A 224554-nucleotide genomic window follows, 5' to 3' on the forward strand; every position below is an offset into this window, starting at 1 on the left:
CAGGCCCGTCGCGGCGGGCACGAAGCTCGGCTGAGCATCACGCCTTCTCGGGCATGCGGCGGACCGGCGGGGCTTCCTCGCGCCAGCGTTCGTGGCCTTCGCGCAAGGTCGCGGCGGTCTTTTCCCAGCCCGCCACGGACTTGTCACGCACACGGATGTTGAAGCGGTCCGTCGCGCGGAACTCCAGCACTTCGGCGCCTTCCGGGCCCGCCGTATAGGCATAGGGGACTTCCGCGCCGACGAAGAAGCCGTCGCCTGCCGCCAACATTTCCTGCCCCAGCCGGATCGAGCCCGCGACGATGTAGTAGAGGCAGTCGCAGTCGTGCGTATGGAGCGGCAGTGGAAAGCCGCTCTTCACCCAGAGCCGCGCCAGGCTCATCCCCTCGCGGCGGTAGGGGACGTCGGCATATTCGCCGCGCACTTCCATGGCGTCCATGAGCAGGGGCTGTGCGGCGGCGAGGTTGGGGGTCTCTCCTTCGTAGGTCATGCAGGCGCAGTCATCGAGGGTCGGCGCCTCGGCGCCGCGAAAGACCTCGAAGCGGGGGCGTTGGTCGTCGGCCATGCTGGGCTCCTTTCCCGATTGCCGGCGATGGTGCCACCGCCCTGCCCTCGCGCCAAGCCCATTGCACCGCCGCGCCAGTCCTGTATCGGCGGGGCGAAATGACGCGCTTTTCCCTCACCCTCGAATTCGACGGCGCCCCCTTCATGGGCATGCAGCGCCAGGCGCATGGCCCCTCGGTGCAGCAGGCGGTAGAGGATGCCGCCTTCGCCATCACCGGCGAGCCGGTCATCATGCACGCTGCGGGACGCACCGACGCGGGCGTCCATGGCCTTGGCATGCGGGCGCATATCGACATCGCCAAACCGTTCACGCCATTCCACCTGATGGAGGCGCTGAACGCGAGGCTGCGGCCTCATCCCGTCGCCGTGCTCTCTTGCGAAGTGGCGGCGGACGACTGGCACGCGCGGTTTTCGTGCATTGGCCGCGCCTATCTCTACCGCATCGCCAACCGCCGCGCGCCGCTGACGCTGGAGCGGGGCAAGGCGTGGCAGGTGGCCAAGCCGCTCGACGAGGCGGCGATGCAACGCGCGGCGCAGACCCTGGTGGGGCTGCACGACTTCACCACCTTTCGCTCGGCCCATTGCCAGTCGGCCTCTCCGCTCAAGACGCTCGACCGGCTGGCGGTGCGGCGCGAGGGCGACATGGTGCTGATCGAGGCCGAGGCTCGCAGCTTCCTGCACCATCAGGTCCGCTCGATGGTAGGCTGCCTGGCGCTGGTGGGGATGGGCCGGTGGCGCGAGGAAGAGATCGGCGAGGCGCTGGCGGCGCGCGACCGGCAACGGCTCGGCCTCAATGCGCCGCCGGACGGGCTATATTTCGTCAAGGCCGTCTATCCCGAGGGGTGACCTTCGTTGATGGTCGTGCGGAAAATCGCGGCTTGTTGCGATTACCGGTCAATACGTTTGCCGACAAATCGATGCACCTCTGGCAAAATCCTGAGACAAGTGCCGTGCAGAAGGGACGGGTCACATCAATCGCTCGGATGCCGCCACATGACCCGCCTGCTCCCCACCGTTTCCGCCCTGATGGCATCGATCGCCCTGATGACCGGCATCGCGGCGCTGGCGGCGGTTCCGCCGCTTCCCCGCCCGCAGCCGCGCATCATCGGCGCCGAAAAGCCGGTGTTCCTGGGTACCATGGTGGTGAGGGCGACCGCGCTCTGAGGCGGGCCTTCAGGCCTGCGACCGCATCCGCCCGCAATAGCCCGCGACCAGCGCCAGCGAGAGCAGCGCCACCACCGCGCCGAGCAGCATGTCGGCAAGATAGTGCGTCCCCTCCACCGGCGTCGACAGCATCATCATCAGGTTGAGCGCGACGATCGGCCAGCGCAGCGCGGCGATCCGCCAGCCCGCGACCACGTAGAGCACCGCCGCCGCCGTATGGAAGCTGGGCGCCGAGACGATCCCGCGCAGGCGCCCCAGGTCGATGAAGTGGACCCCGTGCGCACGCAGCGCCGGGATCAGGCCCGACTGCCACTGCTCGCTTTCGGGCATGTAGGGGATCGCGCCGTGCCACAGGTACGAGAACGGCCCCACCGCCGGCATCAGGCTGAACAGCGCGAGGGTAATGACCGTCGCCACCCAGAACCCCGCGATGAACCGGTAGGCGAAGTCATGCCGACCGGCCCGCGCGGCGCACCACAGGATCATCGCCGGGGTCACGTAGATCGAGCGGTAGGCCACCGTCCCCAACGCCTGCAGCACCGGATGCGCGGCGACCAGCCGATACCAGGCCAGCCAGCCGAACCCGAGCGCCTCGTCGATATGCTGGAGCGTCGCATCGGCATAGCCGTGAGTCAGCGCCGCCACCGGATAGCTCGCGGTCGCCCCCATCACCGAGATTAGCGTGAACAGCCCTGTGTATTCGGTGAAATGGGCGACCGTCCCGGCATGCCGCCAGTTGGTGCGCGGCAGGGCGAAGCGGACCAGCACCAGCAGGAGGGCCGCGGCGAAGTACGTCCTCGCCCCGGCGGTCCACGGATCGATGCGAAGCTGCGCGGCATGGAGCAACGCGGCGACGACGACGATGTTGAGCAGCAACGCGGCCATCAGGTGCGGCCGGATCGCGGGGGAGGCCGCGCGCACTTCGACCAGTCCTGCGGTCTCGATAGAACCTTTTGCGAAGCCGGGCGCCGACGCCGGCGAGGACGGAAGAAGCGACGGCATGAACGTAAGTCCGCAAAAGGAAGCTATGGGCGATGGAGCTGCCCGCTCAGCCCGAGCCTCGCTTAAGGTGCGATGAACCGGAGCCTGACGCGTGGTTGCGATGGCCGCGAACAGGCACAAACCCCATCCGTCATCCGCGCGAAGACGGGCATCCATCCGGCGCCGTTGCCACAGGCATCGTCAGGAGACGGTTTGCCGCCCGTCGCGGGAATTGCAGGGCGACGATCGCGCCCTGCACCGTCATTGCGCGACCTGAGCGCCAGGCCGCGCAATGCCTGCCCTCATGCCTTCCCGACGACGCTCTCGGGCAGTTCCTGCCCGAACACGCGCTGGTAGTATTCGGCCACCAGCATGCGCTCGGTCTCGTCGCACTTGTTCAGGAACGAGAGGCGGAAGGCGAAGCCGACGTCGTTGAAGATCGCCGCGTTCTGTGCCCAGGTGATGACCGTGCGGGGGCTCATCACCGTGGAGATGTCGCCGTTCATGAAGCCCTGGCGCGAGAAGTCCGCGACCTTGACCATGTTGGCGATCACCGACTTGTCGATCTGCGGCACCTTGGCGGCGACGATGCCGGTTTCGGTCGCGGCCGGCAGGTAGTTGAGCGCCACCACCAGGTTCCAGCGGTCCATCTGGCCCTGGTTGATCTGCTGGGTGCCGTGGTACAGGCCCGAGGTGTCGCCCAGACCCACCGTGTTGGCGGTCGCGAACAGGCGGAAGTGCTTGTCAGGGCGGATCACGCGGTTCTGGTCGAGCAGGGTCAGCTTGCCCTCGGTTTCGAGGATGCGCTGGATCACGAACATCACGTCCGGGCGGCCCGCGTCGTATTCGTCGAACACCAGCGCGACCGGGTGCTGCAGCGCCCAGGGCAGCAGGCCCTCGCGGAACTCGGTCACCTGCATGCCGCCGCGCAGGACGATGGCGTCGCGGCCGATCAGGTCGATGCGGCTGATGTGGGCGTCGAGGTTGATGCGGATGCACGGCCACTTGAGGCGCGCGGCGACCTGTTCGATGTGGGTCGACTTGCCGGTGCCGTGGTAGCCCTGCACCATGACGCGGCGGTTGAAGGCAAAGCCCGCCAGGATCGCGAGCGTGGTGTCCGGATCGAACACATACGTCTCGTCGAGGTCGGGGACGCGCTCGTCGGCCACGGAGAAGGCGGGAACCTTCATGTCGATGTCGATCCCGAAAGTCTCGCGCACGTCGAGTTCGATGTCGGGGGCGGCCAGCACGGTGGCGTCGCGATTCTCGGTCTGGATCTTGCTGTCAGTCATTTCGCGCACTCGCGTAACGGACCGGGCGCTGCATCGCAATAAGCTTTGGGCGATTAGCTGGCTGTTTGGCGAGGCAGCCCGGATGCCGGCCGCAGCTAGCCGCCGACCTTCGGCGGCAGGTCGAACAAATCGATGAAGCGCTGCACCGGCCCCGGTCCGCCTTCCACGCGCAGGGCCTGAACCTCGCCGCGCGGCCACTTGCCATAGAACACCGCGAGGAACGGGAACCCGGCATCCGCAGCGAAGACCAGATCGGGCGCGGGGTCGTCGGCATCGGCGGGGGTGACCGCCAGTTCGCCCTGCCCCGTCTCCCCCCGGCCCAGCCGCCCGGTGAAATGTCTGTCACCCACTGCGAAGCGCACCGTCAGCGCCAGGTCGCCGATCCGCTCGGGGAGGATCATCGTGCGCAGCGAAAGCATCAGCGAGACCGGCGTGATCGGCAGCGTCGGGTCATGCAGCGTCGAGCGTACCGCCCAGCGGCCAAGCTCCTGCAGCACCGGTTCCAGCGCCAGCCCCCATTCGGTCAGCCGGTAGACCTGCACCGAGGCGGGCGGCGGCAGCGCGGTGCGCGCGACGATGCCGGTCTGCTCGAGGCTCTCCAGCCGTTCGGTCAGGGTCTTGGCGCTGAGCCCGGGCAGGTCGGCGCGGATTTCCGAGAAGCGGCGCGGGCCCAGCATCATCTCGCGGATGATCGGCAGCGACCAGCGCTCCCCGATGAGTTCCATGGCGAAGGCGGCCCCACAGGCGTCGCCGTACCAGCGGCCGTGGGTGCGGGGGCCGTGGGTGCGAGATTTGTCTCCGGTCGTCGCGACTGCCGAACGTCTGGTTTCTTTTTGTGACTCCATGGTTGCATTTAGTTACCACTAGGGTCAGGCTCCGGCAAGAGACGATTCGCCCCGAGCTTGCTGAGACCTGCCGGCGCGGCACATGGAGAGAGCAGATGGCACGCATGATCTTCGTGAACCTTCCCGTCACCGACCTGGAGCGCGCCAAGGCGTTCTATGCCGCGCTCGGCTTCGTCAACGAGCCCAGGTTCAGCGACGATACCGCCGCCTGCATGGTGTGGTCGGAGGCGATCTTCGTGATGGTCCTGACGCACGACAAGTGGCGCACCTTCACCAGCCGCCCGATCGCCGATGCGGGCTCCAGCGAAGTGATGCTGTGCCTCTCGTGCGACAGCCGCGAGGAAGTGGCGGACCTCAACGCCAGGGCGGGCGGCGCCGGCGGGACGGCCGACATCAATCCGTCGCAGGACTATGGCTTCATGGTCAGCCACGCCTTCGCCGATCCGGACGGCCACGTCTGGGAAGTCATGTGGATGGACCCGGCGGCGGCTTCGGGAGACATGGACGCCGCGACCACCGCCTGAAGCAACCGCCGCCTGAAGCAATCGGGCCTGACGTGAAGGAGGGAGACGATGCCGATCGATCCTGAAGCCGAAATCGAGATCACCGCCTACGAATGGGTGCCCTCCTTCGCGCAGGGGCAGGTGCGCGACTTGCGCCCACGCTGGGCCTGCGAGGAATATGCCCTGCCCTACCGCGTCCGCCTCGTCAGCGCGGTCGAGCGGCCCGCGTGGTACTACGAGGAGCAGCCCTGGGGCCAGGTGCCCTTCGTGCGGGACGGTGACGTGGGCGTGTTCGAAAGCGGCGCCACCCTCATCCACCTCGCCGAGAAGGGCGGCGCCCTGCCCCCGGTCGGATCGCAGGAGCGGGCGAAAGTTCTCAGCTGGCTGCTGGCCGCGTTCAACTCGGTCGAGCCGTTCGTGATGGAGTTCGTCAACTGCATGGTCTTCTCGCGCAAGGAGGACTGGGCGCCGCTGCGCCGTCCTTCCCTCGCCACCGCGCTGGAGGGGCGGCTGAAGCGCCTCGAAACCGCGCTGGGGGATGGCGAGTGGCTGGCGGGAGAATTCTCCATCGCCGACATCGCGATGGTGACGGTCCTGCGTGCGATCCCGGACCCGGCGCTGCTCACGGCCGGGCTGTCCGCCTACGTGGCGCGCGGCACCGCCCGTCCCGCGTTCCAGCGCGCGCTGGAAGACCAGATCGCGCCCTTCGCCGAGCATGATCCCCGGAAGCAGAAAGCCAAGGCCGAAAACACTGCCAAGGAAGGAGCCTGACATGACTTACGTAGATGGTTTCGTGATCGCCGTGCCCAAGGCGAACAAGGACAAGTTCATCGCCCACGCCGAAATGGCGGACCCGATCTTCCTCGAACACGGGGCAATCCGCGTCCTGGAATGCTGGCAGGACGACGTGCCCCCGGGCAAGCAGACCGACTTCTTCCGCGCCGTGGACTGCAAGGAGGACGAGGCGGTCGCCTTCTCGTGGATCGAATGGCCCGACAAGGATACCCGCGACAAGGGCATGGCGGCGATCTCCGACCTCATGGCCACCGATCCGCGCATGAACAGCGAGGACAACCCGCCGCCGTTCGACGGCATGCGGATGATCTACGGCGGGTTCCAGCCCATCGTCACCATCGAGGCATAAGGGAGAACCGCCATGGGCAATCCAGTGGGCAGCTTCATCTGGTACGAGTTGATGACCAGCGATTCCGACGCCGCGTCCGCCTTCTACGGCAGCGTCGTCGGCTGGAAGATCGGCGCCAACGTCATACCGGAATCCGGCATGGACTACCGCATGATCGAGCGGATTGATGGCGGCGGCGCGGGCTGCGGCTACACCGGCGGCGTCTTCGCGCTCGATGACGCAATGATCGGCCAGGGCGCGAAGCCCGGCTGGATGGGCTACATCTATGTCCCTGACGTCGATGCCAAGGTGGCCGAGATCACGGCCGAGGGTGGCGCGGTCCACGTCCCCGCCACTACCATGGAAGGCGTCGGCCGCTTCGCCATGGTCACCGACCCGCAGGGCGCCGCGTTCTACGTGATGACTCCCGAACCGCCCGCCGACGATCCTGACGCCACCAGCGACGTGTTCAGCGTGGACAAGCCGCAGACGGTGCGCTGGAACGAACTCGTCACGCCTGACGACGACGCGGCGGTGGCGTTCTACACGAAGCATTTCGGCTGGACCCAGCAGGGCGCGATGCCGATGGGTCCGCTCGGCGACTACCGCTTCCTCCAGCTGGAGGACATGCAGATCGGTGCCGTCATGCGCAAGGCGGATTTCATGCCGGTGCCGGGCTGGACCTACTACATCGGCGTCGACGACATCGACCGTGCGCTGGCGGCGGTGAAGGACGGCGGCGGCAAGCCGATGAGTGAGCCGCAGCAGATCCCCACCGGCGAATACACCGTCCATGCCTTCGACCCGCAGGGTGCGTACTTCGGCCTCGTCGGGCCGCGCGGATAACCGGGCAGGCGGTGATTGACGCCGCCTGTTCGTTCCATCAATGTTCCACCCTCATCTAAGGGAGAATCCCGATGGCCGACTACACCTTCTTCACCAACCCGATGTCGCGCGGACAGATCGCCCGCTGGGCGCTGCACGAGGCCGGGGCGGACTACGAACAGGTTCTCGTCGACTGGAAGGACAAGCCCGCCGCGTTCCTCGATGCCAACCCGATGGCCAAGGTGCCGACGCTGATCCACCACGCGGATGACGGCGACCGCGTCATCACCGAGGCCGCCGCGATCTGCCTCTACCTGGCGGAGATGAACCCGGAAGCGCACCTGCTTCCCAACGACGGCGAGATGGCGGACTACTACCGCTGGACCTTCTTCGCCTCCGGCCCGATCGAGCAGGCGATCACCTCGCGCGCGCTGAAGTTCGAGCCGACCCCGCAGCAGGAGATGATGGCCGGCTGGGGCAGCTTCGAGCGCACCCTCGCCGCCATCGAGGAAAAGCTGGCCGAGGACGACTGGGTCTGCGGCACCCGCTTCACCATGGCCGACGTCTACGTCGGAAGCGCGATCGACTGGGGCATGACCTTCGGCATCATCCCGCCGCTGCCCCCGCTCGTCGCTTATGCCGAACGCTGCCAGGAGCGCCCCGCCTATCGCGAGGCCAAGGGCATCGACGGCAAGCTGATCGAGGAGATGAAGAAATGACGGCCAAAAACCGGATCTGCCTCTGGTACGACGGCACCGCCGAGGACGCCGCGAACTTCTACGCCACCGTCTTCCCCGACACCCGCGTCGATTCCGTCCAGCGCGCGCCCGCCGATTATCCTGACGGCAAGCAGGGCAACGTCCTCGTCGTCGAGTTCACGGTGATGGGGATCGAGTGCATCGGCCTCAATGGCGGGCCGCAGTTCCCGCAGTCGGAGGCGTTCTCGTTCCAGGTCGCCACCGACACGCAGGAAGAGACCGACCGCTACTGGAACGCCATCGTCGGCAACGGCGGGGCGGAAAGCATGTGCGGCTGGTGCAAGGACAAGTGGGGCCTCAACTGGCAGATCACCCCGCGCGCCCTCACCGATGCCATGGCGAACCCTGATCGCGCCGCCGCCAAGCGCGCGATGGAAGCGATGATGACGATGCGCAGGATCGACATCGCCGCGATCGAAGCGGCGGTAGCGGGCTGATGCTGGCGCTCTACGGCCACCCGTTCTCGTCCTATACTTGGAAGGCGCAGATCGCGCTGCTGGGATCGGGGCTGGAGCATGAGTTCCGCATCGTCGACGGCGATCACCCCGATCATGGCAGGATCGTCGCGATGGCCGGACCGGCGGGCAAGTTCCCGGTGCTGCAGGACGGGCAGAACCTGATCTTCGAGGCGACCTCGATCATCGAGCACGTCCAGCTTCACCATGTTGAGCCCGACGTGCTGCTGCCTTCGGATGTCGAGGCGGCGATCGGCGTGCGGATGCTCGACCGGGTTTTCGACAACTACGTCATGACGCCGATGCAGGACGTGGTGAACGAATATATCCGCGATGCCGAAAGCCCCGATCCCGCCCGCATCGCCGAAGCGCGCGCCCGGCTGGAGCGCAGCTATGCCTGGCTGGAGGGCTGGCTCCAGTATTATCCCGCGCAAGGCCAGGTCACCCTGATCGAGTGCGCCGCCGCGCCCTCGCTGTTCTACGCCGACTGGGTCCATCCCATCGCCGAAACCCTCCCGCGCCTGAAGGCATGGCGCGCGCACCTGCTGGCACTGCCGCCGGTCAGCGCCTGTGTCGAGGCGGCCCGGCCCTACCGTGCGTTCTTCCCGCTGGGCGCGCCCGATCGAGATTGAGGAGAGCATCGATGAGCAACGAACTGTCCGTCACCCGCTACATCGCCGCCCCGCCTGCCAAAGTGTGGGAGGTCATGGCCAACCGCCAGAACGAATGGTGGTGCCCCACGCCCTGGCGCGCCGAAGTGGACGAGCAGGACAAGCGCCCCGGCGGCGTGTGCCGGATGACCATGTATGGCCCTGACGGCGAAGTCATGCCGCAGAACGGCATCTACCTCGCCTATGAGGAAGGCCGCCGCTTCGCCTCCACCGATGCCGTGGTGGACGATCTCCAGCCCAATGGTCCGTTCATGATCGGCATCTGGGAAGTGGCCCCCGAAGGCGAAGGCACCCGCTACACCGCCACCGCGCACCACTGGAGCGCGGAAACCTGCAAGCAGCACGAGGAGATGGGCTTCACCGGCGGCTGGAGCGCCTGCGCGGACCAGCTCGCGGCGATCTGCGAGGGTGAGGCCTGAACGGGTTTCGAGTAGAAACGTCATTGCGAAGCGTAGCGAAGCAACCCAGGGCAGCACACGCCGCCCTGGGTTGCTTCGCTACTCTCGCGGGTGACGGCGAAAGGTTACGTTCTCACGGCTCGGTGGCGAGCAGGTACAGCTGGCGGATCGCGTCGATCGGCTTGATCTCGCCTTCGTGCTCCAGGTGCCAGAAAGTCCAGCCGTTGCACGAAGGCGCGCCCTGCAGATCCTTGCCGACGCCGTGGATCGAACCGTTGACGTCTCCCGAGAGCAGCGAACCATCGGCGCGCACGGTGGCGACATGGCGGCGTTTCCTGTCGAACAGCTGCGTGCCGGGCTGGATCCAGCCGGTCTCGATCAGCGTGCCGAACGCCACCTTGGGCGCGGTGCGCTTGGACTGCATGGTCTTGAGCGCCGATTCGTCCAACGGCAGCGCCATCTCGATGCGCTCAATCGCGGCTTCGCGGTAATCGCTCTCGCGCTCGCAGCCGATCCATTCGCGGCCGAGGCGCTTGGCGACGGCGCCGGTGGTGCCGGTGCCGAAGAACGGGTCGAGCACGACATCGCCCTTGTTGGTCGTCGCCAGCATCACGCGGTAGAGCAGCGCTTCCGGCTTCTGCGTCGGATGGACCTTGCGGCCGCCCTTCTTCAGGCGCTCGGCGCCGTTGCAGATCGGCAGCACCCAGTCGGAGCGCATCTGCAACTCGTCATTGAGCGTCTTCATCGCGCGGTAGTTGAAGGTGTACTTCGACTTCTCGCCCATGCTCGCCCAGATCAGCGTCTCGTGCGCGTTGGTGAAGCGGGTGCCCTTGAAGTTGGGCATCGGGTTCGCCTTGCGCCACACGATGTCGTTGAGGATCCAGAACCCCATGTCCTGCATGATCGCGCCGAGACGGAAGATGTTGTGGTACGAACCGATCACCCACAGCGAACCCTCGGGCTTGAGCACGCGGCGCGCCTCGGTCAGCCAGTCGCGGGTGAACTGGTCGTAGGTCGCGAAGCTGGAGAACTTGTCCCAGTCGTTGGTGACCGCATCGACGTGGCTGCCGTCGGGCCGCGCGAGGTCGCCGCCGAGCTGCAGGTTGTACGGCGGATCGGCGAAGACCATGTCGACCGAGGCGTCGGGAATGGTGCGCATCGCCTCGATGCAGTCGCCGGGGATGATGTGGCCGAGCGGAAGCAGCTCCTTCGGGGTGGGCGCCGGCGCCCGCGCCCGAATGCGTTCCTTGACCAAGATCTGACCCATGACTGCTCCGATGAGATAAACTGTGGATATGGGCCATAAGTGATTCATCCGGGACTCGCCGTCAAGCCGCGACTCGTGGTGAATCCTTGTGATTCAGGTGTTCAGCTGGCGGAACAAAACGAATCCGGCACCACATCTTGAGTCGGTGCGAATCGAAGAGACTCAACATGTGGTGGGTGTTGCCCGCGCGACTCGTGGATAACTTTTTGCCCGCGCCTGAATGGACGAGGTGCGGATTATGCAACTCCCATCCAATACGTTGCATTTGCGACAACCGGGCAGGCGATCCAAATGGGCCTCGATGCTGCATCGCAGCAAGCACTGCCCTCCCTTCAAGGTCACTCCCGATGTTTTCGCTTATCTCGCTCTATTTCTCGTATCGCCGCGATGTCGTCCTGGCCGAGCGCTATGTCGCCGGACTCGCCGACAAGAGCGCTCAGGCGGCTGTGTCGAGCGCGCCTGCAGTCGAAGCCGCGCAGCCCGAAACCCTGCCGCTCGCCGCCTAAAGCAGCAAGAGTTGAGCCACCGGCGCGAAGCTGCGGCGGTGGTGCCGGGTGGGGCCATGCTCCCGCAGCGCAGCAAGATGCTGCGGCGTGCCGTAGCCGGCATTGCGCTCCCACCCGTAATGCGGATGCACCAGCGCCAGATCGCGCATGATCCGGTCACGGTGCTCCTTGGCGATGATCGATGCGGCCGAGATGCACGGTTCGATCGCATCGCCGCCGATGATCGGGCGGGCGTTCCAGCGCCATTCCTCGCGTCGGCCATGCGGCGTCATGTTGCCGTCCACCAGCACTTCGCCCGGCTCCTCGCCGATCGCCGCGCATAGCGCCGCGACCGCGCGGGTCATCGCCAGCATCGTCGCGCCGAAGATGTTGAGGCGGTCGATCTCCTCGACATCGACCACGCCCACCGCCCAGCGGCAGCGCCGTTTGATGGTTGCCTCCAGTTCGGAGCGCCGGAGCGCGGAAAGCTTCTTGGAATCATCCAGTCCCGAGGGACGCGGCTTGCACAGCACTACCGCGCCTGCGACAACCGGCCCCGCAAGCGGGCCGCGACCGGCCTCGTCGACGCCGATCACGTAACGTTTCGTGGCTGGAAGCTCCGTGACGGAACCCGTGAGAGGTGCAAGCATTGGGCCTGTCATGATCGCAAGACGTCTCCTGCTCGCCCTATCGCCTCTGGCGGTGACGCTCGCAAGCTGCGGCAGCGCCGCTACCGGGGAAAACCCGGGCGGGGAAAAAGCGGCTGCTCCGGGCGATACCCCCTTCAAGGTCGAGACGCTCGCGCAGTTCGACGAACCTTGGGCCATGGCGTTCGACGAAGGCACTGGCACGCTTTTCGTCACCGAGAAGAAGGGCACGATCCGGCTGCGCACGCCCGATGGCCGCATCGGCGAAGTGACCGGCGTGCCCAAGGTCGATTACGGCGGCCAGGGCGGCCTCGGCGACTTCATCTTCGCGCCGAACCAGACCGGCAAGACGCTCGACCGCCGCGCCGTCTACCTGAGCTGGGCCGAGGCGGGGGGCGGCGACACGCACGGGGCAGCGGTCGGCAAGGCGGACCTCGTGTGTGATGCCCCCACCCGCTGCGCGCTGCAGAACCTCAAGGTGATCTGGCGCCAGACGCCCAAGGTTTCCGGGCGCGGCCACTATTCCCACCGCCTGCGCTTCTCGCCCGATGGCAAGTACCTGTTCGTCGCCTCTGGCGAGCGGCAGAAGTTCACGCCCGCGCAGGATCTGGGCACCAACCTGGGCAAGGTGATCCGCCTGCTGCCCGACGGTACGCCCGCCCCGGGCAACCCCTGGGCCGACAAGCCCGCGCCGACCAACCAGCTGTGGTCCTATGGCCATCGCAACATCCTGGGGCTCGCCTTCGACGCGCAGGGGCGGCTGTGGGATCTCGAACACGGACCCGCCGGGGGTGACGAACTGAACCTCGTGAAGCCGGGCGCCAACTACGGCTGGCCGCTCGTCTCGGACGGCGACCATTACGACGGCCGCAAGATCGCGCGCCATTCCACGCGCCCCGATCTTGCGGGGCCGGCGATCAGCTGGAACCCGGTGATCGCGCCGGGCGACTTCATCTTCTATTCGGGCGACCTGTTCCCGGCGTGGAAGGGGCAGGCGATTATCACCGGCCTCGTCGCCACCGGCCTCGTGCGCGTCTCCATCGATGGCGAGACGGCCCGCGAGGAAGCCCGCTACCCGATGGACAACCGCATCCGCGAGATCCGGCAGGCACCCGACGGTTCGATCTGGCTGCTGGAGGACGGCGAAGGATCGGACAGCGGCCACCTGCTGCGTCTGTCCCCAGCCTGAGCGCTGCCCCACAGTCTGAGCCAGCCCCCCGGTCTTGGCGTTGGCCTTGGCCGTGACTTCGCTCCTGGGGCCGCTACAACCCCGTCACCCTGAACTTGTTTCAGGGTCCATCGGGCCTGATAGCCCGGTGGCCTCACTCGCAAAATCGTGGGGGCGTCCTGGCCGGAAAACCTTTCGCATGAACCGCCCGGTGGCCCCGAAAACAGGTTCCGGATGACGAAGCAGGGCGCAACCCAACGCGCCAGCCTGGCCGTGCCAGACCCGAATTGAATCGACAAATCCGCGCACCCCTCCTATCGCGCGCGCGCCATGACCGAGACCCAGTCCCAAGCCGCCACGATCATCCCGCTCGACAATGTCGACCCTGCGCTTGTCGAAGCGCTGCTCGACGCCGCGTTCGAGCCGGAGCGCCACACGCGCACCGCCTACAAGGTGCGCGAGGGCACCGACTGGCTGCCCGCGCTCAGCTTCGCCGCGCTCGATGCGCAGGAAATGCTGGTCGGCACCATCCAGTGCTGGCCGGTCGCGCTGGGCACGCCGCAAGGCCGTCCTTTCCCGATGATAATGGTCGGCCCGGTCGCGGTGCTGCCAGGGCATCAGGGCATGGGCTATGGCCAGGCGCTGATGTCCACCAGCATGGCCAGCATCGACGACCGCGCGCCGCTGCCGCAGGTGATGATCGGCGATCCCGAATACTACGGCCGCTTCTGGGGCTTCTCCAACGAGGGCACCGAAGGCTGGGATCTTCCCGGCCCGTTCGAGCTCCGCCGCCTACTGGTGCGCTGCGCCAACATCGCGGTCCTGCCCGAGAAGGGCATGCTGGGGCCGTGGCTGCGCTGAACGCGGTTACCGTAAGGGGCTTCGACAAGCTCAGCCTGAGCAAGATTGGGAGGTCCACACCACCTCCGCTCACCCTGAGCCTGTCGAAGGGTCGCTGCTGACCTTGCTGCGCAGCCCCCTATCTGGCCCTTGGCGCGCAGCGCCCTATCTGGCATCGCGGGCCGATGCCTTACGAACCGCCCCCCGAACTTGCCGCACTGAGCCTGGAGGAGATCGCCAGGCTCGTCGCCGCGCGCAAGCTGCCGCCGGTCGCGCAGTGGTCCCCCGCCGAGACCGGCGACAGCGAGATGCGCATCGCCGCCGACGGACGCTGGTTCCACCAGGGCGGCGAGATCCGCCGCGCCGCGATGGTGCGCGCCTTCGCCTCGCTGCTGTTTCGCGACGACGACGGCCAGCACTGGCTGGTCACGCCGGCGCAGAAGCTGTCGATTGCGGTCGAGGACGCGGCCTTCATCGCCATCGACGTCAAGCTCGAGGGCGACGCGCTGGCGTTCCGGCTCAACACCGACGACCTCGTGATCGCCGGCCCCGACCATCCGATCGTCGCCGAAGGCGATGCCGAAACGCCGGCGCTCTATATAGATGTCCGCCACGGCGCCCGCGCCCGGCTCAACCGCAGCACGTACGGGCAACTGGCCGAGATCGCGCTGGCCGAAACGCGCGGGGAGGACGAAGATCTCGCCGTCACCAGCCAGGGTGCGCGCTTCGCGCTGGTCCCGGCATGAGCGCGCTGTTCGACGACGTCGCCCGCCGGTTCGCGGCGGGGCACACAGGCGCGCCGCCGCGCCTGTGGAGCGATCCGCGCATCCGCGATATCGAGCGCTTCACCCCCGCCGCCGTGCTGATCGCCATTACCGAGCGCCCGCGCCCCGGCATATTGCTGCTCCATCGCCCCTCGACGATGCGCGCGCATCCCGGCCAGATCGCCTTCCCCGGCGGCCGCATCGATCCGGGCGAGACCCCGGTGGAAGCGGCGCTGCGCGAGGCGAACGAGGAACTCGGCATCCGCGGCGAGGACGTGCGGGTGATCGGCTCCAGCGACCTCTACCGCACCGGCAGCGGCTACGAGATCACCCCGGTGATCGGCGTGATCCCGCCCGACCTCGCCATCCATCCCAACCCCGCCGAAGTCGCGCAGTGGTTCGAGGCGCCGGTCGACTTCGTGCTCGACCCGGCGAACCAGCTGACCCGCTCGCTCGAATTCGAGGGGCGGCGGCACAGTTTCATCGAGATCACCTGGAACGACACCCGGCAGGACCATCGCATCTGGGGCGTGACCGGCGCCATCCTGCACAACCTCGCCGGCCGCCTGAACTGGCCCGAAAGACCCGCCGATGCCTGAAGTCCTGCCGGAAATTCTCGACGCGCCCTGGATGCACCGCGAGGACATCGCCGCGCTCGTCGCCGCGCTGGGGCAAGGCAACGCGCGCCATGTCGGCGGCGCGGTGCGCGATACGCTGCTCGGCCTGCCGGTCAAGGACATCGACATGGCCACGGTGCTGCGGCCCGAGGCGGTGATCGCCCGGCTGGACGCGGCGGGCATCCGCACCGTCCCCACCGGCATCGAGCACGGCACCGTCACCGCCGTCCTGCCCGGCGGCCCGGTCGAGATCACCACGCTGCGCCATGACGTTGCGACCGACGGCCGCCGCGCGACCGTCGCCTTCGCGCAGGACTGGCGCGAGGATGCCGCGCGGCGCGACTTCACGATCAATGCGCTTTATGCCGATCCCGCCGGCGGGGCGATCTTCGACTGGTTCGGCGGCCTCGAAGACCTGGCGGCGCGGCGCGTGCGCTTCATCGGCGATGCCCGCGAGCGCATCCGCGAGGACCACTTGCGTATCCTGCGCTATTTCCGCTTCCAGGCGCGGTTCGGCTCGCTGCCCGCCGATGCGCAGGCCGAGGCGGCCTGCGCGGAACTGGCGGCGACGCTCAAGGGCCTCTCGCGCGAGCGGGTGGGGATGGAGACGATGAACCTGCTCGGCCTGCCCGATCCGGCGCCGACGGTGCGGCGCATGGCCGAACTCGGCGTGCTGGCGGTGATCCTGCCCGAAGCCGATCCCGAGGCCCTCGCCGCGCTCGTCGCCGCCGAACGGGCGCAGGGTATCGCGCCCGATGCGCTGCGCCGGCTCGCCGCGCTGCTGCCCGCGCAAAGCTCGCTGGCCGAGCAGGTCGCCGCGCGGTTCCGGCTGTCGGCGGCGCAGAAGAAGCGCCTGGCGCTGGCGGCGGCGCGGGCGGGCGATCCGGGCGATCCGCGTGCGCTCGCCTATCGTCTCGGCCGCGACGCGGCGCTCGATCGCCTGCTGGTCGCCGGGTCCGACATCTCCGCGCTCGATCGCTGGGACATTCCGCAATTGCCGCTTAAGGGCGGGCAGATCGTCGCGCGCGGGGTCGGCGCCGGGCCCGAGGTGGCGCGCATCCTGCGCCGGGTCGAGGACCGCTGGATCGCCGAGGGCTTTCCCGAAGCCGCGCGGATCGACGCCCTGCTCGACGCGGTGCTGGCCGAGGGGCGCGCGTGAACCTGGGGCAGCTCGGCAGCTTCCTGTTCGACCAGCCGCTGCTGGCGTTGACGATCGCGGCGATCCTGCTGGCGGTCGGCGCCGGTATGCTCGGCGCGAGCCGGCCCCGGCTGGGGCAGGCGCTGCGCAATATCGGCTATCTCGGCATGGTCGCCGCGCTGCTGCTGACGGTGGCCGAGCTGGCCGGGCACAACAGCCGTTCCGAAGCCGCCTTGTGGCTCGACCGCACGCGCCCGGCCGAAACCGTCGGGCGGGAAACCGTCGTCGCCATGCGCGCGGACGGGCATTTCTGGGTCGAGGCGCAGCTCAACGGCCAGCCGGTCGAGTTCCTGATCGACACCGGCGCCACGTATACCGGCGTCTCGCGCCGGGTGGCCGAGCGGGTCGGCGTCCAGCCCGACGCAGACGACCGGGGGATGATCCTGGAGACCGCCAACGGATCGATCGTGGCGCGGCGGGGAACGGCGGATTCGCTGAAGTTCGGCGGGATCGAGGCGCATGCGCTGACGATCGCCATCGGCCCCGACAACGAGGTGGACACCAATGTCATCGGCATGAACCTGCTCTCGCAGCTGGCGGCATGGCGGGTCGAGGGCAACCGGCTGATCCTGACGCCCAAGGGCCGCTGACAGTCAGCGCCGCGAAAGCCTGGGCCTGCTACGAGACGCGCATGAACCTTTCCGACATCCTGCGATTCCTAGCCGGACAGCCGCTGCTGGCGCTCGCTTTCGCGGGCATCCTCGCCAGCGCGGTGGGCGGCATGCTGCGCCGTCCGCTGCCGCTGCTGGGCGGCTTCGTGCGCGGTGTCGGCAATCTCGGCCTGCTGGCGGCGATGCTGCTGACGATCGCGCAGGTCACCCGCCTCACCACCGGCGCGGACTTCGCCCTGCCCCAGCTCGGGATCGAGCGCCAGAGCGTGGCCGGGGGCGAGACGCGGGTGCCGATGCAGAGCGACGGCCACTTCTGGATCAGCGCGACGATCAACGGCGTCAAGCGCGACTTCCTCGTCGATACCGGCGCGACGCTGACCGCGATCTCGCCCGACACCGCGCGCGAGGCGGGACTCAAGGCCAATCCGCTCAACCGCTCGGTGCTGATGCGCACCGCCAACGGCACGATCGAGGCGCAGCTGGCGGTGATCGACGAACTGCGCATGGGCAACGTCGTGGCGCGCGAGATCGACGCGGTGGTGGCGCCGGGGCTCGGCGATGCGAACGTGATCGGGATGAACCTGCTCTCGCGCCTCGCCAGCTGGCGGGTGGAGGGCAAGACGCTGATCCTGGTGCCGCATCATCCGCAGGAGGTGGAGGGCCGATAAGCCCTCGATATCAAACGTTCGCCACCCGCGAGCGAAGCGAAGCAACCCAGGGCAGCATTACGCCGCCCTGGGTTGCTTCGCTGCGCTCGCAATGACGAATGAAGGACGTTACCCCTGGAACTTGTTATCCCGCGGGAAGCCCACCGGCGGCAACCGGCCCGCCGCGCCGCGCGCGACCTTCCACAGTGCCATGTCCTTCTCGCTGCGGGTGCGGCCGCTTTCGCCGCCCATCGTCCACGAGAGGCCGTCCTCCAGCCTGAGCGTTGTCACGTCGGCCATGCCGCCGTCGCGGTAGCGCTGGAGGGTGACGCCCTGGCCCTTGGCCATGACCGGCAGTTCCTCGAGGCTGAAGATCACCAGCTTGCGGTTGTCGCCGACGACCGCGACGTGATCGTGCTCGGCCGGGATCTCGCGCACCACGGTCAGCGTGACGCCGGGCTTGGTGGACATCACCGCGCGGCCCTTGCGCGTTTCGGCGAGCAGTTCGTCGGTCTCCGCCGCGAAGCCGCGCCCGACGTTGGAGGCCAGCAGCAGCTGCGCCTTGGGCTTGTAGACGATCGCGGCGATGACATGCGCCTCGGCGTCGATGTCGACCATCGTGCGGATCGGCTCGCCGAAGCCGCGCGCGCCGGGCAGCTTGTCGGCGCCGAGCGTGTAGAAGCGCCCGTTGTCAAGCGCGATCAGGATCTTGTCGGTGGTCTGCGCATGGAACGCGAAGGCCGGCCCGTCGCCTTCCTTGAACTTGAAGTCGCCATCGAGAGCGACGTGCCCCCTGGCCGCCCTGATCCAGCCGCGCGCGGAGAGGATCACCGTCACCGGCTCCTTCTCGATCATCGCGTCCATACTGAATTCGACCGTCTTCGTGGCCTGCGCGATCGTGGTGCGGCGACGGCCAAGCGCGGTGTCCTCGGCATAGTCCTTGCGCAAGTTGGTGAGATCGCGCTTGATGCGGGTGCGCTGGCGGGCCGGGCTTTCGAGCAGCTTGTTGAGGTCGTCCTGCTCCTTCAGCAGTTCCTCGTGCTCCTTGCGCAGCTCCATTTCCTCAAGCTTGCGCAAGCTGCGCAGGCGCATGTTGAGGATGGCTTCGGCCTGGCGATCGGTCAGCTCGAACTCGGCGATCATCACCGGCTTGGGCTCGTCCTCGGTGCGGATGATCTCGATGATCCGGTCGAGGTTGAGGTAGGCGATGATGTAGCCCGCGACCAGTTCGAGGCGCGAGGCGATCTTCTCCAGCCGGTGCCGAGTGCGGCGCAGCAGGATGTCGATCTGGCTGTAGACCCATTCCGAGAGCAGCAGCTTGAGCCCCAGCACGCCCGGAGTTCTATGCGAATCCAGTACGTTGAGGTTCAGACTGAACCGGCTTTCGAGTTCGGTGAGCTTGTAGAGGCTTTCCTTCAGCAGCTCGGGATCGACGTTGCGGCTCTTGGGGACGAGGACGATGCGGATGGCCTCGTCGCTCTCGTCGCGCACGTCCTCCAGGATCGGCAGCTTGCGGTCGCCGATCAGCGCGGCGATCTGCTCGATCAGCTTGCCCTTGGGCAGCATGTAGGGGATTTCGCTGATGACGAGCTGCCACTGACCGCTGCCCAGCTTCTCGATCCCCGTCTCTTCCCAGGAACCGTCCGTGTTGCGCCCGGTCGAGAAGCGGCCGCGCACGCGGAAGCCGCCCTTGCCGGTCTCATAAGCATGGCTGATCGCCTCCGGGCTGTCCACCACGAGGCCGCCGGTGGCGAAGTCGGGGCCCTTGAACAGCTCCATCAACTGCGCGTGCTCGGCATGGGGATTGTCGATCAGCAGCAGCGTGGCGTCGATGATCTCGGCGACGTTGTGGCTGGGGATCGAGGTCGCCATGCCGACCGCGATGCCGGTGGCGCCGTTCGCCAGCAGGTTCGGGAAGATGCCGGGGAAGATGTCCGGCTCGCTCTCCTCGCCATTATAGGTCGGGATGAAATCGACGGTGCCCTCGTCCAGCCCGGCCATGAGCTGGATCGCGGTCTTGGTCAGGCGCGCTTCGGTGTAGCGGTAGGCGGCCGCGTTATCGCCGTCGATGTTGCCGAAGTTGCCCTGCCCCTGCACCAGCGGATAGCGCAGCGAGAAGTCCTGCGCGAGGCGCACCATCGCATCGTAGACGGAGGCGTCGCCATGCGGGTGGTACTTGCCGATGACGTCGCCGACGACGCGGGCGGACTTCTTGTAGGCGCTGGCCGGGTCCAGCTTGAGCTGGCGCATCGCCCAGAGCAGGCGGCGGTGGACGGGCTTGAGGCCGTCACGCAAGTCCGGCAGCGAGCGCGCGGTGATGGTCGACAGCGCATAGACGAGATAACGCTCGGACAGCGCCGCATCGAAGGGCGCGTCGACGATGGCGTCGAATGGATCGGATTCGTCGTCTGTCGTGGTCACCATGGTGGGCAGGTGTTATCAACGCGATGCGCGAAGAGGAACCTGCATCGACAGGTTTTTCCGCGATTCTTTCGCGCCGTTCAGCCGATCTGCATGTCCCGCACCACGCCGGGGATGCGCACCGCGAGGCCGCTCAACGCTTCGGTCACCTCGATCTGGCACGATAGCCGGCTCGTGCGCGTCACCCCGGCGGCAAGGTCGAGCATGTCTTCCTCGTCGTCCGAGGCGGGAACGAGCTTGTCGAACCAGTCGGGCGAGACGATCACGTGGCAGGTCGAGCAGGCCATCTGGCCCTCGCAGGTTCCCTCAAGCGGCATGCCGGCATTCTGCGCCACTTCGAGCAGGCGTGAACCGGGTTCGGCCTGCGCCGTGACCCGCGATCCGTCTAGATTCACAAACAGGACATCTACCAAGTCAAACTCCCTGCGCCGCCGCAGCGGCTTCTATTCTGGCGCAGGCATCCTCAATTTCCCGGTAGTCAGTATATCGCCCGAATCCCAGACGGATAGAGCTTTTGGCTTCCCCGTCCGAAAGTCCCAGCGCGCGCAGGACGTGGCTGGGTCTACCCGATCCGCTGGCGCAGGCCGAGCCTGCCGAAAAGGCGAGGTCGCGTAGGTCCGACATTAGCCGCGCGACGTCCAGCCCCGGCAGCCGGAGATTGAGATTGCCGTGCCAGCGCTGCGTCGCCGATCCGTTAAGTGTCCAGCGCGAAAGGATTTCCCTTGCCCGCTGCCACAAGCCGGCGACATGCGCGGCGTCCTCCTCCATGCGCGTCTTCGCCAGTGCCGCCGCCGCGCCGAAGCCGGCGCAGAGCATCGGGCTGAGGGTTCCCGAGCGCAGCCCCTGCTCCTGCCCGCCGCCCCGGATCAGCGGCGCGAGGTCGAGTCCATCGCGCAGCCACAGCGCGCCGATGCCCTTGGGACCGTGGAACTTATGGGCACTCAACGCTACCATAGAGGCACCCAAGGGCACCGCAAGCCTGCCTGCGCCCTGCACCGCGTCGCACAGGAACAGCGCCCCTGCGGCCTGCGCACGCTCGGCTAGGCGATCGACCGGCTGCACCGTTCCGATCTCGTTGTTGACCTGCATCACCGCGACCAGATCGACCTCGCCCAGCGGCGCCTCGGCATCGACGAGGCCCTCGCCGTCCACCGCCAGCACCGCATGCCCCGGATCGACGCCGCGCGCGGTGTCGAGCACCGCCGCGTGCTCGATCGCGGACACCGCCAGTCGCCGCGCGCCGCTGCCCAGGATCGCCAGGTTGATCGCCTCGGTCGCGCCCGAGGTGAAGATCACCCGCCCGCCCGGCGGCATCAGCGCCGCGACTTGCGCGCGGGCCACTTCGACGGCGGCGGCAGCGGCGCGGCCGGGACGGTGGGGGCTGTGCGGATTGGCGAAGCCGCCCGCGCCGCCGTGCCACTCCGGCCCGCCCAGCCACGGCAGCATCGCCTCGCGCGCCTCGGGGGCGAGCGGGGTGGTGGCCTGGTAATCGAGGTAGATCATGCCCGCGTGCCCGCGCGTGCGGCGATCGTGCTCCAGGCCCGGGCAAACGCCATTATGTCGTCATAGCTCGAACACCAGCCCGCGCTCATGCGGATGGTGTTGCGGGCCTCCTGCTCGGGGACGCCGAAGGCCATGAGCGTGCGGCTCTGCTTGAGCGTTCCGGACGAGCAGGCGCTGCCCGCCGAAACCGCGAATCCGGCCGAATCGAACTGGATCAATTGCGCCGCGGCGCTCACTCCCGGCATCGTGATCGACAGGATCGACGGATCCCACGAGGGCGCTGCGCATTGGAACACGCCGCCGAAGCGGTTGATCTCGTACTCGATGTCGCAGAAGGCGAGCCCGGCCATCGCCACCCAATCGGCCCAGCCTGCGATCGCGGCCGTGTTCATGCCTTCGCCGATGGTCCGATCGCTAATCCGCCGCGCTTCCAGCGCCGCCGCGAAGCCGAGGACGCTGGGCAGGTTCTCGGTGCCGGCACGATACCCGCGTTCCTGGCCGCCGGTCGGCTCCAGCATGGCGAAGTCGCGCACCAGCAGCGCGCCGATCCCGACCGGACCGCCGAGCTTGTGCGCCGAGAGCACGATCATGTCGGCATCGGGCAGCCGGAACTTGCCCGCCGACTGCGAACAGTCCGAAAGCAGCAGGCCGCCCGCCTCGCGCACCATCGCGGCATAGTCGCTTACCGGCTGGATCACGCCGGTCTCGGAGTTCACATGCTGGATCGCCACCGCCGCGCGTCCCTCGCCGAGACGGCCGGCAAGCACGTCGCGGTCGATCTCCCAGTTCTCTCCGACCGGCAGCACCCCGGCACCCGGCGCCGCGCGGAACACCGCATCGTGTTCCACCGCCGAGACCAGCCGGCGCGCCGGCTTCGCCCGGCCGAGGCCGATCGCCAGAGCCTCGCTCGCGCCCGAGGTGAAGATCACTTCGCCCTGCCAGTCCAGCGCCGCCTTCACCCGGGCGCGGGCCTCCTCCAGCGCGGCGCGGGCGGCGCGGCCGGCGGCGTGCGGGCTCGACGGGTTGGCCCAGATGCCCGCCCCTTCGAGCCAGGCATCGCGGGCGGCGGGAAGCATCGGCGTGGTCGCCGCATGGTCGAGATAGATGTTCGGTAAGGCCATAGCTTGCGGAAGTTGTCTTTAAGGCGAAGATTTCTATATAGCCATCGTTCCCTTTTCCACTCCCGCGACTGGTTGCCCCCAATGCGACTCGCGGGAGTTTCAACAAGTCAGGCACCGCACACCCATGCCCGCAGTCATCTTCCCCGGTCCCGAAGGTCGTCTCGAAGGTCGTTTCCAGCCCGCCACGCGTCCGCGCGCGCCGGTGGCGATGATCCTCCACCCGCACCCGCAGGCGGGCGGCACGATGAACGACCGCATCACCCAGCACATGTACAAGACCTTCGTGGCCCGCGGCTTCGCGACGCTGCGCTTCAACTTCCGCGGCGTCGGCCGCAGCCAGGGCAGCTTCGACAACGGCATCGGCGAACTGTCGGATGCGGCGGCGGCGCTCGACTGGGTGCAGTCGATCCATCCCGAGGCTTCGACCACCTGGATCGCGGGCTATTCGTTCGGCGCGCTGATCGGCATGCAGCTGCTGATGCGCCGTCCGGAGATTCGCGGCTTCATCTCGGTGGCGCCGCCCGCGAACATGTACGACTTCTCGTTCCTCGCGCCCTGCCCGGCCTCGGGCATCATCATCCAGGGCACCGGTGATACGGTCGTCACGCCGAACGCGGTGCAGAAGCTGGTCGACAAGCTGCGCACGCAGAAGCACATCACCATCCACCACGACGAAATCCCGCGCGCGAACCACTTCTTCGAGCACGAGACGCCCGAACTGATGCGCTCGGTCGACAACTACCTCGACATGCGCCTGGCGCCGGATTGCCCGATCAAGTGATCGGCGTCGCCCGCGGTCTTTAAAGACCCTCAACATCCGACCTCGGATCGTCATTGCGAGCGAAGCGAAGCAACCCAGGGCAGCATTAGACTGCCCTGGGTTGCTTCGCTTCGCTCGCAATGACGAGGGGAGTTCAAGACTTGCCCACGGTCCCGGCATGCGCCGGGATGACGAGTCTCCCCGTTACTCCGGCGGCTGTTCCTTTTTCGCCTCGCCCGCCAGCGAGCGCCCCTCGCGATCGGGCAGGGTCCAGATCGCGATGTTGACGATCATCACCCCGGCCAGCACCAGCATCAGCCCGGCCTGCTTGCGATAGCCGCCGCGCCGCAGCAGCACGATCGCCCCGATCACCAGCGCGATGACCGTAAGCACGAGAAGCGAGAGCGCGATGTCCATGCGGCTCTCTTAACGCAAGACGGCGCGAAGGCGAACCGTGTCGAGAGGGGAAATGGCCCGCTTCGCTGTTTTCCTTCCACCCTTCTTCGTCACCCTGAACTCGTTTCAGGGTGACGGGGAGGCGGAAAGGAAACGCCTTATGCGAGAGCCACCCTCCCCCTGTTTGACACCCAGCGGCCCGCGCGCCATCGTTCGGGCATGCTCGACACCCGCCATTCGATGACCCGCCGCCGCGCGGTACACCTGCTCGCCGCCGGAACCGCCGCCTTCGCCCTCCCCTCGCGCGCGGCCGCAGTGGGGGTGTCCTCGCCGGGTGCCGCTTCACTGCTCGATTCCATCGCCTGGAGCCTGCTCGACCACGTGCCCGAAAGCGCCACCGGCCTCGGCGTCGATACCGGCGCCCATGTCGGTTTGCGCGCCCGGCTGGAGGATCGTTCTCAGGCCGGGCGCGATGCCTATGCCGCCACCTTGCGCAAGGGTCTCGCGCAAGTCGAGGCGTTCGACATGGCCGGCCTCGACCATGCCACCCGCACCAGCCTCGCGGTCGTGCGCAGCGCCTTCGCCACCGCGCTCGAAGGATTCGCGCTGCCTTATGGCGACGTCGCCGTCGGCGGCTGGCGCAATGCCCCTTACGTGGTGATCCAGAATGTCGGCGCCTATCTCGACGCGCCGCGCTTCCTCGATGCCGACCATCCGGTCCGCACCCCCGCCGACGCCGACGCATGGATCGCGCGCCTGTCTCAGCTCGGCGCCCAGCTCGACGGCGAGCGCGGCCGGATCGAGGCGGCCACCGCCATGGGCCTGGTCCCGCCCGATTTCCTGCTCGACCGCGCCATCGCGCAGATGACCAGCACCATCGCCGATGCCCGCCAGGACGGCGGCAGCCTCGTCGCCTCGATCGCCGGCCGCACCAAGCAGATGCAGGGCCAGTGGGCCGCCGACGCGACGCGCATCGTCGCCGGCGAGGTCGTTCCCGCGCTCCAGCGCCAGCTCGCCGAACTCCAGCGCCAGCGCGGCCTCGCCAAGGGCGATCCCGGCATGCGCGAGCGCCCGCACGGCGCCGCATACTACGCCTGGGCCCTGCGTGCGAGCACCACCACCCGCGTACCGCCGGAGGAGGTCCACCAGCGCGGGCTGCAGGAACTGGCCGAACTGCACGCGCGCATGGACCCGATCCTCAGGTCGCTGGGCTATACGCAAGGGACCGTCGGCGCGCGCATGACCGCGCTGGGCGAGGACAAGCGCTTCATGTTCCCCGAAGGCGACCCCGGCCGGGCCGAGATCCTCGCCTTCATCCAGAAACGCATCGACTGGATCCGAGGGCAGATGCCGCGCGCCTTCCGCGAGACGGTGCCCGGCAACGTCGAGGTGCGGCGCCTGCCGCTGTCCGAGGAGCCGGGCGCGCCCACCGCTTACGGCGGCGCGGGGTCGAAGGACGGCACGGTGCCGGGCAAGATGTGGATCAACTTGCGCTCCACCGACCTCCACCGCAAGTATGACCTGCCCACGCTGGTCCATCACGAGGCGATCCCCGGCCACGTCTGGCAGGGCGAATATGCCAACCGCCTGCCGCTGGTCCGCTCGATCCTGGCGTTCAACGCCTATTCCGAAGGCTGGGCGCTCTACGGCGAGCAACTGGCCGACGAACTGGGCGCTTATGACGCGGACCCGGTCGGGCGCCTCGGTTACCTGCAGTCGCTGGCGTTCCGCGCCTGCCGCATGGTGGTGGACACCGGCCTGCACGCCAAGGGCTGGACCCGCGAGGAGGCGGTGCGCTTCTTCATGGAGAAGAACGGCAACAAGCGCGAGGAAGTGGTGAACGAGGTGGACCGCTACTGCTCATGGCCGGGGCAGGCCTGCGGCTACAAGATGGGCCATTCGCAGATCGTGGCGCAGAGGAAGCGCGCCGAGGCGGCGCTGGGCGCGGCCTATGACTTGCGCGATTTCGACCAGGCGGTCGTCGACGGCGGCAACGTCCCGCTCGACGTGCTGGCGCAGAACGTGGGCGAATATATCGCGGGGAAGAGGGGTTAGGCAGGCGTCATCCCGGGCTTGACCCGGGACCGTGGGCTGTCTTTAGACACCTGCTTATCGGCAAGGCGGCCCGGCGAGAACCTTCGCCTCAAGATTTGCCCACGGTCCCGGGCATGGCCCGGGATGACGCTGTCCCCGTCAGCCCTTGCCGAACAGGCCCTTGGCCATGCCGGTCAGGTCGTCGATCACGCTGCCGTCGCCGTCCTTGTCGAAGAAGCTGGCAGCCTTGCCGGGATCGGCGGCGATGGCGCTGGCGAACTGGGTCAGCGAACCCTCCCCGCCGATCTGCGCGATGATCTGCTGGATGGTGCCGACGTCGAGACCGCTACGCTCGGAGGCGAGCTGCGCGGTGTCGCCGTCCTGCTGGTGGGCGATGCCGAGCGCCGCGATCGCCTTTTCCGCCACCGCCGGATCGAGACCCAGCTTCGTCGCGAGATTGCCGATGTCCGCGTGCTCGCTGACCTGGCCGAGAATGCCGTCGAAAAGTCCCATGTGCCTCACTCCGTTGATGGACGATATCAATATGGGGCCGCAACGTGACGAACGGAAGGCTCGAAATGGCCTCGCCGCACATCTGCTCCCTGCGTCCCGCACCCCGCTCGTCCGACCGCCTTCGCGGATCGACGGAACGCACGGCGTGCGATTGACGAATAGGGCAGCGGGCCCTAGCGCGTGAATATACCCATGAGTATGGTTGGGGGCAGCCTTAACTTGGGGTATCCCGATTGCAGCGGGCGCGTTCGACGTGGCCGCCCGACAAGGACCAATGCATGAGCCTTACGGCCGCCGCAGTAGCGGTGATGATAAGCGCGGCAGCCCCCGAAGCCGGAATTCCGGCGACGAGCGAGGCCACCGTCTCCCCCCTCCCCGCGCCCGAGGTCCAGACCGGCGGGGCGCAGGTAGGCGCCGCTGCGACATCGATGGCGCCTGCCGACGCCGCCGCGCCGGCACCGCAGACGGCCACGGACCCGGCCGCCGCCGCTCCCGCTGCCGCCGATCCCACTGCGACCGCTCCGGCGCAGGACGGGGCGGACATCATCGTCATGCCGCGCAAGCCCCCGCCGCCGGGCGATCCGCTCGAACGGATCAACGAGCAGTCGTTCAAGGCCGTCCAGGCGGTCGACAAGGCCGTGCTCGAACCGATGGCGAAGGTCTACAACAAGGGCCTGCCGCGTCCGGTGCGCCAGGGCCTGCGCAACTTCTTCTCGAACCTGAACGAGCCGGTGGTGTTCGTCGCCTACCTGCTCGAACTCAAGCCGGGCAAGGCGTTCGAGACCGCCGGGCGCTTCGTCATCAACACCACGATCGGCGCGGCGGGTTTCATCGACATGGCCAAGCGCAAGCCGTTCAACCTGCCCTATCGCCCCAATGGCCTGGCCGACGTGCTGGGCTATTATGGGGTGGGGCCGGGTCCGTACTTCTACGCGCCGATCATCGGCCCGACCACGCTGCGCGACGTGATCGGCGATACCGTGGACAAGATGCTCCTGCCCGCCGTGGTCGGCTCGCCGTTCAACAAGCCCGAAGTGGTGATCCCCTCAGCGATCCTGAGCCAGCTTGGCGAGCGCGCCGCGTTCGACGACGAGATCCGCCGCATCCGCGAGGAAGACAACCCGTACGCCGCCTATCGCGAACTCTACCTCAAGCAGCGCAAGGCCGAGATCGACGCGCTCCACGGCCGGGTGAGCGAGAACGTGGTGCCGGTCTATGGCCCCGACATGAAGACGGCAGGCGACAAGGCGGCGGAGAAGGCCGAGGAGATCGCCAAGGAGCCGGCGGCGAGCCCGGCGCCTGCGGCAACGCCTGCCGAACCTGCCGCATCACCTTCCGAGCCTGCGCCAGCGACGCCCTGATTTAATTCCGTCAACCGCGAGCGAAACGAAGCGACCCAGGGCAGCACTACGTTGCCCTGGGTTGCTTCGCTTCGCTCGCGGGCGAAGAGGGAGGCCTACGAAAAAGGGCGGCTCCTTGCGGGGCCGCCCTCTTCGTTTGCGCGCCGGGCGCAATCAGATGCCGCGATCAGATGTGGATCGCGCGGCCGTAGGCGGCGAGGGTCGCCTCGTGCATCGTCTCCGAGATCGTCGGATGCGGGAACACGGTGTTCATCAGTTCCGCCTCAGTGGTCTCCAGCGTCTTGCCGACGACGTAGCCCTGAATCATCTCGGTCACTTCCGCGCCGATCATGTGGGCCCCCAGCAATTCGCCGGTCTTGGCGTCGAACACGGTCTTCACGAAGCCCTCGGGCTCGCCCAGCGCGATCGCCTTGCCGTTGCCGATGAACGGGAAAGTGCCGGCCTTGACCTCGTAACCCTCTTCCTTGGCCTTGGCTTCCGTCAGGCCGACCGAGGCGATCTGCGGGTGGCAGTAGGTGCAACCCGGGATGTTGCGGCGGTCCAGAGCGTGCGGGTGCACTTCCTTGTTGCCCAGTTCCTTGGCGATCGATTCGGCGGTGGTGACGCCTTCATGGCTGGCCTTGTGGGCAAGCCACGGACCCTTCACGCAGTCGCCGATCGCCCAGACGCCCGGGACGTTGGTGCGGCCATAGTCGTCCACCTTGACGAAGAACTTCTCGTCCGGTTCGATCTTGAGTTCTTGCAGGCCGATGTTCTCGACGTTCGGGACGATGCCGATGGCGACGATGACGTGGCTGAATTCCTGCGTCTCTTCCTTGCCGCCCTTGGGCGTGATCTTGACCGAGACGCCCTTGTCCGAAGCCTTGACGTCGCTCGCCTTGGCGCCGGTAAGGATCTTCATCCCCTGCTTGACCAGCGCCTTTTCGAGGAAGGCCGAGACGTCCTTGTCCTCGACCGGTACGATGCGGTCCATCATCTCCACGACCGTCACGTCGACGCCCATGTCGTTGTAGAAGCTGGCGAACTCGATGCCGATCGCGCCCGAGCCGAGGACCAGCAGCTTCGTCGGCATTTCCTTGGGCGTCATCGCATGGCGGTAGGTCCAGATGCGGTTGCCGTCCGACTTGGCGCCGGGCAGTTCACGCGCACGGGCGCCGGTGGCGATGATGATGTGCTTGGCCGAGAGGGTTTCCGAACCCTTGTCCCCGGTCACTTCCAGCTTGCCCGGAGCCACCAGCTTGCCGGTGCCCATGTGGACGGTGATCTTGTTCTTCTTCATCAGGTGCGTGACGCCCTGATTGAGCTGCTTGGCCACGCCGCGCGAGCGCTTGACGATCGCGTCGAGGTCGGCGGTGATGTTCTCCGCCGCGAGGCCATAGTCCTTGGCGTGCTTCATGTGGTGCAGGATCTCGGCCGAGCGCAGCAGCGCCTTGGTCGGGATGCAGCCCCAGTTGAGGCAGATGCCGCCGAGCAGTTCGCGCTCGACGATGGCGGTCTTGAGGCCAAGCTGCGCGCTGCGGATCGCCGCGACATAGCCGCCGGGGCCGGAACCGAGAACGATGACGTCGTAAGAATCAGCCACTCTTAACTCTCCTGTTCGATCGCGCGGGGGCGGCCCGCGTCGTCGATTGCGACGAAGGTGAAGACCGCTTCGGTCACCTTCACCTGTTCTTCTTCATGCCGGTGGCGCCGCCAGGCCTCGATGCCGATAGTCATCGAGGAGCGGCCCACTTTCCTGAGTTCACCGTAGACGCTGACTTCGTCGCCCACCTTGACCGGCTTGTGGAACTGCATGCCGTCCATCGCGATGGTGACGGCGCGGCCATGCGAGTGGCGCGCGGCGATCAGCCCTGCGCCCATGTCCATCAGGCTCATCAGCCAGCCGCCGAAGATGTCGCCATAAGCATTGGCATCGGCGGGCATCGCGGTGATGCGGATGACGGGTTCGCGGTATTCTTCCGCCATGTCAGACGATCTCCGAAGTCGCGGCAATGGCCCTGGGGCGGTCGTTCTCATCGAGCGTCACGAATGTGAACAGCCCGGTGGCGACTTCGACCTGATGCTCGCTCGCCCGCGCCCGGCCAAAGCCGCGCGTCGCGATCGTCATCGAAGTGCGCCCCGTCCTCTGCACGCTCGCATAGACGTTGAGTTCGTCGCCCACCAGCATGACGCCGGGAAAGGTGAAGTCGGTCGCCCCCACCACGACGGCCTTGTGCCCGGTGCGGCGGGTGACCAGCGAGGCGGCGCCCAAGGCGAGCTGGCTCATCAGCCAGCCCCCGAAAACGCCGCCATAGGGGTTGAGGTCGGTGGGCATCGCGGTGACGCGGATGACCAGCTCACCACTCTCATGTCCCCCGGCCTCGAACTCCATATCAGGCGATCATGCTCAGCGGGTTCTCGACGAACTCGCGGAACGCGGCCATCAGGCGCGCGCCGTCGGCGCCGTCAACGGCACGATGATCGAAGCTGCCCGTTGCACTCATAACCGTCGCCACTCCCAGCGACCCGTCTGGCATGACCCAGGGGCGCTTGTCGCCTGCCCCAATGGCGAGGATGGTCGATTGCGGCGGGTTGATGACGGCCGAGAACGACTTGATGCCCATCATGCCCATGTTCGAGATCGAGGCGGTGCCGCCCTGGTACTCGTCGGGCTTGAGCTTGCCTTCCTTGGCGCGGCTCGCGAGATCCTTGGTCGCCTTGGCGATGGCCGAGAACGACTTTTCGTTGGCGGCGGTGACGATCGGGGTGATGAGGCCGCCCGGGATCGACACGGCGACCGAAATGTCGGCGCGCTCGTACTTGATGAGTTCGTTGCCCGCGAACGTCACGTTGCACTCCGGCACCGCGACCAGCGCCATGCCGAGCGCCTTGACCAGCATGTCGTTGACCGAGACCTTCACGCCCTGCTTCTCCAGCGTGGCGTTGATCTGCGAGCGCAGTTCCAGCAGCTTGTCGAGCTGAACGTCGACGCTGAGGTAGATGTGCGGCGCTTCCTGCTTCGACTGGGCGAGGCGGCGGGCGATGGTCTTGCGCATGCCCGAAAGCTTCTCGACCGAGTGCGGCACGCGGGCATCGAGCAGCGCGCGGGTCTCGTCGGCCATCTCGACCGAAGAGGTCGCGGCGGCGGCGGGAGCAGTGGCCGGGGCCGAAGCTGCGGGCGCCGGAGCGGCCTTCTTGGCGGTGCCGCCCTGTGCGGCCTCGACGTCGGCCTTGACGATGCGGCCGTTCGGGCCCGAGCCGGTGACGCCCGAGAGGTCCACGCCCTTGGCGTCGGCGATGCGCTTGGCGAGCGGGGTGGCGACGACGCGGTCACCCGAAGCGGCGGCCTTGGGGGCGGCTGCCGGAGCGGGCTTGGTTTCAGCCTTGGCTTCAGTCTTCGGAGCCTCTTCCTTGGCTGCGGCCTTCGGGGCCTCCTTGGGTGCGTCGATCGCCGAGGCGTCCTCGCCCTCTTCGACCAGCACGGCGATGACGGTGCCGACCTTGACGCCTTCGGTGCCCTCGGCGACGCTGATCTTGCCGATCACGCCTTCATCGACGGCTTCGAATTCCATGGTCGCCTTGTCGGTCTCGATCTCGGCCATGATGTCGCCGGAGGAGACGGTATCGCCTTCCTTGACCAGCCATTTGGCCAGTTTGCCCTCTTCCATGGTGGGGGACAGGGCGGGCATCTTGATCTCGATGGGCATGGAAACTGTACGTTCCTTATTGTCCGTAGGGAGGCCGCTTTCGGGCGCTGGCCCCCTCCTTGGACGGCTTGAGCGTTGCGTTCAAGAACCTTGCAGTTTCTTTTTTCGCAACAGTGGTGGCTTGTCTTGCAGGCTTCGCGTATCGATAAGCCGGTTGGAGAGGGAACCACCCATGCGCATCTACCTGGTGATCGTCGACGAGAGCGAGGAAGCGCTCGTCGCCCTGCAGTTCGCGGCCCGCCGCGCGGCCAAGACCGACGGTGCGCTGCACCTTCTGGCGCTCGTCCCGCCGCAGCCCTTCAACGCCTTCGCCGGGGTTCAGGCGACCATCGAGGAAGAGGCCCGCGCCCGCGCCGAGACGCTGGTGACGGCGGCGGCGGGAAACCTTTTGTCGCAAGGCGCAAAGATGCCGGTCATCTCCGTTCACATGGGAGAAGACATCAAGATCGTGCGCAAATATCTGGAGGAGCATCCCGAGGTTTCGGCGCTGGTGCTGGGCGCGGCGAAGGAAGGCGGACCCGGCGCTCTGGTCGCGCACTTCACCGGGCCGGGCATGGCGCATATGACCTGTCCGGTGTTCGTGGTCCCCGGCGGGCTCGATGCCGAGGCGATCGAACGGTTGAGCTGAGCGGCACTGGGCGGCATCTAACGGCACTCAAGGGTGCCACAAACGGTCCATTGCCCCACATAACCTCGTCATTGCGAGCGTAGCGAAGCAATCCAGTGCGGTTTGCTCTTCCCTGGATTGCTTCGCTACGCTCGCAATGACGATGAGGGGCTGGATCGAGTGCGGGGCGTTACCGCTTGCCCCGCCCCTGATGCCGGATGTTCTTCGGCCGCCCGCGCTGGCCGACGAAGTGCTTGCCCTTGTGCTTGAGCGCCGGAGCATTCCCGCGCGGCTCGATCCGGCCGCCGCCGTCGGGCAGCTCATACTTGAGCGCGCCAGTCAGCGCATTGGCCTCCGCCAGTCGCAGCTTGAGGATCTGGCCGATCGAGAAGACGGTGCCCGTCTCGTCGCCGACCAGCACTTTGGCTTTCTCATCGAACGTGAATCGCTCGTCCCCCAGCGTCGAGACCGGGACCAAGCCGTCGCCGCCGAGGCCGACGATGGTGGCGAAGAAGCCGAACTTCTGGACGCCGGTGATGCGGGTGTCGAACACTTCCCCCACACGGCTCGCCAGCCAGGCGGCGACGTAGCGGTCGATCGTCTCGCGCTCGGCCTCCATGGCGCGGCGCTCGGTCTGGCTGATCGCGTCGCTGACGCGGCCGAGGTCTTCGCGGTCACGCTCCGACAGCCCTGACAGCGCCGGAATGTCGGCCTTGGGCCTGGGCTGCTCCAGCCCATAGGCATCGACCAGCGCGCGGTGCACCAGAAGGTCGGCATAGCGCCGGATCGGCGAGGTGAAGTGCGCGTAGGACGCCAGCGCCAGCCCGAAGTGCCCGGCATTGGCGGGGCCGTAATAGGCCTGCGTCTGGCTGCGCAGGACCGCTTCCATGATGAGCGCCTTCTCGGTCTCGTCGGTCACGTCCTTGAGCATACGGTTGAACAGGCTGGGCGTGATGACCTGCCCCATCGCCAGCTTCTTGCCGAACGTCGCGAGGTAGTCCTTGAGCGCCATCAGCTTCTCGCGGCTCGGCGTCTCGTGGATGCGGTAGACGACGGGCGCGGTCTTGGCCTCCAGCGCCTTGGCGGCGGCGACGTTCGCAGCGATCATGAAGTCCTCGACGACGCGGTGCGCGTCGAGCCGCTCGCGGATCGCGATCTCGGTGATGCGGCCCTTCTCGTCCAGCTTGACGCGGCGTTCGGGCAGTTCGAGTTCCAGCGGATCGCGATTGCTGCGCGCGGTAGCGAGCGCCTTCCATGCGGCCCACAAGTTTGTCAGGTGCTCCTGAGCCCGGCCCTCGTCGATGCGCGCCTGCGCTTCTTCATAGGCGATGACTTCGTCGATCCGCACGATTGCGCGGGTGAAGCGCCAGTCGGTGATCTTGCCCTCGGCGTCGATCTTCATGTGGCAGGCCATCGCCGCGCGGTCCTCGCCCGAGCGCAGCGAACAGACGTCGGCGCTGAGCACCTCGGGCAGCATCGGCACGACGCGGTCGGGGAAGTAGACCGAGTTGCCGCGCCGACGCGCCTCGCGGTCGATCTGGCCGCCCGGGCGCACGTAGAACGACACGTCGGCGATGGCGACGAGCGCGTCGAAGCCGCCCTGCCCGTCCGGGGCCGCCCAGATCGCGTCGTCATGATCGCGCGCGTCGGAGGGATCGATGGCGACGATCGGCAGGTGCCGCAGGTCTTCGCGGTGCTCGGCGCTGAGCGGCAGCTTGGCCGAAACCTGCGCCTCTTCCAGCACTTCCTCGATAAAGTGGTTGGGAATGCCGTGCTTATGGATGGCGATCAGGCTGAACGACTTGGGCGCCAGCGGTTCGCCGAGCACTTCGGTCACCTTGACCGAAGGCCGTGCCGAACGGCCGATCGGCACGCCCAGCACCAGCTCGCCCGCCTTCGCCTCGCCAAGATCGGAGATCGGCGAGGAATTGCGGATGCGCTTGTCGACCGGGGCCAGCCAGGGCTTGCCGCCGCCGTCGATCTCGACGACGCCGAGGATCTGGTCGGCGCGCAGTTCCAGCTTCTTCATCGGGAAGGCGCGCCAGCCGGTAGCGCTTTCCTCGGTGCGCGACAGCACGCGGTCGCCCTTGCGCAGCGCCGAACCGCGCCCCTTCTCGATGAGGCGAATGCGCGGCGGCGGGGTGGCGTCATCGGGCTGCCAGGTATCGGGGACGGCGATCGCCTCGCCCTCGTCGATGTCGATCACGCGCAGGACGGTGACCTTGGGCAGCCCGCCCATCTTGTGGAAGGCAGTGCGCTTGCCGTCGATCAGGCCCTCTTCGGCCATGTCCTTGAGCAGCGCCTTGAGCTGGATCTTCTCATTGCCCTTGAGGCCGAAGTGGCGCGAGATTTCGCGCTTGCCCGCAGGCTCCGTCGCGTTCTGGATGAAGTCGAGGATCTGCTTGCGGGTGGGCAGTCCCGGCGTGGGGCGATCCTTTGCCGAGCGATCCTTGACCGGACGGTTGGCGGTGAGCCGAGTGCCTGAGGTTCGGTTATTGGCGGGGCGGTTGTTTGCGGGCATTCCTCGCAGATGCCCCCTGCAGCCGTGCAATGCAATCTCGCAGGCGCGAATTGCCCCCGGAAGCAAGGCCGTCTTGTGTGATCGCTCGTCTCATCCCCCTATTTCGTCATTGCGAGCGGAGCGAAGCAACCCAGGGCGGTTTGCTTTGCCCTGGATTGCTTCGCTCCGCTCGCAATGACGAAAAGTGGGAGGCAATGACGAACTGTGGGCCTTAGATGTGATCGGGCTCCGCGCCGTAACGGTTGGCGCCGTCGCTCGAGGGCCAGACGCCGAATACGATGATGAGCAGCAGCGGCACATAGCCGAGCATGCCGTTCATCATCACGCTGGCCTGCGCCTCCTGCAGCTTCACCATGTCGCCGCTCTGGGCGATGATCATCATCTCGGCGACCTTGTCGACCGAAGCGACCGCCATGCCCAGCGCCGCGAACTGGATCAGCGCCGTCAGCCCGGCGATCCAGCCCGGCTTGTCGGAATCGTGCAGCCGCCGCGTGAACGAGGCGACCAGCAGACCGGTCAGCACGAGTGTGCTGGCGACGGAAGCCCAGACCGAAGTGCGCATCATCCCCGAAAGGCGGCTGAACATGCGCTTCTGCATCTCGGCTTCGCTCAGCCCCTGCTTCGCAGCCTCGAACACGTCGGCCATCATCGGTGCCGTCATCACCATCGAGATCACGATGGAAATCACGATCTGGATGATCGCCAGGAACAGGAAATAGAACCAGAAGGCCGAGCGACCCTCGCGTCCCTTGAAGTTGGTCAGGTTCGCGAGGTTGTATTTAATCGCTGCGATCATCCGGAGCCCCCGTGTGAAATCAGTAAGACCCCATTCAGTAGGATCGGGCGACGTATATCTTCTCCACGGCGCCACGTCCCGTGAAAATGCAGTTACCGGTCGCGGGTTCGGCGCCCAGCGGCGTATTGCGCATGGTGAGCTTAAGGCCCTTCAGCTTCTGGACCACGGCTTCGAGTTCATCGCCGGTCGGGCGTGCCCATTCGACTTCGACCCAGCCCGGATAGCGCTTGTCCTCGGCGAAGAACGCCGCGAGTTCCTCGAAGCTGGATGCCTTCGAGATGTTCGCATCGCGCCTGGCCTTGGCTTCGGCGTGGAGCGAGGCCTGGATGTCCTCGATCTCGGCCGAAGCGCGGGCCACGAATTCGTCCTTGGCGAGGCCGACGAAGTTCGCCTTGCCGGTATCGGTCCACAGCTTGTCGCGGCGCAGCATCGAGACCTGACCGCCCGCCGCATCGCGCCCGCCGATCTCGAGGATCAGCGGCACGCCTTTCTTGACCCAGGCCCAGCGCTTCTGCGTGGCCTTGCCGGGGCGCTTGTCGAGCAGCACGCGCACGCTTTCGCCAAGGGCCGACTGGCCGACGAGGGCCTTGCGCAGTTCCTCGCAGTAGGCGAGCAGCGCGTCGTCCTCGGGCGTGTCGCGCAGCATCGGCAGGATGACGATCTGGTGCGGCGCCACGGCGGGCGGCACGCGCAGGCCGTCGTCGTCGCCGTGCGTCATGATGAGGCCGCCGATCATGCGGGTCGAGGTGCCCCAGCTGGTCGTGTGGGCATACTGCTGCGTGCCCTCGCGATCCTGGAAGGTGATTCCGGCAGCATGGGCGAAGCCGGTGCCGAGGTAGTGCGAAGTGCCCGCCTGCAGCGCCTTGCCGTCCTGCATCATCGCCTCGATCGAATACGTCGCGACGGCGCCGGGGAAGCGCTCGTTCTCGGGCTTTTCACCGGCGATGACGGGCATCGCCAGCTCGGTCTCGGCGAAGTCGCGGTACATTTCGAGCGCGCGCAGCGTCTCGGCCATCGCATCGTCGCGGTCGGCGTGAGCGGTGTGGCCCTCCTGCCAGAGGAACTCGCTGGTGCGCAGGAACATGCGGGTGCGCATTTCCCAGCGCACCACGTTGGCCCACTGGTTGACCATCAGCGGCAGGTCGCGCCAGGACTGGACCCAGCGCGCCATGGCCTGGCCGATCACCGTCTCCGAGGTGGGGCGCACGATCAGCGGCTCTTCCAGCTTCGCCTCGGGATCGGGCACGAGGCCGCCCTTGCCGTCACCGACGAGGCGGTGATGGGTGACGACCGCCATCTCCTTGGCGAAGCCCTCGACGTGCTCGGCTTCCTTGGCGAAGTAGGAGAGCGGGATGAACAGCGGGAAGTAGCAGTTCTGCACGCCCGCCGCCTTGATGCGGTCGTCCATCAGGCGCTGGATGCGTTCCCACACGCCGTAGCCCCACGGCTTGATGACCATGCAGCCGCGCACGCCCGATTCCTCGGCCATCTCGGCTTCTGAGACGACTTCCTGATACCACTGGGCGAAATCGTCTTCGCGCTTGGTGGAGAGGGCGTGGCGGATCGCGGTCTTCTGATTCATGGCGCGCCTGTTAGCGGGACTTGGCGCAAGGTTCAAATATTCGTGCACCCGTCATCCCGGCGTATGCCGGGACCGTGGGCCGTCTTTAGGGGCGGCCTCACGCCGGGGCACGTTGACGACAGCTATCGCCTCAAGATTTGCCCACGGTCCCGGCATACGCCGGGATGACGTGATATCTCAAAGCATCTCGGCGAGATCTTCCGGAAAATACGGTTCCTCCAGCGCGGCCAATGCCGCGCGGTCGAACCAGCGCCAGCTGCGCATCACCGAGCGTTCCAGTTCGGTGTGGCCGCCGGTGTCGATCGCCTCGGGATCGGCGCCCTCAGGCGTACGTACGCGGAAATAGCGCTCGTCGGCCGTCACCGGCACGCCTTCGATGGTGATGAAATCGGCGATCCGCTGCGCCACTTGCGGCCCCGGCTCTGCAACGAAGCCGGTTTCCTCCAGCAGCTCGCGCCTTGCCGCATCCTCGTAGCTTTCGCCGGGATCGACCGCCCCGCCCGGCGTGCACCAGAACGGCGCACGGTCGGGCGGGTCGAAGCGGAACAGCAGCACGCGCTCAGCCGGATCGAGCAGGATGATGCGCGCGGCAGGGCGAGCGACGCGGGAGGTCATCACTTCGCCCTCTCAGTGCGCTTTACTTGCCCAGCGCGTCGAGGCGCTTCTGGATTTCGGCCATCTGGTCGCGCAGGGCCGAGAGATCGCCGTTGCCTTCGGCCGGCGGCGCCTTGGTTTCCGGCTGCTTTTCCGCGCCCGGCATGAACGCGGCTGAAGCGGCGCGGAACATCGCCATGTTCTGCTCGGCCAGCTTGGCGAGGGGATTGTTGCCCAGGCTGTCCTCGAACGCCTTGGCGAGCTTGGACTGGTTGGCGCGGAAGTTCTCCATCGAGGCTTCCAGGTAGTGCGGGATCAGCGACTGCATCTGGTTGCCGTACATGCTGATGAGTTCGCGCAGGAAGTTGACGGGAAGCATCTGCTCGCCGTTCGATTCCTCTTCCATGATGATCTGGGTGAGGATCGTGTGCGTGATGTCGGTGCCGGTCTTGGCATCGAGAACCTTGTAGTCGACGCCTTCGCGGGTCATCTTGGCGAGGTGATCGAGCGTGATATAGCTCGACGAACGGGTGTTGTAGAGCCGCCGGTTCGCGTATTTCTTGATGATTACGGTGTTGTCGTCGCCAGGCGCCGTATCAGCCATATCCAGTCCCCATTTGCGGATGGCTAGGTTACCATTCCGGAATGTCGCATTGCAACACAAATTGCTGCGCAGCAAAAGAGGAAATCGCGCGAATTTCCGCGATTATCAACGATTGAAGCGGCGGCCGAGCAGGGTCAGCAACTCGTATTGCGAAAGGCCGGTCGCGGCCGCGGCCTGCGGCAGGGCGTATTGCGCGGTGATCCAGTCGCCCTCGCCGATCCCCGGTGCATGCGTCAGATCGACCACGGTGAGGTCCATGCTGACGCGGCCCAGCACGGGCAGTTCGTGGCCGCCGGCGGTGAAGCGCCCCTTGCCGGACCAGCAGCGCAAGTAGCCGTCGGCATAGCCCAGCGCGATCGTGCCTACGCGCATCGCCGTAGGTGCGGTGAACGTGGCGTTGTAGCCGATGGTCTCGCCCGGAGCCACGCTTCGCACCTGCAGAACGGCGGCCTGCGGGCGGGCGACCTGCCGCAGCGCCTCCGCCATCTCCGCGCGCGGCACGCCGCCGTACAGCGCGATGCCCGGCCGCGTGAGGTCGCCGTGATAGGCCTCGCCCAGCGCGATTCCGCCACTGTTGGCAAGGCTCGCGCGGGCATGGGGCACCGTGAGACGGGCCTGCTGCCAGCGTGCGCGCTGGATTTCGTTGAGCGCGATGTCCTCTTCGGCGGCGACGAGGTGCGAGAGCAGCAGGTCCACCTCGAGCCCGGCCAGCGCCGGGTCTCCCAACTGGTCGAGGCTCACGCCCAGCCGGTTCATCCCGGTATCGACCATGAGATCGCAGCGCCCTCCCCCCGCATCGCGCCAGCGCGCCGCCTGTTCGAGCGAGTTGATGACCGGCTTGATGCCGTGGGCGCGGGCATAGGCCGCGTCGGCACCGGTCAGCGGCCCGTGCAGCACCGAGAGCGCGGCGGTCCCGGCGAGGTCCAGCACTTCGGCCGCCTCGGACCAGTGCGCCACGAAGAAGTCCCGGCAGCCGGCCTCGCGCAGCAACGGCACCACCCTGCGCGCGCCGAGCCCATAGGCGTCCGCCTTGACCGCCGCCCCGGCGCGGGCCGCTCCGGACATGCGGTCGAGCGCGCGCCAGTTGGCCTGCAGCGCATCGCCGTCGAGATCGAGGCGCAGGGCGCGAGGCGGAAGGGAATGCGGAGTCGGGTCTTCGAAGGGCATCGTCACGCCGCCGCCCATAGCCGCGCGATCAGGCGAGGGACAGTGCCTGTACCGCCGCGTCCCACGGCAGCATGACCGCGCCGTGCCGCGCCGGATAGGCTTGCGCGGCGGCGATCGCCGCGAAGCCCGGCCACGCCGGCAGCGCGCCCTCGCCCGCCAGCCAGGCCGCGACGGCACCGTGCGTCCGGGCGATCCGCGCGGCATCGACACCGACGGCGCCCACCGCGAAGATCGCGGCCGAAGCCTGCCCGATGGCGCAGGCATGGCTGCGCAGCCCGACCCGCGAGATTGCGCCGTCTCGGTCGATCTCGAGGCCCAGCGCCAGCGTACTGCCGCAACTGCGCGAGCGCGCCTCGCCGCGCAAGAGCATGCCATCCACCAGCGGGAAGCGGGCGAGGTCGATCGCCAGCGCCAGCACCTCGGGCGTGTAGAGTACGGCCGTGGACATCGCTGCTACTCGGCCTCGCGCGCGGCCTCGGCGGCGCGCGCCTCGGCCCGGCGCTCGGCGATCAGTTGCACCAGCGCCTCGCTGCTGGCGTTGACGAAGGGATACGTGCGCGCCTGGGTGATCCAGTCCGGCCGGCCGCCGACGCCCCAGATCGTGTCGTAGCCCAGCACCACCACCGAAAAGGCGAGGACAATGATGATGACGCCCTTCACCGCGCCGAAGCCCAGCCCCAGCACCCGGTCGATCGGCCCGAGCAGCGATGCGCGGCTTTTCGCCCCGGCCCACCGGGCCACCAGCTTCACGACCATGAAGGGAATGCCCAGCAGGAGCGCGAAGGCGAGCACCCCCGCCGCCGATTCCGACCCCATGTGGGCCGAGAGCCATTCGGTGGCGGGCGTATGGAACAGCCGGATCGCGAAGATGGCGAAGACCCAGGCCGCCAGGGCCAGGATTTCGTGCACGAATCCGCGAATGAAGCCGGTCACGGCGCCCAGGCCGACGATGAGCAGTACGGCGATGTCGAAGCCAGTCATAGACCCGCTGGATTAGGCATCGGACAGGATGCGGTCAACGAGGTTGGGCAGCATCGTCAATCCGGTGAACGTCAGGCCCTTTTCGGGAGCCCCTCTTTCTGACGATTGCCCATTGGCCGGGCCGAACGCCTTGGCGAAGCCCAGCTTGGCCGATTCGCGCTGGCGGATCGAGCCATGCGCCACCGGGCGAATCTCCCCCGCCAGCGAGACTTCGCCGAACCACACCGCATCGGTGGAGAGCGGCTTGTCCCCCAGCGCCGAAACCAGCGCCGCCGCCACCGCGAGGTCCGCCGCCGGATCGCCCAGCCGGTAGCCGCCCGCCACGTTGAGATAGACCTCGCAGTTCGAGAAGCTGAGCCCGCAGCGCGCCTCCAGCACCGCCAGCAGCATCGCCATGCGCCCCGAATCCCAGCCCACGACCGCGCGGCGCGGTGTCGCGCCGCTCTGCAGCCGCACGATCAGGGCCTGCACCTCGACCAGAACGGGCCGCGTGCCTTCCATCGCCGGGAACACCGCGCTGCCCGCCATCGGCTCGTCGCGCCCGGACAGGAACAGCATCGAGGGGTTGCCGACTTCGGCGAGGCCCGAGCCCTCCATCGAGAACACGCCGATCTCGTCCACCGGGCCGAAGCGGTTCTTGATCGAGCGCAGGATGCGGTACTGGTGGCTGCGCTCGCCCTCGAAGCTCATCACCACGTCGACCATGTGCTCCAGCACGCGGGGGCCGGCGATGCTGCCGTCCTTGGTGACGTGGCCGACGAGCACCAGCGTCACGTCGTTTTCCTTGGCGTAGCGGATCAGTTCGAAGGCGCAGCCGCGCACCTGGCTGACGGTTCCGGGCGCCCCCTCGATCTGGTCCGAATGCATCGTCTGGATCGAATCGATCACCAGCAGCGAAGGCTTGTCCATCATCCCCAGCGTGGTCAGGATATCGCGCACCGAAGTCGCCGCCGCCAGCTGGATCGGCGCCTTCGACAGCCCGAGCCGCTCTGCCCGCAGGCGCACCTGCCCCGCCGCTTCCTCGCCGCTGACGTAGACGGAGAGCCCGCCCTGATTGGCGACGTTGGCGGAAACCTGCAGCAGCAGCGTGGACTTGCCGATCCCCGGATCGCCGCCCATCAGGATCGCCGAGCCCGGCACGAGGCCGCCGCCGAGAGCCCTGTCGAACTCGGAAATGCCGCTCGTCTGGCGCTTGGGAATTTCGCCCGGCGCGTCGAGCGGCGTAAACAGGATGGGCCGGCCGCCCGAAGACAAGTCGTGCCTTGCCGAGAACACCGTCTGCGGCGCCTCTTCCGCCAGCGTGTTCCACTCGCCGCAATCGGCGCATTGCCCTTGCCAGCGGGTAGCGACGCCCCCGCAGGCCTGGCAGACATATCGACGTTTCGGTTTCGCCATGCCGCCCGCGTAAACGGAACGTAATGAGAACGCAATTGCCAATCCTGTAACCCTGCGTAAGAGTACGGGAATGCAGCAAAAAGAACTGCGGATCGCTCTGGTCTGTTACGGCGGCGTCAGCCTTGCCGTCTATATGCACGGGGTCACCAAGGAGCTGTGGAAAGCCCTGCAGGCGAGCCGTGCCCACGCGGCGCAGGAACCTGCGCCCGAAGGCAGCGCAGCGGTCTATCTCGACCTGCTCCGGCGCCTGGAAAGCAGCGGAAACCTGCGGCTGCGCGTGCTGGCCGACATCGCCGCCGGGGCGAGCGCGGGGGGCATCAACTCGCTGTTCCTCGCCCAGGCGATCCATTCGGGACAATCGCTGGAGCCGCTCACCGACCTCTGGCTGGAAACCGCCGACGTCGACGTGCTGCTCGATCCCGAGGCGCGGCCGTGGTCGAAGGCGGCGAAGTTCTGGGCGAGCCCGCTGGTCACCTACCTGCTCCACCGCCCCGGCAACGCCGTCAGCGAGAGCGTCGCCCCCGAGACTCGTGCTGAAGTGCGCGAGAAGCTGTCGCGCCTCGTACGCTCGCGCTGGTTCGAGCCGCCGTTCAGCGGCATCGGCTTTTCGCGCCTGCTGCACCGCGCGCTGACGGCGATGGCGGCAACCCCCGCCGGACCGCCGCTGCTGCCCGAGCATCACCCGCTCGACGTCTTCCTGACCTCGACCGACTTCAAGGGCCATCTGGAAACGCTGCGCCTCCATTCGCCGCAAATGGTGCTGGAGAGCGAGCATCGGCTGACCTTCGGCTTCCACGTCAAGGCGGGGCGCGAGGGCGCATCGCTGGCGCCGGTGCCCGAACTGGTCATGGCCGCGCGCGCCTCGGCCAGCTTCCCCGGCGCCTTCCCGCCCCTGCAGATCGGCGAGATCGATCGCCTGGTCGACGAGGAGAGCGAGGACTGGCCGACGCGAGATGCCTTCCTCGCGCGGATCATGCCGGAGCACGCGCGGCGCGGCGATCTCGATTGCGTCTCGCTGATCGACGGGGCGGTGCTGGTCAACGCGCCCTTCGCCGATGCCATGGGCGTGCTCAACGACCGCCCCGCCGCGCGCGAGGTGGACCGGCGCTTCGTCTACGTCGATCCCACCCCCGACCACCTCGGCGCGGAACTGCGGCGCGATGCCAGCCTCCCGGGGTTCTTCTCGGTGATCTTCGGCTCGCTCTCGGCAATCCCGCGCGAGCAGCCGATCCGCGACAACCTCGAGGCGCTGGAGACCCGCTCGCGCGAGATGGCGGCGCTGCGCGAGATCGTGCTGGCGTTGCGCCCGGAGATCGAGGAGACGGTCGAGCGCCTGTTCGGCCACACTTTCTTCCTCGACCGGCCGACGCCAAGGCGGCTCGCCGTGTGGCGCGCGAAGGCGCAGGGCGCGGCGTTCGAACAGGCCGGGTTCGCCTATCACGGCTATGCGCAGGTCAAGTTCAGCGGGATCACCGCGATGATGGCGCGCATGGTGCTGGAAGCCGCGCCCGAACTTGACCTGCCCTCGCCCGAGCCGATCCGGCGGCGGCTGATCGCGCACCTTGCGGCACATGGCCTCGACCGCGCCCAGGCACTGCGCGAGGCGGATACGCCGGCGATGGTCGATTTCTTCCGCAGCCACGACCTCGCCTTCCGCGTGCGCCGCCTGCGGCTGCTGGCGCGGCGGGTGACGCAGGAGTGGGAAGCCGAGCCCGACGTCACCGAGCAGGACCGCGACGCCGCGCGCACCGCGATCTACGCGGCGCTGGCGCTCTACATCGACCGCGAGCCGCTGGCGGCGCTGGGCGAGGACTTCCCGGCGCTGGCGCGCGCGTTCTTCGAGGATCCGCAAGCCGCGATAGACCACTTCGCATCGGCGCGGGGCCTGCTGGCGGCAGACACGGCGGTGGACGAGATCCTGACCGACGCGCTTGCCGCCATGCCGCAGGCGCTGCGGCGGCGGGTGCTCCTGGCCTATCTGGGGTTCCCCTTCTACGACACCGTCACCCTGCCGCTGCTGCGCGGCGAGGGGCTGACGGAGTTCGATCCGGTGCTGGTCGATCGCATCTCGCCCGAGGACTGCCACGCGATCCGCGACGGGCTGCGCGAGGAGACCTTGCGCGGCAAGGAGTTCTTCAACTTCGGCGCCTTCTTCAGCCGGGGGTATCGCGAGAACGACTACCTCTGGGGCCGGCTCCACGGGGCGGAGCGGATGATGGACCTCATCGCCTCCACCCTGTCGGCCGAGCACGCGATCAGCGCGCCCGAACTGCTGGGCTTCAAGCGGCGCGCGTTCCTGGCGATACTGGATGAGGAGAAGCAGCGGTTGAAAGCCGACCCGGGGCTGCTGCGCAGAATCCGGCGCGAAGTTCTGGCGGGGAAATAGGTATCCCAAGTTTCGTCATTGCGAGCGTAGCGAAGCAATCCAGGGCGGCTTGAAACTGCCCTGGATTGCTTCGCTACGCTCGCAATGACGAGGTTGGATGCGAAAAGCGGGCGGAGCACTCGGGCCCGCCCGCTCCGTTTATCACTCCGTCAGGTCGGTCCAGGCGTCCTTGATGCGGTCGAAGAAGCCCTTCGACTGCGGGCATTCGTCGCCGGTTTCGGTCGCCTGCAGTTCGCGCAGGATTTCCTTCTGGCGCGCCGAAAGCTTGGTGGGCGTTTCCACCGCGATCTCGATCACGAGGTCGCCGCGGCCGCGGCCCTGCAGCACCGGCATGCCCTCGCCGCGCTTGCGCAGCTGCTTGCCGGACTGGATGCCTGCCGGGATTTCCAACTCGATCGCCTCGCCGTCGATGCCGGGAATCTCGATCGAGCCGCCCAGCGCCGCAGTGGTGAAGGTGATCGGCACCTTGGTCACCAGCGTCGTCCCGTCACGCTCGAACACGCGGTGGCGCTTGACGTGGAGGAAGATGTAGAGGTCGCCCGGAGGCGAGCCGAACGGCCCGGCCTCGCCCTTGCCGGAAAGGCGAATGCGGGTGCCCGAATCGACGCCCGGCGGAATGTCCACCTGTAGCGTCTGCGGCTTGTCCACCCGGCCCTCGCCGCCGCACGAGCGGCACGGCTTCTCGATCACCTCGCCCCGGCCGTGGCAGGTCGGACAGGTGCGCTCGACCACGAAGAAGCCCTGCTGCGCACGGACCTTGCCGTGGCCGCCGCACATCGAGCAGCCGCGCTTGCCGGTGCCGGGCTGCGCGCCCGAACCGCCACACGGCTCGCACGATTGCGAGACTTCGATGGTGATCTCGGTGCTCTTGCCGCGGAACGCCTCGTCGAGGCTGACTTCCATGTCGTAGCGCAAATCCGCGCCGCGCCGCTGCTGCTGGCGACCGCCGCCGCCAAAGGCGCTGCCGAAGATGGATTCGAAGATGTCGCCGATATCGCCGAAGTCTCCGCCACCCTGACCGCCGCCGCCGCCCATTCCCTGCTGGAACGCGGCATGGCCGTAGCGATCGTAGGCCGCACGCTTCTGCGGATCCTTGAGGCAGTCGTAAGCCTCGTTGATCTGCTTGAACCGCGCTTCGGAGTCGCCGCAGCCCGGGTTCTTGTCCGGGTGATAGCGCATGGCGAGCTTGCGGTAGGCCGACTTGAGAACCTTGTCGTCCGCCGTGCGCTCCACCTCGAGCAGTTCGTAATAGTCTATTTCGGTACTCAAAGGCTTACCTCACATAAACCCCCGTCACCCCCGCGAAGGCGGGGGCCCATCTCGTACCATTGCGGTGGACCACAAGTCCGGAGATGAGTTCCCGCCTGCGCGGGAATGACGGGCATGGTTTATTCTCCGAAGGCCGGATCAGCCCTTGTTTTCGTCGACTTCCGAGAACTCGGCGTCGACCACGTCGTCGTCGGCCTTGGCGGCTTCCGGCGAAGCGGCGGAAGCCTGCTCCTTCTCGTAGATCGCCTGGCCGACCTTCATCGCCACCTGGGTCAGTTCCTGAGCCTTGGCGTTGATCTCGGCCGCGTCGTCACCGGCAAGCGCGGTCTTGGTCGCGGCGATCGCGGCCTCGACTTCGCTCTTGAGCGCGGCGTCGATCTTGTCGCCGTTCTCGGCCAGCTGCTGCTCCGTCGCGTGGACGAGGCTGTCGGCCTGGTTGCGGGCTTCGGCGGATTCGCGGCGCTTCTTGTCCTCTTCGGCGAACTTCTCGGCGTCACGGACCATCTGGTCGATGTCGCTGTCCGAAAGGCCGCCCGAGGCCTGGATGCGGATCTGCTGTTCCTTGCCGGTGCCCTTGTCCTTGGCGGACACGTTGACGAGGCCGTTGGCGTCGATGTCGAAGGTCACTTCGATCTGCGGCACGCCGCGGCGCGCCGAGGGAATGCCGACGAGGTCGAACTGGCCGAGCAGCTTGTTGTCCTGCGCCATCTCGCGCTCGCCCTGGAACACGCGGATCGTCACCGCCTGCTGGTTGTCCTCGGCGGTCGAGTAGACCTGGCTCTTCTTGGTCGGGATCGTCGTGTTGCGGTCGATCATCTTGGTCATGATGCCGCCCAGCGTCTCGATACCCAGCGACAGCGGGGTCACGTCGAGCAGCAGCACGTCCTTGACGTCGCCCTGCAGCACGCCGGCCTGGATCGCCGCGCCCATGGCGACGACTTCGTCCGGGTTCACGCCGGTGTGCGGCTCCTTGCCGAAGAAGTCCTTCACGACTTCACGCACCTTGGGCATGCGGGTCATGCCGCCCACGAGCACGACTTCGTCGATGTCCTTGGCCGAGAGACCGGCATCGGCGATCGCCTTGCGGCAGGGCTCAAGGGTGCGCTGGATAAGGTCGGCGACCATGCGCTCCAGGTCGGAACGGGTGATCGTCTCGACGAGGTGCAACGGGGTGGTGGCGCCGCCTTCCATGCGGGCGGTGATGAAGGGCAGGTTCACTTCGGTCGTCGCGGTGGACGACAGTTCGATCTTCGCCTTTTCAGCCGCTTCCTTCAGGCGCTGCAGAGCCAGCTTGTCGGTCTTGAGATCGAGGCCTTCCTTGGCCTTGAACTTGTCCGCCAGCCACTCGACGACCTTCGAGTCGAAGTCTTCACCGCCGAGGAAGGTATCGCCGTTGGTCGACTTCACCTCGAACACGCCGTCGCCGATTTCCAGAACCGAGACGTCGAAGGTGCCGCCGCCAAGGTCGTAGACCGCGATCGTCTTGCCGTCCTGCTTGTCGAGGCCATAGGCCAGCGCCGCAGCCGTCGGCTCGTTGATGATACGCAGCACTTCGAGACCGGCGATCTGGCCGGCGTCCTTGGTCGCCTGGCGCTGGGCGTCGTTGAAGTACGCAGGCACGGTGATGACCGCCTGCGTGACCGTTTCGCCCAGATACGATTCGGCGGTTTCCTTCATCTTCTGAAGGGTGAAGGCCGAGATCTGCGAGGGCGAATAATCTTCCCCGCCGGCCTGGACCCAGGCATCGCCGTTCTTGCCCTTGACGATGTGGTACGGAACCAGCTCGGTGTCCTTCTTGGTCACCGGGTCGTCGAAGCGGCGGCCGATGAGGCGCTTCACCGCGAAGATCGTATTGTTGCCGTTGGTCACGGCCTGGCGCTTCGCGGGCTGCCCGATCAGTCGTTCGCCGTCCTTGGCGAATGCGACGATCGAGGGCGTGGTGCGCGCGCCTTCGGAATTCTCGATGACCTTGGGCTTGCCGCCGTCCATGACGGCGACGCAGCTGTTGGTGGTGCCAAGGTCGATACCAATTACTTTAGCCATTATCCCCATTCCTCACGTCAGTGGGTGACACCGTGCGGATCGCCTCCCTTACACAAGGCAAGGCAGCTTGCACGGCTCGGTGACGTTCCAAGTCGTCGAGGCCGGATATAGGTGACGTTTCGCTTGGAACAAGCCTGCACGAATGGCATTACCCGGTCGATTTTGAAACGGGGCCCAACCAAGAGGAAATGCCTGTGACCAAACGCAACCTTCGCCTCGCCCCGCTGACCCTGGTTTGTGCCGCCGCGCTGGTCTCGATGGTCGCCGCCTGCGGCAAGACGCCCGACAGCCCGACCGAATCGAACGAGGCTACCTTGTCAGGCCCCGACGCCAAGCCCGGCATGGTGGCGAGCGACGGCAAGCTGGTCCTCCCCATCGTGGCGGGCCGTCCCGGAGCGGTCTACTTCACCGTGCGCAACGACGGTGCCGAGCCGGTGACGCTGGCGGGCGTCCACGTCGCGGGCGTGGGCAAGGCCGAAATGCACCAGACCAATGGCGGCACCATGGCCAAGGTGGACAGCCTGCCGATCGATCCGGGCGCCTCGATGGTCTTCACGCCAGGCGGGCTTCATGTGATGGCCTTTGACATCGGCGCGCAGGTCAAGGCGGGAGGGACCGCCGAACTGACGCTGACGTTCTCCGATGGCGACAAGCTGTCGATGCCGATCCGGGTCGAGAAGATGGGCGCCGGGATGGATCATGAGGGCATGGATCACGGGACCATGGAAGGAATGCAGCACTGACCGTCGAACCCGGCGGCGAGCGGAGCCTGACCGCGGGCGAGATCGACCTCGCCCGCTCCGTCTTCGGCGCGGCTGTGGACTGCGTGCCGGTGCGGATCCGGCGGCGGCGGTGGTTTCCCCTGCAGCCGCTCAACACCGTCATGGCACCTTGCGGGCACTTGCACTTTCATCCCCGCAGCGATCTCTATCGGGATGATTTCTCGGCGGGACCGCCGGGGCTGCAAGGGCTGTTCGTCCACGAGATGACGCATGTGTGGCAAGCGCAGAGCAAGGGGCGATGGTATCTGCCGCTGATGCGCCATCCGCTGTGCCGCTATGATTATGCCCTGCGCCCCGGCTGGACGCTCGATCGCTACGGCATCGAGCAGCAGGCGGAGATCGTGCGGCACGTCTTCCTGCTGCGCGAAGGGCTGCACTTTCCGGGCGCGCCCGAACTGGACGCCTATCGCGGTATCCTGCCGTTCGCACCATAGCAGAAGGGCGCGGACACCGCCGTGTCCGCGCCCTTCGCGCAATTCCCGATACCGGCTGAAATCAGCAGTCGCGGTCCCAGTAACGGTCGCCATTGCGATCATAGCGATAGCAGCCGCGATCGCGGTCGTTCTTCTTCGCCTGCGAGCCGATCAGCGCACCGGCCGCGGCGCCGACCGCCGCACCGGTGCCGACGTCGCCGCCCGCGACCGCGCCGACGCCCGCGCCGAGCGCGCCGCCGGCAAGGGCGCCTTCACCGCCGTAATTGCTGGCACAGCCCCCGACGCTGAGCGCGCCGGCGGCAAGAAGGGGAAGGATGAGCTTGCGCATGGGTGTTCTCCGAAAATTCCGTAGCCTATGCACAAGTGAACGGAAGCGGACGCCGCCGGTTCCCGGGGCAACAATACGACACGGCCCGCCTTCGATGTCCGAAGGCGGGCCGCATGCTACTTGTGCCGGTGATGCGGGATCAGTCCGGCTTCTTGGCTACCGCGACCATGGCGGGGCGCAGGAGGCGGTCCTTGATCATGTAGCCGGCCTGCATTTCCTGCACCACCGTGCCCGCCTCGACGTCGGCCGAGGGGATCTCGATCATCGCCTGGTGCTGGTTGGGGTCGAGCGGCAGGCCCATCGCGGCGATGCGGGTGATGCCGTGGCTGGCGAAGACCTTGTCGATCTCGCGGCCCGTCGCCTCGATCCCGGCGACGAGGCCCTTGAGCTTGTCGTCTTCGCGCAGGTCGGCGGGGATCGCGGTCAGCGCACGGGCGAGGTTGTCGGACACCGAGAGGATGTCGCGCGCGAAGCCGGTGGCGGCATAGGCGCGGGTGTCGGCGATGTCCTTTTCGAGGCGGCGGCGCACGTTCTGCGTTTCCGCGCGGGCGTAGAGCACGTCCTGCTCGGCGGTCGCCAGCTTCTCGCGCAGCTTCGCGATTTCCTCGTTCTCGCCCTTGGTGTCCACGAAGTCCTCCGGCACGCCCTGAAGTTCCTCAGCCACGGCAGGATCAATTGCGGGCGACTGCGTCTTGTCGTCGGTCATTTGTTCTATCTGTTCCAGCTATCCGATGAGCTTGCCCAGGCTCTGGGCAGTGAAGTCCACCATGGGGACGACGCGCGCATAATTCAACCGAGTCGGGCCGATTACCCCCACCACGCCGACCACCCTGCCCTCGCGGTCGCGGTAGGGCGAGGCGATCACCGAGGAGCCCGAAAGGGCGAAAAGCCGGTTCTCCGAGCCGATGAAGATGCGCGTCGATTGCGCCTCGCGCGCGGTGTCGAGCAGGTCGGCGACGGACTGCTTGTTCTCGAGGTCGTCGAGCAGCGAGCGCACCCGTTCGAGGTCGGTCAGCGCCGCCTCGTCGAGCAGGTTCGCCTGCCCGCGCACGATCAGCACAGGGCGTGCCGCCGCGTCCTCGCTCCACACCGCGAGGCCGCGCTCGACGAGGTCGCGGCTGGCGGCGTCCAGCGCCGACTTGCCCGAGGAAATCTCCGCGCGCATGGCCTGCGCGGCCTGCGCCAGCGTGCGGCCGCCGAGATGCGCGGAGATGTAGTTGGACGCCTCCTCCAGCGCGCCGGGCGGCAGGCCCATCGGCAGTTCGAGCACCCGGTTCTCGACCGCGCCGTCCTCACCCACCAGCACCGCCAGCGCCCGGCCGGGCGCCAGCGGCACGAGCTGCAAGTGCAACAGGCGCGGCTCGCGGCGCGGCACCATGACCACGCCCGCGCCCGACGACAGGCTGGAGAGCAGCGCGCTCGTCGCCTCCAGCGCCGCCTCGATCGGCCCCGGCGCGGCGATGCGGCTCTCGATGGCGAGGCGCTCCTCGATGGTCGGCTCGGCCACTTGCATGATGCCGTCCACGAACAGGCGAAGGCCCGCCTCGGTCGGCAGGCGCCCGGCACTGGTATGCGGCGCAGCGAGCAGCCCCAGCCCCTCCAGGTCGGCCAGCACCGAACGGATCGAGGCCGACGAGAGACTGACCCCGCCCGGACCCGCGAGCGCCTTGGAGCCGACCGGAGTGCCGGTGGCGAGATAGCCCTCCACTACAAGGCGGAAGATGTCGCGGGCGCGGGTGGTCAGTTCGGTGATCGGGGGCGTGGGCATATCGCGTGTCAATCTAGGCAATCCCCTTGAACCCTCAACCCCAATGCGCCTAGGGCGAACGGGTATTTTCAAGACGAGGATTCCCAAGAATGCGCCCTTCCGGCCGTGCACCTGACGAAATGCGTGCCATCGACATCCAGACCGGCTTCACCAAGCATGCCGAAGGCTCTGTCCTGATCTCCTTCGGCGACACCCGCGTGCTGGTCACCGCCTCGGTCGAGGAGAAGGTGCCGCCGTTCCTGCGCGGCAAGGGCGAAGGCTGGGTGACCGCCGAGTACTCGATGCTGCCGCGCGCCACGCATACACGTGGCAGCCGTGAGGCCGCCAAGGGCAAGCAGTCGGGGCGCACGCAGGAAATCCAGCGCCTGATCGGCCGCTCGCTTCGCGCCGTGGTGGACATGAAGAAGCTCGGCGAGCGCCAGATCGTGCTCGACTGCGACGTGCTGCAGGCCGACGGCGGCACCCGCACCGCCTCGATCTCGGGCGCCTGGGTGGCGCTGCGCCTCGCCGTCGACAAGCTGATGGCCGACGGCAAGATCAAGGAAGACCCGATCACCGCGCGCGTCGCGGCGATCTCCTGCGGCATCCACCAGGGCACCCCGGTGCTCGACCTCGACTACATCGAGGACAGCGGCGCCGATGCCGACGCCAACTTCGTGCTGATCGAAGGCGGGTTGATCGCCGAGGCCCAGGCCACCGCCGAAGGCGCGACCTATGACGAGGAAGGCCTGCTGCGCCTGCTGCGCCTCGCCCGCATCGGCTGCGAGGGCATCTTCGCGGCGCAGGCCAGGGCGGTCGGCCGCTGATGACGCGCAAGCTGGGCGACACGAAGCTGGTCATCGCCACCCACAACGCGGGCAAGCTGCGCGAGATTTCCGCGCTGCTGGCCCCGTTCGGCGTGGACTGCGTCTCGGCGGGCGATCTCGGCCTGCCTGAGCCGGAAGAGACCGGCACCACGTTCGTCGAGAACGCGCTGCTCAAGGCTCATGCGGCCGCCAAGGCGGCAGGGCTGCCTGCTCTGGCCGACGACAGCGGCTTGTCGGTGACGGCGCTCGGCGGACGGCCGGGCGTCTACACCGCCGACTGGGCGGAACGGCAGTGGTTCGAGGGCGAACCGGGCAAGGATTACAAAGGGCGGGACTGGTACATGGCGATGGGCAAGGTCGAGGGCCTGCTCAGCCAGCAGGGACCGGACGTGGACCGGGCGTGCTGGTTCACCAGCGTCCTTGCGATCGCATGGCCCGAGGGCGACGAGGCGGTCTACGAGGGCCGCGTCGACGGCACGTTCTCGTGGCCGCCGCGCGGGACGATGGGCTTCGGCTACGACCCCGTGTTCGTGCCGCAGGGCCGCGACGTCAGCTTTGCCGAGCTTACGGTCGCGGAAAAGCAGGCGATGAGCCACCGCGCCGACGCCTTCGCGAAGCTGGTGGCGGATCAGTTCGAAGATGGCGGCAACGGCTGACGCCGCCCGCCTTGGCCGGGAGGCGGCCGCGAAGGGGCAACTCGGCGCGGCCATCCGGCATTTCCGCGCGGCGCTGGACCACGCGCCGGGCGATCCCGCGATCACCGTCTGGCTGGGACAGGCGCTCTGCGCGACGGGTCATCTTTTCGAAGGCACCCGCCATCTGCGCGAAGGCGCCGTCGCCCGTATCGCCGCGGGTGCGCCGCCGGCGGACCTGCTGCCCCTCGCCCACCTGCTGCAGACGCTGGGCGAGCCTGCGGGCGCGCTTGCGGTGCTGGAGGAACTGGCGCGCCGCGACCTCGACACCGCGCCCTTGTGGCAGGCCACGGCGACGGCGGCGGCGCAGCTCGCCCGCCACGATCTGGCGCTGGAGGCCTGCTCGAAGGCGCTCCACCATGCGCCCGAAACCGCGCATCTTCACGTCCTGACCGCCAGCATCGAGATCGACGCCGGGCAGGCGCGGCAGGCCGCCGCAAGGCTCGACGGCGTTCTGGCCGCAGCGCCTGCACCGCGCGAACGGATGCGCGCTCACCGTGAGCGGGCCCGAGCGCGCGACCGGCTGGGGCGCTGGCGCGAGGTCTTTGACGATCTGGCGGACAGCGCCGTGCTGGCGCCCGCGTTGCCCGAATATGCCGCGCAGGATGCAGGGCTCGTCGCGCGGCTGATCGGCGCCGACATGGCCGGTTTCGACGCCGCGATGGTCGATCGGTGGCGCCATGCGGCTCCGGCGGACGACGGCGCTGCGCCGGTGTTCCTGATCGGCTACCTGCGATCGGGAACCACGCTCATGCAGGAAGTGATGGCCTGTGCCCCCGGCGTCCTAGTCGCGGATGAGGCGCCGCTGCTGTCCGGTACGCAGGCCGCGTATCTGCCCGGTCCCTCGCGACTGCAGGCGCTCGATGCCCTAACGCCCGACGCCGTCGCCGCCTTGCGCGCCCGGTATCGCAGGCTTGCCGCGATGCGCCTCGGGCCTGAAGCGGATGCCCGGCGCCTCGTCGACAAGTTCGCGCTCAACGTGATCGACCTGCCGGTGATCCTGCGGCTGTTCCCCGAAGCGCGAATCGTGTTCATGGTCCGCGACCCGCGCGACGTGTGCCTCTCCAGCATGCTGCAACTGATGCCGCCCTCGCCCTCGACGGTGAACCTGCTGCGCTGGGACGATGCGGCGCGCTTCCATGCGCTCGTCACCGGGGCGTGGCGGCGCTGGCGTGACGCGCTGGGCCTGCAACCTTGCGAAGTGCGCTACGAAGCGCTGGTGGACGATCTCGAAGGCACCATGCGCGCCGTGCTCCCGCCGCTCGGCCTTGCGTGGAGCGATGCTATGCGCGATTTCCACAAGAGCGCCGCGACGCGCGCGATCAGCACGCCCAGCCGCAGTCAGGTGACCCGGCCGCTCAACCGCGCCTCGGTGCAGCGCTGGCGCAGTTACGAACCCGAATTCGCCTCCGTCCAGTCGATCCTTGCCCCCGCGCTCGGCGACTGGGGCTATTGACTTCGCGCGCCGACCCGCGCCTGAGGGAGCCATGGCCCGCGCCCTCTACATCCATTGGCCCTTCTGCCTCGCCAAGTGCCCGTACTGCGACTTCAACAGCCACGTCCGCGAACGGGTCGATCACGCCCGCTGGCAGGATGGGCTGCTTGCCGACATGCGCCACGAGCACGCGCTTGCTGGCGAAGACAAGGGAGGCCGGCCGCTCGAATCGATCTTCTTCGGCGGCGGCACGCCTTCGCTGATGCCGCCCGCGCTGGTCGCGCGGCTGCTGGAGGAGGCCGAGGCGCTATGGGGCTTCGCGCCGGGCATCGAGATCACGCTGGAAGGCAACCCCTCCTCGGTCGAGGCGGCGAACTATGCGGCGCTGGCGGATGTCGGGGTCAACCGCGTGTCGCTGGGCCTGCAGGCGCTGGAGGACGAGACGCTGCGCTTCCTCGGCCGCCTGCACGATGCCTCGGAAGGGCTGAAGGCGCTGGAAGTGGCGCAGCGGCACTTCGCGCGCGTCAGCTTCGACCTGATCTATGCCCGCCCCGGCCAGTCACTCAATAACTGGCGCGCCGAACTGGAACGCGCGCTGGGCTACGGCACCGGGCACCTCTCGCTCTACCAGTTGACTATCGAGCCGGGCACGCGCTTCGAAACCATGGTGCGCAAGGGCGACTTCGCCCCGCTGGACGAGGACGCCTGCGCCGACATGTTCGCGCTCACCCGCGCAATGACCGCCGCTGCGGGCCTCCCGGCCTACGAGATCAGCAACCACGCCCGCCCGGGCGAGGAAAGCCGCCACAACCTGACGTACTGGCGCTATCACGACTATTGCGGGATCGGCCCCGGCGCGCATGGGCGGCGCGGGGGCATCGCGACGGTGCGGCATCGCAAGCCGGAGAACTGGCTCTCCGGCATCGACCGCGCGGGTCACGGCATCGTCGAGGAGCGGACACTCGGCATTTCCGAACAGGCGAGCGAGGCGATGCTGATGGGCCTGCGCCTGCGCGAAGGGGTGGACCTTCCGGCGATGGCGCGCCGCTTCGGGATGACCGAGGCGCAGCTGTGCGATCCGGCCAAGGCGCGGTTCTACGAAAGCCAGGGACTGGTGCGGCGCGAGGGCGAACGGATGATCGTCACCGACGAAGGCATGGTCCTCCTCGACGGCCTGCTGAGCGAACTGGTGCCGACGCAGCTGGTCGAGGGCTGATGGCGCACAAGGCCGACCTGCTCGAACCTTGGGGCGCCTATCTGGCGCAGGCGCGGCGTCGCAGCCCGCATACCGTTCGCGCCTATGTGGCGACCGCAAGCCGGTTGCTGGATGGACTGGGCGAGAGCGACTGGGGCACCCTCGCACAGCTCGACGCGGCAACTTTGCGCGCGCATCTGGCGGCCCGGCGGCAAGACGGGATCGGCAACGTATCGGCCGCGCGCGAACTGTCGGCGCTCAAGGCTTTCCTGATATTCGCACGCGAGAAGGCGGGCACGCCGCAGGCCACCGCGCCCCGGCTCAGGGGACCGCGCGTCAAGAAGGGCCTGCCGCGCCCGATCACCCCGGACGAGGCGGTGAACCTCGCCGCCGGAGTGGAGGAGGACGCCGCCCAGCCATGGATCGGCGCGCGCGACCGCGCGGTGCTGCTGCTGCTCTACGGCGCGGGCCTGCGCATTGCCGAGGCGCTCTCGCTGACCGGTGCGGCGCTGCCGCTGGGCGAGACGCTGACGGTCACCGGCAAGGGCGGCAAGCAGCGTGTCGTGCCGCTGCTACCGATCGTGCGCGATGCGGTGGCCGATTACCTCGCGAAGTCGCCCTGGCCGGTGAGCCGCGATGCGGCGCTGTTCCGGGGCGCCAAGGGCGGGCCGCTGTCGCAGGGGATGGTGCAGAAGGCGGTCGCCCGCGCGCGCGTGGTGCTCGGCCTGCCCGCCAGCGCGACGCCGCATGCACTGCGCCACAGCTTCGCCACCCACCTGCTCGGCGCCGGGGCGGACCTGCGCTCGCTGCAGGAACTGCTCGGCCATGCCTCGCTGGGCTCTACACAGATCTATACGCAAGTGGACGCGGCGGTGCTGCTGGACGTCTACCGCAATGCGCATCCGCGCGAGCGCGGCTGAGGCTCACTCCTCGCGCGGTTTCCAGCGCAGTACGCGCCAGAGATAGAACACCACCGTCAGCGCGCCGATGCCGATCGTCGCCCAGCCCAGCCACTGCTCGGCCTCGGCCAGCGTATGGCCCAGCCAGCGCCCGCCGAGGATCAGCGCGGCATTCCAGATCGCCGCTCCGGCAAAGGTGAAGGCGAGGAACTTGAGGTGGCCCATGTGCGCCAGCCCCGCCGGGACCGAGATCATCGTGCGGAACATCGGCATGAAGCGGAACACGAAGACCACCCAGTGCCCGTGGCGCCGCAGGAAATGTCCCGCCACCTCGACGTCGTGCCATTCCAGCGTGAGCCAGCGGCCCCAGCGCTCGATGAACGGGCGCAGCCGCTCGTAGCCGAGCCGGTCGGCGACGAGGAACAGCACGTAGTTGCCCAAGGCCGCGCCCAGCGTGCCCCAGAACAGCAGCGGCCAGAACTGCATGTCCCCGCGCGCCACCGCGATGCCGCCGAGACCCATGATGAGTTCGGACGGGATCGGCGGGATGATATTCTCCAGCGCCATCAGGAACAGGATGCCGAGATAACCGCCCTGCCGGACGATCTCGTAGATCCACTCAGACATTCTTGTCGGCCCTTCGGGCAGTGCGGCACCGGCCCACACCCCCACCCGACCTCCCACGGAAGTATACTTGATGGGAGGTCGGGTGGGGGTGTGGGCCGGTGCCGCGAGAATGCGCCACGCGCATTCTCACATGGACGCATGCCGCCGTTCGATCGCATCCCAGATGCGCGCGCCGGTATCGGTGCCGTTGAACCGGTCGATCGCCACGATGCCCGTGGGCGAAGTCACGTTGATTTCCGTCAGCCATTTCCCGCCGATCACATCGATGCCGACGAAAACCAACCCCCGCGCCTTGAGTTCCGGCCCGAGCGCCGCGCAGATTTCCTCTTCGGCCGAAGTGAGTTCGCTGGCCTCGGCCGAGCCGCCCACCGCGAGGTTGGAGCGGAACTCGCCGGCGCCCGGCTTGCGGTTGATGGCGCCCGCGAACTCGCCGTCGACGAGGACGATGCGCTTGTCGCCCTCGGACACGTCGGGAAGGAAGGGCTGGACCATGAACGGCTCGACCCAGGCGTTCTCGAACATCTCGATCAGCGCGCCGAGATTCGAGCCGTCGGCGGGCACGCGGAACACTGCCTTGCCGCCATTGCCGTGGAGCGGCTTGACGACGAGGTCGCCGGGATGCCGGGCATTGAACGCCTTCACGTCCTCGATCCGGCGGGCGATGAAGGTCGGCGGCATGAACCGCGCGTAATCGAGCACGAAGACCTTCTCGGGCGCATTGCGCACCGAAGCCGGATCGTTGACCACCAGCGTGCGGCCTTCCAGCCGCTCCAGCAGGTGCGTCGCGGTGATGTAGCCGAGGTCGAACGGCGGGTCCTGACGCATCAGAACCACGTCGATGTCCTCGACGAGGTCGATCAGCCGGTACTCGCCGCGCGTGAAGTGATTGCCCTCGACCCGCTGCACGGTGATCGGCGCGCCCCAGCAGGTCAGGCGACCGGCGGCGCCGTGGGCGGTGTCGTAGGCCAGCGTGCGCACGTCATAGTGAAACAGCGTATGCCCCCGCGCCTGCGCCGCCAGCATCAGGGCGAAGCTCGAATCGCCCCCGATCTTGATCGTCTCGAGCGGGTCCATCTGGACGGCTACGCGCAGGGTCATGGCGGATTGGGGCCTTTCGGATTGGTCAGGGGCGCGGGCTTAGCCGCGTTCGCGCTCAGGTGCGACCTTTAACCCCGAGTTTCAAGCACGCGCACTCAAGATTGCGGCTGCCAGGCGTTGACGATGCGCCGCGGCCAGTTCCCCGGAGCGATCAGGATCACGTCGATCCGCATGTCGTCCCCCGGCCGGGCCAGGCGGGCCGAGACCAGTGCCGCCGCCTCGGCGACGCGGCGCAGGCGATAGGCATCGATCGCCGTGTCCAGTTCCTCGCGCCGGGCCCGCCACTTCACCTCGACGAAGCAGAGCGTGCGCCCGCGCCGGGCGACGAGGTCGATCTCCCCGCGCCGCGTCTTGACCCGCCGCGCGATCACCCGCCAGCCGGTGAGCCACAAGTAGAGCCCGGCCAGCCGTTCGCCGCGCCGTCCGTCCCGTTCCGCGCGCCGCCGCCGATCGCTCACTTCAGCGCCCCCTCACTTCAGCTCGAGCGCCCGCGCATAGAGCGTCTTGCGATCGAGCCCGGTGGCCTTGGCGACGGCGGCGGCGGCCTGCGAGGCCTTGGCCCCTGCCAGCGCCTCGCGCAGCAGGGAATCGACGTCGATCTCGCCCATCGGCTCGTCGCCGGGCGGGGCGATCAGCAGCACGATCTCTCCCTTCGGTGGATGCGCGGCGTAGTGCGCGGCGAGTTCCTGTGGAGAACCGCTGCGGCATTCCTCGAATTTCTTGGTGAGTTCGCGCGCCACCGCCACCTCGCGGCCGGGCAGGACGTGCGCGATCGCCGCCAGCGATGCGTCGAGCCGAGGCGCGGTCTCGTAGAACACCAGCGTGGCGGGCACGCGCGCGAGGTCCGTCAGCACATCCTCGCGCGCCTTGGCCTTGTTGGGCAGGAAGCCGGCGAAGAGGAAGCGGTCGTTCGGCAATCCGGACAGCGTCATCGCCACCACCGCCGCATTCGGTCCCGGCAGGCTGGTGACGGCGATTCCCCGCTCGCGCGCGGTGCGCACCAGGCGATACCCCGGATCGGAGATCAGCGGCGTTCCCGCATCGCTGACGAGCGCCACCGGCTCGGCCTCCATCAGCGCCAGAAGCCGCTCGCGATCGGCCTCTCCGGCGTGGTCGTCGTAGCGGATCAGGCGCTTCTTGAGGCCCAGGTGGTGCAGCAGCTTGCCCGTCACGCGCGTGTCCTCGCAGGCGACCGCACAGGCCCCCCGCAGGGTCTCGACCGCGCGCAAGGTTATGTCGCCCAGGTTGCCAATGGGGGTTGCGACTATGTAAAGCCCCGGCGAAAGAGTGTTTTCCATCGAAGAGACTCATGGCCCATAGACCAAGGGAGCGGCAAGCAATGTTCGACAAATGGGGGATCAGCCGGCTGAATCGCCGCAATCTTCTCGCCGCTGCCGCGATGGCCCTGGTGGCCGGCTGCGCCGTGGTGCCCAAGGCGCCCGTCACCGGTCCGGCGCCGACTCCGACCCCGCCGCCGAGCCAGAGCGACATCCCCGTCGATACCGAGCGCCACCGCGTGGCTCTGCTGGTCCCGGTCACTGGCGGCAATTCGGGCGTCGGCCAGGCGATCGCCAACGCCGCCAACATGGCGCTGCTCGATACCGCCGCGAAGAACCTGCGCGTCACCACGTACGACACCAGCACCAATCCGGCCGAGGCAGCGCGCAAGGCCATCGCCGACGGCAACCAACTGATCCTGGGCCCCCTGCTGGCCGACGACATCCCCGCAGTGTCCGGCATCGCCAAGGCGGCGAAGATCCCGGTCATCTCCTTCTCCAACGACGAACAGGCGGCCAGCCGCGACGTCTTCATCATGGGCAACCTGCCCGGTCAGTCGGTCACCCGCACGATCGATTACGCACGCTCGCAGGGCATCTCGACCTTTGCCGCGCTGGTCCCGCGCGGCGATTACGGCGACCGCACCAGCGCCGCGCTGCTGGCGGCGGTTCGGGGCGGCGGCGGCTCGGTGGTGGCGCTCGAACCCTATGAGCGCAGCGCTGCCTCGATCGCCTCGGCGGCGCAGCGGGTGAAGGCCAAGGGCGGCTTCGACGCGCTGCTGATCGCCGACAGCGGCAGCCTCTCGGTCCGCGCCGCGACCGCCTTCAAGGGCGCCTCCAAGACGACCGGCGTGCGCCTGCTCGGCACCGAGCTGTGGAGCGGCGAGCGCGACGTGACCGCATCCGCCGCGCTTGCGGGTGCGTGGTATTCGACCGTGTCCGACCAGCGCTTCGCCCAGTTCTCCAAGAGCTACCGCGCCCGGTTCGGCAGCCAGCCGTTCCGCATCGCGACGCTGGGCTACGATGCGGTCCTGCTGACCCTGCGCGTCGCGCGTGACTGGAAGCCGGGCACCCGCTTCCCCGTCGATACCCTGCGCGACACCAAGGCCTTCCCGGGCGGTTTCCTCGGCGTCGACGGCGCATTCCGTTTCACCAGGGGCGGACTGATCGAGCGCGCGCTCGAAGTGCGCGAGGTGCAGGCCACGGCGGTGAAGGTCGTCAGCCCGGCGCCGGTGAAGTTCGGAGAGTAACTAAAGACTCGTCATCCCGGCGCATGCCGGGATGACGGCCATCGCCTGCGGATAAAACGCGAACAAGCGCTTGCCGCCGCGATTCCGCGCGTCCTATACTCGGGCCATGTCCGACGACCTCTTCGACAAGCTGCCCGCCGCCAGTGGCGAGGCTTACGACAGTTCCGCGATCGAGGTGCTGGAGGGTCTCGAACCCGTCCGCCGCCGTCCGGGCATGTACATCGGCGGCACCGACGAACGCGCGCTGCACCACCTCGCCGCCGAGATTCTCGACAACGCGATGGACGAGGCCGTCGCCGGCCACGCCAACCGCATCGAGGTGGTGCTGGAGGACGAACCCGGAACCGCGGGCCGCATCACCATCACCGACAACGGCCGCGGCATGCCGGTGGACGAGCATCCCAAGTTCCCCGGCAAGTCGGCGCTGGAGGTCATCCTCTCGATGCTCCACTCGGGCGGCAAGTTCTCGGGGAAAGCCTACGCCACTTCGGGCGGCCTGCACGGCGTGGGCATCTCGGTGGTCAACGCGCTCTCGGTGAAGACGCGCGTGGAAGTGGCCCGCAACAAGGAACTCTACGCGCAGGAATTCTCGCGCGGGGTGACGCTGGGGCCGATCCAGAAGATCGGCGCGGCGCCCAACCGGCGCGGAACCTCGGTCACCTTCACCCCCGATACCGAGATCTTCGGCGACCAGAAGTTCAAGCCCTCGCGCCTGTTCAAGCTGGTCCGCTCCAAGGCCTACCTCTTCGCCGGCGTGGAAATCCGCTGGAAATGTTCGCCTTCCCTTGCGGTGGACGGCGTTCCCGCCGAGGCGACGTTCCAGTTTCCAGGCGGCCTTGCCGACCACCTCGCCGAGCAGATCGGCACCCGCGAGTGCGTGACCACGCAGTTCTTCTCCGGCCGCCAGGACTTCCCGGCGGGAGAGGACGGATCGGAACAGGGCCGCGTCGAATGGGCGATCGCCTGGCCGCTCTACTCGGACGGTTCGTACTCGTGGTATTGCAACACCATCCCGACACCGGATGGCGGCACGCACGAACAGGGCCTGCGCGCCGCGCTGACCAAGGGCATCCGGGCTTTCGCCGACCTCGTCGGGCAGGCCAAGAAGGCCAAGGACATCACGCCGGACGACGTCATCACCGGCAGCGAGATCATGCTCTCGGTGTTCATCCGTGAGCCCCAGTTCCAGAGCCAGACCAAGGATCGCCTCACCTCGCCCGAAGCCGCGCGCATGGTCGAGGCGGCGGTGCGCGATCACTTCGACCACTTCCTCACCGACAACCTCGATCGCGGCAAGGCGTTGCTGGGCTCCGTCATGGAGCGCATGGACGACCGCCTGCGCCGCAAGGCGGAGCGCGAGGTCAAGCGCAAGACCGCCACCAACGCCCGCAAGCTGCGCCTCCCCGGCAAGCTGACCGACTGCTCGGGCGAGGGCAAGGGCGAGACCGAGCTGTTCATCGTCGAGGGCGATTCGGCAGGCGGCTCGGCCAAGCAGGCGCGCGATCGCAAGACGCAGGCGATCCTGCCGATCCGCGGCAAGATCCTCAACGTCGCCAGCGCCACGGCCGACAAGATCCGCGCCAATACGGAAATCGCCGATCTCGGCCTCGCGCTCGGCTGCGGCACCCGCAAGGACTGCAACGCGGACAACCTGCGCTACGACCGCATCGTCATCATGACCGACGCCGACGTCGACGGCGCCCACATCGCCACGCTGCTGATGACGTTCTTCTTCCAGGAGATGCCGGACATCGTGCGGCGCGGGCACCTCTACCTCGCGCAGCCGCCGCTCTACCGCCTGACTTCGGGCGCGACCTCGGCCTATGCGCGCGACGATGCCCACCGGGCGGAGCTGGAAGCGACGAAGTTCAAGGGCAAGAAAGTCGAAGTCGGTCGCTTCAAGGGCCTTGGCGAGATGAACCCCGGCCAGCTGCGCGAGACGACGATGAGCCCGGACACCCGATCGCTGATCCGCATCACCCTGCCGCAGGAGAGCGAGGGCCGCTTCGCCGTCAAGGATCTCGTCGATCGCCTGATGGGCCGCAACCCCGAGCACCGCTTTCACTTCATCCAGAACCGGGCGGGAGATCTCGATCGCGAACTGATCGATGCATAAGCATACCCTGAGGTTCTGCGGGGCGTTCACGCTGGGCCTTGCCGCACTCTGCGCTCAACCGGTGAGGGCAGAGCCGCCATCGACCCCGGCTCCCGTCGCCGATGCCTGGAACGAACTGGCCGAAGTCGTCATCGGGCCCGGCAACATGGACGGCGCCACGCAGGCGATCCTGACAGAACTCGTGGCCCAGATCGCCAAGGGAGAGGATTTCGTGCAGATGGAGGCCGAATATCCCGGCCTCACGGCCGCTTTCGAAGATTCCCTGCGCCCCATCGTCATCGCGGAGGCCAGCGCGATACGCCCACAGTATCGTGACGACCTCGCCCGTCTCTACCGCGAGAACCTGAGCGCCGAGGAAACCCGCGCGGTCATGGTGTTCATGCGGTCCGAAGCGATGGACCGTTTTCGCGCGGAACTGAAGAAAAGCCGCAGCAACCGGGCGGTCGTCCGCGACCTGGCGGCTGAGCAGGAGGTGTCCGTCGCCTCGCTCAAGTCGGACGTCAGCAGTTCGGCGATACAGGCCATGCTGCAGATGGATACGGCGGACATGCAGGCGATCAACGGCTTCTATCGCACGCCGGTCGGCGCGAAGCTCATGGCGCTCAATCCGGCCAAGCTCGCCATCGACGCGAAATGGTCGAACCACATATCGCCCGAGGCCGAGGCACAGATCGCGGCGGCAGTGCTGGACGCCATGGCCGCCCATATCGCGAAGACCGATCCCGAAGTCGCCGAAGCCATCCGCAAGGCGTGGAACGAGGAAAGTCAGTCGCCGGTCGAAGACCTCGCCCGGTCCGATTGACGCCCGGCGCGGCACGCCGCACGCTGGGCGCTTCGATGGGTTGCCGGGCAGGTGAATGGCGATGAAGCGGTGGCGTGGTCTTGCCAGAATGGTGTTTCGTGTCCTTGCCGGGGCGGGGTTGCTGGCTCCGGCCGTTGCCGTGCAGGCGCAGGACGGCGGCGAAGCGGCATTGCGCGCCCGCATCGATCAGGTCGTGGCGATCATGCAGGGCAAGGAACAGCCCTCATCCGCAGCCGTTTTCGACGCGCGGTTCCTCGACGCGGTACCGCCCGAGAAGCTGCATGCCCTGGCCAGCCAGTTGACCACGCAAGGCGGCGCGCTCGAATCCTGGTCCGCCTTCCGGCGCGAGAAGCAAGGATCGGCCACCTTCACATTGCACTTCGCGAACGCTACCGCCCCCGCCCGGATCGAGCTGAACCCCAATCCGCCCGGACTGGTATCGGGCTTTCGCATCTTCGCGCTCGCTCCCAGCGGTGACACGGCCGAGCAGATCGCCGCGCAATTCGCGCAGTTGCCCGGCAAGGCCGGGTTTGCCGTCTACCGGCTCGGCGACGGTGCTCCGCGACTGAGCCACGGCCGCGAGACCGCCACGCCCTTCGCGGTCGGCTCCTCGTTCAAGCTCTACGTCCTCGCGGCGATCGCGCGGCAGGTGAAGGAAGGGCGTCGCCATTGGACCGATATCGTGCCGGTGTCCGGCAAGTCCTTCCCGAGCGGCACGATCCATACCCTGCCCGAAGGGGCGCCGGTGACGCTGCACACGCTCGCCAGCCTGATGATCTCCATCAGCGACAACACCGCCACCGACATTCTCGTGCGCCTCGCCGGACAGGAGGCGCTGGCGCGCGAAGTCAGGCTGGCCGGTCATGCCGATCCGGCCGCGCTCACCCCGATGCTGACGACGGCGCAGCTCTTCGCCCTCAAGCGTGCGCTGACGCATGGTGCGCCGCAGACCGCGGAGCGCTACGTCCATGCTTCGGGTGCCGAGCGCCAGCGCCTGCTGGACGGTCTCGACCTCGCAGCCGTCGCCCATGCCGACCCCGGCGAGGTCTTCGGCCACGGACCGGTCGCCATCGGGGAAATCGAATGGTTCGCCTCTCCGGCCGACCTCGCGGGCGTGATGGACGACCTGCGCCGTCTGGGCAGCCCCGAGGCGCTGGATATCCTCGCGATCAACCCGGCGATGGACGATGCGAGCGCCCGCCTCTGGTCATACCTCGGCTACAAGGGCGGCTCCGAGGACGGCGTGATGAGCATGACCTGGCTGCTGCGCGACAAGGCCGGGCGGTGGAGCGTGGTCACCGGAAGCTGGAACGATCCGAATGCCCCGCTCGACACCGAGCGTTTCGAAACGCTGATGCTGCGTCTGGCGAAAGTGTCAGCCGCGCAGTGATCGCCGCAAGGTTACCGCGAACAGCAGCATGAGGATCGGCGGCGCGATCGGCACTCCCGTCGCCAGCGCCAGCGGGCGGGCGAACGCTGGGGCGGCGAAGGCGAGCAGAACGGCCAGCTTTTCCCAGTCGGCGAAGCCCGTTCGCAGGCCCTGCCCCGTCAGCCACAGCAGCGGGAAGGCCAGCACCGCCATGTCGTAGTCGAGCGCGAAGGGCGTCGCCAGCGGTGCGCCGGCCAGAACGGCCGCGCCGAGCGCCTGCGACCATCCCCGCCGCCATGCCGCCCGGCCCAGCATGGCCGCCACCGCGAGCGAGACGGCGCCCTGGACGGCGTAAGCCACGGTCGTCGCGGCGCCCAGAAGCTTGAGCGCGGCGAAAGGGCTTATCATCTTGGCGTGGTTCACCGCGCCCTGCGTCATCGCCTCCTGCGCCCGGGTGCTGGCCGCCAACCACTGCGGCCAGGCCTCTGCCCCGGACAGAACGGCACCCAGCGCACACAGAACGAGCGCCGAGACCGCCGCGCCAAGGATCGTGCGCCACTGCCCGGTGAGCAGCAGCACCAGCGGCAGCAGCACGCCGAACTGCGGCTTGATCGTCGCGAGCCCGAACAGCACGCCCGCCAGCATCGGCCGCGACCGGACCAGCAGGACGCCGCCGCCCAGCAGCGCCGCGACGAGGAATGCCGTCTGGCCATGCGTGACCACGATCGGCACCGCCGGGAAGGCCGCGAGCAGCAGCCAGGCCGGCGCCGGTCTCCCGGCCTCGCGCCACCACGCCCTGACGCTCGCGACATAGCAGGCGCCGGTCGCCAGCAGCCAGGCCGCCAGCGCCGGAAAGTAGCCGAGCAGGCCCAGCGGCCAGCACAGCGGCAGGAACGAGGGGGGATAGAAGAACGCCGTATAGCCACCCGGCGGCGCGTAATACGTCCGCTGCGCCGCGATGTGCGCGGCCGTGTCATAGACCGCGCCGCCGGCATGGAGCATCCGGCCCACCGTCCAGAAGCTGATGAAATCGCTGCCCAGCAGGAAACCGTTGCGATCGATGCCCCGGTGCGACGTCGCGACCAGAACGATCAGCATGGCGGCGTTGAGCAGCGCCAGCAGGCGCAAGTAGCCGAGGGCGCGCGCGGCGCCCAGCCAGTCCATCCTGCGCAGGAATCGTGCCCCCATGTCCCGTGCTGTGCAACGCCCCGGCGGGGTTGTCCATGCCGGCCGTGCCGCCTGCACGGTGCGCGAGGCAAAGCTATTGCCTTGCCGCACGCGCGAACATAGGGCTTAATCGCATAGTTAAAGCGAGCAGGAAGAGCCGATGCAGCGTTTCGAAGGCACCAGCAACTACGTCGCCACCGATGATCTCAAGGTGGCCGTCAACGCCGCCGTCCTGCTGCGCCGCCCTCTTCTGGTGAAGGGCGAGCCTGGCACCGGCAAGACCGTACTGGCCGAACAGATCGCCGAGGCGCTCGGCGCGCCGCTCATCACCTGGAACGTCAAGTCCACCACCAAGGCCCACCAGGGCCTCTACGAATACGATGCCGTCGCCCGCCTGCGCGATGGCCAACTGGGCGACGAACGCGTCCACGACATCGGCAACTACATCCGCAAGGGCAAGCTGTGGGAGGCGTTCACCGCGCCGCAGCTGCCGGTGCTGCTGATCGACGAGATCGACAAGGCCGACATCGAGTTTCCCAACGACCTCCTCGCCGAACTCGATCGCATGGCCTTCGACGTCTACGAGACCGGCGAACGCGTCGCGGCGGTGGAGCGTCCGATCGTGATCATCACCTCGAACAACGAGAAGGACCTGCCCGACGCCTTCCTGCGCCGCTGCTTCTTCCACTACATCAAGTTCCCCGATCGCGAGACGATGGAGGCGATCGTCGATGTCCACTTCCCCGGCATCCAGAAGGTGCTGGTGAGAAAGGCGATGGAGATCTTCTACGAACTGCGCGAAGTGCCCGGCCTCAAGAAGAAGCCCTCGACCAGCGAATTGCTCGACTGGCTCAAGCTGCTGATGAACGAGGACATGCCGCTCGACGTGCTCCAGAACCGCGACCCCGGCAAGGCGATACCGCCGCTCCACGGGGCGTTGCTCAAGAACGAGCAGGACGTGATGATGTTCGAGCGGCTCGCCTTCATGGCGCGCGGGAACCGCTGAGATGCCGGCGCCCTACCATGGCCGCTGCAACTGCGGCGCCGTCACCGTGGAGATCGCCGCCGAGCCGGCCGCCACGCGCCAGTGCTGGTGCCGCCAGTGCCAGAAGACGGCCGGCGGCGGGCCGACGCACAACGCGATGTTCCCGACCGAAGCGGTGACGATCACCGGGACGCGCGGCGAATTCGTCTACGTCGCCGCCAGTGGCAATACGCTGACGCAGGAGTTCTGCACGTCCTGCGGCAGTCCGGTCCTCGGCCGGTCGAGCGCGCGCCCGCAGTTCCGCACCATCCGCATCGGCATGCTGGAAGGCGATCACGGGGTGAGCCCCGCGATGGCGATCTGGACGGACGACGCGCCGGACTGGGCGGTGATCGATCCCGCGCTGGAACGCTGGCCGCAGCAGCCGCCTGCTCCAGCCCCCGCGCCGCAGGTCTGAGATATGCAGGCCGGCGCGGCATTTTCCTACATAGCGCCAAGCCGATAGGATGCCGCGCATGACGATCCTGCGGCCCTTCTCGAACCTGTCACCTTGCGGTGCGCTGAAAGGTCACGCGGGGTTTATAGAAAATTTCATGAAATCAGTGAATTGCGGGGCTTTTCTCGACGGTTTCGCAGGTCGTTCCGTGTCAACCCGCCGGGAGGCCAGCGCATGTTCCTGAACTTCATCGACGAACTGCGCGCAGCCGGTATCCCGGCCTCGCTCAAGGAGCACCTCGTGCTGCTCGAAGCGCTCGACAAGGACGTGATCGAGCAGACGCCCGAGGCGTTCTACTACCTGAGCCGGGCCACCTTCGTGAAGGACGAGGGCCTGCTCGACCGCTTCGACCAGGTGTTCCAGAAGGTCTTCAAGGGCATCCTCAGCGACTACGGGCAGCAGCCTGTCGATATTCCCGAAGACTGGCTGAAGAAGCTCGCCGAACGCTATTTCTCGGCCGAGGAGATGGAGGCGGTGAAGTCTCTCGGCGACTGGGAAGAGATCATGGAGACGCTGAAGAAGCGGCTCGAAGAACAGCAGAAGCGCCACTCGGGCGGCAACAAGTGGATAGGCACCAACGGCACCTCGCCGTTCGGGCACTCGGGCTACAACCCGGAAGGCGTGCGGATCGGCGGTGAGGGCAAGCAGGGCCGCGCGATCAAGGTCTGGGAGAAGCGCGAGTTCGCCAATCTCGACAACACCCGAGACCTCGGCACGCGCAACATCAAGGTGGCGCTGCGCCGCCTGCGCCGCTTCGCCCGTGAAGGCGCGGCGGAGGAACTCGATCTCGACGCGACGATCGCGGGCACGGCCAAGCAGGGCTGGCTCGACGTGGTCATGCGGCCCGAGCGGCACAATGCGGTGAAGGTGCTGCTGTTCCTCGACGTCGGCGGCTCGATGGACCCGTTCATCCGGCTGGTCGAGGAACTGTTCAGCGCCGCCACCGCGGAATTCAAGAACATGGAGTTCTTCTACTTCCACAACTGCCTCTACGAAGGGGTGTGGAAGGACAACCGCCGCCGCTGGTCGCAGCGCACGCCGACCTGGGACGTGCTTCACAAGTACGGGCACGACTACAAGGTGATCTTCGTCGGCGACGCGGCGATGAGCCCTTACGAGATCAGCCACCCCGGCGGCTCGGTGGAGCACATGAACGAGGAAGCGGGCGCAGTCTGGCTGAACCGCGTGGTGCAGACTTACCCGGCGACGGTATGGCTGAACCCCTCGCCCGAGCGTCAGTGGGGCTATTCAGGCTCCACCCGGATGATCCGCGAGATCATGGGCGGGGCGATGTACCCGCTGACCCTCGACGGCCTGGACGGGGCAATGCGCGAGTTGACCCGCAAGAAGGGGTGACGCTCGCCGCCTGCGTTGCCGCCCAAGGCGCCGCTGCTGACGAAACGAAGCCGCGCCAGTGCGCTTACAAGGTCGAAAGGGCTTCGATGCGTTCGGACACGGCGAAGTTCGAAAGCGGGAAGGACGCGCCGATGCTGCTCAGCGCCGTGGAAAAGCGGGTCGACGGCTGCCCCGTGCTGACCGAAGCCGGCACTGGACGGATGATCGAGCCGCCGGTCTTCGACGGTCGGGACGCGAAACTCGCCCCGGCGCGCTGACGGCTTCGCCGGTCAGTACAGCAGCAGATCCGCCACCTCTGCGCGCCATGCCGCTTCGTCGGCCCCGGCGATCGCTTCGAGATCGGCAGGCGCGGCGACCGGATCGTCCACCCATTCGCGCAGCGCCGGACCGCCGTTGATGACGTCGATGGCGAGGCGCGAGAACTCGTATTCATAGGGGAAGTCGCGCCAGAGCGGATAGTCGGGATAGTGCCGGCGGATCGCCTTGAAGGCCAGCGCCTGCAGTCGCCACGGACGGAACGCGTGATGGTCGTAGAAGGCGCCCTCGGCATGGATCATCAATCCATTGCACAGCGTGCCCGCATGCTTGTGGAAGGTTGGTTCGAACCAGCATTCGCGGATGGCGCAGCCTGCCAGCCATTCGGGCGCGAAGGCTTGCATTTCGGCGAGCACCGCCTTGGCGTCGATGTCCGGTGCGCCGAACAGGACTTCGAGCGGGCGCGTGGTGCCGCGCCCTTCGGAGACGGTCGCGCCCTCGATTATCACTGTCCCGGCATAGGCGCGGGCCATGTTGAGGTTGGCGGCATTGGGGCTGGGGTTGATCCAGATGCGATCCTGCGGCCAGCCGAAGCCGGGTGCCGCCTCGGGCTCCCAGCCCTCCATCGCGATCACGCGGTAATCGACGTTGAGGCCGAAGCGGCGGATGAACCAGTGACCCATCTCGCCCAGGGTCAGGCCGTGGCGCATCGGCATCGGCCCGGCGCCGACGAAGCTCTCCTGCCCCGGCAGCAGCGTGGTGCCCTCGACCGGGCGGCCCGCCGGGTTTGGCCGATCGAGCACCCACACGCTCTTGCCCTGCGCGGCGGCCTCTTCCAGCAGGTAGAGCAGCGTGGTGACGAAGGTATAGATGCGGCAGCCGAGATCCTGCAGGTCGAACAGGAAGACGTCGGCGGTGGACATCATCTGGCCCGTCGGGCGGCGCACCTCGCCGTAGAGGCTGAACACCGGGATGCCGTAAACCGGATCGGTCTCGTCGAGCGTCTCGACCATGTTGTCCTGCTTGTCGCCCTTGAGGCCATGCTGCGGGCCGAAGGCGCTGGTCACGTTGACCCCGGCCGCGATCAGCGCGTCGAGCGAATGGACCAGCCCCTCGGTGACCGAGGCGGGATGGGCGACGAGCGAGACGCGCTTGCCTTCGAGGGGGGCACGCAGGGCGGGGTCTGCCAGCAGGCGGTCGATACCGAATTTCATGGCGCGCTCGGTGCCGCAACCTCCGCCGCGAAGCAAGCGGGATCGTGGAAGTCGGGCGCCTCGCCGCCGTGGATGAGCGACCAGTAGCTTTTCGTGCCGCCCTGCTCCTCGATCACCGCGGTAAAGCCGCAGCGCCAGGGCGCGGCCGGGAGACCGGCGGCGGGGATCGCGGCGTCGAAGATCGCCATGTCGGTGCCCAGGCGCATCGTGCAGTCCGGCTCGCGCGGCATCGCCCGCTCCGCCATGCCCCGGCGCGGACCGGTGAAGTCGTAGACGTTCCAGCGCTCGGAGGGCGAGAGGTTGATCTCGACATAGTCCGGGCCCTCGCCCGCCTGCAGGAACAGCTCGAAGCAGGTGGTCTGCCATAGCCCGTCCGCCCTGCCCTTGCCGGCGAAAGGCGGCACCACCAGCTTTGCCGCACCCATGATCTTCCAGCGCGCGCGCAGCCATGTCGCGTCGTGGCCGATGATCCGCGCTTCGACACTACGGACAGCAAGAGGCGGGTGTGCGGGATGGAAAGCGAGTTCGGGCATGGTTCCTCGCTATGCGCTGGAAGGGCGGTGTGGCAATCCGGTTCTGGTGATATGCGTGCTCGGCCCAGACCGCCCATCGGCGATTTATTTCCCCCCCTCCCCGTGCTAGGCGCGCGCTTCCCTTAAAACGAAGCGGAACCGATGACCTACAATTCGACCCTGCTGCGCCTCCTCGACGAGCGAGGCTACATCCACCAGCTCACCGATGCCGAGGGCCTTGACGCCTACGCCGCGAAGCAGGTGGTGCCGGGGTATATCGGCTTCGACCCGACGGCGCCTTCGCTGCACGTCGGGCACCTCGTCTCGATCATGATGCTGCGCCAGTTGCAGCGCGCCGGGCACAAGCCGATCGTCCTGATGGGCGGCGGCACCGGCAAGATCGGCGACCCCAGCTTCAAGGACGAAGCGCGCAAGCTGCTGACCGAGGATCTCATCAAGGAGAACGTCGCCTCGATCCGCCGCGTCTTCGAGCGCTTCCTGACCTTCGGCGACGGCCCCAGCGACGCGATCATGGTCGACAACGCCGACTGGCTCGACAAGCTGGAATACATCCCGTTCCTGCGCGACATCGGGCAGCACTTCTCGATCAACCGGATGCTCAGCTTCGACTCGGTCAAGCTGCGGCTCGATCGCGAGCAGTCGCTCAGCTTCCTCGAATTCAACTACATGATCCTGCAGGCCTATGACTTCCTGGAACTGTCGCGCAAGGCGGGGTGCCGCCTGCAGATGGGCGGTTCGGACCAGTGGGGCAATATCGTCAACGGCGTCGAACTCTCGCGCCGCGTCGACGGCACGCAGGTCTATGGCCTGACGACGCCGCTGCTCACCAATGCCGACGGCACCAAGATGGGCAAGACGGTCGGCGGCGCGGTGTGGCTGAACGAGGATCAGCTCTCGCACTTCGATTACTGGCAGTTCTGGCGCAACACCGACGACCGCGACGTCGGCAAGCGCCTGCGCCTGTTCACCGACCTGCCGCTGGACGAGATCGAGCGCCTCGAAGCCCTTGAAGGCAACGAAATCAACGCCGCCAAGATCGTCCTCGCCAACGAAGCGACGAAGCTGTGCCGCGGCGAGGAAGCCGCCAAGTCCGCCGAAGCCACCGCGCAGGCGACTTTCGCGGGCGGCGGCATGGGCGGCGACCTGCCGACGATCGAAGTCGGCGCCGATGGCATCCGCCTCGGCGCGGCTTGCGTGGAACTCGGCTTCGTCGCCTCCAACGGCGAGGCCAAGCGCAAGATCGCCGAGAATGCGGTGCGGCTCGACGACGTGGCGGTGGACGATCCGGCGCTCCTCGTCACCGTTCCGGCGGGGACCAGCCGCAAGCTCAGCCTCGGCAAGAAGAAGCACGGCATTCTCAAGGGCATCTGAATGCGTTTCCGCCGGTCCCTGCTGCCTCGGGACCGGCGGAATTAACCGGTTGTTTGCCATTTGGGACTATTGTTCCCGGCACGATCAAGAACAGAGGCATGAAAACGACGATGAGTTCGGGAGCCCAGCTCACTGTGACCGACAAGCGGCGCGCCGCGCGTCACCCGGTCGATTTCACTGTGATCGCCGAGCACCGCCAGCTTGGCGACCTCAGCCTGCACATCGTCAACGTTTCCGCGCAAGGGTTCATGGTCGACAGCGAAATGGAGCTGGAGCGCGGCGAACGGCTCGTCATGCGCCTGCCGGTGGTGGGCCGGATCGAGGCGCACATGATCTGGACCCACGAAGGCCGCGCCGGATTCCAGTTCGAACGCATCATCCGCATCGACGATTTCCTCAAGCTCGTCGACACGCTGCAGCCCAATCCGCGCTTGCGCCCCCGCCGCTGAAACCGGATTTCATTTCAGTGTATTTCTGAAAGAAGACAATTCATATCCGCTGCAGTGCAGCATATTGATACATTATAACATCACCATTAGCGATAACGGCATGAGCAACAGGCCCTCCCGAATCGCCTTGCTGGCCGCCGCCGCCAGCCTACTTCCCACCACCGCCCTGATCGCCAGCCCGGCCTGCGCGCAGGATGACGATGCGAACGCCTCCCCTCGTGGTTCTGCCGACAGGAGCGCCCATGCGCCCGCCCACCACGATGACGACGCCGGCAAGGATATCGTCGTTGTCGGCCATCCGCCGACGGACTACGGGTTGCTCGCGGCGACCGCCAGCGTCTCGGGCGACACCCTCGTCGCGCAGACGCGGGGGCAGATCGGCGAAATCCTCAATTCGCTTCCCGGCGTATCCTCGACCAGCTTCTCGCCCGGCGCCTCGCGCCCGGTCCTGCGCGGCTTCAGCGGCGACCGGGTGAGCGTCCTGACCGACGGCATCGGCTCGCTCGACGCCTCCAACGTCTCGGTCGATCATGCCGTGGTCTTCGACCCACTGACGGTCGATCACATCGACGTCTTCCACGGGCCTTCCGTGCTGCTCTACGGCGGCAATGCGATCGGCGGCGCGGTCAACGCCATCGACAAGCGCATCCCGCGCCAGGTGCCCGAGCGGATCACCGCGACCGGCATCGGCAGCTACGCCACCGCCGCCGACGAGCGTGCGCTGAGCGGCGCGATCGACGCGCCGCTGGGCGACCGCTTCGTCGCCCACGTCGATGCCTCCTGGCGCAAGGCCGACGACCTCAGGGTAGGCGGCAGCGTCTATTCCCCGGCGCTGCAGGGTGACATGCTTCACGCCGCCGAGCACTTGCGCGAAGATGGTGAGGAAACCGAAGCCGCCGAACTCGAGACCGAGGCCGGCCGCAGGAACCGCCTGCCGAACTCCGCCGCACGCACCAAGACGATCGGCGCCGGCCTTGCCTTCATCGATGCCGGCGGCAGCCTCGGCATTTCCTACCAGCACTATGACACGAAGTACGGCGTCCCTTCGCGCCCCGAGACCGGCCATGGTCACGAGGAGGAAGAGGAAGGCGAGGAACACGCCCATGAGCATGGCGACGTCACCATCGGCCTCAAGCAGAATCGCTTCGACCTGCGAGGCGAACTCAAGCTCTCGGGCCTGTTCGACAGCGTGCAAGTGCGCGGCGCCTATGCCGATTACGAGCACACCGAGTTCGAGGGCGACGAGGTCGGCACCGTGTTCGAGGGCGAGGGCCTGGAAACCCGCCTCGACCTCGTCCAGGCCGACAATGGCGGCTGGCGCGGGCGCAGCGGCGTGCAGTACCTGTGGCGCAGCCTGACCGTCACCGGCCCCGAGGCGGTCGTTCCCGACTACGAGATCGAACGCTTCGGCGTGTTCACGCTGCAGTCGCTCGATCTCGGCGCGGGCTTCACGCTCGATGCCTCCGGCCGCTATGACACCTCGCACGTCCAGTCGCGCGGAAGCGATTTCGACAAGCGGTTCGACTTGTGGTCGGGCGCGGTGGGCGCGAGCTGGAAGTCGGGCACCGGCTTCAGCCTCGGCACCAACTTCGTCCACGGCGAACGCGCGCCCTCGCCAGAGGAATTGCTGAGCGACGGCATCCACATCGCCACCCAGTCCTACGAACTGGGCGACAGCACCCTCGGCAAGGAGAAGAGCAACGGCTTCGAGGCGTACCTGCGCTACAATACGCCGAAGTTCGACTTCGCGCTGACCGGCTATCTCACCGACTTCGACAACTACATCGCCCCCCTCGCCACCGGCGCCGAGCAGGAGGAACAGCCGGTCTACCAGTACACCGGCGTCGAGGCGCGCTTCACGGGCTTCGAGGCTTCGGGCAGCTTCCAGGCGGCGGCCTGGGACAGCGGCGAACTGCGCTTCGACGCCGCCGCCGATTACACCCGTGCCCAGATCAAGGGTTATGGCCCGGTCCCGCGCATCCCGCCGCTGCGCGTGCGCGGCGGCAGCGCCGTCACCCTCGGCCCGGTGCGCGTGCGCGGCGAAGTCGAGTGGAACGCCGAGCAGGACCGCGTCGGCGACTACGAGAACCCAACCGCTTCCTTCACCCTCGTCAATCTCAGTGCCGACTGGCACCCGCTGGGCGATGACGGCCCGGTCACGCTGATGCTCGCGGCCAACAACCTGTTCGACGTGATCGGACGCCGCGCCGCCTCGTTCACCAGCGACTTCGTGCCGATCGCCGGCCGCGACGTGCGCGTCACCGCCAAGTTCACGTATTAAGAAAATCAAGCCAACCATCACTTGGCAACGGGGGACCACGCTGCCATTCAGCACCGCGTGAGTCTCCCCCATCCTTCTTCCGACAGCGGGCCGTCCTCCCCGCTCCAGATCGCCGACTACCGCAAGTTCTGGCTTGCCCGCTTCTTCGCGGTACTGGCGACGACCGGCACCGTCGTCATCATCGGCTACCAGCTCTACGACGTCGCCCGCACCGACTATCAGATGTCGATCACCCAGGCCTCGTTCCAGCTCGGCCTGCTTGGCTTCGCGCAGTTCCTGCCGGTGTTCCTGCTGACTCCGGTGGCCGGTGTCGTCGCTGACCGGTTCGACCGGCGCAAGGTGGCCGGAATCGCCGCGCTGCTCGACATGTGCGTCGCCCTTGGCCTCGGCATCGTCACGACGCTGGAGGTGCGCAGCCTGCCGGTGCTCTACGCCTTCGCGGTGATGCACGGCATGGTGCGCGTCTTCATCAGCCCCGCGATGTCGGCGATCGCGCCCAACATCGTGCCGCCCAAGCTGATCCCGCGCGCGATCGGTTTCAACTCGATCGCGATGCAGGCCGGCACGATCATCGGCCCGGCGGCCTACGGATTCCTGTTCGCCGCCCACCATGCCCTGCCCTACTGGTGCTCGGCGCTGTTCACGCTCGGCGCCTCGGTCTCCATCCAGGCGATCCGCCACTTGCCGGAAATCCCGCGTGATCCCGCCAAGGCGCACCCGATCCGCCAGATCGTCGACGGCTTCAGGTTCGTCTGGGGAGAGCGCTTCCTGTTCGGCTGCATCACGCTCGACCTCTTCGCGGTGCTGCTCGGCGGCGCGACCGCGCTGATGCCGGTCTTCGCGCGCGACCTGCTGCACGTCGGTCCCGAGGGGCTGGGCCAGATGCGCGCGGCAGCGGCAGCAGGCGCGGCGGTGGTGGCGCTGTGGCTCTCGTTTCGTCCGCTTGCCAGCAACGTCGGGGTCAAGATGCTGGCCGCCGTCGTCGCTTATGGCGCGGCGACCATCGGCTTCGGCCTCTCGCGCCACTTCCTCCTCTCGCTCGCCTTCCTCGCGTGCCTTGGCGCCGCCGACATGATCTCTGTGTTCATCCGCAGCTCGCTCGTGCAGCTGCGCACGCCTGATACCGTGCGCGGCCGCGTCTCCGCGATTTCCGGTCTCGCCGTCTCGGCCTCGAACGAACTGGGCGAGTTCCAGTCCGGCTTCGCCGCCGCCCTTCTCGGCGCTACCGGAGCAGTTGTCTTCGGCGGCAGCGCTGCCATAGTCATCACCCTTGCCTGGGCCTGGCTGTTCCCGGAACTGCGCCGTGCCCGTACCTTCGAAGCCCGTTGGGAGCAGTAATCATGAAGGCCGACAGCATCCTCGCCACCATCGGCGACACCCCGCACATCCGCCTCTCGCGCCTGTTTCCGGACCATGAGGTCTGGGTCAAGGCCGAGCGCGCCAACCCCGGCGGCTCGATCAAGGACCGCATCGGCCTCGCCATGATCGAGGCAGCCGAAGCCGACGGCAGCCTCAAGCCCGGCGGCACCATCATCGAGCCGACTTCGGGCAACACCGGTATCGGGCTCGCCATGGCGGCAGCGGTCAAGGGCTACACCCTTGTCCTCGTCATGCCCGAATCGATGTCGGTCGAACGCCGCCGCCTGATGCTGGCCTACGGCGCCAAGTTCGACCTCACTCCGCGCGAAAAGGGCATGAAGGGCGCGATCGAGCGCGCCAAGGAACTGATCGAGGCGACCCCGGGCGCCTGGATGCCCCAGCAGTTCGACAACCCGGCGAACGTCGATGTCCATGTGAAGACGACCGCGCAGGAGATCCTCAAGGACTTCGCGGACGAACCGATCGACGTGCTCGTCACCGGCGTCGGCACCGGTGGTCACCTCACCGGCTGCGCCGAGACACTCAAGGCGACCTGGCCGTCGATGAAGGCCTACGCGGTCGAGCCGACGCTCTCGCCGGTGATCTCCGGCGGCCAGCCCGGCCCGCACCCGATCCAGGGCATCGGCGCGGGCTTCATCCCCGGCAACCTGCATACCCAGTCGATCGACGGCGCCATCCAGGTCGATCCCGCCGACGCCAAGGACTGGGCGCGCCGCTGCGCCACCGCCGAAGGCATGCTGGTGGGCATCAGTTCCGGCGCGACGCTGGCCGCGATCGCCCAGAAGCTCAAGGATCTGCCCGCCGGCAGCCGCATCCTCGGCTTCAACTACGACACCGGCGAGCGCTATCTCTCGGTCCCCGATTTCCTGCCGGAGTGATATCCATCGTGACGACTACCCCTACGCTAGAACCCGTATCCTATTCGCATGCCGGGGTTGCGCTCACCGGCTGGCTGGCCCGGCCAGAGGGCGCTCCGCGTGCCGCCGTCGCGCTGTTCCCGACGATCGCCAACGTCATCCCGCTGATGGAGGAACGCGCCCGCAAGCTCGCCGCAGAGGGTTACCTGACGCTCATCACCGATTTCTACGGCGAACCGGTGGAAAGCTTCGAGGCCTCGTTCCCGATGGCCGGCAAGCTGCGCGAGGACAACGACTACTACCGCGCCCGCATCATCGCGGGGATCGAGGCGCTGCGCGATCTGGCAGAAGGCCTGAAAGTCTTCGCCATCGGTCACTGCATGGGCGGCCAGGCCGTGCTCGAAGCCGCGCGCGCGGGTGAGAATCTGGCCGGTGTGGTCAGCTTCCACGGCACCCTGCCTACAACGGCACCGGCCCAGGCCGGCGGCATCAAGCCCCGTATCCTGATCTGCCACGGCGACGGCGATCCGCTCGTGCCCCGCACCGATGTCGTGGCCTTCTGGGAGGAAATGGACGCGGCCGGAGCCGACTGGCACTTCCACAGCTACGGTAACGTGAAGCACGGGTTCACCGACCCGCACAGCCCGGACAAAGGCATGGCCTTTCTCGACTACAACGTCAGCGCCGATCGCCAGTCCTGGGCCGCGATGCTCTCGTTCTTCGACGAGATCCTGGCCTGACCACCAAATTTCCTCCCCAAGCGTGTCTCGGGGAGGAAGATCAAGGTTCCACCCGTTCCAGCACATCGCCGTCAAGCCGCCGGTAGAAGCAGCTGCGTGCGCCAGTGTGGCATGCCGGACCTTCGGGCGTCACGCGCAGTTCGAGGGCATCCTGGTCGCAATCGACGCGGATCTCATCGATGCGCAGGAAGTGTCCGGACGTCTCGCCCTTGAGCCACAGCTTCCCGCGGGAGCGTGAATGAAAGTGCGCCAGCCCCGTCTCCCGGGTCTTCTCCAGCGCCTCGGCATCCATGTACGCGACCATCAGGATCTCGCGCGTGCGCGAATCGATGGCGATGGCGATCAGCAGACCCTGTGCGTCGAACCGCGGCAGGAACGCCGTTCCCAGTTCGCGATCGGCGGCGGTAACCTCTGTCATCAGTCCCGGATTCCCTTGTTTCCGCTAACAGTGAAATAATTGTTGCACGACAGCCACAGCGGCCGATCAAAATCCATCCGACTCCTTGAAGCCTCTTTCCAAAAAAGACGATTCGATGAATTCTGGCCTTGCAGCTGGGGGGCTGCTTCTGACCCACAGGTCGCTCGCAGGCAAGTGTTCGGCAAGGAACATCTGCCTGAAACCGAAAGCGGGCCACGGTTCAGGGAATGCTATGATGAGGGATCGGACCAGGCGGTATCAGGGGCACCGCTGAACTGCGCAAGCAGGGTTCAACAGTTTCGTCACGAGGACGCCCGGAATCGCAAGGTTCCGGGCGTTTTCGCGTCCATGCCCGATTCCATGGTCCGGCCCGATTTCATACTCAGGCAACATCCAGGGCTTCATCCAGCACTCGTGCGAAGCAGGCGATCACCACCCGCTCTGCTCCGGCCCGCTTCAACGCCGATACGCAGGCATCGCTGGTGGCCCCGCTGGTGAGCACGTCGTCCACCAGCACGACTTTCGCCCCCTTCAACCCCGATTTCCGCTTCGGGTTGACGGCGATCGCGCCCGACAAGGCTCGCTTGCGCGCCAACCTGCCGAGGCCGCCCAGAGAGCGCGTCGCCTTGCGCCGAACCAGCGTATCCACCGCAAGCCGCGCACCGCTGCGCCGGCTGATTTGCCGGGCCAGTTCGGCCGCCTGATTGTAGCCACGCTTCCACAGCCGCCAGCGATGCAGCGGCACCGGCACCAACAGCCACTCGGAATCGATGAAAGGCAGCCGGGGCGCCATCAGCCCGGCCATCACCGGCGCGAGCGCGATACGATTCCCGTGCTTGAACGCCAGCACCAGCTTGCGCGAAGGTTCGTTGTAGAGCGTCGCAGCCGCAATGCCGGCATGGCGCGGCGGATCGGCAAGGCACGGGGCGCAGGTGCCGCCCTGCGGCATCGTATCGCCGAAAGGCCGCTGGCAGGCCGCGCAGGCCGGATCGCCCGGGATCGCCAGCGTACTCCAGCAATCCGCACAGAGCCCCGCCGCTGAGCCTATCGCCGCCCCGCACAGCGGGCAACGCGGCGGAAACACGAGATCGACGAGCGGTGCGAGTATGTGTCCCAGGCCCATGGCGCGATCCTATGCACGCCCGGTTGCAGGACAAGCACGCCACGAGGGCATTGCAAGGTTTTCATCGACGCGGCAGGGGAGCATCCATGGCAACCAAGGCTCCCCCTCGCATCTTCTCGCCCACCCGCCGCGTCGCGATGCGCCGCCGGATGCTCCGGCTCCAGCAGCAGCCGGATGCCCCGCGCTACCTGATCGACGACATGGTGGAGGACGTGCTCGAACGCCTCTCCTTCCTGCGCTTCGAGCCGAAGACGGCGCTGGTTGTCGGCGATTACTCGGAGGCGCTTCCCGCGGCGCTACGGGCGCAGGGTGTGACGGTGACCGAAGTGGACCCGGCCATCGGCTTCGCCGAGGAACAGCCCTGGCCGTTCGACGGCTTCGACCTCATCGCCAGCCTCGGCACGCTGGACACCGTCAACGACCTTCCCGGCGCCTTCGTCCACGCACGCAAGGCGCTGGCGCCGGGCGGACTGCTGATCGCCAGCTTCCTCGGCTCCGGCAGCCTGCCGGTCATGCGCGAGGTCATGCTGGCGGCGGACGGCGAGCGCCCTGCCCCGCGCCTTCACCCCTCGGTGGACGTGCGTGCTGGTGCGCAGCTGCTCCAGCGCACGCTCTACGCGGACCCGGTGGCGGACCATCGCCATCTGGACGTGGGGTTCCGCAGCCTCGGGAGGCTTGTCGGGGACTTGCGCGCGCAGGGTCTCGGCAATGTGCTCGCCGATCCCGGTCCGGCGCTGGGCAAGGCGGCGCTGGCGCGGGCGCACGATGCGTTTGCGGCCGCCGGTGAAGGCGGCCGCACGGTCGAGCGGTTCGAGATCATGACGCTGTCCGGGTGGAAGCGCTGACGCACACCCGCTGGAAAAAAGCATCGTCACCCTGAACTTGTTTCAGGGTCCATTGTGCCTTGTCGCCGGAGCGTCGGACAGTAAGCCGTAATGGCCGCTGGCGACACAACGCTCCGGGGCAGGTTGCCAAATGGACCCTGAAACAAGTTCAGGGTGACGGGCTTGTGAAAACCGGGCAGCAGGGTCACCACTGCCCGGTTTGCAAACCCTTACGCCAGCGCGGCCTGCGCCGCCGCCAGACGCGCGATCGGCACGCGGTAGGGCGAGGCCGAGACGTAATCCAGACCCACCTTCTCGCAGAACGCGATCGAGGCCGGGTCGCCGCCGTGCTCGCCGCAGATGCCGAGCTTGAGGTCGGCATAGGTCGCACGGCCGCGCTCGGCGCCGAGCTGGACCAGCTGGCCCACGCCCTCGATGTCGAGGCTGACGAACGGATCGCGCGGGTAGATGCCCTTCTCGACGTAGGGGCTGAGGAAACGCGCGGCGTCATCGCGCGAGACGCCCAGCGTGGTCTGCGTCAGGTCGTTGGTGCCGAACGAGAAGAACTTCGCTTCTTCCGCGATCTCGCCCGCCATCAGGGCTGCGCGCGGCAGCTCGATCATGGTGCCCACGAGATAGTCGAGCGTCTTGCCCTTCTCCTCGAACACCTTGGCCGCAGCCTGATCGACGACCTTCTTGAGGATCGCCAGCTCGCGCTTGGTGGCGACGAGCGGGATCATCACTTCCGGCACGATCGCTTCACCCGATGCCGAGGCGACGTCGCAGGCTGCCTCGAAGATGGCGCGGGCCTGCATCTCGTAGATCTCCGGGAAGGTGATGCCGAGGCGGCAACCGCGATGGCCGAGCATCGGGTTGAACTCGTGCAGTTCGTCCGCGCGGCGCTTGAGCGTATCCACGCCGATGCCGATCGCGTCCGACAGCTCCGCGAATTCCGCGTCGCTGTGCGGCAGGAATTCGTGCAGCGGCGGGTCGAGCAGGCGGATGGTGACGGGCAGGCCCGCCATCACTTCGAAGATCGCCTGGAAGTCGGCGCGCTGTTCGGGGAGCAGCTTGGCCAGCGCCTCGCGGCGGCCCTTCTCGTCTTCGGCCAGGATCATCTGGCGCACGGCGGAGATGCGGCCGGCGTCGAAGAACATGTGCTCGGTGCGGCACAGGCCGATGCCCTCGGCACCGAACTGGCGCGCCATCTTGCAGTCGGCGGGCGTCTCGGCGTTGGTGCGCACCTTCATGCGGCGGTGCTTGTCGGCCCACTCCATGAGCGTGCCGAAATCGCCTGCCAGTTCCGGCTCGATGGTGGCGACTTCGCCCGCCATGATCTCGCCGTTGGCGCCGTCGAGGGTGATGAGGTCGCCCTCCTTCAGCTCGCGGTTGCCGATGCGCAGGGTGCGGGTCTTCATGTCGATCGACAGCCCCGATGCGCCCGAGACGCAGGGACGGCCCATGCCGCGCGCCACGACCGCCGCGTGGCTGGTCATGCCGCCGCGCGCGGTGAGAATGCCCTTCGCTGCGTGCATGCCGTGGATGTCCTCAGGCGAGGTTTCCACGCGGACGAGAACGACCGCCTCGCCCATTTCGGCGCGCTTCTCGGCGGTGTCGGCGTCGAGCACGATCGCGCCCGAAGCCGCGCCCGGCGATGCGGGCAAGCCCTTGCCGAGAATGTCGCGCGGCGCCTTGGGGTCGAGCGTGGGGTGAAGCAGCTGATCGAGCGCCATCGGATCGACGCGCTTGATCGCGGTAGCTTCGTCGATCAGGCCTTCCTCGACCATGTCGACGGCCATCTTGAGCGCAGCCTTGGCGGTGCGCTTGCCCGAGCGGGTCTGCAGCATCCACAGCTTGTTCTGCTGCACCGTGAACTCGATGTCCTGCATGTCGCGGTAGTGCTTTTCGAGCAGGTCGAACACGGCGGCGAGTTCGGCGTATGCCTCGGGCATCGCCTCTTCCATCGACAGTGGCTTGGCACCGGCGCGCTCGCGGGCGGCCTTGGTCAGGTACTGCGGGGTGCGGATGCCGGCGACGACGTCCTCGCCCTGCGCGTTGACCAGCCATTCGCCGTAGTAGGCGCGCTCGCCGGTCGCCGGATCGCGGGTGAACGCAACGCCGGTGGCCGAGGTGTCGCCCATGTTGCCGAAGACCATGGCCTGCACGTTGACGGCGGTGCCCCAGTCACCGGGGATGTCGTTGAGGCGGCGGTAGACCTTGGCGCGGTCGGCATCCCAGCTGTCGAACACGGCCTGGATCGCGCCCCACAGCTGTTCCTGCGGGTCCTGCGGGAACGGCTTGCCCAGTTCACGCTCGACGATCGCGGTGTACTGCTTGACCAGCCCCCGCCAGTCGTTCGCGGTCAGTTCGACGTCGTTGTCGTAGCCGTTGTCTTCCTTGGCGATCTCCAGCGCTTCCTCGAACAGATGATGTTCGACGCCGAGCACGACGTCCGAATACATCTGGATGAAGCGGCGGTAGCTGTCCCACGCGAAACGATCGTCACCCGAAGTAGCGGCGAGACCCTCCACGGTCACGTCGTTCAGGCCGAGGTTCAGCACGGTGTCCATCATGCCCGGCATCGAGACGCGCGCGCCCGAGCGGACCGAGACCAGCAGCGGATCAGTAGAATCACCGAAGGACTTGCCGACCGACTTCTCGATATGGGCCAGCGCCTCGGCCACTTCGGCCCGCAGTTCGTCCGAGAAGTTCGCGCCCTCCGCGAGATACTTCACGCATTCTTCGGTGGTGATGGTGAAGCCGGGAGGCACCGGCAGGCCGATTCCGGCCATCTCGGCAAGGTTCGAGCCCTTGCCTCCGGTGATCACCTTGTCCTTCGCGCGCGGATCGTCGTGCTTTACGCCGCCGCCGAACGTGTAGACCTGCTTAGTCATTAGTCCCAAATCTCCGGGATTTTTGCGCAAGAATGCAGACCGTGGGGAAACCCTCCTACCCCTCGATCCGCGAGAAATCCGCTACGTTGTGCACCGCAGCACGGAAGCGATCAAGCAGTGCAAGACGAGATGTTCTTTTTATGGAGTCAGTATCGTTGACTGTCACCTGATCAAAGAACCCGTCAATAGGTGCGCGAAGCGATGCCAGCGCACTCATTGCACTTGCGAAATCTTCTGCAGCAACGGCTGTGGCTGCCCGAGGTTCCGCAGCATCGAGCGCGTCGATCAACGCCTTTTCCGCCGGTTCGGCCGGATAGCCGAGCCCCGAGCCTGCCGCAGCATAGATTTCCTGCATGTCGGGATCGTCCACGTTTTCGAGCGGGTCCTCGTCACCGGTATGCGGGTGCGCGGGTGCAGCATCGGACGCCGACCAGTTTTCCTTCTTGAGGATATTGGCGGCGCGCTTGTAGCCCGCGAGGAGGTTCGCGCCGTCCTCGCTGCCGACGAACGCCTGCAGCGCATGGACGCGGGCGAGCAGGCGGACCAGATCGTCCTCGCCGCCGAGCGCGAACACCGCGTCGATCAGGTCGTGGCGAACGCCCGCTTCCTTCTGCTGGACCTTGAGGCGGTCGGCGAAGAAGTTAAGCAAGTCCAGCGATCTTTGCTCAATCTCAAGTTGCAGCGGCGACATATAACGTTTGTTTAAAGGTATGTTTTGGGATGCAGAGATGCTCTCGACAGCTTGCCCAAGCGCAGTCAGGCGACCGTAAATGCTCTCATTCTGCTCGCAAAGTATCGCAAGAACTCGATCAAATATTGGCAGCAGATCGGCTCGAAGATCGTTCTTTGTGATCTGAATCTGAGTTCCGATAGTCGCACGGCGCAAGGCGAATGGATCTTTGGAGCCCGTAGGCCTCTCTTCAATGGCAAAGAAGCTGACAAGCGTATCCAGCTTATCCGCCAGCGACACAGCCACCGTAACCGGTGCGGTGGGCACTTCGTCGCCCTGCCCGACAGGCTTGTAGTGGTCGCGGATGGCGTCGGCCACGGCGTCGGGCAGGCCCTCGGCGCGGGCGTAGTAGCCGCCCATGAGGCCCTGCAGTTCGGGGAACTCGCCGACCATCTCGGTGACGAGATCGGCCTTGCACAGTTCCGCCGCCTGACGCGCCAGTACAGGATCGCAGTTCGGAACGATGCCCTCGGCGGCCAGCCACTCGGCCAGCTTGGCCACGCGCTCGACCTTGTCGGCGACGGTGCCCAGCTTTTCGTGGAAGGTGATGCGGGCCAGCTTCTTCGCCTGATCCGACAGCGAAACCTTGCGGTCCTGCTGCCAGAAGAAGCGCGCGTCGGACAGGCGCGCGGCCAGAACCTTGCGGTTGCCCGCAACGATGCCGACGCCGCCGTCGGTGGCGTCGATGTTGGCGGTGCAGACGAAGGCGTCGGCAAGGTTGCCCTCGGCGTCCTCGCAGACGAAATACTTCTGGTTGACGCGCGCGGTCAGCTGGATCGTCTCGGGCGGGACTTCGAGGAACGCCTCGTCGAAACGGCCGAGCAGCGGCACCGGCCATTCGGTGAGGCCGGCGTTCTCGATCACCAGCCCCTCGTCCTCGACCAGCTTGAGACCGGCTGCGGCGGCGACGTTGCGCGCCTCGTCGCGGATCAAGTCCTGACGTTCGACATGATCGACGATGACGTGGCAGGCGGACAGCTTGCGGGCATAGTCATGCGCGCCGCCGATGGTGATCTCGCCGGGCGCGTGGAAGCGGTGGCCCTTCGTGGCATAGCCCGAGCGGATGCCGCCGACTTCGCACTCGACAAGATCCTCGCCCAGAATGGCGACGATGCCGGAGAGCGGACGCACCCAGCGCAGCGAATCCGTGCCGATCGACGCGGCGCCCCAGCGCTGCGACTTGGGCCAGGGGAAGGCGCGCACGATGGCGGGGATCGCCTCGGCCAGCACGTCCCTCACGGCGCGGCCGGGCTTCTCGACGACGGCGAAGTACGTGTCCTTGCCCTTGACGTCGCGGACTTCGAGTTGGTCCTTGCTCAGGCCGGTCTTGCGCAGGAAGCCTTCGAGCGCCTGTTCGGGCGCGCTGGTGGCGGGGCCTTTGGTCTCCTCGCTGACGGCCTCGGTTACGTCGGGCAGGCCATTGGCGATCAGCGCGAGACGGCGCGGCGTGGACCACACGGTGATCTGGCCGGGCGTGACGCCTGCGGCCGCGAGTTCCTTGCGGAACAGTTTTTCCAGATCGGCGCGCGCGCCCGCCTGCATGCGGGCGGGGATTTCTTCACTGCGCAGTTCGAGAAGGAAGTCGGTCATACGGTCCACCCGGGGAACTTGGCTTCCCACTTGTCCTTGTTCACGTCGATCCACGCCTGACACGATCCCTTGGCGAGATCGCGCACGCGGGCCATGTAGCTGGCGCGTTCCTGCACCGAGATCACGCCGCGCGCCTGTAGCAGATTGAACAGGTGCGACGCCTCGATCGCCTGATCGTAGGCCGCGAGCGGCACCTTGGCGTCGATGCAGCGCATGCACTCGGCTTCGGCGGCCTTGAAGCCGGCGAACAGCGCGTCGGTGTCGGCGATCTCGAAGTTGTACTTCGACTGCTGCTGCTCATTGGCGAGGAAGACGTCACCGTAGCTCACGCCTTCGTTGTTGAACCTGAGGTCGTAGACCGAATCCACGCCCTGAATGTACATCGCCAGACGTTCGAGGCCGTAAGTCAGTTCGCCCGCGACGGGCTTGCAGTCGAAGCCGCCCATCTGCTGGAAGTAGGTGAACTGCGTCACTTCCATGCCGTCGCACCAGACTTCCCAGCCCAGACCCCAGGCACCCAGCGTCGGGCTTTCCCAGTCGTCCTCGACGAAACGGATGTCGTGCTCCAGCGGATCGACGCCGATCTCGGCGAGGCTCTGCAGGTAGAGTTCCTGAAGGTTCTCCGGGTTCGGCTTCAGGATCACCTGATACTGGTAATAGTGCTGCAGCCGGTTCGGGTTCTCGCCATAGCGCCCGTCGGTCGGGCGGCGCGAGGGCTGGACATAGGCAGCCTTCCACGGCTCGGGACCGAGCGCGCGCAGCGTCGTGGCGGGGTGGAAGGTGCCTGCGCCCATGCGCATGTCGTAAGGCTGCAGGATGAGGCAGCCCTGCGCGCTCCAGAAATTGTGGAGCGTCAGGATCATGTCCTGGAAGCTGAGCGGCTGTTTGGCGGCGGTCATCGGGGTTCCGTCGAATTCTTGAATGCGCGGCCTTTGGCGGATCGGGGCTGTCAAATCAACAACACAAAGCATTGCGGCGGCCTAATGTCAGGTTTTGTTGACATGGTCAGCGAATCGCGACATAAAGTCAGGAATACCTGACATATGGTCAGGACTTCATGACGAGGTGCATCATGACCGACCTGTTCAAGGGCGTCACCGTCCGCAGCGTTCTGGAAACCCTGTTCTTCGGCAAGCCTGGTGCCACCGCCGAAGAGCGTCGCAATTATCTTTACTGGGGCCACCCTGCCCCGCGTGCCGAGCACAAGGTGATCCTGCTGCTGGCGATGGCGCTTGTCGCACTTTCGGTGGCGCTGATCGCCTTCGAGGCGGATGCCGCCCCCCGGTCGCATTCACACAATGCCGAGCCGGTCTCGCGCATCGTGGTCCTCGCCCCGCTGGCCTGAGCGTGAACAACCGGCTGAAAGTGCTGCGCGCGGAACGCAACTGGAGCCAGGCCGAGCTTGCCGAGCGCCTCGACGTATCCCGCCAGGCGGTGAACGCGATCGAGACCGGCAAGCACGATCCCTCGCTCCCCCTCGCCTTCCGCATCGCGCGGCTGTTCGCCCTTTCCATCGAGGAGATATTCGATGACGGACATCGCTGAGACAAAGAAGCCGCTTGGCAATCTCGGTGTCGCCCTGAGGCTTGGCGGCGGGTTCTTCCTTGCGATCTTCGGAGCGGGGATCGCTGCGGGCGTGATCGCCGCATGGCGCGAGCATGGTGAGTTCCGCACCGGCGTCGTGATCGGCCTCGGGCTGGCCGCGCTGGCGCTCGTTGGCGGAGGATGGCTGATGCTCTCGGTCCGCAGCCGGATGACGATGCCGCGCAGCCCGCGCGTGCGTCGCTCCCGAATGGCGCTTTATCTGTCTCTGGGCGTTTCCGTCATCGTCGGTGTGATCGCCGGGGTCAGCGGCCAGCTTTCCGGCGACCTGCACGATGGCGGCGCCTATCTCGACGCGCTGGTCAACACCGCGCCGATCAGCCGGGTCTTCGCGGTCGCGCTGCTGGCCGGGTGGCTGGTCGCGATGGCGGTGTCGGTCTACTGGCACATGACCCTCGACGAGATCGAGCGCGCGGAATACGAGTTCGGGGCGGTGCTGGCGCTCTACGGCTACGTCACGATCACCCCGGTGTGGTGGATTGCCTGGCGCGGCGGCATGCTGCCCGAGCCGGACCACGCCCTCATCTTCGTCGCCGTCTGCATCGTGTGGTGCATCGGGTGGGGCTGGCGCCGCTGGCGCTGATCCGTTCATCCATCCTTACAGTCTCCTGCCCGATAGGAACGCCATGACCCCCGCCCGCATCCGCCTTCGCAACTGGCTTGGCTCGACGCTGCTCGCCTTCACCGCCCTGTCGGCGCCGCTGGCCTCGGCGCAGGAGGCCGCTCAGGCGCCCGCCGTCCGACCGGCGCTCTGGAAAGTCGCGGACGAGGACACCACGATCTGGCTGTTCGGCACGATCCACGTCCTGCCCGAGCAGGTGGACTGGTACGCCGGTCCGGTCGCCAAGGCGCTCGACAGCGCGCAGGAACTGGTGACGGAAATTCCCATCGACGACACCGGACAGGCACAGCAGACGATCCTGCAGATGGCCGCGCGCAAGGACGGCAAGTCCCTGCGCGACACGCTCTCCGCCAAGGAGCGCACCGCTTACGAGGGCGCGCTGACCTCCATCGGCATTCCGGCGCAGGCTTTCGATGCCAACGATGCCTGGTTCGCCGCACTGATGCTGACGCTGATCCCGCTCAAGACCGCCGGCTACAACACCGAGACCGGCATCGACCAGCAGGTCGCGGCAAGGGCGCGGGCGCGGCATCTGGCCAACCATGCCTTCGAGACGGTCGACTACCAGATCAGCCTGTTCGACAACCTCTCCGAACCGACTCAGCGCGCCTATCTCGACGAAGTGGTCGAAGCGCTGCCCGACGTGAAAACCGACGTCGACAGGATGGTCGCCGCGTGGAAGGCGGGCGATGCCGACCACCTCGCCGAACTGATGAACGAGGACGAGAGCGACCCCGAAATCCGCAAGGTGCTCATCACCGATCGCAATGCCAACTGGGCGAAGTGGCTCAAGGCGCGGCTCGACAAGCCGGGTACGGTGTTCGTCGCGGTGGGCGCCGGACATCTCGCCGGGCCGGGCAGCGTGCAGGACCAGCTTGCCGCAGCGGGCGTTTCCTCGACCCGGGTGCAGTAAGTGATGCGCTTCATTGCCGTGCTGCTGGCGATTGTCGGGTTGGGCGTCGGGCTGGTCGCCTGTTCGAGCGACCCCCAGCAGGCCAACCCCGCGTTGTGGCGGGTCGAGGACGGTCGGGGCCACGTCGGCTGGCTCTTCGGCACGATCCACAGCGCCGAGCGCCCCCTTGCGTGGCGCACGGCGAAAGTCGGTTCCGCACTGGACGAAGCCGGATCGATCATGGTCGAAGTCGGCAACCTCGCGAACGAGGCGGAAGTCGCCGCCACTTTCGAAAGCCTAGCGCGCAGCGAGAACGAACCGCCGCTTTCCGAACGCGTACCGCCGAAAGACCGCGCCGCTCTGGCCACTTTGCTGAAAAAGAGCGGCCGGGACGACGGCGACTTCGCGGCGATGGATACCTGGGCCGCAGCCCTGACGCTCGCCCGCGCAGGGGCTGACGAAGGCGATACCCGCAACGGTGTCGACCGCGCCGTGATCGCGGCGGCGGGGCAAAGGCCGGTGGTCGAACTCGAGGGCGCCGCCGCGCAGCTCGGCCTGTTCGACGCTCTGCCCGAGCGCGAGCAGCGCGACCTCCTCGCGGCCGTCGTCACCGAGGCCGCCTCTCCCGACCGCGATCTCTCGGCCAGCTGGCGCAAGGGCGACATGAACGCGATCGAGGCGGAGACCCGCTCGGGCCTGCTCGCCGACCCGGAACTGCGCGCGGTGCTGTTCACCGGGCGCAACCGGCGCTGGACCGGCCGGATCGCACAGGCGGTTCGCTCGGGCGGCAAGCCGTTCGTGGCTGTCGGCGCCGTGCACATGGCCGGGCCTGAGGGATTGCCCGCAATGCTGACGGCCGAAGGGTTCACGGTCACGCGGGTGGAGTGAGGCTTTGGGGGCTTCGACAAGCTCAGCCTGAGCGGAATTGGGAGATTTATTCCAACCCCGCTCACCCTGAGCTTGTCGAAGGGTCGCAACCGCCCCCTCAAACGCCGCGACATCCCGCCCACGGACGCACGAACGGCTTGCTTTTCCGCCCATCTCCCAGTAAGGGCCGCGCCTTCCTGTCATGGTCATCCCTGGAGGCGTGGCAGGACGGTGCGCACCGATGAGCGGCGCGTCATCGCATTATTATCCAGTTTTGAAAGGCAAGATCCATGAGCGATACGCTTAACCTGCCGGCCGAGACGCGTGATCGGGCTGGCAAGGGAGCCTCCCGTGCACTGCGTCGTGAAGGTCGCGTCCCCGCCGTCATCTACGGTGGCAACGAAGAGCCCCTCGCGATCCACGTCCAGGAAAAGGAGCTGGCCCGCCAGCTCGGAACCGGCCACTTCTTCAACTCGATCATCGAAGTCGAAGTCGACGGCAAGAAGTTCCGTACCCAGCCCAAGGACGTTGCCTTCCACCCGGTCAGCGACCGTCCGCTCCACGCCGACTTCCTGCGTCTCGCCAAGGGCGCGACCGTGCACGTCAACGTGCCCGTCGTGTTCGAGAACGAAGAGCTGTCGCCGGGCCTGAAGCGCGGCGGCGTGCTGAACATCGTTCGCCACGACCTCGAACTGGTCTGCGACGCCGAGAAGATCCCGCACGAGATCACCATCGACGTGACCGGCTTCGACGTGGGCGAATCGATCCACATCAGCCACGTCAAGCTGCCCAAGGGCGTCGAGAGCGCGATCACCGACCGTGACTACACGATCGCGACGATCGCTGCTCCCTCTGCCCTGCGCAGCGAAGAAGGCGAAGCAGCGGCCGAGGCCGAGTAAGCTTCTCCTGCTTTCGGGTAGAAAACGGCCTCTCCCACCCCGCGTGGGAGGGGCCTTTTCTTTTCATGCAACCGCAGGACGCAGGCAAGGAATACGGATGGCCACGCAGCTTTGGGTCGGTCTGGGCAATCCCGGTCCGCAGTATGTCTTCAACCGCCACAACGTCGGCTTCATGGTTGCCGACGCGATCGCCGAGATCCACGGCTTCGGCCCGGTCCAGAAGAAGTTCCAGGGCTGGCTGCAGGAAGGCCGCATCGGCACCGACAAGGTGCTGCTGCTCAAGCCCGCCACTTTCATGAACGAGAGCGGCCGCTCGGTGGGCGAGGCGATGCGCTTCTACAAGCTGGACTTGTCCGCCCTCACCGTCTTCCACGACGAACTCGACCTGGCGCCGTTCAAGGTGAAGGTGAAGCAGGGCGGCGGCCATGCCGGGCACAACGGGCTGCGCTCGATCGACCAGCACCTCGGCGCGGAGTTCCGCCGCGTGCGGCTCGGCATCGGCCATCCCGGGCACAAGGACCGCGTCCACGGCTATGTGCTGGGCAACTACGCCAAGGCCGAGATGGACCCGCTGGCCGACATGCTGGGCGCGGTGGCGGCGGAAGCGGATCGGCTTGCGAACGGCGACGACGCCCGCTTCATGAACGACGTGGCGCTGCGGCAACAGGGGTAGGCTCGCCAAAGTGTCGGATTAGCTTACAGGACTTACCCTCCATCCTCGGTCACGAATGGATATTTCGCGGAAATCCAACATTGGCATGATAATTGCTTAAGCTCGGTCAACTGACACGGGTAACATAGGGTAACCGCAATGATCCGCAAGACCATGATCGCGCTTTCGCTGACCACCGGCGCGATTGCCGCACTGTCCGCTCCAGCTTATGCCGGCGGCGGCAGGAACCACACGCATTACTGCAACTGCGGCCACTCGCAGGGCGCCAAGCAGTGCGGCTCGACCTCGACGAGCAGTTCGACCTCTGGCGGCACCACGACGACCTCGGGCGGAACGACCACCACTTCGGGCGGCACCACTACGTCGACTTCCGGCGGGACCACCACTTCGACCTCCGGTGGTACCACGACCTCGGGTGGCACGACCACGTCGACTTCGGGCGGCACCACGACTTCGAGCTCGGGCGGTACCGCAGTACCGGAGCCCGGCATGCTCGGAATGGTTGGCGCCGGCCTCATCGGCCTCGCCTATGCCCGCCGCCGCAAGGCCCGCGCCTGACGCCTGCGCCCGTTCGGTAAGGCCGTCGCCGGTTCAGCCGGCGGCGGCCTTTGCCTTGCGCAGATCGCGCGCGATGGCCTGGTTGCGCGGATCGATGGCGGCCGCCGCCTCCAGCAGGCGCCGGACCTCTGCCGGTTCCCTCCTCGCCGATATCCGCGCCAGCGCCGCGACGTAAAGATAGTCGGCGCTACCGCGGTTCAGCGAAACCGCCTTGTCGGCATGACCAATCGCCGCGGCATGATCGCCGAGCCCGGTCTCGGCGATCGCCAGGCGCTTGAGCACCTCGGGATCCTCGCCCCGCGCCAGCAGCCGTTCATAGACCGTGGCCGCCGTTGCCCAGCGCTGTGCAGCCAGCGCGTTCTCTCCCTGCTGGACGAGCGCCATCGTCTCCTTGAGACTCACCGGATCGAGCCGGGCCTGCAACTCTTCGGCTTCCGGCGCACCCACGCCCCGTGCGGCCTGCTCGGCGCGCTCCAGCACTTCGGGCCGCGCCAGCGTGCTTGCGGCGAGCGGGGCCAGCGTGGCCCAGGCGCCCTGCCTGTCACCGGTGGCGATCTGCGCCTCGCCCAGCATCATGCGTGAATAGGGATTGCCCGGAAGCACCAGCGCCGCCCGCCGGAAGATGATCCGCGCCTGCTCCGCCTGGCCGAGCCGCAGCAGCGCCTCGCCATAAGTCATGCTGAGCGGAGAGCCCGCCGCCAGCTCGGATTCGCGGCTCTGCAGGGCCAGGCGGATCTTCTCCCACTCCCCTTTTTCCGACATCAGCTGGATGCGCAGCGCATCCACTTCGGGATCGCCCGGTGCGACATTGCCGGCCTGCTCCACCAGTCTGGATGCCTCGTCGAGATTGCCCAGCCCGTCGTAATGATTGGCAAGCGCGAGCATCGGCGCGGCGCGGTCGGGAAAGGCATCGATCGCCTTGCGATAGGCCCGAGCCGCTTCCTCCTCACGCCCTTGCGCCGAGGCGAGATCGCCCGCCATCACCAGCGTCTCATACGCACGCGGCGCCATCGCCTGCATGCGCGTGAGCAGCCAGGCCGCGCGCGTCAGATCGTCGTTCTGCAGCAGGTAGCGCGCATAGGAGGCCGCCAGCCGGACCTCGCCGGCCGGTGTCGCGGGCTTCGCATCGAGCCCCTTCTCGAAGGCTGCGCGCGCTTCAACCTCGTCGCCCAGCGCGAGCTGCGATTCGGCGCGGACGCGCCAACCTTCGGACGAGGCGTCCGTCCCCAGCAATTCCAGCGCACGGCGCGGATTCTGGCGCAGCAGCGCCGCTTCCGCCTTCATTCGCGCGGTGTCCCGGTCGCCCGCGCGCTCAAGCCGGGCGATCGCTCCCTCGGCACCATCCGGATCGCCGAGCCGCAGTTGTGTCTCGACGAACAGCGCAAGCATCGCCCGGTCCTCGGGGCGGCCGCGCAGTGCCGAAGCCAGTTGGACACGCGCCTCCTGGTAGTTCTCGGCTGCGAAATCGGCGCGTGCGTGAGCGAACAGGGTCTCCGGACTATCTCCGCACGCAGACACCATGCCGAGGGCGACCAGCGGCAAAACAAGACGGACCGGGCGTTTCATGATCGCAAGGAATAGGGACAAGACCTGAAATTTCCGTCAACCGTTCCCGAATCCGCCCGGTAATTCATTGGCGAACTGGCCAAGTGCCCCGCACCCCGCTATGGGCGCGCCTTAAACAGTTTTCGGAGTTTTCGATGGGTTTCCGTTGCGGAATCGTGGGTCTGCCCAATGTCGGCAAGTCGACCTTGTTCAATGCGCTGACCGAGACGCAGGCGGCGCAGGCGGCCAACTATCCGTTCTGCACGATCGAGCCCAATGTCGGCCAGGTCGGCGTCCCCGACCCGCGCCTCGACAAGCTGGCCGAGATCGCCGGGTCGGCCAAGATCATCCCGACCCAGCTCTCGTTCGTGGACATCGCCGGCCTCGTGCGCGGCGCCTCGAAGGGTGAGGGCCTGGGCAACCAGTTCCTCGGCAACATCCGCGAGGTGGACGCGATCATCCACGTCCTGCGCTGCTTCGAGAACGACGACATCCAGCACGTCGACAACAAGGTCGATCCCATCGCCGACGCCGAGACGGTCGAGACCGAACTGCTGCTCTCTGACCTCGAAAGCCTCGAAAAGCGCGTTCCCGCCGCCCAGAAGAAGGCAACGCAGGGCGACAAGGAGGCCAAGATCGTGGCTTCGGTGCTCGGCCAGGCGCTCGACCTGCTGCGCGACGGCAAGCCCGCGCGCCTGACGCAGCCGAAGGACGAGGACGAGGCCCGCGTCTTCGCGCAGGCGCAGCTCATCACCGCCAAGCCCGTGCTCTACGTCTGCAACGTCGAGGAGGAAGCCGCGGCAGAGGGCAATGCCTTCTCGCTGCGCGTCTTCGAGAAGGCCGCGGCCGAGGGCGCCAGCGCCGTCATCGTCTCGGCCGCGATCGAGGCCGAGCTGACCGGGATGGAAATGGAGGACCGCATGGTCTTCCTCGAGGAGATGGGCCTTGCCGAGGCCGGTCTCGCGCGCATCATCCGCGCCGGTTACGAATTGCTCGAACTGCTGACCTTCTTCACCGTCGGCCCCAAGGAAGCGCGCGCCTGGACCATCCACAAGGGCGCCAAGGCGCCCGAGGCGGCGGGCACGATCCACTCCGACATGCAGCGCGGCTTCATCCGCGCCGAGACCATCGCCTATGCCGACTTCGTCGCGCTGAACGGCGAGGCCGGGGCCAAGGAAGCCGGCAAGCTGCGCCAGGAAGGCAAGGAATACGTCGTCGCCGATGGCGACGTCATGCACTTCAGGTTCAACGTCTGAAGACGCCTTGAAGCGCCGTCGTCCCGGAGCGCGTGCGGGACGACGTCAGCGGCGGCATTCCCCGTCCTCGAACGCGGCGATGATCGGGCACGGCCCGGCCTCGCCGCCGGCGCATTCGCGTGCCAGTCGGCGGAGCGAGACGCGGGCGCGGTCGAGCCGGGCGATCTCCTCGTCGAGATGCGTCAGCCTGGCTTCCGCCATCGCGCGCGCCCGCACCCGGTCGTCGCTGGCGTCAAGCCCGAGCAGTTCGGCGATCTCGTCGAGGATGAACCCCGCATCCTTGGCGGCCCTCACGAAGCGCAGGCGGCGCACGTCCTCCTCGCCATAATGACGCTGCCCCTTCGCCGCGCCGGACTTCGCCGGCTGCGGATCGTGGAGCAGCCCCTTGCGCTGGTAGAAGCGCACCGTCTCGACACCGACGCCACCGGCGCGCGCGAGTTCGGAAATCGTCAGGGCCATGCTTGACTCCGTACCATGGTACGGAAGGTATAAACCGGTCATGACCAATGACCAGACCCCTTCCACCCGCACCGCCGTGCTTTACCGCATGGTGATGGAGAAGCACTCCTGCCCCTGGGGCATCCGCTCCAAGTACCTCCTCGAAAGGCGCGGCTACGCGGTCGAGGACCACTGGCTCACCACGCGCGAGCAGACCGATGCCTTCAAGGCCGAGCACGGTGTAAAGACGACGCCCCAGACGTTCATAAACGGGCAGCGGATCGGTGGCTTCACCGACTTGCGCGCGTACTTCGGCCTGAAGGTGCGCGATCCCGGCGCCAAAAGCTACCGACCGGTGCTCGCGGTCTTCGCGACCGGCGCGGGACTGGCGCTGGCGGCCAGCTTCGCGGCCTTCGGCACGCCCTTCACCCTGCGCGCCGGCGAATGGTTCGTATCGTTCACGATGATGCTGCTGGCGATGCTCAAGCTGCAGGACGTCGATCGGTTCTCGACGATGTTCCTCGGCTACGACCTGCTGGCCAGGCGCTGGGTGCCTTATGCCTTCGCCTACCCGTTTCTCGAATGGCTCACGGGGGCGCTGATGAGTGCGCATGCCCTGCCCTGGCTTTCGATCCCGGTCGGGCTGTTCATCGGCACGGTCGGCGCGGTCTCGGTATTCTATGCGGTCTACGTGCAGAAGCGCGATCTCAAGTGCGCCTGCGTGGGCGGATCGGGCAACGTGCCGCTCGGCTTCGTGTCGCTGACCGAGAACCTCGCGATGATGGCGATGGCGGTGTGGATGTTGGGCCGCCTGGCCCTGATGGGCTGAAAAGCAAAAGCCCGCCCGGATTTCTCCGGACGGGCTTTCACTGTTTCAGCTTCGATGAAGCCGAAGACCGTTCTTACGAACGCGCCTTCAGAGCCTCGCCGAGGATGTCGCCGAGCGAAGCGCCCGAGTCCGACGAACCGTACTGCTCCACGGCTTCCTTCTCTTCGGCCAGCTGGCGGGCCTTGACCGAGAAGTTCGGCTTCTTGGAACGGTCGAAACCGGTGACCATGGCGTCGAGCTTCTGGCCGACCTGGAAGCGGTCGGGGCGCTGCTCGTCGCGGTCGCGGCCGAGGTCCGAACGCTTGATGAAGCCGGTGGCGCCATCGTCGCCAGCCTGGACTTCCAGGCCGCCGTCGCGAACTTCGAGAACGGTGACGGTGACGACCTGGCCGCGGCGCAGGTTGCCTTCGGCAGCCGAGGAGGCGCCGCCAGCGGCCGGAGCGCCACGCTCAAGCTGCTTCATGCCGAGCGAGATGCGCTCCTTCTCGACGTCGACATCGAGAACCACGGCCGAAACCTGCTCGCCCTTGCGGTGCAGGGCCAGCGCGTCCTCGCCCGAGATGCCCCAGGCGATGTCCGACATGTGAACCATGCCGTCCACGTCACCGTCGAGGCCGATGAACAGACCGAATTCGGTCGCGTTCTTGACTTCGCCTTCGACCTGCGAGCCGACCGGGTGACGCTCTGCGAACGCTTCCCAGGGGTTCTGCTGGGCCTGCTTCAGGCCGAGCGAGATGCGGCGCTTGTCCGAATCGACTTCGAGGACGACCACTTCGACTTCCTGCGAGGTTGAAACGATCTTGCCCGGGTGGACGTTCTTCTTGGTCCAGGACATTTCCGAAACGTGGACGAGGCCCTCGATCCCGGCTTCCAGCTCCACGAAGGCGCCGTATTCGGTGATGTTGGTGACCGTGCCCGACAGCTTCGCGCCGACCGGGTACTTGACCGATGCGCCTTCCCACGGATCGCTCTCGAGCTGCTTCATGCCGAGGCTGATGCGCTGCGTGTCCGAGTTGATGCGGATGATCTGCACCTTCACGGTGTCGCCGATGGCGATCACTTCGCTCGGGTGGTTGACGCGCTTGTAGCTCATGTCGGTGACATGGAGCAGGCCGTCGATGCCGCCGAGGTCAACGAACGCACCGTAGTCGGTGATGTTCTTGACGACGCCGTCGATGACCTGGCCTTCGCTCAGCTTGTCGATCAGCTCGCTGCGCTGTTCGGCGCGGGTCTCTTCGAGGACGGCGCGGCGCGACACGACGATGTTGCCGCGGCGACGGTCCATCTTCAGGATCTGGAAGGGCTGCGGCACGTCCATCAGCGGGGTGACGTCGCGCACGGGGCGGATGTCGACCTGCGAGCCGGGGAGGAAGGCAACGGCGCCGTCGAGGTCGACGGTGAAGCCGCCCTTGACGCGGCCGAAGATCACGCCTTCGACGCGCTTGCCTTCGCCGAACTCGCTCTCGAGCTTGTCCCAGGCGGCTTCGCGGCGTGCGCGGTCGCGCGACAGCATCGCTTCGCCGTCGGCGTTCTCGACGCGGTCGACGTAGACTTCGACTTCGTCACCGACCTTCAGGCCGTGGTCGTCTTCGCCACGAGCGAACTCGCGCAGCGACACGCGGCCTTCGCTCTTGAGGCCCACGTCGATGACGGCCTTGTCGTTCTCGATCGCGGTGACGGTGCCCTTGACGACGCGGCCCTCGAAACCGTCGTCGGCGACGCCGCCGAGCTGGTCATCGAGCATCTTCGCGAAATCGTCGCGGGTCGGATTGGCAGAAGTTGCCATTAAGACATTTCCTTGGTTCGATTTTCCGGCCTGGCGGTTGTATCCGCCGGTCTTTTCTCCGCTGCCTGCACCATGCAGGAAAACGGGCCAAAGGGGCCGAACTGCCACGGCGGCCGGATGCCGGTCGCGGCATCCCTTCAGGCGGATGCCTGTCGGGACCGGGCGCAATTACGCGCATGAGCACGGGAATGCAAGGAAATTGGCCCCTCTGCGCGTAATGGCGAAGGTGTCCGCGCGCGCCTCGAAAACGGCGGTATCGTGGCGATCCACAAAAGCGGTTCGGCGTGTTCCGAGCCCTCTGCAAGACGACCCGAGCAGCCCCGCCGGCTCGGTTCGTCGCACGGCGCGCCCGAACCGCCCGCACCTGAACGGCATGGGCGGCGGCGTTCATCTAACCGCAAGGTCAAGATGAACATCCGGGTCTCCCATGGTGTTCAAGTGCAACCCCATGCCGAACATTTGAAGCCAGAAGGAGGGGTTCCGACAGCCGGTCTTGCCGCAAGGGCAACGGTGGTCGGACGTCAAGCTGCGGTCCTGCAGGCCCGACTGGCAGAGATTGAAGGGAGTAGCGCAATGAGTGTCATTTCCAAGAGCCCCCATATCGTCCTCGTGGCCGCCCTGCTGGGCGGCGCCGCGTCGGTCAGCGTGTCCGCGCAGTCGCAGGACCAGGGCGACCTGAACGTACAGGTCACCGACACCAGCCCGCAGATGGTCAAGGGACCGCAGGTCAAGGGCATCATTTCCGCCCGCAGCGGCGACCGCATGCAGGTCACGTCGGAGAACGGCACCAAGACCGTGGTGACCATCGACGACAGCACCAAGATCAAGGCCAGTGGCGGGTTCCTGGGCCTGGGCGGCAGCAAGCTGGCGGCGACCTCGCTGCTCAACGGCATCCCGGTCGAAGTCGAGACGCTTCAGGGCGGCGGCACGCTGCTCGCCAGCAAGATCGATCTCAAGGGCAAGGACATGAAGACCGCCCAGATGATCCACAACGGCACCGACCAGCGCTTCGCTTCGAACGAAGCCGCGACCGAGGGGCTCAAGGCCCGCATGGGCGACATCGACAAGTACAACATCAAGGGCACGACCAACGTGAACTTCGACACCGGCAAGGCCAAGCTGTCGCCCGAGGCGCAGGCCGAGCTGTGCCAGGCTGCGACGCAGGCCGAAGGCATGGACAATGCCCTGCTGCTGGTGGTCGGCTACACCGACTCCACCGGTTCGCAGGAAATCAACCAGGCCCTCAGCGAAAAGCGCGCCAGCGCCGTGGTCAACTACCTGCAGCAGGCCTGCCACTGGAAGCCGTACCGCATGCTGACGCCGACCGGCATGTCGATGGCCGACCCGGTCGCCGACAACACGACCGAGGAAGGCAAGGCGCAGAACCGCCGCGTCGCGGTCAACATCATGGTCAGCAAGGCCGTCGACGGCATCTGATCGGTCAAACGGGGTGGGCCCTTGCACGGGCCTGCCCCGAACGACAAACGCCGCTGGCTCTATTTCCCCGCGACGCTATCATGGCGGGCGGGAGAAATGAGATGTCCGAACGGCTCGTGCGCCATCTGGCCAACTACGCCGCCTATCACCGCGACCGGCGCAACGTCGCCACGCACATGGTGGGCATTCCGCTGATCGTGCTCGCCGTCGAAGTGCTGCTGGCGCGGCCTCGCCTGGCGATCGGCGGTATCGAGATCGCCGCCGTGGACCTCGCCATCGTCGCGGCATGCTGCTTCTATTTCACGCTGGACCGCCGCCTCGCCTGCGCGATGGCGGTCGTTCTGGCGGTCGGCAAGGTGATCGCCGGCAAGCTGGCCGAGCAGGATACCGCGACCTGGCTGAGCTGGGGCATCGGCCTGTTCGTGACCGGCTGGCTGATCCAGTTCCTCGGCCACTGGTGGGAAGGCCGCAAGCCCGCCTTCCTCGACGACTTGCGCGGACTGCTGATCGGGCCGCTGTTCGTGCTCGCCGAAGCGGCGTTCCACTTCGGCCGCAGGCTGGAACTGCGCGGCCAGATCGAGGCGCGCCTCGCGCGGTAGCGGGCTCAGGGCGCGCCGGTCCCCCACAGCTGTTCCTCGCGCACGAAGCCCTTGTGGCCATCGGTGTCGAACGGGCACCACCCGTCCCTGCACTCGCCGACCAGGCCGACCACGCCGGGCTCGACCCGCCAGAGCATCGGCGAGCCCGCCTTGCCCTCGGCACGCATCTCGATGACGCCGCCCTTGCGCACCATCCCCGCGCGCTGGCGCGAAAGCAGCAGGTCGCGCATCCAGCCCTTCGCACCGTCGGGATCCTCGATCAGGCGCCATGGCCCCTCACGGCGCAGCACGCGGACCGGCAGGTGCGGGCGGCGATAGACCCAGTCGATCCGATACGAATCGCCCGGCCCCACGCGCAAATTGGCGATCTCGGCATCGATCGAGGCCCAGTAGGGCACCTTGTCGTCATTGGCGGCGCGTGCCGGAAGTGCGGCGGCAAGGCCCAGAAGGCCGAGCGGCAGGGCCAGCAGCAGGAAAGCGGGACGGTTCATCGCCGCGATCATACCGCGCGCCGCCGAACCGCTTCAAGGCCGCTTGACCACGGCCCTGTGGACGGCCTAGCCCATCAGTGGAGGGAATACGCCTGACATGGATACCGCGCGCCCACTTCCTGCCCGTCCCCCGGTACCGCGTCCACGCGTCATCGTAACGCGGCGCCTGCTGCCCGCCGTCGAGGCGCGGATGGCCGAGCTGTTCGACCTCGTGCCCAACCCCGACGACACGCCGATGACCCGCGCGCAGCTGGAAGCGGCGATGCGCGACTGCGACGTGCTGGTCCCCACCGTCACCGATACCATCGACGCGGCGATGATCGCGGATGCCGGAGAGCGCCTCGCCATGCTCGCCAGCTTCGGCGCCGGGACCGACCACATCGACCTCGCCGCCGCGCGGGCCCACGGCATCCTGGTGACCAACACACCGGGCGTCTTCACCGACGATACCGCCGACCTCACGCTGGCGCTCATCATCCTCGTCTCGCGCCGCTTCGGGGAGAATTCACGAACCTTGCGCGAAGGCCGCTGGCAAGGCTGGGGGCCCTCGGTCATGCTCGGCCATTCGCTGAGCGGCAAGACGCTGGGCATCGTCGGCATGGGGCGGATCGGGCAGGCGGTGGCGCACCGCGCGCGCGCCTTCGGCATGGAAATCCGCTATCACAACCGGCACCGCCTGCCCCCGGCGGTCGAGAACATGCTGTCGGCCCGCTACGAGCCGGACCTCGACGCGCTCGTCGCCGGGGCGGACATCCTCACCCTGCACTGCCCCGCCGGCCCCGGGACCGAGCACCTGATCGACGCCCGCCGGCTGGCGCTGATGAAGCACGGCGCCTGCCTGGTGAACACCAGCCGGGGCCGCCTGGTCGACGAGGAAGCACTGATCGCGGCCTTGTCCGAAGGACGGATCGGTGCCGGTCTCGACGTCTTCGAGCGCGAGCCGGCAGTCGATCCGCGACTGCTGGCTATGCCCGGCATCGTCGCCCTGCCGCACCTCGGCAGCGCGACCTTCGAGGGCCGCGGCGCGGCGGGGCACAAGATCGTCACCAACATCCGCTCCTGGGTCGACGGGCACCGCCCGCCCGACATGGTGCTGCCCGACCTGCCCTGACGGTTTGGGGCCTGCAAATATGGCCCCGGCCCGGTCCAACCCTGCCCGGCCCTTTCACTCCCCTCCGGATCGGTGCGGCAAGGGCTTGTCGGGAATTAGTTTCCTGATCTAACCCCGCGTAAAGGGTTACGGCGCTATCGCATCCGGAAATCCTATGGGGAACAGACGCGCGATGAGTTGGCGCTCGATGAACTGGCGTTGGACAATGGCGGTCGGCCCTGCGCTGGCCACGCCAACTGCGGCACTGGCGCAGGACGGCCGGCTCGACGTAGCCGATGGTGGCGACACCGCCTGGCTGCTCGCCGCCGCCGTGCTGGGCCTGCTGGTGTTGCCGGGCATGGCACTGTTCTTTGCCGGGCGCGTCCGCCGCCGCAATGCCGGCTCGGTGCTGCTGCAGGGCGGCGCGATCTTCGCGGCGGTATCGGTGCTGTGGGTGATCGTCGGCTACACCCTGGCTTTCGGCGAGGCGAGCGGTAGCTGGCTGGGCAAGGGCAATGCCTGGATGCTGATCGCGCTGGGCAACGTGCGCGACGGGACCGGCGTGCCCGAAAGCGCCTATGCGCTGTTCCAGATGGTCTTCGCCGCTCTCGCCACCGCGCTGATGATCGGCGCCTGGGCGGAGCGTGCGCGTTTCGGCTGGGTCGTCGCCTTTGCCGCATTGTGGAGCCTGGTGGTCTATGCGCCGGTCGCGCACTGGGTCTGGGGCGGCGGCTGGCTGGCGCAGGGCGTCGGCACGCTGGACTGGGCGGGCGGCATCGTCGTCCACCTGACCGCCGGCGTCTCGGCGCTGGTGATCGCGGTGATGCTGGGGCGCCGCAAGGGCGTGGCGCAGGGCCTGGCCGTCCCGCACAGCCCGGTGCTGGCCATCGGCGGGGCGCTGCTGGCCTGGCTGGGCTGGCTGGGCCTGAGCGGCGGCGCGGCCCTTGCCGCGAACGACGACGCGGCCGCCGCCGTGATCGCCACCCACGTCGCTGCTGCCGCCGCCGCGCTCGCCTGGCTGCTGGTCGAGCGGCTGACCACCGGCAAGCCCTCGGCCGTCGGTTTCGCCACCGGTGCCATGGCGGGGATCGCCACCGCCGCGCCGGCGGCGGGGTTCGTCTCGCCGGGCGGCGCGGTGCTGCTCGGGCTGCTGGGGGGCACCGGCTGCCATTTCGCGCTGCATCTGGTGCGCCGCAAGCTGGCGATCGACGATGCGCTGGGCGTCTTCGCGGTCCACGGCTTCGGCGGCGCGCTGGGCGCGCTGTTGCTGGCGCTGCTGCTGTCCGAACGGCTGGGCGGCGTCGGCTATGGCGAAGGCATGAACCCGGTCGCGCAACTCGCGGCGCAGGGGATCGGCGTGCTGGTGGTGACGGTGTGGTCGGTGGTGGCCACGGTGATCCTCGCGCTCATGGCCTCGCTCGCTTTCCCGATGCGGGTGTCCGAAGATGCCGAGCGCGAAGGCCTGGATGCCGCCAGCCATGGCGAGCGGGCCTGGGATTTCGATTGACTTCGGGAAGCCCCCGATCGGAAAAGCCCTTATGAAAACCTACTTCGGGCAGGCACTGCGCACCGCTGCCGGCAGTTTCGACCCGTCCGGCCGGGCGAGCCGCTTCGAGTTCATCACGTATCTCGTCGTCTCGCAGCTGCCGGTGATCCTCGTCGCGCTGGCAGTTGCGTGGATGGAGACGACACCGGTTACGCAAGGCGTGACGCTGGCGAGCTGGGTGATCGTCAGCCTGCCGCTCGCCGCGCTGTCGATCCGCCGGTTCCACGATTTCGGCCGCAGCGGATGGTGGAGCGCGCCGTTCCTCGTCCTCGTCGCACGCACGCTGGCGCTCGACACGATCGGCCTCACCGCCGGATGGAGCGTGCGCAGCGCCATCGAGGCGGTACTGAGCTACGTCGACTGGCTGCTGATCGTGCCCGCCGTCGCCAGCTTCGTCGCCATGCTCGCGTGGCCGGGCAAAGGGGCGCCGGGATCCCGGACGAAAACGACCGGCACGGACGAATCCATACCGGTCGCTTGAAGCCTGGTCCCGATGCGGGCGATCAGTCGCCGGTCAGGATACGATCGACCAGTTCTTTGACGGTGGGCGTGAAGCCGTTGGAATAGAACGGATCCTGCTTGAATTTGTAGGCCGCGTGGCCCGCGAACATCAGGTTCTCGTCCACCGGGCCGCCATGGGCGATATCCTGCAGGGTCTTCTGGATGCAGAAGCTGCGCGGATCGGCGAGGCGGCCGGTGGTGTAGTCGTCGTGGTCCTTCCACGAGGAGAACCCGCAGTGCGACAGGCAGCCCATGCAGTCGGCCTGGTCCTTGCGGATCTCGTCGCGCTCGGCCGGGTTCACGAAGATGATCGTGTCGTCGGGCGTGCGCAGGCCATCGGTGAAGCCCTGCGCCGACCAAGTGCGGGCACGGTCCAGATCCTTGGGGGCGACCCAGAAGTTCTTGCCCTTAACGCCGACGTCGAGACGCACCGTATGCTCGCCCGCCTCGACCTTCGAGTAGGGGATCTGGCGCTCCGAACGCGCTTCGAGGTTGCGCAGGAACGGGTTGCGCACCGCCGAGGAATAGAAGCCGGTCGGCGAGAAACGGTGCAGCAGCACATCGCCCGGCTCAAGCGTGCGCAAGTGGTCCTTCCACGCCTGGGGGATCGGGCTCTCGTGCGTCAGCAGCGGGCGGGTGCCGTACTGGAAGGCGATCGAGCCGAGTTCCGGGTTGTCGATCCAGTTCTCCCAGTCACGCAGGAACCAGACGCCGCCCGCCATGACGATCGGCACGCTGTCCGGCACGCCCTCGGCGCGCATGGTGTCGCGCAGCGCCTTGACGCGGGGGTACGGATCCTCGGGCTTGAGCGGGTCTTCGGCGTTGGACAGGCCGTTGTGACCGCCGGCCAGCCACGGGTCTTCGTAGACCACCGCACCCATCAGGTCGGCGACCTTGTGATAGGCGCGCTTCCACAATGCGCGGAAGGCGCGGGCGGAACTGACGATCGGCAGGTAGTTGACGTTGAAGCGCGCCGCGATCTCGGACAGCTTGTAAGGCATCCCCGCGCCGCAAGTGACGCCCGCCACCATGCCGCGGGTCTTTTCCAGCACGCCTTCGAGGATCTGCTGCGCGCCGCCCATTTCCCACAGCACGTTAATGTTGATCGCGCCCTTGCCGCCCGAAATCTCGTAGGCGCGGCGTACCTGCTCGACCGCACCGTCGATGGCGTAGTCGATCAGTTCCTGGTGCCGCTCCTTGCGGGTGAGCGCACGGTAGATCTGCGGGATGATCTTGCCTTCGGCGTCGTAGCTGTCGGCATTCACCGCGCTGACCGTGCCGATGCCGCCTGCAGCCGCCCATGCACCCGAACTCATGTGGTTCGTCGCGGCGACGCCCTTGCCGCCCTCGACCAGCGGCCAGACTTCGCGACCACCGTATAGAATCGGCTTGAGACCCTTGAAACTCATCTTCTCTCGTCTTTCCCCAGGCTTTCGCGCTCAGCCCTGCGATCCATTGGTTTTCGGCGGCGCTACGCCAGAAATACGGCACGGCTTGATATCTGCCGGTGCAGGCCTTGCCCCTGCGGCTTCAAATTGCGCATAATAGCCCTGTAGCTCGGGCTTGCGAACAAATTCCGTCAAACGATAGCCCACCGACGCAAATTCGCAGAACAACAGCGACGGCGGCAGGCCGTGCGCGTCGGACGGACGGTCGACATCGACGACGATGATCTTGCCTCCCTTGCGCAGCGCCGGCCGCAGCCGCCACAGGAACGCATAGGGCTCACCGACCTCGTGATACATGTGGACCAGGAAGATGCGGTCGAAGCTGTTGACCGGCAGGCTCGGATCGCTCGGCCGGCCGAGCTTGATCGAGACGTTCTCCAGTTCCTCGCGCATGACCCGCGCGCCCAGCCGCTCGTTGGCGGTTGCGTTGATGTCCTCGGCGAGAACCCGGCCCTTCCTGCCCACGCGGTGCGAGAGGCGGACGGTGTAGTAGCCCTCCCCCGCGCCCAGATCGGCGACGCTCATGCCCGGCGCGATCCGCGCAAGGTCCATCACGAGGTTCGCCTCGTTGACACTGTCGCGCTGCGCTTCGGACGAAAAGGTCGTGGCGGCGGCATGCGAAACCGGGCGGTCGGCCTTGGGAAAGCGCGGTGCATCCTTGTCCCTGCCGTCGTTGACGGCAGGCTGCTGGCAGGCGGCGAGCGCCAGCGCCATTACAGCGGGAATGAGGGTAAGCACGCGAAACATGCGGCCCCTTAGCGGCTGCGCGCCGAATTGGCAAAACGGTTGAAGAACATCCGTCGCATTCATGCCCCCGCACCCCGGCCCTGTGCCGGGGCGGGACGTTCTGTCACGCCTCAGTCGGCGTCTTCGACTTCGACCTTCTCGCCGGTCACGCGCTGCGACAGGGCCGCAGCCATGAACGGATCGAGCGCACCGTCAAGCACGTCGTCGGGCGCGGTCGAGACCACACCCGTGCGCAGATCCTTCACCTGCTGGTACGGCTGCAGCACGTAGGAGCGGATCTGATGCCCCCAGCCGATGTCGCTCTTGCTGGCGTGTTCGGCGCTGGCGGCTTCCTCGCGGCGGCGCATCTCGGCCTCGAACATGCGCGCTTTCAGCATGCCCATGGCGATTTCGCGGTTCTTGTGCTGCGAACGGTCGATCTGGCTGGCGACGATGATCCCCGAGGGCTGGTGCGTGATGCGCACGGCCGAATCGGTGGTGTTGACGTGCTGACCGCCCGCGCCCGAAGCGCGATAGGTGTCGATCTTCAGGTCCGACGGGTTGATCTCGATCTCGAAGGTATCATCGATCACCGGGTATACCCACACCGACGAGAAGCTGGTGTGGCGCCGCGCCGCGCTGTCATAAGGGCTGATGCGGACCAGGCGGTGGACGCCGCTCTCGGTCTTGGCATAGCCGTAGGCGTTCTCGCCCTTGATGAGCAGGGTGCAGCTCTTGATGCCCGCCGCTTCGCCCGCGTGATAGTCGACCAGCTCGACCTTGTAGCCGTGGCGCTCCGCCCAGCGCGTGTACATGCGCTGGAGGATTTCGGCCCAGTCCTGGCTCTCGGTTCCGCCGGCCCCGGCGTGGACTTCGAGGTAGGTGTCGTTGCCGTCCGCCTCACCCGAGAGCAGCGCGGTGACCTTGTCCTGATCGGCGCGCTCGGCCAGCGCGGCGAGCGCCGACAGGCCCTCGGCGATGGTTTCCTCATCGCCTTCCATCTCGCCCAGTTCGACGAACTCGACGGCATCGGCCATCTCGGCGCTGATCGAGTTCACCGCGCCGATCGCGGCCTCGAGACGGCGACGTTCCTTCATGACCGCCTCGGCCTCCTTGGGCTTTTCCCAAAGGGTCGGGTCCTCGACGCGCGCGTTCAGCTCGTCGAACCGGCGCAGCGCGCGGTCCCAGTCGAGGAACTTGCGGACCAGCGCGAGGGCCTTCTCGATACGGACAATGTGGGCCTGCCCCTCGGCACGCATGGCGAAAATCTCCGATGAGCCGGGATCACGACCGGCCTGAAACAAACGAGCCGCACCGCTTAGCGCAGTACGGCTGTTTGTAAAGTGGCGCTCAGGCGGTTCGGCGCAAGGGGCCGGGTTCAACCGGGGCGCTTGGCCTTCATCGCCTTGACCGCCGCCAGCGTCATCGTGACGTGTTCGCGGTAGTCCATGTCGGAGTGGACGAAGGCGACGTGGCCGCTCTGGTCGATGACGTAGCTGACGCGCTGGGTCATGCCTGCCGGGACGCCCGGTCGGGTGAGTGCGACGTCGTAATCCGTGGTCACCTTGGGGCTGGCGGTGGCGACCGCGAACTTGTCGCGGCATTCCTCGGTCGAGAATTTCTTGAGCGTCGGCAGGTCATCTGCCGACATCCCCACCACGGTTGCGCCAAGCTGCGCGAACTCGGGGGTGGCTTCGGCGAAGGCGTGGGCCTCCAGCGTGCAGCCCTGCGTGAATGCCTTGGGATAGAAGTAGAGCACGACCGGCCCCTTCTTCAGCGCCTTGGCGAGATCGAAGTCGACTTCCTTGCCCGCCTTGGCGCCCTTGGCCGCGAACTGCGGCGCCTTCGCGCCGACCGCGAGGCTCGCATGCGCGGTGCCCGAAACAGCGAGGAGCCCGAAGGCGGCGACAGCGGTAAGAAGGCGGTTCATGGCGCGGATAGTGACCCGACGATCCGCGCCTGTCCAGCCGGTTACTCGATCCAGCCGAGAACGGTGCCGACTTCGTAAGTCTCGCCCGTCTGCGTAACGATCTTGAGCGTGCCGGTGGCGGGGGATTCGACCTCGTTGGTGGACTTGTCAGCCTCCAGCGAGAACAGAGGCTGGCCTTCGGTCACTTGCGCCCCATCGGCGGCGAGCCATTCGGCGACCTGGCCCTCCTGCATGGAGAAACCGATCTTCGGGAGCAGGATTTCGACGGCCATGGTGGTTATGATCCCCTTCGCATGCCCGGCACGGCGGGCTGTTTGATCGATGGGTAGCGCACTCGCCGCGGCAGGCAAGCGAGGGGCAGACATATCCGTCTCGGCGATGTTGCGGCTTGAAGAGAGCCTTGCAGCCCTGTGCTCCAAGCATTAAACTGCACTAATAGTATGATGGAAAGCACATGGCTACGGTACGCAAGACAATCACGCTGACCGATCAGCAGGATGCCTGGATCGCTTCTCAGGTCCGCGCGGGGCGGTATACGAACGACAGCGAAGCGATCCGCGATCTCATCCGGCGCGAACAGGAGCGGTCCGGCGAAATCGAAGGCATTCGCAGCGCGCTGATCGAAGCCGAACAAAGCGGTGAGCCCGAACCGTTCGACTTCACAGCCTTCAAGCGGCGCAAGATCGCCGAGCATGGCTGAGTTCCGGCTCAGCCCGAGAGCCCAACGCGACCTTGAAGCGATCTTCGACCATACCGCTGCCGAATGGGGCGTTCCCCAAGCCGTCGCTTATGTGGATCAGATCGAACAGGCGTGCACCGATCTGGCAAATGCACCCCTGCAATCCAGTGATTGCAGCCACATCCGTGCAGGGTACCGGCGACGGGCAGTGGGAAGGCACGTCCTCTATTTCCGGCCGACCGACTATGGTGTCGCGGTGATGCGCATCCTGCATGACCGCATGGATGCGCCCCGTCACATCTAGGGCCACATCTAAGCACTACCCCCGCCCGTCCTCGTGCGCCATCCAGTGCACGAAGCGGTGGAGCGGGTACATCGCGTCGTGCGGATTGCCGATGGTCGAAGGCCCCGCTTCTCCCAGATGCACGATGCGCTGCGCGCCCCCGGCGGCGAGGCGGTCGCGGTAGGCGGCCATGCGGTCGAACGGGTAGAAGCCGACCGTCTGCGTCGCCACGTTGATCCACTTCACCGCATCGTCGAGGCTGTCCACGCGCACGACGTTGGCGGTCTTGTTGATCGGGTGAAAATCGACCGGCTCGTCCGAGCGGATCACCAGGCCCCGCCCGTCGGTGCGGCCCCAGACGCCGTACTCGTCATCCATCAGCGTCATCGATTCGACCGCCTCGCGCATGTCCATGTCGAGCGGGCGTACGTCGCCGCTTTCCGCCGCACGGCGAGCCACGTGATGGTGCAGGCGCGCGCAGAAACGGTCTACCGCCGCCTCGTCCCCCTCGACGAACTGGAAGCGGCTGGCGACGCAGGCCTCCTGGTTGAGTGTCATCACGTCCGCCGAGCACAAGTCCGCCACCCGGTCGATCGTCTCCTCGTACGCCAGCGCCTCACGCCCGACCATCGAGATCGAGGTCTTGGGATCGAAGGATACCAGCTGGAAGCCGGGGCCGAGGTACTTGATGACGTTGTTGATCGCGTCCCCGCCGCCCCAGGCGACGATCTTGTCGAAGTACTGCGGGCGATAGAGCACCCGCTCGGTCGCATCGTCGCCGCCGCGCCAGTAGACCGCCGACATCGAGCGCACGATCGGATGGGTGGGATCGAGGTCGGCCATCGTGCGCAGGATCGCGACCATGGTGAAGGGATCGGCGCTGCTCATCTTGAACAGGTTGATGCCCTTGACCATCGCCCCCTGCGCCACCGACTTCACCGCGACGCCGGGAGAATTGCCCGGCAGCACATGGATCAGGCGCGGTGCGAAGGCGCGCACGAAGCTCTTGCGGCCGGTGAAGTCCTCCTTCGGCACCCATTCGTCGAGCGCGCGCGGATCGGGGAAGTTCTGCTCGACTTCGGCCATCAGCACCCGCTTGTCGAGATAGGCCGCCGCGTGGCGCGCGGTATTCTCGACGACGGCGCGAGGCAGGATATGCGTGCGGCACATGCGCTCGATGCATTCCTGCATGTGCGGGTTGTCGTGCGCGAGCAGGCGCTGGCCGGTCTCGACGAGGAAGTCGATGATCTCGGCCAGCGGTACGTTGAGGAGCGGCGGCACTTCGGTGCGCGGCGGCACCGCGCGATCGAACGGAATGCGCGGCGTGGCGAACGTGACGCCGAGGTCGCGCGACGTCTGGATCACGTCGGTCCCGTGCAGCACTTCGCCACGCAGGAAGAACGGGGCGGAGACGAGGTCTTCGCTGACCTCAGGCTGTGCGATCTCGTTCATGCCACACCTCGCACAGTCTTCGCTGACCTCAGGCTGTGCGATCTCGTTCATGCCACACCTCGCACATACGCGTCGACCGTGCCTGCGCAGCCGATCTTGTCGTCGCCTTCGAGATCCGCATAACGGGCGATGTCGTCGCGGATCGAGGGGCCATGGTTGCCGCAGGCGCAGGGGGAATGGTCCAGCGATATCCTGTCGCCGGTGATGACGCCGCCCCAGCGTCCGTCGAGCGAGAGGTCGAAGAACGCCGCGCGCCCTTCCTGTTCGCCGCCCGCATGGGGAAGCGCCTCGTCACCCGACTTGTCGAGCAGCACCGGCACGATCCACGGCGGCACGTGATAGCGCCCGCCCTCTCGGCACTTGGGCATGCCGGAATTCAGTTCCTGCATCGAATAGTTCTGGAAGTGGCGGTCGGCCGGGATGTTGAACGTCTCGAACACATAGTCCTGATAGTCCGTCGGAAGCTGCGCGCGCTTGAGGCCGCCGCCGACGTAGATCGAGTTGTCCGGGTTGAAGTCCTCACGCCCGTAGCCCGCGTCGCGCACGGCCTTGGCGACCTGCCACAGTCCGTTCCACAGCCCCGAAAGCTGGAGCTTGCGATGCCGGTTCTCGATGATGAATTGCGCCGTCGCGGGCACCGCATCGGCGACCAGCCGCGCGCGCTCGGCCGATGTTTCCTCGAAGACGGCGATCTCGTCCGGACGGGCGGTGCCCTCGGCGATCTTCTTGCGCATGACCACCATCGCCGTCAGCGAACCGACCGTGATCGGCGGCACCGGATAGTTCCAGCGCGGCCACTCGGGATTGGCGAAAGCCTCGTGCTGCGCCTGGGCGATCGCCGCGTTCTTGGGCACCGTCGCCACGGGAGCGCAGCCGATGATCAGCCGGTCCTGCGCCGGAACCACGCCCGAGCCCCACGCGAAGACATTGACGGTATCGATCCGCGACCAGTCCATGTCCTTCTGCGAGGCGATCAGCATCGCCGACTTGCCGGTGGTGCCGCTGGAGCAGGAAATGAAGTGCCCCTGCTCCGCCAGCCGCGCGATCCAGTCGTCGATCCCGGCGATCCCGTCCGTCGCGATGCCCTCGATCGGGTAGGCCGAGACCGTGCCCAGCCACTTGGTCAGCCGATCCCAGCGTTCGTCCATCAGGTAGCTTTCCGGATAGGACTTGTAGGCGGTGTGCGGAAACAGCACCGGCACCACGTCCTCGATCCGCGCGATGCTGTCGATCCCGGCATCGCGGGCGCGCAGGCCGAGCAGCCTGATCCGGTCCCGGCGCTCCTGAAACCGCTCGTCCAGCGCGGCAACCTGGGTTTCGCGCAGTTCGCCCGCCGAGAACGCAAAGCGCTCCGGGTCGGCGACCAGCGCAGTGAGTTTGTCCGCAGCAATGCCCATGCTTCCCTTACTCCTCTCCCTTGCCGCCGCGACGGACTGGACAGTCCATCGCGACTCGATTAATAACACCTTATGCGTTTCATTATTCACGAGCCTCTTGGCGACGCAAGCCAAATCGGGTCCATGGGGATCATGCTCGAAGACACGCACCCTGCGCTCCCCAAGGCGGGCCGACCCACGCGCGAACAGGCGCAGGCCCGGCAGGTCGCCCTGCTCCACACCGCGCTCGAACACTTCCTCGACAAAGGATACGAAAGCGCCACGATCGAGGGGATCGCCGCCGACGTGAACATGACCAAGCGTACGGTCTATGCGAAGTACCCGGACAAGGCCGCGCTCTTCCGCGCCGCCGTCCGCCACGGCACCGAGGCCCGCGCAGTCAGCGCCGGGACGATCGCCGCCACGCGCAGGGACACGCTGGAAGATACGCTCATTGCCATCGCGATGCTGCGGATCGGGCTGGTGGGAGAACCTGCCGGCGCCAAGCTGCAGCGGCTCATCAATACCGAGAGCTACCGCTTCCCGGAAATCTTCCAGACCTATTACGACATCGCCGCGCTACCGACCGTGCGCTTCCTCGCGCAGATCCTGCAGGAAGAGACCCGCGCCAGCCGTCTCGCCATCGGCGACGCGATGCTTGCGGCCAACGTGTTCATGAGCATGGTCGTCAGCGGCCCGGTGCGCTTCATTCTGTCGGGCAACACATTGTCGCGGGCGGACATCGACCGGCGCGTGCGTTTTGCCGTGGGGCTGTTCCTGAAAGGCGCGCTCCCGCGATGAACTGACCGTACACCCCCGCGACCCGGCAACCGGGCGCGCGAGCACAAGAGAGGAATCCCCGCATGCCCGATCCCGACCGTACCGTCGTCATCACTGGGGCAAGCTCGGGCATTGGCAAGGCCAGCGCCGGGGCTTTCGCCCGCATGGGCTGGCACGTCATCGCCACCGGCCGCGACCCGGCGCGCTGCGATGCCGCCGAAGCCGAACTGCGCACGCTGGGCAAAGTCGATTTCCTGCGCGGCGACTTCGCCGAGATGGCCGACGTGCGCCGCGTCGCGGGCGAGATCGCGGCGCTGACCGACCGGGTCCACGTCCTCGTCAACAACGCCGGCGGCATCCGCGACGGGCGCTACATCTCGTCCGAGGGGCTGGAGGCGACTTTCGCCGCCAACCACCTCGCACCGTTCCTGCTGACCCGCGAACTCATGCCGCTGCTCGAACGTGCCGCCGGGGACAGCCCGCCGGGAACGGTACGGGTGATCGCGGTGTCCTCGCTGGCGCACGAACAGTGCCCGGCGATGCATTGGGACGACCTGATGCTGTCGGACCGGTTCGCCACCGGCCCCGCCTATTGCCAGGCCAAGCTGGCCAACCTGCTGTTCACCCGCGAACTCGACCGGCGGCTTTCCGGCACCGGGATCACCGCGCAGGCCATGCATCCGGGCAAGGTCGGCTCCAACTTCTGGACCCACGGCGAAGCCTCGCTGCAGGCCTATGGCCAGGGCCAGGATCTCATCGGGCCCGAGCAGCCCGCGCGCACGATCGTCTGGCTCGCCACCGCGGCCGAGGGCGGCGCGGACGGGGGGCGCTATTTCCACGATCTCGCGGAGATCCCCGCCGCCCCGCAGGCGCGCGACGATGCGGCGGCCGCGCGGCTTTGGCGGGAAAGCGAACGCATCCTCGACACGGTATGAGAAAATCATCGCCCCGTGCGCCGGTTGGAGCGTCACGGGGCGATGTCTGCGACCCTGGGAAGGGCTGCCGCGTCGGGCCTGCAGGAGCGGAGGAGGGACTCCGGCAGGCCCCGGTCGCGATGCGCAGCGACCACTTGCGGCTGATGCCCCTCCATATATCCGGCAAACGATTGCAAACTGTACCTTGTGCTTAGGGGAAGTCCGCCAGTGATCGCGTCACGGCCTGGCAACCATGCGGCGCGCGCTTGACCGGGCGGCGATGCCCGGCCCAAGGAGGCGGGGACATCCTCGATCCCGGGAACCTGCCTTGATGACAGCCGCCGACCGCCCCCGCCGCAGCGCCCTCTATCTGCCCGCCTCCAATGCCAAGGCCATCGCCAAGGCGCGCACCCTGCCCTGCGACGTGGTGATTCTCGACCTCGAGGACGCCGTCGCGCCCGAGGCCAAGGACGAGGCCCGCGCCGCCGCGATCGCGGCCGTGGCGGAAGGCGGCTTCGGCCACCGCGAGGTCGCGATCCGCGCCAACGGCATCGACACCGAATGGGGCGCCGCCGACCTTGCCGCCATCGCCGGCTCGAAGGCCGACGCGGTGCTGGTACCCAAGGTCAACGGTCCGGCCGATATCGACCGCTATCAGGCCGCGCTCGCCGGGGCGCCGGCCTCGCTCCAGCTCTGGGCGATGATCGAGACCTGCGCGAGCGTCTTCGCGCTGGAGCCGATCGCCGCGAAGGCGCGCGACACCCGGCTGTCGCTGTGGATCATCGGCACCAACGACCTGGCCAAGGAAATGCGCGCGCAGCTGACGGCGCCGCGCACGCCGTTCCTGCCGTTCCTGTCGATGGCGGTCGCCGCCGCGCGGACGCATGGCGTCGCGGTGCTCGACGGCGTGTGCAACGAATTCCGCGACCTCGCGGTATTCGAGGCCGAGGCGCGGCAGGGCCTGCTTTATGGCTTCGACGGCAAGAGCCTGATCCATCCCGCGCAGATCGATCCGTGCAACGCGGTGTTCTCTCCCGGCGAGGCGGATCTGGCCTGGGCCGGAGCGGTGATCGCGGCCTTTGCGCTACCCGAGAACCGGGGCAAGGGCGCGATCAAGGTGGACGGCCGGATGACCGAGCTGCTCCATCTCGAACAGGCACAGCGGCTGGTCGCGTTGGCGGAGCGGATCGCGGCGGCTGGATAATCCCGCCTTCGTCATTCCCGGCGTGCGTCGGGAATGACGAAGGCCATATCCTACGCGCCCGCCTTACCGATCGTCCCCGGCTCGTTGGCGATCACCCCGAGCACCGCTGCCCAGGCATCGACGTTCTGCTGCAGCGCTGCCGGATCGACCTTGTCGAGCGTATCGTCGGGCGTGTGGTGCAGGTCGAAGTAATGCGTCCCGTCCTGCCCGAGGTCGATCACCGCGAGCTTCTGCGCGGCGATGATCGCCGAGACGTCCTCGCCGCCGTCGGCCAGCCCTTCATGCGGGACGATGCCCATCGGCCAGAGCGCGGCCTTGACCTTGTCCACCAGCGGCTTGTTCTGCGCGGCGGTGTTGAACTTGACCTGCCACACCCTGTCGGCGCCGAAGTCGCTCTCCATCGCCACGGCATGCGCTTCGGAGCCATGCATCTTCACGTAATGCGCGCCGCCGCCGCCGGTCAGGCCCATTTCCTCGTTGCCCGACCACAGCACGCGGATCGTGCGCAGCGTCTGCCCGTCCTTCTGCGCCGCGAGCGCGGCGGCGGTGACGATCGCGCAGCCCGAGGCATCGTCCACCGCGCCGGTCCCCAGATCCCACGAATCGAGGTGGCAGCCAACGAGGATGATCGGCAGCGAGGGATCGCGCCCCGGCAGGTCGGCGATGACGTTGCCCGAAGGCGCGTCGGGGAACGGCTTGCCTTCCAGCCTCAGGTCGATCGCCATCGGCTTGCCGCGCGCGGCGGTGCGGGCGACGAGGTCGGCGTCGGGATTGGACACCGCGCCCGCCGGGATCGGGGTGACGTCGCTGGCGAAGATGGTCACGCCGGTATGCGGGTTGCGGTGGCTGTCGGTCCCGGCCGAGCGGATCACCACGCCCGCCGCGCCCTTGCGCGAGGCGATCGTCGGGCCCTGCCTGCGCACATTGCCGTAGGGCCCGTAGCCCGAGCCGTCCTGCGCCGCGCGCATGGCGTGGTCGATGAAGGCGACCTTGCCCTTGAGCGAGCCGTCCGGCGCCGCCTCCAGCGCGGCGAGCGTCGGGAAGTAGACCAGTTCGGCCTTGAGCCCGCCCTTGGGCGTGGGGACCGAGAAGCCGAGCGCGGTGATCGCCAGCGGCTGCGCGTAAGGGGCCGTCAGCGCCGCGCTTTCGGGGCCGCGCGTCCAGGCGCGGGTCTTGAATTCCTCGACGCGCACGTTGCTGAAGCCCAGCGCCTTGAGCCTGGCCTCGCCCCAGGCACGCGCGCGACCTTCGGCGGGCGATCCCGCAGGGCGCGGGCCGATCTCGGTGGTGATGCCCTCGACGATGTCCCAGGCGACGCCGGTGCCCTGCTGGGGCGCGGCGAAAACGGCGGTGGAGGCGCACAGCGCACCCGCAAGCAAGGCGGCGCGCAAGGGGGGGAGATGGTTCATGGTGCAACTGCTAACCGAGCGGCATCGCGCTGCCAAGCGCTGCCGGACAACCTCGTCCCGCTGTGCTCGTCCCGCTGTGTGGATAATCGCCCATACGCCTTGCCGCGACCGGCGCGAGCGAACACAACCGCGCGCATGCTTGCCGCGCTGACCCGTCTCCAGGCCCTTGCCGTGATCGTGCTGATCGTCCTGCTGGCGGCGGCATCGCTGACCATCGGGGCATCCGAGAGCGGCGAGGCGATCAGCGGCGACGGGCGCTATTCCGACGTCCAGCTCTACACCGACGTCGGCAACGCGGTCGCGGGCGGTGAAGGCTATTACCATGCCGCCGTCCGCCTCCAGCGCGCCCATGGCTTTCCCACCAGTCCCTTCGTCACTGTGCGCCTGCCCACGCTGGCGTGGATCGAGGCCATGCTGGGCTGGCGCGTGGCCGGGCTGCTGCTGGACGCGCTGCTGCTCGCCGCCGCCGCCGCGTGGTTCGCGATGCTGCGCCCGCTGGTCGGCGCGCCCACGCGGATGGCGGCGATGCTGCTGGTGCTCGTCGGCGGCGCAATGGCGGCCAGTCCGGGGCTTATGGTCTCGCACGAATTGTGGGCCGGCACGCTGGTGGCGCTCGCGGCGGCGCTGCGGGTGCGCGGCGCCTGGGTCGCCGCCGTGATCGCCGCCGCAGCCGCGCTGGCGATCCGCGAACTGGCGCTGCCTTTCGTGCTGGTCGCCGCGTTCTGGAGCCTCGTCGAAGGCCGCCGACGCGAGTTCGCGACATGGGCCGCGCTCGTCGCGCTCTATGCGCTGATCCTCGCGCTGCACCGGCAGGCGGTCATTCCGCTGTCGCTGCCGACCGACGCGCTCTCGCAAGCCTGGGGCGGGCTGCGCGGGCCGGGAGCGGTGCTGCAGGACATCGCCGACGTGACCCTGCTCCACCTGATCCCGGCGCCGTTCTGTTTCCTGGCAGTGTTCCTCTCGCTGGCGGGGTTCCTCGGCGCGCCGGCCCCGGTGGCGCGCTTCGCGGTGCCGTGGCTGGGCGGGGTGGCGCTGCTGCTGGCGGTCTTCGCGCGGCCGGTGAACTTCTACTGGGCGATCCTGTGCGTGCCGATGGTGACGGCGGGGCTGGCGTTCCTGCCGGGCATGGCAAGGGATCTCGCCAGGGCCGTCACCCGCCGCGCTGCCCTTGGCAACCCGCCCTCGCCCCTGTAGTAGCGGCCCCAACTCCATCCAGACTTCGAATTTCCATCCAGAGGAACTCCATGGCCGCCCAATACGCCTATGTCATGAAGGGCATGACCAAGACCTTCCCCGGTGCCCAGAAGCCGGTGCTCAGCGACATCTCGCTGCAGTTCTACCAGGGCGCCAAGATCGGCATCGTCGGCCCGAACGGTGCCGGTAAGTCCACCCTGATCAAGATCATGGCCGGCATCGACACCGATTTCACCGGCGAAGCCTGGCCGGGTGAGAACATCACTGTCGGCTACCTTGAACAGGAGCCGGAACTCGATCCGACCAAGACCGTCCTCGAAAACGTCAAGGACGGCGCGCGCGAGACCGCCGATCTGGTCGACCGCTTCAACGAGATCTCCAACATCATGGGCGACCCGCCGGAGGACGTCGACTTCGACGCGCTGATGGAGGAAATGGGCGACCTGCAGGGCAAGATCGACGCGGTCGACGGCTGGACGCTCGACAACCAGCTCGAAATCGCGATGGAGGCCCTCCGCTGCCCGCCGAGCGACTGGCCGGTGAACAGCCTGTCGGGCGGTGAAAAGCGCCGCGTCGCGCTGACGCGCCTGCTGATCCAGAAGCCCTCGATCCTGCTGCTCGACGAACCGACCAACCACCTCGACGCCGAATCCGTCGAATGGCTGGAAAACCACCTCAAGGAATACGCGGGCGCGGTCTTGATGATCACCCACGATCGCTACTTCCTGGACAACGTGGTGAACTGGATCCTCGAACTCGATCGCGGCAAGTACTTCCCGTATGAGGGCAACTACTCGACCTATCTCGAGAAGAAGTCCAAGCGCATGGAGCAGGAGGACCGCGAGGAATCCGGCCGCGCCAAGGCGCTCAAGGAAGAACTCGAGTGGATCCGGCAGACTCCGGCCGCGCGCCAGACCAAGTCCAAGGCGCGTATCCGCAAGTTCGAGCAGCTGCAGGAAGCGCAGTCCGGCCGCCGTCCCGGCAAGGCCCAGATCGTCATCCAGGTGCCCGAGCGCCTCGGCGGCAAGGTCATCGAGGTCAACAACATCTCGAAGGCTTACGGCGACAAGCTGCTGTTCGAGAACCTCTCGTTCATCCTGCCGCCGGGCGGCATCGTCGGCGTCATCGGCCCGAACGGCGCGGGCAAGTCGACGCTGTTCAAGCTCATCACCGGCAAGGAAACGCCTGACGAAGGCACCATCGAGATGGGCTCGACCGTCCACCTCGGCTTCGTCGACCAGAGCCGCGACCACCTCGACCCCAAGAAGAACGTCTGGGAGGAAATCTCCGACGGCCTCGACTACATGAAGGTCAACGGTCACGACACCTCGACCCGCGCCTATGTCGGTGCGTTCAACTTCAAGGGCGCCGACCAGCAGAAGAACGTCGGCAAGCTGTCCGGCGGTGAACGCAACCGCGTCCACATGGCCAAGATGCTCAAGGAGGGTGGCAACGTCCTCCTGCTCGACGAACCGACCAACGACCTCGACGTGGAAACGCTGGGCGCGCTGGAAGAGGCGATCGAGAACTTCGCGGGCTGCGCCGTGGTCATCAGCCACGATCGCTTCTTCCTCGACCGTCTCGCCACCCACATCCTCGCGTTCGAGGGCAACAGCCACGTCGAATGGTTCGAAGGCAACTTCGCCGCCTATGAGGAGGACAAGCGCCGCCGTCTGGGCGATGCGGCCGATCGTCCGACAGCGCTGGCGTACAAGAAGCTGACGCGCTGAGGCGCTGATTTGTGGTGTGTCGAGAGCCGCCATCCGGCGGCTTTCTGTGCCGTACCACCTAACGAAAGAGCCGCCGTCCGGGCAACCGGGCGGCGGCTCTTTCGTTTGTCGCTGCAATATTACGAAACTTAACAGTGAGCGACGCCACTATTCACCTTTCCGACAGCGCGAACCCGGTACATCCACGGTCACGATGAGCCGCGCTTCGCCGTCCGGCGCCTCGGTTTGGAGACCGATTACGATGACCCATAACAAGACCACCAAGGCAGGCGCGCTCTTCACCGCAGGCGCCATGGCCCTGACCCTCGCCTCGCTGCCAGTCACGAGCTTCGCCAAGCCCGACGAAGATCGCGGCGGCGGACGACCCGAACGCGCGCAGCAGGCGCCGCGACAGCAACCTCAAGCGCGCCCGCAGCCGCAGGCCCAGCCCGCCCAGCAGCGCAGCGCACCGAACCCGCAGGGCGGAGCCCGTTGGGGCGACTTCAGCGGCCGCAATCGGCCCCAGCAGCAGCCTCAGCAACAGCCCCAGCGCGCCGGGCAGGAAGCCCCGGGCCAGCGCGGCAATGCCTGGCAGGGCAGTCCCCAGCGCCCGCAGGCCGATCGCGGCGCCGGGCAGGCGGTGCGCCGCGACGACGACCGACGCGACAATACCGCCTGGCGCGGCACCCCTGATCGTCCCGGCAACGACGGACGGCCCGGAGATGGCCGGCGTCCCGGCAATGACGGAAGGCCGGGTAACGATGGCCGCCCCGGCAATGACGGCTGGCGCGACGGCGATCGGCGTCCCGGTAACGATGGCTGGCGCGACGGCGATCGGCGTCCCGGTAACGATGGCTGGCGCGGCAACGATCGCCGGCCTGGTAACGATGGACGCCCGGGAAACATCGGCCGTCCCGACAACGGGCGCGGCCAGGCCTGGAACCGCAACGACTGGCGGCGCGACAACCGCTACGACTGGCAGCGCTACCGCGACCGCAATCGCAACACTTACCGGATCGGGCGCTATTACGCCCCGTACAACGGCTACTCCTATCGCCGCCTGAGCATCGGCTTCTCGCTGGGCTCGATGTTCTACGGCAACCGCTACTGGATCAACGACCCGTACGCTTACCGCCTGCCGCCCGTCTACGGCCCCTATCGCTGGGTCCGTTACTATGACGACGTACTGCTGGTGGATATCTACAGCGGCGAAGTCGTCGATGTGATCTACGACTTCTTCTGGTGACGATGCAGAACCCCGGGGCGAAAGCTCCGGGGTTTTTCTTGGGTTTATTTGACCCGTGCAAAAAGGCGGATTGATCTGCGACGCATTCGCGATACTCTCCGGCCCGTGACCACGCGCGCGATCAATCCCGATTGCAAGGCGCTCGCCCGCATCGGCGCGGCGGTACGCGGACGGCTGGCACAGCAGCCTTGCGTCCGGCGCTATCCGGACGAGCGGGCGGAAATCTACGCGATCGACGGTTTCCTAGCACCCCTGGCCTGCCAGCGGCTGATGGCGCTGATCGACGCGGTCGCATGCCCTTCCGCACTGGTCACCGGAGAGGGCTGGCCGGACTATCGCACCAGCTACTCGGGCGACATCGACACCGCCGAGCCTTGCGTCCAGGATCTGGAGACGCGGCTTTCCGCGATCACCGGCATCGCCGAATGCTGCGGGGAATCGGCGCAGGGCCAGCGCTACCAGTGCGGCCAGTATTTCCACGAGCACTGCGACTGGTTCGACACCACCGCCGGGTACTGGCAGGACGAGCGACGCTGCGGAGGCCAGCGCAGCTGGACGGCGATGATCTACCTCAACGCCGTGGACGAAGGCGGCATGACCGACTTCACCCGCGTCGCGCTGAGCATTCCGCCATCCGCGGGCACGCTGCTGCTGTGGAACAACGCCCTGCCCGACGGCACCCCGAACCCCTGGACCATGCACGCGGCGCGGCCCGTGGTGCGCGGGGTCAAGTACGTGGTGACGAAGTGGTTCCGCACGCGGACCTGGCAATAGGACGGCGCGCCGTCAGGTCTCCTCGCCCTCTTGCGCGCAGGCCTTCGCTTCCAGGAATTCGAACAGGTGATCCATCCGCTTGTGCAGGCGGATGATCTCCAGCTGCGTGCGCAGGTTCACCTCGTAGTCGTGGCGCGCGGCGATGCGGTCCTTGTCGGAGGCGCGGTTCTGGCTCATCATGATGACCGGCGCCTGGATCGCCGCCAGCATCGAGAGCATCAGGTTCAGGAAGATATAGGGGTAGGCATCGAAGGGATGCAGCCCGAAGTCCTCGAGGATGCGGCTGTTCACCAGCATCCATCCCAGCAGCACCACGCCGAAGGCGATGATGAAGCCCCAAGAACCGCCGATCGCCGCGACGCGGTCGGCCAGCCGGTCGCCGAAGCCGGCATGCAGCGATGCCTCTTCCTGCGCGTCCGGTCCCATGACCTGGCCCGAGGCGATGCGCTGCAATACGCGCCGTTCCTCAGCGTCCACGTCGGTCAGCTTGCGCCCGAGCAGTTCCTCGCAAAGTTGCTCGGGCGTGAGGTCGGTGCGGTGCATCGCGTCTCCCGTCAGGTCAGGCCGAAAGAGCCTCGGCAATCAGCTTGCGCGATTCAGGAACGCCGTAAAGCGCGATGAAGCTCCCCATGCGCGGTCCCTGCGGGGAGCCGAGCAGGGTTTCGTAAAGCGCCTTGAACCAGTCCCGCAGGTTTTCGAAACCGTAGGCCTCGTTCTTGCCGATCTCGTAGACGATGTTCTGCAGGTCTTCGGCGGTAGCCCCGCCCAGCGCCGCAAGCTGCGTGTCGAGGTCCGTCAGAGCCGCCGCCTCGTTCTCCGTCGGCGCCCGGCGCTGAAGCGTCGGCGCGATGAAGTCGCGGTTGGTGGCGAGCGCGGCGCGGACCATTTCGGCAAGGTCCGGGTGTGCCTGCGGATTGGCGTCGGCCACGTAGTTGCCGAGGTAGGACCACACCTGCTCCGCCGTCGCATCGGCGCCGAGCACGCCGACGAGGTTGAGCAGCAGCGAGAACGTCACCGGCACGGTGTCGCCCGCACCTTCACCACCGCCATTGGCGCGCAGCAAGTGCCACACCGGATTCCCCAGCTGCTTGTCGAGCGCCTGCCCGGCCAGATTGCCGCGGAACTGCCAGTATTCGTCGACCGCCTTGGGGATCACGCCGGCGTGGAGCTGCTTGGCGCTCTTGGGCTCGCGGAACAGGTAGAAACCGAGCGACTCCTCGGTGCCGTAAGTCAGCCACTGGTCGATGGTCAGGCCGTTGCCCTTGGACTTGGAGATCTTCTCGCCGTTCTCGTCGAGGAACAGTTCGTAGATCAGCCCCTCGGGCTTGCGGCCGCCGAGGACCTGCACGATCTTGCCCGACTGGGTGACCGAGTCGGTGAGATCCTTGCCGCACATCTCGTAATCGACGCCCAGCGCAAACCAGCGCATCGCCCAGTCGACCTTCCACTGCAGCTTCGCCTTGCCGCCGAACGCCGACTGCTCGACGACGGTGCCGTCCTCGTCGGTGAAGCGGATCATGCCGCTGGCCGCGTCGATCACCTCGACCGGCACCTGCAGCACCACGCCCGTCGTGGGCGAGACCGGCAGCACGGGCGAATAGGTCCGGCGGCGCTCCTCGCGCAGCGTGGGGAGCATGACGTCGAGGATCGCCTGATTGCATTCCAGTACGCGCGCCAGAGCGGCGTCGAACGCGCCCGAATTGTAGCGGTCGCTGGCCGAGACGAACTCGTAGTCGAAGCCGAAGCGATCGAGGAATTCGCGCAGCATCGCGTTGTTGTGATGCGCGAAGCTCTCGTGCGTGCCGAACGGATCGGGGATGCGGCTGAGCGGCTTGCCGAGGTTGGCGGCAAGCACGTCGGCGTTGGGAATGTTGTCCGGAACCTTGCGCAGCCCGTCCATATCGTCCGAGAACGCCACGAGCCGCGTCGGCGCGCCGCCGGTCAGCGCTTCATAGGCACGGCGGACCAGCGTGGTGCGCAGCACTTCCTGGAAGGTGCCGATATGCGGCAGGCCCGAGGGACCATAGCCGGTCTCGAACAGCACCGGTGCGCCGTCGGGTTTGCCCTGCGGGAACCGCTTGAGCAGCTTCTGGGCCTCCTGGAAGGGCCAGGCCTTGGACACACGTGCGGCTTCGATCAGGGCATTTTCGGTCATGGCCCGCGCTCTAAGGCGAAATGCGCGATTTTCGCAAGGGTTCAGTCGGGGTCGCGCGCTACTTCAGCACCATATCCCCCGTCACCCTGAACTTGTTTCAGGGCCCATCATGCCGACAGCCCGGTGGCTTAGACGGCAAATCGAGAGGGCAGCCTAGCCAGCCACTTCCCGGCACCAACCGCCCGATGGATCCTGAAACGAGTTCAGGATGACGGCGTGCAAGGAGGAGCGATCAGCCCCTCCTTCTCCGCTCAGTCCTTCCACGCCCAATCATAGACCAGCGCGTCCTCGCGGAACGCGAACCGGTCGATGTGGCGCGCGACCACATCGGTCAGGCCCTGCACCGCGTCGCGGTCCTCGCCGGTGATAGTGATGGCGATACCCTCGGCATCGGCGTCCATCACGGTGACGGCGTTGGGGAACGTCACCGTTCCCTTGTCACCATCGACTTCGGTTGCCAGCTTGTGGCTCCAGTGCTTGCAGAGCTGGCGGACGTACTTGCCGCCGTTCGGCGTCTTCACGGTCGCGGCGATGGTGCTCACTTCTCGATCCTTTCGATCTTGCGAGTGGCCTCGTCGATGACATCCGCGATCTGCAGGATGAAGTCGCGGTCGGCGCCTTCGGTCGAGAGCCGGTCGAACACCGCCGTCTTGAGCGCGTGGAACGCCCGGCGCACCGGCGCGGGATCGACGCGGTCGCGCTGTGCGGCCAGCGCTCCGAGGCGGCCCTTGAGTTCGGCGAACTTCTCCGCGTCCGCCTCGGCCTTGGCGCGGCCTTCGGCGGTGGCCTCGAAAGCCTTGCGAGCGCTGTCGCCGGCGACAGGGGCGATCAGGCCGGTCTCTTCCATGTAGATCAGCGCGGGGTAGACCACGCCCGGGCTCGGCGCATAGTCGCCGCCCGAAAGCGCCTCGATCTCGCGGATCAGCTCGTAGCCGTGGCGCGGTGCCTCGACGATCAGGGCGAGCAGCAGGGCCTGCAGTTCGGCCTGATCGAACAGCCGCTTGCGACGACCGCCGCGACCTTCGCCGCGCGGACCGTCAGGGCCGCCGCGCCCTCCCATGCCGCCGCCGAAGCCGCCGGGAAAGCCCTTCCCGAAGCCGCCGCCGCCGAGCGGTCCACGCGCCAGCCCGTGCAGGCCGCGCCTGCCGCCGTGGCGGCCAAGCATGGCGCGCAAGTCCTCGGCGCCTTCGGCCATCGCTGCCATCATTTCCTCGCGCCCGAAGCGGCGCTCTCCACCGTGACGGCCGCGCCCCCCTCCATGACGGTGGCCGTGGTTGCAATCTGAGTTTCTCATCATTCGTTCCATATTCTTCATGATGGCCTTAAGATATATCTTGAGTGAAATCCAACAAGAGGGAAATTTGTATCGAGCCGTAATTTTTTCCGTGGAGCGCGAGAGCCCGGCGTTTCCAATTCCGCCCCCCGTGCCTAATGAGAGGTCATGGCCGCCCTGCCCCTCCCTGCCCTCCACGCCAGTCATGGCGGCTGCTGGCTGCGCGAGAAGGATCTGACCGGCCTCGGCACCCGCCCTCTTTCCAAGGGCGAGGCGGTGATGGCGGCGGCCGACACCCCGCTGCTGATCCTCAACGCGCCCCTGCTGGCGACGCGGCTGGGCTATCCGGACCTGTCGGGGCTGGACCTGCTGGAGCTTTACGCCTTCGTCCATCCGGCGCGCTTCGTGGTGCCGACGCCCAAGGGCCTTGCCCATGCCCTCGGCCTTGCCGAGCCGGAGGGCGACGCCGACGTGCCGCGCCTGCTGCAGGAAGCGGCCGGCGCCCTGCTCGACATGTGCGAGAACGGCGCCTGGTCCGAACGCGAGGGCGCGTGGACGTCGTTGCAATCGCTGGTGAGGATGCGCTGGCCCTGGGCCACGCTGCTGACCGGCCGCATCCGCAAGCCTGAGCGCGCCGAGCGCTGGCTGTTCACCCGCCTGCCCGAATGGGAGGAGACGCCCGAAGTCCCGCAGCCCCGGCAGGTCGTGCTGGAGGACGAGGAAGTCCTGCAGCGCCTCGCCAGCCTCACCGGCAGCACCGCCGAGCAGCGCCCCGGCCAGCGCGCCTATGCGGTGGAGACCGCCCACGCCTTCGCCCCGCGCGAGCGGTCGGGCCGCCCGCATGTGCTGCTGGCGCAGGCGGGCACCGGCATCGGCAAGACGCTGGGCTACCTCGCCCCCACCTCGCTGTGGACAGAGAAGGCGGGCGGCACCGTCTGGGTCTCCACCTATACCAAAGCGCTGCAACGTCAGCTCCGCGCCGAAAGCCGCCGCGCCTGGCCCGAGCGACGCGCCGACGGCACCCGTCCGGTCGTGGTGCGCAAGGGGCGTGAGAACTACTTGTGCCTGCTGAACCTCGAAGATGCGCTGCAGGGCGGCTTCAACGGGCGCGCGGCGATCCTCGCGCAGTTGGTGGCGCGCTGGGCGGCCTACTCGCAGGACGGCGACATGATCGGCGGCGACCTGCCCGGCTGGCTCGGCACCCTGTTCCGCCAGCGCGGCATCGCGGCGCTGACCGACCGGCGCGGCGAATGCGTCTATGCCGGGTGCCCGCATTATCGGAAGTGCTTCATCGAGCGCGCCACCCGCGCCAGCGTCGGCGCAGATCTGGTGATCGGCAACCATGCGCTGGTGATGGTCAACGCCGCGCGCGGACGCGATCCGGCTTCGCGCCCGACCCGGGTGGTATTCGACGAAGGCCACCACGTCTTCGACGCCGCCGATTCCACGTTCGCCGCCGCACTCACCGGCGCCGAGGCGATCGAGTTGCGCCGCTGGGTGATCGGCCCGGAAAAGGCGTCCAAGGGCCGCCGCCGGGGCCTCTCCGCCCGCCTCGCCGACGTCGCCAGTTACGACGAGGCAGGCGCCAAGGCGATCGCCGCCGCGCGCGAGGCCGCAGAGGCGCTCCCCGGCGACGGCTGGATGGGCCGCATCGCCGAGAACGCCGCCTCCGGGCCGCTGGAAGAACTGCTCGCGGCGGTGCGCGCCACGGTTTATGCGCGTGACGAAAGCGGCGGGCAGGAAGCGGGCTATGGCCTTGAAACCGAAGCGGCCAGCCTCGAAGGCTCGTTCGTCGAGATCGCGCAAGGCGCCCGCGCGGCGCTGGCGGAACTGCGCCAACCGCTGATCCGCCTCGGCATGCGTCTCGAAGCGCTGCTGGAGGAGCCGCCCGACTGGCTCGACGGACCGGGACGCGCCCGCATCGAAGGCGCGCGCCATTCGCTGACATGGCGCGTCGATACCCTCGGCGCCTGGGAATCGCTGCTCGACCGCATGGGCGGCCCGGCCGATCCGGAATACGTCGACTGGCTCGCCGTCGATCGATCGGAGGCGCGCGAGTTCGACATCGGCATCCACCGCCGCTGGCTCGATCCGATGAAGCCCTTCGCGCAAGTCGTGCTCGAACCGGCACACGGCGTCGTCATGACCTCGGCCACGCTGCGCGACGGCGAGGACTGGGCCAAGGCCATCGCCCGCTCCGGCGCGCCGAACATCGAGGTGATGCCGCGCCTGTCGATCCACCAGAGCCCGTTCGACTACGCGACGCAGGCCGAAGTGCTGATCGTCACCGACGTGCCCAAGGGCGACATTCCCGCCCTCTCCGCCGCCTTCGGCCGCCTGATCGAGACCTCGCGCGGCGGCGTGCTCGGCCTGTTCACCGCGATCCGGCGGCTGCGCGCGGTCTATGGCCGCATCGCCGACCGGCTCGCGCGCGGAGGGCTGCCGCTCTACGCGCAGCACGTCGATCCGATCGACACCGGCACGCTGGTCGACATCTTCCGCGACGATCCGGCCGCCTCGCTGCTGGGCACCGATGCCTTGCGCGACGGGGTGGACGTGCAGGGCGACTCCCTGCGCCTCGTCGTGATGGAACAGGTGCCCTGGCCGCGCCCGACGATCCTGCACCGCGCCCGGCGCCTGGCGGGCGGGGGCAGCACCTACGACGACACGCTGATCCGCGCCAAGCTGGCGCAGGCTTTCGGCCGCCTCATCCGCAGCCGCGAGGACCGGGGGCACTTCGTGGTGCTCTCGCCCGCATTCCCCTCGCGCCTGCTCTCCGCCTTCCCGGCGGGGACGCCGATCCGGCGCGTTACGCTGGAGGAGGCTTTACAGCGCGTGGCCGGTCATGCTCAAGGAGCCACGGCGGACCGGGCGGAAGACTCGCAGTCGCTATCCTGATCCGCTGTTGTAGAGTTGGCCCCATGAAAATCCTCGGCATCTTCCGTCACGCCAAATCGGACTGGACCGATGCCCGGCTGCGCGACTTCGACCGTCCGCTCAACAAGCGCGGGCGGGTCGGGGCGGGTGTCATGGGCAAGCACATCCTCGAGCACGGCGTGGGCTGGCGCTACATCCTCGCCTCGCCCGCCGTGCGCGTCACGCAGACGATCGAGCTTGCCGGTGAAGCGGCCGGAGAGACGCCGCCCGTCACCTGGGACCGGCGCATCTACCTCGCCAGTTCGGCGGCGCTGATCGACGTGCTGAAGGATCAAGAGAGCGACCCGCGCTCGATCCTGCTGGTCGGGCATAATCCGGGGCTTGAGGATCTGATCTTCGACCTCGTGCCGGATGACGGATCCAGCCCCCTACGTGACGTGGTGGAGGACAAGTTCCCGACCGCAGCCTATGCGGTGGTGGAACTCGACATCGAGCACTGGTCGCAGCTTCGCGAGGGCTGCGGGTGGCTGACGCATCTGGTGCGCCCGCGCGATCTCGATCCCTCGCTGGGTCCGAGCCTGACGGAATAACCCTCCGTCATCGCATAACCCATTCGTCATTGCGAGCGAAGCGAAGCAACCCAGGGCAGTCTTGAGCCGCCCTGGGTTGCTTCGCTTCGCTCGCAATGACGAATGGGGGAGCGAAAACGCTCCCTCGAGATCACCCCTGCACCGTCTCCGTAATCCCCGCGAGGTGCAGCTTGTGCGCCAGATACCGCTCGGCATCGAGCGCGGCCATGCAGCCCACGCCCGCAGCGGTGATCGCCTGACGGTAGACATGGTCCGACACGTCGCCCGCCGCGAAGACGCCGGGGATGGCGGTCTTGGGGGTGCCCGGCTCGACGATCAGGTAGCCGGTGTCGTCCATCGCCAGCTTGCCCTTGAACAGCTCGGTCGCAGGCGCGTGGCCGATCGCGACGAAAGCGCCGTCAGCCAGTAGCTCGCTCTGCTCGCCGGTCTCGGTGTCGATCAGCGCGAGGGCGCGCAGGGCGCCGTTCTCGCCCGCGAGGAAGCGGTCGACCTTCTTGTTCCAGACCGTGGTGATCTTGGGATGCGCGAAGAGGCGGTCCTGCAGGATCTTCTCCGAACGCAGCGAATCGCGGCGATGCACCAGCACCACCTCGGTCGCATGATTGGTGAGGTAGAGCGCTTCCTCGACCGCGGTGTTGCCGCCGCCGATCACGACCACCTTCTTGCCGCGGTAGAAGAACCCGTCGCAGGTCGCGCAGGCCGAGACGCCCTTGCCCGAAAGTTCCTGCTCGCCAGGGACGCCCAGCCACTTGGCCTGCGCGCCGGTGGCGATGACGAGGGTGTCGCCCTCATAGATGTCACCGCCGTCACCGGTGGCGACGAACGTGTCGCCGGTCAGATCGACATTGGTGATCGTGTCCCACATCATGCGGGTGCCGACGTGGACCGCCTGCGCTTCCATCTCCTGCATCAGCCAGGGGCCCTGGATGACCTCGCGGAAGCCGGGGTAGTTCTCGACGTCGGTGGTGATGGTCAGCTGGCCGCCGGGCTGCAGGCCCTGCACCACGATCGGCTCCATCCCCGCGCGCGCGCCGTAGATGGCGGCGGAAAGTCCGGCCGGGCCGGAACCGATGATGAGCATGCGGGTCTTGTGCGTGGTCGCCATGTCTTGAACTCTCGCGTGAAATCCTTGGCGGCGGAGATAGGGGCTCGCGCCCGGATCGCCAAGCTGTACGGCGCGCAAGCTTTACTTTCATCCCCGCAATTTCGGCAGCGGATTGACCTCGGCGCGCGCCGTCCCCATCCATCGGGGATGAAGAACCAGCTCGGCCCCACCTCGAACCGCTTCGTCTCCCAGCGCCTGCGCCTGCACTATGTCGATTGGGGCAATTCCGAGGCCCCGCCGCTGATCCTGCAGCATGGTGGGCGCGACCACTGCCGCAGCTGGGACTGGGTGGCCGAGGAACTGCGCCGCGACTGGCACGTCATCTGCCCTGACCTGCGCGGCCACGGCGACAGCGAGTGGAGCCCGGAGGGGCACTACGGCATGGACGCCTTCGTCTACGACTTCGCGCAGCTGGTGCATACCCTCGGGCACGAGCAGGTGACGATCGTGGCGCACTCGCTGGGCGGCAACATCGCGACGCGCTTCACCGGGCTCTATCCGGAGAAGGTGGCGAAGTTCGTCAACATCGAGGGCCTCGGCCCGCCGCCGGGCCTGCGCCGCCAGCAGGAGGAGGAAGGCGCCGGCGACCGGCTGCGCAAGTGGATCGAGGACAAGCGCAAGGCCTCGGGCCGCACGGTGCGCAAGTACGCCTCCCTGCGCGACGCCTACCAGCGCATGAAGGAGGAGAACGGCTTCCTGACGGACGAACAGGCCCGCCACCTCACCATCCACGGCGCCACCCGCAACGAGGACGGGACGTGGAGCTGGAAGTTCGACAATTACCTGAACGTCTGGACCGCATCGGACCTGCCGACCGATCATGTCACTGCGCTGTGGCAGGCGATCACCTGCCCCACGCTGATGCTGTGGGGCAAGGACAGCTTCGCCAGCAGTCCGGCGGGCGACGGGCGCATGGACTATTTCCCCAGCGCGCGGTTGATCGAGTACGAGAACGCCGGACACTGGCTGCACCACGACCAGTTCGACCGGTTCATGGGCGACGTGAAGGCATTCCTGAAATAAATTCCTCTCCGAGCTTGTCTCGGGGAGGGGGACCGCCCGCGCAGCGGGTGGTGGAGGGGTAGAGGGCAAGCGGTTCCCCCTCCGTCACCGACTGCGTCGGCGCCACCTCCCCGAGACAAGCTCGGGGAGGAACTGAACTCTGCACATATGGCAATGCCCGCTGGCGAGTGCGGGCCTAACGCCGGGGGAAGATCAACGCGAATACCGAGAACATCGGGTCGGCGTCGGGAGCGTCCAAGCAGGGACGCGGGGGGTTGTATTCCACCTGCTCTGACGAGCGGCCGGGTAGCGGTGGTCAGCCCGGCTCGACCTGGGTATTCCATCGGAGCCGTCCCGTATGACCGACGTTAGGGTTCGCGTCGTTGGCGGTCATGGGTCATCCGGGATAGCCTTCGCGGTGTCTGTCCGAAGGCAGAACGGTTCGAAGGACGTTTCCAGAGCCGAGAGGACGGTCCGGGTCTTCGTTGGGCGCGTGGTTTGCACAGCTGCGGCTGAAACCGCATCCCGGCCCACGACGCCGACCCGATACACCGGAAGCGACTTGTACATCACCGCTCCGGAGGCTGGAGCATATAACCTATTTGGATATAAATGTCAAGATTGGCCGAGCATCCTGCAGCGCCATCCACCCTGCCCGTTCACGATGAACGGAAGAGCTTCGATCAGCTACGTCGATGCATGGGTGCGACCCGACGGTTCTCGGGCATCCGGGGGTTGCAGCCAGTCCAACCCCGGGGTTCATGCCAGCAGGAAGTATCCCAGCGCCGCCCAGCAACCCATGCAGAGCAGGATCGCGATCGCGAGGCCCCGCCCGTCGTGCTCCTCGCCGCGATCCATCCGCTGTGCGGCGTAGACCATGCCGGTGGAGAGCCGGGCCGTGAAATCGCGTCCGGTGTCAGGGATGCGTTCGAAACGGATAATATTGTCGTCAGCGACCTTCATAGCCCATCCTCAAAGTTGCCGGGACGGTTACACACGCTGTTCAGGCGGCTCCCCCGTCCAGATCAAGCAAAAAGGCTGCGCCTGTTTGACGTCTCGCCTACTCTTTCCATGGCTGAAGTAATACCAGACCCCGCCGGGTTGTTCCAGAATATCCCGAACGCATCACATCCTTTTAAGCCCCAGATGGAATGCAATATTATCTTCAATGAGAGGGTAATAAATGCAAAGTCTCCTGAAATTTCCCGACTGGCAAGAAAGCACCGGATTTTGCGCCGCAAAACGGCTGCAAAGGGCCGATAACAAGCCGATTGCAATCGTTGCGCACACGCAACCCCGGATTTTCGCCGCAAGGCAGCACGAAAGTACCGCAATGCAGCGCCGCCATGCCCTTACGCGGCAGGCCCGTCCCGCTCCGGGGCCACCCCAAAGTTTTCGACAGCCCTGAAGCGCCGTTCCGACGATCCGCTCCCCGCGCGCGGCCATGTGATTCGCGCGGCGGCGCCATTTCCGCAGGGTTCAGGCCACGGCCATCTTGTCGCCATGGGCGCTCGGGCCTACTCTGGCGCGATGACCGATGCGCCGCGCCTGAAGATCAAGATCCAGATCCATTCCGGTGATGAAATCGCGATGGGGCCGGGCAAGGCGGATCTGCTCGATGCAATCCGCGTGGAGGGATCGATCTCGGCGGCCGGCCGCGCCATGGGGATGAGCTACCGCCGTGCATGGCTGCTGGTCGACGTGATGAACCGCTGCTGGCATGCCCCGCTGGTGCATACCGCGCCGGGCCGGGCCGCGACCAGCGGTGCCCGCCTGACCGAACTCGGCGAGGCGGTGCTGCGTCGCTATCGCTCCCTGCAGGAGGGCATCGCCACCGCATCGTGCGGGGCCGACTACGATGCGCTCGCCGCATGCCTGCTGGCAGAGCCGCGCGCCTCGCAGAAGGATCGCGAAGCGGTTGCCTCGCCGCTCGCCGGCGACTAGTCGATATACTGTCAGATACAGTATCCTTCCGGAGATCGTCCCGATGCGCACGTTCGTGGCCTCGTTCCTGGCCGCGCTGGCCATGCTTTGCGGCATCGCTGCGGCGGCTGCCGCGCCTGCGCAGCCCCCGCTGGTGCTTGCCGCGGCGAGCCTGCAGGAATCCATGAACGCCGCCGCCGACGCCTGGGCGCGCAAGGGCCATCCGCGGCCGCGCATCTCGTTCGCCGCGTCCTCCGCCCTCGCCCGCCAGATCGCATCGGGCGCGCCGGCGGACCTGTTCGTCTCCGCCGACGAGCCGTGGATGGACGATATCCAGGGCAAGGGCCTGGTCCGCAAGGGCACGCGCCTGTCGTTCCTGCGCAACGACCTGGTGCTGATCGCCCCGCGCGCAAGCACCGTGCGCCTGACGATCGGGCGCGGCATGCGGCTCGACCGGGCGCTGGGCAACGGGCGCCTTGCCGTCGCCGATCCGGCCGGGGTTCCCGCCGGGATCTATGCGAAGCAGGCGCTGACCCGGCTTGGCGCCTGGCCTTCGGTGCAGGACCGGCTCGCCCCCGGGGACAGCGTGCGCGCGGCGCTTGCGCTGGTGAGCCGGGGCGCGGCGCCGCTGGGGATCGTCTACGCCACCGATGCCCGCGCCGATCCGGGCGTGCGCGTGGTCGCCGCCTTCCCCGCCTCCAGCCACGACCCGATCAGCTACCCGGTGGCCACCCTCACCGCCTCGCGCAATCCGCAAGGCGAGGCGTTCCGCCGCTTCCTGGTCTCGGCAGAGGGCAAGGCGGTATTCCGCCGCTTCGGCTTCGGGACGAAATGACGCCGCTTTCCCCGGCCGAGTGGGAAGTGCTGCTGCTCTCGCTCAAGGTCGGCGGGGTGGCCATCGCGGCGGCATTGCCGGTCGCCTTCGCCTGCGCCTGGGTGCTGGCGCGCTGGCGGTTTCCGGGCAAGGTTCTGCTCGACGTCGTGGTTCACCTGCCGCTGGTCTTGCCCCCGGTCGTCACCGGCTGGCTGCTGCTGCTCGCCTTCAGCCCGAACGCCGCGCTTGGCGGACTGCTGGAGCGCACGCTGGGACTGACCCTGCTGTTCCGCTGGACCGGCGCCGCCCTCGCCGCCGCCGTGATGGCGCTGCCGCTGATGGTGCGCGCGATGCGCCTCTCGCTCGAAGGCGTCGACCGCCGGCTGGAGAGCGCCGCGCGCACCCTCGGCGCGGGGCCCTGGCGCACGTTCCTGACGGTGACGCTGCCGCTCAGCGCCAACGGCGTGCTCGCCGCGCTGGTGCTGGGCTTCGCGCGTTCGGTGGGCGAGTTCGGGGCGACCATCACGTTCGCCTCCAACATCCCCGGCGAGACGCAGACGCTGCCGCTGGCGATCTACAGCGCGCTGCAGGTGCCGGGAGCGGACCTGCAGGTGGCGCGCCTGGCGGCGCTTTCGGTGGCGCTTTCGGTGCTGGCGCTGGTGCTGTCCGAATGGCTGGCGCGGCGCAGCGGGCAGGAGAAGGGCCGCCATGTCCTCTGACTCCATGTCCTCTGCCTCCATCTCCTTCGACGTCGCCGTGACCCTCGTTCGCGGCACGGGCCCCCACGGCCATCGCCGCAGCCATGCCTTCACCGCCGGGCCCGGCCTGACCGCGCTATTCGGCGCATCGGGGGCCGGCAAGACCAGCCTGCTCGACGCCCTCGCCGGACTGCTGCGACCGACCGAAGGGCGCATCGTCGTCGCCGGAACGACCCTGTTCGATGCCTCCGCGCGGATCGACCTCAAGCCCGAACGGCGGCGCTGCGGCTATGTGTTCCAGGACTTGCGGCTGTTCCCCCACCGCACCGTGCGCCGCAACCTCGCCTTCGCGCGGCCCGCCGGGGCGGGGCTCGACTGGGACCACACGCTCGACCTGCTGGGCATCGCGCACCTGCTCGACCGCATGCCCGCGACGCTGTCCGGCGGCGAGGCGCAGCGCGTGGCGATCGGGCGCGCGCTGCTCTCCGACCCGGCGTTCCTGCTGATGGACGAGCCGCTGGCCTCGGTCGATGCCGCCCGGCGCGAGGACATCCTGCGCCTGATCGAGCGCATCCGCGACGAACTCGCCCTGCCGATCCTCTACGTCAGCCATGACCGCGCCGAAGTGGACCGTCTGGCGCAGACGATCGTATCAGTCTAGGTTTACGATCCGGCCTGCTAACGGCACTTGTCAGTACCCCCGCCCGGCGGGGGTGCGTATGGGGCCAATGCAGGAACTGGTGGCGGACAGGGGACAGACGATGCGCATTCTGGTGGTGGGGCCGACCGGCCGAACGGGCAGTCACGTAATCGACGCGCTGCGCGCGCGCGATCCGGAGGCCGATATCCGCGGCCTGTGCCGCTATCCGGAAAGCCCTGCGCGTTCGATCGAGACGATCCCCGGTAACCTCGACACCGGAACCCGCAGCGCACGCGCCATCGAGACCATCCCCGGCAACCTCGACACCGGAACCCGCAGAGCGCGTGCCATCGAGACCATCCCGGGCAACCTCGACACTGGCACCCGCAGAGCGCGTGCCATCGAGACCATCCCGGGCAACCTCGACACTGGCACCCGCAGCGCCCGTGCCATCGAGACCATTCCCGGTAATCTCGATACCGACACCCGCAGCGCACGCGCCATCGAGACCATCCCCGGCAACCTCGACACCGGAACCCGCAGGACGCTCGCGATGGAAGTCGTCGCCGATCCCGCCGAAGGATCGACCACCCGCGCGCGGGCGATCGAGACCATCCCCGGCAATCTCGACACCGGCACGCGTCGCTCTCACGCCATCGCCTGCTTCACCGGCGACCTGGAAAACCCCGCCGACCGTGCGCTGGCGGTCGAGGGCGTGGACGTCGTCATCCACTACGCCCCCGCCTTCCACCCGCGCGAGGCGGCGATGGGCACCGGCATGATCGACGCGGCGACCGCCGCCGGGGTCAAGCGCTTCATCTACGTGTCGGCACTGCACGCGCAGGCGACCAGCGTGCCGGGCAACGCCGCCAAGCTGGCGGTGGAGGGCTATCTCGCCGAATCCGCGCTCGACTGGACGGTACTGCGCCCGCAGGCCTTCATGCAGAACGTCGACGTCGCCGCCGCGGTGGCGGCCGGCGCGCTCGACCTGCCCTTCCCGCTAGCATCGCGGCAGGGCTACCTCGATCTTTTCGATCTGGCCGAAGTCGTCGCCCGGATCGTGCATGAGGACGGCCATGCCCTCGCCACGTACGACCTCGCCGGCGACGAGGCGCTGAGCACCGCCGAGATCGCGGCGCTGCTGACCACGGTGAGCGGGCATCCGGTCACCGCCGGGGAACTGCCGGTTTCCGGCCTGCTGGCCAGCCTGGAAGCGGCGGGGCCGGCCTATGCCTATGTCGCCGATGCGGCAAGCCGGCTGTATGGCTGGCAGGCGCGCACGGGCGGCAGGGGCAATGCCAACGCCCTGCGCTGGCTGCTGGGCCGCGAGCCGACCCGTTTCGAGGACTACGTGCGGCGCAGCGTCTGAGGACTTCTCTGGAAAATGCCCATCCGGGGCATTTCCGGTTCGACACCGGCCCACGCCCCCACCCGACCTCCAATTAGTGTATCGAGGTCGGGTGGGGGCGTGGGCCGGTGCCGCCAAATCCGCCTACAGCGGATTTGCAAAACTCAAACCGCGCCGATCAGTTCGCGGCCGATGAGCATACGGCGGATTTCGTTCGTCCCCGCGCCGATGTCGAGCAGCTTGGCATCGCGCAAGTAGCGCTCCACCGGCCAGTCCTTGGTATAGCCCGCGCCGCCCAGCGCCTGCACCGCCTCGCCAGAGACGCGGAAGGCGTTCTCGCTCGCCAGCAGGATCGCGCCCGCCGCGTCGAAGCGCGTGGTCTGCCCCGCATCGCAGGCGCGCGCCACCGCATAGACGTAGGCCCGCGCCGACTGCAGCGCGACGTACATGTCGGCGACCTTGGCCTGCATCAGCTGGAACGCGCCGATGGCCTTGCCGAACTGCTTCCTCTCGCGAAGGTAGGGAATCACGGTGTCTAGGCAGGCCTGCATGATACCCAGCTGCAGTCCCGAGAGCACCACGCGCTCGTAGTCGAGCCCGCTCATCAGCACGCCGACCCCGCCGTGGAGCGGGCCCATCACGTTCTCCTCGGGCACCAGGCAGTCGTCGAACACCAGCTCGCAGGTGGGCGAGCCGCGCATGCCCATCTTGTCGATCTTCTGGCCGATCGAGAAGCCGGGCATGCCTTTCTCGATCAGGAAGGCGGTGATGCCCCTGGAGCCTTCGCCGGTCTTGGCATAGACCACCAGCGTGTCGGCATAAGTGCCGTTGGTGATCCAGAACTTGGTGCCGTTGAGGCGGAAGCCGCCCGGCACCGCCTCTGCCCGCAGCTTCATGCCGACGACGTCGGAGCCCGCGCCGACCTCGGACATCGCCAGGCTGCCGACATGCTCGCCGGAGATGAGTTTCGGCAGGTACTTCGCCTTCTGCGCCTCGGTGCCCCAGCGCCGGATCTGGTTGACGCACAAGTTGGAGTGCGCGCCGTAGGACAGGCCGATCGAGGCCGAGGCGCGGCTGACTTCCTCGACCGCGATGACATGTTCGAGGTAGCCGAGGCCGACCCCGCCCCATTCCTCCTCGACGGTCAGGCCGTGGAGTCCCAGCTCGCCCATCTCGGGCCACAGGTCACGCGGGAACCAGTCCTCGGCGTCCACTTTCGCGGCGATCGGGGCAATGCGCTCGTCGGCGAAGCGGGACACGCTCTCGCGGATCATCTGCGCGCTCTCGCCCAGGGCGAAGTCGAAATCGGGGGTGGCGCGCATGGGTTCCTCTCCTCTTGGCTGCCGGTTCTTTGCACTGGCTTCTAGCGCAATATCGGTGCGGCGCGAAGATGGAATATTACATGGGTCTGTGTAATTATGTCTCGGAAATTCGCAGCGAGGCGATAGCGGCGATCACCAGCGTTCCGGCGGCGAAGGCCATCGTCCAGATCGGCTCTCCGGGGAAGAACGCCTTCATGATCGAGCCCATGACCGTCGCCACCAGCAGCTGCGGCAGCACCACGAAGACATTGAACAGGCCCATGTAGATGCCCAGCTTCGATTGCGGCAGGCTGCTGGCGAGGATGGCGTAGGGCATCGCCAGGATCGAGGCCCAGGCGACGCCGATGCCGATCTCGCACACCAGCAGCGCGGTGGGATCGCGCAGGCCCAGGAACCCGGCGAAGCCCAGCGCACCGGCGACGAGGCACAGCGCATGAGTGCGCGCCTTGCCCAGCCTGGCCGAAAGCACCGGCAGCAGCGCCAGCGCGGCGACGGCGGCGACGCCGTTGTAGACCGAGAACAGCACGCCCACCCAGTTGCCCGCCTCCTGATAGGCGGCGCTGGCGGGATCGGCCGACCCGAAGTGGTATTGCGCCACCACCGGGGTGGTGTTGATCCACATGATGAACAGCGCCGACCAACTGAAGAACTGCACGAAGGCGAGCCGCTTCATCAGCGGCGGCATGCCGGAAAAATCGCCGACGATCCCGGCCAGCATCGAGGCGCTGCGGCCCGAGCGCGCCAGCCCGATGGCCGCCATCGTCGCGATCCCGTAGCCCGCCAGCAGCGCGGCGAGGATGTAGACTTCCTTCTCCAGCGCCCAGCCGCGCACCGCCATGGCGACCACGAGGCCCGCCGCGATCCACGGCAGCCCGCTCCACAGGCCGCGCCCGGCAAGGGCGGCGGCGGAGGCGCCCTCCTCTTCCGGCGCATCACCGAAGGAGGCCTGTTCCTGCGGCGAATATTCGCGCGTGGTCAGGACCGTCCACAGCACCGCCGCGAGCAGCGCCAGTCCTCCGGCCCAGAAGCTGTAGCGCACGGTGTCGGGTATCTGCCCCGGCGCCGCCGCGTTGGAGATGCCCAGCTGCTCCAGCAGATAGGGAAACAGCGAGCCGACCACCGCGCCCGCGCCGATGAAGGCGGTCTGCACGCCGTAGCCCGCCGTGTGCTGGTCCTTGCGCAGCATGTCGCCCACGAAGGCGCGGAACGGCTCCATCGCAATGTTGAGGCTGGCGTCGAGCATCCACAGCAGCAGCGCCGCCATCAGCAGGCCGGAAGATGCGCCGGCGCTTTCCGGCATGGCGAGCAGCGCGACCGTGGCCAGCACCGCGCCGCCGAGGAAATAGGGCCGGCGGCGGCCGAGGCGGCCGAGCCAGGTGCGGTCGGACATGTGGCCGACGATCGGCTGCACCAGCAGGCCGGTCAGCGGCGCCGCCACCCACAGCGCGGGCAGGTCGTCGATACCGGAGCCGAGCGACTGGAAGACGCGGCTCATGTTGGCGTTCTGCAGCGCGAAGCCGATCTGGATGCCGAAGAACCCGAAGCTGATGTTCCACAGCCCCGCCCAGCCCTGCCGGGGTTTCTCGATCGCTGCCTTGGTCATCGCGTCCTTTCCCTGCACCTCGCGGACTTGGCGCCGCGCCGGACCTGCGGCACTCGCACGGGAGGCCGGCGGCGACAACATGCATACGAATGCCTTGCGCGTCACCCGGTGGAGGGGGCGGCAAGCTCAGCCGCGACCCTTCGACAAGCTCAGGGTGAGCGGGGGTAGTGTAAACCTCCCAATCCCGCTCGGACTGAGTGCTGAGCCTGTCGAAGCATCGAAGACCCCGCAGCCAAGCGCTCCCCCTTACCCCGCCGTGCTGCGCCGCACGACCAGCCGCGCGGGCAGCGTGCGGGACTGCACCTCGCGGTCCTCGATCTGCGCCGCCAGCGTCTCGACCAGTTCCGCGCCGGCGCGCTTCAAGTCCTGCATCACCGTGGTCAGGGGCGGGTTGGTCATGCTGGCGGCGGGCAGGTCGTCGAAGCCCATCACCGCGACCTCGCGGGGGATCGCGATCCCCGCCTCGGCGAGCGCGCGCATCGCGCCCACGGCGATGAGATCGCTGGCGGCGAAGACCCCGTCGAAGCCCAGCCCCTCCGCGATGACCTCACGCATCGCCGCATGGCCCATGTCCTCGAGGTTGACGACGTCGCGCTGCAAGCGCGGATCCACTGCCAGGCCCGCCGCTTCCAGCGCCTCGCACAGCCCGCGATAGCGATCGGCGAATTCCGGATAATGCTCGTCCGCCTGGCCAAGAAACACGATCCGCCGCCGACCGAGGCCCAGCAGGTGCTCCCCCGCCATGCGCCCGGCGCCGCGATTGTCCGAGCCGATGGTGGCGCCGACGTTCACCTCGCCCACGCTGCCCCAGCGCACGAAGTGGGTGCCCTGCCCCACCAGCTGGCGCAGGCGGCTCTCGTAGAGGGTGTAATCGCCGTAGCCGAGCAGGATCAGCCCGTCGGCGCGGTGGCTGTCCTGGTAGCGCACGTGCCAGTCGTCCTCCAGCTTCTGGAACGAGATCAGCAGGTCCAGCCCCCGGTTCGCGCACTCGCGGGTGATCGCGCCGAGCATGGCGAGGAAGAACGGGTTGATCTTGGAATCGTCGGGCGACTGTTCCTCGAAGAACAGCAGCGCGATCGTATTCGAGCGCTGCGAGCGGAGCGACGAGGCGTTCTTGTCGACCGAATAGTTCAGCTCGCGGGCGATCGCCTCGATCCGCGCGCGGGTGGCAGCGCTGACCGACTTGCTGCCGCGCAGCGCCCGGCTGACGGTCGGCTGCGAGACCCCCGCTCTGTAGGCGATGTCGAAGCTGGTCGGACGGTTGGTCGGCTTGCGCCCCATAACTTTCATGACCCGATGCTGCGTCGCAACAATGCAACAAGCTATGTTAGATAACTCAATACAATCGTGTGCTTACGCGCGAATCCGGGCGTTGCATGGAAGACACGCTGCGTAGCCACCCTGCACCTACGTATACGTATGCCATATTATGCGCAACGAAGGACCGTCTTAATCAGAGGGGGTCGAATGGAGTCGCGGCAGAAATGCACGGGCTCAACCAGGAGGAGATGCCGGGCGCCAGATGTGCTGTCCCGGCCATACAGGGGAGGACACGCAATGTCGCTTCGTAACGAGTTTTCGGTCGCCGGTACCGCATCGCGCACCGCCATCGCCGCCGCCCTGATCGCGGCCGCATTGCCCGCCGCATCGTGGGCGCAGGACGCCGGCACGCCGGCGGAAGATGCCGCCACCGATACCGCAGGCACCATCATCGTCACCGGCTACCGCGCATCGCTGCAGAACGCGATCAACCAGAAGCGCAACGCCGAGCAGATCGTCGAGAGCGTCTCGGCCGAGGATATCGGCAAGCTGCCCGACGCCTCGATCGCGGAATCGATCGCCCGCCTGCCGGGCCTGACCTCGCAGCGCGTCAATGGCCGCTCGAACTCGATCGCCATCCGCGGCTTCGCGCCGGACTTCTCGACCACGCTGCTGAACGGCCGCGAGCAGACCTCGACCGGCGACAACCGCGCCGTCGAGTACGACCAGTATCCGTCCGAAGTCGTCAGCAGCGTCAACGTCTACAAGACGCCGATGGCCAGCCTCGTCGGCCAGGGCCTGTCGGGCACCGTGGACATGCGCACGATCCGCCCGCTCGATGCCGGCAAGCGCATCGTCTCGATCGGCGCGCGCGGGACGTATGCCGATCTCGGCAAGCTGAACGCCGGGTCCAAGGACAAGGGCTACCGCGTCAACGGCACGTACGTCGATCAGTTCGCCAACGACACCATCGGCATCGCGCTGGGCGCCAGCTACATCGACGAGCCCTACCAGGTGCAGGAATTCAACTCCTGGGGCTATGCCGACACGCCCGAGGGCGACAAGGTCATCGGTGGCTCGAAGTCCTATGTCACCTCGACCAAGCTCAAGCGCCTCGGCCTCAACGGCACGCTGCAATGGAAGCCGACGCCGAACCTGACGACCACGCTCGACGGCTTCTATTCCAGCTTCAAGGACGACCAGATCAAGCGCGGTATCGAACTGCCGCTGTACTGGGATCCGGACACCGTCACCCTGTCCAACGCCACCGTGACCGACGGCATGGTCACCTCGGGCACCTTCGACGGCGTCAAGGGCGTGGTGCGCAACGACGTGTTCAACCGCCATGCCAAGCTCTACTCGTTCGGCTGGAACACCAAGTGGGAGGGCGACGACGGCTGGAAGGCGTTCTTCGACGTCAGCTACTCCAAGACCGACCGCAGCGAACTGACGGTCGAGAGCCTCGCCGGCACCGGTCGCAACACGGTGGGCGCGCTAGACAGCATCGATTTCGTGATGAGCGGCAAGGGCGCGCAGTTCTCGCCCGGCCTCAACTACGGCGACTACGACCTGATCCTGCTGACCGGCCCGCAGGGCTGGGGCGGCAACCAGACCGCCGTGGACGGCACGCAGATCCTCAACGGCCAGGACGGTTACTACAACAACCGCCACATCAAGGACGAGCTGTGGCAGTACCGCGTCGAGGTCGAGCATGAGTTCGAAAGCGGCCCGCTGCACTCGTTCCAGGTCGGCTGGAACTACACCAACCGTTCCAAGACGCTGGTGCCCGAGGAATACTTCCTCGGCCTCGCCGCCAACACCGACGGCCTGACCAGCGTGGCCGTGCCCGAGGAATACCGCCTGAAGGGCGAGACCAACCTCAAGTACCTCGGCCTTGGCCCGGTCATCAGCTACGATCCGCTCGCGCTCATCCGCGACGGCATCTACAACCGCGTCGCCAACCCCTACGGCGACGTCGTGGTCAAGAGCTACTCGATCCGCGAGCGCCTGATGACCGGCTATGTCCAGGGCAACATCGATGCCGACATCGGCTCGGCGCACCTGACCGGCAACTTCGGCGTGCAGGCGCAGTGGACCGACCAGAACTCGCGCGGGGCCAGCGCGGTGCTGCTGGGGACGAACGACAACGGATCGCCCAACGTCGGCGCACTGGTGCGCAACGTCAGCGTCGATTACCTCGACGTGCTGCCCAGCCTCAACCTCTCGCTGCGCCTGCCCAGCCAGACGGTGATCCGCTTCGCCGCCGCGCGCGAGATCATCCGCCCGCGCCTCGACGACATGCGCGCCTCGGAGAAGTTCGACTACACGATCGCCGGCGGCATCGCGCAGGTCACCGGCGAATCCGGCAACCCGTACCTCCGTCCCTGGCGCGCCAATGCGCTCGACCTGACTTTCGAGCAGTATTTCGGCGGCAAGGGCGTGATCGCCGCACAGTTCTTCTGGAAGGATCTGAAAACCTACATCTACAACCAGCAGCTCACCGTCCCCACCGACAGCCTCTCGCTGCAGGATCCGGGCAACGGCATCGCCCTGTCGCCGACGGCGCAGTACACGATCCCGATCAACGGCAACGGCGGCAAGCTCTACGGTGTCGAACTGGCGACCACGCTGCCGTTCGAGACGATCGTGCCGGCGCTGGAAGGCTTCGGCGTGACCGGATCGGTGGCTTATACCAAGACCAAGATCCAGCCGACGCCGGACTCGCCCAGCGGCGATCTTCCGGGCTATTCGAAGTGGGTCGCCAACGGCACCGCCTACTTCGAGAAGTGGGGCTTCAATGCGCGCGGCTCGGTGCGCTACCGCTCGACCTTCATGGGTGAGGTCTCCGGTTTCGCGGCCAACCGTGTGCGCCGCCGTGCCAAGGCCGAAACGATCGTCGATGCGCAGATCGGCTACGACTTCCAGGCGGGCAGTTCGCTGGAAGGCCTGTCGCTCTACATCCAGGGCCAGAACCTGACCGATGCGCCGTTCGTGACGACCAACCCCGGCGATAGCCGCGAGATCATCGACTACCAGCGCTACGGCCGCCGTTTCCTGGCCGGTTTCACGTACAGGTTCTGATCTTACCCCCCCCGGCGCCGTGAAGGAACCCTCCTCCTCCCGAGCGGCGCCAACCGGCGGAACCGTCGAAGTCTCCCTCCCTTCGACGGTTCCGCCTACCTTTCCCCGACTGCCAGCCGGAAGATCGCCTGTGATGAACCGCCTGATACCTTCGCTCTCGGCCCTCGCGCTGGCCCTCTCCCATGGCACCGCGTTCGCCGGGACGGTCGAGGACATGCGCGCCCGCACGCCCGAGCAGGAAGTGATCTATTTCGTCCTGCCCGACCGTTTCGAGAACGGTGACACCGCCAACGACGAAGGCGGTCTCGGGGGCGGCCTCAGCAGCGGCAAGCTGCAGACCGGCTTCGATCCCACCGACAAGGCGTTCTACCACGGCGGCGACCTCAAGGGCCTGACCGCGCGGCTGGACTATATCCAGGGTCTCGGCGCCAGCGCGTTGTGGGTGGGGCCGATCTTCAAGAACAAGCCGGTGCAAGGCCCCAAGGGCAACGAGAGCGCGGGATACCACGGCTACTGGATCACCGACTTCACACAGGTCGATCCGCACTTCGGCACCAACGACGACTTCAAGGCGCTCGTCGAGGCCGCGCATGCCCGGGGCATGAAGGTCTACATGGACATCATCGTCAACCACACGGCGGACGTGATCCAGTACAAGGAAGGGGTCGCGGAGGGGTATCCGTACCGTTCGAAGGCCGACTATCCGTTCTCGACCCAGGGCGGCGTGAAGGGCCCGGCGATCAACCCCGGTTTCCTCGGGGAGACGGTGCAAACGCCTGAGAACTGGGCGAAACTGACCGATCCCTCGTTCGCCTATACCCCCGTCGTGCCCAGGGCGGAGAAGGACGTCAAAGTCCCCGCCTGGCTCAACGATCCGATCTACTACCACAACCGCGGCAACACCGACTGGAAGGGCGAGAGCGCACAGTACGGCGACTTCGTCGGCCTCGACGACCTCGCCACCGAGAACCCGCGCGTGGTCGATGGGATGATCGAGATCTACGGCAGCTGGATCGACCGCTTCGGCATCGACGGCTTCCGCATCGACACCGCCCGCCACGTCAACGCGGAGCTGTGGCAGAAGTTCGTGCCCGCCATGCTGGAGCGCGCGAAGGCAAAGGGAATCAACAACTTCCACATCTTCGGCGAAGTCGCGACCGGCGATTACGACCCGGCCCTGCTCGCCTCGTGGACGCGCAATGCGGGCCTGCCGGGCGTGCTCGACTTCGCGTTCATGCGGGCGGTCGACGATGCCGCCGGCGGCGCCAAGGACGGCGGGACCGAGACGCTGGCGCGGCTGTTCGACGACGATGCGCTCTATGCGGGCGGCAAGGCGGGGGCGCTGCAGCTGCCGACGTTCCTCGGCAACCACGACGCCGGGCGGCTGCCGATGTTTCTCAAGCTGGGTCAACCGCTTGCGAGCAATGACGAGCTGCTCAAGCGCTCGATGCTGGCCCATGCCATGCTGCTGACGCTGCGCGGGGTGCCGACGATCTATTACGGCGACGAACAAGGCTTCATCGGTCATGGCGGTGACCAGTGGTCGCGGCAGGATATGTTTGCTTCCAAGGACTTGCGGCTTACCGACGAGCCCTTGCTGGGCACGACCCGCGCCCCGAATGCCGAGCATTTCGACCCGACGCACCCGCTCTACAAGCTGATCGCGCAGCTCGCGACCTTGCGCCGGCAGACTCCGGCGCTGACGGGCGGCATGACCAAGGTTCGCACCGCGTCCGACAAGCCGGGGCTGTTTGCGGTCTCGCGCTTCGATCCGGCCACTGGAAACGAGGTTTTGCTTGCCTTCAACACCTCCACCGAGGCGGTACAAGGCAACCTCGCCGTGGAACCGAAATCGTTGCAATTCCAGATGCTTGCAGGCTCTGCATGCCCCGTGAAGGCAACCGCTCCGGGATCGGTTTCGATCGCCCTGCCACCGCTCGGTTTCGCTGTCTGCGCGGCCCACCCCTGAGCGGCACCCAACGGCACCCTAACGACACCTAGACGTACCAGAGAGCGCCATGACCGACCCCTACCCCCCTCAGAAGACGCCATGGTGGCGCGGCGCGGCGATCTACCAGATCTATCCGCGCAGCTTCGCCGATTCCAACGGCGACGGCATCGGCGACCTGCCCGGCATCACCGCCCGTCTCGACCACGTGGCGCGGCTCGGCGTCGAGGCGATCTGGATCTCGCCGTTCTACCAGTCGCCGATGGCGGACTTCGGCTACGACATTTCCGACTACTGCGCGGTCGATCCGATGTTCGGCACGCTGAAGGATTTCGACGCGCTGATCGCCAAGGCGAAGACGCTCGGCCTGAAGGTCATCGTCGATCAGGTCTATGCCCATACCTCGGACCAGCACCCGTGGTTCGCCGAGAGCCGGTCCAGCCGCGGCAATGCGCGTTCGGACTGGTACGTCTGGGCCGATCCCAAGGTGGATGGCTCGCCGCCCAACAACTGGCAGTCGGTGTTCGGCGGCCCGGCGTGGCGCTGGGATGCGCGGCGCGGGCAGTATTACATGCACAATTTCCTGGCCGAGCAGCCGCAGCTCAACTGCCACAACCCCGAGGTGCAGGACGCGCTGCTGGCGGTGGCGAAGTTCTGGCTGGACCGGGGCGTCGCGGGCTTCCGCATCGATGCGCTCAACCACTCGATGCACGACCCGATGCTGCGCAACAATCCGCCAGCGCCCGATGACGGCAAGGTGCGCACGCGGCCCTACGATTTCCAGTTGCAGGTCTACAACCAGTCGCACCCGAACATCCTCAAGTTCATCGAGCGGTTGCAGGCGCTGATCGCCTCTTATCCCGATACCTATTCGCTGGCCGAAGTCGGCGGATCGCGGGCGATGGAGGAGAAACGCACCTTCACCGAGGGGCCGAAGCGGCTCGACAGCGCCTATGGCTTCGACCTGCTCTATGCCGAGAGCCTGACGCCTGCCCGCATCGCCGAAGTGCTGCAATTCTGGCCCGACGAACCCGACGCCGGATGGCCGAGCTGGGCCTTCGAGAACCATGACGCCCCCCGCGCCCTCTCCCGCTGGTGCGCGCCCGACCAGATCGACGCCTTCGCGCGGATGAAGATGCTGACGCTGCTCTCGATCCGGGGCAATCCGATCCTGTTCCAGGGCGAGGAACTCGGCCTGCTGCAGGACGAGATTCCCTTCGAGATGCTGCAAGATCCCGAGGCGATCGCCAACTGGCCGCTCACCCTCTCACGCGATGGCGTGCGCACGCCGCTGCCGTGGATGGCGCAGAGCGAGCATGGCGGCTTCACCTCGTCCGCGCCGTGGCTGCCGCTGAGCGAGCAGAACCTGTCGCGCGCGGTCGACCGGCAGGAGGCGGACCCGGCCTCGCTGCTCAATCTGACACGGCATCTGCTGCAGCTTCGCGCCGCCGATCCGGCGCTGCGCCGGGGCTCCGGCGAAGTGCTGCTCGCCGACGAAACGCGCCTCGTGCTGCGCCGCGAACTTGAAGGCCGCAGCGTGCTGGTGGTCGTCAACATGAGCGATGCGCCTGCAGCATGGCCCGAAGCAATTCCGACCGGCAGCCGCGTTCTGGCCGCCGTCAATAACGCCGAATGCGCCCTCACCTTGGGCACGCTCCCCGCATGGGGCGCCTTGTGGATCATCGAAGGAGAAACGGCATGAAGCCGCTCGCCCTGCTGGCTAGTGCCGGCATCGTCATCGCCGCCCCTGCCATGGCGCAGGAAACCAAGCCGCCCCAAACCTCTGGCGTCACCGCGCAATCGCCCGACGGCTCGATCGTGCTGACGGTCACCACCGACAACGACAGCCGCCCGATGTGGTCGCTCACCCGCAAGGGCAAGCTGCTGATCGCGCCGAGCAAGCTGGGCTTCATCCTGACGGACGGCCTCAACATGACGCGCGGCTTCGCCATCGAGAGCAGCGATACCGCCAAAGGCGACGACACCTGGGAACAGCCCTGGGGCGAGCGCCGCTTCGTCAAGGACCGCTACAATCAGGTCACCGTCCGCTTCAAGCAGGGCAAGACCTACGGGACGCGGCTGATGAACGTCACCTTCCGCCTCTTCGACAACGGCGTGGGTTTCCGCTACGAGATCCCCGAACAGCCGGGCCTCAAGACGATGAAGATCGCCGACGAGACGACGGAGTTCGACATCGTCCCCAAGGGCACCGCATGGTGGATCCCCGGCGGGGAGTGGAACCGCTATGAGCAGGTCTACCAGAAGACCCCGATCGACGCCGTCTCCACCGCGCACACGCCGATCACCATGAAGCTGGAGGACGGCACCCACCTGTCGTTCCACGAAGCGGCGCTGGTCGACTATGCCGGTTACTGGTTCAAGCGCGCGACCGGGCAGACGTTCCGCACGACGCTCTCGCCCTCCTCGCGCGGGCCTCGGGTGGTACGCGACCTGCCCTTCGCGACGCCGTGGCGCACGGTGCGCATCGCGGATGACGCCGAAGGTCTGGTCGACAACGATCTGGAGCTGAACCTCAACGAGCCCAACAAGCTGGGCGATGTCAGCTGGGTGAAGCCGGGCCGCTACATCGGCATCTGGTGGGGCATGATCCGCAACGACTGGACCTGGGCGGAAGGCCCCAAGCACGGCGCCACCACCGAGCGGACCAGGCAGTACATCGACTATGCCGCGAAGCACAAGTTCCGCGGCGTGCTGGTCGAGGGCTGGAACAAGGGCTGGAACGGCGACTGGTTCGGCCACGGCGACGAGTTCAGCTTCACGCAGGCGACGCCCGATTTCGACATCGAAGCGGTGACCAAGTACGCCGCGAAGAAGGGCGTCAAGCTGATCGGTCACCACGAGACCGGCGGCAACATCGCCAATTACGAAGCCAACATGGACGCCGGTTTCGCGCTCTACCAGAAGCTGGGCGTGGATACGGTGAAGACCGGCTACGTCGCCGACCACGGCGGGATCATCGCCAACACCGACTATCCCGGCGGCCCGGTCGGCCCGGTCCGCATGGAGTGGCACGACGGCCAGCGGCAGGTCGAACACCACCTCGCCGTCGTCGAGGATGCCGCGAAGCACCACATCGCCATCGACGCGCACGAACCGGTCAAGGACACCGGCCTTCGCCGCACCTACCCCAACTGGGTCTCGCGCGAAGGGGCGCGCGGCATGGAGTACAACGCGTGGGGGCGGTTCGCCAACGGGCCGGACCATGAACCCACGCTGGTCTATACCCGCATGCTGTCCGGCCCGATGGACTTCACGCCCGGCGTGCTGAGCCTCGAAGGCGCGAACGGCCCCCTCGCCTCGACGCTGGCGAAGCAGCTGGGGCTGTACCTCGCGATCTACTCGCCGATCCAGATGGCGGCGGACTTTATCGAGCAGCTCGACAAGTACCCGCGCGAGATGAACTTCATCGAGAGCGTGCCGACCGACTGGGCCGAAAGCCACCTGATCGCGGGCGAAGTGGGCGACTATGCGATCTTCGCACGCAAGGACCGCGCTTCGCCGCGCTGGTTCGTCGGCGGCGTGAACGACGCGACGGCCCGTAACGTGACGCTGAAGTTCGACTTCCTCGACGCGGGCAAGAGCTACAAGGCCAGCGTCTGGAAGGACGGCGAAGGCGCGACGTATGAGACCGAGGCGCGCCACAACATCGCCTACGACACGCGGACGGTGAAGAAGGGCGATACCATGGACGTGTGGCTGGCCCCCGGCGGCGGCACCGCGATCCGGCTGGAGCCGCGCTAGACCCATCCGTCACCCGCGAGCGAAGCGAAGCAACCCAGGGCAGCACTACGCCGCCCTGGGTTGCTTCGCTTCGCTCGCGGGTGACGAAACTTGGTGATTGCGACGATCAGCCCCTCAGCTGCAGCTGGCCTTCGTGGTCGTCGTGGCGTCGGAGATGCCGTCGCCGGAACTGGTGCCGAGGTTGCGGTCGTCGCGGATGATATAGGCGGCCTCGCGGCGGAAGTTGGGCTGGCCGACGAACCAGCTGCCGAACAGCGGCTGATAGGTATAGTTCACCTCGACGTACATTACCGCCGAGCCCGACACCGCGGTGATCACGGGATTGCCCATGCCCGCCAGCGTGGTGCCGGTCAGCCCGGCCTTGGCGACGCCGTACTGCGACTTCACCTTCAGGCTGCCCTGGCAGCGCTGCCAGTGGATGTACTGCCGCTTGGTGGTGGTGTCGTACTCCAGGCTGGAGAGGATGATCCGCCCGTTCGCCGCGAAGTTGAAGTACGATCCCTGCACCAGCGCGCCGGACATCACCGAGTTGACGTCCGCCTCCTTGACGGTGGGCGTCACCGCGCTGTTGTCGGTCTGGCCGAGGCGCGAGGCGTTGTCGGCGACCGAGGCGGCGATCTGGCCGATCTGCATGTTGATCATCGCCATCCACGCCAGCTCGGTGCCGTAGAAGCCCAGCGTGACGAGGATCGGCAGGATCAGCGCGAACTCCATGAAGGAGACGCCCCGCTGGTCGCCGCGCAGCCGCCGGGCGAGGCGTGCCGTTCCCGTCATGACGGCCGCCCCGATCACTTGCACGTCCCCGCGGCCGAGCCGTACTTGGCCTGGAGCGCGTAAGGCTGGTTCTTGTGGACCGCGCTGGCGGTCAGCGTGCGCTGGTCGGCCGCGGTCGAGATGAACGGCACGACGAACAGCGGCTTGTAGCTGACCGTCACGGTATAGAGGACGACGTCGTTCGCCCCGCCGTTGCCGCTGCTGCCGACATCCGCGTCCCACGAGCCGTTCTTGTTCTCGTCGGTATAGCTTTCGCCGTTGTCGCACGTGCCGTTGCCGTTCTTGTCGTTCCAGGCCTCGGCACGCTTGATATCGGCGAAATCGTAGTAGCTGGAGCGCTTGAACGCCAGGGTGGCTCCGGGCGCGACACCCTTGACGATGCCCGAGACGTAGGCGTCGGCCTTGGTGTTGTCGGCGATCTCCAGCCCGTCGCTGCGCGCCGCCTCGCCCACGGCGCCATGGAGGACCGCCGTGAGATAGGCGGTATGCGCCATGTCGTAGATGCCGATGAGCAGCACCAGCAGCACCGGGCAGGCGACCGCGAACTCGATCACCGCCGAACCGCGCGCATCGCCGCGCAGGCGCTTCGGGAAGCGCGCCGCCCTCACTGCACGACCCTGAGTTCGCCGACCTGCTTGGCGATCTCCTGGAACGCCGCGTTCAGCTCGGTCGAACTGTTGGCGGTGAACGAGCTGTCGTCCGAGGCGCAAGTGGTCAGGTCGGTGCTGAGGCTGGAGGTGAAGGCGATCACCCAGACGCGGATGCCCTTGTCCTTGATCGCCTCGCAGGTGGCAAGGAAGCGCGAGGTGTGGCGCGCGGCGTCGTTGGAGGAACCGTCGCTGGTGACGCGGCGGTCCCAGTACTCCATGCCCCAGGCCTGCGGCACGTAGTAGGCCGGTTCCATCTGGCCGTCGGTCATGAAGATGATGTGGCGCGACACTTCGCCGCCGTTGGACGGATCGTCGTTGACCAGCGACTTCCACATGCCGGTCGGCGACATCATGCGCCCGCCCCAGATCATGCCGATGTCGAGGTAGGTGCCGCCCACCGCGTTCAGCGAATCCGCATAAGTGTTGAAGGCGGACTGCGTCATCTCGCTCAGCAACTGGGCCTTGGCCGGGCAGTAGGTGCCGCCTGCCTCGCCGTAGTAGGTCTCGTCGGTAGTGGTGAAGCTGCCCTTGCTGTTCTCGCGGCGATACGAGATCTCGGGCCACAGCGGCGCCCACTTGGTGTTGTCGTTGGTCACGTCCGGCGCGCTGTCGAGGTCGAGGTCGAGCGCGGCCGCAGGACTGATGCCGGTGGCCGAGGAATAGCTGAAGGTGGACTGCGCGACGGTGCCGCGCTCCTGGATGCAACCGCCCCAGGTGGTGCTGACGTTGGCGCCGTAGGAGCCGGTCTGCGTGGTGACCGCGTTGAAGCCCTTGAACGAACTCGTGACGTAGCTCTTCTGCTTGTAGACGTAGCGCCAGTAGCTGTAGACCGTCTGTCCCTTCGAGACATAGATGTAATAATACGTCTTGCTGCCCGATTTGGCCGATACGCAGCTATAGGCATACCCGGTCTGGCGCTGGGCCACGGTCGAGATATCGCTGGCGTTCACCGTCGTGGGCGAACCGCTGTTCGTCCAGGTTCCGTTGTTCGACGGGAACGCCGCGGTGCAGGCCGACTGGGAGCTATAGGCCGTCGACGAATAGAGCGTGGCGGTATCCGTGGTCGTGGTGGTCGAATAGTTCGTCCACTCGCGCGACTGGTAGTTGTAGTTGTCGACGATGTAGCGGGTGTCGAGATCGTTGAGCAGCCGGCCGACGTTCACGGTCGAGCTGAACGGCACGAAGCCGTAGCGCACGCGCGCGTTGCTGGCGGCGGTGGCGTTGTAGATCGTGGTGTAGAAATTCTTCATCGCCGCGCGCAGCGCCTGGATGCGCGTCTGCGATCCCGAGAGCGTCGAATCCATCGAACCGGTGGTGTCGAGCACCATCATCACGTCGGCATTGCCCACGCCCATCGAACTGCCGCAGGTCACGCTGATCGCGAACGAATCCTTCCCGAAGATGCGCATCAGCACCGTGTCGAGCACCGTCGTCGCGGTCGCCGTGATCGTCTGGCCGTCATCGACCGAGCCGATCGTGAGCACCGTCGAGCGGGTGCCCTGCGTGGTATCGTTGAAGTTGGTGTTGAAGTAGTTCGTCGCGGCGGTTCGGGAAGCAGTGTCGAACCCGGCGGTCGTCACCGTGCGGCGCCCGGCCAGCACGGCGGCGTCGCAGGCGGACTGCAGCTGTTCGCGCGCAAGGTAGTTGCGGCTGAGGTCAACCGCCGAGCCGACGACGAGCGCCGCCACCAGCATGCCGATCGCCGCGATCGGCAGGATGTTGCCGGCGACATCGCGCGAAAGCCTGGCGAGGAACGCCCCCGGAACCTTGCCGAAAATATGAAATGCTTGACGCATCGTAAACCAGGCTCGCTCTTGGAATTGCCCCGATAATCCATCGCGGATAGCAGCAATGTCTTAAGAGACCGTTTGAGAGCGCGCCTGTCGGCGCATGGCGGCACCGCCGGCGCCCTGCGCGGCGCGCGTCCCGGATCCGCGCGAGGGAAATTTTCTCCTGCCGGCGGGAACCGGGATCGATCCGGAGGGTTTCGCAGCCAATCCGAGGACCGCGCAGGCAAGGGGGGAGCGGTCCCGCCGGCAGCAATCATCGCCCCCCTGCGAGACAGATCAGATGGCGAGCGCGTGCATTGGGGATTGCCCCAGGTTCCCTTATGCCCCGGAGGCTGCCCTTGCCCTTTGAGGCCTTGCGCATCCTTGCCGTGGACGACATTCGCGACAACCTCCTTGCCCTGGAAGCCGCGCTGGACCAGCCCGGCGTCGAGATCGTCACCGCCGCTTCCGGCTTCGAGGCGCTGGAACTGCTGCTGACGCAGGACTTCGCGCTCGCCCTGCTCGACGTGCAGATGCCCGGCATGGACGGCTTCGAACTGGCCGAGCTGATGCGCGGAAACGAGCGCACGCGCGGCGTGCCGATCATTTTCCTCACCGCCATCGCCACTGACGAGCGGCGCAAGTTCCGGGGCTTCGAGGCCGGCGCGGTCGATTACCTGCTCAAGCCCATCGACATCACCGTGCTCAATTCCAAGGTCGCGGTCTTCGTCGAACTGGCCCGCCAGCGCCGCGAGATCGCCTTCCAGCGCGACGAACTGGGCGCCGCGCTCGGCCGCCTGCGCGCGCATGGCGACAACTCGCCGCTCGCCGTGCTGGAAATCGATTCCACCATGCGCATCGTCGGCTGGTACGACAGCGCCCGGCGCACGCTGGGCTATACCGCTGCCGAGGCCCTGGGGATCCCGCTTGCCGACGCGCCGTTCCTGCCCCCCAACGGCGGGCGCGAGGCGTTCCTGAAGGGGATCGGCGAGCTGCTCCAGGGCGGCGACCGGCGCGCCATGCAGGAACACCGCTTCCGCCGCGCCGACGGATCGCTGCGGCAGGGCGAATGGTACTGCTCCTCGCTGGCGGGCACCGGGCAGCGCCCCGGCAGCATCATGGTCGAACTGAGCGACATCACCGAGCGGCGCCGCGCCGAGGATACCCAGCGCCTGCTGATCGGCGAGCTGAACCACCGCGTGAAGAACACCCTCGCCACGGTCCAGGCGATCGCCTCGCAGGGGTTCCGCCATGCCCGCTCGCACCGCGAATTCCAGGACGCCTTCACCGGCCGCCTCCAGGCGCTGGCGCGCGCGCACTCGATGCTCAGCGCGACGACCTGGGAAAGCGCGGGCCTCAGGCGCCTGATCGCGGACCACGTCGCCATCGGCACGCTCAGCGAGGACCGGCTGCTGCTGGAGGGCCCGGACGTCGACCTGCCGCCCGAACTGGCGCTGCGCTTCTCGCTGGTGTTCCACGAACTGGCGACCAATGCGCACAAGCACGGCGCCTTCTCGAACGCGCAAGGCACGGTCGGCCTCGTCTGGACCATCGAGGGCGGCCTGCTCGCGATGGAGTGGACCGAGCGCGGCGGCCCGCCCGTCGCCCCGCCCGAGCGGCGCGGCTTCGGCTCCACCCTGATCGAGCACAGCATGGCGGCGGACGGCGCACGGATCGTCTCCGACTTCGCGCCCGCCGGGGTGCGCTGGTCGATGACGCTGCCACTGGCACCGCGCCCCGCCGCTGCCGGGCAACCCGCCCCCGAACAATCGATGCCTCAGCAGTTCGCCCCGTCGCCACCGGCGCCTGCCGCATCGGAAACGCTGCCGCCGCTGCGCGTTCTCGTGGTCGAGGACGAGCCGCTGGTGGCGATGGAACTGGTCGCCGAGATCGAGGATGGCGGCTGCGTGGCGATCGGCCCCGCCACCTCGTGCGAACAGGCGCTGGCGATGATCCGCGCGGCCGCCCCGGACCTCGCGCTGCTCGACGGCAATCTCAACGGCGAGCGGATCGATTCGGTCGCCGACGCCCTCGCCGCGCGCGAGACGCCGTTCGCCTTCGTCAGCGGCTATGACCGCGCGCACCTGCCCGCCGCCCATTCCGGCCGCCCGATGCTGAACAAGCCGTTCGTCGCCGCCGACGTGCGGGCGATGATCGTCACGCTGGCGGAGGCGGCGAAGGCGCCCGCGCCCTGATCGCGCCCTGATCGTGACTTGCCTCAGCCGAAGATTGCGCGCGGCGCCTCCGCCGCGCTATCGGCGGGGCATGTCCGGTTCCGTCCTGTTCGTCTGCCTCGGCAACATCTGCCGCTCTCCCCTCGCCGAAGCGGCGCTGCGCCGCGAGGCGGAGGCCGCCGGGCTGGACCTGCTGGTCGATTCGGCCGGGACCGGATCCTGGCACGTCGGCAAGGGCCCCGACCCGCGCTCCTGCGCGGAGGCGGCGCGCCACGGCATCGACATCCGCAGCTACCGCGCCCGGCAGGTCAAGCCGCAGGACTTCGCGCGCTTCGACCGCATCGTCGCACTGGATGCATCCAACCTCGCCGACCTGAAACGCATCGCCCCGGCCGGCGCGAAGGCGCGGCTGTCGCTGCTGCTGGACCATGTGCCCGGACTGGAGGGGCAGGACGTCGCCGATCCCTACTACGGCGGCCCGGAAGGCTTCGAGACGACCTGGCGGCAGGTCAGCGCCGCCGCGCGGGGGCTGGTGGCGGAAATGCGGCGCGCGGGGGCCTGAAAGGTTCGGACGGGGGGACTGCCGCCCCCTCCCTTGCCGAATTCAACCCGGCTTAAAGCCGCCGCATCCAGTACTGCATCGGCTTCACCGTATCCCCGGCGTCGCGGTGGTCCTTCCAGGCCAGCCCGGCGACCAGCCCCTCGACCCTGGCATAGCCGCGTCGGCCCCAGAACCCGTCGAGGGGCACGTAGCCCGCCGGAAGGTCCGGATGGTCCGCCGGCCGCACCACCGCCGCGAATGTCGCCGCCGAGGCCCCGCAGCGGCGCGCCTGCGCCTCGCGCCGGTCGAAGAAGGCATGGCCGATCCCCTGCCCCCGATATTCGGCCAGGAGTACGGATTCGCCGAAGTAGAACAGCGTCTCGACGTCCAGCCCGCGCGCCGCGAACGGTGCGCGCAGTTCCTCCTTCTGCGCCGCCATCGGCGAGGCCGTCGCCGCGCCGATGATGCGCCCGCCCTCGCAGGCCGCCATCAGCACCGAATCCGGCGCCGCGACGAATTCGCGCAAGTAGTCCTCCTCGTAGGCCGGATCGCCGTCGTAGAGGTAGGGCCAGGCCGCGAAGACCGTCATCCGCAGCCGCGCCAGATCGGCGATCGCATTGGTTACGCGGGCCCCGTCCAGCACCTCGATCGTCACGCCCATCGGCCCGATTCTCCCTCCACCCGGGCCTAGCACGGGCGCCCCCTCGCGTGCAGTTTGCTTTTGGACCCGCTTGCATTATATGCGCGCTCGAACGCCCCGGCCCTCCCGCAGCGCCGGGGCTTGCTCTTTTGTTGCAAGGACCACGCGCATGTCCCGTCGCCGCCAGATCTACGAAGGCAAGGCCAAGATCCTCTACGAGGGCCCCGAGCCCGGTACGCTGATCCAGTATTTCAAGGACGATGCGACCGCCTTCAATGCCCAGAAGAAGGGTACCATCCAGGGCAAGGGCGTCATCAACAACCGCATCAGCGAGTACGTCTTCACGCGCCTGAATCACATCGGCGTGCCCAACCACTTCATCCGCCGCCTCAACATGCGCGAACAGCTGGTGCGCCAGGTCGAGATCATCCCGATCGAGGTCGTGGTGCGCAACGTGGCCGCCGGTTCGATCTCCAAGCGCCTCGGCATCCCCGAAGGCGAGATGCTGCCGCACACGCTGATCGAATACTACTTCAAGGACGATGCGCTGGGCGACCCGCTGATCGCCGAGGAACACATCGCCTGCTTCGGCTGGGCCAACCATGACGAGATGCAGGACATCGCCGCAATGGCGATCCGCGTGAACGACTTCATGGCGGGCATGTTCGCCGCGATCAACATCCGCCTCGTCGACTTCAAGCTCGAATTCGGACGCATCTGGGACGGCGACTTCAGCCGCGTGATCCTGGCCGACGAGATCAGCCCGGACGGCTGCCGCCTGTGGGACATGACCACCGGCGAGAAGCTCGACAAGGACCGCTTCCGCCGCGACCTCGGCGGAGAGGAAGAGGCCTACCAGGAAGTCGCCCGCCGCCTCGGCCTGCTGCAGGACGACAACGGCCCGAGCGAAGTGCTGGACCTCACCAAGCACCGCAAGCTGCGCGGCAAGTAAGCCTCGCAGGCCATTGAAACGAAAAGGGCGGCGTTCCAACGGGAGCGCCGCCCTTTTTCATGCCCCGTTCCTCCCCGAGCTTGTCTCGGGGAGGGGCACCGCGCGCGAAGCGGGTGGTGGAGGGGCCTGCGAACAATACCCCTCCGTCAGCGCTTCGCGCTGCCACCTCCCCGAGACAAGCTCGGGGAGGAACGGGCTTGCCTTCACCCGTCCGCCTTGGCACTCCTTGCGGCAATGAGAGTTTCCCTGATCGCGCTCCTTCTGATGCTGGCCCCCATGCCATCGGCCGCGAAGGACAAACCCGCTCAAGACGATACCTCCTGGGCCTTCGAGCACAGCGACCTGCCCGTCGATCCCGATTTCCGCTTCGGCCGCCTGCCCAGCGGCATGCGCTACGTGATCCGCCGCAATGCCACCCCGGCGGGCACCGCGATGGTGCGCCTCGACGTGGAGGTCGGCTCGCTCGACGAAAGCCCGTCCGAACAAGGCTTCGCGCATTTCCTCGAACATATGGCCTTCAACGGATCGCAGCGGGTTCCCGAAGGCCAGATGGTGCCGCTGCTGGAGCGCGAGGGGCTGGCCTTCGGCGCCGATACCAATGCCTCCACCAGCTTCGACCGCACGCTCTACAAGCTGGACCTGCCGCGCAACGATCCGGCGCTGATCGACACCGCGCTGATGCTGATGCGCGAGACCGCCGGCAACCTGACGATCGCGCAAGGCGCCGTCGATCGCGAGCGCGGCGTGGTCCTTGCCGAAATGCGCGACCGCAATTCGTGGTCCCTGCGCAACGCCATCGATGCGACGCGGTTCTTCTATCCCAAGTCGCTTTATGCGCAGCGCTTCCCGATCGGCACCACCGAGACGCTGAACGCCGCCACCGCCGCCTCGCTGCGCGCCTTCTACGAGCGCGAATACGTGCCTGCGCATATGACCCTGGTGGTCGTCGGCGATTTCGACGTCGCCGCGGTCGAAGCCGGAATCGTGCGCCATTTCAACGACTGGACGGCGCGGCCCGCGCAATCGCCGCCTCAGCCCCAACCCTCGCCGGGCCCGATCGCCCCGCGCGACAAGGGCCGCACCGCCGCCTACCTCGACCCGGCGCTGTCCGAGCGCGTGACCGTCCAGCGCAACGGCAAGTGGCTGGACGAGCCCGACACCGTCGCCCAGCGGCGCGAGAACCTGCTGCGCTCGATCGGCTACGACATCGTCAACCGCCGCCTGCAGCGCCTCGCCCGCAGCGCCGAGCCGCCGTTCCGGGGCGCCGGGTTCGGCACCGGCGACGTCTTCGAGGCGGCGCGCTCCACCCGCATCATCATCGACACCGTGGACGGCAAGTGGCCCGCCGGGCTGGAAGCGGCGGGGCGCGAGTATCGCCGCGCGCTGGCCTACGGCTTTTCCGCCAGCGAAGTCGCCGAACAGGTCGCGCAAGTGCGCACCGCAGCGGTCAACGCCGCCGGTGCCGCCGCCACGCGCAGCAACGCGGCGCTCACGCAGCTGGCGCTCTCGCTGGTGGACGACCGGCTGGTGCCGTCGACGCCGCAGTCCTCGCTGGAGCGCTTCGAGGCCTTCGCGCCGCAGATCACCCCTGAAGCCGTGCTCGCCGCGCTGCGCCGCGAGGCGCTGGCGCTCGATGCGCCGCTGATCCGCTTCCAGGGCCGCAAGGCGCCCGAAGGCGGCGAGGCGGCCCTGCGCGCGGCCTGGCAGGACGTCGCCCGCGCGAAGATCGACCGCGAGACGATGACGGACGCCGCGCAGTTCGCCTACACCGATTTCGGCCAGCCCGGCCAGGTCGTCTCCGACACCCGGCGCGAAGACCTCGGTATCAGGCCCGGTATCAGGGAAGTGCGCTTCGCCAACGGGGTCATGCTGAACCTGCGGCGCACCGATCTCGAGCAGGACCGCGTGCGCGTCAGCCTGGCGATCGACGGCGGCGACCGGCTGGACACGCGGGCGAACCCGCATGCGACGCAGCTCGTGCCCAACCTCGACGATGGCGGCCTCGGCAAGCACAGCCGCGACGAACTGGACACGATCCTCGCCGGGCGCAGCGTGGGCCTTGGCCTCACGCTCGGGGAAGGCAGCTTCGACACCCGCACCGTCACCACCCCGCGCGACCTCGAAATCCAGCTGCAACTGCTGGCCGCACTGGTCACCGACCCCGGTTACCGCCCCGAAGGCGAGGTGCGCTACCGCCAGGCGATCAACAACTACTTCGCGCAGATCGATGCCACCCCTGGCTCGGCGATGGAAGCGCGCATCGGCGGCATCCTGAGCGACGAAGACCCGCGCTTCAGCCTCGGCCCGGTCGAGGACTACCGGCACTTGTCCTATGCCAGGCTCAAGGCCGACATCGGCGACCGGCTGGCCCGGGGCGCGATCGAGATCGGCCTCGTCGGCGACATCGACGAAGCCGCCGCGATCGCGCTGGTGGCGCGCACCTTCGGCGCCCTGCCCACGCGCGAGGCCGCGTTCCAGGGTGAGACCGGCCAGCCGCCGCGCCTGTTCTCGGGGGACCGCTCGGCACGGGTGATCCGCCACACCGGCCCGGCCGACCAGGCGCTGCTGCGCATCACCTGGCCCACCCGCGACGATGCCGACCCGGTCGAGGCGCTGGAGCTGGAACTGCTCGAACGGGTCATGCGCGTCGAACTGACCGACCAACTGCGCGAGGCGCTGGGCAAGGCCTATTCGCCCTCGGCCTCCAGCCGGCAATCGCGCGAATGGAAGGGCTACGGCACGTTCTCGGTCAGCGCTTCGGTCGATGTCACCGAAGTCCCGGCGACCCGCGCGGCGATCCGGCAGGTGGTGGACGAGCTGCGCACCGCCCCGGTCAGCGAAGACATCCTGCGCCGCGCCCGCCAGCCGATGGTCGAAGGGCTGCTCAATGCGCTCAAGAACAATGGCGGCTGGATGGGCCTCGTCGCCCGCGCGCAGTCGCAGCCCGACCGGATCGACCGCTTCGAGAAGGCCAGGGACCGCCTGCTCGCCCTGACGGCGGCGGACGTGCAGGCGACGGCGAAGCGCTACCTCGCGCCGGACGCCGGGCTGGAAGTGCTGGCGCTGCCGAAGGATGCAGTAGCGAAATGACCGGTCCAGAGTGAGATGACTTTGGATTGGACACCGCTTCGCCCCTCATTGGTCATTGCGAGCGCAGCGAAGCAACCCAGGGCGGTTTATGCTGCCCTGGGTTGCTTCGCTGCGCTCGCAATGACGACTCAAGGTAAGATCGTGATGCCCTACCGCGCGTGGTTCGGCCGCGTTTCCCGTCCCGTCCGCTCGGCCCAGTCCACGATCAGGTCGTCATACAGCGCCTGGTCGATCAGGTCGTACTTCTCCGGGAAGTTGCGGAACGCCTCCATCGCGCTCGCCACCGAGCCGGTCTCCATCAGTTCGCGCGCCATCTTCAGGTGGTTCACCGCCGCCGAGACCCAGCCCCAGCCGGTCGAAAGCGTGAAGCCGGTATCGGGCAGGTCGAAGCCCAGCGTGCAGACCGGGATCGGGATATGCGGGATCACCTCGGCCTGCTGCTCAGGGGGAGCGCTGGCGAAGACCACCGCGTCGGCCCCCGCCTCGGCATAGGCGCGGCCCCGCCGGATCGCCTCCTCCACCGAGCCGCCCCCGCCGCCGCCGTTGGCGCCGGTGTAAAGCTCGTCGCAGCGCGCGATGATGACGAGGCCCGAATCGCCCCGTGCCTTCACCCCCGCCTCGATGCGGCACTGCATCTCCTCGATCGGGCACAGGCCGTTCGCGTGCTTGGAGTGCTTGGGATTGACCTCGTCCTCGACGTGGTAGCCTGCGATCCCGGCCGCGACGTACATCTTCGTGAAGCGCCAGGCATCGGCCACCGTCTCGCCCAGCGTGTCGGCGTCGGCGATAAGCGGGATGTCGATGGCCTGCGCGATGCGGCCCGCCTGCTCGATCTGCTCGATCTGGCTGAAGATACCGTTGTCGGGCAGCGCATAGTGGAACGCCGAACAGGCATGCCCGCCAAGGTACGCCGCCTTGAAGCCGACATGCTGGACGATCCGCCCGGTCAGCGCGCTGTAGGCTTCGGCGGCGACGAAGTGCTCGCCGCCCTCGATCAGCGCGCGCAGCTTTTCACCCGGTGTCGGCATCGTGCTCTCCCTCTTTCGTCGAGGGCTCGCACGAAGCCGGGGCGCGGGCAAGCGCGGGTCAGGCGGGTATCGGCTCGGCGTTTTTGCCGACGCGCTCCAGCGCGGGGACAAGCTGGTCGAAATGGTCGATCACCGCCGCCGCGCCGAGTTCGTCCGGCGGCAGGTCGTTGAAGCCGAAGCTGACCGCCACGCACGGCAGGCCCGCGGCAGCAGCGGCGCGGGTGTCGTACGTGGTGTCGCCGACATAGGCCGCCCTGCCCGGCTCTCCCGCACGCTCCAGCATCAGTTGCAGCAGATCGGGGCGCGGCTTGGCCCGGCCGGGGCCGAGGGTGTCGCCGCCGATCACGGTGTAGAACCGCTCCGACAGGCCGAGTTCCCCGAAGATCTTCTTCGCGAACCGCTCCAGCTTGTTGGTGACGACGGCGATCTTCACGCCACGCGACGCCAGCGCATCGAGCATCGCCTCGCCGCCGGGGAACAGCCGGGTCTCGGCCGCAATGTTGGCCTCGTAATGGACCAGCAGCGCGGCGTGGAGTTCCTCGAACCGCGCCTCGTCCACCGCGCCGCCGGTGGCGAGAAGCGCATTGCCGAGCATCTTGCGCGCGCCGCCGCCGACGAAACCGCGCACTTCCTCACGCGGGACGGCGCGGCGGCCTTCCAACGAGAGGGCGTGGTTCACCGCGTGGCCAAGGTCGCCGAGGCTGTCGAGCAGGGTTCCGTCGAGGTCGAAACCGACGATCTGAAAGGGAAAGCTGGTCATTGGCCCCATCAGTGAAGTCTTGTAGTGGAATCTGCAAGACTTTGCTGGCAGGAGAGCCCCCATGACTTCGGCCGAAACCCCCGCCCCCACCCCTCTCGCCATCATCGTCCTCGCCGCCGGCAAGGGCACCCGCATGAAGAGCGAATTGCACAAGGTGCTCCACCCGATCGCGGGCCGCCCGATGCTGGAACACCTGCTGGCGAGCGCCGCCGATCTGGCGCCGCAGCGGCAGGTCGTCGTCGCCGGGCACGGTCGCGAGCAGCTGGAAAAGGCGCTGGGCACCCGCGCGACGATCGCGGTGCAGGAGCCGCAGCTCGGCACCGGCCACGCCGTGCAGCAGGCCGAGGCGGCGCTGGCCGGGTTCGAGGGCGACGTGCTGATTCTCTACGGCGACGTGCCGTTCGTGCGCGCCGACACGATGCGCGCGATGATCGCCCGCCTCCATGCCGAGGATGCCCCCGCCGTGGTCGTGCTCGGCTTCGAACCGGAGGAGCCGCTCCAGTACGGCCGCGTACTCGCCCACGACGACGGCCGCATCGCGATGATGGTCGAGTACAAGGACGCCACCGAGGAACAGCGCGCCTGCCGCCTGTGCAACTCCGGGCTGATGGCGGTGAAGTCGGCCGACCTGTTCGACCTCCTCGCCAAAGTCGGCAACGAGAACGCGCAGGGCGAATACTACCTCGTCGACATCGTCAACATCGCCACCCTCGAAGGCCGGGCCTGCGCCGTCATCGTCACCGACGACGCGGACGAAGTCGGCGGCATCAACAGCCGGGGCGAACTGGCCGAGGCGGAAGGCCGCTGGCAGAAGAAGCGCCGGGCCCAGGCCATGGCCGACGGCGTCACCCTGATCGCGCCGGAGACGGTGTTCTTCGCCTGGGACACCCGGCTCGGGCGCGACGTCACCGTCGAGCCCAACGTCGTGTTCGGCCCCGGCGTCAGCATCGCCGACAATGTCGTGATCCACGCCTTCTCGCACCTTGAGGGCGCGACGCTGGAAACCGGCGTCGCCATCGGCCCTTACGCCCGCCTGCGCCCCGGCGCGGTGCTCAAGGCGAAGTCGAAGGTCGGCAACTTCGTCGAGATGAAGAACGCGGTGCTGGGCGAAGGTGCCAAGGCCAACCACCTCACCTACCTTGGCGATGCCACCGTGGGCGCGGGCGCCAACATCGGCGCGGGCACCATCACCTGCAATTACGACGGCTACTTCAAGCACCAGACTGTGATCGGCGAGCGTGCCTTCATCGGCTCGAACAGCGCGCTGGTGGCTCCGGTAAAGATCGGCGCCGACGCCATCGTCGCGGCGGGCAGCGCGGTGACGCGCGACGTCGCCGATGGCGAACTGCGCCTCGTGCGCGGGGAACAGCTGGTCAAGCCCGGCTGGGCCGACCGCTTCCACGACGCGATGAAAAAGAAAAAGGCCGAAAAGGCCGACTGAGCCTTGGCGTCATCCCGGCGCATGCCGGGACCGTGGGCCGTCTTTAGGCGATAGCTGTCGGCCAGGCCTCCTGACGCGCCCCTGACACGAGGGCGCGCCTCAAGATTTTCCCACGGTCCCGGCATGCGCCGGGATGACGGGGTGCCTACCCGCCCGCCCGCAGCTTCACGATGCGCACCAGATCCTGCCGGGCCTCGACATCGCCGGCATCGCGCTGCAGCAGCTTTTCGTAATACCCCTGAGCCCCGGCGAGATCGCCCTCGTGCTCGGCGGCCAGCGCCATGCCGCGCAGCGCCCGCGTGGCCATGCGCGCCATCGCTTCGTCGTCCTCGGAAACGGAGAGGTCGTAGGCCCGGCCGTACTGCACCATCGCCGCCGGCGCATCGCCGCGCAGGCGCAGGACGTCGCCGTACTGGTTGAGGAAATGCGGGTTGCTCGGGTCCATCGCCACCGCCTGCACCAGCGCGCCTGCCGCCTCGTCGTAGCGCTTGAGGCCGGTCAGCGCGAAGCCCTTGGCGAACAGCGCCTCGCACCACGCCTCGGGCGCGAGATCGACCCGGCCGCCGCGCCGGGAGGCGGTCATCAGGTTGGCCACACCGCCCCGGTCGCGATTGCAGAAGTAACTGACGCCCGGCTCGTGCTGGGCGGCCGAGAACTGCGCGATCATCGCATCGGCGCGGCCGACCGCCTCGGCCTGCCGGCCGTCGCGGATCAGGCCGACGATCTCGACCATGCGGGGATCCTGCGCCTCGGCCACGGCAACGCTGGAGATGCAGAGCACCGCCACGCCGCCAAGCCAGCAGCGCATGGTCAGGAACCTATCGCCTTGCGGCGCGCGATGTTGCCCAGTTCGGCCTGCGCGATCTCGCTTTTGGGATCGTACTGCAGCGACTGTTCGTAGAGGGTCCGCGCCTCGTCGTACTGGCCCATCGCCGCCTTGGTGAAGCCCATGCCGCGCAGCGCCCGCGCGGCGACCCGCGCATCGGCGCCGGTGGTGGACTTGTCGACCACGTTCCAGGCCCGGGCGAACAGGTCGTAGCTCTGCTGCCATTCGCGGCGCGACTTGAACAGTTCGGCATATTCGTTGGCGAAATGGGCATTGCCCGGCGCCATCTGCGAGGCGGCGCGCAATTCCGCCTCGGCAAGGTCGCCGCGCCCGAGGTCGATCAGCGCGTAGCCCTTACCGAAGTGCGCCTCGCACAGCGCCGAATCGACCGCGACCGTGCCCGCCGGCTCAGCTATACCGCTGCTGGCGCCACCGCGGCACAGGCGCTGGCGCAAGTCACCGGAAAGGCGCTGGTCGGCATCGGCGATCACCTTGTCGAACAGCTTGACCGCCTGCGCCTGCTTGCCCTGGCGCAGCAGGCTGTAGCCCTGCTCGACATGGCCGGCAGCGTCGAAACGGGTATCGGTGACCCGGGTGGTGGTCTCGAAACCGGCGGCGACGAGCCGTGCCGGAGCCTGAAGGGCCTGGTGCGGAACTTCGGCGGTATCGGCAAATGCCGTCCCCGAGGCAGTTCCCGCCAGCAACAGCGTAACAAAGGCACAAGACGCAATTCGAGCGTTCATCGGCGTTTTTCCTCTCCCCAAAACACCGATACCGCGCCGGTCTGTGCCGGGCCCTGATAAAGCAGGCCGTTCGTCAGACAGTGTTCGTTGAATGGTGAAGAATATCCGACCGGCGCGGTTTGACAAGTCATCTTGGCGAAATCAAACCGTCGTCTCATCGCAAGCGGCCTTCACGCCGGCCCGCACACGGAGATTCCCATGCCCAACAGCCCCTGGAGCCATTCGCGCAGTTCCTCGCTCTCGGACGACGTCGACTTCGAGATCAAGGGCCAGGAACTGCAGTTCGTCGAGATCGAACTGGACCCCGGCGAGAGCGCCGTGGCCGAAGCCGGCGCGATGGTGTGGAAGGACGCCTCGATCGACATGACCACCGTGTTCGGAGACGGGTCGGGCGACCAGGGCGGCGGCTTCATGGGCAAGCTGCTGGGCGCGGGCAAGCGCCTCGTCACCGGCGAGAGCCTGTTCACCACCGTCTTCACCCATCGCGGGTCCGGAAAGGCGCGCGTCTCGTTCGCGGCGCCGGTGCCGGGCGCGATCCTGCCGATCAAGCTGGACGAGGTGGGCGGACGGCTGATCTGCCAGAAGGACGCGTTCCTGTGCGCGGCGCGCGGGGTCTCGATCGGCATCCACTTCCAGCAGCGGATCATGACCGGCCTGTTCGGCGGCGAAGGCTTCATCATGCAGAAGCTGGAAGGCGACGGCTGGGTCTTCGTGCAGATGGGCGGCACCGTGATCGAGCGCGAATTGCGCCCCGGAGAGGAACTCCACGTCGATACCGGCTGCGTCGCCGCCCTGCAGCCCAGCGTCGAGTTCGACGTGGTGCGCGCCGGCTCGGTCAAGTCGATGATCTTCGGCGGCGAAGGCGTGTTCTTCGCGCGGCTGCGCGGGCCCGGCAAGGTGTGGATCCAGTCGCTGCCGTTCTCGCGCCTTGCCGGCCGGATGCTGGCGGCGGCGGGATCGACCGGGGGCCAGAACCGGGGCGAGGGATCGCTCCTCGGCTCGCTGGGCAACCTCATCGACGGGGATTGATGACACCGATGTAATCTGCGCTTCAGTGCCCCGTCATCCGCGATGGGGCATGCCCGCGGACATGGTCCACAAAGCCCCCATCTTGTCGATGATATCACGATATGATATCGCGATATCATGACGCGCATTCTCGCAGACCTGCCCGACGAGGACATCCGCTGGCTCGACGCCCGCGCCGCGCAGCTCGGCCAGTCGCGTGCCTCGGTGCTGCGCGAGGCGGTGTCGGTCTACAAGGCGCAGACCCTGCCCGAGAGCGGCAAGGACTGGCTCGACCAGGGCTTCGGCCTGTGGAAGGACCGCACCGACATCGGCGATGCCGTCGAGTGGCAGCGACGCGAACGTGCCGCCACGGCGCGGCCCTGGGACTACGACTACGAGGAAGTGCGCGCCGAATTCCCCGACCTGTTCGACGAGGTCGACGACCGCGAGCATGAGCACTATCGCAAGGTCATGGGCGCCCATGCCTTCGCCCCGCGCGTGCCGCGACCCGGCGCTGCCGAAGCCAAGCCCGCTTCGTGACCACGTTCGCGTTCGACGCCAATATCGTGATCGATGCGCTGGGCGGCATCCCGGAGGCGCGGGTCGAGATGCGGCGGGCCGTCAGCATGGGCGGCCGCCTGTGGATCAGCCGCATGGCCTGGATCGAAGTCATGTCCAAGGGCGACGGCCCCCTGCTCCAGCGGACCGAGGCCTTCCTGTCCGGCTTCGCGATCGACGAGGTGGACGAGCAGATCGCCACGCGCGCCGCATCGCTGCGCCGCGAGCGGCCGCGCCTGCGTTCGCCCGACGCCATCATCCTCGCCAGCGCGGTCGTGCGCGGGCGCATTCTGGTTACACGAAATACCAAGGATTTTCCGGCAAGCATGCCGGGCATCCGCGTCCCCTACTCTCTCTAGGCTAAGGCAATCTCCTCATGTGTGGCATCATCGGCATCGTCGGCAAGGAAGACGTGGCGGACCGGCTGGTCGACGGCCTGCGCCGGATGGAATATCGCGGCTACGACAGCGCGGGCGTCTGCACCCTGCATGACGGCCAGCTCGTGCGCCGCCGCGCCGAAGGCAAGCTGTTCAACCTCGTCAAGGAACTCGCCCGCGATCCGGCGCCGGGGCTGACCGGCATCGCCCATACCCGCTGGGCCACCCACGGCGCGCCGACCGCCGCCAATGCCCACCCGCACGCGACCGCCGAACTGGCGCTCGTCCACAACGGCATCATCGAGAACTTCAAGCCGCTGCGCGAAGCCCTGGAGGCACGCGGCCGCCACTTCGAGAGCCAGACCGACACCGAAGTCGTCGCCCACCTCGTATCCGAACAGGTCGAAGCCGGCGCCTCGCCGCACGATGCGGTCAAGGCGGTGCTGCCGCAGCTGCGCGGCGCCTTCGCGTTGGCCATCGCCTTCCGCCGCTTCCCCGACATGCTGATCGGCGCCCGCCTCGGCTCGCCGCTGGTGGTGGGATATGGGGACGGCGAGACCTACCTCGGCTCCGACGCGCTGGCGCTGGCCCCGCTGACTCAGAAGATCACCTATCTTGAGGAAGGCGACTGGGTCGTCATCACCCGCGAGGGCGCGGCGATCTACGACGCCGACAACAACCCGGTGGAGCGCGAGATCGTCACCTCCGGCGCGTCGGCCGTGGCGATCGAGAAGGGCAATTTCCGCCACTTCATGCAGAAGGAAATCTTCGAGCAGCCCACCGTGGTCGCCCAGACGCTGCGCAGCTACTTGCGCCAGGTCGACCAGTCGGTGGCGCTGCCGCAGATCGACTTCGACCTCGGCACGGTCAAGCGCATCACCATCGTCGCGTGCGGCACCAGCTTCTATGCGGGCATGGTCGCGAAGTACTGGATCGAGACCTTCGCGCGCCTGCCGGTGGACATCGACGTCGCTTCCGAGTTCCGGTACCGCGACCCGGTGCTGGAGGACGGCGGCCTCGCGCTGTTCATCTCGCAGTCGGGCGAGACCGCCGACACCCTCGCCGCGCTCAAGCACTGCAAGGCGGCGGGGCAGACGATCGCCGTCGTCGTCAACGTGCCCACCAGCACGATGGCGCGCGAGGCGGACCTGCTGCTGCCGACTCACGCGGGGCCGGAGATCGGCGTCGCCTCGACCAAGGCGTTCACCTGCCAGTTGGCCGTTCTCGCCGCCCTCGCCGCGCATCTGGCGGTGAAGCGCGGCCGCATGGACCGCGCCGAGGAGGCCGAAGTCGTCCAGCACCTGCTGCAGACCCCCGCCAGCCTCAACGCCGCGCTCGACCATGACGAGGAGATCGCAGCGATGGCGCATCTGATCGCGCCGGCGCGCGACGTGCTCTACCTCGGGCGCGGGCCGGACTATCCGCTGGCGCTGGAAGGCGCGCTCAAGCTGAAGGAAATCAGTTACATCCACGCCGAAGGTTATGCCTCGGGCGAAATGAAGCACGGCCCCATCGCGCTCATCGACGAGGCCGTGCCGGTGATCGTGCTGGCGCCTTCCGGCCCGCTGTTCGAGAAGACCGTCAGCAACATGCAGGAAGTGCGCGCACGCGGCGGCAAGGTCGTGCTGATTTCCGACGCCGAAGGCATCGCCGAGGCGGGCGACGGCTGCATCGCCACGATCGAGATGCCGCGCGTCCACCCGCTGATCGCGCCGCTGGTCTACGCCGTTCCGGTGCAATTGCTCGCCTACCACGTCGCCTGCGTGAAAGGCACCGATGTGGATCAACCGCGCAACCTCGCGAAGAGCGTTACGGTCGAATAGGGTCTAGTTGATCGCCGTGATCACGCGGAGGTTTACTTACCGCTAACCATTAAACCCCTATCGCAAGCGGGTGATTAGACGGTCGCCCGCCTGCAAGCTCTCTCCCGGGGACTTGCCCCTGACCGCCGTGCTCGGCCTGTCGGAACCCGCCGACAGCCCCGGTGGCGGCGACTGGGCGTGGCTGCGCGGGCTGCAGTACGCCACGCTTCGCCGCAGCACTCCGGCGCGCCTCGCCACGCAGGCCGCCGCGGCGCTGGCGACCGCGATGCTGCTCGCCGGCAAGGTGCACCCGCTGGTCATCCTCTCGTGGATGGTGCTGGTGGGCCTGACGCAGTGGCATGTCTGCCGCGTCGACGGGTCGCTGGCCGCAGCCGATCGGCGTGGTATTTCGCCGCAGGAACTGCGCCGCCAGACCACTGCCTCGGTGCTGGGCGCCCTCGCCTGGGCGCTGCCCTTGTGGGGCTTCGGGCTGCTCGTCGGGCCGCAGACGGTGGTGAAGCTGTGGACCGTGCTCGCCATGCTGATGGCCGCATCAGTGATCCTGCTGCCCGCCGTGCCGCTGGCGACGCTCACGTTCTCCGGCATCGTCGGTGCCTCGGCGATCGGCTGGTTCCTGTTCTCGGGCAGTTTCGACATGGCGGCGATCGCGCTGCTGTTCCTGGCCATCGTCCTCGTCGGCGCGATCGAGGGCGCGCGCCGCCACCTCACCGCCCAGATCGCCGAGGCCGGGGCGGTCGAGAAGGACGAGGTCGTCTCGCTGCTCCTGCGCGAATTCGAGGAAGGCGAGGCGGACTGGCTCTGGCAGATCGACACCGCGCGGCGCATCCGCTCGGTCTCGCCGCGCTTCGCCTTTGCGCTGGGCCGCGAGGCCGCCGACATCGAGGGCAGCCCCCTGCTCCAGCTCATCGCCGGCCCGGCCTGGGAAACCGGCAATTTCCCCGCCAGTCTCCACGAACTCGCCGACCGGATCATGGCGCGCGACAGCTTCTCGAACCTGCTGGTGCGGGTGACGATCCGGAGCGAGGCACGCTGGTGGGAGCTTTCGGGAACCCCCCGCTTCGACGCCAACGGCATCTTCGAAGGCTATCGCGGCGTCGGCTCCGACGTCACCGAGGCGCGCGACAATTCCGACAAGATCGCCTGGATGGCGCGCTACGACACGCTGACCGGCCTGCCCAACCGCATGATGCTGACCGAGACGCTGGCCTCGGCGCTGGAGGATGCGGCCAGGTGGCGCACGCGCTGCGCCTTCCTGATGATCGACCTCGACCGCTTCAAGGCGGTCAACGACACGCTCGGCCACCATGTCGGCGACCAGTTGCTCGCCCGCGTGTCCGAGCGGCTCAAGGAGCAGATGACCGAGAACGAACTGTGCGGCCGCCTCGGCGGCGACGAGTTCGCCGTGGTCATCCGCGACGTGACCGATGCCACGCATATCGAGCGGGTGGCGAAGCGCGTGATCGAGCGCCTTTCGCAACCTTACGAGGTCGATCACCATACCTTGTTCGTCGGCGCCTCGGCCGGCTCCGCCGTCGGCCCGCGCGACGGGTCGAGCGTGGAGAAGATCATGCGCAACGCCGACCTTGCGCTCTACCGCGCGAAGGACGCGGGCGGCAACGCGCACCGCACTTACGAGCCGGTGCTCCACGCCCATGCGGAAGAACGCCGCAAGCTGGAAATGGCGCTGCGCCGCGCGGTCGAGCGCGACGAGATGCGCCTGGCGTTCCAGCCCGTGGTCGATGCCGACACCGAGGCGGTGGTCAGCTTCGAGGCGCTCCTACGCTGGCAGAGCGCCGAACACGGCGCGGTCAGCCCCGCCAAGTTCGTGCCGCTGGCGGAGGATACCCGCCTCATCATCCCGATCGGCGAATGGGTGCTGCGCGAGGCGTGCAAGGAGGCGATGAACTGGCCTTCGCACATCCGCGTCGCCGTCAACGTCTCGGGCGAGCAACTGCTCGACGCCAACTTCGCCGCGAGCGTGGTGGGCGCGCTGTCGGCCAGCCGGCTCCCCGCCAACCGGCTTGAAATCGAGGTGACCGAGAGCATCTTCCTGCGCGACGCCACGCAGGCGCGCGCGGCGCTGGAGCAGGTCATGGCGCTGGGCTGCGCGGTGGCACTGGACGATTTCGGCACCGGCTATTCCTCGCTCGGCTATCTGCGAAAGATGCGCTTCTCGACGATCAAGGTGGACCGCTCGTTCGTGCAGGGCGCCGCGACCGGCAATGTCGAGAGCCTGGCGATCATCCGCGCCGTGGTCGCGATGGCCGACAGCCTGGGCATGTCGACCACCGCCGAGGGCGCGGAGACCGAGAAGGAAGTGCGCGTGATCCGCGAACTGGGGTGCCGCAAGATCCAGGGCTTCTTCTTCGGACGCCCGATGGCGGCCAGGGACGCAGAGGCCTTGTTCCGCACCCGCGCGGCGCAGGGCGTGGCCTGAGTTCACCGGTCAGGCGGCGATCTCCAGTTCCCCGCCGGCCAGCAGCGAAGGCATCGCGAAATGCCCCTCGACGCCGGCCAGGTCGGCGAGCGTGGGCGCGACCGCGCGCAGCGATACCCGCCCGGGCAGGCGGCGCGCCGCAATGCCGGGCCCCTTGATCCAGAACGCGCCGTCCGGGTGATGCCTGCCGCTGCGCAAGGCCTCCAGCGGATAGAACAGGTCGAGGAATGCCGCCCCCGTATTGGTGGCCGGCGAGATTACCGCCATGTCCCCGGTCGGAGCCTGCTCGATCATGCAGCCCGCATCGAGCGTCGGCCCCTGACGCCGCGCCCACATCGGCTGGCGGCCATCGGCAAGGCGCAATGCCTCGATCCGCCCTGCCGCAGCCGCAGCCGCCTCCTCGCTTTCGAAATGGAGCAGGAACTGCTGCGACATCACCGGCGCGTAAGTCCACCCCGGCGCCACCCCGGCAAAGGCCAGCAGCCGGTCGATGTCGCGGTGGCGGAAGATCTGCCGCCCGCCGTCATCCTCATGCGTGAGCATCGGCTGCTGGCTGAGCGCGGTGACGAGGACGAGGCCGTCCCCCTCGCCGGTCATGCCCAGCGCCTGCCCGACCATGCGGTCCATGTTGCGGTAGCCTTCGAGCACGGTGTCGCCATACGTGCGCCGGTCCGCTTCCGAGGGCTGGACCGTGAACAGGCCGGGCTCGAACTCACGCCAGTGGAAATGCTGGAAATGCGCGGTGCTGTTGATGAAGAAGGTCGCGAAGTGCGGCCGCGCACTGCGGTGGACCGAGCGGAACAGATCCCATTGCAACCGGTCGAGGATCATCGCCCGGCGCCATTTCACGTCGGCCCGCCGCTCCTGCGCCAGTTGGCGCACCGCCGCGAGCACCGAAGAGACTGACAATCCGTGGGCGAGCATGAAACGGCCAAATCGCGCGAATTCGCCGGCCGAGACCTCCGGCCTTGCGCTATGTTCGTGCACGTAGGCGCGCACGAGATCGATATAGGGTTCGAAGTGACCCGGTGGCAGCGCGGTCGGCTCGGTCGCCCAGGGGTCGGGCAGGAAATGCCCGAGGAAGCCCGGCCGGGCGGCCGCGTTCATGCTGCCGCAGATCCAGTTGCCGCGCCCGCTGCGGCTGACCAGATCCCAGATGCGCGGCGCCGCCAGCGTGCCGCCGTCGTTCAGCTTGAAACAGCCGTGCTCGGCGTAGGAGAGCCCGGTGTGGACGGTGATCCACTGAATCCACGGCTCCAGGTTCGGCGCCTGCTCCTCGGCATCGGTGACCGCGACCAGCGCCGCGTCGCGAAAGCGCTGGAAGTTCGGCAGGTGCCCCGCGGCGATGAAGCGGTCGAGCAGCGCCGGCGACAGTTCGTTGAATTCGAGAACGATCGTGGACATCCAAGCCTCCCCGCCGGCGTTTCGCCAAGCTTACGGATGCCCGGATGCGGCACCTTGCCGCCAGTCGAGATTCCTCCGTTATGGAGTTTGCGACCGGCGGATCACTGCGGCCGTTCAAGGTCCGCGGTCCCGGATCAGGTCCGGGACGACGCCTTTCTCAGACCAGGCGTGCCTGGCGCAGCGCGGCGGCGATGAAGCCGGCGAACAGCGGATGCGGCTCGAACGGGCGCGACTTGAGTTCCGGGTGGAACTGCACGCCGACGAACCACGGGTGGTCCGGGCGCTCGACGATCTCGGGCAGCAGGCCGTCGGGCGACATGCCCGAGAAGATCAGGCCATTGCCTTCCAGCGCCTCGCGGTACGAGCCGTTGACTTCGTAGCGGTGGCGGTGGCGTTCGCTGATCTCGGTCGAACCGTAGAGCGCCGCAACGTGGCTGTTGGGCGAAAGCGCGGCGGTATAGGCGCCGACGCGCATGGTGCCGCCAAGATCGCCGCCCTCGGCGCGGGTCTGGAGGCCGTCCTCGGTCATCCATTCGGTGATGATGCCGACGACGGGTTCCTCGGTCGGCCCGAATTCGGTGGAGCTGGCCTTCTCGATGCCCGCCGAGCGCGCACCTTCGATGCAGGCCATCTGCATGCCGAGGCAGATGCCGAAGAACGGCACCTGACGTTCACGCGCGAAGCGGACCGAGGCGATCTTGCCTTCGGTCCCGCGTTCGCCGAAGCCGCCGGGGACGAGGATGCCGTGCATCGGTTCGAGCGCGGCGGCGATCTCGGAATCTTCCTTCTCGAAGATCTCGGCGTCGATCCAGCGCACGTTGACCTTCACGCGGTTGGCCATGCCGCCATGGACGAGCGCCTCGTTAAGCGACTTGTAGGCGTCCTGCAGGCCGACGTACTTGCCGACGACGCCGATGGTCACCTCACCCTCGGGGTTCTGGTAGCGGTCGGTGATGTCGTCCCAACGGTCGAGCACCGGCGCCTTGGCCGATTCGAGCATGCCGAAATGGTGCAGGACTTCGGCGTCGAGGCCCTCGCGGTGGTACTGCAGCGGCACGGCGTAGATGTTCGGCGCATCGAGCGCCTGGATCACCGCCTGCGGGCGCACGTTGCAGAACAGCGCGATCTTGCGGCGCTCGCTCTCGGGAAGTTCACGGTCGGCGCGGCACAGCAGGATGTCGGGCTGGATGCCGAGGCCGGTCAGCTCGCGCACCGAGTGCTGCGTCGGCTTGGTCTTCAGCTCGCCGGCGGCGGCGATGTAGGGCACCAGCGTGACGTGGACGAAGCAGGTCTTCTCGCGGCCCAGTTCGTTGCGCAGCTGGCGCATCGCCTCGACGAAAGGCAAGCCCTCGATATCGCCGACGGTGCCGCCGATCTCGCACAGCACGAAATCGAGATCCTCCGTCTCGGTGAGGGCGAAGTCCTTGATCGCGTCGGTGACGTGCGGGATCACCTGCACGGTCGCGCCGAGGTAGTCGCCGCGGCGCTCCTTGGCGATGATATCCTGGTAGATGCGGCCCGAGGTGATGTTGTCGGCCTTGCGGCCCGAGACGCCGGTGAAGCGTTCATAGTGGCCGAGGTCGAGGTCGGTCTCGGCGCCGTCGTCGGTCACGAAGACCTCGCCGTGCTGGTACGGGCTCATCGTGCCCGGATCAACGTTCAGGTAGGGGTCGAACTTGCGAATGCGGACCTTGTAGCCGCGCGCCTGGAGCAGAGCCGCGAGGCTCGCCGCCATGAGACCCTTGCCCAGCGAGGAGACCACGCCGCCCGTGATGAAAATATGCCGCGCCATGGGAGTTGGGCCTTAAATTGCATGGGGGCCCTCAGGCAAGCGCCCGGAGCCTCATTCCACAGATCAAACACATGGAAATGCCGTCTGACAGCGCCAGACGGCATTCCGGTTACGATGAAGCGTCCGCAGACGCCTGAAAGGGTTACTGCTTGGCAGCACCGCCGAGCGGGTCGGCCGGGACCGAGTCGCCGGCCGGAGCGCCCTGCTGCGCCGGCGCGGGCGCGGCCCGAGCGGCTCCCGGAGCAGCGGCGCCGCCCAGCGGATCGACCGGCTGCGCCGGAGCCGCCTGGGCGGTCTCGCGCTGGAGCGAGGTGTCGATGTCGCGGCCGGTGGTCTGGTTGACCGCCAGCGCCGCGAGCGCGATGCTCAGGACCACGAAGATCGTCGCCAGGATGCCGGTGGCGCGGGTCAGGAAGCTGGCCGCGCCGCGTGCCGACATCAGGCCCGAGGGGCTGCCGCCGACGCCGAGGCCGCCGCCTTCGGACTTCTGCACCAGGATCACGCCCACCAGCATGGCAGCCACCAGAGCCTGTACCACGGTCAGAAAAAGGAACATCTTCGTCTCAGCCTTGTGACGGGGACATACCCCGCTTCGTTCGCCGCGCAGATAGGCGCTCGCAGGCGAGCGCGCAACCCGGCAACTTTATTGCCGCGGCGGCATCGTGCCGTCGCGGCGGTTCGGATCACTGCGCCAGCGAAGCCGCGGCACCCACGATCGCCAGGAAGCCGTCCGCCGTCAGGCTGGCACCGCCGACCAGGGCGCCGCCGACATCGGGCACGGCAAGCAGTTCGGCGGCGTTCTCGGCCTTCACCGAACCGCCGTAGAGGATACGCACTTCGGCGCCGGCATCGCCGTAGATGGCGACCAGCTTCGCGCGAATCGCCTTGTGCATGGCAGCGACGTCCTCCACCGAGGGCACCCGGCCGGTGCCGATCGCCCAGACCGGCTCGTAAGCGACCGAAAGCTTCTCCGGCGCGCCGTCCGCCAGCGGGCACGAGCCCTCGAGCTGCGCGGTGACGACGCCCTCGGCATCGCCCGCATCGCGCTGCGCTTCGGTTTCGCCGACGCACAGGATCACCGCGAGGCCGGCCGAAAGCGCGGCCTGTGCCTTCGCGTTGACGTCGGCGTCGCTCTCGCCATGGTATTCGCGGCGTTCGGAATGGCCGACGATGGTGAAGTCCGCGCCCGCATCCTTGAGCATCGGCGCCGAGACGTCACCGGTATAGGCGCCGCTTTCCTTTACGTGGCAGTCCTGACCGCCGAGGCCGATCAGTTCGGCCGTGTCGCGCATGCGGAACAGCAGCGTCGCCGGAGGGGCGAGCGCGACCTGGACCTTGGGGAAGCGCGCCGCCGCGCGATCGATCGACCGCACCTCGTTCAGCATGGCGCGCGTGCCGTTCATTTTCCAGTTTCCGACGATGTAAGGCAATCCTGCCATTTCAATTCCTTGATCCGATCCTGGGAACGCCCCCACGGGTTCCCCTCTCAGATTTCCGGTTATGCCGTTGCCGCGGAACCGGGAATCAGGCCGTCGCTGTCGCGGGCAGCTAGGCCACCGAGCCATGACTTGTCAAAATTCGCGACCTGTCCAGAGGGAGGATTCTCCACCGTTGTCGCAGGAATACCACGTTCACGGCTTTTGCCCCGACCGTGCGCGAGCGGCATTGCAGGATGCGCGAAGGCCTCCTAAAGCCTCCCCGCTTAATCCCATGTTCACGGGCGAGGCCCTCAGGTTTCGCGCCAAAATCCATCTGCTGATCGGCACGGTTCATGCTCCATTTCTTCCGCTCGTTTCTCAAGTCCAAGATCGGCGCGATCGTCGGCCTGGTGGTTCTGGGCCTGATCGCCCTGGCGTTCGCCAGCGGCGACATCGCAGGCCTTACCGGTTCCGGCGCCGCCCCCGGCACCACGGTCGCCACCGCCGGCAAGGAGACGGTCACCGCCGAACAGCTGGCGCAAGGCGCCAAGCGCGGCCTTGAGCGGGTCAAGCAGCAGAGCCCGAACGCGACGATGAAGCAGCTCATCGCTGAAGGCGGGTTAGAGCAGGTGCTCGACAGCCTGATCGACAGCGCCTCGTTCTATGCCTACGGCCTCAAGAACGGCATCGTCGTCAGCGATCGCCTGGTCGACAGCGAACTCGCGCAGATCCCGGCGTTCCAGGGCGTGGACGGCAAGTTCGACCAGAACGTGTTCCGCCAGACCCTCGCCCAGCAGCAGCTCTCCGAGCAGGCGCTGCGCGAGGACATCCGCAAGAACATGGTGGCGCAGGAACTGATCGTGCCTGCGCAGATCGGTTCGGTCATGTCCCAGTATGCCGCCAAGCGCTACGCGTCGCTGCTCAGCGAGACCCGCAGCGGCACCGTGATCGCCCTGCCCTCGCTGCTGTTCGCACCGCAGAAGGCACCGACCGACGCCGAACTCGCGGCTTTCTACAAGACGCACACCAACCAGTTCGTCCGCCCCGAGCGCCGCACGATCCGCTATGCGCTCGTCAGCGCCGACAAGGTTCCGGCCGCCGCCGCGCCGACCGAGGCCGAGATCGCCGCGCGCTTCGCGGCGGGCAAGGCCGCCTACGCCGCCAGGGACAACCGCCGCATCACCCAGTTGGTAGTGCCGACCGAAGCCGCCGCCAAGGCGATCGTCGCCGAAGTCGAGAAGGGCAAGTCGCTCGAAGCCGCCGCCACCGCCAAGGGCCTGTCGGCCGCCAAGCTCGAATCGTTCAGCCGTCAGGATCTCGCCAGCCAGTTCTCGCCCGCCGTCTCGCAGGCGGTCTTCGCCGCGCCGGTCGGCAAGCTGGCCGCCCCGCAGAAGAGCGTGCTGGGCTGGCACGTCATCCGCGTCGATGCCGAGGACAAGACGCCCGCCAAGACCCTCGCCGAGGTCAAGGGCGAACTGGCCACGCAGATCGCCGAGGAAAAGACCCGCAAGGCCTACAGCGACGCGATCAACAAGATCGACGAGCAGTTCACCGGCGGCGCCAACCTCGCCGAAGTCGCCAAGGCGCTCGGCGTCCAGGTGCAGCAGACCCAGCCGGTCACCGCCGACGGCCAGGTCTACCAGAAGCCGGGCGAGACGGTCGACGCGCAGCTGCGCCCGCTCCTCGCCGCCGCCTTCGGCATGGAGCAGGAACAGCCGCAGGTGGCCGAAGTCGAGAAGGGCAAGTCCTTCGCGATCTACGACGTCACCGACATCCAGGCCTCGGCCCCCGCGCCGCTCGCCCAGATCAAGGACGACGTGAAGCTGGCCTGGTCGATCGACGCCGGCGCGCAGGCCGCCAAGGCCGCCGCGCTCAAGATGCAGGCCGCGATGCGCAAGGGCCAGACCGTCGAGCAGGCGATCGCCGCCTCGGGCAAGCAGTTGCCGCCGCCCCAGCAGGTCTCGATGTCGCGTCCGACGCTGGCCGCCGCGCTGCAGTCGGGCCGCCAGGTGCCGCCGCCGGTCTCGCTGATGTTCCACATGGCCAAGGGCACCGTGAAGGTGCAGTCGGCCGCCGGGGAACGCGGCTGGTTCGTGGTGCTGCTCAAGGACATCGTGCCCGCCAAGGTCGATTCGCCCGACATGATCCGCCAAGCGCAGAACGAACTCGGCCAGCAGCTCGGCCAGAGCTACGCCGATGCGCTGGGCGCGGCGATGCGCAAGGACGTCGGCGTCAAGCGCCACGACAGCGCCATCAAGGCGGTGCGCGACCAGCTCGCCGGCACCGGCGCGGCCGACTGACCGGGCATCGGGGGGTGGCAATGGAGCGCGAACACGACCGCCAGGCGGTGCTGGAGCAACTCGAACAGGGCAAGCCCGCGCTCGCCTGGCGCCGGCTCGTCGCTGATACCGAGACGCCGGTGGGGGCCGCGCTAAAGCTGATCGAGGACGGTCGCGGCGACTTTCTGCTCGAATCGGTGGAAGGCGGCGAAGTGCGCGGGCGCTACAGCCTGCTCGGCCTCGATCCGGACCTGGTCTTCCGCGCCAGCGGCACGTCCTGCGAGATCAACCGCGACTGGCAGGCGGACCGCGAGGCCTTCGCCCCGCTGGCCGGGGACAGCCTCGCCGAACTGCGCGCGCTGGTCGAAAGCTGCCGCTGCGAGGTTCCGGCCGACCTGCCCCAGGCGATGGCCTGCCTCGTCGGTTATTTCGGCTACGAGACCATCGGCCTCGTCGAGAAACTGCCGCGCGCGCCGCAGAGCCCGCTGGCCCTGCCCGACATGCTGTTCGTGCGGCCCTCGCTGATCCTGATCTTTGACCGATTGTCGGACGAACTGTTCTGCGTCGCGCCGATCTGGCCTGGCAACAGCCGGGCCGGCGGCGAAGCGGAAAACGCGCTCGACCGCGCGGCCGAGCGCATCGACGAAGCCCTGCGCCGCCTTGCCGGCCCTGCCCCGTCGATCCCGGCGGTGACCGATCTCGCCGAACCGGTGCGCACCGCCGTCGTCGCGCCGGAAGACTACAAGGCCATGGCCCTGCGCGCCAAGGACTACATCGAGGCGGGCGACATCTTCCAGGTCGTGCTGGCCCAGCGCTTCACCTGCGAATTCCCGCTGCCGCCGCTGGCGCTTTACCGTAGCTTGCGCCGCGTGAACCCCTCGCCGTTCCTCTACTACCTCGACCTGCCCGGCTTCGCGCTGATCGGGTCGAGCCCGGAAATCCTCGTGCGGGTGCGCGCCGATGCCGAGGGCAACCCGGAAGTCACCATCCGCCCGATCGCCGGAACCCGTCCGCGCGGCGCCAACCCGGCCGAGGACAAGGCGAACGAGGTCAGCCTCCTCGCCGATCCCAAGGAGCGCGCCGAGCACCTGATGCTGCTCGATCTCGGCCGCAACGACGTCGGCCGCGTCGCCGCCGCCGGCACCGTGGAAGTGACCGACAGCTACACGATCGAGCGCTACAGCCACGTCATGCACATCGTCTCGAACGTCGTCGGCAAGCTCGACACCGCGCGGCACGATGCGATCGACGCGGTCTTCGCGGGCTTCCCGGCCGGCACCGTCTCGGGCGCGCCCAAGGTCCGCGCCTGCGAGGTGATCGCCGAACTCGAACCCGAGACCCGCGGCCCTTATGCGGGCGGCGTCGGCTACTTCGCGCCCGACGGGTCGGTGGACAGTTGCATCGTGCTGCGCACCGGGCTGCTCAAGGACGGCGTGCTCCACGTCCAGGCGGGCGCGGGCATCGTCGCCGACAGCGACCCGGCCTACGAACAGCGCGAATGCGAGGCCAAGAGCGGCGCCCTATTCGCCGCCGCCCGCGAGGCGATCCGCGTGGCGGGGGAACCCGGGTTCGGACAGTGACGCACAGCTTCACCATTTCGCTGGATTACGAGAACTATCTCGCGGCGAACTGGCTGATGGTGCGCCGGCGCATGTGGTGGCGAGGACTGGCACGAACGTTTGCGACACTGTTCGTCGTCTATGCGTTCGTCATGTTCGCCGTCGGTGCGATTCTCGACGGGGTGACCCTCGATACCTTGTTCTACGGCCTTGGGACGGGTCTGGTCTTCGCGACTTTGATGATGATCGTCCTGCCGCTTTGCTGGCTCTGGAAGCTCCCTCGTTCCGCGCGCAAGACCTGGCCCCAGCTTCATCTGGACGGCCTGCCGACGCTGCACGAATTCGACGAGACCGGCATCCGCATCGCCAACGATCGCGGAAGCTCCAACTTCGACTGGCACATGCTGGCGAGTTGGGCCGAGAACGACGATCTGCTGCTGATGTTCAGGACGAAGCTGATGTTCCACGCCGTGCCCAAGGCGCAGGTCGCACCGGAAACGCTTCAGGCCCTGCGCGCGCGGCTGATCGACGCCGGTGTGTCCACGCGGTGCTGAAAGTCTGCCTCGGGACAGCCGGGATGGCCCTTCTCCTCGCCGCCTGCTCCTCCGACCCCGCGCCGCAGCCGCCCAAACCGCCGCCTCCGCCCTGCGAAGGCGCCACGTTCGAAGGCGCCAGCTTCACGCACTGCACCGCCGTCCCCGGCCAGAACACCATCCACGCGGTGCTCGGCCCCAGGGACGGGGCGCCGTACCGCAGCCTCTCGCAACTCGCGGTGGACCGCCCCGACAAGGCCCACGAAGTCGCCTTCGCCATGAACGGCGGCATGTTCGACACCGAGGGCAAGCCGATCGGCTACTACGTCGAGGAGGGCCAGAAGCGTCACGCACTCAACACCAATGATGGCTGGGGCAACTTCCACCTCGCCCCCAACGGCGTCTTCTACGGCGACGCCGCCGGCAACTGGCGCGTGCGCACCTCCGCCGAGTTCGAGAAGTCCGTCACCGACCGGCCCGACTTCGGCACCCAGTCGGGCCCGATGCTGGTCATCGACGGCAAGCTGCACCCCCGGATCGACAAGGACGGCAAGTCGCTGAAACTGCGCAACGGCGTCGGCGTCGATGCGAAGGGCCGCGCCCACTTCGTGATTTCGGACGAGCCGGTCTCGTTCGGCAAGCTGGCGCGCTATTTCCGCGACAGGCTGAAATGCGACAATGCGCTGTTCCTCGACGGCAGCGTCTCCTCGCTCTGGGATCCCGCCCATGGCCGCGTCGACGGCGGCCCTCCGCTCGGCCCCTTGATCGTCGTCGAGAAAAGCGCAAAGGCACAGTCATGATCCTCGTCATCGACAACTACGACAGCTTCACCTGGAACCTGGTCCACTACGTGATGGAACTGGGCGCCGAAGTGGAAGTCGTGCGCAACGACGCGCTGAGCGCGGGCCAGGCCATTTCCAGCGGTGCGCAGGGGTTCCTGATCTCGCCTGGGCCCTGCACCCCGAACGAGGCGGGCATCAGCCTCGACCTGGTCGGCGCAGCGGCCGATGCGGGCATGCCGCTGCTGGGCGTGTGCCTGGGCCATCAGTCGATCGGCCAGTACTTCGGCGGCAAGGTCGTGCGCGGCGGCCTGATGCACGGCAAGACCTCGCCGGTCACGCATGACGGCACCGGAGTCTTCGCCGGCCTGCCCTCGCCCTTCACCGCAACGCGCTATCACTCACTGATCGTCGAGGACATTCCCGGGACGCTGGTGGTCAACGCCCGCTCCGACGACGGCCACGTCATGGGCTTCCGCCACGCCGACCTGCCGATCCACGGCGTGCAGTTCCACCCGGAAAGCATCGCCACCGAGCACGGCCACGCCATGCTCGCCAACTTCCTCAAGGCCTGCGGCATCGACGCCCGGCTGCCCGAGCGCCTGACCCCATGACCCTGCCCGATCCGCTCCACCCGATCGCCGAGGACGAGGCCGAAGCCGCCTTCGCCGCCATCCTCGACGGCGAGATAGCCGAGCCCGAGATCGCCGCCTTCCTCGTCGCCTTGTCCGATCGCGGCGAGACCGCCAGCGAGATCGCCGGCGCCGCGCGGGCGATGCGCGCACGGATGACCCCGGTGAAGGCCCCCGCCAACGCCATCGACGTATGCGGTACCGGCGGCGACGGCCATCACACGCTCAACGTCTCCACGGCGGTCTCGCTGGTGGTCGCCGCCGCTGGCGTGCCGGTGGCCAAGCACGGCAACCGCGCCGCCAGTTCCAAGGCCGGCGCCGCCGATACCCTCGAAGCGCTCGGCCTGGACCTCGATCGTGCGGTGGAGACGGCGGAATCGACGCTCGCCGAGATCGGCATCGGCTTCCTCTTCGCCGCGCGCCATCACCCGACGATGGGCCGTCTGATGCCGCTGCGCAAGGCGCTGGGCCGCCGCACCATCTTCAACCTGATGGGCCCCCTCGCCAATCCCGCGCAAGTGTCCCGCCAACTGGTCGGCATCGCCCGCCCGGCCTACGTGCCGATCTATGCAGAGGCGCTGCTGCGGCTGGGGACCGAGCATTCGATGGTCATCTCGGGCGACGAGGGGCTCGACGAACTGAGCCTGGCCGGCGGCAACGAAGTGGCCGACATCCATGGCGGCGAATTGTCGATGCGCCGGGTCGCCCCGCAGGATGCCGGGCTCTCGATCGCCCCGGTCACCGCCATTCGCGGCGGCGATCCCGCCTACAACGCCGAAGCGCTCAGCCGCCTGCTGATGGGCGAGCATGGCGCCTACCGCGACGCCGTCCTGCTCAACGCCGCCGGGGCCCTGATGGTCGCCGGCGAAGTCGAAAGCTGGACCGAAGGCGTCGAGGAAGCCGCCGAAACCATCGACAAGGGGCTGGCCAAGGCGCTGCTCGACTGCTGGATCGCGGCCACCCGCGCCTGACGAGGAAATCATGTCCGACAAGCTTACGGAAATCTGCGATACCAAGCGCAAGGAAGTCACCGTCCGCAAGGCGCTGGCCACGCTCGCCGACCTCGATGCCCGCGCCGCCGGCCAGACCGCGCCGCGCGGGTTCGAAGCCGCTTTGCGCGCCAAGGCTGCCTCCGGCTTCGCACTGATCGCAGAAATCAAGAAAGCTTCGCCCTCCAAGGGATTGATAAGGGATGATTTTCGTCCCGCCGAACATGCCGTGGCTTACGAGAAGGGCGGTGCCGCCTGCCTGTCGATCCTCACCGATGCCCCCTACTTCCAGGGGCATGAGCATTTCCTGGTCGAAGCCCGTGCCGCCTGCACGCTGCCGGTTATCCGCAAGGATTTCATGATCGATCCCTGGCAGGTCGCCGAGGCGCGCGCAATCGGCGCCGACGCCATCCTCATCATCGTCGCCGCGCTTGACGACGCCCTCATGCACGAACTGGAAGCGGCGGCCCTCGAACGGGGCATGGACTGCCTCGTCGAAGTTCATAACGAAGATGAGATGGAGCGTGCAAGCCATTTGAAATCAAGGTTGATTGGTGTGAACAACCGCGACCTCAAGCGCTTCGTCACCGATATCGCCATTACCGAGAGGCTGGCGCCGCTTGCCCCCGAGGGCACGCTGCTCGTCAGCGAAAGCGGGATCAACGCTCACGCGGACCTGCAGCGCCTCTCGGCCTGCGGCGCCCGCACGTTCCTCGTGGGCGAAAGCCTGATGCGCCAGAACGACGTCGAGGCAGCGACGCATGCGTTGCTAACCGGCCACTGAGCGATCCAGGCTGGAGATTCGGATGAGCAAGTCCCTCACCCATATCGACGAAGACGGCACCGCGCGCATGGTCGACGTCGGCGCCAAGCCGGAGACCCGGCGGATCGCCGTCGCCTCCGGCCTGATCGTCATGAGCCCCCAGGCGCTTGCCGCCATACGCGTGGGCGATGCACCCAAAGGGGATGTGCTTGGAACCGCGCGGATCGCTGGAATCATGGCGGCCAAGCGAACCTCCGATCTGATCCCAATGTGCCACCCCCTGACGATCGATGCCGTGAACATCGACTTCGCCTTCGAGACCGCCGGTATCCGCGCTATCGCCAAAGTCTCGCTGACCGGCAAGACTGGCGTAGAAATGGAAGCAATAACAGCAGTTTCCGTAGCACTCCTCACAATCTACGATATGACGAAGGCGCTGGACAAGGCGATGGTCATCGAGGGCATTCATCTCGCCGAGAAGATAGGCGGCAAGTCGGGACACTGGCAGGCACCCGCACGATGAGCCGCGCAGCCGTGACTGCGCCGCTCTCGCTCGAGAACGCACAGGCGCGCCTGCTCTCGCTCGCCATCGCCATGCCTGCCGAGTACGTCGATATCGAAGGCGCGGCAGGACGCTATCTCGCCGAGCCGCTTCATGCCGCCCGAACGCAACCTGCGGCGCATCTCTCGGCCATGGATGGCTACGCCGTGACTGCGGGCGACATGACCGGGCCCTGGCAGGTGGTAGGCGAGAGCGCGGCCGGGCATCCCTTCGCCGGCAGGATGGCGGCAGGCCAGGCCGTCAGGATTTCCACCGGCGCGATTCTGCCCGAGGACGCAGCCGGCGTCATCCTGCAGGAAGATCTCCAGCGTCACGGCGACGAACTCCGGCTGACCGGCGAGGCTCCCCGGCCGGCCGCCAAGCATGTGCGCCATCGCGGCATGGATTTCGAACAGAACGCTGAAATCATGGCCGCAGGTACGCGAATCGGACCGGCCCAGATGGCCCTGGCACTTGCCGCAGGACACCGCCATCTGCCTGTCCGGCGCATGCCCCGCCTTGCCATCATCGACAGCGGCGACGAACTGGCCGCGAATCCCGAACATTGCGCACCGCACCAGATCCCGGCGAGCAATGGGGCGATGCTGCTTGCCCTCGCCCGCACGCTGCCGGTGGAGGCACGGCACATCGGCCCGGTCCCGGACAGGATCGAGGCCATCACATCCGCTTTCGAGGCATCCGCTGACGTCGACCTGATCGTCACCAGCGGCGGTGCCTCGGTAGGCGATCACGATCTCATCCGCCCTGCGCTCGAACAGTGGGGCGCCGACATCGACTTCTGGCGCGTCGCCATAAAGCCCGGCAAGCCCATCCTGGTAGCCACCCGCAACCACGACGGACGCCGACAGATCGTGCTCGGATTGCCAGGCAATCCGGTATCGAGCTACGTGACGGCATATCTTTTCCTGCTACCGCTGCTGCGCGCGATGGCGGGCTCGATCCGGCCGCTGCCGATGCGCGTGACCGCCCGCCTGGGCGCCGCGCTGCGTGCCGGCGGAAGGCGCCGCGAATTCCTGCGCGGATGGTGGGACGGCGAATCCGTGTGCGCCAACGCGCTGCAGGACAGCGGCGCCCTCTCCGCGCTGGCGGCAAGCAACGTCCTGATCGACAGCGCCGCTCTACGCCCGCCCGCGCGGATCGGAGAGGAAGTCCAGCTATTCCTGCTCGATAACGGCGGTATCACCTGAAGCATGGCCAAATTCGTTGCTTGCTTGTTCCCTCAATGTTCACTACCAGAACATTCGAGGTCAGGGATCGCCTGATCCGGCGGTCACGAAAAGGCAGCGACAATGTTGACGCGTAAGCAGCACGAATTGCTCCGGTTCATCCAGACCCGGCTCGAAGAGAGCGGCATCTCCCCCAGTTTCGAGGAGATGAAGGAAGCGCTCGACCTCAAGTCGAAGTCCGGTGTGCACAGGCTCATCTCGGCCCTTGAGGAACGCGGTTTCATCCGTCGCCTGCCTAATCGCGCCCGTGCTCTGGAAGTGCTACGCCAGCCGGAGGACAGCGGCACTGCTCCTTCGCGCGCGGCAGCGGCGAACGCCAACGAGGGAACCGGCCTGGTGCCGCCTTCGCGAAGTGCTCCCGCCCCCGTTCCGGCAAATGACGTCATCGAAATCCCGCTTCACGGCCGCATCGCCGCCGGTGTTCCGATCGAGGCGCTCGAAGGGCAATCCATGCTTCCGGTCCCCGCAGCCCTGCTGGGATCAGGCGAGCACTATGCGCTTGAGGTTTCCGGCGATTCGATGATCGAGGCTGGCATTCTCGACGGCGATTTCGCGCTGGTGAAGCGCACCAACCACGCCCGCGATGGCGAGATCATCGTCGCACTCATTCGCGGCGAGGAAGCGACTCTCAAGTACCTGCGCCGCGAGAACGGCATGGTTCGCCTCGATCCCGCCAATGCCGCGTATGAACCCCAGATCTACGGATCGGACGAGGTCGAGGTCCAGGGCAAACTCGCCGGCCTCCTGCGTCGCTACAACTGAACGAACGGCTGCGGAGCCGCTTGCTTCCCGGCGACAGAATCCTGCCATCCATCCCGTATACAACGGGATGGTGGCTTCGTTCCATAATCTTGACCATCGGATAGGCCACCGCTGCACCGGCTGATCGCAAGCGTGGCGAAGCCGTTCAGGGCAGTTTCACATTACCCCGGGTTGCTGCGCTGCGCTCGCGATGAAAGAATTGGGTGGCGAACTAGGGGGCCACGATGAATAGTGGCCCCTCCGCTCAGAATTAGCCCCGCTTAAGCTGCGTTACGTCGCGCACCGCGCCCTTGGCCGCGCTGGTGGTCATCGCCGCGTAAGCCTGCAGCGCGGCCGAGACCTTGCGCGGGCGCGGATGCACCGGCGACCAGGCATCGGCGCCGCGTGCTTCCTGCTGCGAACGGCGGTGCGCCATGACCTCGTCCGAGATCATCAGGTTGATGGTACGGCCGGGGATGTCGATCTCGATCGTGTCGCCGTTCTCGACGAGGCCGATCTCGCCGCCCTCAGCCGCCTCGGGCGAGGCGTGGCCGATCGAGAGGCCCGAAGTGCCGCCCGAGAACCGCCCGTCGGTCAGCAGCGCGCACGCCTTTCCGAGGCCCTTCGACTTAAGGTAGCTGGTCGGGTAGAGCATTTCCTGCATGCCCGGCCCGCCGCGCGGCCCTTCGTAACGGATCACCACGACGGTTTCCGCCACGACTTCGCCGCCGAGGATACCCGCGACCGCCGCGTCCTGCGATTCGTAGACCCGCGCGGTGCCGGTGAACTTGAGGATCGAGTCGTCCACGCCGGCCGTCTTCACGATGCAGCCGTCGCGCGCGATGTTCCCGTAAAGCACCGCGATGCCGCCGTCCTGGCTGAAGGCGTGTTCCTTGCTGCGGATCACGCCGTTCTCACGATCGAGGTCGAGTTCCTTCCAGCGCGCCGACTGGCTGAACGCGGTCTGCGTCGGCACGCCGCCGGGCGCGGCCTTGTAGAATTCCTGAACCGAAGGCTCGTTGGTGCGGCTAATATCCCAGCGATTGAGCGCATCGCCCAGCGTCTTCGAATGCACCGTCGGCAGGTCGGTGTGCAGCAGGCCCGCGCGGTCCAGCTGGCCGAGGATCGCGTAGATGCCGCCGGCGCGGTGGACGTCCTCCATGTGAACGTCGGCCTTGGCCGGGGCGACCTTGGACAGGCACGGAACCTGGCGGCTCAGGCGGTCGATGTCGGCCATGGTGAAGTCCACACCCGCCTCGTGCGCGGCGGCCAGCAGGTGCAGCACGGTGTTGGTCGAGCCGCCCATCGCGATGTCAAGGCTCATGGCGTTCTCGAACGCCTTGAAGCTGGCGATGTTGCGCGGCAGCACGGATGCGTCATCCTGCTCATAATAGCGTTGGCACATGTCCACCGCGACGCGGCCCGCCTCCAGGAACAGGCGCTCGCGGTCCGAGTGCGTCGCCAGCGTCGAGCCGTTGCCCGGCAGCGAGAGGCCCAGTGCTTCGGTGAGGCAGTTCATCGAGTTCGCGGTGAACATGCCCGAGCACGACCCGCAGGTCGGGCAGGCCGAGCGCTCGATCGTCTTCACTTCCTCGTCGGTGTAGCTTTCGTCGGCGGCGGCGACCATCGCATCAACCAGATCGAGCGCATGTTCCTTGCCGCGCAGCACCACCTTGCCAGCCTCCATCGGTCCGCCCGAGACGAACACGGCGGGGATGTTGAGGCGCATCGCGGCCATCAGCATGCCTGGCGTGATCTTGTCGCAGTTGGAGATGCAGACCATGGCGTCGGCGCAGTGGGCGTTGACCATGTACTCGACGCTGTCGGCGATGAGGTCGCGGCTGGGCAGCGAATAGAGCATGCCGTCGTGGCCCATGGCGATGCCGTCATCGACCGCGATGGTGTTGAATTCCTTGGCGACACCGCCAGCTGCCTCGATCTCGCGCGCGACCAGCTGGCCCAGATCCTTGAGGTGGACGTGGCCGGGGACGAACTGGGTGAACGAGTTCACCACCGCGACGATCGGCTTGCCGAAGTCCCCGTCCTTCATGCCCGTCGCCCGCCAGAGCCCGCGCGCGCCCGCCATGTTGCGGCCGTGAGTCGAGGTGCGTGAACGAAGGGCGGGCATTGTCGGAACTCCGATTGGTCATGGGCGCGGGTTTTCGCGCAAGTTTTCACACTATGTTGGAGCCGCCCCTACACGGTGATTGATTTCAATTCAACGTGAGTTTTTGCAATTATATTTCATGCGAGTTTCTCGACCACTGCCGCGCAGAGCCGTGTCATCACGTCGGCCCACTCCGCCTGCCCCGCTTCCTCAGCGATGAGGTCCTGGCGGATCTCGATGCTGAGATAAGGCAATCCGTTCGGTTCGGCATGGCGGTTCATCGAGGCGTTGAGCAGCTTGCCCGAGTACGGCTCCTGATCGCCGGTGACGAAGCCCTGCCCCTCCAGCCAAGGAATGGCGATGCGCGCGGCGCGCTCGTCCTGGTTGTAGAGGACGCCGACCTGCCAAGGGCGCGGTTTAGTGCAAGTGGCGAGACCGGGGGTGAAGCTGTGCAGCGAGAGGATCAGCGCCGGGGGCGTCTCGCGCAGTTGTGCGGCAAGGGCGTAGTGATAGGGATCGAACAGCCGGTCCACCCGCGCCTGCCGCTCCTCTGCGGTGAGGACGTTGCCGGGGATGACGTAACCGTCGCTGATCTCGGGCATCATGCCGGGGACGTCGTGCCTGCGGTTGAAGTCGCAGACGAGGCGGCTGACATTGCCGAGCCAAGCGGCGGTGCCGGCTTCGACCATGCGCGCCGCGATGGCGGCGACACCGATGTCGATGGCGATATGCTCGTCGAGCAGCGCGGCCTCTATGCCGAGGTCGATGTCGTCGGGCACGCGGTTGGAGGCATGGTCCGATACGACCAGAACGCCGCCGGTAACGGGCGTGCCGAGCAGGCGGTGGTATTCGGTTTCCAAGTCTGCCTCCGAAGGTTGCACGGGCAGCTTACCTCAATTTACCCGACATTTTCCACCAGTGCGGTTGAGTGTCGGCCAGCTTATCCCACGCCGCCTGCAATTGGGCCTCGCTGTCGTAGAGCGCAAAGCACGTCGCGCCCGACCCGGACATGCGGGCGAGGAACGGCTCGGTCGCCCGCAAAGCTGCCAGCACATCGGCGACCGGAGGGCATATCGCGATGGCCGGAGCCTCTAGGTCGTTGCGGCCTTCCAGTGCGATCCGGCGGACGGAGCCGGTGGGCATTGCACCGCGATCGATGCCGTCCCAGGCCTTGAACACCGGTCCGGTCGGCACGCCTACACGCGGGTTCACCAACAGGACCGGAGTGCCGGTCAGGTCGCTCTCGATAGCCTGGAGGTCGGTGCCGGTGCCGGTGCCGATGCAGGTGGTGGACAAGACGCAGGCGGGCACGTCGGCGCCCAGCTTCGCGGCGCAGGCCTGCCAGTCGCCCGGGAGGCCCGCGCTGCGCTCCACCATGCGGAACACCGCGCCCGCGTCAGCCGAACCGCCGCCGAGGCCCGCCGCAACGGGGAGGCGCTTTTCGAGATCGACGGCCCAGCCTTTGCCATGAGGCAGCGCAGACAATGCCTTGGCGACGATGTTGCCGAACGGGTCGTCGATCTTGGCGGCGAACTCGCCATGGGTGGAGAGGCTGTCGGCCTCGGCGAGGGAGGCGCTCAGCCGGTCGCCGTCATCGACGAAGGCGAACAGCGTTTCGAGTTCGTGATACCCGTCCTCGCGGCGGCGACGGACATGCAGCGCGAGGTTGATCTTGGCGTAGGCGGTTTCGGTCAGCATCGCCCCGTCCATGGCGCGGAGGGACGCAGGAGGCAAGGCGCGCCTTCTGGCCCATACCCCGTCACCCTGAACTTGTTTCAGGGTTCATTGGGCCATCTGGACCGGAGCGTTGTGTCACCAGCCGCCCTCCTGGCTTACCCTCTCACACACCGCGCTTGCTGCACGATGGACCCTGAAACAAGTTCAGGGTGACGGGGTGTATCGAGAGATGGCAGAAAAAAGGGGAGGCAGTGCCTCCCCTCTTCGCATCACATATTCGGGTAGTTCGGGCCGCCGCCGCCTTCGGGCGTCACCCATTCGATGTTCTGCGTGGGATCCTTGATGTCGCAGGTCTTGCAATGGACGCAGTTCTGCGCGTTGATCTGCAGCTTGGGACCATCCCCCGCATCGAGGAACTCGTAAACTCCCGCCGGGCAGTAACGCGCCTCGGGGCCCGCATAGACCGGCAGGTTCACCGCCGTCGGGATGCTGGGATCCTTCAGCTTGAGGTGGATCGGCTGGTCTTCCTCATGGTTGGTGAAAGAGTACGACACGCTGGTCAGGCGATCGAAGCTGATGACGCCGTCCGGCTTGGGATAGGCGATCGGCTTGTACAGGTCCGCGCGCTGGGTTTCCGACGCATCGGTGTGATGCTTCATCGGCTTGGCGAGGCCGAAGCCGAACAGCGTGCGCAGCCACATGTCGGCGCCCGCGAGGATCGTGCCCAGCTCGCCGCCCCACTTCGCCACCATCGGCTCGGCGTTCTGGACGAGCTTGAGTTCCTTGGCGATCCAGCTGGAGCGCACCGCGTCGTCGTAGTCCTGCAGGGTGTCCTGCTCGCGGCCCGCCTTGATGGCGGCGGCGATCGATTCGGCGGCCAGCATGCCGCTCTTCATCGCGGTGTGGGTGCCCTTGATGCGCGGCACGTTGACGAAGCCCGCCGAGCAGCCCGCCAGCACGCCGCCGGGGAACGCGAGGCTAGGCACCGACTGCCAGCCGCCCTCATTGATCGCGCGCGCACCATAGGCGACGCGCTTGCCGCCTTTGAGAATGGCGCGGATTTCCGGGTGCTGCTTCCAGCGCTGGAATTCCTCGAACGGGTAGATGTACGGGTTCTTGTAATCGAGCGCCGTCACGAAGCCCAGCGCCACCTGGTTGTTGGCCTGGTGGTAGAGGAACCCGCCGCCCCAGGCGTCGTTCTCGCTCATCGGCCAGCCCTGGGTGTGGATCACGCGGCCGGGGACGTGCTTGTCCGCCGGGATGTCCCACAGTTCCTTGATGCCGATGCCGTAGATCTGCGGCTCGCAATTGGCTTCGAGGTCGTACTTCGCCTTGAGGCGCTTGGTCAGGTGGCCGCGCGCGCCTTCGCAGAACACGGTGTACTTGCCCAGCAGGTTCATGCCCGGCTGGAAGTCGCCCTTGGGATTGCCTTCGCGGTCGACGCCCATGTCGCCGGTCTGCACGCCGATCACGGCGCCCGCCTCGTCATAGAGGATTTCGGCGGCCGGGAAGCCCGGGAAGATCTCGATCTCCAGCGCCTCGGCCTGTTCGGCCAGCCAGCGGCACAAGTTGCCGAGCGAGCCGGTGTAGTTGCCCTTGTTCGACATGAAGGGCGGCTGGATGATGTGCGGAAGGGAGAACTTGCCCTTCTTGGTCAGGTGCCAGTGCCAGTTGTCGGTGACGGGGGTTTCGGCCAGCGGGCAGCCGTCCTCGCGCCAGGTCGGCAGCAGTTCGTCGAGCGCCTTGGGATCGATCGTGGCGCCCGACAGGATGTGTGCGCCGATCTCCGAGCCCTTCTCCAGCACGCAGACCTGCAGCTGCGGGTCCACCTGCTTGAGGCGGATCGCGGTCGCCAGACCGGCAGGTCCACCGCCGACGACGACAACGTCGTAAGGCATCTCTTCGCGTTCGATCATGGTAGCCCCGTGCATTCTTTTCGTGTTTAGTCGAGCGATTAAATTCACGAATGCCTTGATTGCTCCCGCGCATAAGGTCAAGACCCGCGCGATGGATCAACCGCCAAATCCGCAATTTCTGGACGATATCACAGGTGCGCTCGACTGGTGGCGGGACGCCGGGGTGGACTGCGACTTCCTCGACGAGCCGGTCGAGTGGCTCGCCCCGCCCGAACTGGAAGGCGCCCCGCCGTCGCGCCGCCGCCCGGATCCGAAGCCCGATCCGGATGCCCCGCCGCCGCCCGACAAGCTCGATCCCGCCAGCCTGCCCGCCGATTTCGCGGCCTTCGCGCCGTGGTGGCTGAGCGAACCGCTGCTGTGCGAAGGCGGCCCCGCCGCGCGCGTCGCGCCGCAGGGCAAGGTGGGTGCCGAACTCATGATCGTGGTCGAGGAACCCGAAGCCGAGGACAGCGAAACGCTGCTCTCCGGCCAACATGGCAAGCTGCTCGACGCCATCCTTGCCGCGTTCGGCACCGGGCGCGAGGACGTTTACCTTGCCAGCGCCCTGCCCCGCCACACGCCCGGCGCGGATTGGGCCGCGATGAGCGAGCGCGGAATCGGTCAGGTTCTGCGGCATCACGTGGGTTTGGTGGCTCCAAAGAGGCTGTTTGTCCTTGGTGGAAACGTCCTGCCGCTAATCGGCCACGAATCGCCGCATCGTCCTGCCATGTTAAGGACTTTCGATCATGAAGGGGGATCGATACCCCTGCTCGCCTCCTGGGCGCTGCCTGCCTTGCTCGCGCAGCCGCGTGCAAAGCCGGTGCTCTGGAGGGCCTGGCTGGATTGGACCGCGTCCTGAGAGATGCGGCCATCGGCCAGCCGGAGCAGGCGAATCGCACAGGACTGCGGGGAATACCTTTGAAACGACTTATCAGGGCCGGACTGTTTGCGGGCGCGTGCATCGCCGCCTGCGTATCGGCAGCACCGGCCTTCGCCAACAGCGCTGCGGTTGACTATTTCCGCACCCGCGCCGACCGCACCGCCGTCCCCTCGCTGCTCAGCCAGGACGACCGGGCCTATTACAAGTCGATGTTCGACGCGATCGACGCGAAGGACTGGGCCACCGTCCAGAAGATGCTGGCCGACCGCCCCGACGGCCCGCTCCACCAGCAGGCCCGCGCAGAATACTACCTCGCGTCCGGATCGCCCAAGATCCAGCTGAACGACCTGCAGACATGGCTTTCGCAGGGCACCGAACTGCCCGGCGCCGACCAGATCAGCCGCCTTGCGCTCAAGCGCGGCGCCACGAGCGTTCCCTCGCTGCCCAGCGAACAGAGCTTCGCCCGCCTGCCGACCATCGCCAAGCGCGTGCGGCCGTCCTCGATCGATGACGGCACGATGCCCGCCGGGATCGCGAACGGCATCAACGACCGTATCAAGAACGACGACCCGATGGGTGCGCGCCTGTTGCTGGACGGGATCGACGCCAACCTCTCGCCCTCCTCGCAGGCCGAGTGGCGCCAGAAGGTCGCCTGGAGCTTCTACATCGAGAACCAGGACGCCAACGCCTACCAGATGGCGCAGATCGCCGCGCTGGGGCAAGGCCCGTGGGTGGGCGAGGCATGGTGGACTGCCGGACTCGCCGCATGGCGCCTGGGTGACTGCGATGGCGCTGCCGATGCCTTCGCCAAGGCCGCACGCTCGTCCGATAATGCGGAGCTGACCGCCGCCTCGCATTACTGGAACAGCCGCTCGCTGGTGCGCTGCCGCAAGCCCGAGCAGGCGAGCGCCGCGCTACGCCTCGCCGCCGCGCGCGACGAGACGCTCTACGGGATGCTGGCCGCCGAACAGCTTGGCCTCAAGCTTCCCGAACAGCACGCCGCCGCCGACTTCACGCAGGCCGACTGGCAGGCGCTACGCGCTTATCCGAACGTGCGTACCGCCGTCGAACTCGCGGAGATTGGCAAGGATGGCCTCGCCGACGAAGTGCTGCGCCATCAGGCCCGCATCGGCGATGCTTCGCAATATGCGCCGCTGACCCGTCTCGCCCGCGATCTTGGCCTGCCCGGCACGCAGTTGTGGATGGCCTACAATGCCCCCAGCGGCGGCCAGCCCGAACCGGCAACGCGCTTCCCCACGCCCAAGTGGACCCCGGTGGGTGGCTGGAAGGTCGATCCCGCGCTGGTTTATGCCCATACCCTGCAGGAATCGGTGTTCCGCGCCGGAGCGGTCAGCCCGGCAGGCGCGCGCGGCCTGATGCAGATCATGCCCGCCGCCGCGCAGGACCATGCCGGATCGCTGGGCTACAACGGCAATGCCTCTGATCTCAACAAGCCCGAGGTCAACCTCGCCTTCGGCCAGCGCCACCTCGAAACGCTGAAGAACGATGTCGGCACGCAAGGCCTGCTGCCCAAGGTCATGGCCGCCTACAACGCCGGGCCGCTGCCGGTGCGCCGCTGGGCCACCGAAGTGAACTGCCAGGGCGATCCGCTGCTATGGATCGAATCGCTCCCCTACTGGGAGACGCGCGGCTACGTGAACATTGTGATGCGCAACTACTGGATGTACGAACGCCAGGCGGGCGGCCCCTCGGAGAGCCGCATGGAACTGGTGCAGGGCATGTGGCCGACCTTCCCGGGCCTTTCCGGTTCGCAGGGCGTGCGCATGGCCTCGAATGGAGCGATCCTGCGTGGCAATCGACCTTGAGCGTACTTTCAAGCCCATCAACATCGCCCTCCTGACCGTTTCCGATACCCGCACCGCCGAAAACGACACCTCGGGCGACATTCTTGCCCAGCGCATCGTCGATGCCGGTCACAACCTGGTGCGCCGCACCATCGTGCGCGACGACGCCGCCGTGCTGGCCGACCTGTTCACCGCCTGGATCGACGATCCCGAGGTCGATGCGGTCGTCTCCACCGGCGGCACCGGCCTGACCGGGCGCGACGTGACCCCGGAGGCGCTCGGTCGCCTCGGCGGGCGCGAGATTCCCGGCTTCGGCGAACTGTTCCGCTGGCTCAGCTACAAGACCATCGGCACCTCCACGGTGCAGAGCCGCGCCATGGCCGTGGTGGCGCGGGGCACTTACCTGTTCGCGCTGCCCGGCTCCAACGGCGCGGTGAAGGACGGCTGGGACGGCATCCTCGCCGAACAACTCGACAGCCGCAACCGTCCCTGCAACTTCGTGGAACTGATGCCGCGCCTGCTGGAAAGCTGATCCCCGGCCTCTTCACCTCGACGTAACTTCCCCCGGATATGGCGGGCGGGTTCGTGAGGAGGTGATGTGACCGAGACTGCCGCAGGACCATCAGCCATGACCCGCTGGCTGCCGCACGCCCTGATCGGGCTGAGCGCGCTGCTGATCCTCCATCATCTCGCCGAGTTCGCGGCGGTGCTGCGCGAGGGGGTCGGCAAGGCGGCGCTGACGCTCGACTTTCGCACGTACATGTGCGGCGCGGCCGACCTGCGCGGACCCTACGATATCTGCCACAACGGCGAATTCGTCAGTGGCTTCGTCTATCCGCCGCCCTCGCTGGCCTATTTCCACACGCTGTCCAGGTTGCCGATCGATACCGCGTTCCTGATCCATACCGCGCTGTGCGTGGCGATGCTGGCGATGGCCACCCGGATGGTCGTCCGGATGGCGCCGCGCGCACCCGGCGAAGCCCCCAGGCCCACCGCGACGACGATCGCAGCCGTTCTTGCGGCGCTGGCGATCGCCCCGGTCGGAACCTCGCTGGCGGCGGGACAAGTCAACATCCTGCTGATGGGCGCGGCGGTGGCGGGCATGGCCTTCGCCGCCACCGACAGGCCCGCGCGCGCCGGTATCGCCATTGCCCTGGGCTTCTGGCTGAAAATCTACCCCGGCCTCGTCCCCGCCCTGTTCCTGACCCCGCGCAAGTGGCGCGCGGCAGTCGCCACCGTGATCGCCAGCGCCGTGATCGCTGCCATCGGACTGGGCTGGGCGGCACCGGAACTCTACCGGCAATATTTCCTCGAACTGCTCCCCCATGCGCAGGGCTACACGATGCCCGGCGTCGCGCAGTCGCTGGCCGGCATCGCCGCTCACGTAGAGGCGGGCGGCGGCGCGCCGATCCAGCACTTCGTGCCGATTCCGCACGGCGTGCAACTCGCGGCCAAGGGCCTCTTGGCGATCGGCATCCTGCTGGCCATGGCGCATGGCCTGGCGACCCGCGAGGCACGGCCGCTCGACAGCCTGAACCTGCTGCTCTGCGCCTCGCTGGTCGCCGCGCCGAATGCCTGGGGCTATCACTATGCGCTGATCTTCCCGGCGATTCTCTCCGCCCTGCTCGGCGCCCTCGCCCGGCCCGGTTCCCTGCGCACGCCGCTGGTGCTGGCCTGCTGGCTGGCACTGGTCGTTCCGGCCTGGACCGACCCGCCGGCCGTCCTCGGCCAGATCGCCGCGTTCAACGTCCCCTTCCGCGCGCGCTATGCGCTGGTGGCGCTGGTGCTCTGCGGCCTGATCCTGGTGGACGCCCGCAAGACTGCGCGGACGATTGCAGCGCCTCGCCAGGCAGGCTAGCCTTCCCGCGATAACTCCGGGGAACCGCGCAGCCTATGCCGACATTGCACGCGCTTGCCGAAGCGATCGGTCTGGATCGGATCTGGTGGGACGTCGATGGCAGGCAGCAGGTCGTCAGCGATGCGTCGCTGCGCACGATCGCGCTGGCGCTGGGCTATCCCGCCGCGACCGAGGCCGAGATCGCCGCCAGCACGGCCCGCCTCGCCGCCGAGGAGGCCCTGCCCCCGGCGATGATCGTCACCGACGTCGGCATGGAGACCACCCTCCCGCCAGCGCTCGCCAGTGCCGAGTTCACCTTGCCCGATGGCACCAGGCGCCGCCTTGACACCGCGCACTGGACCCTGCCCGCGATCGACGAGCCCGGCTACTACCGGCTGACCCTCAACGGCCACGCGCTCACCCTCGCCGTCGCGCCGCGCGGATGCCCTTCGGTCGCCTCGCTCGGCAAGGGCCGCATCTGGGGTCCGGCGGTCCAGATCCCCGCACTGCGCGGCACCGCCCCGCGTGCCTTCGGGACTTTCGCTGAGCTTGCCGAGGCGGTCGATGCCTTTGCCGCGCGCGGTGCGCACGCGCTGGCGATCAACCCGGTCCACGCCCTTTTCGCCGGCCATGGGCGGGATTTCAGCCCCTATTCGCCATCGAGCCGGCTCTTTCTCAACGGCGCGATGGGCGATCCCGCCCTGCTGGGCCTGCCGCCACTGCCCGAAGAGGACGCCCCGGCGGATCCCCTGATCGACTGGGAGAGCGCCCTGCCGCGCCGCCTTGCGACCTTGCGGGCCTATTACGCCGGGCTGGACGACGATATCCGGCGGCGCATCACCTCGGACAACGCGGTCCATGGCGAAGACCTCAGGCGGCAGGCGCTGTACGACGCGCTCGACGTGCATTTCCGCGCCCGGGGGGCAAACGGCTGGCAGGATTGGCCGCAGGCGTTCCACGCGCCCGATGGCCCCGCCGCTGCGACCTTCGCGCGCGAGCATGCCGCCGAAGTCGATTTCCACCTCTTCACCCAGTGGCTCGCGCGCGAAAGCCTTGCCGAAGTGCAACGCCGGGCCCGCGCGGCCGGAATGGCGGTCGGCCTGCTCGCCGACCTCGCAGTGGGCGTCCACACCGGCGGCGCGGATGCCTGGGCGATGGGCGACACCCTGCTCCAGAGCCTGACGATCGGCGCCCCGCCCGACCCGCTGGGACCGCAAGGGCAGAACTGGATGCTCACCGGCTTCTCGCCGCGCGGCCTCGCACGCAGCGGCTATGCGCCATGGATCTCGACGATCCGGGCGGCGCTTTCCACCGCCGGAGCCTTGCGTATCGACCACGCCTTCGGCCTCGCCCGGCTATGGGTCGTTCCGCAAGGCGAGCCGTCCAGCGCCGGCGCCTACTTGCGCTATCCCTTCACGGACCTGATCCGGCTCGTCACGCTGGAGGCCCATCTGGCGGGCGCGCTGATCGTCGCCGAAGACCTCGGCACGATGCCCCCCGGATTCGGCCCGGCGATCACCGCACGGGGCATGCTGGGAATGCGCGTGCTGTGGTTCGAGCGGGCCGCGGACGGGGGTTTCGTCGGCGCGCAGGACTATGACCCGCAGGCCGTCGCCATGACCGGCACGCACGATACCCCGACAGTCGCGGGATGGTGGAGCGGCCGCGACCTCGCCTGGGCCGAGGCGCTCGGCCGCCTGCCGGACGCGATGACGCCCGACGAAGCCGCTCTGCGCCGCGCGTGGGACCGGGGCCTGCTCTGGGCGACCCTCACTCACGACACCGCGCCGAGGCCGTCACCCGAAGACACCGCGCCCGTCGTCGAGGCGGCGCTGCGCCATGTCGCACGCACGCCCTGCGGTCTGGCGATCGTGCCGCTGGAGGATCTCCTCGCCGATCCCGAACAGCCGAACCTGCCGGGCACCGTTACCGAGCACCCCAACTGGCGCAGGCGGCTGGAAGCGCCGCTCGAACGGATGCTGGACGTGCCGGAAACGGTTGCTCGCGTGAAGGCGATGGAGCGGGGTGAGAGGTAATAAGTCCGAAATGGATGATGTTGATAAGGATACGGCGATGACGGCATCCCCAATGACAAGCACCTCATGCACCGCTGGAAACGCCCGGCATTCTGCTTTCAAATAAGGAAGGACACCCTTATGCTGAGCGGGATGGCGGGCACTGGCGCAACGGACAATAGTGCCGTTCGCGCAGGCTTTGCATGCCATCTCCGATGCGACCGGGGGGTTCAATGGCAAGTAAACGCCTGGATTACATAGATGCCTTGCGAGGCTTGGCGATCACGGGTGTCATCATCACCCACACCGCATCATTGGCGGGTGTCAAAGGGCCAGTCAGGAATCTGACCAATTTGGCCGGAAATGGCGTGCTACTGTTTTTCGTAGTCAGCGCCTTCACGATTTTCCTGACCTTCCATCGCGCTGCCCAGTCAGAGCAGCGGCCGGTAAGGAATTTCTTCATCAAGCGCGTGATGAGGATCGCGCCGATCTACTGGCTCGGCATGATACTTTACACTGTCGTGTACGGGCTCGGGAGCAGAGGCTGGCGCCCGGGGCCTGAAATCTGGCATTATCCCTTCCACGCGACCTTTACCAACCTGCTGGTCCCAGGCGTCGCAAGTTCCGTTGTACCGGGCGGCTGGTCGATAAGCTGTGAGATGCTTTTCTATGTCACTGTGCCGCTATGGTTTCTTCTGATCAAATCGACGCGGGCAGCCGCAATCTTCACACTGATCTGCATCACAGTGCTGCCACTGATGGTTCTTGGAATGCAGCATCTGTTCGCCCCTATGCTTGCATCGGTGCCCGCCGACGAGGTCAAAGAATACTGGTATCGTAGCTTTCCCAGCCAGCTTGGTTCTTTTTCGTTTGGAATTCTTCTATATTTCCTCATCCGAGATGGGAAAGGTAGATTTCTTCAAAACAAGTCGATCAATCTTGCCGTAATTCTCCTTGCCGCCGCGATCATGCTGGTTACGCATATGAAGCCCGCGCTTCTACCGAGGCAATACTGGTTCACTGCGTCCTGCATGCTGATCGCATGGGCACTTTCCCATCACTCCTGGAGCGGAGTCGTCAACAAATTAACAATATTCATGGGAAAGATTAGCTATTCCGGATATATATTGCATTTCCTTGTCATCGATAAATTGTTCAAGGTATTGCCAGCTCAATCTCAACCCTTGGCAACTTTCATCACGCTGTTTTCAGTGGGTATGGCAGTGACCATTCCGCTCGCTTATCTGAGCTTCAAATTCATCGAGACTCCGCTAGCGCAGCAAGCCAAGGGCTGGATCAAGCAACTAGAAAGTAAATCATCGACGCACGGTGATCTAGAAGATGATGCCCTCGCAGGCGAACTTCGCACCACCCAGGGCTAAACGAAAAGATCAGCATCAAAAGATGCGACCCGCGCGCGCAGTCCGCGCCGGGTCGCCATCGCCCCCTCGTGCAGGTCCGCGATGCCATTCAGCAATCGCCCTCTTTGGTCACCCGCAAGGATAAGCTACGGTGTCGAATATCGATCACCGACCAGCGATCTTTTGCCAAAAATATTTTTATCCGAGGGATGCGACTGACAAAAGCCGCTGGTCGCGGAGGCAATCGATGCGCTCCGAACAGGTAGCTACCCTGCATACTTCTCTATGCCTAGCAGCAGAGAAATGGATGGTAGCGGAGGAGGGACTCGAACCCCCGACACGCGGATTATGATTCCGCTGCTCTAACCGACTGAGCTACTCCGCCATACCAAAGCTTCCCGCTCGGGAAGCTCGATCTGGTGCCCCGTTGCTGCGGGGCAGGCCGCGTCCTCTAGGGGCAAGGTCCGCATCGGTCAACACCGAAAAACATCGTCAGCCACGAAAAATGACGAGCCGGATCGGACGCCACAATCCCTCCTCCCAGGCATAAAGACCAAAGCCCCGGAAACGGAACGCAGTCGGCTCCAGACGTGCCGCCAATTGCGCCTGCAGCAACCTGGCTGCCTGCGCCGTGACCTTGTTCTGGATGGTCACATGAAGCTTCAGCGGCTGCGCATCCTGCTGCGTCAGCAGCCCGTGCATGCGCTCGGCGATCAGGCCATGGAGTTCGACCATCGCCGGACTGTGGACGGCAAGCGCAGTGCCCGTATCGAGCTTCATCAACCCGTCGATCCGGGCCGTCGGGGGAGAGGCCCGCGCGAGGTCCGTGAGCACTTCGAGGAGTTCGTCCTCCACCGACGCGGGCAGCGCGTGGAACAAGGTTACGTGCGCTTGCAGGCGGTTCCGGTCCGGAGGATAGTGCTCCCTCCGCAAGGCGTCGGTCCATGCGAGCACGTCCCTGGGGAGTTCAGCGGTGACCAGAAGCGGCGCCCCTGCCTTGCGCGGCCCTCTGGCGATCCAGTCCGCGGGGGCTTGGTTCTCAGCATGTCGCGGCATCGAATCTCCACCCCTGGCCGAACGCAGGTCTCCCGTCCCGATTGCCAGAACGGACGGGTGCAGGCAAAGTTCGTCGCAAAGTCCGTACCTGGGGAGGGACGGTCAAACGGGGGAAGACCATGCGCGCATTCACCTTCGTCGCAATTGCCATCCTGCTCTGGAACCTGCTGGGCGATGCCGCATACCTGATGCAGGTCAATGCCGATCTCGATCCCCTTGCCAAGGACGATCCGGTCACCGCAGCGGCATTCCACGCCATGCCCGCGTGGGCATGGGGCGCCTACGCCGTTGCGGTCTGGGGCGGCACCATCGGCGCCGTTCTGCTCCTGCTGCGACGCGAGATCGCGTGGGTGTTCTTCGCGCTTTCGCTCGCGGGCGTCGCCTTGCAGTTCGGCTGGAGCTTCCTCGGCTTCGGGATCGTCGCGGCCAAGGGGTGGTCGGCGGCGGTGTTCCCGGCCGTGATCTTCGGAATCGCCCTCGCCTCGCTACTATATGCGCGGGCCGGTGCCGCTCAAATCCGCCCTCGGCGGATTTGCGAACGGGTTCTTACAACTCCCCCCGCTCGCGGCGGATGGCGAACCACTTGGCGACGTTGCGGTTGTGCTCGGCCAGGGTGCCTGCAAAGGCGTGGCCGCCGGTGCCGTCGGCGACCATGTAGAGCGCGTCGGTCTTCGCCGGGTTCAGCACCGCCGCGATCGATTCGCGGCTGGGGTTGGTGATCGGCCCCTTGGGCAGGCCGACCATCGTGTAGGTATTGTAGCCGTTGACCGCCTGGATCTCCGACTGGAGGATGCGGCGGCCGAGGCGTTTGCCCTTGGTGATCGGGTAGATGATCGTCGGGTCCGCCTGCAGCAGCATGCCGGTGCGCAGGCGGTTGGAATAGAGCCCGGCGACCATGCGGCGCTCGGAGGGCTTGCCGGTTTCCTTCTCGACGATCGAGGCCAGCGTCAGCGCCTCCTCGGGCGTCTTGACGACGAGACCCTTGGCGCGGTTCGCCCACAGTTCCTTGAGCGTGCGGCTCATCGCCGCCTGCATGCGCCGCACCAGTTCCTCGCGCGGCTCGCCGTTCTCGAAGTTGTAGGTGTCGGGCAGGATCGAGCCTTCTTCCGGCACCGAGACATCGCCGGTCAGCGCGGTCTGCGCCTTGAGGCGGTCGTAGACCATGACCGAGGGCATGCCTTCGGGCACCGTCACGAAGCGGCGGATGATCTCGTCGCTGGAGATGATCGCCAGCACGCGCGAGGGGCTGGCGTGGGCGGGGATGGCGAATTCGCCCGCCTTGATCCCGCTGCCGCCGCCGAACACGCGCGCGCGCAGCTTGAAGCCGGTGGCGGAGGCGATCACGCCCTGCTTTTCCAGCCGGTCCGCCACGTCGCCAAGGCTGGCGCCGGTGGGGACGATGAAGTGCTGCTGCTTGTCCAGCGGGCCGGAGCCGTACCAGCCGCCGAAGAACGCCCAGAGGCTCCCGACGAAGAGAACGGCGACGATTGCCGCCAGGCCGCATCCGCGCCGGGAGATCATGGGATTTGTCTCAGTCGATCTTACGCATCACCAGGCTGGCGTTGGTACCGCCGAACCCGAAGCTGTTGTTGAGCACCGCCCGCACTTCGCGCTTCTTGGCGACGTGAGGCACGAGGTCGACGCCGATGCAGCTCTCGCTCGGGTTGTCGAGGTTGAGGGTCGGCGGGACGATCTGGTCGCGCAGCGCAAGGATGCAGAAGATCGATTCGACCGCGCCTGCACCGCCGAGAAGGTGGCCGATCGCCGACTTGGTCGAACTCATCGAGACGCCGTCGATCGCTTCGCCGAACAGGCGGCGCACCGCGCCCAGTTCCAGTTCGTCGCCCAGCGGGGTCGAGGTGCCGTGGGCGTTGATGTAGTCGATGTCCTTGGGCTCAAGCCCCGCCTTGCGCAGCGCCATCGCCATCGAGCGGTACGCGCCCGAGCCTTCCGGGTGCGGCGCGGTGACGTGGTATGCGTCGCCCGAAAGGCCGTAGCCGAGGACTTCGCAGTAGATCTTGGCGCCGCGGGCCTTCGCGTGCTCATATTCCTCGAGCACGACGACGCCTGCGCCCTCGCCCATCAGGAAGCCGTCGCGGTCCTTGTCGTAGGGGCGGCTGGCCTTCTCCGGCTCGTCGTTGAACGAGGTGGAGAGGGCGCGCGCCTGCGCGAAGCCGGCGATGCCGATCGGGCAGATGGTGCTTTCCGCGCCGCCTGCCAGCATGATGTCGGCGTCGCCGTCCTTGATCATGCGCGCGGCGTCGCCGATCGAGTGGGCGCCGGTCGAGCAGGCGGTGACGACAGCGTGGTTCGGGCCCATCAGGCCGTACTTGATCGAGACCTGGCCCGAGATCAGGTTGATGAGTCGGCCATGCACGAAGTGCGGCGAGACGCGGGCCGGACCCTTGTTCGCCAGCACCAGCGATTCGCTTTCGATGCCCGGCAGGCCGCCGATGCCCGAACCGATCGAGCAACCGGCCATCAGGCGGGTCGCCTCGTCCATGTCGGTGAGGCCCGCGTCCTCGATCGCCTGGCCGGCGGCGTCGATGCCGAAGACGATGAAGGGATCGACCTGGCGCTGAACCTTGTGATCGACACGCTTATTGGCGTCGAACCCGTATTCATGGTCGGCCGGCTTCACCTCGGCGGCGATGCGGCACTTCTGGTCCGAAGCATCGAACTTGGTGATCGGCCCTGCGCCCGACTTGCCGGCAAGGAGGTTGGCCCAAACGGTCTCCACGTCAGCGCCCAGGGGGGTGACGAGACCAAGTCCGGTTACGACGACACGACGCATAAGCTCTCCGAAACTCTCAAACGGCCGAAATTCGCAACCCGGATCGGCTGGGCGAAAACGGCGACAGGCTCGCCCCCTTAGAGGGCGAGCCTGTCGATTTCAATCCGGTGTTGCATTCACGCCCCACCCCTCACGAGCGAGGCGCGAAAATGCAAGACGCCAGATCAGCCTCAGGGATTAACCCTTGTTCTCTTCGATGTACTTGATGGCATCGGAGACGGTGCTGATCTTCTCGGCGGCATCGTCGGGAATCTCGACGCCGAATTCTTCTTCGAACGCCATGACCAGCTCGACGATGTCGAGCGAGTCGGCGCCCAGATCGTCGATGAAGCTGGCGTCCTCGGTGACCTTCTCGGCTTCGACGCCAAGGTGCTCGACGACGATCTTCTTAACCCGATCGGCGGTATCGCTCATGTGTATAGACCCCTTCGAAAATAGGCGGGTTTGAATTACGCTAGTCGCCCTAAAGACTGGCAAGGGCGCTGGCAAGGGCCTTGGATCAGGCCCCGAATGTGACATGTCCCGCGTTATCCACGGTCTGCGCCGGATTCCAAGCGATTTCCGGCGCATGACCGTACGAATCAGCGACATATCCACGACGACCGTGATGCGGTGAACTGGCGGCAGAGCGCGGCACGGTGCATCTGGCGAGAGCGAGGCGGGGCATAGCAGCATCGACGGCGGACTCGCTTGCGACATCAAGAGCCAGCGCTGTGACATCCGCAACGCCGAAGGTGATGACGGAAATCTGCCGTTGCATGGCACCAACTCCCACCTTGCACCGGCGCCCTGCGGGTATCGCATGTCGATCGAGCTGGCCCGTTCACCTTTTCCCTCGCCTCCAGGGTTTGGCGAAGGGTTCGTCAGGTGGTTGTCCCGCAGGGCATGTAGGGCGAAGCGATGGCCCCTGAAACAAGGATGAGCGCAAGACGAAAGCTACGCGGGGAGCGCGGTCCGCTTCAGCGCGTCATGCTCGTGCACGAAGCGTCCTTGCGCCTTCTCCCGCGACAGTCCCAGGATCGCCCGCGCCACGTCGCGCGCCCGGATTGATCGGAACCGGCGCAGTCTGCCATGCAGCGCAAGGTGATCCGCGATCGGTGCGGCCAGCTGCCATGCCCGCTCCAGCGGCCGCTGCTCCTCGCGCGCACCGCGCAGCAGGCTTGGCCGCAGCACGTCGAGCCGTCCGAAGCCGAGCCGCCCCAGCGCCTCTTCCGCCTCACCCTTGACGCTGAGATAGAAATTCGTGCTCGCCCGGTCGGCCTCCACGGACGACACCACGATCATGCGATTGATCCCCGCGCCCCGCGCCGCCTCGGCGGTAAAACGGACGAGATCGTAATCGACCGCGCGGAACTGCTCCTGGCTGCCTGCCGCCCTGATCGTGGTACCCAGCGCGCAGACCAGCACGTCGGCCTGCGCCGCGCGGATCAGCCCGGGCCAGTCGATCGGCTCGCCCACCAGCATCTCCATGCGCGCACCCGGCGGCAGCACCGCCTCGCGCCGGCCGACACCGACGATCCGCACGTCCTCGCGCCCGACCGCCTCGGCCATCACGGCAGAGCCGACCAGCCCGGTCGCGCCGACCAGGCAGATTCTCGTTACCCCCTGCGCCATCGTCAGAGCCTAGACATTGCTCAGGCCCTCGGGCGTACGGCCGTAGATCTCCGCATGGCGGGCGATAGCGAAGCGGTCGGTCATGCCGGCGATGTAGTCGGCGATATGGCGGCTGCGGGCGGGCTCGTAACGCGGCATCGTATCGATCCAGCTTTCGTCCATCAGCACCGTCTCCTGCGAGTAGGCCGAATAGAGTTCCGCCAGCAGCGCCCGCGCACGCTTCGCCGTCTCCAACTGCTCCGGGTGGTAGTACAGCTTCTCGTACATGAAGCGCTTGAAGGCACGCTCACCCTCGGCCATCTCGGGCGAGAAGGCCACCAGTGCCTTGCCCGCGTTACGAACCTCCTCAATGCTGCCCACGCCGACGAGATTCTTCTGCGTCTGCGCGACGAGATCGTTGACCATGACGCCGATCTGGCTGCGGATCAGCTCCGCCAACTGCCGGTCGAGCGGCACGCCGGGATAGCGGCGCTCCACCTCGGCCCAGTGATCGAACACGAAAGGATGCGCCAGCAGTTCGTCGAGGTCGAGAAACCCCGCGCGCAGGCCATCGTCGATATCGTGGTTGTCATAGGCGATGTCGTCAGACAGCGCCGCGACCTGCGCCTCAAGCGAGGCATGGGTGCCGAGGTCGAGATTGTACGCGGCATCGAGTTCGGCCAGCGCCCAGGTCGGCTCCAGCACCGGGCCGTTGTGCTTGGCCAGGCCCTCCAGCGTCTCCCACGTCAGGTTGAGACCGTCGTGCTCGCAATAGGGGCTGTCCAGCCGCATCAGCGTGCGCAGCGTATGGGCGTTGTGATCGAACCCGCCCGCCTTGTGGAGCGCGGCGTCGAGCGCGTCCTCCCCGGCATGACCGAACGGCGGATGACCGATATCGTGCGCCAGCGCCAATGCCTCGGTCAGATCCTCGTCGAGCCCCAGAATGCGCGCGATCACGCGGGCGATCTGCGCCACTTCCAGACTGTGCGTCAGGCGCACGCGGTAGTGGTCGCCATCGGGGGCCACGAACACCTGCGTCTTGTAACGCAACCGCCGGAACGCGATCGAATGGATGATCCGGTCGCGGTCACGCTGATAGGGGCTGCGCGCGCCGCGGGCGATGCCGTTCTCGATCGAAAACTCGCGCCCGCGCGAACGGGACGGGTCGGAGGCGTAGGGTGCGAGCGTCAAGGAGAACTCCGGCGATTGTCGCCGTGAGCCCTAGCGGGATAGTCCACTGCTGCACAAGAGCAGCGAGGTCGCCGTCACCTTGACCACGCGCGGATCATCGATCTCGCGGGCGGCCTCGACCATGCCCCCGGGCGTATGCGCGGCCTTCTGCAACGCGGTGAGCTTGTGTATCTGGCGCAGCGACAGCTTGCGCACGAGACGCTCGCCCATGCACGCGGCGGCCCTGTCGTTCAGCCCGGCCTCGGCGAAGGCGGTGCGCACGCGGTACGCGGCATACCAGTGGGCGCCGAACCAGGTGACGGTGCACAGCACGGCGATGAGGATGACGGTCTTGACGAGGCGGATCATGAGGGCGGGATTACACCGGGCGCGGGCGCAAGGAAACACCATGCGAGGAAGATGGAAGGCATGTTCAGGGTGATGGCGGCTTCGGGTGGGAAGCGGTCATCCGTCATCCCGGCGCATGCCGGGACCGTGAGCAAATCTTGAGGCGATGGCCATCGTCAGGGCGCCCCGGCGCAAGGTTGCGCCTAAAGACGGCCCACGGTCCCGGCATGCGCCGGGATGACGATCATGTCCAACGTCCGCCATGGCGTGTAACCTGCAATTCAGAAGTCTCGTTATGCAAGCGGGGCGAAGCACCCCAATGCGCCGCAACACCGCCGTCAGCACTCCGAACAGTCAGTCCTCGACGACCTTGAGCAGCTTGCGTTCCAGCGGGCTCAGCACGTTCGACAAGTCGTGCCCGCGCTTGAGCACCTGCCCCACTTCGCCGAACAGCGTCCACATGCCCTGCTTGCCGCGCAGCGCCGGGCGTTTCTCGACCCGCGCCTGCGGGCGTTCGGCAGCGCGGCGAAAGGCGCTGAAGCTGGCTGCCTCACGCGTGAAGTCCATCGCGTAGTCACGCCACAGCCCCGCCGCGACCATGCGGCCGTAGAGATCGAGGATGCGCTGTAGTTCGAGCCGGTCGAAGCCGACCTGCGAAGCCGCCTGCGCGCCGGGAAAGGCGATGATGCTGCCGGTAACGGGGCCGCCTGCCGCCATTCAGCCGGTCACCACCGCTCGTTCTCGCGCGCGGGCTGGACGCGCTCGGCGAGCAGTTCCTCGACTTGCGCGCGCAGCAGGGCGACCTGCTGTTCCAGATCGTCGACGCGCTGGTTGCCGCCGGTGGGCTCGCACGGCTCCTTGCAGGGGGTGCCGTAAGGCATGAATTCCCTGGCCCAGGTCTCCGCCTTGACCAGCGTAGAGCGGGCCTTGAGCCCGATCATCGTCGCGCCTTCGGGCACGTCCTCGGTCACTACCGCGCTGGCGCCGATGCGGGCGCGGCGGCCGATGGTGACCGGGCCGATGATCTGCGCGCCCGAGCCGACGATCACATTGTCGAGCAGGGTCGGGTGGCGTTTGCCGCCGACGCCGTTGGTGGGATTGGAGCCGCCCAGCGTCACGCACTGGTAGATCGTCACGTTGTCGCCGATCACCGCCGTCTCGCCGATCACGGTGAAGCCGTGGTCGATGAAGAAGTTGCGGCCGATCTGCGCGCCGGGATGGATGTCGATGGCGGTGAGGAAGCGCGACAGGTGGTTCACCACGCGCGCGAGGAAGAACAGGTCGGCCTGGAACAGAGCATGTGCGATGCGGTGCCAGAACAGCGCCCAGACGCCGGGATAGAGCAGCACTTCCCAGCGCGAACGCGGCGCGGGATCGCGCGCGACGACGGAATCCAGGTAGCGGACGAGATTAGCCAGCATTTCCCAAGACTCCCATCATTCGATCCACTTTGCAACCACCGCGCAAAGCCGCCCTCACATTGACGTCTGGAAATGCGCAGGATGCGCATTTCGCGGCGCCGGCCCTCTCCCCCACCCGGCCACCCGACGACAGTACCCTATGGGTGGCCGGGTGGGGGAGAGGGCCGGCGCCGTCTCAAAAATGCCCGGCGAGGGCATTTTTCAGACAAGCACTAAACCCGGCCGCCTTTAGTCTCTTCCAGTGCTTCGCGCCAGATGGCCATTGTGGGGGCCGACTTGCGCTCCAGACTGAGCCGGTCGATCGCGGCGACTAGGTGTTCGACGCCCACATGGCTACGGGTGCAACGTCCTACAAGATACTGCGTTGCCGAATGATCGAGTGCGAGGCCGCGCATTTCGGCATGAACTTCCATCAGTGCCACCAGCATCTCGTCGTCCGGCTCGCCGATCGTCAGGTTGAGCGCCGCTCCCAGCCGCGAGGACAAGTCGGGCAATCGCACCCGCCAGTGCGCGGCATCGCTGTCGCCGACGCCGGGCATGAACGGCTTGTCCGCCACGACCAGCAGCGGCCGCGCCCGTTCCTGTGCTCGGTTCCAGCGATGGAAAAGCGCGTCCTCCGGCACCTCCTGTGCATCGTCGATGGCGTCCCCCGCCCCCGATTCGGCGAACCAGCGTGCCAGCAGCGATTTGCCCGAACGCGGCGGGCCGGAAAGGATCGCGACCCCGAATGGCCAGGTGCCGGGCGATGTGAGTGCGTCGATCGCGGGCGCATTGGCTTCGCCCACGACGATTCGCGGCGGACTGTCGCTCGCGGCGGACAGCGGAAGGGCGATCTGTCGCATCGCGAGGAAGCCTAGCGGCTGATCCTCAGCGAGGCGCCCCCGCCGGAAACCTTCCAGCCCTGCGCGCGCAGGGCCGAGGCGAGTCGCTCACCCCCGCCCGCGACCGAGACGCGCATCACCGAGGTGCCGCCGATGGCCAGGCTGACCGTCGCCGCGCCCTGGACGCCGGGAACACCGCGCACGGCCGCGAGCGCGGCATCGACGGCGGCGGCGTCAGGCGTCGCGAACTGGACGGTGACTGCCTCTACCGGGGCGCCCGAGACGTCCTCGGTGCGAATCACCGGGGCGGGCGGCGGCGGCGCCAGCGCCGGCTCGTCACCCTTGGGCATCAGTTTCTCGCGCAGTTCGGCGAAGGCACGGTCCAGCGCCTCGCCGCCCGCGTTGATCGAGGGATCGGGCCGCAGTTGCCCGGTCGCCAGCGCCTCGCGATAGAGCCCGTCGACGCGGGTGACCGCCTCGTCCAGCATGCGCGGCAGATCCTGCTCGCTGGCGGCGTCCATCGTGAAGCTGCCGAGCACTTCGCTGTCCGGGCCGTAACGCGCCGTGAAGGTGCCCTTGATCGGACCGCCCGGCCATTGCCGCTCCAGCCGCGCGACCGGCATCAGCACGTCCGAGGCATCGAACTGGCCCAGCACGGTGCGCCACCACAGGCGGCTGCGGCGCGAGGTCTGCCCGGCGGTGAGAATCAGCGATTCGCCGCCAGAGCCGGTCGGCCGCACGTAGTCCACCGGGCTCGTCGCCGCCTGGAACTCCGCCCAGGCCCGCTGCCACGGGCCGCGGACCTCGAAGACCTGCCGCACCCCGCCCGAATCGAGCACCGGGATCAGCAGCAATGGCGCCGAACGCGGACCCGAGCCCGCCCCCGCGCCGACGTACTGCCCGGCCTTGGCCTTGTCGAAGATAACGCCGAGCGTCGCGATATAGCGCTTCGGGCCGATCTGCTCGTGACCGATGACCACCGAGGACACCATCGCGTCGATCGATTCGACCGCCATGTCCGGCCCGCCCAGCTTCTTCCAGGCTTCCTTTTCCGCCAGTTTCCACCCGTCGAGACGCGCCTGCGCGCCGGTCTTGGCGGTGACGTCCACGGTGATGCCGCTGACCTGGATGTCCTGCGAATTGGCGAGCGGCGCGATGCCGCGATCGCCCTCGATCTGCGCGAGAAGCTGCACGCCGGTGATGCCGGCGACGGCCAGCGCGGCCGCGCCTCCCCACAGGAGAGCCGTCTTTCGGGCCGTCCCCATCCGGTCGGTCCGAGGGGTTTTTGGGAGGATCGTGATCGCCATTGTCGAAACCGGGGGCCTTGTGCCCAATCGAAGATGGAAATCCAAGTCACAAACGGCTAGGCGGCCGCAATGTCCGACGATAACTCCCCGAAGAGCTACAGCTACGAGCAGGCCGGCGTCTCGATCGCCGCCGGAAATGCGCTGGTCAAGGCCATCGCCCCGCTCGCGAAATCCACCGCGCGTCCCGGCGCCGATGCGGAGTTGGGAGGCTTCGGCGGCTTCTTCGATCCGCGCGCGGCCGGCTACAAGGATCCGCTGCTGGTCGCCGCCAACGACGGCGTCGGCACCAAGGTCAAGCTGGCGATCGACCACGACCGCCACGACCACATCGGCATCGACCTCGTCGCCATGTGCGTCAACGACCTTATCGTGCAGGGCGCCGAGCCGCTGTTCTTCCTCGACTATTTCGCCACCGGCAAGCTGGAGAACGGCGTCGCCGAGCGCGTCGTCGCGGGCATCGCGGAAGGCTGCAAGATTTCCGGCTGCGCCCTCATCGGCGGCGAGACGGCCGAGATGCCGGGCATGTATGCGGCCGGCGACTATGACCTCGCGGGCTTCTGCGTCGGCGCGGTAGAGCGCGGCGAGCAGCTGACCGGCGACAAGGTCGCGGCCGGCGACGTGCTGCTCGGCCTCGCCTCTTCGGGCGTCCATTCCAACGGCTACTCGCTGGTGCGCCGACTCGCGCAGGACAAGGGCTGGAAGCTCAACCGCCCTGCCCTGTTCGATGCCGACACGCTGCTGATCGACGCGCTGATCGCGCCGACCCGCATCTACGTGAAGAGCCTGCTGCCCTTCATCCGCGCGGGCCGGATCCACGCCCTCGCCCACATCACCGGCGGCGGCCTGCTGGAGAACATTCCTCGCGTGCTGCCCAAGGGCCTGCACGCCCGCATCGACGCCGATGCCTGGCCGCAGCCGCGCCTGATGGCGTTCCTGCAGGCGCAGGGCAACATCGAGCCGGGCGAGATGGCGCGCACCTTCAACTGCGGCGTCGGCATGGTGCTGGCGGTCGCGGCCGACGAGGCCGAGGCGCTCAAGGCCGACCTCGAAGCCGCCGGAGAGACCGTCTTCACCATCGGCCGCATCGAGCCGGGCGAAAAGGGTTGTACCGTGGCAGGATCGGCCGAGGCGTGGTCCGCGCGCGAGCCGTGGGAAGCCGTTCACATCGGTTGATGTCGCCAACCGGTCGCCACAAGCTTCGTCACCCTGAACTTGTTTCAGGGTCCATCGTGCGCCACACCCAGTGTCGGCCGCCAGGCGCAATGGATCCTGAAACAAGTTCGGGATGACGGTTCAGGAAAACGCGCGGTTCGGGATTACGCAATGACCCGCCAGAAAGTCGCCGTACTGATTTCCGGAAGCGGCACCAACATGGCCGCGCTGCTCTATGCCAGCCGCGCGGCCGGCTGCCCTTACGAGATCGTGCTGGTCGCGGCCAACGATCCCGAGGCCAAGGGGCTGCGCCTCGCCGAAGCGGAAGGCGTGAAGACTTTCGCGCTCAGCCACAAGGGCATGAAGCGGCCCGAGCATGACGCGGCGATGGACGCGGCGATTCGCGCCAGCGGCGCGCAGTGGGTGGCCCTGGCGGGCTACATGCGCATCCTGACGCCGGAATTCGTCGCAGGCTGGGAAGGCCGGATGGTCAACATCCACCCCTCGCTGCTGCCCAAGTACACCGGCCTGCACACCCATGACCGCGCGATCGAGGCGCGCGACAGCCATGGCGGCGTCACCGTCCACCTCGTCACCGCCCAACTGGACGACGGCCCGATCCTCGGCCAGACGCCAGTGGCGATCCTGCCGGGCGACACCGCCGACACGCTTGCGGGCCGCGTGCTGATCGCCGAGCACCAGCTCTATTCGCGCTGCCTCGCCGACCTGGTGACGCGCGAGACCAGCCCGGAATGGCTGCTGGGGCGGGTGCGCGAGCGCGCCCTCGCCCAGCCGGAAAGCGACGAGACGGTCAGTCACGGCATGGCCTGCTTCGGCGTGGTGAAGGGCAAGAAGTTCGCCTATTTCAGCGCCGACCACCACGGCGACGGCCGCGTCGCGCTGCTGGTCAAGATCAGCGGGCTCGACGAGCAGGCGATGATGATCGAGCAGGACGAGGCGCGCTACTTCCGCCCCGCCTACTTCGGCGACGGCTGGCTCGGCATCCGCCTCGATCTTGGCGATACCGACTGGGAGGCGATCTCCGACTGGCTGGCCCGGTCCTGGCGGGCCGTGGCACCCAGGAAGCTCACCGCCCTGCTGGACGCCGCGGACCAGTTCTAGAACGTATAGCCGATCGAGAGCTGGACGATCGGGTATACCTTGTAGTCGTCCACCTTGTCCTCGATCTCGGCCCGCTCGCGCGCGAGATCGTCCTGGAACAGGGGATTGGTCGCGAGTTCGCCCGTCGCCACCACGTCGTACGTGCGCGGGCGGCCATGCAGCATCACCCCGGCGTCAATACTCCAGGCGAGCCCCCTGCTGCGGTTGCGCGCATAGCCCAGCGTGAAGGTCGGCGCGACCTTGCGCGCCTTCACCTTGCCTTCGATCGTGCCGATCTGTTCGGGCGTATAGACCGTCTCGCCCACCGTCACCGATTCGCCGGGCGTGGCGACGAGGTCGATGCGGTTGCGGCTGACGCGCAGGCCCGCCGACAGGCGCAGTCCATTGTCGAAGGGATACAAATCCGCATTCGCACCCCACGAGCGCAGTTTGAGATCGCCATGATAGTCGATGTCATCGACCCCGACATCGTGCCCGAGCCCGAGAAACGTCGCCGAAGCGCGCACGCCGATGATGGACGAAGGCCGGAAGGTCACTTCCGGTCCGATACCGAGCGTCCCGCCGGTGACGGCGACGCTCACCGCCCCGGACGTTTCCCGAGCACCCGCGCCGGGGGATACGAAAAAAGCGGCAGCCGCACCGGCTGCGATCGCGAGGCCTCTGAACGTCATGTGGTCTCCTGCGCACCCCGCAAGGAGAACCATCGCCGTTCATGGTAAAGCGCGCCTTGAAGCCGTCATCCGCATCAATACGTAGATAACGGCGATCAGATCTCGGAATAGTCGACCTGCGGCCTGCTTTCCCGCGTGCCGCGATAGCGCTTGTCGGAATCCTGCGCGTCTCCCGCGATCAGGACGTGATCCTCATGCACCTCGACCAGCGTGCCGACGAAAGGGAAGCCTTCGAGGCTGCCGTTGACGCGGTAGCTGACGGTGTCGCCGACCTTGAAGGTCTTCTCGTCGAAGTTGAATTCGAACGGGCAGGCCTCGCCCGCACCATCGCCCATGCCCTGCATCGTGCCTCTCCTTTACGGACGAAGGATACAGCAGCGATCCATGATGTATCAAACCGAAAACACGCGGAACGAACGCCGTGCCGATCAATCGCCCTGGCCGGTACGATCCTCTCGGTGCGCCTCCGCCGTGGCCGCCTGCGCCGCGATCGGGCCGGTCGTCGGCGAGGTGTCCGGGCCGGTGGCCCGCGACATCAGCACCGCCGCGCAGAACGACAACGACGCGGCGATCACGACCGTCCTTAACATGCGCATATCCCTTCCAGACCGAGAACCGGCGGGAGAATAGGCATTTCCCCGTAAGACCGGCAAAGAAAAAGGCCGCCGGAACCGGCGACCTTGATCCTTATTGCCAAGAATTAACCGCCGGCTTCAGCCGACGATCTCTTCCGGCTTGAAGAAGTAGGCGATCTCGATCGCCGCGTTCTCTTCCGAGTCCGAACCGTGGACCGAGTTCGCCTCGATCGATTCGGCGAGTTCCTTGCGGATGGTGCCGGCATCGGCGTTCTCGGGGTTGGTGGCGCCCATGATGTCGCGGTTGCGCTTCACGGCGTCCTCGCCCTCGAGCACCTGAACGACGACCGGGCCCGAAATCATGAACGAAACCAGGTCGTTGAAGAACGGACGCTCGGCGTGGACGGCGTAGAAGCCCTCGGCCTGTTCCTTGCTCATCTGGATGCGCTTGGAAGCGACGACGCGCAGGCCGGCTTCCTCGAGCATCTTGGTGACGGCGCCGGTCAGGTTGCGGCGGGTGGCGTCGGGCTTGATGATCGAGAAGGTGCGGGTGACCGCCATGGGACTATTCCTTGCGATAGGGCGTTATTGTTGGGCGCGCCCCTAGCGGGGAATGCGATTGTCCGCAAGGCGGGCATTGCGCGCTGCTGCGGGGGGCTTCGACAAGCTCAGCCGTGACCCTTCGACAAGCTCAGGGTGAGCGGGGGTGGTGTAAACCTCTCGGCCCGCTCAGGCTGAGCTTGTCGAAGCCCCCTCCGCAGCACGGCGCAACGCTCCCTACTCCTCCGCCTTCTTCGTCCAGCGCCCCTGTTCCTGCGCCCAGTATTCCTTCTTCACCCCCTCGCGCCCGCGCAGATCGCGCCAGACCTCGCGCGCCTGCGGCTTGGTCTCGTCGTCGAAGAGATAGAAGGTGCGCTCGAACGGCTCCTCGCCCTCGCACCATACGCCGTCGGCGATGACGAGGAAGCGGGCCGCGTTCACGGGATCGGGGATGTCGGAGAGGAGGATCGGCTGGCGCTCCTCGCCCCCCTCGCCCACCTGGCCGTTGGCGAGGAAGCCATCGGGCCGGTGCGACCACAGCGCGGTGGAAATCCGGGCGCGCTGCTGCTCGTCGGCGGAGACCACCAGCACCCGGCCACCGCCCTCGACGATGCGGCGGGCCAGCAGGGGCACCACCGCATGCGCCGGGTCGCGGCTGAGTTCATAGAACATGACCTGCACTCAGCCGCGTCCTTCTGCCGCTCAGGCTTCGATCGTGTCGCGCACGAAGCGGTCGAGCAGGCGCACGCCGAAACCGGTCGCGCCCTTGTCCCAGGTGGCGCCGGGCTTGTCGGTCCACACGGTCCCGGCGATGTCGAGGTGCGCCCAGGGGGTGTCGTTCTCGATGAAGCGCAGCAGGAACTGCGCCGCCGTGATCGAACCGCCGAAGCGCGGGCCGACGTTCTTGATGTCGGCGATCGGGCTGTCGATCATCTTGTCGTAGGCCGGGCCCATCGGCATGCGCCACAGGCGGTCGCCCGAGGCGTCGCCCGCCGCGGCGAGATCGGCGGCCAGCGCGTCGTTGTTCGAGAACAGCCCCGCATATTCATGCGCGAGGCTGAGGATGATCGCGCCGGTCAGCGTGGCGAGGTCGACGATCCGCGCGGGCGCATATTCGCGCTGCACCCAGGTCAGCGCGTCGCACAGGACGAGGCGGCCTTCGGCGTCGGTGTTGATGACCTCGATGGTCTGGCCCGACATCGAGGTGACCACGTCGCCGGGGCGCTGGGCATTGCCGTCGGGCATGTTCTCGACGAGGCCGCACACGCCGATGACGTTGGCCTTCGCCTTACGCAGTGCGAGCGCGAGCATCGTGCCCGCAACGGCACCGGCGCCGCCCATGTCCCACTTCATGTCCTCCATGCCGCCGGCCGGCTTGATCGAGATGCCGCCGGTGTCGAACGTCACGCCCTTGCCGACGAAGGCGACGGGCTTGGCGCCCGCTTCACCGCCGAGCCACTCCATGACGAGCAGGCGCGCGGGGCGAACCGAGCCCTGCGCCACGCCGAGCAGCGAGCCCATGCCGAGCGCCGCCATCTCCTTGTCGTCGAGCACGCGGATGGTCAGGCCCGAGCCTTCCATGCGCGCCTTGCAGCGCTCCACGAAGCTTTCGGGATAGATGATGTTCGCCGGCTCGGTAACGAGTTCGCGGGTGAAGGAGACGCCCTCGGCAATCGCCTGTTCGATGGCCCACACCGCCTCGGTGCCTTCCGGCGCGCCGACCAGCGTGACTTCGGCCAGGCTGGGCTTCGCGTCGGCGGCCAGCCTGGTGCGGTAGACGTCATGGCGCCACGAACGCAGCACCGCGCCGGTCAGCGCGCCCGCCGCTTCCTCGGCCGAGAGGCCCGCGCCGGTGACGTCGAGCGTCAGGGCGGTCTCGCCGCTGGTCAGGTACTTGGCGACGACGGCCGCGCCGGCCTTCTCGATCGCGCCCTTCCGGTCCTTGGCCGAAGCCTCGCCGAGCCCGGCGAGCGCCACGCGCACAACCTTGCCGCCACGCTCCACGAAGCCTTCGAAGACCTGCCCCGCCTTGCCGGTGAAACGGCCCCGCTTGGCGCCTTCTGCCAGCACCGCCTCGATGTCGGCCGGCACGGCATCCTGGTTGACGAGACGCACGATAAGGCCGGCATTCGACTCATCCGCCGCGCCAAGGAACTGGATCTTCATGAATTCTCCTGGATTTCCCCGATGAAACGTCGAACTTGAGCGCTTCACCGCATGACTGGATTGCAGTTAGGCACAGCCGATGCGATAGGCAACCCATGCTCCCAGCCGTGCAGATCTCCCTGCAAGCCCCGTTCCGCCGCTTGCGCCCGCTTTCGCTGCATGCGCTCGCCCTCGGAATCGCGGCGCTTCCCGTGTCCCATGCCGCCTTCGCGCAGGACGTCTCCCGCCCCGTCGACACCGGGCCGATCGAGGGCGCGCCCGCCGCGCCTCCGACACCGACCGACGAGACTCAGCCCGTCGCCTTCGAGGCCGACGACGTCCAGTACCAGCAGAACAGCGAGGTGGTGACCGCCACCGGCAACGTCGTCCTGCGGCGCCGCGACGAGAAGGGCCAGGTCCAGTCGGTCCGCGCCGACACCGTCAACTGGGACCGCAAGACCGGCAAGATCGTCGCGAACGGCAACGTCCGCATGGTCGATCAGGACGGCAACCAGCTCTATACCGGGCAGGTCGAGCTGACCGACGAACTCAAGACCGGCATGATGGAGAACCTGCTCCTCGTCATGCGCGAGGGCGGACGCCTGGCGGCCCTGAAGGGCCAGCGGATCGCCAACGGCGACGTCATCCTCGACCGCGCCGCCTATACCGGCTGCGACGTCACCGACGACGACGGCTGCCCGAAGAAGCCGACCTGGCGCATCGTCGCCAAGAAGGTGATCTATTCGGAGGAACAGCAGCGCGTGCGCTTCACGGACGCGCGAATCGAACTGTTCGGCGCGGTGCAGCTGCCGCTGTTCGGCCTCACCGTCAGCACCGACGGCAAGGCGGTTTCCGGCTTCCTGATGCCCGACATCAAGTCGAGCCCGTCCAACGGCCTCGAGATCGCGCAGTCCTACTTCTGGAAGATCGCCGAGAACCGCGACCTCACCGGCACGCTTTCGGTGTTCACCGGGGCGGCGCCGATGGCCACCGCGCAGTACCGCCAGCTCACCGACATCGGCGCGTTCCAGATCACCGGCTACGCCACTTCGAGCAGCAAGATCCCGATCGCCGGCGGCCAGGACGTGACGATCGCCGGCGAGCGCGCCTTTCGCGGCTACATCTATGCCAACGGCAAGTTCCAGCTCGACGACAACTGGAGCGTGACCGCCTCGATCCGCCGCGCCACCGACCGCACCTTCCTGCGCCGCTACGACATCAGCCGCGACGACCGCCTTCGCTCGATGGTGGAGCTGGAGCGCATCGACCAGGACAGCTACTTCTCGCTGGCCGGCTACGCGACCCAGACGATGGTGTCCGACCGCACGCAAGGGCAGATCCCGGTCGCCCTGCCGGTGCTCGACTACCGCCGCCGGATCGACGATCCGGTGCTGGGCGGCAAGTTCGAGCTGCGACTGAATACCCTCGGCATCTCCCGCAGCAGCGGCCAGGACACCCAGCGCGCCTTCGCCTATGGCCAGTGGGAACTGCGCAAGCTGACCGGCATGGGCCAGGAAGTGACGCTCACCGGCCTCGTGCGCGGCGACATCTACCATTCCGACCAGAACGAGCTGACCACCACCGACCTCTATCGCGGCCTGTCCGGCTGGCAGGGGCGCGCCGTCGCGACGGCGGCGGTCGACGTGAAGTGGCCGCTGATCGGGCAGGTCTTCGGCGGCACCCAGGTGCTGACCCCGCGCTTCCAGCTGGTCGCCACGCCCAAGACCCGCAACATCGACATCCCGGACGAGGATTCGCGCGCGGTCGATCTCGACACCGGCAACCTCTTCGCGCTCAACCGCTTCCCCGGCTACGACCGGATCGAGGACGGGGTGCGCTTCACGTATGGGCTCGACTGGCAGTTCGAACGCTCGCGCTGGCGGATCAAGACCACGGTTGGCCAGTCGGTCCGTCTCGCCACCGGTTCCCAGAACGTGCTGCCCGACGGCACCGGCCTGTCGAACAAGACCTCCGACATCGTCGGCCGCACCGAAGTGCGCTACCGCGATTTCCTGAACTTTATCCACCGCTTCCGCGTCGACAAGGATTCGCTGGCGGTGCGCCGCAACGAATTCGACGCGGTGATCGGCAATACCAGCAGCTACCTCGAACTGGGCTACACCAAGCTCAACCGCGACATCTCGCAGGACATCGAGGATCTCCAGGACCGCGAGGAACTGCGTGCCGCCGGCCGCATCGCCTTCGCCAGGTACTGGTCGCTGTTCGGCTCGGCGGTCATCAACATGACCGACCGCTCCGAGGATCCCGAGAACGGCTCGAACGGGTTCCAGCCCCTGCGCACGCGCTTCGGCGCCGCCTACGAGGATGACTGCATGCAGCTCGCGCTCACCTGGCGGCGTGACTACGAGACGCTCGGCGACGTCAAGAAGGGCGATTCCTTCCAGCTCAGCTTCACGCTGAAGAATATCGGCAACCACTGACGGACCTGGCACAGGTCGGTGCCCGGCATGGCCCGCGCATCGACGCCTGCGACATGCGGGGGAAACATTGGCACTACGCAGCAAAGCCGCTATCGGGTGTGCTCATTTTCAGTTAAGCCGCCGCGGGGCAGGTGCGACGTAGTATACGGCAGGCGACCTTGGAGACGGGGTTCCTGCCGATGATGATCCGGCCGCAGGGCCGATCGAAGACGGGATTGATATCACGGTGCAAGCAGTTAACGGCAAGTTCCTGAAGCGCGCGTTCCTCTGTGTCGGCGGCCTCGCCGCGATGGCGGCGGCGCTGGGCGCTCACGCCCAGTCGGCCCAGCAAGGTGAGATCGTCATCCCCGACGACGTGAAGATCTTCGGCAACGACAATCCCAACATGCGCCGCGCCACCGCGGTGGTGAACGGCGATGTCATCACCGGCACCGACGTCGACCAGCGCCTCGCTCTCATCGTCGCGGCCAACCAGGGCAAGATCGACGAAGAGGAAATGAAGCGCCTGCGCCTGCAGATCCTGCGCAACCTCATCGACGAGACGCTGCAGATCCAGGAAGCCAAGGCCGCCGACGTCGCCGTCGACGATGCCGAGATCAACCAGTCCTACGCCCGCGTGGCGCAGCAGAACTTCGGCCAGAACACCGCCGCGATGGACGCCTACCTCAAGCGGGTCGGCTCTTCGGCGGACTCGCTCAAGCGCCAGATCCGGGGCGAACTGTCGTGGCAGCGCCTGCTGCAGCGCAACGTGCAGCCCTTCATCAACGTCTCCGACGACGAGGTGAACGACGTGCTGGCCCGCCTCAAGGCCGCCAAGGGCACCGATGAATACCGGCTGGGCGAGATCTACCTCGCCGCAACCCCGGAATCGCGTGACCAGGTGTACCAGAACGCCACGCAGGTCATGCAGCAACTCAAGCAGGGCGGCAGCTTCGTCGCCTATGCGCGCCAGTATTCGCAGGCCAGCACCGCCTCGGTCGGCGGCGACCTGGGCTGGGTGCGCCTCGCCCAGTTGCCGACCGAGCTTCAGGCGGCCGCGCGGGATATGGAATCCGGCCAGCTCGTCGGCCCGATCGAGGTGCCCGGCGGCTTCGACATCCTCTACCTGATCGACAAGCGCAAGGTGCTCACCGCCGACCCGCGCGACGCGGTGCTTTCGCTCAAGCAGATCTCACTGCCCTTCCCCAAGGGCGTGTCCGAGGCCGAGGCCGGCAAGCGCGCCGAGGCGTTCCAGAACGCGATGAAGGCCGCCAAGGGCTGCGGCGACGTCGATGGCGTCGCCAAGGGCGTGGGCGCGCAGGTCGTCACCAACGACCAGGTCAAGGCGCGCGACCTGCCGGCGCAGATCCAGAACTCCATCCTCGAACTCTCGCCCGGCGAGACGCTGCCGCCGTTCGGCTCGCTGGAGGACGGCGTGCGCATCCTGATGCTCTGCGGCCGCGACGACCCGCAGGCCGACAGCGGCCCGAGCTTCGAACAGCTCCAGGCCCAGATCGAGGACGACCGCGTCAACAAGCGCGCGCAGACCTACCTGCGCGACCTGCGCCGCGACGCCGTCATCGAATACAACTGATCGGGACATGACGGCATCGCCGGTTATGAGTCCCCTGGCCATATCGCTGGGCGATCCCGCCGGGATCGCCCCCGAGGTGATCGTCGAAAGCTGGATGCGGCGCGAGGACCACGGCCTCGCGCCGTTCTTCGTCGTCGGCGGCGCCAATGTGCTGCGCGCGGCCGCGGCGACGCGCGGGATCGACCTGCCGGTGGCAGTTGTACCCACGCTAGGTGCCGTTAGGTACACCTTCGGTGCCGCTCTGCCCGTGCTGGGAGACGAGGATTGCGCCCCGTCCTTCGGTGAACCCACCGTCGAAGGCGCCCGGCTCGCCCTCCATTCGCTGACCCGCGCCACGGCCCTCGCCCTGTCCGGAGAGGCAGCCGCGGTCGTCACCGGCCCGATCGCCAAGTCGAAGCTGGCACAAGTCGGCTTCGCCCAGCCCGGCCAGACCGAATTTCTCGCGGATTCCTGTGGGTTACCGCACGAAGCGGCCGTGATGATGCTCGCCGGACCGTCCTTGCGCACCGTACCGCTGACCGTCCACGAGGCGCTGGCGGCCGTGCCCGGCCTCGTCACTCGCGACCTCATCGAGAGCAAGGCCCGCATCGTCGCCCGCGCCCTCGCCCGCGATTTCGGCCTGCCATCGGCGCGCATCGCGATCACCGGCCTCAACCCCCACGCGGGCGAGGACGGCCGCATGGGCACCGAGGACCGCGACGTCATCGTCCCCGCCATCACCGCCCTGCAGGCCGAGGGGCTAGCCGTCACCGGCCCGCATCCCGCCGACGCCCTCTTCGCCGCCCATGCGCGCGAAAGCTACGATGTGGCGCTGTGCATGTACCACGACCAGGCGCTGATCCCGATCAAGACGCTCGACTTCGATCAGGGCGTGAACGTGACGCTCGGCCTGCCGATCGTGCGCACCTCGCCCGATCACGGAACGGCTTTCGCCATTGCCGGCAAGGGCTTGGCGAGCGCGGGCGCGATGATCGCCGCGATCCGCATGGCGGGCGAATGCGCCGCTCGGAGGGCCGCATGATCAGCCTCCATCATCCTCGCGTCCCCGCTCATGCTGAGCTTGTCGAAGCACCCGAGCGGCGCGCTACGTCGACTGCATGCTTCGACAAGCTCAGCATAAGCGGTGTTTTGAGGTGGAAAAGCGTTTCCGGATGACCACCCTCCCCCCTCTACGCGAAGTCATCGCCCGCCACGGCCTCTCGGCCTCCAAGGCGCTCGGCCAGAACTTCCTGTTCGATGAGCAGTTGCTGGACCGCATCGCCGCGATCCCCGGATCGCTGGACGGCAAGGACGTGCTCGAAGTCGGCCCCGGCCCCGGCGGCCTGACCCGCGCCCTGCTGCGTGCGGGCGCCAACGTCACCGCGATCGAGATGGACCGCCGCTGCCTCCCCGCCCTCGCCGAACTGGCCGAGGCGTTCCCCGGCAAGCTCAAGGTCATCGAGGGCGATGCACTCAAGATCGATCCGAAGACACTGTTCGCGGGCGAGTATCACATCCTCTCCAACCTGCCCTACAACGTCGGCACGGCGTTGTTCACCGGCTGGCTATCGGGAGAGGCATGGCCGCCGCAGTGGGCCTCGCTGACGCTGATGTTCCAGGAGGAAGTCGCCCGCCGTATCGTGGCCGAGCCGGATACTTCCGCCTATGGCCGCCTTGCGGTGCTGGCGCAGTGGCGCTCGAAGGCGAAGCTGGCCATGAAGGTGCATCGCAGCGCCTTCACCCCGCCGCCCAAGGTCATGTCGGCGATCGTCCACGTCGTGCCCGGCGAAGCCCCCGAGGGCGTTTCCATGCGCGTGCTGGAGCGCGTGACCGAGGGAGCCTTCGGCCAGCGCCGCAAGATGCTGCGCCAGAGCCTCAAGGGCGTACCCGGCGCACTGGATGCGCTGGAAACCCTCGGCATCGACGCCCAGCGCCGGGCCGAAACGCTGTCGGTCGCGGAGTTCGTAAGCGTGGGCAAGGTGCTGACGAAAGCCTGATCGCCCTCCGCGCCGCGCTCACTGATACCGCAGCGTCTTTTCAAACCCTTCGTTCGCCTTGGTCATCTTGGCCAGCTTGCGTAGCTGGCCGCGGACGTTCCGCTGGAAGCGCGCATCGTCGTAAACGCCCGTCACCCGGTATTCGTCCTCAGCGATCAGTTCCTTGATCCGCGCGGCGAAGGCGGTCTGATCGTCCACGCAGTCCGCCGACTTCAGCGTCCGACAGACCCATTCCTCGGCCGCCGCCTTGTCGTAGTCGTCCTGCGCCTCGTAGCCGCGCCTGTCGGCGTCCGCCTGGTCGAGTTTCGCCGCTTCGAACCGGCGCTCCAGCCATTTGCGCACTTGCGGCGCATCCCACGCCTTCGACGGATTGCTCATCGTATTCTCCAAACCTGAGCCGCTATAGCGCGCGCCAGCGAAAAGGCCCGCCCGGCATCGCGCGGGACGGGCCTTTTTCTTTAGCCGCCGAGGAAGATCAGGGCTGCGGTTGGCCACGCTCGCGAGCCAGACGCTCCTGACGGTCGATCGCCGATTCGGTCTGCACGAAGCTGTCCGACTTCACGCCCAGCCAGATCAGGATCGGCGCGGACATGAAGATCGAGCTGTACGTACCGATGAAGATGCCCAGCGTGATCGCGGCGGTGAAGCCGAAGATCACGTCCGGACCCAGCAGCAGCAGCGCCACCAGCATGATCAGGATCGACAGCGAGGTCACGACCGTGCGCGACAACGTCTCGTTCACCGACAGGTCGAGCAGTTCGGCCATCGGCATGCGGCGGTGCTTCTTGAGGTTCTCGCGGATGCGGTCGTAGACCACGATCTTGTCGTTCAGCGAGTAGCCCAGCAGCGTCAGCAGGGCGGCGACGATGTTGAGGTCGAACTCCATCTGCGTCAGCGAGAACATGCCCACGGTCAGCAGAATGTCCTGGATCAGCGCGAACAGGGCCCCTGCGGCGAACTGCCACTCGAAGCGCACCCAGATGTAGATCGAGATGCACAGCATCGCCAGGCTCAGCGCCAGCACGCCGGTCTTGAGCAGTTCGCCCGAGACCTTGCCCGAGACCGAATCGACGCCGTCGATGCGCGCATCCGGGAACGTCTGCTTGACCGTGGTGGTGATCTTCTGCGCCATCGCGTCGGCCAACTGCGGCTGCGCTTCGGTGCCCTCGGGCAGGCGCATGCGCAGCGAGACTTCGTTGGGCTTGCCGAAGTTCTGCACCACCGGCTCGCCGTAGCCGAGCTTGTCGACGGTCTTCGTCAGCGCGTCCACCGGCGCGACCGCGCTGCGCTCGAAGGTCACGCGGATCATCTGGCCGCCGACGAAGTCGACGCCCAGATTCAACCCGTGGGTGAACAGCAGCACCACCGAGGCGACCATCAGCACGATGTTGCTGATGAAGAACGGCCACTGCCACTTGAGGAAGTGGATGTTGGTGTTGTCGGGAATGAGCTTGAGGAGCTTCATTGTCTCTCTCCGCGCTTACAGGTTGAGGTCCGAAGGGCGCGCCTTGCGCAGCCATCCGGCAACCCACATGCGGGTCAGGGTCACGGCAGTGAACACCGAGGTGACGATACCGATCATCAGCACGACCGCGAAGCCGCGCACCGGACCCGAGCCGAACGCGAACATCAGCAGCGCCGCGATCGAGTTGGTGATGTTGGCGTCGAAGATGGCGCGGCTCGCTTCCTTGTAGCCCAGTTCCACCGACTGCACCACGCGGCGGCCCTTGGACCGTTCCTCGCGGATGCGTTCGTTGATGAGCACGTTGGCGTCCACCGCCGCGCCCAGCGTCAGCACGAAGCCGGCGATGCCCGGCAGCGTCAGCGTGGTGCCGAACACCGCCATCACGCCCAGAATCATCAGGATGTTGATCGCAAGGGCGCAGATGCAGGCATAGATGCCGAAGCGGCCGTAAGTCAGGATGATGAAGAGCACGAGCGCCAGCGTGCCGACGCCCATCGCGACGGCGCCCTTGTGGATCGCCTCGGCGCCGAGATCGGGACCGACGGTGCGTTCCTCGACGACCTTGAGGTCCACAGGCAGTGCGCCCGAACGCAGCGCGATCGCCAGTTGGGTGGCCGACTTGGTGGTGAAGCTGCCCGAAATCTGCGCGCTGCCGCCCAGGATCGCCTCGTTAATCGAAGGCGCCGAGAGCACCTTGCCGTCGAGAATGATGGCGAAGCGCTTGCCGACGTTGGCGCTGGTCAGCGCCGCGAACTTCTCGCCGCCCTGCTGGTTGAAGGTGATGTTCACCACCGCGCGGTTGTTCTGCTGGTCGAAGCCCTGCTTGGCGTTCGTCAACTGGTCGCCGGTGATGCCGCCGAGGCGCTTAACCGCGATGACCGGGCTCTGCCCTTCGGCCATGCCCTCAGCATAGGGCGCGATCTCGTCGCCCGGAGGCGCGATGCCCTGGGCGAGATCGGCGGGCGAAGCGGTCTCGTCGACCATCTTGAATTCGAGCTTGGCGGTCTGGCCGAGCAGCGCCTTGAGCGCCGCCGGATCCTGCAGACCGGGCACCTGCACGTCGATGCGGGTGCCGCCAAGACGGCGGATGTCGGGCTCCTTGGTGCCCAGCGCGTCAATACGCTTGCGGACGACCTCGACGGCGGTTTCCATCGCGTTGCTGACTTCGAGGTCAATCCCCGCCGAAGTCGGGGCCAGCACGAACTGGTTGCCGTTGACGACCGAGATGTCCCAGTCACGCTGGCCGGTCAGGCCCGCGCCATTGGTCAGCGGCAGCAGCGCCTCGCGCGCGGCGTCCACCTGCGACGTGTCGCGTACGGTGAAGGTCAGACGGCCGCCCCGGCTCGATACGTCGCCGATGCCGATGGCAGGCTCGGCCGCGCCCAGCTTGGTGCGGACCGATTCCTCCATGCCCTGCAGACGCTGCTGGACGACCTGATTGCGGTCGGCTTCCAGCAGCAGGCGCGAGCCGCCCGCAAGATCGAGGCCGAGGTTGACCTTGGGCGCGGGCACGCCCGCAGGCAGGTGGATATTGGTGAAGGTCAGCAGCGTGGGTACGGACAGCAGGCAGAGCACCGCCGCTATCCCCCAGTACCAGACCTTCTTGAAAATCGAGAATTCAAGCATCGCCTAATCGCTTTCCCAAAGGAGCGTCCGGTCGGTTCAGTCGTTCGCGGGCTTCGAGCCTGCGGGTGGGATCACGTCGACGATCGTGGACTTGAGCGCCTTGACCTTCACGCCCTGCGCCAGTTCGATTTCAGCATAGTTGTCATCGACCTTGACGATCTTGCCGATCAGGCCGCCACCAGTCAGCACCTCGTCACCCTTCTTGAGCGCCGCGAGCTTGTTCTTCTGCTCCTTCTGCTGCTTCATCTGCGGGCGCAGGATGAGGAACCAGAAGATCGCGGCCATCGCCACGAACGGCAGGTAAGTCATCCAGGCCGGCGGCGCACCGGCGGGGGCGGCTGCGGCAAGCTGGGCGAGGATCGAGGTCTGCATGGAAATGATGGGCCTTCTCGTGTCGCGTGTCGGACGGCGAATCGTGTGCCGACCGGGCCTGACGCGCATGACGGTATGATCCGCAGCCTGCGCGCAGGCGGATGCGGGCGGTTAGCAATAAAGCGAAGCGCTGGCAACGCGGGCTTCCCGCGCCTCCCCCACTGTGTCTGGGCCAGATAGGGCGCGCACGCCTTCGTTCAAGCGAGTGGACAACGCGATGAAAAACTATGCCGGAGGTGCTTGCGCATCCGAAAAGACCTGCCTATAGGCCGCGCTCCGGTCGGGACGTAGCGCAGCCTGGTAGCGCATCACACTGGGGGTGTGGGGGTCGGAGGTTCGAATCCTCTCGTCCCGACCAATCAAAAACGCCGTCTCCTGCTTCATGCGGGAGACGGCGTTTTTCGTTTCGGCGCCCATCAGGTAGCCACCGACAGTCATGACAAATCATGATACATCACCCCCTTCCGGTGTTCGATCGGCGGGCCATTCTTGACGTGCCATGACCGGACGGTCATCTGAAGCAGTGCCCAGGTTCACCATGTCGGGGGAAAATATGAAGCCCGCACTAGCAGTTACCGCCATCGCCCTTGCGGTCCTCGCGACTTCGCCAGCATTGGCGCAGACATCGACTTGCTACCTGCTGGGCAATGTCTCGGCTTGCAGTGTGCGGCCCGGCGACGGAAGCGACAACCCGGCGCAGCAGCGCTACTCTTCCTTCCAGGAAGTCGAGCGCCTGCGCCGACAGAACGAGGAGCGCGAGGCCGCTCGCCAAGAACAGGGCCTGCGCGAAGAAGTGGGCGGGCTGGTCGCCGACGGGAAATGCGCGGACGCCAGGAAAGTCGCGCTACGCAGCGGCGACTTCGAACTGGCGGATCAAGCCGGCGCCATGTGTCAACCGGCACGGCGACGCTGACGCCGCCGGCCTTTCCTGCGCTCAAGAAAAACGCCGTCTCCCTGATCATGCGACAGACGGCGATTTCGTAAAACCCGACTAGAAACCGACCGAAGCCAGGAGCCACTGGCGGACCGGCGCATAAAGAACGGCGAAGGCCGCAGCTACCACGAGAATCTTGAACGTCGCCGTTTCATACAACTTGCGCTCCATTGGCAGTCCTCTCTCTTTTGTTTTCGTCCCGAATGTAACACGCGATCAAGACTTGGGAAGCGGTCATTTCGTGATAGCTCGGGCGGGTTTGGCATATAGCCGAATAGCGAAAATACTTTCCTACACGAACCCATATGGTCATTTTTTGCAGATTCCTCTCATTCAAAGGACTCGCATCA

Annotated in this window: 217 protein-coding genes and 2 tRNA genes (2 of these 219 only partly in view); 117 read left to right on the forward strand and 102 right to left on the reverse strand. The window is 67.3% G+C overall.

What is annotated here, in order from left to right; translation table 11 throughout:
* A protein-coding gene (gene fmt, locus V2S85_RS01375) for a methionyl-tRNA formyltransferase (RefSeq protein WP_330701081.1) crosses the window boundary here: on the forward strand, positions 1–34 show its 3' portion. It extends 875 nt beyond the left edge of the window; only the last 34 of its 909 coding nucleotides appear in the window; its start codon lies beyond the left edge, outside the window; it ends in the stop codon at positions 32–34.
* 3 nt (positions 35–37) lie between these two features.
* Here fmt and V2S85_RS01380 read toward each other — a convergent pair whose 3' ends face one another.
* Entirely contained in the window at positions 38–562 is a 525-nt protein-coding gene (locus V2S85_RS01380; RefSeq protein WP_330701082.1) for a hypothetical protein, read from the reverse strand.
* 98 nt (positions 563–660) lie between these two features.
* On the opposite strand from V2S85_RS01380, the gene truA reads away from it, so the two are divergent.
* Both truA and V2S85_RS01390 read left to right on the forward strand, forming a co-directional pair.
* On the forward strand, positions 661–1407 hold the full coding sequence (gene truA / locus V2S85_RS01385) for a tRNA pseudouridine(38-40) synthase TruA (protein WP_330701083.1): 747 nt from the start codon (positions 661–663) through the stop codon (positions 1405–1407).
* A 147-nt stretch (positions 1408–1554) separates the two neighbouring features.
* Positions 1555–1725, forward strand: a complete 171-nt coding sequence (locus V2S85_RS01390) for a hypothetical protein (RefSeq protein ID WP_330701084.1) — start codon at positions 1555–1557, stop codon at positions 1723–1725.
* 9 nt (positions 1726–1734) lie between these two features.
* Here V2S85_RS01390 and V2S85_RS01395 read toward each other — a convergent pair whose 3' ends face one another.
* From V2S85_RS01395 to V2S85_RS01405, 3 genes are all read right to left on the reverse strand, one after another.
* A complete protein-coding gene (locus V2S85_RS01395; RefSeq protein ID WP_330701085.1) occupies positions 1735–2727 on the reverse strand; it encodes a phosphatase PAP2 family protein in 993 nt (330 codons plus the stop codon).
* 281 nt (positions 2728–3008) lie between these two features.
* Complete coding sequence (gene cobS, locus V2S85_RS01400; RefSeq protein ID WP_330701086.1) at positions 3009–3998, reverse strand: cobaltochelatase subunit CobS; 990 nt, start codon at positions 3996–3998, stop codon at positions 3009–3011.
* 95 nt (positions 3999–4093) lie between these two features.
* Entirely contained in the window at positions 4094–4723 is a 630-nt protein-coding gene (locus tag V2S85_RS01405; RefSeq protein ID WP_330701087.1) for a helix-turn-helix domain-containing protein, read from the reverse strand.
* A 215-nt stretch (positions 4724–4938) separates the two neighbouring features.
* Here V2S85_RS01405 and V2S85_RS01410 point away from each other — a divergent pair, with 215 nt between their 5' ends.
* From V2S85_RS01410 to V2S85_RS01445, 8 genes are all read left to right on the forward strand, one after another.
* On the forward strand, positions 4939–5367 hold the full coding sequence (locus V2S85_RS01410) for a VOC family protein (protein ID WP_330701088.1): 429 nt from the start codon (positions 4939–4941) through the stop codon (positions 5365–5367).
* A 48-nt stretch (positions 5368–5415) separates the two neighbouring features.
* On the forward strand, positions 5416–6117 hold the full coding sequence (locus tag V2S85_RS01415; protein WP_330701089.1) for a glutathione S-transferase family protein: 702 nt from the start codon (positions 5416–5418) through the stop codon (positions 6115–6117).
* 1 nt (position 6118) lies between these two features.
* A complete protein-coding gene (locus tag V2S85_RS01420; protein ID WP_330701090.1) occupies positions 6119–6490 on the forward strand; it encodes a DUF1428 domain-containing protein in 372 nt (123 codons plus the stop codon).
* A gap of 12 nt (positions 6491–6502) precedes the next feature.
* Complete coding sequence (locus tag V2S85_RS01425; protein WP_330701091.1) at positions 6503–7315, forward strand: VOC family protein; 813 nt, start codon at positions 6503–6505, stop codon at positions 7313–7315.
* Positions 7316–7386: 71 nt separating this feature from the next.
* Positions 7387–8013, forward strand: a complete 627-nt coding sequence (locus V2S85_RS01430) for a glutathione S-transferase family protein (protein WP_330701092.1) — start codon at positions 7387–7389, stop codon at positions 8011–8013.
* Positions 8010–8489: a VOC family protein gene (locus tag V2S85_RS01435; protein ID WP_330701093.1), complete on the forward strand. Its 480-nt coding sequence runs from the start codon at positions 8010–8012 to the stop codon at positions 8487–8489. The genes V2S85_RS01430 and V2S85_RS01435 overlap by 4 nt, the downstream gene beginning before the upstream one ends.
* Positions 8489–9139, forward strand: coding sequence for a glutathione S-transferase family protein (locus V2S85_RS01440; protein ID WP_330701094.1), 651 nt, complete (start codon positions 8489–8491; stop codon positions 9137–9139). The genes V2S85_RS01435 and V2S85_RS01440 overlap by 1 nt, the downstream gene beginning before the upstream one ends.
* Positions 9140–9150: 11 nt before the next feature.
* Entirely contained in the window at positions 9151–9597 is a 447-nt protein-coding gene (locus tag V2S85_RS01445; RefSeq protein WP_330701095.1) for an SRPBCC domain-containing protein, read from the forward strand.
* Positions 9598–9709: 112 nt separating this feature from the next.
* Here the strand turns inward: V2S85_RS01445 and V2S85_RS01450 are convergent, their stop codons facing one another.
* A complete protein-coding gene (locus tag V2S85_RS01450; protein WP_330701096.1) occupies positions 9710–10843 on the reverse strand; it encodes a site-specific DNA-methyltransferase in 1134 nt (377 codons plus the stop codon).
* 347 nt (positions 10844–11190) lie between these two features.
* On the opposite strand from V2S85_RS01450, the gene V2S85_RS01455 reads away from it, so the two are divergent.
* A complete protein-coding gene (locus V2S85_RS01455; RefSeq protein WP_330701097.1) occupies positions 11191–11349 on the forward strand; it encodes a hypothetical protein in 159 nt (52 codons plus the stop codon).
* On the opposite strand, the gene V2S85_RS01460 is transcribed toward V2S85_RS01455, so the two are convergent.
* On the reverse strand, positions 11346–11978 hold the full coding sequence (locus V2S85_RS01460) for a ribonuclease HII (protein WP_330701098.1): 633 nt from the start codon (positions 11976–11978) through the stop codon (positions 11346–11348). The two genes, V2S85_RS01455 and V2S85_RS01460, sit on opposite strands and share 4 nt — an antisense overlap.
* A 10-nt stretch (positions 11979–11988) precedes the next feature.
* Between V2S85_RS01460 and V2S85_RS01465 the strand changes: the two genes are divergently transcribed.
* From V2S85_RS01465 to V2S85_RS01495, 7 genes are all read left to right on the forward strand, one after another.
* Positions 11989–13164 (forward strand): PQQ-dependent sugar dehydrogenase, encoded by a 1176-nt coding sequence (locus V2S85_RS01465; RefSeq protein WP_330701099.1) that lies wholly within the window; start codon positions 11989–11991, stop codon positions 13162–13164.
* Positions 13165–13473: 309 nt separating this feature from the next.
* A complete protein-coding gene (locus tag V2S85_RS01470; RefSeq protein WP_330701100.1) occupies positions 13474–14004 on the forward strand; it encodes an N-acetyltransferase in 531 nt (176 codons plus the stop codon).
* Between the two features lie 164 nt (positions 14005–14168).
* Positions 14169–14729 (forward strand): DUF1285 domain-containing protein, encoded by a 561-nt coding sequence (locus V2S85_RS01475; protein ID WP_330701101.1) that lies wholly within the window; start codon positions 14169–14171, stop codon positions 14727–14729.
* The gene (locus V2S85_RS01480; RefSeq protein WP_330701102.1) at positions 14726–15346 is read left to right on the forward strand and encodes a CoA pyrophosphatase; all 621 of its coding nucleotides are present in this window, start codon (positions 14726–14728) and stop codon (positions 15344–15346) included. Before V2S85_RS01475 ends, V2S85_RS01480 begins: the two co-directional genes overlap by 4 nt.
* A complete protein-coding gene (locus V2S85_RS01485) occupies positions 15339–16523 on the forward strand; it encodes a CCA tRNA nucleotidyltransferase (protein WP_330701103.1) in 1185 nt (394 codons plus the stop codon). Before V2S85_RS01480 ends, V2S85_RS01485 begins: the two co-directional genes overlap by 8 nt.
* Entirely contained in the window at positions 16520–17152 is a 633-nt protein-coding gene (locus V2S85_RS01490) for a retropepsin-like aspartic protease family protein (RefSeq protein ID WP_330701104.1), read from the forward strand. The genes V2S85_RS01485 and V2S85_RS01490 overlap by 4 nt, the downstream gene beginning before the upstream one ends.
* Positions 17153–17193: 41 nt before the next feature.
* Entirely contained in the window at positions 17194–17841 is a 648-nt protein-coding gene (locus V2S85_RS01495) for a retropepsin-like aspartic protease family protein (protein ID WP_330701105.1), read from the forward strand.
* Between the two features lie 108 nt (positions 17842–17949).
* Here the strand turns inward: V2S85_RS01495 and parC are convergent, their stop codons facing one another.
* The 4 genes from parC to V2S85_RS01515 all read right to left on the reverse strand — a co-directional run bounded on the left by parC (position 17950) and on the right by V2S85_RS01515 (position 22865).
* On the reverse strand, positions 17950–20244 hold the full coding sequence (gene parC, locus V2S85_RS01500) for a DNA topoisomerase IV subunit A (protein ID WP_330701106.1): 2295 nt from the start codon (positions 20242–20244) through the stop codon (positions 17950–17952).
* A gap of 77 nt (positions 20245–20321) precedes the next feature.
* A complete protein-coding gene (locus tag V2S85_RS01505; protein ID WP_330701107.1) occupies positions 20322–20654 on the reverse strand; it encodes a 2Fe-2S iron-sulfur cluster-binding protein in 333 nt (110 codons plus the stop codon).
* A gap of 1 nt (position 20655) precedes the next feature.
* On the reverse strand, positions 20656–21744 hold the full coding sequence (locus V2S85_RS01510; protein ID WP_330701108.1) for a cysteine desulfurase family protein: 1089 nt from the start codon (positions 21742–21744) through the stop codon (positions 20656–20658).
* Positions 21741–22865, reverse strand: a complete 1125-nt coding sequence (locus V2S85_RS01515; protein ID WP_330701109.1) for a cysteine desulfurase family protein — start codon at positions 22863–22865, stop codon at positions 21741–21743. The genes V2S85_RS01510 and V2S85_RS01515 overlap by 4 nt, the downstream gene beginning before the upstream one ends.
* Positions 22866–22989: 124 nt before the next feature.
* Between V2S85_RS01515 and V2S85_RS01520 the strand changes: the two genes are divergently transcribed.
* Entirely contained in the window at positions 22990–23646 is a 657-nt protein-coding gene (locus V2S85_RS01520; RefSeq protein ID WP_008829460.1) for an alpha/beta hydrolase, read from the forward strand.
* 183 nt (positions 23647–23829) lie between these two features.
* Here V2S85_RS01520 and V2S85_RS01525 read toward each other — a convergent pair whose 3' ends face one another.
* Positions 23830–24042: a hypothetical protein gene (locus V2S85_RS01525; RefSeq protein WP_330701110.1), complete on the reverse strand. Its 213-nt coding sequence runs from the start codon at positions 24040–24042 to the stop codon at positions 23830–23832.
* A 198-nt stretch (positions 24043–24240) separates the two neighbouring features.
* Here V2S85_RS01525 and V2S85_RS01530 point away from each other — a divergent pair, with 198 nt between their 5' ends.
* On the forward strand, positions 24241–26076 hold the full coding sequence (locus V2S85_RS01530) for a DUF885 domain-containing protein (protein ID WP_330701111.1): 1836 nt from the start codon (positions 24241–24243) through the stop codon (positions 26074–26076).
* A gap of 138 nt (positions 26077–26214) precedes the next feature.
* Here the strand turns inward: V2S85_RS01530 and V2S85_RS01535 are convergent, their stop codons facing one another.
* Positions 26215–26568 (reverse strand): hypothetical protein, encoded by a 354-nt coding sequence (locus tag V2S85_RS01535; protein WP_330701112.1) that lies wholly within the window; start codon positions 26566–26568, stop codon positions 26215–26217.
* A 278-nt stretch (positions 26569–26846) separates the two neighbouring features.
* Between V2S85_RS01535 and V2S85_RS01540 the strand changes: the two genes are divergently transcribed.
* Positions 26847–27929, forward strand: coding sequence for a VacJ family lipoprotein (locus V2S85_RS01540; RefSeq protein ID WP_330701113.1), 1083 nt, complete (start codon positions 26847–26849; stop codon positions 27927–27929).
* Between the two features lie 166 nt (positions 27930–28095).
* On the opposite strand, the gene lpdA is transcribed toward V2S85_RS01540, so the two are convergent.
* From lpdA to V2S85_RS01560, 4 genes are read right to left on the reverse strand one after another with little or no spacing between them, the layout of a single operon-like run.
* Positions 28096–29511 carry a dihydrolipoyl dehydrogenase gene (gene lpdA, locus V2S85_RS01545; protein ID WP_330701114.1) on the reverse strand — a complete coding sequence of 472 codons (1416 nt, stop codon included), beginning with the start codon at positions 29509–29511 and terminating at the stop codon, positions 28096–28098.
* Between the two features lie 2 nt (positions 29512–29513).
* Positions 29514–29894 (reverse strand): acyl-CoA thioesterase, encoded by a 381-nt coding sequence (locus V2S85_RS01550; protein ID WP_008832724.1) that lies wholly within the window; start codon positions 29892–29894, stop codon positions 29514–29516.
* A gap of 1 nt (position 29895) precedes the next feature.
* Complete coding sequence (locus V2S85_RS01555; protein WP_330701115.1) at positions 29896–30300, reverse strand: acyl-CoA thioesterase; 405 nt, start codon at positions 30298–30300, stop codon at positions 29896–29898.
* Position 30301: 1 nt separating this feature from the next.
* A complete protein-coding gene (locus V2S85_RS01560; protein ID WP_330701116.1) occupies positions 30302–31615 on the reverse strand; it encodes a pyruvate dehydrogenase complex dihydrolipoamide acetyltransferase in 1314 nt (437 codons plus the stop codon).
* A gap of 172 nt (positions 31616–31787) precedes the next feature.
* Here V2S85_RS01560 and V2S85_RS01565 point away from each other — a divergent pair, with 172 nt between their 5' ends.
* Positions 31788–32243: a universal stress protein gene (locus V2S85_RS01565; RefSeq protein ID WP_008832727.1), complete on the forward strand. Its 456-nt coding sequence runs from the start codon at positions 31788–31790 to the stop codon at positions 32241–32243.
* A gap of 169 nt (positions 32244–32412) precedes the next feature.
* On the opposite strand, the gene rnr is transcribed toward V2S85_RS01565, so the two are convergent.
* The 9 genes from rnr to radA form a co-directional block, all read right to left on the reverse strand.
* Positions 32413–34743 carry a ribonuclease R gene (rnr, locus tag V2S85_RS01570; RefSeq protein WP_330701117.1) on the reverse strand — a complete coding sequence of 777 codons (2331 nt, stop codon included), beginning with the start codon at positions 34741–34743 and terminating at the stop codon, positions 32413–32415.
* Between the two features lie 211 nt (positions 34744–34954).
* Complete coding sequence (locus V2S85_RS01575; protein WP_036523161.1) at positions 34955–35539, reverse strand: DUF805 domain-containing protein; 585 nt, start codon at positions 35537–35539, stop codon at positions 34955–34957.
* Between the two features lie 34 nt (positions 35540–35573).
* A complete protein-coding gene (proS, locus tag V2S85_RS01580; protein ID WP_330701118.1) occupies positions 35574–37121 on the reverse strand; it encodes a proline--tRNA ligase in 1548 nt (515 codons plus the stop codon).
* A gap of 177 nt (positions 37122–37298) precedes the next feature.
* A complete protein-coding gene (locus V2S85_RS01585) occupies positions 37299–37736 on the reverse strand; it encodes an NUDIX hydrolase (RefSeq protein ID WP_330701119.1) in 438 nt (145 codons plus the stop codon).
* Between the two features lie 22 nt (positions 37737–37758).
* Positions 37759–38319, reverse strand: coding sequence for a polyhydroxyalkanoate synthesis repressor PhaR (gene phaR, locus V2S85_RS01590; RefSeq protein ID WP_330701120.1), 561 nt, complete (start codon positions 38317–38319; stop codon positions 37759–37761).
* Positions 38320–38424: 105 nt separating this feature from the next.
* Complete coding sequence (gene alr, locus V2S85_RS01595; protein WP_330701381.1) at positions 38425–39486, reverse strand: alanine racemase; 1062 nt, start codon at positions 39484–39486, stop codon at positions 38425–38427.
* A gap of 28 nt (positions 39487–39514) precedes the next feature.
* Positions 39515–39934, reverse strand: a complete 420-nt coding sequence (locus tag V2S85_RS01600) for an iron-sulfur cluster assembly scaffold protein (protein ID WP_330701121.1) — start codon at positions 39932–39934, stop codon at positions 39515–39517.
* A gap of 5 nt (positions 39935–39939) precedes the next feature.
* Positions 39940–40467, reverse strand: a complete 528-nt coding sequence (locus tag V2S85_RS01605; RefSeq protein WP_330701122.1) for a CvpA family protein — start codon at positions 40465–40467, stop codon at positions 39940–39942.
* A gap of 12 nt (positions 40468–40479) precedes the next feature.
* A complete protein-coding gene (gene radA, locus V2S85_RS01610; RefSeq protein WP_330701123.1) occupies positions 40480–41862 on the reverse strand; it encodes a DNA repair protein RadA in 1383 nt (460 codons plus the stop codon).
* Positions 41863–41932: 70 nt separating this feature from the next.
* On the opposite strand from radA, the gene V2S85_RS01615 reads away from it, so the two are divergent.
* On the forward strand, positions 41933–44248 hold the full coding sequence (locus V2S85_RS01615) for a patatin-like protein (RefSeq protein ID WP_330701124.1): 2316 nt from the start codon (positions 41933–41935) through the stop codon (positions 44246–44248).
* A gap of 141 nt (positions 44249–44389) precedes the next feature.
* Here the strand turns inward: V2S85_RS01615 and dnaJ are convergent, their stop codons facing one another.
* Together dnaJ and dnaK are read right to left on the reverse strand one after the other, a co-directional pair.
* The gene (gene dnaJ, locus V2S85_RS01620; RefSeq protein ID WP_330701125.1) at positions 44390–45517 is read right to left on the reverse strand and encodes a molecular chaperone DnaJ; all 1128 of its coding nucleotides are present in this window, start codon (positions 45515–45517) and stop codon (positions 44390–44392) included.
* A gap of 138 nt (positions 45518–45655) precedes the next feature.
* Positions 45656–47560: a molecular chaperone DnaK gene (gene dnaK / locus V2S85_RS01625; RefSeq protein WP_330701126.1), complete on the reverse strand. Its 1905-nt coding sequence runs from the start codon at positions 47558–47560 to the stop codon at positions 45656–45658.
* Positions 47561–47748: 188 nt separating this feature from the next.
* On the opposite strand from dnaK, the gene V2S85_RS01630 reads away from it, so the two are divergent.
* Entirely contained in the window at positions 47749–48303 is a 555-nt protein-coding gene (locus V2S85_RS01630) for a copper chaperone PCu(A)C (protein ID WP_330701127.1), read from the forward strand.
* Positions 48300–48776 (forward strand): vgr related protein, encoded by a 477-nt coding sequence (locus tag V2S85_RS01635; protein ID WP_330701382.1) that lies wholly within the window; start codon positions 48300–48302, stop codon positions 48774–48776. Before V2S85_RS01630 ends, V2S85_RS01635 begins: the two co-directional genes overlap by 4 nt.
* A gap of 61 nt (positions 48777–48837) precedes the next feature.
* Here V2S85_RS01635 and V2S85_RS01640 read toward each other — a convergent pair whose 3' ends face one another.
* From V2S85_RS01640 to hrcA, 3 genes are all read right to left on the reverse strand, one after another.
* Positions 48838–49104: a hypothetical protein gene (locus tag V2S85_RS01640; RefSeq protein WP_330701128.1), complete on the reverse strand. Its 267-nt coding sequence runs from the start codon at positions 49102–49104 to the stop codon at positions 48838–48840.
* 139 nt (positions 49105–49243) lie between these two features.
* Positions 49244–49810: a nucleotide exchange factor GrpE gene (grpE, locus tag V2S85_RS01645; RefSeq protein ID WP_330701129.1), complete on the reverse strand. Its 567-nt coding sequence runs from the start codon at positions 49808–49810 to the stop codon at positions 49244–49246.
* Between the two features lie 18 nt (positions 49811–49828).
* On the reverse strand, positions 49829–50872 hold the full coding sequence (gene hrcA, locus V2S85_RS01650; protein ID WP_330701130.1) for a heat-inducible transcriptional repressor HrcA: 1044 nt from the start codon (positions 50870–50872) through the stop codon (positions 49829–49831).
* A gap of 89 nt (positions 50873–50961) precedes the next feature.
* Between hrcA and rph the strand changes: the two genes are divergently transcribed.
* From rph to V2S85_RS01675, 5 genes are read left to right on the forward strand one after another with little or no spacing between them, the layout of a single operon-like run.
* Positions 50962–51678, forward strand: coding sequence for a ribonuclease PH (gene rph / locus V2S85_RS01655; protein ID WP_330701131.1), 717 nt, complete (start codon positions 50962–50964; stop codon positions 51676–51678).
* Positions 51678–52334, forward strand: coding sequence for an RdgB/HAM1 family non-canonical purine NTP pyrophosphatase (gene rdgB, locus V2S85_RS01660; RefSeq protein ID WP_330701132.1), 657 nt, complete (start codon positions 51678–51680; stop codon positions 52332–52334). Before rph ends, rdgB begins: the two co-directional genes overlap by 1 nt.
* The gene (locus V2S85_RS01665) at positions 52318–53826 is read left to right on the forward strand and encodes a sulfotransferase (RefSeq protein ID WP_330701133.1); all 1509 of its coding nucleotides are present in this window, start codon (positions 52318–52320) and stop codon (positions 53824–53826) included. Before rdgB ends, V2S85_RS01665 begins: the two co-directional genes overlap by 17 nt.
* Positions 53827–53857: 31 nt before the next feature.
* Positions 53858–55021 carry a radical SAM family heme chaperone HemW gene (hemW, locus tag V2S85_RS01670; RefSeq protein ID WP_330701134.1) on the forward strand — a complete coding sequence of 388 codons (1164 nt, stop codon included), beginning with the start codon at positions 53858–53860 and terminating at the stop codon, positions 55019–55021.
* Complete coding sequence (locus V2S85_RS01675) at positions 55021–55920, forward strand: tyrosine recombinase XerC (RefSeq protein ID WP_330701135.1); 900 nt, start codon at positions 55021–55023, stop codon at positions 55918–55920. Before hemW ends, V2S85_RS01675 begins: the two co-directional genes overlap by 1 nt.
* A 3-nt stretch (positions 55921–55923) precedes the next feature.
* On the opposite strand, the gene V2S85_RS01680 is transcribed toward V2S85_RS01675, so the two are convergent.
* The 4 genes from V2S85_RS01680 to rsmI form a co-directional block, all read right to left on the reverse strand.
* Positions 55924–56526: a DedA family protein gene (locus V2S85_RS01680; protein WP_330701136.1), complete on the reverse strand. Its 603-nt coding sequence runs from the start codon at positions 56524–56526 to the stop codon at positions 55924–55926.
* A 126-nt stretch (positions 56527–56652) separates the two neighbouring features.
* Positions 56653–57624, reverse strand: coding sequence for a glutathione synthase (gshB, locus tag V2S85_RS01685; RefSeq protein ID WP_330701137.1), 972 nt, complete (start codon positions 57622–57624; stop codon positions 56653–56655).
* A gap of 95 nt (positions 57625–57719) precedes the next feature.
* Complete coding sequence (locus V2S85_RS01690; protein ID WP_330701138.1) at positions 57720–58082, reverse strand: YraN family protein; 363 nt, start codon at positions 58080–58082, stop codon at positions 57720–57722.
* Between the two features lie 12 nt (positions 58083–58094).
* A complete protein-coding gene (gene rsmI / locus V2S85_RS01695; RefSeq protein ID WP_330701139.1) occupies positions 58095–58922 on the reverse strand; it encodes a 16S rRNA (cytidine(1402)-2'-O)-methyltransferase in 828 nt (275 codons plus the stop codon).
* A gap of 41 nt (positions 58923–58963) precedes the next feature.
* On the opposite strand from rsmI, the gene V2S85_RS01700 reads away from it, so the two are divergent.
* The 4 genes from V2S85_RS01700 (at position 58964) to V2S85_RS01715 (ending at position 64459) form a co-directional block, all read left to right on the forward strand.
* Positions 58964–60151 (forward strand): penicillin-binding protein activator, encoded by a 1188-nt coding sequence (locus V2S85_RS01700; RefSeq protein WP_330701140.1) that lies wholly within the window; start codon positions 58964–58966, stop codon positions 60149–60151.
* A 106-nt stretch (positions 60152–60257) separates the two neighbouring features.
* The gene (gene parE, locus V2S85_RS01705; protein ID WP_330701141.1) at positions 60258–62267 is read left to right on the forward strand and encodes a DNA topoisomerase IV subunit B; all 2010 of its coding nucleotides are present in this window, start codon (positions 60258–60260) and stop codon (positions 62265–62267) included.
* On the forward strand, positions 62260–63069 hold the full coding sequence (locus V2S85_RS01710) for a DUF2059 domain-containing protein (RefSeq protein WP_330701142.1): 810 nt from the start codon (positions 62260–62262) through the stop codon (positions 63067–63069). Before parE ends, V2S85_RS01710 begins: the two co-directional genes overlap by 8 nt.
* 61 nt (positions 63070–63130) lie before the next feature.
* Positions 63131–64459, forward strand: coding sequence for a serine hydrolase (locus tag V2S85_RS01715; RefSeq protein WP_330701143.1), 1329 nt, complete (start codon positions 63131–63133; stop codon positions 64457–64459).
* Here the strand turns inward: V2S85_RS01715 and V2S85_RS01720 are convergent.
* Positions 64445–65626: a glycosyltransferase family 87 protein gene (locus V2S85_RS01720; protein WP_330701144.1), complete on the reverse strand. Its 1182-nt coding sequence runs from the start codon at positions 65624–65626 to the stop codon at positions 64445–64447. The genes V2S85_RS01715 and V2S85_RS01720 overlap by 15 nt on opposite strands.
* A gap of 139 nt (positions 65627–65765) precedes the next feature.
* On the opposite strand from V2S85_RS01720, the gene V2S85_RS01725 reads away from it, so the two are divergent.
* From V2S85_RS01725 to V2S85_RS01740, 4 genes are all read left to right on the forward strand, one after another.
* Positions 65766–66611 (forward strand): MoxR family ATPase, encoded by an 846-nt coding sequence (locus V2S85_RS01725; RefSeq protein ID WP_330701145.1) that lies wholly within the window; start codon positions 65766–65768, stop codon positions 66609–66611.
* Between the two features lies 1 nt (position 66612).
* Positions 66613–67047 (forward strand): GFA family protein, encoded by a 435-nt coding sequence (locus tag V2S85_RS01730; protein ID WP_330701146.1) that lies wholly within the window; start codon positions 66613–66615, stop codon positions 67045–67047.
* 213 nt (positions 67048–67260) lie between these two features.
* A complete protein-coding gene (locus V2S85_RS01735) occupies positions 67261–68442 on the forward strand; it encodes a vWA domain-containing protein (RefSeq protein ID WP_330701147.1) in 1182 nt (393 codons plus the stop codon).
* Positions 68439–68699: a hypothetical protein gene (locus tag V2S85_RS01740; protein ID WP_330701148.1), complete on the forward strand. Its 261-nt coding sequence runs from the start codon at positions 68439–68441 to the stop codon at positions 68697–68699. The genes V2S85_RS01735 and V2S85_RS01740 overlap by 4 nt, the downstream gene beginning before the upstream one ends.
* Positions 68700–68711: 12 nt before the next feature.
* Here the strand turns inward: V2S85_RS01740 and V2S85_RS01745 are convergent, their stop codons facing one another.
* Positions 68712–69911 (reverse strand): DUF1343 domain-containing protein, encoded by a 1200-nt coding sequence (locus V2S85_RS01745; RefSeq protein ID WP_330701149.1) that lies wholly within the window; start codon positions 69909–69911, stop codon positions 68712–68714.
* Positions 69908–70444 carry a DOMON-like domain-containing protein gene (locus tag V2S85_RS01750; RefSeq protein WP_330701150.1) on the reverse strand — a complete coding sequence of 179 codons (537 nt, stop codon included), beginning with the start codon at positions 70442–70444 and terminating at the stop codon, positions 69908–69910. The genes V2S85_RS01745 and V2S85_RS01750 overlap by 4 nt, the downstream gene beginning before the upstream one ends.
* Before the next feature lie 141 nt (positions 70445–70585).
* Between V2S85_RS01750 and tyrS the strand changes: the two genes are divergently transcribed.
* The 6 genes from tyrS to V2S85_RS01780 all read left to right on the forward strand — a co-directional run bounded on the left by tyrS (position 70586) and on the right by V2S85_RS01780 (position 77522).
* Entirely contained in the window at positions 70586–71815 is a 1230-nt protein-coding gene (tyrS, locus tag V2S85_RS01755; RefSeq protein WP_330701151.1) for a tyrosine--tRNA ligase, read from the forward strand.
* Positions 71816–71925: 110 nt separating this feature from the next.
* Complete coding sequence (locus V2S85_RS01760; protein ID WP_330701383.1) at positions 71926–72264, forward strand: PilZ domain-containing protein; 339 nt, start codon at positions 71926–71928, stop codon at positions 72262–72264.
* 100 nt (positions 72265–72364) lie between these two features.
* Positions 72365–74545 carry a TonB-dependent receptor gene (locus tag V2S85_RS01765; protein WP_330701152.1) on the forward strand — a complete coding sequence of 727 codons (2181 nt, stop codon included), beginning with the start codon at positions 72365–72367 and terminating at the stop codon, positions 74543–74545.
* Between the two features lie 57 nt (positions 74546–74602).
* On the forward strand, positions 74603–75883 hold the full coding sequence (locus V2S85_RS01770) for an MFS transporter (protein ID WP_330701153.1): 1281 nt from the start codon (positions 74603–74605) through the stop codon (positions 75881–75883).
* 2 nt (positions 75884–75885) lie between these two features.
* A complete protein-coding gene (cysK, locus tag V2S85_RS01775) occupies positions 75886–76803 on the forward strand; it encodes a cysteine synthase A (RefSeq protein ID WP_330701154.1) in 918 nt (305 codons plus the stop codon).
* An 8-nt stretch (positions 76804–76811) separates the two neighbouring features.
* Positions 76812–77522, forward strand: a complete 711-nt coding sequence (locus V2S85_RS01780) for a dienelactone hydrolase family protein (RefSeq protein ID WP_330701155.1) — start codon at positions 76812–76814, stop codon at positions 77520–77522.
* A 40-nt stretch (positions 77523–77562) separates the two neighbouring features.
* On the opposite strand, the gene hisI is transcribed toward V2S85_RS01780, so the two are convergent.
* Together hisI and V2S85_RS01790 are read right to left on the reverse strand one after the other, a co-directional pair.
* Complete coding sequence (gene hisI, locus V2S85_RS01785) at positions 77563–77940, reverse strand: phosphoribosyl-AMP cyclohydrolase (protein ID WP_330701156.1); 378 nt, start codon at positions 77938–77940, stop codon at positions 77563–77565.
* A gap of 382 nt (positions 77941–78322) precedes the next feature.
* Positions 78323–79063 carry a ComF family protein gene (locus V2S85_RS01790; protein WP_330701157.1) on the reverse strand — a complete coding sequence of 247 codons (741 nt, stop codon included), beginning with the start codon at positions 79061–79063 and terminating at the stop codon, positions 78323–78325.
* 86 nt (positions 79064–79149) lie between these two features.
* Here V2S85_RS01790 and V2S85_RS01795 point away from each other — a divergent pair, with 86 nt between their 5' ends.
* Entirely contained in the window at positions 79150–79908 is a 759-nt protein-coding gene (locus tag V2S85_RS01795) for a methyltransferase domain-containing protein (RefSeq protein ID WP_330701158.1), read from the forward strand.
* A 209-nt stretch (positions 79909–80117) separates the two neighbouring features.
* Here V2S85_RS01795 and ppdK read toward each other — a convergent pair whose 3' ends face one another.
* The 3 genes from ppdK to V2S85_RS01810 are packed head-to-tail and all read right to left on the reverse strand — an operon-like array spanning position 80118 to position 86000.
* On the reverse strand, positions 80118–82781 hold the full coding sequence (ppdK, locus tag V2S85_RS01800; protein WP_330701159.1) for a pyruvate, phosphate dikinase: 2664 nt from the start codon (positions 82779–82781) through the stop codon (positions 80118–80120).
* 55 nt (positions 82782–82836) lie between these two features.
* On the reverse strand, positions 82837–85101 hold the full coding sequence (glyS, locus tag V2S85_RS01805) for a glycine--tRNA ligase subunit beta (protein WP_330701384.1): 2265 nt from the start codon (positions 85099–85101) through the stop codon (positions 82837–82839).
* Complete coding sequence (locus tag V2S85_RS01810; RefSeq protein ID WP_008831867.1) at positions 85098–86000, reverse strand: glycine--tRNA ligase subunit alpha; 903 nt, start codon at positions 85998–86000, stop codon at positions 85098–85100. The genes glyS and V2S85_RS01810 overlap by 4 nt, the downstream gene beginning before the upstream one ends.
* Positions 86001–86173: 173 nt before the next feature.
* Here V2S85_RS01810 and V2S85_RS01815 point away from each other — a divergent pair, with 173 nt between their 5' ends.
* The 8 genes from V2S85_RS01815 to V2S85_RS01850 all read left to right on the forward strand — a co-directional run bounded on the left by V2S85_RS01815 (position 86174) and on the right by V2S85_RS01850 (position 91214).
* The gene (locus V2S85_RS01815) at positions 86174–86446 is read left to right on the forward strand and encodes a hypothetical protein (RefSeq protein ID WP_330701160.1); all 273 of its coding nucleotides are present in this window, start codon (positions 86174–86176) and stop codon (positions 86444–86446) included.
* Between the two features lie 2 nt (positions 86447–86448).
* Positions 86449–86646: a helix-turn-helix transcriptional regulator gene (locus tag V2S85_RS01820; RefSeq protein ID WP_271183357.1), complete on the forward strand. Its 198-nt coding sequence runs from the start codon at positions 86449–86451 to the stop codon at positions 86644–86646.
* Complete coding sequence (locus V2S85_RS01825; protein WP_330701161.1) at positions 86630–87286, forward strand: hypothetical protein; 657 nt, start codon at positions 86630–86632, stop codon at positions 87284–87286. The genes V2S85_RS01820 and V2S85_RS01825 overlap by 17 nt, the downstream gene beginning before the upstream one ends.
* Positions 87287–87329: 43 nt before the next feature.
* On the forward strand, positions 87330–88238 hold the full coding sequence (locus V2S85_RS01830) for a TraB/GumN family protein (protein ID WP_330701162.1): 909 nt from the start codon (positions 87330–87332) through the stop codon (positions 88236–88238).
* Positions 88239–88241: 3 nt separating this feature from the next.
* On the forward strand, positions 88242–89105 hold the full coding sequence (locus tag V2S85_RS01835) for a TraB/GumN family protein (protein ID WP_330701163.1): 864 nt from the start codon (positions 88242–88244) through the stop codon (positions 89103–89105).
* A gap of 269 nt (positions 89106–89374) precedes the next feature.
* Positions 89375–89983 (forward strand): 50S ribosomal protein L25/general stress protein Ctc, encoded by a 609-nt coding sequence (locus tag V2S85_RS01840; protein ID WP_330701164.1) that lies wholly within the window; start codon positions 89375–89377, stop codon positions 89981–89983.
* 97 nt (positions 89984–90080) lie between these two features.
* A complete protein-coding gene (gene pth / locus V2S85_RS01845) occupies positions 90081–90656 on the forward strand; it encodes an aminoacyl-tRNA hydrolase (RefSeq protein WP_330701165.1) in 576 nt (191 codons plus the stop codon).
* Positions 90657–90794: 138 nt separating this feature from the next.
* Entirely contained in the window at positions 90795–91214 is a 420-nt protein-coding gene (locus V2S85_RS01850) for a PEP-CTERM sorting domain-containing protein (protein ID WP_330701166.1), read from the forward strand.
* A gap of 33 nt (positions 91215–91247) precedes the next feature.
* Here V2S85_RS01850 and V2S85_RS01855 read toward each other — a convergent pair whose 3' ends face one another.
* Positions 91248–92801 (reverse strand): tetratricopeptide repeat protein, encoded by a 1554-nt coding sequence (locus tag V2S85_RS01855; RefSeq protein ID WP_330701167.1) that lies wholly within the window; start codon positions 92799–92801, stop codon positions 91248–91250.
* Between the two features lie 113 nt (positions 92802–92914).
* Here V2S85_RS01855 and ychF point away from each other — a divergent pair, with 113 nt between their 5' ends.
* Positions 92915–94015, forward strand: a complete 1101-nt coding sequence (ychF, locus tag V2S85_RS01860; RefSeq protein WP_330701168.1) for a redox-regulated ATPase YchF — start codon at positions 92915–92917, stop codon at positions 94013–94015.
* Positions 94016–94060: 45 nt separating this feature from the next.
* On the opposite strand, the gene V2S85_RS01865 is transcribed toward ychF, so the two are convergent.
* Complete coding sequence (locus V2S85_RS01865; RefSeq protein ID WP_330701169.1) at positions 94061–94474, reverse strand: MerR family transcriptional regulator; 414 nt, start codon at positions 94472–94474, stop codon at positions 94061–94063.
* Between the two features lie 40 nt (positions 94475–94514).
* Between V2S85_RS01865 and V2S85_RS01870 the strand changes: the two genes are divergently transcribed.
* Positions 94515–95282, forward strand: coding sequence for a glutaredoxin (locus V2S85_RS01870; RefSeq protein WP_330701170.1), 768 nt, complete (start codon positions 94515–94517; stop codon positions 95280–95282).
* Between the two features lie 73 nt (positions 95283–95355).
* Here V2S85_RS01870 and rpsA read toward each other — a convergent pair whose 3' ends face one another.
* Positions 95356–97068: a 30S ribosomal protein S1 gene (gene rpsA, locus V2S85_RS01875; protein ID WP_330701171.1), complete on the reverse strand. Its 1713-nt coding sequence runs from the start codon at positions 97066–97068 to the stop codon at positions 95356–95358.
* A gap of 573 nt (positions 97069–97641) precedes the next feature.
* Between rpsA and V2S85_RS01880 the strand changes: the two genes are divergently transcribed.
* Together V2S85_RS01880 and V2S85_RS01885 are read left to right on the forward strand one after the other, a co-directional pair.
* Positions 97642–98505, forward strand: coding sequence for an OmpA family protein (locus V2S85_RS01880; RefSeq protein ID WP_330701172.1), 864 nt, complete (start codon positions 97642–97644; stop codon positions 98503–98505).
* Positions 98506–98606: 101 nt separating this feature from the next.
* A complete protein-coding gene (locus V2S85_RS01885; protein ID WP_330701173.1) occupies positions 98607–99104 on the forward strand; it encodes a DUF962 domain-containing protein in 498 nt (165 codons plus the stop codon).
* A gap of 5 nt (positions 99105–99109) precedes the next feature.
* Here the strand turns inward: V2S85_RS01885 and V2S85_RS01890 are convergent, their stop codons facing one another.
* Complete coding sequence (locus V2S85_RS01890) at positions 99110–99595, reverse strand: SH3 domain-containing protein (RefSeq protein ID WP_330701174.1); 486 nt, start codon at positions 99593–99595, stop codon at positions 99110–99112.
* A 97-nt stretch (positions 99596–99692) separates the two neighbouring features.
* On the opposite strand from V2S85_RS01890, the gene V2S85_RS01895 reads away from it, so the two are divergent.
* The 3 genes from V2S85_RS01895 (at position 99693) to V2S85_RS01905 (ending at position 102712) form a co-directional block, all read left to right on the forward strand.
* Positions 99693–100706 (forward strand): D-glycerate dehydrogenase, encoded by a 1014-nt coding sequence (locus tag V2S85_RS01895; RefSeq protein ID WP_330701175.1) that lies wholly within the window; start codon positions 99693–99695, stop codon positions 100704–100706.
* 205 nt (positions 100707–100911) lie between these two features.
* On the forward strand, positions 100912–102192 hold the full coding sequence (locus V2S85_RS01900; protein WP_330701176.1) for an ammonium transporter: 1281 nt from the start codon (positions 100912–100914) through the stop codon (positions 102190–102192).
* A gap of 31 nt (positions 102193–102223) precedes the next feature.
* Positions 102224–102712 (forward strand): DUF805 domain-containing protein, encoded by a 489-nt coding sequence (locus V2S85_RS01905; protein ID WP_330701177.1) that lies wholly within the window; start codon positions 102224–102226, stop codon positions 102710–102712.
* A gap of 22 nt (positions 102713–102734) precedes the next feature.
* Here V2S85_RS01905 and V2S85_RS01910 read toward each other — a convergent pair whose 3' ends face one another.
* The 5 genes from V2S85_RS01910 to V2S85_RS01930 form a co-directional block, all read right to left on the reverse strand.
* Positions 102735–104141, reverse strand: coding sequence for an NAD(P)H-dependent flavin oxidoreductase (locus V2S85_RS01910; RefSeq protein ID WP_330701178.1), 1407 nt, complete (start codon positions 104139–104141; stop codon positions 102735–102737).
* A 30-nt stretch (positions 104142–104171) separates the two neighbouring features.
* Entirely contained in the window at positions 104172–104927 is a 756-nt protein-coding gene (locus tag V2S85_RS01915) for a class I SAM-dependent methyltransferase (RefSeq protein WP_330701179.1), read from the reverse strand.
* A 110-nt stretch (positions 104928–105037) separates the two neighbouring features.
* The gene (gene prfB, locus V2S85_RS01920; RefSeq protein WP_036522883.1) at positions 105038–106165 is read right to left on the reverse strand and encodes a peptide chain release factor 2; all 1128 of its coding nucleotides are present in this window, start codon (positions 106163–106165) and stop codon (positions 105038–105040) included.
* Between the two features lie 119 nt (positions 106166–106284).
* Positions 106285–106836: a peroxiredoxin gene (locus V2S85_RS01925; RefSeq protein WP_330701180.1), complete on the reverse strand. Its 552-nt coding sequence runs from the start codon at positions 106834–106836 to the stop codon at positions 106285–106287.
* A 41-nt stretch (positions 106837–106877) separates the two neighbouring features.
* Entirely contained in the window at positions 106878–107108 is a 231-nt protein-coding gene (locus tag V2S85_RS01930; RefSeq protein ID WP_008830979.1) for a biotin/lipoyl-containing protein, read from the reverse strand.
* Between the two features lie 182 nt (positions 107109–107290).
* Between V2S85_RS01930 and V2S85_RS01935 the strand changes: the two genes are divergently transcribed.
* Entirely contained in the window at positions 107291–107536 is a 246-nt protein-coding gene (locus V2S85_RS01935) for a type II toxin-antitoxin system ParD family antitoxin (protein ID WP_271183205.1), read from the forward strand.
* The gene (locus V2S85_RS01940) at positions 107529–107819 is read left to right on the forward strand and encodes a type II toxin-antitoxin system RelE/ParE family toxin (protein ID WP_330701181.1); all 291 of its coding nucleotides are present in this window, start codon (positions 107529–107531) and stop codon (positions 107817–107819) included. Before V2S85_RS01935 ends, V2S85_RS01940 begins: the two co-directional genes overlap by 8 nt.
* A gap of 15 nt (positions 107820–107834) precedes the next feature.
* Here the strand turns inward: V2S85_RS01940 and V2S85_RS01945 are convergent, their stop codons facing one another.
* Both V2S85_RS01945 and V2S85_RS01950 read right to left on the reverse strand, forming a co-directional pair.
* Entirely contained in the window at positions 107835–109250 is a 1416-nt protein-coding gene (locus V2S85_RS01945) for an acyl-CoA reductase (protein WP_330701182.1), read from the reverse strand.
* A 47-nt stretch (positions 109251–109297) separates the two neighbouring features.
* A complete protein-coding gene (locus V2S85_RS01950) occupies positions 109298–110647 on the reverse strand; it encodes a hypothetical protein (protein ID WP_330701183.1) in 1350 nt (449 codons plus the stop codon).
* Positions 110648–110779: 132 nt separating this feature from the next.
* Here V2S85_RS01950 and V2S85_RS01955 point away from each other — a divergent pair, with 132 nt between their 5' ends.
* The 3 genes from V2S85_RS01955 to V2S85_RS01965 all read left to right on the forward strand — a co-directional run bounded on the left by V2S85_RS01955 (position 110780) and on the right by V2S85_RS01965 (position 113524).
* Positions 110780–111427: a TetR/AcrR family transcriptional regulator gene (locus V2S85_RS01955; protein ID WP_330701184.1), complete on the forward strand. Its 648-nt coding sequence runs from the start codon at positions 110780–110782 to the stop codon at positions 111425–111427.
* A gap of 62 nt (positions 111428–111489) precedes the next feature.
* Positions 111490–112341, forward strand: a complete 852-nt coding sequence (locus V2S85_RS01960) for an SDR family NAD(P)-dependent oxidoreductase (protein ID WP_330701185.1) — start codon at positions 111490–111492, stop codon at positions 112339–112341.
* Between the two features lie 310 nt (positions 112342–112651).
* A complete protein-coding gene (locus V2S85_RS01965; protein ID WP_330701186.1) occupies positions 112652–113524 on the forward strand; it encodes a CoA ester lyase in 873 nt (290 codons plus the stop codon).
* A 50-nt stretch (positions 113525–113574) separates the two neighbouring features.
* On the opposite strand, the gene V2S85_RS01970 is transcribed toward V2S85_RS01965, so the two are convergent.
* Entirely contained in the window at positions 113575–114933 is a 1359-nt protein-coding gene (locus V2S85_RS01970) for a M20/M25/M40 family metallo-hydrolase (protein WP_330701187.1), read from the reverse strand.
* A gap of 135 nt (positions 114934–115068) precedes the next feature.
* Between V2S85_RS01970 and V2S85_RS01975 the strand changes: the two genes are divergently transcribed.
* From V2S85_RS01975 to V2S85_RS01990, 4 genes are all read left to right on the forward strand, one after another.
* A complete protein-coding gene (locus tag V2S85_RS01975) occupies positions 115069–116127 on the forward strand; it encodes a hypothetical protein (RefSeq protein WP_330701188.1) in 1059 nt (352 codons plus the stop codon).
* Positions 116128–116177: 50 nt separating this feature from the next.
* Complete coding sequence (gene ettA / locus V2S85_RS01980; RefSeq protein ID WP_008830987.1) at positions 116178–117857, forward strand: energy-dependent translational throttle protein EttA; 1680 nt, start codon at positions 116178–116180, stop codon at positions 117855–117857.
* 241 nt (positions 117858–118098) lie between these two features.
* Positions 118099–119082, forward strand: a complete 984-nt coding sequence (locus tag V2S85_RS01985; protein WP_330701189.1) for an RcnB family protein — start codon at positions 118099–118101, stop codon at positions 119080–119082.
* A gap of 105 nt (positions 119083–119187) precedes the next feature.
* On the forward strand, positions 119188–119856 hold the full coding sequence (locus V2S85_RS01990; RefSeq protein ID WP_330701190.1) for a 2OG-Fe(II) oxygenase: 669 nt from the start codon (positions 119188–119190) through the stop codon (positions 119854–119856).
* 12 nt (positions 119857–119868) lie between these two features.
* On the opposite strand, the gene V2S85_RS01995 is transcribed toward V2S85_RS01990, so the two are convergent.
* The 4 genes from V2S85_RS01995 to V2S85_RS02010 form a co-directional block, all read right to left on the reverse strand.
* On the reverse strand, positions 119869–120399 hold the full coding sequence (locus tag V2S85_RS01995) for a DUF1003 domain-containing protein (protein WP_330701191.1): 531 nt from the start codon (positions 120397–120399) through the stop codon (positions 119869–119871).
* Positions 120400–120415: 16 nt separating this feature from the next.
* The gene (locus tag V2S85_RS02000; RefSeq protein ID WP_330701192.1) at positions 120416–122011 is read right to left on the reverse strand and encodes a lysine--tRNA ligase; all 1596 of its coding nucleotides are present in this window, start codon (positions 122009–122011) and stop codon (positions 120416–120418) included.
* A gap of 251 nt (positions 122012–122262) precedes the next feature.
* Complete coding sequence (locus V2S85_RS02005) at positions 122263–122553, reverse strand: DUF2218 domain-containing protein (RefSeq protein ID WP_330701193.1); 291 nt, start codon at positions 122551–122553, stop codon at positions 122263–122265.
* Positions 122550–123305 (reverse strand): PadR family transcriptional regulator, encoded by a 756-nt coding sequence (locus tag V2S85_RS02010; RefSeq protein ID WP_330701194.1) that lies wholly within the window; start codon positions 123303–123305, stop codon positions 122550–122552. The genes V2S85_RS02005 and V2S85_RS02010 overlap by 4 nt, the downstream gene beginning before the upstream one ends.
* A gap of 147 nt (positions 123306–123452) precedes the next feature.
* On the opposite strand from V2S85_RS02010, the gene V2S85_RS02015 reads away from it, so the two are divergent.
* Entirely contained in the window at positions 123453–126182 is a 2730-nt protein-coding gene (locus V2S85_RS02015; protein WP_330701195.1) for an ATP-dependent DNA helicase, read from the forward strand.
* A 23-nt stretch (positions 126183–126205) separates the two neighbouring features.
* Positions 126206–126751 carry a SixA phosphatase family protein gene (locus tag V2S85_RS02020; protein ID WP_330701196.1) on the forward strand — a complete coding sequence of 182 codons (546 nt, stop codon included), beginning with the start codon at positions 126206–126208 and terminating at the stop codon, positions 126749–126751.
* A 130-nt stretch (positions 126752–126881) separates the two neighbouring features.
* Here V2S85_RS02020 and trxB read toward each other — a convergent pair whose 3' ends face one another.
* Positions 126882–127856 carry a thioredoxin-disulfide reductase gene (gene trxB / locus V2S85_RS02025; protein WP_036522857.1) on the reverse strand — a complete coding sequence of 325 codons (975 nt, stop codon included), beginning with the start codon at positions 127854–127856 and terminating at the stop codon, positions 126882–126884.
* A 147-nt stretch (positions 127857–128003) separates the two neighbouring features.
* Between trxB and V2S85_RS02030 the strand changes: the two genes are divergently transcribed.
* A complete protein-coding gene (locus tag V2S85_RS02030; RefSeq protein WP_330701197.1) occupies positions 128004–128879 on the forward strand; it encodes an alpha/beta hydrolase in 876 nt (291 codons plus the stop codon).
* 738 nt (positions 128880–129617) lie between these two features.
* Here V2S85_RS02030 and V2S85_RS02035 read toward each other — a convergent pair.
* A complete protein-coding gene (locus V2S85_RS02035) occupies positions 129618–129821 on the reverse strand; it encodes a hypothetical protein (protein ID WP_330701198.1) in 204 nt (67 codons plus the stop codon).
* 567 nt (positions 129822–130388) lie between these two features.
* On the opposite strand from V2S85_RS02035, the gene V2S85_RS02040 reads away from it, so the two are divergent.
* The 5 genes from V2S85_RS02040 (at position 130389) to V2S85_RS02060 (ending at position 134302) form a co-directional block, all read left to right on the forward strand.
* A complete protein-coding gene (locus V2S85_RS02040) occupies positions 130389–130802 on the forward strand; it encodes a ModE family transcriptional regulator (RefSeq protein ID WP_330701385.1) in 414 nt (137 codons plus the stop codon).
* A 43-nt stretch (positions 130803–130845) separates the two neighbouring features.
* The gene (gene modA, locus V2S85_RS02045; protein WP_330701199.1) at positions 130846–131616 is read left to right on the forward strand and encodes a molybdate ABC transporter substrate-binding protein; all 771 of its coding nucleotides are present in this window, start codon (positions 130846–130848) and stop codon (positions 131614–131616) included.
* Positions 131613–132314, forward strand: a complete 702-nt coding sequence (gene modB / locus V2S85_RS02050; RefSeq protein WP_330701200.1) for a molybdate ABC transporter permease subunit — start codon at positions 131613–131615, stop codon at positions 132312–132314. Before modA ends, modB begins: the two co-directional genes overlap by 4 nt.
* Before the next feature lie 19 nt (positions 132315–132333).
* The gene (locus V2S85_RS02055) at positions 132334–132954 is read left to right on the forward strand and encodes an ATP-binding cassette domain-containing protein (protein ID WP_330701386.1); all 621 of its coding nucleotides are present in this window, start codon (positions 132334–132336) and stop codon (positions 132952–132954) included.
* 79 nt (positions 132955–133033) lie between these two features.
* Complete coding sequence (locus tag V2S85_RS02060) at positions 133034–134302, forward strand: NmrA family NAD(P)-binding protein (protein ID WP_330701201.1); 1269 nt, start codon at positions 133034–133036, stop codon at positions 134300–134302.
* A 143-nt stretch (positions 134303–134445) separates the two neighbouring features.
* Here V2S85_RS02060 and V2S85_RS02065 read toward each other — a convergent pair whose 3' ends face one another.
* The 3 genes from V2S85_RS02065 to V2S85_RS02075 form a co-directional block, all read right to left on the reverse strand.
* Positions 134446–135603: an isovaleryl-CoA dehydrogenase gene (locus V2S85_RS02065; protein ID WP_330701202.1), complete on the reverse strand. Its 1158-nt coding sequence runs from the start codon at positions 135601–135603 to the stop codon at positions 134446–134448.
* Between the two features lie 94 nt (positions 135604–135697).
* Positions 135698–137206, reverse strand: a complete 1509-nt coding sequence (locus tag V2S85_RS02070; RefSeq protein ID WP_330701203.1) for an MFS transporter — start codon at positions 137204–137206, stop codon at positions 135698–135700.
* A gap of 246 nt (positions 137207–137452) precedes the next feature.
* A complete protein-coding gene (locus V2S85_RS02075) occupies positions 137453–138487 on the reverse strand; it encodes a LacI family DNA-binding transcriptional regulator (RefSeq protein ID WP_330701387.1) in 1035 nt (344 codons plus the stop codon).
* A gap of 276 nt (positions 138488–138763) precedes the next feature.
* On the opposite strand from V2S85_RS02075, the gene V2S85_RS02080 reads away from it, so the two are divergent.
* From V2S85_RS02080 to V2S85_RS02095, 4 genes are all read left to right on the forward strand, one after another.
* Positions 138764–141547, forward strand: coding sequence for a TonB-dependent receptor (locus V2S85_RS02080; RefSeq protein ID WP_330701204.1), 2784 nt, complete (start codon positions 138764–138766; stop codon positions 141545–141547).
* A 133-nt stretch (positions 141548–141680) separates the two neighbouring features.
* Positions 141681–143516: an alpha-amylase family glycosyl hydrolase gene (locus V2S85_RS02085; protein ID WP_330701205.1), complete on the forward strand. Its 1836-nt coding sequence runs from the start codon at positions 141681–141683 to the stop codon at positions 143514–143516.
* Between the two features lie 49 nt (positions 143517–143565).
* Positions 143566–145197 carry an alpha-amylase family glycosyl hydrolase gene (locus tag V2S85_RS02090; protein ID WP_330701206.1) on the forward strand — a complete coding sequence of 544 codons (1632 nt, stop codon included), beginning with the start codon at positions 143566–143568 and terminating at the stop codon, positions 145195–145197.
* Positions 145194–147257, forward strand: a complete 2064-nt coding sequence (locus V2S85_RS02095; RefSeq protein WP_330701207.1) for a glycoside hydrolase family 97 protein — start codon at positions 145194–145196, stop codon at positions 147255–147257. Before V2S85_RS02090 ends, V2S85_RS02095 begins: the two co-directional genes overlap by 4 nt.
* 114 nt (positions 147258–147371) lie before the next feature.
* On the opposite strand, the gene V2S85_RS02100 is transcribed toward V2S85_RS02095, so the two are convergent.
* The 3 genes from V2S85_RS02100 to V2S85_RS02110 are packed head-to-tail and all read right to left on the reverse strand — an operon-like array spanning position 147372 to position 150477.
* The gene (locus tag V2S85_RS02100; RefSeq protein ID WP_330701208.1) at positions 147372–148031 is read right to left on the reverse strand and encodes a pilus assembly protein TadE; all 660 of its coding nucleotides are present in this window, start codon (positions 148029–148031) and stop codon (positions 147372–147374) included.
* 14 nt (positions 148032–148045) lie between these two features.
* A complete protein-coding gene (locus V2S85_RS02105; protein WP_330701209.1) occupies positions 148046–148639 on the reverse strand; it encodes a TadE family protein in 594 nt (197 codons plus the stop codon).
* Positions 148636–150477 (reverse strand): TadE/TadG family type IV pilus assembly protein, encoded by a 1842-nt coding sequence (locus V2S85_RS02110; RefSeq protein ID WP_330701210.1) that lies wholly within the window; start codon positions 150475–150477, stop codon positions 148636–148638. The genes V2S85_RS02105 and V2S85_RS02110 overlap by 4 nt, the downstream gene beginning before the upstream one ends.
* Positions 150478–150809: 332 nt before the next feature.
* On the opposite strand from V2S85_RS02110, the gene V2S85_RS02115 reads away from it, so the two are divergent.
* Together V2S85_RS02115 and V2S85_RS02120 are read left to right on the forward strand one after the other, a co-directional pair.
* Entirely contained in the window at positions 150810–152645 is a 1836-nt protein-coding gene (locus tag V2S85_RS02115; protein WP_330701211.1) for a response regulator, read from the forward strand.
* A 70-nt stretch (positions 152646–152715) separates the two neighbouring features.
* Complete coding sequence (locus tag V2S85_RS02120; RefSeq protein ID WP_330701212.1) at positions 152716–153186, forward strand: low molecular weight protein-tyrosine-phosphatase; 471 nt, start codon at positions 152716–152718, stop codon at positions 153184–153186.
* Between the two features lie 52 nt (positions 153187–153238).
* On the opposite strand, the gene V2S85_RS02125 is transcribed toward V2S85_RS02120, so the two are convergent.
* Entirely contained in the window at positions 153239–153826 is a 588-nt protein-coding gene (locus V2S85_RS02125) for a GNAT family N-acetyltransferase (protein ID WP_330701213.1), read from the reverse strand.
* Between the two features lie 148 nt (positions 153827–153974).
* On the opposite strand from V2S85_RS02125, the gene purC reads away from it, so the two are divergent.
* Positions 153975–154757 (forward strand): phosphoribosylaminoimidazolesuccinocarboxamide synthase, encoded by a 783-nt coding sequence (purC, locus tag V2S85_RS02130; RefSeq protein WP_330701214.1) that lies wholly within the window; start codon positions 153975–153977, stop codon positions 154755–154757.
* A gap of 234 nt (positions 154758–154991) precedes the next feature.
* Positions 154992–157847: a M16 family metallopeptidase gene (locus V2S85_RS02135; RefSeq protein ID WP_419198152.1), complete on the forward strand. Its 2856-nt coding sequence runs from the start codon at positions 154992–154994 to the stop codon at positions 157845–157847.
* A 149-nt stretch (positions 157848–157996) separates the two neighbouring features.
* Here V2S85_RS02135 and V2S85_RS02140 read toward each other — a convergent pair whose 3' ends face one another.
* Together V2S85_RS02140 and V2S85_RS02145 are read right to left on the reverse strand one after the other, a co-directional pair.
* Complete coding sequence (locus V2S85_RS02140; RefSeq protein ID WP_330701216.1) at positions 157997–158875, reverse strand: isocitrate lyase/PEP mutase family protein; 879 nt, start codon at positions 158873–158875, stop codon at positions 157997–157999.
* Between the two features lie 58 nt (positions 158876–158933).
* Positions 158934–159635 (reverse strand): HAD-IA family hydrolase, encoded by a 702-nt coding sequence (locus tag V2S85_RS02145; RefSeq protein WP_330701217.1) that lies wholly within the window; start codon positions 159633–159635, stop codon positions 158934–158936.
* Positions 159636–159696: 61 nt separating this feature from the next.
* Between V2S85_RS02145 and glmU the strand changes: the two genes are divergently transcribed.
* Positions 159697–161076, forward strand: a complete 1380-nt coding sequence (gene glmU, locus V2S85_RS02150; RefSeq protein ID WP_330701218.1) for a bifunctional UDP-N-acetylglucosamine diphosphorylase/glucosamine-1-phosphate N-acetyltransferase GlmU — start codon at positions 159697–159699, stop codon at positions 161074–161076.
* A 145-nt stretch (positions 161077–161221) separates the two neighbouring features.
* Here glmU and V2S85_RS02155 read toward each other — a convergent pair whose 3' ends face one another.
* A complete protein-coding gene (locus V2S85_RS02155; protein WP_330701219.1) occupies positions 161222–161884 on the reverse strand; it encodes a tetratricopeptide repeat protein in 663 nt (220 codons plus the stop codon).
* Between the two features lie 2 nt (positions 161885–161886).
* Positions 161887–162645, reverse strand: a complete 759-nt coding sequence (locus tag V2S85_RS02160; RefSeq protein ID WP_330701220.1) for a tetratricopeptide repeat protein — start codon at positions 162643–162645, stop codon at positions 161887–161889.
* Between the two features lie 198 nt (positions 162646–162843).
* On the opposite strand from V2S85_RS02160, the gene V2S85_RS02165 reads away from it, so the two are divergent.
* The 5 genes from V2S85_RS02165 (at position 162844) to V2S85_RS02185 (ending at position 168848) form a co-directional block, all read left to right on the forward strand.
* Positions 162844–163674 carry an AIM24 family protein gene (locus tag V2S85_RS02165; protein WP_330701221.1) on the forward strand — a complete coding sequence of 277 codons (831 nt, stop codon included), beginning with the start codon at positions 162844–162846 and terminating at the stop codon, positions 163672–163674.
* Positions 163675–163791: 117 nt separating this feature from the next.
* A complete protein-coding gene (locus tag V2S85_RS02170) occupies positions 163792–164193 on the forward strand; it encodes a CopG family transcriptional regulator (RefSeq protein WP_330701222.1) in 402 nt (133 codons plus the stop codon).
* Positions 164190–164570 carry a type II toxin-antitoxin system VapC family toxin gene (locus V2S85_RS02175; protein ID WP_330701223.1) on the forward strand — a complete coding sequence of 127 codons (381 nt, stop codon included), beginning with the start codon at positions 164190–164192 and terminating at the stop codon, positions 164568–164570. Before V2S85_RS02170 ends, V2S85_RS02175 begins: the two co-directional genes overlap by 4 nt.
* 17 nt (positions 164571–164587) lie before the next feature.
* Complete coding sequence (gene glmS, locus V2S85_RS02180; RefSeq protein WP_330701224.1) at positions 164588–166411, forward strand: glutamine--fructose-6-phosphate transaminase (isomerizing); 1824 nt, start codon at positions 164588–164590, stop codon at positions 166409–166411.
* Between the two features lie 112 nt (positions 166412–166523).
* Positions 166524–168848, forward strand: a complete 2325-nt coding sequence (locus V2S85_RS02185; RefSeq protein ID WP_330701225.1) for a putative bifunctional diguanylate cyclase/phosphodiesterase — start codon at positions 166524–166526, stop codon at positions 168846–168848.
* A 9-nt stretch (positions 168849–168857) separates the two neighbouring features.
* Here V2S85_RS02185 and V2S85_RS02190 read toward each other — a convergent pair whose 3' ends face one another.
* The 4 genes from V2S85_RS02190 to tpiA all read right to left on the reverse strand — a co-directional run bounded on the left by V2S85_RS02190 (position 168858) and on the right by tpiA (position 173483).
* Positions 168858–170252 (reverse strand): hypothetical protein, encoded by a 1395-nt coding sequence (locus V2S85_RS02190; protein WP_330701226.1) that lies wholly within the window; start codon positions 170250–170252, stop codon positions 168858–168860.
* 157 nt (positions 170253–170409) lie between these two features.
* On the reverse strand, positions 170410–172044 hold the full coding sequence (locus V2S85_RS02195) for a CTP synthase (protein WP_330701227.1): 1635 nt from the start codon (positions 172042–172044) through the stop codon (positions 170410–170412).
* 142 nt (positions 172045–172186) lie between these two features.
* Positions 172187–172600: a preprotein translocase subunit SecG gene (gene secG, locus V2S85_RS02200; RefSeq protein ID WP_330701228.1), complete on the reverse strand. Its 414-nt coding sequence runs from the start codon at positions 172598–172600 to the stop codon at positions 172187–172189.
* Positions 172601–172727: 127 nt separating this feature from the next.
* Positions 172728–173483 carry a triose-phosphate isomerase gene (tpiA, locus tag V2S85_RS02205; RefSeq protein ID WP_330701229.1) on the reverse strand — a complete coding sequence of 252 codons (756 nt, stop codon included), beginning with the start codon at positions 173481–173483 and terminating at the stop codon, positions 172728–172730.
* Between the two features lie 332 nt (positions 173484–173815).
* On the opposite strand from tpiA, the gene V2S85_RS02210 reads away from it, so the two are divergent.
* From V2S85_RS02210 to lexA, 10 genes are all read left to right on the forward strand, one after another.
* The gene (locus V2S85_RS02210; RefSeq protein ID WP_330701230.1) at positions 173816–175762 is read left to right on the forward strand and encodes a peptidylprolyl isomerase; all 1947 of its coding nucleotides are present in this window, start codon (positions 173816–173818) and stop codon (positions 175760–175762) included.
* 20 nt (positions 175763–175782) lie between these two features.
* A complete protein-coding gene (locus tag V2S85_RS02215) occupies positions 175783–177321 on the forward strand; it encodes an anthranilate synthase component I family protein (RefSeq protein ID WP_330701231.1) in 1539 nt (512 codons plus the stop codon).
* The gene (locus V2S85_RS02220; protein ID WP_330701232.1) at positions 177318–177854 is read left to right on the forward strand and encodes a YcxB family protein; all 537 of its coding nucleotides are present in this window, start codon (positions 177318–177320) and stop codon (positions 177852–177854) included. The genes V2S85_RS02215 and V2S85_RS02220 overlap by 4 nt, the downstream gene beginning before the upstream one ends.
* Before the next feature lie 23 nt (positions 177855–177877).
* A complete protein-coding gene (locus tag V2S85_RS02225) occupies positions 177878–178633 on the forward strand; it encodes a phosphodiester glycosidase family protein (protein ID WP_330701233.1) in 756 nt (251 codons plus the stop codon).
* Positions 178630–179226: an aminodeoxychorismate/anthranilate synthase component II gene (locus tag V2S85_RS02230; RefSeq protein WP_330701234.1), complete on the forward strand. Its 597-nt coding sequence runs from the start codon at positions 178630–178632 to the stop codon at positions 179224–179226. Before V2S85_RS02225 ends, V2S85_RS02230 begins: the two co-directional genes overlap by 4 nt.
* Positions 179223–180215: an anthranilate phosphoribosyltransferase gene (gene trpD, locus V2S85_RS02235; protein WP_330701235.1), complete on the forward strand. Its 993-nt coding sequence runs from the start codon at positions 179223–179225 to the stop codon at positions 180213–180215. Before V2S85_RS02230 ends, trpD begins: the two co-directional genes overlap by 4 nt.
* Positions 180216–180225: 10 nt before the next feature.
* On the forward strand, positions 180226–181017 hold the full coding sequence (trpC, locus tag V2S85_RS02240; RefSeq protein ID WP_330701236.1) for an indole-3-glycerol phosphate synthase TrpC: 792 nt from the start codon (positions 180226–180228) through the stop codon (positions 181015–181017).
* A gap of 22 nt (positions 181018–181039) precedes the next feature.
* Positions 181040–181519 (forward strand): cyclic pyranopterin monophosphate synthase MoaC, encoded by a 480-nt coding sequence (gene moaC / locus V2S85_RS02245; RefSeq protein WP_330701237.1) that lies wholly within the window; start codon positions 181040–181042, stop codon positions 181517–181519.
* Positions 181516–182745, forward strand: a complete 1230-nt coding sequence (locus tag V2S85_RS02250; protein WP_330701238.1) for a molybdopterin molybdotransferase MoeA — start codon at positions 181516–181518, stop codon at positions 182743–182745. Before moaC ends, V2S85_RS02250 begins: the two co-directional genes overlap by 4 nt.
* Before the next feature lie 102 nt (positions 182746–182847).
* Positions 182848–183546, forward strand: a complete 699-nt coding sequence (gene lexA, locus V2S85_RS02255) for a transcriptional repressor LexA (RefSeq protein WP_330701239.1) — start codon at positions 182848–182850, stop codon at positions 183544–183546.
* Positions 183547–183796: 250 nt separating this feature from the next.
* Here the strand turns inward: lexA and ilvD are convergent, their stop codons facing one another.
* From ilvD to V2S85_RS02275, 4 genes are all read right to left on the reverse strand, one after another.
* Positions 183797–185653, reverse strand: coding sequence for a dihydroxy-acid dehydratase (gene ilvD / locus V2S85_RS02260; protein ID WP_330701240.1), 1857 nt, complete (start codon positions 185651–185653; stop codon positions 183797–183799).
* A 116-nt stretch (positions 185654–185769) separates the two neighbouring features.
* Entirely contained in the window at positions 185770–186492 is a 723-nt protein-coding gene (locus tag V2S85_RS02265) for an N-formylglutamate amidohydrolase (protein WP_330701241.1), read from the reverse strand.
* A 28-nt stretch (positions 186493–186520) separates the two neighbouring features.
* Positions 186521–187330: a 4-(cytidine 5'-diphospho)-2-C-methyl-D-erythritol kinase gene (locus V2S85_RS02270; protein WP_330701242.1), complete on the reverse strand. Its 810-nt coding sequence runs from the start codon at positions 187328–187330 to the stop codon at positions 186521–186523.
* 248 nt (positions 187331–187578) lie between these two features.
* Positions 187579–189225 (reverse strand): electron transfer flavoprotein-ubiquinone oxidoreductase, encoded by a 1647-nt coding sequence (locus V2S85_RS02275; protein ID WP_330701243.1) that lies wholly within the window; start codon positions 189223–189225, stop codon positions 187579–187581.
* On the opposite strand from V2S85_RS02275, the gene V2S85_RS02280 reads away from it, so the two are divergent.
* The 6 genes from V2S85_RS02280 to V2S85_RS02305 all read left to right on the forward strand — a co-directional run bounded on the left by V2S85_RS02280 (position 189224) and on the right by V2S85_RS02305 (position 197123).
* Entirely contained in the window at positions 189224–190063 is an 840-nt protein-coding gene (locus tag V2S85_RS02280) for a uracil-DNA glycosylase family protein (protein ID WP_330701244.1), read from the forward strand. The two genes, V2S85_RS02275 and V2S85_RS02280, sit on opposite strands and share 2 nt — an antisense overlap.
* 59 nt (positions 190064–190122) lie before the next feature.
* A complete protein-coding gene (locus V2S85_RS02285) occupies positions 190123–191910 on the forward strand; it encodes a lytic transglycosylase domain-containing protein (RefSeq protein WP_330701245.1) in 1788 nt (595 codons plus the stop codon).
* Complete coding sequence (gene moaB / locus V2S85_RS02290; RefSeq protein ID WP_330701246.1) at positions 191894–192421, forward strand: molybdenum cofactor biosynthesis protein B; 528 nt, start codon at positions 191894–191896, stop codon at positions 192419–192421. The genes V2S85_RS02285 and moaB overlap by 17 nt, the downstream gene beginning before the upstream one ends.
* 96 nt (positions 192422–192517) lie before the next feature.
* Positions 192518–193747: a glycosyltransferase family 87 protein gene (locus tag V2S85_RS02295; protein WP_330701247.1), complete on the forward strand. Its 1230-nt coding sequence runs from the start codon at positions 192518–192520 to the stop codon at positions 193745–193747.
* A 35-nt stretch (positions 193748–193782) separates the two neighbouring features.
* Positions 193783–195762: a 4-alpha-glucanotransferase gene (malQ, locus tag V2S85_RS02300; protein WP_330701248.1), complete on the forward strand. Its 1980-nt coding sequence runs from the start codon at positions 193783–193785 to the stop codon at positions 195760–195762.
* Between the two features lie 212 nt (positions 195763–195974).
* A complete protein-coding gene (locus V2S85_RS02305) occupies positions 195975–197123 on the forward strand; it encodes an acyltransferase (protein WP_330701249.1) in 1149 nt (382 codons plus the stop codon).
* A 287-nt stretch (positions 197124–197410) separates the two neighbouring features.
* Here the strand turns inward: V2S85_RS02305 and V2S85_RS02310 are convergent.
* From V2S85_RS02310 to V2S85_RS02370, 13 genes are all read right to left on the reverse strand, one after another.
* Positions 197411–197487 (reverse strand) — tRNA-Met (locus V2S85_RS02310).
* 107 nt (positions 197488–197594) lie between these two features.
* Entirely contained in the window at positions 197595–198158 is a 564-nt protein-coding gene (locus tag V2S85_RS02315; RefSeq protein ID WP_330701250.1) for a 2'-5' RNA ligase family protein, read from the reverse strand.
* 546 nt (positions 198159–198704) lie between these two features.
* Complete coding sequence (gene mltG / locus V2S85_RS02320; protein ID WP_330701251.1) at positions 198705–199679, reverse strand: endolytic transglycosylase MltG; 975 nt, start codon at positions 199677–199679, stop codon at positions 198705–198707.
* Positions 199680–199689: 10 nt separating this feature from the next.
* Positions 199690–200952, reverse strand: a complete 1263-nt coding sequence (gene fabF, locus V2S85_RS02325) for a beta-ketoacyl-ACP synthase II (RefSeq protein ID WP_330701252.1) — start codon at positions 200950–200952, stop codon at positions 199690–199692.
* A 177-nt stretch (positions 200953–201129) separates the two neighbouring features.
* Entirely contained in the window at positions 201130–201366 is a 237-nt protein-coding gene (locus V2S85_RS02330; RefSeq protein ID WP_007679564.1) for an acyl carrier protein, read from the reverse strand.
* A gap of 85 nt (positions 201367–201451) precedes the next feature.
* Complete coding sequence (locus tag V2S85_RS02335) at positions 201452–201712, reverse strand: hypothetical protein (protein WP_330701253.1); 261 nt, start codon at positions 201710–201712, stop codon at positions 201452–201454.
* 176 nt (positions 201713–201888) lie between these two features.
* On the reverse strand, positions 201889–202566 hold the full coding sequence (locus tag V2S85_RS02340) for an NAD(P)H-binding protein (protein WP_330701254.1): 678 nt from the start codon (positions 202564–202566) through the stop codon (positions 201889–201891).
* 9 nt (positions 202567–202575) lie between these two features.
* A complete protein-coding gene (locus tag V2S85_RS02345; RefSeq protein ID WP_330701255.1) occupies positions 202576–203736 on the reverse strand; it encodes a deoxyguanosinetriphosphate triphosphohydrolase in 1161 nt (386 codons plus the stop codon).
* Between the two features lie 30 nt (positions 203737–203766).
* Complete coding sequence (locus V2S85_RS02350) at positions 203767–204084, reverse strand: hypothetical protein (protein ID WP_330701256.1); 318 nt, start codon at positions 204082–204084, stop codon at positions 203767–203769.
* Positions 204085–204417: 333 nt separating this feature from the next.
* Positions 204418–204780, reverse strand: a complete 363-nt coding sequence (locus tag V2S85_RS02355; protein WP_330701257.1) for a DUF2794 domain-containing protein — start codon at positions 204778–204780, stop codon at positions 204418–204420.
* 8 nt (positions 204781–204788) lie between these two features.
* Positions 204789–205484, reverse strand: a complete 696-nt coding sequence (epsC, locus tag V2S85_RS02360) for a serine O-acetyltransferase EpsC (RefSeq protein ID WP_330701258.1) — start codon at positions 205482–205484, stop codon at positions 204789–204791.
* 212 nt (positions 205485–205696) lie between these two features.
* Entirely contained in the window at positions 205697–206326 is a 630-nt protein-coding gene (locus V2S85_RS02365) for an HdaA/DnaA family protein (RefSeq protein WP_330701259.1), read from the reverse strand.
* A gap of 11 nt (positions 206327–206337) precedes the next feature.
* Complete coding sequence (locus V2S85_RS02370) at positions 206338–207612, reverse strand: heavy-metal-associated domain-containing protein (RefSeq protein ID WP_419198153.1); 1275 nt, start codon at positions 207610–207612, stop codon at positions 206338–206340.
* A 69-nt stretch (positions 207613–207681) separates the two neighbouring features.
* Between V2S85_RS02370 and purM the strand changes: the two genes are divergently transcribed.
* Complete coding sequence (gene purM, locus V2S85_RS02375) at positions 207682–208785, forward strand: phosphoribosylformylglycinamidine cyclo-ligase (RefSeq protein ID WP_330701261.1); 1104 nt, start codon at positions 207682–207684, stop codon at positions 208783–208785.
* Between the two features lie 150 nt (positions 208786–208935).
* On the forward strand, positions 208936–209886 hold the full coding sequence (gene purN, locus V2S85_RS02380; protein WP_330701262.1) for a phosphoribosylglycinamide formyltransferase: 951 nt from the start codon (positions 208936–208938) through the stop codon (positions 209884–209886).
* Here purN and V2S85_RS02385 read toward each other — a convergent pair.
* The 6 genes from V2S85_RS02385 to V2S85_RS02410 form a co-directional block, all read right to left on the reverse strand.
* Positions 209883–210557 (reverse strand): hypothetical protein, encoded by a 675-nt coding sequence (locus V2S85_RS02385; protein WP_330701263.1) that lies wholly within the window; start codon positions 210555–210557, stop codon positions 209883–209885. The genes purN and V2S85_RS02385 overlap by 4 nt on opposite strands.
* 95 nt (positions 210558–210652) lie before the next feature.
* Positions 210653–210901, reverse strand: a complete 249-nt coding sequence (locus tag V2S85_RS02390; RefSeq protein ID WP_330701264.1) for a hypothetical protein — start codon at positions 210899–210901, stop codon at positions 210653–210655.
* 84 nt (positions 210902–210985) lie between these two features.
* Positions 210986–211147, reverse strand: coding sequence for a hypothetical protein (locus V2S85_RS02395; RefSeq protein WP_330701265.1), 162 nt, complete (start codon positions 211145–211147; stop codon positions 210986–210988).
* A gap of 123 nt (positions 211148–211270) precedes the next feature.
* Entirely contained in the window at positions 211271–211693 is a 423-nt protein-coding gene (ndk, locus tag V2S85_RS02400; protein ID WP_036524317.1) for a nucleoside-diphosphate kinase, read from the reverse strand.
* 216 nt (positions 211694–211909) lie between these two features.
* The gene (locus tag V2S85_RS02405) at positions 211910–212344 is read right to left on the reverse strand and encodes a DNA polymerase III subunit chi (protein WP_419198158.1); all 435 of its coding nucleotides are present in this window, start codon (positions 212342–212344) and stop codon (positions 211910–211912) included.
* 30 nt (positions 212345–212374) lie between these two features.
* A complete protein-coding gene (locus tag V2S85_RS02410) occupies positions 212375–213838 on the reverse strand; it encodes a leucyl aminopeptidase (RefSeq protein WP_330701267.1) in 1464 nt (487 codons plus the stop codon).
* A gap of 95 nt (positions 213839–213933) precedes the next feature.
* Here V2S85_RS02410 and V2S85_RS02415 point away from each other — a divergent pair, with 95 nt between their 5' ends.
* From V2S85_RS02415 to rsmA, 4 genes are all read left to right on the forward strand, one after another.
* Complete coding sequence (locus V2S85_RS02415; protein WP_330701268.1) at positions 213934–216258, forward strand: LPS-assembly protein LptD; 2325 nt, start codon at positions 213934–213936, stop codon at positions 216256–216258.
* 226 nt (positions 216259–216484) lie between these two features.
* The gene (locus V2S85_RS02420; RefSeq protein ID WP_330701269.1) at positions 216485–217831 is read left to right on the forward strand and encodes a peptidylprolyl isomerase; all 1347 of its coding nucleotides are present in this window, start codon (positions 216485–216487) and stop codon (positions 217829–217831) included.
* Positions 217832–217856: 25 nt separating this feature from the next.
* On the forward strand, positions 217857–218852 hold the full coding sequence (pdxA, locus tag V2S85_RS02425; RefSeq protein WP_419198154.1) for a 4-hydroxythreonine-4-phosphate dehydrogenase PdxA: 996 nt from the start codon (positions 217857–217859) through the stop codon (positions 218850–218852).
* Between the two features lie 130 nt (positions 218853–218982).
* Positions 218983–219807 (forward strand): 16S rRNA (adenine(1518)-N(6)/adenine(1519)-N(6))-dimethyltransferase RsmA, encoded by an 825-nt coding sequence (gene rsmA, locus V2S85_RS02430; protein ID WP_330701271.1) that lies wholly within the window; start codon positions 218983–218985, stop codon positions 219805–219807.
* Between the two features lie 18 nt (positions 219808–219825).
* Here rsmA and V2S85_RS02435 read toward each other — a convergent pair whose 3' ends face one another.
* The 4 genes from V2S85_RS02435 to yajC all read right to left on the reverse strand — a co-directional run bounded on the left by V2S85_RS02435 (position 219826) and on the right by yajC (position 223270).
* A complete protein-coding gene (locus tag V2S85_RS02435) occupies positions 219826–220185 on the reverse strand; it encodes a hypothetical protein (protein WP_330701272.1) in 360 nt (119 codons plus the stop codon).
* Between the two features lie 97 nt (positions 220186–220282).
* Positions 220283–221272: a protein translocase subunit SecF gene (gene secF, locus V2S85_RS02440; protein ID WP_330701273.1), complete on the reverse strand. Its 990-nt coding sequence runs from the start codon at positions 221270–221272 to the stop codon at positions 220283–220285.
* A 15-nt stretch (positions 221273–221287) separates the two neighbouring features.
* Positions 221288–222898 carry a protein translocase subunit SecD gene (gene secD, locus V2S85_RS02445; protein WP_330701274.1) on the reverse strand — a complete coding sequence of 537 codons (1611 nt, stop codon included), beginning with the start codon at positions 222896–222898 and terminating at the stop codon, positions 221288–221290.
* A gap of 36 nt (positions 222899–222934) precedes the next feature.
* The gene (yajC, locus tag V2S85_RS02450) at positions 222935–223270 is read right to left on the reverse strand and encodes a preprotein translocase subunit YajC (protein WP_008828382.1); all 336 of its coding nucleotides are present in this window, start codon (positions 223268–223270) and stop codon (positions 222935–222937) included.
* A gap of 281 nt (positions 223271–223551) precedes the next feature.
* Between yajC and V2S85_RS02455 the strand changes: the two genes are divergently transcribed.
* From V2S85_RS02455 to V2S85_RS02465, 3 genes are all read left to right on the forward strand, one after another.
* Positions 223552–223628 (forward strand) — tRNA-Pro (locus V2S85_RS02455).
* 195 nt (positions 223629–223823) lie between these two features.
* Positions 223824–224183: a hypothetical protein gene (locus V2S85_RS02460; protein WP_330701275.1), complete on the forward strand. Its 360-nt coding sequence runs from the start codon at positions 223824–223826 to the stop codon at positions 224181–224183.
* A gap of 370 nt (positions 224184–224553) precedes the next feature.
* Position 224554, forward strand: partial view of a holin family protein gene (locus V2S85_RS02465; protein ID WP_330701276.1) — a 1-nt sliver only. Its footprint extends 413 nt past the window's final position; just 1 of its 414 coding nucleotides falls inside the window; only part of the start codon is in view: it crosses the right edge, with 1 base visible at position 224554; the stop codon falls past the right edge of the window.

Source organism: Novosphingobium resinovorum, assembly GCF_036352595.1.
GTDB classification, from domain to species: domain Bacteria; phylum Pseudomonadota; class Alphaproteobacteria; order Sphingomonadales; family Sphingomonadaceae; genus Novosphingobium; species Novosphingobium resinovorum_B.

Bases quoted from the DNA above. Each gene is read 5' to 3' on its own strand.
- V2S85_RS01615 (WP_330701124.1), top strand. From the start codon at position 41,933: ATGCAGCAAAAAGAACTGCGGATCGCTCTGGTCTGTTACGGCGGCGTC.
- V2S85_RS01510 (WP_330701108.1), bottom strand. From the start codon at position 21,744: ATGATCTACCTCGATTACCAGGCCACCACCCCGCTCGCCCCCGAGGCG.
- V2S85_RS01485 (WP_330701103.1), top strand. From the start codon at position 15,339: ATGCCTGAAGTCCTGCCGGAAATTCTCGACGCGCCCTGGATGCACCGC.
- V2S85_RS01700 (WP_330701140.1), top strand. From the start codon at position 58,964: ATGTTCGACAAATGGGGGATCAGCCGGCTGAATCGCCGCAATCTTCTC.
- V2S85_RS01735 (WP_330701147.1), top strand. From the start codon at position 67,261: ATGTTCCTGAACTTCATCGACGAACTGCGCGCAGCCGGTATCCCGGCC.
- V2S85_RS01405 (WP_330701087.1), bottom strand. From the start codon at position 4,723: ATGGAACTCATCGGGGAGCGCTGGTCGCTGCCGATCATCCGCGAGATG.
- V2S85_RS01730 (WP_330701146.1), top strand. From the start codon at position 66,613: ATGCCGGCGCCCTACCATGGCCGCTGCAACTGCGGCGCCGTCACCGTG.
- V2S85_RS01905 (WP_330701177.1), top strand. From the start codon at position 102,224: ATGAAAACCTACTTCGGGCAGGCACTGCGCACCGCTGCCGGCAGTTTC.
- V2S85_RS02080 (WP_330701204.1), top strand. From the start codon at position 138,764: ATGTCGCTTCGTAACGAGTTTTCGGTCGCCGGTACCGCATCGCGCACC.
- purM (WP_330701261.1), top strand. From the start codon at position 207,682: ATGTCCGACGATAACTCCCCGAAGAGCTACAGCTACGAGCAGGCCGGC.
- V2S85_RS01825 (WP_330701161.1), top strand. From the start codon at position 86,630: ATGACGGACATCGCTGAGACAAAGAAGCCGCTTGGCAATCTCGGTGTC.
- hemW (WP_330701134.1), top strand. From the start codon at position 53,858: ATGGCCCGCGCCCTCTACATCCATTGGCCCTTCTGCCTCGCCAAGTGC.
- V2S85_RS01900 (WP_330701176.1), top strand. From the start codon at position 100,912: ATGGCGGTCGGCCCTGCGCTGGCCACGCCAACTGCGGCACTGGCGCAG.
- V2S85_RS02125 (WP_330701213.1), bottom strand. From the start codon at position 153,826: ATGGGCGTGACGATCGAGGTGCTGGACGGGGCCCGCGTAACCAATGCG.
- V2S85_RS01970 (WP_330701187.1), bottom strand. From the start codon at position 114,933: ATGAACCATCTCCCCCCCTTGCGCGCCGCCTTGCTTGCGGGTGCGCTG.
- V2S85_RS02120 (WP_330701212.1), top strand. From the start codon at position 152,716: ATGTCCGGTTCCGTCCTGTTCGTCTGCCTCGGCAACATCTGCCGCTCT.
- V2S85_RS02190 (WP_330701226.1), bottom strand. From the start codon at position 170,252: ATGTCCACGATCGTTCTCGAATTCAACGAACTGTCGCCGGCGCTGCTC.
- V2S85_RS01495 (WP_330701105.1), top strand. From the start codon at position 17,194: ATGAACCTTTCCGACATCCTGCGATTCCTAGCCGGACAGCCGCTGCTG.
- V2S85_RS02155 (WP_330701219.1), bottom strand. From the start codon at position 161,884: ATGCGCTGCTGGCTTGGCGGCGTGGCGGTGCTCTGCATCTCCAGCGTT.
- radA (WP_330701123.1), bottom strand. From the start codon at position 41,862: ATGGCGAAACCGAAACGTCGATATGTCTGCCAGGCCTGCGGGGGCGTC.
- V2S85_RS02010 (WP_330701194.1), bottom strand. From the start codon at position 123,305: ATGAGAAACTCAGATTGCAACCACGGCCACCGTCATGGAGGGGGGCGC.
- V2S85_RS01865 (WP_330701169.1), bottom strand. From the start codon at position 94,474: ATGGCCCTGACGATTTCCGAACTCGCGCGCGCCGGTGGCGTCGGTGTC.
- V2S85_RS01850 (WP_330701166.1), top strand. From the start codon at position 90,795: ATGATCCGCAAGACCATGATCGCGCTTTCGCTGACCACCGGCGCGATT.
- V2S85_RS02295 (WP_330701247.1), top strand. From the start codon at position 192,518: ATGACCCGCTGGCTGCCGCACGCCCTGATCGGGCTGAGCGCGCTGCTG.
- V2S85_RS02065 (WP_330701202.1), bottom strand. From the start codon at position 135,603: ATGCGCGCCACCCCCGATTTCGACTTCGCCCTGGGCGAGAGCGCGCAG.
- V2S85_RS01600 (WP_330701121.1), bottom strand. From the start codon at position 39,934: ATGTCCACGGCCGTACTCTACACGCCCGAGGTGCTGGCGCTGGCGATC.
- V2S85_RS02000 (WP_330701192.1), bottom strand. From the start codon at position 122,011: ATGACCGAAAATGCCCTGATCGAAGCCGCACGTGTGTCCAAGGCCTGG.
- cysK (WP_330701154.1), top strand. From the start codon at position 75,886: ATGAAGGCCGACAGCATCCTCGCCACCATCGGCGACACCCCGCACATC.
- secD (WP_330701274.1), bottom strand. From the start codon at position 222,898: ATGCTTGAATTCTCGATTTTCAAGAAGGTCTGGTACTGGGGGATAGCG.
- V2S85_RS02305 (WP_330701249.1), top strand. From the start codon at position 195,975: ATGGCAAGTAAACGCCTGGATTACATAGATGCCTTGCGAGGCTTGGCG.
- V2S85_RS01420 (WP_330701090.1), top strand. From the start codon at position 6,119: ATGACTTACGTAGATGGTTTCGTGATCGCCGTGCCCAAGGCGAACAAG.
- glyS (WP_330701384.1), bottom strand. From the start codon at position 85,101: ATGACCGACTTCCTTCTCGAACTGCGCAGTGAAGAAATCCCCGCCCGC.
- hrcA (WP_330701130.1), bottom strand. From the start codon at position 50,872: ATGCCCACGCCCCCGATCACCGAACTGACCACCCGCGCCCGCGACATC.
- V2S85_RS01715 (WP_330701143.1), top strand. From the start codon at position 63,131: ATGAAGCGGTGGCGTGGTCTTGCCAGAATGGTGTTTCGTGTCCTTGCC.
- V2S85_RS02365 (WP_330701259.1), bottom strand. From the start codon at position 206,326: ATGCGACAGATCGCCCTTCCGCTGTCCGCCGCGAGCGACAGTCCGCCG.
- ppdK (WP_330701159.1), bottom strand. From the start codon at position 82,781: ATGACTAAGCAGGTCTACACGTTCGGCGGCGGCGTAAAGCACGACGAT.
- V2S85_RS02070 (WP_330701203.1), bottom strand. From the start codon at position 137,206: ATGACCAAGGCAGCGATCGAGAAACCCCGGCAGGGCTGGGCGGGGCTG.
- V2S85_RS01835 (WP_330701163.1), top strand. From the start codon at position 88,242: ATGCGCTTCATTGCCGTGCTGCTGGCGATTGTCGGGTTGGGCGTCGGG.
- V2S85_RS02225 (WP_330701233.1), top strand. From the start codon at position 177,878: ATGGCCCTTCTCCTCGCCGCCTGCTCCTCCGACCCCGCGCCGCAGCCG.
- V2S85_RS01675 (WP_330701135.1), top strand. From the start codon at position 55,021: ATGGCGCACAAGGCCGACCTGCTCGAACCTTGGGGCGCCTATCTGGCG.
- parC (WP_330701106.1), bottom strand. From the start codon at position 20,244: ATGGTGACCACGACAGACGACGAATCCGATCCATTCGACGCCATCGTC.
- V2S85_RS01460 (WP_330701098.1), bottom strand. From the start codon at position 11,978: ATGCTTGCACCTCTCACGGGTTCCGTCACGGAGCTTCCAGCCACGAAA.
- V2S85_RS02395 (WP_330701265.1), bottom strand. From the start codon at position 211,147: ATGTTAAGGACGGTCGTGATCGCCGCGTCGTTGTCGTTCTGCGCGGCG.
- V2S85_RS01910 (WP_330701178.1), bottom strand. From the start codon at position 104,141: ATGAGTTTCAAGGGTCTCAAGCCGATTCTATACGGTGGTCGCGAAGTC.
- alr (WP_330701381.1), bottom strand. From the start codon at position 39,486: ATGCCCTTCGAAGACCCGACTCCGCATTCCCTTCCGCCTCGCGCCCTG.
- tyrS (WP_330701151.1), top strand. From the start codon at position 70,586: ATGACCTACAATTCGACCCTGCTGCGCCTCCTCGACGAGCGAGGCTAC.
- V2S85_RS02315 (WP_330701250.1), bottom strand. From the start codon at position 198,158: ATGCCGCGACATGCTGAGAACCAAGCCCCCGCGGACTGGATCGCCAGA.
- V2S85_RS02270 (WP_330701242.1), bottom strand. From the start codon at position 187,330: ATGCTGACCGAAACCGCCTACGCCAAGATCAACCTCGCGCTGCATGTC.
- V2S85_RS02330 (WP_007679564.1), bottom strand. From the start codon at position 201,366: ATGAGCGATACCGCCGATCGGGTTAAGAAGATCGTCGTCGAGCACCTT.
- V2S85_RS01450 (WP_330701096.1), bottom strand. From the start codon at position 10,843: ATGGGTCAGATCTTGGTCAAGGAACGCATTCGGGCGCGGGCGCCGGCG.
- V2S85_RS01745 (WP_330701149.1), bottom strand. From the start codon at position 69,911: ATGAAATTCGGTATCGACCGCCTGCTGGCAGACCCCGCCCTGCGTGCC.
- V2S85_RS01940 (WP_330701181.1), top strand. From the start codon at position 107,529: ATGGCTGAGTTCCGGCTCAGCCCGAGAGCCCAACGCGACCTTGAAGCG.
- V2S85_RS01890 (WP_330701174.1), bottom strand. From the start codon at position 99,595: ATGAACCGTCCCGCTTTCCTGCTGCTGGCCCTGCCGCTCGGCCTTCTG.
- V2S85_RS01880 (WP_330701172.1), top strand. From the start codon at position 97,642: ATGAGTGTCATTTCCAAGAGCCCCCATATCGTCCTCGTGGCCGCCCTG.
- V2S85_RS01995 (WP_330701191.1), bottom strand. From the start codon at position 120,399: ATGCACCGCACCGACCTCACGCCCGAGCAACTTTGCGAGGAACTGCTC.
- parE (WP_330701141.1), top strand. From the start codon at position 60,258: ATGTCCGACGACCTCTTCGACAAGCTGCCCGCCGCCAGTGGCGAGGCT.
- V2S85_RS01465 (WP_330701099.1), top strand. From the start codon at position 11,989: ATGATCGCAAGACGTCTCCTGCTCGCCCTATCGCCTCTGGCGGTGACG.
- ychF (WP_330701168.1), top strand. From the start codon at position 92,915: ATGGGTTTCCGTTGCGGAATCGTGGGTCTGCCCAATGTCGGCAAGTCG.
- V2S85_RS01945 (WP_330701182.1), bottom strand. From the start codon at position 109,250: ATGAACGAGATCGCACAGCCTGAGGTCAGCGAAGACCTCGTCTCCGCC.
- V2S85_RS02110 (WP_330701210.1), bottom strand. From the start codon at position 150,477: ATGCGTCAAGCATTTCATATTTTCGGCAAGGTTCCGGGGGCGTTCCTC.
- glmS (WP_330701224.1), top strand. From the start codon at position 164,588: ATGTGTGGCATCATCGGCATCGTCGGCAAGGAAGACGTGGCGGACCGG.
- rpsA (WP_330701171.1), bottom strand. From the start codon at position 97,068: ATGGCAACTTCTGCCAATCCGACCCGCGACGATTTCGCGAAGATGCTC.
- V2S85_RS02350 (WP_330701256.1), bottom strand. From the start codon at position 204,084: ATGATCCGCCTCGTCAAGACCGTCATCCTCATCGCCGTGCTGTGCACC.
- dnaK (WP_330701126.1), bottom strand. From the start codon at position 47,560: ATGGCTAAAGTAATTGGTATCGACCTTGGCACCACCAACAGCTGCGTC.
- V2S85_RS01750 (WP_330701150.1), bottom strand. From the start codon at position 70,444: ATGCCCGAACTCGCTTTCCATCCCGCACACCCGCCTCTTGCTGTCCGT.
- V2S85_RS02030 (WP_330701197.1), top strand. From the start codon at position 128,004: ATGAAGAACCAGCTCGGCCCCACCTCGAACCGCTTCGTCTCCCAGCGC.
- V2S85_RS01915 (WP_330701179.1), bottom strand. From the start codon at position 104,927: ATGTTTCGCGTGCTTACCCTCATTCCCGCTGTAATGGCGCTGGCGCTC.
- grpE (WP_330701129.1), bottom strand. From the start codon at position 49,810: ATGACCGACGACAAGACGCAGTCGCCCGCAATTGATCCTGCCGTGGCT.
- pdxA (WP_419198154.1), top strand. From the start codon at position 217,857: ATGAGTCCCCTGGCCATATCGCTGGGCGATCCCGCCGGGATCGCCCCC.
- V2S85_RS01380 (WP_330701082.1), bottom strand. From the start codon at position 562: ATGGCCGACGACCAACGCCCCCGCTTCGAGGTCTTTCGCGGCGCCGAG.
- V2S85_RS02460 (WP_330701275.1), top strand. From the start codon at position 223,824: ATGAAGCCCGCACTAGCAGTTACCGCCATCGCCCTTGCGGTCCTCGCG.
- V2S85_RS01955 (WP_330701184.1), top strand. From the start codon at position 110,780: ATGCTCGAAGACACGCACCCTGCGCTCCCCAAGGCGGGCCGACCCACG.
- V2S85_RS01515 (WP_330701109.1), bottom strand. From the start codon at position 22,865: ATGGCCTTACCGAACATCTATCTCGACCATGCGGCGACCACGCCGATG.
- V2S85_RS02415 (WP_330701268.1), top strand. From the start codon at position 213,934: ATGCTCCCAGCCGTGCAGATCTCCCTGCAAGCCCCGTTCCGCCGCTTG.
- V2S85_RS01815 (WP_330701160.1), top strand. From the start codon at position 86,174: ATGACCGACCTGTTCAAGGGCGTCACCGTCCGCAGCGTTCTGGAAACC.
- trxB (WP_036522857.1), bottom strand. From the start codon at position 127,856: ATGGCGACCACGCACAAGACCCGCATGCTCATCATCGGTTCCGGCCCG.
- V2S85_RS01965 (WP_330701186.1), top strand. From the start codon at position 112,652: ATGACAGCCGCCGACCGCCCCCGCCGCAGCGCCCTCTATCTGCCCGCC.
- V2S85_RS01520 (WP_008829460.1), top strand. From the start codon at position 22,990: ATGCCCGCAGTCATCTTCCCCGGTCCCGAAGGTCGTCTCGAAGGTCGT.
- V2S85_RS01565 (WP_008832727.1), top strand. From the start codon at position 31,788: ATGCGCATCTACCTGGTGATCGTCGACGAGAGCGAGGAAGCGCTCGTC.
- trpC (WP_330701236.1), top strand. From the start codon at position 180,226: ATGTCCGACAAGCTTACGGAAATCTGCGATACCAAGCGCAAGGAAGTC.
- rdgB (WP_330701132.1), top strand. From the start codon at position 51,678: ATGACGCGCAAGCTGGGCGACACGAAGCTGGTCATCGCCACCCACAAC.
- glmU (WP_330701218.1), top strand. From the start codon at position 159,697: ATGACTTCGGCCGAAACCCCCGCCCCCACCCCTCTCGCCATCATCGTC.
- mltG (WP_330701251.1), bottom strand. From the start codon at position 199,679: ATGATCTCCCGGCGCGGATGCGGCCTGGCGGCAATCGTCGCCGTTCTC.
- V2S85_RS01985 (WP_330701189.1), top strand. From the start codon at position 118,099: ATGACCCATAACAAGACCACCAAGGCAGGCGCGCTCTTCACCGCAGGC.
- V2S85_RS02100 (WP_330701208.1), bottom strand. From the start codon at position 148,031: ATGACGGGAACGGCACGCCTCGCCCGGCGGCTGCGCGGCGACCAGCGG.
- V2S85_RS02020 (WP_330701196.1), top strand. From the start codon at position 126,206: ATGAAAATCCTCGGCATCTTCCGTCACGCCAAATCGGACTGGACCGAT.
- rsmA (WP_330701271.1), top strand. From the start codon at position 218,983: ATGACCACCCTCCCCCCTCTACGCGAAGTCATCGCCCGCCACGGCCTC.
- V2S85_RS02335 (WP_330701253.1), bottom strand. From the start codon at position 201,712: ATGCAACGGCAGATTTCCGTCATCACCTTCGGCGTTGCGGATGTCACA.
- pth (WP_330701165.1), top strand. From the start codon at position 90,081: ATGGCCACGCAGCTTTGGGTCGGTCTGGGCAATCCCGGTCCGCAGTAT.
- cobS (WP_330701086.1), bottom strand. From the start codon at position 3,998: ATGACTGACAGCAAGATCCAGACCGAGAATCGCGACGCCACCGTGCTG.
- secF (WP_330701273.1), bottom strand. From the start codon at position 221,272: ATGAAGCTCCTCAAGCTCATTCCCGACAACACCAACATCCACTTCCTC.
- V2S85_RS01930 (WP_008830979.1), bottom strand. From the start codon at position 107,108: ATGGCCGTCGAAATCCTGCTCCCGAAGATCGGTTTCTCCATGCAGGAG.
- V2S85_RS01445 (WP_330701095.1), top strand. From the start codon at position 9,151: ATGAGCAACGAACTGTCCGTCACCCGCTACATCGCCGCCCCGCCTGCC.
- V2S85_RS01455 (WP_330701097.1), top strand. From the start codon at position 11,191: ATGTTTTCGCTTATCTCGCTCTATTTCTCGTATCGCCGCGATGTCGTC.
- V2S85_RS01870 (WP_330701170.1), top strand. From the start codon at position 94,515: ATGACCAATGACCAGACCCCTTCCACCCGCACCGCCGTGCTTTACCGC.
- epsC (WP_330701258.1), bottom strand. From the start codon at position 205,484: ATGCTGGCTAATCTCGTCCGCTACCTGGATTCCGTCGTCGCGCGCGAT.
- V2S85_RS01395 (WP_330701085.1), bottom strand. From the start codon at position 2,727: ATGCCGTCGCTTCTTCCGTCCTCGCCGGCGTCGGCGCCCGGCTTCGCA.
- V2S85_RS02195 (WP_330701227.1), bottom strand. From the start codon at position 172,044: ATGGCGCGGCATATTTTCATCACGGGCGGCGTGGTCTCCTCGCTGGGC.
- phaR (WP_330701120.1), bottom strand. From the start codon at position 38,319: ATGGCTGATACGGCGCCTGGCGACGACAACACCGTAATCATCAAGAAA.
- V2S85_RS02145 (WP_330701217.1), bottom strand. From the start codon at position 159,635: ATGACCAGCTTTCCCTTTCAGATCGTCGGTTTCGACCTCGACGGAACC.
- V2S85_RS02040 (WP_330701385.1), top strand. From the start codon at position 130,389: ATGACCGATGCGCCGCGCCTGAAGATCAAGATCCAGATCCATTCCGGT.
- V2S85_RS02170 (WP_330701222.1), top strand. From the start codon at position 163,792: ATGACGCGCATTCTCGCAGACCTGCCCGACGAGGACATCCGCTGGCTC.
- V2S85_RS02015 (WP_330701195.1), top strand. From the start codon at position 123,453: ATGGCCGCCCTGCCCCTCCCTGCCCTCCACGCCAGTCATGGCGGCTGC.
- rsmI (WP_330701139.1), bottom strand. From the start codon at position 58,922: ATGGAAAACACTCTTTCGCCGGGGCTTTACATAGTCGCAACCCCCATT.
- secG (WP_330701228.1), bottom strand. From the start codon at position 172,600: ATGTTCCTTTTTCTGACCGTGGTACAGGCTCTGGTGGCTGCCATGCTG.
- gshB (WP_330701137.1), bottom strand. From the start codon at position 57,624: ATGACCCTGCGCGTAGCCGTCCAGATGGACCCGCTCGAGACGATCAAG.
- V2S85_RS02410 (WP_330701267.1), bottom strand. From the start codon at position 213,838: ATGAAGATCCAGTTCCTTGGCGCGGCGGATGAGTCGAATGCCGGCCTT.
- trpD (WP_330701235.1), top strand. From the start codon at position 179,223: ATGACCCTGCCCGATCCGCTCCACCCGATCGCCGAGGACGAGGCCGAA.
- V2S85_RS01760 (WP_330701383.1), top strand. From the start codon at position 71,926: ATGAGTTCGGGAGCCCAGCTCACTGTGACCGACAAGCGGCGCGCCGCG.
- V2S85_RS02250 (WP_330701238.1), top strand. From the start codon at position 181,516: ATGAGCCGCGCAGCCGTGACTGCGCCGCTCTCGCTCGAGAACGCACAG.
- V2S85_RS01790 (WP_330701157.1), bottom strand. From the start codon at position 79,063: ATGGGCCTGGGACACATACTCGCACCGCTCGTCGATCTCGTGTTTCCG.
- prfB (WP_036522883.1), bottom strand. From the start codon at position 106,165: ATGCGTGCCGAGGGGCAGGCCCACATTGTCCGTATCGAGAAGGCCCTC.
- V2S85_RS02230 (WP_330701234.1), top strand. From the start codon at position 178,630: ATGATCCTCGTCATCGACAACTACGACAGCTTCACCTGGAACCTGGTC.
- V2S85_RS01440 (WP_330701094.1), top strand. From the start codon at position 8,489: ATGCTGGCGCTCTACGGCCACCCGTTCTCGTCCTATACTTGGAAGGCG.
- V2S85_RS01430 (WP_330701092.1), top strand. From the start codon at position 7,387: ATGGCCGACTACACCTTCTTCACCAACCCGATGTCGCGCGGACAGATC.
- tpiA (WP_330701229.1), bottom strand. From the start codon at position 173,483: ATGGCAGGATTGCCTTACATCGTCGGAAACTGGAAAATGAACGGCACG.
- V2S85_RS01535 (WP_330701112.1), bottom strand. From the start codon at position 26,568: ATGGGACTTTTCGACGGCATTCTCGGCCAGGTCAGCGAGCACGCGGAC.
- V2S85_RS02140 (WP_330701216.1), bottom strand. From the start codon at position 158,875: ATGCCGACACCGGGTGAAAAGCTGCGCGCGCTGATCGAGGGCGGCGAG.
- proS (WP_330701118.1), bottom strand. From the start codon at position 37,121: ATGAATCAGAAGACCGCGATCCGCCACGCCCTCTCCACCAAGCGCGAA.
- V2S85_RS01925 (WP_330701180.1), bottom strand. From the start codon at position 106,836: ATGAACCGCCTTCTTACCGCTGTCGCCGCCTTCGGGCTCCTCGCTGTT.
- ndk (WP_036524317.1), bottom strand. From the start codon at position 211,693: ATGGCGGTCACCCGCACCTTCTCGATCATCAAGCCCGACGCCACCCGC.
- V2S85_RS01885 (WP_330701173.1), top strand. From the start codon at position 98,607: ATGTCCGAACGGCTCGTGCGCCATCTGGCCAACTACGCCGCCTATCAC.
- V2S85_RS02385 (WP_330701263.1), bottom strand. From the start codon at position 210,557: ATGACGTTCAGAGGCCTCGCGATCGCAGCCGGTGCGGCTGCCGCTTTT.
- V2S85_RS02160 (WP_330701220.1), bottom strand. From the start codon at position 162,645: ATGAACGCTCGAATTGCGTCTTGTGCCTTTGTTACGCTGTTGCTGGCG.
- V2S85_RS01725 (WP_330701145.1), top strand. From the start codon at position 65,766: ATGCAGCGTTTCGAAGGCACCAGCAACTACGTCGCCACCGATGATCTC.
- V2S85_RS01415 (WP_330701089.1), top strand. From the start codon at position 5,416: ATGCCGATCGATCCTGAAGCCGAAATCGAGATCACCGCCTACGAATGG.
- V2S85_RS01960 (WP_330701185.1), top strand. From the start codon at position 111,490: ATGCCCGATCCCGACCGTACCGTCGTCATCACTGGGGCAAGCTCGGGC.
- V2S85_RS02405 (WP_419198158.1), bottom strand. From the start codon at position 212,344: ATGTTCTATGAACTCAGCCGCGACCCGGCGCATGCGGTGGTGCCCCTG.
- V2S85_RS01765 (WP_330701152.1), top strand. From the start codon at position 72,365: ATGAGCAACAGGCCCTCCCGAATCGCCTTGCTGGCCGCCGCCGCCAGC.
- V2S85_RS01795 (WP_330701158.1), top strand. From the start codon at position 79,150: ATGGCAACCAAGGCTCCCCCTCGCATCTTCTCGCCCACCCGCCGCGTC.
- V2S85_RS02280 (WP_330701244.1), top strand. From the start codon at position 189,224: ATGGTAGCCCCGTGCATTCTTTTCGTGTTTAGTCGAGCGATTAAATTC.
- V2S85_RS01470 (WP_330701100.1), top strand. From the start codon at position 13,474: ATGACCGAGACCCAGTCCCAAGCCGCCACGATCATCCCGCTCGACAAT.
- ettA (WP_008830987.1), top strand. From the start codon at position 116,178: ATGGCCGCCCAATACGCCTATGTCATGAAGGGCATGACCAAGACCTTC.
- V2S85_RS02355 (WP_330701257.1), bottom strand. From the start codon at position 204,780: ATGGCGGCAGGCGGCCCCGTTACCGGCAGCATCATCGCCTTTCCCGGC.
- yajC (WP_008828382.1), bottom strand. From the start codon at position 223,270: ATGCAGACCTCGATCCTCGCCCAGCTTGCCGCAGCCGCCCCCGCCGGT.
- V2S85_RS02075 (WP_330701387.1), bottom strand. From the start codon at position 138,487: ATGGGGCGCAAGCCGACCAACCGTCCGACCAGCTTCGACATCGCCTAC.
- V2S85_RS01425 (WP_330701091.1), top strand. From the start codon at position 6,503: ATGGGCAATCCAGTGGGCAGCTTCATCTGGTACGAGTTGATGACCAGC.
- purN (WP_330701262.1), top strand. From the start codon at position 208,936: ATGACCCGCCAGAAAGTCGCCGTACTGATTTCCGGAAGCGGCACCAAC.
- V2S85_RS01530 (WP_330701111.1), top strand. From the start codon at position 24,241: ATGCTCGACACCCGCCATTCGATGACCCGCCGCCGCGCGGTACACCTG.
- V2S85_RS01560 (WP_330701116.1), bottom strand. From the start codon at position 31,615: ATGCCCATCGAGATCAAGATGCCCGCCCTGTCCCCCACCATGGAAGAG.
- V2S85_RS02095 (WP_330701207.1), top strand. From the start codon at position 145,194: ATGAAGCCGCTCGCCCTGCTGGCTAGTGCCGGCATCGTCATCGCCGCC.
- V2S85_RS01525 (WP_330701110.1), bottom strand. From the start codon at position 24,042: ATGGACATCGCGCTCTCGCTTCTCGTGCTTACGGTCATCGCGCTGGTG.
- V2S85_RS02090 (WP_330701206.1), top strand. From the start codon at position 143,566: ATGACCGACCCCTACCCCCCTCAGAAGACGCCATGGTGGCGCGGCGCG.
- V2S85_RS01975 (WP_330701188.1), top strand. From the start codon at position 115,069: ATGCTTGCCGCGCTGACCCGTCTCCAGGCCCTTGCCGTGATCGTGCTG.
- V2S85_RS01540 (WP_330701113.1), top strand. From the start codon at position 26,847: ATGAGCCTTACGGCCGCCGCAGTAGCGGTGATGATAAGCGCGGCAGCC.
- V2S85_RS02340 (WP_330701254.1), bottom strand. From the start codon at position 202,566: ATGGCGCAGGGGGTAACGAGAATCTGCCTGGTCGGCGCGACCGGGCTG.
- V2S85_RS01480 (WP_330701102.1), top strand. From the start codon at position 14,726: ATGAGCGCGCTGTTCGACGACGTCGCCCGCCGGTTCGCGGCGGGGCAC.
- V2S85_RS01950 (WP_330701183.1), bottom strand. From the start codon at position 110,647: ATGGGCATTGCTGCGGACAAACTCACTGCGCTGGTCGCCGACCCGGAG.
- lexA (WP_330701239.1), top strand. From the start codon at position 182,848: ATGTTGACGCGTAAGCAGCACGAATTGCTCCGGTTCATCCAGACCCGG.
- V2S85_RS02210 (WP_330701230.1), top strand. From the start codon at position 173,816: ATGCTCCATTTCTTCCGCTCGTTTCTCAAGTCCAAGATCGGCGCGATC.
- V2S85_RS01935 (WP_271183205.1), top strand. From the start codon at position 107,291: ATGGCTACGGTACGCAAGACAATCACGCTGACCGATCAGCAGGATGCC.
- V2S85_RS01555 (WP_330701115.1), bottom strand. From the start codon at position 30,300: ATGGAGTTCGAGGCCGGGGGACATGAGAGTGGTGAGCTGGTCATCCGC.
- V2S85_RS01720 (WP_330701144.1), bottom strand. From the start codon at position 65,626: ATGGGGGCACGATTCCTGCGCAGGATGGACTGGCTGGGCGCCGCGCGC.
- V2S85_RS02215 (WP_330701231.1), top strand. From the start codon at position 175,783: ATGGAGCGCGAACACGACCGCCAGGCGGTGCTGGAGCAACTCGAACAG.
- V2S85_RS02275 (WP_330701243.1), bottom strand. From the start codon at position 189,225: ATGATCGAACGCGAAGAGATGCCTTACGACGTTGTCGTCGTCGGCGGT.
- V2S85_RS01410 (WP_330701088.1), top strand. From the start codon at position 4,939: ATGGCACGCATGATCTTCGTGAACCTTCCCGTCACCGACCTGGAGCGC.
- ilvD (WP_330701240.1), bottom strand. From the start codon at position 185,653: ATGCCCGCCCTTCGTTCACGCACCTCGACTCACGGCCGCAACATGGCG.
- modA (WP_330701199.1), top strand. From the start codon at position 130,846: ATGCGCACGTTCGTGGCCTCGTTCCTGGCCGCGCTGGCCATGCTTTGC.
- V2S85_RS02370 (WP_419198153.1), bottom strand. From the start codon at position 207,612: ATGGCGATCACGATCCTCCCAAAAACCCCTCGGACCGACCGGATGGGG.
- V2S85_RS01810 (WP_008831867.1), bottom strand. From the start codon at position 86,000: ATGACCGCCGCCAAACAGCCGCTCAGCTTCCAGGACATGATCCTGACG.
- V2S85_RS01585 (WP_330701119.1), bottom strand. From the start codon at position 37,736: ATGACCTCCCGCGTCGCTCGCCCTGCCGCGCGCATCATCCTGCTCGAT.
- V2S85_RS02165 (WP_330701221.1), top strand. From the start codon at position 162,844: ATGCCCAACAGCCCCTGGAGCCATTCGCGCAGTTCCTCGCTCTCGGAC.
- V2S85_RS01605 (WP_330701122.1), bottom strand. From the start codon at position 40,467: ATGACTGGCTTCGACATCGCCGTACTGCTCATCGTCGGCCTGGGCGCC.
- V2S85_RS02135 (WP_419198152.1), top strand. From the start codon at position 154,992: ATGAGAGTTTCCCTGATCGCGCTCCTTCTGATGCTGGCCCCCATGCCA.
- V2S85_RS02085 (WP_330701205.1), top strand. From the start codon at position 141,681: ATGAACCGCCTGATACCTTCGCTCTCGGCCCTCGCGCTGGCCCTCTCC.
- V2S85_RS01680 (WP_330701136.1), bottom strand. From the start codon at position 56,526: ATGTCTGAGTGGATCTACGAGATCGTCCGGCAGGGCGGTTATCTCGGC.
- V2S85_RS01840 (WP_330701164.1), top strand. From the start codon at position 89,375: ATGAGCGATACGCTTAACCTGCCGGCCGAGACGCGTGATCGGGCTGGC.
- purC (WP_330701214.1), top strand. From the start codon at position 153,975: ATGTCCCGTCGCCGCCAGATCTACGAAGGCAAGGCCAAGATCCTCTAC.
- V2S85_RS02390 (WP_330701264.1), bottom strand. From the start codon at position 210,901: ATGCAGGGCATGGGCGATGGTGCGGGCGAGGCCTGCCCGTTCGAATTC.
- V2S85_RS01575 (WP_036523161.1), bottom strand. From the start codon at position 35,539: ATGATCGCAGCGATTAAATACAACCTCGCGAACCTGACCAACTTCAAG.
- V2S85_RS01550 (WP_008832724.1), bottom strand. From the start codon at position 29,894: ATGGCGGAAGAATACCGCGAACCCGTCATCCGCATCACCGCGATGCCC.
- hisI (WP_330701156.1), bottom strand. From the start codon at position 77,940: ATGACAGAGGTTACCGCCGCCGATCGCGAACTGGGAACGGCGTTCCTG.
- V2S85_RS01665 (WP_330701133.1), top strand. From the start codon at position 52,318: ATGGCGGCAACGGCTGACGCCGCCCGCCTTGGCCGGGAGGCGGCCGCG.
- V2S85_RS01895 (WP_330701175.1), top strand. From the start codon at position 99,693: ATGGATACCGCGCGCCCACTTCCTGCCCGTCCCCCGGTACCGCGTCCA.
- V2S85_RS01475 (WP_330701101.1), top strand. From the start codon at position 14,169: ATGCCTTACGAACCGCCCCCCGAACTTGCCGCACTGAGCCTGGAGGAG.
- truA (WP_330701083.1), top strand. From the start codon at position 661: ATGACGCGCTTTTCCCTCACCCTCGAATTCGACGGCGCCCCCTTCATG.
- V2S85_RS01640 (WP_330701128.1), bottom strand. From the start codon at position 49,104: ATGCGCAAGCTCATCCTTCCCCTTCTTGCCGCCGGCGCGCTCAGCGTC.
- V2S85_RS01710 (WP_330701142.1), top strand. From the start codon at position 62,260: ATGCATAAGCATACCCTGAGGTTCTGCGGGGCGTTCACGCTGGGCCTT.
- rnr (WP_330701117.1), bottom strand. From the start codon at position 34,743: ATGCCCGCAAACAACCGCCCCGCCAATAACCGAACCTCAGGCACTCGG.
- V2S85_RS01390 (WP_330701084.1), top strand. From the start codon at position 1,555: ATGACCCGCCTGCTCCCCACCGTTTCCGCCCTGATGGCATCGATCGCC.
- fabF (WP_330701252.1), bottom strand. From the start codon at position 200,952: ATGCGTCGTGTCGTCGTAACCGGACTTGGTCTCGTCACCCCCCTGGGC.
- modB (WP_330701200.1), top strand. From the start codon at position 131,613: ATGACGCCGCTTTCCCCGGCCGAGTGGGAAGTGCTGCTGCTCTCGCTC.
- V2S85_RS02435 (WP_330701272.1), bottom strand. From the start codon at position 220,185: ATGAGCAATCCGTCGAAGGCGTGGGATGCGCCGCAAGTGCGCAAATGG.
- V2S85_RS01630 (WP_330701127.1), top strand. From the start codon at position 47,749: ATGCCTGTGACCAAACGCAACCTTCGCCTCGCCCCGCTGACCCTGGTT.
- V2S85_RS01830 (WP_330701162.1), top strand. From the start codon at position 87,330: ATGACCCCCGCCCGCATCCGCCTTCGCAACTGGCTTGGCTCGACGCTG.
- moaC (WP_330701237.1), top strand. From the start codon at position 181,040: ATGAGCAAGTCCCTCACCCATATCGACGAAGACGGCACCGCGCGCATG.
- V2S85_RS01435 (WP_330701093.1), top strand. From the start codon at position 8,010: ATGACGGCCAAAAACCGGATCTGCCTCTGGTACGACGGCACCGCCGAG.
- malQ (WP_330701248.1), top strand. From the start codon at position 193,783: ATGCCGACATTGCACGCGCTTGCCGAAGCGATCGGTCTGGATCGGATC.
- V2S85_RS02035 (WP_330701198.1), bottom strand. From the start codon at position 129,821: ATGAAGGTCGCTGACGACAATATTATCCGTTTCGAACGCATCCCTGAC.
- rph (WP_330701131.1), top strand. From the start codon at position 50,962: ATGCGCCCTTCCGGCCGTGCACCTGACGAAATGCGTGCCATCGACATC.